The organism is Alcaligenes sp. SDU_A2, from assembly GCF_038237375.1.
GTDB lineage: Bacteria > Pseudomonadota > Gammaproteobacteria > Burkholderiales > Burkholderiaceae_B > Alcaligenes.
The window spans coordinates 1595847-1824434 of the sequence record NZ_CP151273.1; the positions used below are offsets into that span (position 1 = coordinate 1595847).

The 228588-nt window shown below is 60.0% G+C and carries 211 protein-coding genes, 7 tRNA genes and 1 riboswitch (2 of these 219 running past the window's edge); of the genes, 130 read left to right on the forward strand and 88 right to left on the reverse strand.

What is annotated here, in order from left to right; all coding sequences use genetic code 11:
• Positions 1-909: the 5' portion of an MFS transporter gene (locus tag AADW57_RS07465; RefSeq protein ID WP_341669423.1), read on the reverse strand. It extends 288 nt beyond the left edge of the window; the window shows 909 of its 1197 coding nt (coding positions 1-909); its start codon is at positions 907-909; its stop codon lies off the left edge, out of view.
• 463 nt (positions 910-1372) lie between these two features.
• Between AADW57_RS07465 and AADW57_RS07470 the strand changes: the two genes are divergently transcribed.
• Genes AADW57_RS07470 through AADW57_RS07480 form a run of 3 tightly spaced genes read left to right on the forward strand, consistent with a single transcriptional unit; the run spans position 1373 to position 3886 of the window.
• Complete coding sequence (locus AADW57_RS07470) at positions 1373-2131, forward strand: sulfite exporter TauE/SafE family protein (protein WP_341669424.1); 759 nt, start codon at positions 1373-1375, stop codon at positions 2129-2131.
• A gap of 48 nt (positions 2132-2179) precedes the next feature.
• The gene (locus tag AADW57_RS07475; protein ID WP_341669425.1) at positions 2180-2974 is read left to right on the forward strand and encodes a deaminated glutathione amidase; all 795 of its coding nucleotides are present in this window, start codon (positions 2180-2182) and stop codon (positions 2972-2974) included.
• Positions 2975-3019: 45 nt separating this feature from the next.
• A complete protein-coding gene (locus AADW57_RS07480) occupies positions 3020-3886 on the forward strand; it encodes a pirin family protein (protein ID WP_341669426.1) in 867 nt (288 codons plus the stop codon).
• A gap of 915 nt (positions 3887-4801) precedes the next feature.
• Here the strand turns inward: AADW57_RS07480 and AADW57_RS07485 are convergent.
• Together AADW57_RS07485 and AADW57_RS07490 are read right to left on the reverse strand one after the other, a co-directional pair.
• The gene (locus AADW57_RS07485; RefSeq protein WP_341669427.1) at positions 4802-5509 is read right to left on the reverse strand and encodes a glutathione binding-like protein; all 708 of its coding nucleotides are present in this window, start codon (positions 5507-5509) and stop codon (positions 4802-4804) included.
• Positions 5510-5542: 33 nt separating this feature from the next.
• Complete coding sequence (locus AADW57_RS07490; RefSeq protein WP_341669428.1) at positions 5543-5779, reverse strand: DUF3820 family protein; 237 nt, start codon at positions 5777-5779, stop codon at positions 5543-5545.
• Between the two features lie 312 nt (positions 5780-6091).
• Here AADW57_RS07490 and AADW57_RS07495 point away from each other — a divergent pair, with 312 nt between their 5' ends.
• Positions 6092-8941: a S8 family serine peptidase gene (locus AADW57_RS07495; RefSeq protein ID WP_341669429.1), complete on the forward strand. Its 2850-nt coding sequence runs from the start codon at positions 6092-6094 to the stop codon at positions 8939-8941.
• Between the two features lie 108 nt (positions 8942-9049).
• The gene (locus AADW57_RS07500) at positions 9050-9775 is read left to right on the forward strand and encodes an amino acid ABC transporter ATP-binding protein (RefSeq protein ID WP_341669430.1); all 726 of its coding nucleotides are present in this window, start codon (positions 9050-9052) and stop codon (positions 9773-9775) included.
• A gap of 57 nt (positions 9776-9832) precedes the next feature.
• Here AADW57_RS07500 and AADW57_RS07505 read toward each other — a convergent pair whose 3' ends face one another.
• Positions 9833-10492, reverse strand: a complete 660-nt coding sequence (locus tag AADW57_RS07505; protein WP_341669431.1) for a dienelactone hydrolase family protein — start codon at positions 10490-10492, stop codon at positions 9833-9835.
• Positions 10489-10998 (reverse strand): DUF3060 domain-containing protein, encoded by a 510-nt coding sequence (locus AADW57_RS07510; RefSeq protein ID WP_341669432.1) that lies wholly within the window; start codon positions 10996-10998, stop codon positions 10489-10491. Before AADW57_RS07510 ends, AADW57_RS07505 begins: the two co-directional genes overlap by 4 nt.
• A 226-nt stretch (positions 10999-11224) precedes the next feature.
• On the opposite strand from AADW57_RS07510, the gene AADW57_RS07515 reads away from it, so the two are divergent.
• Positions 11225-11467 carry a hypothetical protein gene (locus tag AADW57_RS07515; RefSeq protein ID WP_341669433.1) on the forward strand — a complete coding sequence of 81 codons (243 nt, stop codon included), beginning with the start codon at positions 11225-11227 and terminating at the stop codon, positions 11465-11467.
• Between the two features lie 102 nt (positions 11468-11569).
• Here AADW57_RS07515 and AADW57_RS07520 read toward each other — a convergent pair whose 3' ends face one another.
• Genes AADW57_RS07520 through AADW57_RS07540 form a run of 5 tightly spaced genes read right to left on the reverse strand, consistent with a single transcriptional unit; the run spans position 11570 to position 17521 of the window.
• Positions 11570-12709 (reverse strand): TIGR03364 family FAD-dependent oxidoreductase, encoded by a 1140-nt coding sequence (locus AADW57_RS07520; protein ID WP_341669434.1) that lies wholly within the window; start codon positions 12707-12709, stop codon positions 11570-11572.
• Between the two features lie 2 nt (positions 12710-12711).
• The gene (locus tag AADW57_RS07525; protein ID WP_341669435.1) at positions 12712-13734 is read right to left on the reverse strand and encodes a putative 2-aminoethylphosphonate ABC transporter substrate-binding protein; all 1023 of its coding nucleotides are present in this window, start codon (positions 13732-13734) and stop codon (positions 12712-12714) included.
• 32 nt (positions 13735-13766) lie between these two features.
• Positions 13767-14639 (reverse strand): phosphonoacetaldehyde hydrolase, encoded by an 873-nt coding sequence (gene phnX, locus AADW57_RS07530; RefSeq protein ID WP_341669436.1) that lies wholly within the window; start codon positions 14637-14639, stop codon positions 13767-13769.
• Positions 14640-14646: 7 nt separating this feature from the next.
• Positions 14647-16458, reverse strand: coding sequence for a putative 2-aminoethylphosphonate ABC transporter permease subunit (locus AADW57_RS07535; RefSeq protein WP_341669437.1), 1812 nt, complete (start codon positions 16456-16458; stop codon positions 14647-14649).
• The gene (locus AADW57_RS07540; protein ID WP_341669438.1) at positions 16445-17521 is read right to left on the reverse strand and encodes a putative 2-aminoethylphosphonate ABC transporter ATP-binding protein; all 1077 of its coding nucleotides are present in this window, start codon (positions 17519-17521) and stop codon (positions 16445-16447) included. The genes AADW57_RS07535 and AADW57_RS07540 overlap by 14 nt, the downstream gene beginning before the upstream one ends.
• Positions 17522-17660: 139 nt before the next feature.
• Between AADW57_RS07540 and AADW57_RS07545 the strand changes: the two genes are divergently transcribed.
• Positions 17661-18533: a LysR substrate-binding domain-containing protein gene (locus AADW57_RS07545; RefSeq protein WP_341669439.1), complete on the forward strand. Its 873-nt coding sequence runs from the start codon at positions 17661-17663 to the stop codon at positions 18531-18533.
• Positions 18534-18546: 13 nt separating this feature from the next.
• Here the strand turns inward: AADW57_RS07545 and AADW57_RS07550 are convergent, their stop codons facing one another.
• A complete protein-coding gene (locus tag AADW57_RS07550; RefSeq protein ID WP_341669440.1) occupies positions 18547-20559 on the reverse strand; it encodes a DUF4139 domain-containing protein in 2013 nt (670 codons plus the stop codon).
• Between the two features lie 225 nt (positions 20560-20784).
• Here AADW57_RS07550 and AADW57_RS07555 point away from each other — a divergent pair, with 225 nt between their 5' ends.
• Positions 20785-21468, forward strand: a complete 684-nt coding sequence (locus AADW57_RS07555; RefSeq protein ID WP_341669441.1) for a prepilin peptidase — start codon at positions 20785-20787, stop codon at positions 21466-21468.
• 201 nt (positions 21469-21669) lie between these two features.
• The gene (locus AADW57_RS07560; protein ID WP_341669442.1) at positions 21670-22740 is read left to right on the forward strand and encodes an NAD(P)/FAD-dependent oxidoreductase; all 1071 of its coding nucleotides are present in this window, start codon (positions 21670-21672) and stop codon (positions 22738-22740) included.
• Positions 22741-22753: 13 nt separating this feature from the next.
• On the opposite strand, the gene AADW57_RS07565 is transcribed toward AADW57_RS07560, so the two are convergent.
• On the reverse strand, positions 22754-23239 hold the full coding sequence (locus tag AADW57_RS07565; RefSeq protein WP_341669443.1) for a DUF1648 domain-containing protein: 486 nt from the start codon (positions 23237-23239) through the stop codon (positions 22754-22756).
• 335 nt (positions 23240-23574) lie between these two features.
• Positions 23575-23659: transfer RNA gene (locus AADW57_RS07570), tRNA-Leu, on the reverse strand.
• A gap of 179 nt (positions 23660-23838) precedes the next feature.
• Positions 23839-23932: riboswitch (SAM-I-IV-variant riboswitch) on the forward strand.
• A 113-nt stretch (positions 23933-24045) separates the two neighbouring features.
• Here AADW57_RS07570 and AADW57_RS07575 point away from each other — a divergent pair.
• Positions 24046-24390 carry a hypothetical protein gene (locus AADW57_RS07575; protein ID WP_341669444.1) on the forward strand — a complete coding sequence of 115 codons (345 nt, stop codon included), beginning with the start codon at positions 24046-24048 and terminating at the stop codon, positions 24388-24390.
• Here the strand turns inward: AADW57_RS07575 and AADW57_RS07580 are convergent.
• Together AADW57_RS07580 and AADW57_RS07585 are read right to left on the reverse strand one after the other, a co-directional pair.
• Positions 24387-25184 (reverse strand): siderophore-interacting protein, encoded by a 798-nt coding sequence (locus AADW57_RS07580; protein WP_341669445.1) that lies wholly within the window; start codon positions 25182-25184, stop codon positions 24387-24389. The genes AADW57_RS07575 and AADW57_RS07580 overlap by 4 nt on opposite strands.
• Before the next feature lie 2 nt (positions 25185-25186).
• Positions 25187-25759 (reverse strand): PadR family transcriptional regulator, encoded by a 573-nt coding sequence (locus AADW57_RS07585; protein ID WP_341669446.1) that lies wholly within the window; start codon positions 25757-25759, stop codon positions 25187-25189.
• Positions 25760-25920: 161 nt separating this feature from the next.
• Here AADW57_RS07585 and AADW57_RS07590 point away from each other — a divergent pair.
• Positions 25921-26005 (forward strand) — tRNA-Leu (locus AADW57_RS07590).
• 203 nt (positions 26006-26208) lie between these two features.
• Here the strand turns inward: AADW57_RS07590 and AADW57_RS07595 are convergent.
• Entirely contained in the window at positions 26209-27123 is a 915-nt protein-coding gene (locus tag AADW57_RS07595; RefSeq protein ID WP_341669447.1) for a LysR family transcriptional regulator, read from the reverse strand.
• Positions 27124-27244: 121 nt separating this feature from the next.
• Between AADW57_RS07595 and AADW57_RS07600 the strand changes: the two genes are divergently transcribed.
• From AADW57_RS07600 to AADW57_RS07615, 4 genes are read left to right on the forward strand one after another with little or no spacing between them, the layout of a single operon-like run.
• Positions 27245-28231 (forward strand): PDR/VanB family oxidoreductase, encoded by a 987-nt coding sequence (locus tag AADW57_RS07600; RefSeq protein ID WP_341669448.1) that lies wholly within the window; start codon positions 27245-27247, stop codon positions 28229-28231.
• Between the two features lie 47 nt (positions 28232-28278).
• Positions 28279-29562 carry an aromatic ring-hydroxylating oxygenase subunit alpha gene (locus AADW57_RS07605; RefSeq protein WP_341669449.1) on the forward strand — a complete coding sequence of 428 codons (1284 nt, stop codon included), beginning with the start codon at positions 28279-28281 and terminating at the stop codon, positions 29560-29562.
• Entirely contained in the window at positions 29559-30035 is a 477-nt protein-coding gene (locus AADW57_RS07610; RefSeq protein WP_341669450.1) for an aromatic-ring-hydroxylating dioxygenase subunit beta, read from the forward strand. Before AADW57_RS07605 ends, AADW57_RS07610 begins: the two co-directional genes overlap by 4 nt.
• Before the next feature lie 52 nt (positions 30036-30087).
• Entirely contained in the window at positions 30088-31053 is a 966-nt protein-coding gene (locus tag AADW57_RS07615) for a Bug family tripartite tricarboxylate transporter substrate binding protein (RefSeq protein ID WP_341669451.1), read from the forward strand.
• Positions 31054-31158: 105 nt separating this feature from the next.
• Here the strand turns inward: AADW57_RS07615 and AADW57_RS07620 are convergent, their stop codons facing one another.
• Both AADW57_RS07620 and rocF read right to left on the reverse strand, forming a co-directional pair.
• Positions 31159-32205 carry an ornithine cyclodeaminase gene (locus tag AADW57_RS07620; RefSeq protein WP_341669452.1) on the reverse strand — a complete coding sequence of 349 codons (1047 nt, stop codon included), beginning with the start codon at positions 32203-32205 and terminating at the stop codon, positions 31159-31161.
• Positions 32206-32302: 97 nt separating this feature from the next.
• Complete coding sequence (gene rocF, locus AADW57_RS07625; RefSeq protein WP_341669453.1) at positions 32303-33277, reverse strand: arginase; 975 nt, start codon at positions 33275-33277, stop codon at positions 32303-32305.
• A gap of 276 nt (positions 33278-33553) precedes the next feature.
• Between rocF and AADW57_RS07630 the strand changes: the two genes are divergently transcribed.
• Positions 33554-33802, forward strand: coding sequence for a heavy-metal-associated domain-containing protein (locus tag AADW57_RS07630; protein ID WP_341669454.1), 249 nt, complete (start codon positions 33554-33556; stop codon positions 33800-33802).
• A gap of 1043 nt (positions 33803-34845) precedes the next feature.
• Here the strand turns inward: AADW57_RS07630 and AADW57_RS07635 are convergent.
• Positions 34846-34930: transfer RNA gene (locus tag AADW57_RS07635), tRNA-Leu, on the reverse strand.
• A gap of 106 nt (positions 34931-35036) precedes the next feature.
• Between AADW57_RS07635 and rnr the strand changes: the two genes are divergently transcribed.
• The 3 genes from rnr (at position 35037) to AADW57_RS07650 (ending at position 39718) form a co-directional block, all read left to right on the forward strand.
• Positions 35037-37514, forward strand: coding sequence for a ribonuclease R (gene rnr, locus AADW57_RS07640; protein WP_341669455.1), 2478 nt, complete (start codon positions 35037-35039; stop codon positions 37512-37514).
• A gap of 67 nt (positions 37515-37581) precedes the next feature.
• Positions 37582-38328 carry a 23S rRNA (guanosine(2251)-2'-O)-methyltransferase RlmB gene (gene rlmB, locus AADW57_RS07645; RefSeq protein WP_341669456.1) on the forward strand — a complete coding sequence of 249 codons (747 nt, stop codon included), beginning with the start codon at positions 37582-37584 and terminating at the stop codon, positions 38326-38328.
• A 154-nt stretch (positions 38329-38482) separates the two neighbouring features.
• Positions 38483-39718, forward strand: coding sequence for a cystathionine gamma-synthase family protein (locus tag AADW57_RS07650; RefSeq protein ID WP_341669669.1), 1236 nt, complete (start codon positions 38483-38485; stop codon positions 39716-39718).
• A gap of 9 nt (positions 39719-39727) precedes the next feature.
• Here AADW57_RS07650 and pdxR read toward each other — a convergent pair whose 3' ends face one another.
• On the reverse strand, positions 39728-41194 hold the full coding sequence (gene pdxR, locus AADW57_RS07655) for a MocR-like pyridoxine biosynthesis transcription factor PdxR (protein ID WP_341669457.1): 1467 nt from the start codon (positions 41192-41194) through the stop codon (positions 39728-39730).
• A gap of 322 nt (positions 41195-41516) precedes the next feature.
• Here pdxR and AADW57_RS07660 point away from each other — a divergent pair, with 322 nt between their 5' ends.
• From AADW57_RS07660 to AADW57_RS07670, 3 genes are read left to right on the forward strand one after another with little or no spacing between them, the layout of a single operon-like run.
• Positions 41517-43061 carry a cytochrome D1 domain-containing protein gene (locus tag AADW57_RS07660; protein WP_341669458.1) on the forward strand — a complete coding sequence of 515 codons (1545 nt, stop codon included), beginning with the start codon at positions 41517-41519 and terminating at the stop codon, positions 43059-43061.
• Between the two features lie 14 nt (positions 43062-43075).
• Positions 43076-43420 (forward strand): c-type cytochrome, encoded by a 345-nt coding sequence (locus AADW57_RS07665; RefSeq protein WP_341669459.1) that lies wholly within the window; start codon positions 43076-43078, stop codon positions 43418-43420.
• Positions 43421-43463: 43 nt separating this feature from the next.
• The gene (locus AADW57_RS07670) at positions 43464-44444 is read left to right on the forward strand and encodes a precorrin-2 dehydrogenase/sirohydrochlorin ferrochelatase family protein (protein WP_341669460.1); all 981 of its coding nucleotides are present in this window, start codon (positions 43464-43466) and stop codon (positions 44442-44444) included.
• Between the two features lie 138 nt (positions 44445-44582).
• Here the strand turns inward: AADW57_RS07670 and nirJ are convergent, their stop codons facing one another.
• From nirJ to cobA, 7 genes are read right to left on the reverse strand one after another with little or no spacing between them, the layout of a single operon-like run.
• Positions 44583-45731 carry a heme d1 biosynthesis radical SAM protein NirJ gene (gene nirJ / locus AADW57_RS07675; protein WP_341669461.1) on the reverse strand — a complete coding sequence of 383 codons (1149 nt, stop codon included), beginning with the start codon at positions 45729-45731 and terminating at the stop codon, positions 44583-44585.
• A 2-nt stretch (positions 45732-45733) separates the two neighbouring features.
• A complete protein-coding gene (gene ahbB / locus AADW57_RS07680; protein ID WP_341669462.1) occupies positions 45734-46237 on the reverse strand; it encodes a siroheme decarboxylase subunit beta in 504 nt (167 codons plus the stop codon).
• Between the two features lie 2 nt (positions 46238-46239).
• Positions 46240-46725 (reverse strand): Lrp/AsnC family transcriptional regulator, encoded by a 486-nt coding sequence (locus AADW57_RS07685; RefSeq protein WP_341669463.1) that lies wholly within the window; start codon positions 46723-46725, stop codon positions 46240-46242.
• Positions 46718-47710, reverse strand: coding sequence for a siroheme decarboxylase subunit beta (ahbB, locus tag AADW57_RS07690; RefSeq protein ID WP_341669464.1), 993 nt, complete (start codon positions 47708-47710; stop codon positions 46718-46720). The genes AADW57_RS07685 and ahbB (AADW57_RS07690) overlap by 8 nt, the downstream gene beginning before the upstream one ends.
• The gene (locus tag AADW57_RS07695; RefSeq protein WP_341669465.1) at positions 47700-48860 is read right to left on the reverse strand and encodes a cytochrome D1 domain-containing protein; all 1161 of its coding nucleotides are present in this window, start codon (positions 48858-48860) and stop codon (positions 47700-47702) included. The genes ahbB (AADW57_RS07690) and AADW57_RS07695 overlap by 11 nt, the downstream gene beginning before the upstream one ends.
• Positions 48857-49198: a c-type cytochrome gene (locus AADW57_RS07700; protein ID WP_341669466.1), complete on the reverse strand. Its 342-nt coding sequence runs from the start codon at positions 49196-49198 to the stop codon at positions 48857-48859. The genes AADW57_RS07695 and AADW57_RS07700 overlap by 4 nt, the downstream gene beginning before the upstream one ends.
• Entirely contained in the window at positions 49183-49959 is a 777-nt protein-coding gene (cobA, locus tag AADW57_RS07705) for a uroporphyrinogen-III C-methyltransferase (protein ID WP_341669467.1), read from the reverse strand. Before cobA ends, AADW57_RS07700 begins: the two co-directional genes overlap by 16 nt.
• 80 nt (positions 49960-50039) lie before the next feature.
• Between cobA and AADW57_RS07710 the strand changes: the two genes are divergently transcribed.
• The 3 genes from AADW57_RS07710 to AADW57_RS07720 all read left to right on the forward strand — a co-directional run bounded on the left by AADW57_RS07710 (position 50040) and on the right by AADW57_RS07720 (position 50851).
• Positions 50040-50204: a hypothetical protein gene (locus AADW57_RS07710; RefSeq protein ID WP_341669468.1), complete on the forward strand. Its 165-nt coding sequence runs from the start codon at positions 50040-50042 to the stop codon at positions 50202-50204.
• A 209-nt stretch (positions 50205-50413) separates the two neighbouring features.
• On the forward strand, positions 50414-50686 hold the full coding sequence (locus AADW57_RS07715; protein ID WP_341669469.1) for an HU family DNA-binding protein: 273 nt from the start codon (positions 50414-50416) through the stop codon (positions 50684-50686).
• Between the two features lie 89 nt (positions 50687-50775).
• A tRNA-Val gene (locus tag AADW57_RS07720) sits at positions 50776-50851 on the forward strand.
• Between the two features lie 188 nt (positions 50852-51039).
• On the opposite strand, the gene AADW57_RS07725 is transcribed toward AADW57_RS07720, so the two are convergent.
• Entirely contained in the window at positions 51040-51930 is an 891-nt protein-coding gene (locus AADW57_RS07725) for a LysR family transcriptional regulator (protein WP_341669470.1), read from the reverse strand.
• A gap of 131 nt (positions 51931-52061) precedes the next feature.
• Between AADW57_RS07725 and AADW57_RS07730 the strand changes: the two genes are divergently transcribed.
• From AADW57_RS07730 to AADW57_RS07785, 12 genes are all read left to right on the forward strand, one after another.
• Positions 52062-52670, forward strand: a complete 609-nt coding sequence (locus tag AADW57_RS07730) for an RraA family protein (RefSeq protein ID WP_341669471.1) — start codon at positions 52062-52064, stop codon at positions 52668-52670.
• Positions 52671-52747: 77 nt separating this feature from the next.
• The gene (locus tag AADW57_RS07735) at positions 52748-53728 is read left to right on the forward strand and encodes a Bug family tripartite tricarboxylate transporter substrate binding protein (RefSeq protein ID WP_341669472.1); all 981 of its coding nucleotides are present in this window, start codon (positions 52748-52750) and stop codon (positions 53726-53728) included.
• Between the two features lie 261 nt (positions 53729-53989).
• Positions 53990-55006 (forward strand): sulfate ABC transporter substrate-binding protein, encoded by a 1017-nt coding sequence (locus AADW57_RS07740; protein WP_341669473.1) that lies wholly within the window; start codon positions 53990-53992, stop codon positions 55004-55006.
• Between the two features lie 21 nt (positions 55007-55027).
• Positions 55028-55945 carry a sulfate ABC transporter permease subunit CysT gene (gene cysT, locus AADW57_RS07745; RefSeq protein ID WP_341669474.1) on the forward strand — a complete coding sequence of 306 codons (918 nt, stop codon included), beginning with the start codon at positions 55028-55030 and terminating at the stop codon, positions 55943-55945.
• The gene (gene cysW, locus AADW57_RS07750) at positions 55942-56829 is read left to right on the forward strand and encodes a sulfate ABC transporter permease subunit CysW (protein WP_341669475.1); all 888 of its coding nucleotides are present in this window, start codon (positions 55942-55944) and stop codon (positions 56827-56829) included. Before cysT ends, cysW begins: the two co-directional genes overlap by 4 nt.
• Positions 56830-56850: 21 nt before the next feature.
• A complete protein-coding gene (locus tag AADW57_RS07755) occupies positions 56851-57948 on the forward strand; it encodes a sulfate/molybdate ABC transporter ATP-binding protein (RefSeq protein WP_341669476.1) in 1098 nt (365 codons plus the stop codon).
• A gap of 211 nt (positions 57949-58159) precedes the next feature.
• On the forward strand, positions 58160-58927 hold the full coding sequence (locus AADW57_RS07760; protein ID WP_445819187.1) for an energy transducer TonB: 768 nt from the start codon (positions 58160-58162) through the stop codon (positions 58925-58927).
• A 9-nt stretch (positions 58928-58936) separates the two neighbouring features.
• Entirely contained in the window at positions 58937-59797 is an 861-nt protein-coding gene (locus AADW57_RS07765) for a MotA/TolQ/ExbB proton channel family protein (protein WP_341669477.1), read from the forward strand.
• Positions 59798-59799: 2 nt separating this feature from the next.
• The gene (locus tag AADW57_RS07770) at positions 59800-60294 is read left to right on the forward strand and encodes an ExbD/TolR family protein (protein WP_341669478.1); all 495 of its coding nucleotides are present in this window, start codon (positions 59800-59802) and stop codon (positions 60292-60294) included.
• Positions 60295-60372: 78 nt separating this feature from the next.
• Positions 60373-61047, forward strand: a complete 675-nt coding sequence (locus AADW57_RS07775) for a response regulator transcription factor (protein ID WP_341669479.1) — start codon at positions 60373-60375, stop codon at positions 61045-61047.
• 45 nt (positions 61048-61092) lie between these two features.
• On the forward strand, positions 61093-62232 hold the full coding sequence (locus AADW57_RS07780; RefSeq protein ID WP_341669480.1) for a sensor histidine kinase: 1140 nt from the start codon (positions 61093-61095) through the stop codon (positions 62230-62232).
• 1 nt (position 62233) lies between these two features.
• Positions 62234-64123: a potassium transporter Kup gene (locus tag AADW57_RS07785; protein WP_341669481.1), complete on the forward strand. Its 1890-nt coding sequence runs from the start codon at positions 62234-62236 to the stop codon at positions 64121-64123.
• A gap of 92 nt (positions 64124-64215) precedes the next feature.
• Here the strand turns inward: AADW57_RS07785 and AADW57_RS07790 are convergent, their stop codons facing one another.
• The 7 genes from AADW57_RS07790 to AADW57_RS07820 all read right to left on the reverse strand — a co-directional run bounded on the left by AADW57_RS07790 (position 64216) and on the right by AADW57_RS07820 (position 70862).
• Positions 64216-64596, reverse strand: coding sequence for a hypothetical protein (locus AADW57_RS07790; protein ID WP_341669482.1), 381 nt, complete (start codon positions 64594-64596; stop codon positions 64216-64218).
• A 202-nt stretch (positions 64597-64798) separates the two neighbouring features.
• Positions 64799-65209 carry a monovalent cation/H(+) antiporter subunit G gene (gene mnhG, locus AADW57_RS07795; RefSeq protein ID WP_341669483.1) on the reverse strand — a complete coding sequence of 137 codons (411 nt, stop codon included), beginning with the start codon at positions 65207-65209 and terminating at the stop codon, positions 64799-64801.
• Complete coding sequence (locus AADW57_RS07800; RefSeq protein ID WP_341669484.1) at positions 65206-65487, reverse strand: K+/H+ antiporter subunit F; 282 nt, start codon at positions 65485-65487, stop codon at positions 65206-65208. Before AADW57_RS07800 ends, mnhG begins: the two co-directional genes overlap by 4 nt.
• Positions 65484-65969 (reverse strand): Na+/H+ antiporter subunit E, encoded by a 486-nt coding sequence (locus AADW57_RS07805; RefSeq protein ID WP_341669485.1) that lies wholly within the window; start codon positions 65967-65969, stop codon positions 65484-65486. The genes AADW57_RS07800 and AADW57_RS07805 overlap by 4 nt, the downstream gene beginning before the upstream one ends.
• Positions 65966-67603 carry a monovalent cation/H+ antiporter subunit D gene (locus AADW57_RS07810; RefSeq protein WP_341669486.1) on the reverse strand — a complete coding sequence of 546 codons (1638 nt, stop codon included), beginning with the start codon at positions 67601-67603 and terminating at the stop codon, positions 65966-65968. Before AADW57_RS07810 ends, AADW57_RS07805 begins: the two co-directional genes overlap by 4 nt.
• Positions 67600-67941, reverse strand: coding sequence for a Na+/H+ antiporter subunit C (locus tag AADW57_RS07815; RefSeq protein WP_341669487.1), 342 nt, complete (start codon positions 67939-67941; stop codon positions 67600-67602). The genes AADW57_RS07810 and AADW57_RS07815 overlap by 4 nt, the downstream gene beginning before the upstream one ends.
• Complete coding sequence (locus AADW57_RS07820) at positions 67941-70862, reverse strand: monovalent cation/H+ antiporter subunit A (protein ID WP_341669488.1); 2922 nt, start codon at positions 70860-70862, stop codon at positions 67941-67943. The genes AADW57_RS07815 and AADW57_RS07820 overlap by 1 nt, the downstream gene beginning before the upstream one ends.
• Before the next feature lie 197 nt (positions 70863-71059).
• Here AADW57_RS07820 and hemN point away from each other — a divergent pair, with 197 nt between their 5' ends.
• Both hemN and AADW57_RS07830 read left to right on the forward strand, forming a co-directional pair.
• Entirely contained in the window at positions 71060-72481 is a 1422-nt protein-coding gene (gene hemN, locus AADW57_RS07825; RefSeq protein WP_341669489.1) for an oxygen-independent coproporphyrinogen III oxidase, read from the forward strand.
• A 123-nt stretch (positions 72482-72604) separates the two neighbouring features.
• Positions 72605-73753, forward strand: a complete 1149-nt coding sequence (locus AADW57_RS07830; protein ID WP_341669490.1) for an NAD(P)H-dependent flavin oxidoreductase — start codon at positions 72605-72607, stop codon at positions 73751-73753.
• 24 nt (positions 73754-73777) lie between these two features.
• On the opposite strand, the gene AADW57_RS07835 is transcribed toward AADW57_RS07830, so the two are convergent.
• Positions 73778-74326 carry a hypothetical protein gene (locus tag AADW57_RS07835; protein WP_341669491.1) on the reverse strand — a complete coding sequence of 183 codons (549 nt, stop codon included), beginning with the start codon at positions 74324-74326 and terminating at the stop codon, positions 73778-73780.
• Positions 74327-74669: 343 nt separating this feature from the next.
• On the opposite strand from AADW57_RS07835, the gene AADW57_RS07840 reads away from it, so the two are divergent.
• The 5 genes from AADW57_RS07840 to AADW57_RS07860 all read left to right on the forward strand — a co-directional run bounded on the left by AADW57_RS07840 (position 74670) and on the right by AADW57_RS07860 (position 85268).
• Complete coding sequence (locus AADW57_RS07840; RefSeq protein ID WP_341669492.1) at positions 74670-80576, forward strand: alpha-2-macroglobulin family protein; 5907 nt, start codon at positions 74670-74672, stop codon at positions 80574-80576.
• The gene (gene pbpC, locus AADW57_RS07845; RefSeq protein WP_341669493.1) at positions 80560-82719 is read left to right on the forward strand and encodes a penicillin-binding protein 1C; all 2160 of its coding nucleotides are present in this window, start codon (positions 80560-80562) and stop codon (positions 82717-82719) included. The genes AADW57_RS07840 and pbpC overlap by 17 nt, the downstream gene beginning before the upstream one ends.
• Before the next feature lie 82 nt (positions 82720-82801).
• Complete coding sequence (locus AADW57_RS07850; RefSeq protein ID WP_341669494.1) at positions 82802-83392, forward strand: SecDF P1 head subdomain-containing protein; 591 nt, start codon at positions 82802-82804, stop codon at positions 83390-83392.
• Positions 83393-83401: 9 nt separating this feature from the next.
• Positions 83402-83851 carry a hypothetical protein gene (locus AADW57_RS07855; protein ID WP_341669495.1) on the forward strand — a complete coding sequence of 150 codons (450 nt, stop codon included), beginning with the start codon at positions 83402-83404 and terminating at the stop codon, positions 83849-83851.
• A 121-nt stretch (positions 83852-83972) separates the two neighbouring features.
• Positions 83973-85268 carry an aspartate carbamoyltransferase gene (locus AADW57_RS07860; protein WP_341669496.1) on the forward strand — a complete coding sequence of 432 codons (1296 nt, stop codon included), beginning with the start codon at positions 83973-83975 and terminating at the stop codon, positions 85266-85268.
• A 54-nt stretch (positions 85269-85322) separates the two neighbouring features.
• Here AADW57_RS07860 and AADW57_RS07865 read toward each other — a convergent pair whose 3' ends face one another.
• From AADW57_RS07865 to AADW57_RS07890, 6 genes are all read right to left on the reverse strand, one after another.
• Positions 85323-85766: a hypothetical protein gene (locus AADW57_RS07865; protein WP_341669497.1), complete on the reverse strand. Its 444-nt coding sequence runs from the start codon at positions 85764-85766 to the stop codon at positions 85323-85325.
• A complete protein-coding gene (locus AADW57_RS07870) occupies positions 85763-86218 on the reverse strand; it encodes a MarR family winged helix-turn-helix transcriptional regulator (RefSeq protein WP_341669498.1) in 456 nt (151 codons plus the stop codon). The genes AADW57_RS07865 and AADW57_RS07870 overlap by 4 nt, the downstream gene beginning before the upstream one ends.
• A 135-nt stretch (positions 86219-86353) precedes the next feature.
• Entirely contained in the window at positions 86354-87253 is a 900-nt protein-coding gene (locus tag AADW57_RS07875; RefSeq protein WP_341669499.1) for a recombination-associated protein RdgC, read from the reverse strand.
• 206 nt (positions 87254-87459) lie between these two features.
• Positions 87460-89136, reverse strand: coding sequence for an MFS transporter (locus AADW57_RS07880; RefSeq protein ID WP_445819198.1), 1677 nt, complete (start codon positions 89134-89136; stop codon positions 87460-87462).
• A gap of 15 nt (positions 89137-89151) precedes the next feature.
• Positions 89152-90522 (reverse strand): sensor histidine kinase, encoded by a 1371-nt coding sequence (locus AADW57_RS07885; RefSeq protein WP_341669501.1) that lies wholly within the window; start codon positions 90520-90522, stop codon positions 89152-89154.
• Between the two features lie 118 nt (positions 90523-90640).
• Positions 90641-91330, reverse strand: a complete 690-nt coding sequence (locus AADW57_RS07890; protein WP_341669502.1) for a response regulator transcription factor — start codon at positions 91328-91330, stop codon at positions 90641-90643.
• A gap of 206 nt (positions 91331-91536) precedes the next feature.
• Here AADW57_RS07890 and recA point away from each other — a divergent pair, with 206 nt between their 5' ends.
• Both recA and recX read left to right on the forward strand, forming a co-directional pair.
• Complete coding sequence (recA, locus tag AADW57_RS07895) at positions 91537-92610, forward strand: recombinase RecA (RefSeq protein WP_341669503.1); 1074 nt, start codon at positions 91537-91539, stop codon at positions 92608-92610.
• Positions 92607-93248 (forward strand): recombination regulator RecX, encoded by a 642-nt coding sequence (gene recX / locus AADW57_RS07900; RefSeq protein ID WP_341669504.1) that lies wholly within the window; start codon positions 92607-92609, stop codon positions 93246-93248. Before recA ends, recX begins: the two co-directional genes overlap by 4 nt.
• A gap of 97 nt (positions 93249-93345) precedes the next feature.
• On the opposite strand, the gene AADW57_RS07905 is transcribed toward recX, so the two are convergent.
• A complete protein-coding gene (locus AADW57_RS07905; RefSeq protein WP_341669505.1) occupies positions 93346-94266 on the reverse strand; it encodes a LysR family transcriptional regulator in 921 nt (306 codons plus the stop codon).
• Between the two features lie 197 nt (positions 94267-94463).
• Here AADW57_RS07905 and AADW57_RS07910 point away from each other — a divergent pair, with 197 nt between their 5' ends.
• The 21 genes from AADW57_RS07910 to AADW57_RS08010 all read left to right on the forward strand — a co-directional run bounded on the left by AADW57_RS07910 (position 94464) and on the right by AADW57_RS08010 (position 112780).
• Positions 94464-94544 carry a hypothetical protein gene (locus AADW57_RS07910; RefSeq protein WP_445819199.1) on the forward strand — a complete coding sequence of 27 codons (81 nt, stop codon included), beginning with the start codon at positions 94464-94466 and terminating at the stop codon, positions 94542-94544.
• Positions 94545-94657: 113 nt separating this feature from the next.
• Positions 94658-95236 (forward strand): DUF2889 domain-containing protein, encoded by a 579-nt coding sequence (locus tag AADW57_RS07915; RefSeq protein ID WP_341669507.1) that lies wholly within the window; start codon positions 94658-94660, stop codon positions 95234-95236.
• Positions 95237-95315: 79 nt separating this feature from the next.
• Positions 95316-96476: an ADP-forming succinate--CoA ligase subunit beta gene (gene sucC, locus AADW57_RS07920; protein WP_341669508.1), complete on the forward strand. Its 1161-nt coding sequence runs from the start codon at positions 95316-95318 to the stop codon at positions 96474-96476.
• Between the two features lie 21 nt (positions 96477-96497).
• The gene (gene sucD / locus AADW57_RS07925; protein WP_341669509.1) at positions 96498-97379 is read left to right on the forward strand and encodes a succinate--CoA ligase subunit alpha; all 882 of its coding nucleotides are present in this window, start codon (positions 96498-96500) and stop codon (positions 97377-97379) included.
• A gap of 210 nt (positions 97380-97589) precedes the next feature.
• Positions 97590-98294: a TerC family protein gene (locus AADW57_RS07930; RefSeq protein ID WP_341669510.1), complete on the forward strand. Its 705-nt coding sequence runs from the start codon at positions 97590-97592 to the stop codon at positions 98292-98294.
• A gap of 3 nt (positions 98295-98297) precedes the next feature.
• The gene (locus AADW57_RS07935) at positions 98298-98423 is read left to right on the forward strand and encodes a hypothetical protein (RefSeq protein WP_341669511.1); all 126 of its coding nucleotides are present in this window, start codon (positions 98298-98300) and stop codon (positions 98421-98423) included.
• Between the two features lie 5 nt (positions 98424-98428).
• Entirely contained in the window at positions 98429-99376 is a 948-nt protein-coding gene (gene hemC, locus AADW57_RS07940) for a hydroxymethylbilane synthase (RefSeq protein WP_341669671.1), read from the forward strand.
• Between the two features lie 6 nt (positions 99377-99382).
• Positions 99383-100180 (forward strand): uroporphyrinogen-III synthase, encoded by a 798-nt coding sequence (locus tag AADW57_RS07945; protein WP_341669512.1) that lies wholly within the window; start codon positions 99383-99385, stop codon positions 100178-100180.
• A gap of 24 nt (positions 100181-100204) precedes the next feature.
• Positions 100205-101593, forward strand: a complete 1389-nt coding sequence (locus AADW57_RS07950) for a uroporphyrinogen-III C-methyltransferase (RefSeq protein ID WP_341669513.1) — start codon at positions 100205-100207, stop codon at positions 101591-101593.
• A gap of 3 nt (positions 101594-101596) precedes the next feature.
• Positions 101597-103093 carry a heme biosynthesis HemY N-terminal domain-containing protein gene (locus AADW57_RS07955; RefSeq protein ID WP_341669514.1) on the forward strand — a complete coding sequence of 499 codons (1497 nt, stop codon included), beginning with the start codon at positions 101597-101599 and terminating at the stop codon, positions 103091-103093.
• A 29-nt stretch (positions 103094-103122) separates the two neighbouring features.
• On the forward strand, positions 103123-103656 hold the full coding sequence (gene ppa, locus AADW57_RS07960) for an inorganic diphosphatase (protein WP_341669515.1): 534 nt from the start codon (positions 103123-103125) through the stop codon (positions 103654-103656).
• Positions 103657-103658: 2 nt separating this feature from the next.
• A complete protein-coding gene (locus AADW57_RS07965; RefSeq protein WP_341669672.1) occupies positions 103659-104354 on the forward strand; it encodes a fumarylacetoacetate hydrolase family protein in 696 nt (231 codons plus the stop codon).
• Positions 104355-104554: 200 nt separating this feature from the next.
• Positions 104555-104812 carry a hypothetical protein gene (locus tag AADW57_RS07970; protein WP_341669516.1) on the forward strand — a complete coding sequence of 86 codons (258 nt, stop codon included), beginning with the start codon at positions 104555-104557 and terminating at the stop codon, positions 104810-104812.
• A complete protein-coding gene (locus AADW57_RS07975) occupies positions 104809-106068 on the forward strand; it encodes a hypothetical protein (RefSeq protein ID WP_341669517.1) in 1260 nt (419 codons plus the stop codon). The genes AADW57_RS07970 and AADW57_RS07975 overlap by 4 nt, the downstream gene beginning before the upstream one ends.
• Positions 106065-106670 (forward strand): pilus assembly protein TadE, encoded by a 606-nt coding sequence (locus tag AADW57_RS07980; protein ID WP_341669518.1) that lies wholly within the window; start codon positions 106065-106067, stop codon positions 106668-106670. The genes AADW57_RS07975 and AADW57_RS07980 overlap by 4 nt, the downstream gene beginning before the upstream one ends.
• Entirely contained in the window at positions 106667-107269 is a 603-nt protein-coding gene (locus AADW57_RS07985) for a hypothetical protein (RefSeq protein WP_341669519.1), read from the forward strand. The genes AADW57_RS07980 and AADW57_RS07985 overlap by 4 nt, the downstream gene beginning before the upstream one ends.
• Positions 107266-108150 carry a Flp pilus assembly protein CpaB gene (gene cpaB, locus AADW57_RS07990; protein WP_341669520.1) on the forward strand — a complete coding sequence of 295 codons (885 nt, stop codon included), beginning with the start codon at positions 107266-107268 and terminating at the stop codon, positions 108148-108150. Before AADW57_RS07985 ends, cpaB begins: the two co-directional genes overlap by 4 nt.
• Positions 108147-109514 carry a type II and III secretion system protein family protein gene (locus AADW57_RS07995; RefSeq protein WP_341669521.1) on the forward strand — a complete coding sequence of 456 codons (1368 nt, stop codon included), beginning with the start codon at positions 108147-108149 and terminating at the stop codon, positions 109512-109514. Before cpaB ends, AADW57_RS07995 begins: the two co-directional genes overlap by 4 nt.
• Positions 109501-111075: an ATPase, T2SS/T4P/T4SS family gene (locus AADW57_RS08000; RefSeq protein ID WP_341669522.1), complete on the forward strand. Its 1575-nt coding sequence runs from the start codon at positions 109501-109503 to the stop codon at positions 111073-111075. The genes AADW57_RS07995 and AADW57_RS08000 overlap by 14 nt, the downstream gene beginning before the upstream one ends.
• A complete protein-coding gene (locus AADW57_RS08005) occupies positions 111072-111926 on the forward strand; it encodes a type II secretion system F family protein (protein ID WP_341669523.1) in 855 nt (284 codons plus the stop codon). Before AADW57_RS08000 ends, AADW57_RS08005 begins: the two co-directional genes overlap by 4 nt.
• The gene (locus tag AADW57_RS08010; protein ID WP_341669524.1) at positions 111920-112780 is read left to right on the forward strand and encodes a type II secretion system F family protein; all 861 of its coding nucleotides are present in this window, start codon (positions 111920-111922) and stop codon (positions 112778-112780) included. The genes AADW57_RS08005 and AADW57_RS08010 overlap by 7 nt, the downstream gene beginning before the upstream one ends.
• A gap of 373 nt (positions 112781-113153) precedes the next feature.
• On the opposite strand, the gene AADW57_RS08015 is transcribed toward AADW57_RS08010, so the two are convergent.
• Positions 113154-113960, reverse strand: coding sequence for a BPSS1780 family membrane protein (locus AADW57_RS08015; protein ID WP_341669525.1), 807 nt, complete (start codon positions 113958-113960; stop codon positions 113154-113156).
• Positions 113961-113975: 15 nt separating this feature from the next.
• A complete protein-coding gene (locus AADW57_RS08020; RefSeq protein ID WP_341669526.1) occupies positions 113976-114947 on the reverse strand; it encodes a homoserine kinase in 972 nt (323 codons plus the stop codon).
• 212 nt (positions 114948-115159) lie between these two features.
• Between AADW57_RS08020 and dusA the strand changes: the two genes are divergently transcribed.
• Entirely contained in the window at positions 115160-116158 is a 999-nt protein-coding gene (gene dusA, locus AADW57_RS08025) for a tRNA dihydrouridine(20/20a) synthase DusA (protein ID WP_341669527.1), read from the forward strand.
• Positions 116159-116167: 9 nt separating this feature from the next.
• Here dusA and AADW57_RS08030 read toward each other — a convergent pair whose 3' ends face one another.
• Both AADW57_RS08030 and AADW57_RS08035 read right to left on the reverse strand, forming a co-directional pair.
• Positions 116168-116632, reverse strand: coding sequence for a CBS domain-containing protein (locus AADW57_RS08030; RefSeq protein ID WP_341669528.1), 465 nt, complete (start codon positions 116630-116632; stop codon positions 116168-116170).
• Complete coding sequence (locus AADW57_RS08035) at positions 116616-117962, reverse strand: YihY family inner membrane protein (RefSeq protein WP_341669529.1); 1347 nt, start codon at positions 117960-117962, stop codon at positions 116616-116618. The genes AADW57_RS08030 and AADW57_RS08035 overlap by 17 nt, the downstream gene beginning before the upstream one ends.
• Positions 117963-118019: 57 nt before the next feature.
• Here AADW57_RS08035 and AADW57_RS08040 point away from each other — a divergent pair, with 57 nt between their 5' ends.
• The 14 genes from AADW57_RS08040 (at position 118020) to AADW57_RS08105 (ending at position 133396) form a co-directional block, all read left to right on the forward strand.
• Complete coding sequence (locus AADW57_RS08040) at positions 118020-118415, forward strand: DUF2069 domain-containing protein (protein WP_341669530.1); 396 nt, start codon at positions 118020-118022, stop codon at positions 118413-118415.
• A gap of 9 nt (positions 118416-118424) precedes the next feature.
• Positions 118425-119888: a protein adenylyltransferase SelO gene (locus AADW57_RS08045; RefSeq protein WP_341669531.1), complete on the forward strand. Its 1464-nt coding sequence runs from the start codon at positions 118425-118427 to the stop codon at positions 119886-119888.
• A 112-nt stretch (positions 119889-120000) separates the two neighbouring features.
• Positions 120001-121068, forward strand: a complete 1068-nt coding sequence (aroC, locus tag AADW57_RS08050) for a chorismate synthase (protein ID WP_341669532.1) — start codon at positions 120001-120003, stop codon at positions 121066-121068.
• A 60-nt stretch (positions 121069-121128) separates the two neighbouring features.
• The gene (locus tag AADW57_RS08055; RefSeq protein ID WP_341669533.1) at positions 121129-121953 is read left to right on the forward strand and encodes a M48 family metallopeptidase; all 825 of its coding nucleotides are present in this window, start codon (positions 121129-121131) and stop codon (positions 121951-121953) included.
• Positions 121954-122631: 678 nt separating this feature from the next.
• Entirely contained in the window at positions 122632-124035 is a 1404-nt protein-coding gene (leuC, locus tag AADW57_RS08060) for a 3-isopropylmalate dehydratase large subunit (RefSeq protein WP_341669534.1), read from the forward strand.
• A gap of 12 nt (positions 124036-124047) precedes the next feature.
• Positions 124048-124698, forward strand: a complete 651-nt coding sequence (gene leuD, locus AADW57_RS08065) for a 3-isopropylmalate dehydratase small subunit (RefSeq protein ID WP_341669535.1) — start codon at positions 124048-124050, stop codon at positions 124696-124698.
• Positions 124699-124779: 81 nt separating this feature from the next.
• Entirely contained in the window at positions 124780-125856 is a 1077-nt protein-coding gene (gene leuB, locus AADW57_RS08070; RefSeq protein WP_341669536.1) for a 3-isopropylmalate dehydrogenase, read from the forward strand.
• Positions 125857-125900: 44 nt separating this feature from the next.
• Positions 125901-127025 (forward strand): aspartate-semialdehyde dehydrogenase, encoded by a 1125-nt coding sequence (asd, locus tag AADW57_RS08075; protein WP_341669537.1) that lies wholly within the window; start codon positions 125901-125903, stop codon positions 127023-127025.
• Between the two features lie 2 nt (positions 127026-127027).
• Complete coding sequence (locus tag AADW57_RS08080; RefSeq protein ID WP_341669538.1) at positions 127028-128452, forward strand: type IV pilus assembly protein FimV; 1425 nt, start codon at positions 127028-127030, stop codon at positions 128450-128452.
• Between the two features lie 10 nt (positions 128453-128462).
• Complete coding sequence (truA, locus tag AADW57_RS08085; RefSeq protein WP_341669539.1) at positions 128463-129305, forward strand: tRNA pseudouridine(38-40) synthase TruA; 843 nt, start codon at positions 128463-128465, stop codon at positions 129303-129305.
• A gap of 162 nt (positions 129306-129467) precedes the next feature.
• On the forward strand, positions 129468-130088 hold the full coding sequence (locus AADW57_RS08090) for a TRAP transporter small permease subunit (protein WP_341669540.1): 621 nt from the start codon (positions 129468-129470) through the stop codon (positions 130086-130088).
• A gap of 2 nt (positions 130089-130090) precedes the next feature.
• A complete protein-coding gene (locus AADW57_RS08095) occupies positions 130091-131761 on the forward strand; it encodes a TRAP transporter large permease (protein WP_341669541.1) in 1671 nt (556 codons plus the stop codon).
• A gap of 61 nt (positions 131762-131822) precedes the next feature.
• Positions 131823-132482: a phosphoribosylanthranilate isomerase gene (locus tag AADW57_RS08100; protein WP_341669673.1), complete on the forward strand. Its 660-nt coding sequence runs from the start codon at positions 131823-131825 to the stop codon at positions 132480-132482.
• 98 nt (positions 132483-132580) lie between these two features.
• Positions 132581-133396 (forward strand): TlpA family protein disulfide reductase, encoded by an 816-nt coding sequence (locus tag AADW57_RS08105; protein WP_341669542.1) that lies wholly within the window; start codon positions 132581-132583, stop codon positions 133394-133396.
• A 939-nt stretch (positions 133397-134335) separates the two neighbouring features.
• Here the strand turns inward: AADW57_RS08105 and AADW57_RS08110 are convergent.
• Positions 134336-135340: a bile acid:sodium symporter family protein gene (locus AADW57_RS08110; RefSeq protein ID WP_341669543.1), complete on the reverse strand. Its 1005-nt coding sequence runs from the start codon at positions 135338-135340 to the stop codon at positions 134336-134338.
• 76 nt (positions 135341-135416) lie between these two features.
• Between AADW57_RS08110 and AADW57_RS08115 the strand changes: the two genes are divergently transcribed.
• Positions 135417-136244, forward strand: a complete 828-nt coding sequence (locus tag AADW57_RS08115; RefSeq protein ID WP_341669544.1) for an AraC family transcriptional regulator — start codon at positions 135417-135419, stop codon at positions 136242-136244.
• A 15-nt stretch (positions 136245-136259) separates the two neighbouring features.
• Here the strand turns inward: AADW57_RS08115 and AADW57_RS08120 are convergent, their stop codons facing one another.
• Positions 136260-137009 carry a glutamine amidotransferase gene (locus AADW57_RS08120; RefSeq protein WP_341669545.1) on the reverse strand — a complete coding sequence of 250 codons (750 nt, stop codon included), beginning with the start codon at positions 137007-137009 and terminating at the stop codon, positions 136260-136262.
• A complete protein-coding gene (gene crcB, locus AADW57_RS08125) occupies positions 137006-137392 on the reverse strand; it encodes a fluoride efflux transporter CrcB (protein WP_341669546.1) in 387 nt (128 codons plus the stop codon). The genes AADW57_RS08120 and crcB overlap by 4 nt, the downstream gene beginning before the upstream one ends.
• A gap of 211 nt (positions 137393-137603) precedes the next feature.
• Between crcB and AADW57_RS08130 the strand changes: the two genes are divergently transcribed.
• The 3 genes from AADW57_RS08130 (at position 137604) to AADW57_RS08140 (ending at position 140368) form a co-directional block, all read left to right on the forward strand.
• On the forward strand, positions 137604-139256 hold the full coding sequence (locus AADW57_RS08130; RefSeq protein WP_341669547.1) for an acyl-CoA synthetase: 1653 nt from the start codon (positions 137604-137606) through the stop codon (positions 139254-139256).
• A gap of 73 nt (positions 139257-139329) precedes the next feature.
• Positions 139330-139815, forward strand: a complete 486-nt coding sequence (locus tag AADW57_RS08135) for a YajQ family cyclic di-GMP-binding protein (protein ID WP_341669548.1) — start codon at positions 139330-139332, stop codon at positions 139813-139815.
• Between the two features lie 40 nt (positions 139816-139855).
• Entirely contained in the window at positions 139856-140368 is a 513-nt protein-coding gene (locus tag AADW57_RS08140; RefSeq protein WP_341669549.1) for a GNAT family N-acetyltransferase, read from the forward strand.
• Positions 140369-140455: 87 nt separating this feature from the next.
• Here AADW57_RS08140 and AADW57_RS08145 read toward each other — a convergent pair whose 3' ends face one another.
• The 3 genes from AADW57_RS08145 to AADW57_RS08155 form a co-directional block, all read right to left on the reverse strand.
• Positions 140456-141367 carry a DMT family transporter gene (locus tag AADW57_RS08145; protein ID WP_341669550.1) on the reverse strand — a complete coding sequence of 304 codons (912 nt, stop codon included), beginning with the start codon at positions 141365-141367 and terminating at the stop codon, positions 140456-140458.
• Positions 141368-141495: 128 nt separating this feature from the next.
• Complete coding sequence (locus tag AADW57_RS08150; RefSeq protein ID WP_341669551.1) at positions 141496-142257, reverse strand: ABC transporter permease; 762 nt, start codon at positions 142255-142257, stop codon at positions 141496-141498.
• On the reverse strand, positions 142254-143198 hold the full coding sequence (locus tag AADW57_RS08155) for an ABC transporter ATP-binding protein (RefSeq protein WP_341669552.1): 945 nt from the start codon (positions 143196-143198) through the stop codon (positions 142254-142256). The genes AADW57_RS08150 and AADW57_RS08155 overlap by 4 nt, the downstream gene beginning before the upstream one ends.
• 57 nt (positions 143199-143255) lie before the next feature.
• Here AADW57_RS08155 and tadA point away from each other — a divergent pair, with 57 nt between their 5' ends.
• From tadA to AADW57_RS08185, 6 genes are all read left to right on the forward strand, one after another.
• A complete protein-coding gene (gene tadA / locus AADW57_RS08160) occupies positions 143256-143798 on the forward strand; it encodes a tRNA adenosine(34) deaminase TadA (RefSeq protein WP_445819200.1) in 543 nt (180 codons plus the stop codon).
• A 106-nt stretch (positions 143799-143904) separates the two neighbouring features.
• Entirely contained in the window at positions 143905-144864 is a 960-nt protein-coding gene (locus AADW57_RS08165) for an LD-carboxypeptidase (protein ID WP_341669554.1), read from the forward strand.
• Positions 144865-144927: 63 nt separating this feature from the next.
• Positions 144928-146526, forward strand: a complete 1599-nt coding sequence (locus tag AADW57_RS08170; protein ID WP_341669555.1) for an ABC-F family ATPase — start codon at positions 144928-144930, stop codon at positions 146524-146526.
• A complete protein-coding gene (locus AADW57_RS08175) occupies positions 146526-147125 on the forward strand; it encodes an IMPACT family protein (RefSeq protein WP_341669556.1) in 600 nt (199 codons plus the stop codon). The genes AADW57_RS08170 and AADW57_RS08175 overlap by 1 nt, the downstream gene beginning before the upstream one ends.
• A gap of 207 nt (positions 147126-147332) precedes the next feature.
• Entirely contained in the window at positions 147333-147854 is a 522-nt protein-coding gene (locus AADW57_RS08180) for a redoxin family protein (protein WP_341669557.1), read from the forward strand.
• Between the two features lie 25 nt (positions 147855-147879).
• Positions 147880-148149 carry a DUF2024 family protein gene (locus AADW57_RS08185; protein WP_341669558.1) on the forward strand — a complete coding sequence of 90 codons (270 nt, stop codon included), beginning with the start codon at positions 147880-147882 and terminating at the stop codon, positions 148147-148149.
• A 74-nt stretch (positions 148150-148223) separates the two neighbouring features.
• Here AADW57_RS08185 and trxA read toward each other — a convergent pair whose 3' ends face one another.
• Both trxA and AADW57_RS08195 read right to left on the reverse strand, forming a co-directional pair.
• On the reverse strand, positions 148224-148604 hold the full coding sequence (gene trxA / locus AADW57_RS08190) for a thioredoxin (protein ID WP_341669559.1): 381 nt from the start codon (positions 148602-148604) through the stop codon (positions 148224-148226).
• A gap of 117 nt (positions 148605-148721) precedes the next feature.
• Positions 148722-150014, reverse strand: a complete 1293-nt coding sequence (locus tag AADW57_RS08195) for an NCS2 family permease (RefSeq protein WP_341669560.1) — start codon at positions 150012-150014, stop codon at positions 148722-148724.
• A gap of 188 nt (positions 150015-150202) precedes the next feature.
• On the opposite strand from AADW57_RS08195, the gene tsaD reads away from it, so the two are divergent.
• Complete coding sequence (gene tsaD / locus AADW57_RS08200) at positions 150203-151261, forward strand: tRNA (adenosine(37)-N6)-threonylcarbamoyltransferase complex transferase subunit TsaD (protein WP_341669561.1); 1059 nt, start codon at positions 150203-150205, stop codon at positions 151259-151261.
• Positions 151262-151280: 19 nt separating this feature from the next.
• Here the strand turns inward: tsaD and plsY are convergent, their stop codons facing one another.
• Entirely contained in the window at positions 151281-151925 is a 645-nt protein-coding gene (gene plsY / locus AADW57_RS08205; protein ID WP_341669562.1) for a glycerol-3-phosphate 1-O-acyltransferase PlsY, read from the reverse strand.
• A 115-nt stretch (positions 151926-152040) separates the two neighbouring features.
• On the opposite strand from plsY, the gene surE reads away from it, so the two are divergent.
• The 4 genes from surE (at position 152041) to rlmD (ending at position 155959) form a co-directional block, all read left to right on the forward strand.
• Positions 152041-152781 carry a 5'/3'-nucleotidase SurE gene (surE, locus tag AADW57_RS08210; RefSeq protein ID WP_341669563.1) on the forward strand — a complete coding sequence of 247 codons (741 nt, stop codon included), beginning with the start codon at positions 152041-152043 and terminating at the stop codon, positions 152779-152781.
• Positions 152782-152783: 2 nt separating this feature from the next.
• Complete coding sequence (locus AADW57_RS08215) at positions 152784-153605, forward strand: protein-L-isoaspartate(D-aspartate) O-methyltransferase (RefSeq protein WP_341669564.1); 822 nt, start codon at positions 152784-152786, stop codon at positions 153603-153605.
• A 23-nt stretch (positions 153606-153628) separates the two neighbouring features.
• Positions 153629-154444, forward strand: coding sequence for a peptidoglycan DD-metalloendopeptidase family protein (locus tag AADW57_RS08220; RefSeq protein ID WP_445819188.1), 816 nt, complete (start codon positions 153629-153631; stop codon positions 154442-154444).
• Between the two features lie 204 nt (positions 154445-154648).
• A complete protein-coding gene (gene rlmD, locus AADW57_RS08225; RefSeq protein WP_341669566.1) occupies positions 154649-155959 on the forward strand; it encodes a 23S rRNA (uracil(1939)-C(5))-methyltransferase RlmD in 1311 nt (436 codons plus the stop codon).
• On the opposite strand, the gene AADW57_RS08230 is transcribed toward rlmD, so the two are convergent.
• On the reverse strand, positions 155949-156590 hold the full coding sequence (locus AADW57_RS08230; protein ID WP_341669567.1) for a TetR/AcrR family transcriptional regulator: 642 nt from the start codon (positions 156588-156590) through the stop codon (positions 155949-155951). The two genes, rlmD and AADW57_RS08230, sit on opposite strands and share 11 nt — an antisense overlap.
• A gap of 246 nt (positions 156591-156836) precedes the next feature.
• Here AADW57_RS08230 and AADW57_RS08235 point away from each other — a divergent pair, with 246 nt between their 5' ends.
• Positions 156837-158252, forward strand: coding sequence for an NAD(P)/FAD-dependent oxidoreductase (locus tag AADW57_RS08235; RefSeq protein WP_341669674.1), 1416 nt, complete (start codon positions 156837-156839; stop codon positions 158250-158252).
• 210 nt (positions 158253-158462) lie between these two features.
• Positions 158463-160868 carry a penicillin acylase family protein gene (locus AADW57_RS08240; RefSeq protein WP_341669568.1) on the forward strand — a complete coding sequence of 802 codons (2406 nt, stop codon included), beginning with the start codon at positions 158463-158465 and terminating at the stop codon, positions 160866-160868.
• A gap of 488 nt (positions 160869-161356) precedes the next feature.
• On the opposite strand, the gene argH is transcribed toward AADW57_RS08240, so the two are convergent.
• The gene (gene argH, locus AADW57_RS08245) at positions 161357-162778 is read right to left on the reverse strand and encodes an argininosuccinate lyase (RefSeq protein ID WP_341669569.1); all 1422 of its coding nucleotides are present in this window, start codon (positions 162776-162778) and stop codon (positions 161357-161359) included.
• A gap of 120 nt (positions 162779-162898) precedes the next feature.
• Between argH and AADW57_RS08250 the strand changes: the two genes are divergently transcribed.
• Together AADW57_RS08250 and AADW57_RS08255 are read left to right on the forward strand one after the other, a co-directional pair.
• Positions 162899-164209, forward strand: a complete 1311-nt coding sequence (locus AADW57_RS08250) for a mechanosensitive ion channel family protein (RefSeq protein WP_341669570.1) — start codon at positions 162899-162901, stop codon at positions 164207-164209.
• A 13-nt stretch (positions 164210-164222) separates the two neighbouring features.
• Positions 164223-164561 (forward strand): P-II family nitrogen regulator, encoded by a 339-nt coding sequence (locus AADW57_RS08255; RefSeq protein WP_341669571.1) that lies wholly within the window; start codon positions 164223-164225, stop codon positions 164559-164561.
• 62 nt (positions 164562-164623) lie between these two features.
• On the opposite strand, the gene AADW57_RS08260 is transcribed toward AADW57_RS08255, so the two are convergent.
• The gene (locus tag AADW57_RS08260; RefSeq protein WP_341669572.1) at positions 164624-165832 is read right to left on the reverse strand and encodes an MFS transporter; all 1209 of its coding nucleotides are present in this window, start codon (positions 165830-165832) and stop codon (positions 164624-164626) included.
• 51 nt (positions 165833-165883) lie between these two features.
• Positions 165884-166462 (reverse strand): chorismate--pyruvate lyase family protein, encoded by a 579-nt coding sequence (locus tag AADW57_RS08265; protein WP_341669573.1) that lies wholly within the window; start codon positions 166460-166462, stop codon positions 165884-165886.
• Between the two features lie 36 nt (positions 166463-166498).
• Here AADW57_RS08265 and AADW57_RS08270 point away from each other — a divergent pair, with 36 nt between their 5' ends.
• Positions 166499-167233: a pseudouridine synthase gene (locus tag AADW57_RS08270; protein WP_341669574.1), complete on the forward strand. Its 735-nt coding sequence runs from the start codon at positions 166499-166501 to the stop codon at positions 167231-167233.
• Positions 167234-167241: 8 nt separating this feature from the next.
• Here the strand turns inward: AADW57_RS08270 and AADW57_RS08275 are convergent, their stop codons facing one another.
• Together AADW57_RS08275 and ugpQ are read right to left on the reverse strand one after the other, a co-directional pair.
• Positions 167242-168096 carry a 23S rRNA (adenine(2030)-N(6))-methyltransferase RlmJ gene (locus AADW57_RS08275; RefSeq protein WP_341669575.1) on the reverse strand — a complete coding sequence of 285 codons (855 nt, stop codon included), beginning with the start codon at positions 168094-168096 and terminating at the stop codon, positions 167242-167244.
• A gap of 23 nt (positions 168097-168119) precedes the next feature.
• Positions 168120-168875, reverse strand: coding sequence for a glycerophosphodiester phosphodiesterase (gene ugpQ, locus AADW57_RS08280; protein WP_341669576.1), 756 nt, complete (start codon positions 168873-168875; stop codon positions 168120-168122).
• A 217-nt stretch (positions 168876-169092) separates the two neighbouring features.
• Between ugpQ and AADW57_RS08285 the strand changes: the two genes are divergently transcribed.
• The 5 genes from AADW57_RS08285 (at position 169093) to AADW57_RS08305 (ending at position 173819) form a co-directional block, all read left to right on the forward strand.
• Positions 169093-171051, forward strand: a complete 1959-nt coding sequence (locus tag AADW57_RS08285; protein ID WP_341669577.1) for a SurA N-terminal domain-containing protein — start codon at positions 169093-169095, stop codon at positions 171049-171051.
• A 76-nt stretch (positions 171052-171127) separates the two neighbouring features.
• Positions 171128-171997, forward strand: coding sequence for a peptidoglycan DD-metalloendopeptidase family protein (locus tag AADW57_RS08290; RefSeq protein WP_341669578.1), 870 nt, complete (start codon positions 171128-171130; stop codon positions 171995-171997).
• A 13-nt stretch (positions 171998-172010) separates the two neighbouring features.
• Positions 172011-172694 (forward strand): AzlC family ABC transporter permease, encoded by a 684-nt coding sequence (locus tag AADW57_RS08295; RefSeq protein WP_341669580.1) that lies wholly within the window; start codon positions 172011-172013, stop codon positions 172692-172694.
• Positions 172695-172704: 10 nt separating this feature from the next.
• Positions 172705-173049, forward strand: a complete 345-nt coding sequence (locus AADW57_RS08300; protein WP_341669581.1) for an AzlD domain-containing protein — start codon at positions 172705-172707, stop codon at positions 173047-173049.
• Positions 173050-173120: 71 nt separating this feature from the next.
• Positions 173121-173819: an aspartate/glutamate racemase family protein gene (locus AADW57_RS08305; RefSeq protein ID WP_341669582.1), complete on the forward strand. Its 699-nt coding sequence runs from the start codon at positions 173121-173123 to the stop codon at positions 173817-173819.
• A 90-nt stretch (positions 173820-173909) separates the two neighbouring features.
• Here the strand turns inward: AADW57_RS08305 and AADW57_RS08310 are convergent, their stop codons facing one another.
• The 5 genes from AADW57_RS08310 to xth are packed head-to-tail and all read right to left on the reverse strand — an operon-like array spanning position 173910 to position 178251.
• The gene (locus AADW57_RS08310) at positions 173910-176186 is read right to left on the reverse strand and encodes a RelA/SpoT family protein (RefSeq protein ID WP_341669583.1); all 2277 of its coding nucleotides are present in this window, start codon (positions 176184-176186) and stop codon (positions 173910-173912) included.
• Positions 176187-176205: 19 nt separating this feature from the next.
• Positions 176206-176409, reverse strand: coding sequence for a DNA-directed RNA polymerase subunit omega (gene rpoZ / locus AADW57_RS08315; protein ID WP_341669584.1), 204 nt, complete (start codon positions 176407-176409; stop codon positions 176206-176208).
• A 39-nt stretch (positions 176410-176448) separates the two neighbouring features.
• On the reverse strand, positions 176449-177093 hold the full coding sequence (gene gmk, locus AADW57_RS08320) for a guanylate kinase (RefSeq protein ID WP_341669585.1): 645 nt from the start codon (positions 177091-177093) through the stop codon (positions 176449-176451).
• A 35-nt stretch (positions 177094-177128) separates the two neighbouring features.
• Positions 177129-177455, reverse strand: a complete 327-nt coding sequence (locus AADW57_RS08325) for a hypothetical protein (RefSeq protein WP_341669586.1) — start codon at positions 177453-177455, stop codon at positions 177129-177131.
• 13 nt (positions 177456-177468) lie between these two features.
• Entirely contained in the window at positions 177469-178251 is a 783-nt protein-coding gene (gene xth / locus AADW57_RS08330; RefSeq protein ID WP_341669587.1) for an exodeoxyribonuclease III, read from the reverse strand.
• A 131-nt stretch (positions 178252-178382) separates the two neighbouring features.
• On the opposite strand from xth, the gene AADW57_RS08335 reads away from it, so the two are divergent.
• Positions 178383-178769, forward strand: coding sequence for a hypothetical protein (locus AADW57_RS08335; RefSeq protein WP_341669588.1), 387 nt, complete (start codon positions 178383-178385; stop codon positions 178767-178769).
• 114 nt (positions 178770-178883) lie between these two features.
• Here AADW57_RS08335 and AADW57_RS08340 read toward each other — a convergent pair.
• From AADW57_RS08340 to AADW57_RS08350, 3 genes are all read right to left on the reverse strand, one after another.
• Positions 178884-178957: transfer RNA gene (locus AADW57_RS08340), tRNA-Cys, on the reverse strand.
• A 34-nt stretch (positions 178958-178991) separates the two neighbouring features.
• A tRNA-Cys gene (locus tag AADW57_RS08345) sits at positions 178992-179065 on the reverse strand.
• 34 nt (positions 179066-179099) lie between these two features.
• Positions 179100-179173, reverse strand: a tRNA-Cys gene (locus AADW57_RS08350).
• Between the two features lie 165 nt (positions 179174-179338).
• Between AADW57_RS08350 and AADW57_RS08355 the strand changes: the two genes are divergently transcribed.
• Positions 179339-181606 carry an arginine/lysine/ornithine decarboxylase gene (locus tag AADW57_RS08355; protein WP_341669589.1) on the forward strand — a complete coding sequence of 756 codons (2268 nt, stop codon included), beginning with the start codon at positions 179339-179341 and terminating at the stop codon, positions 181604-181606.
• Positions 181607-181667: 61 nt separating this feature from the next.
• Here the strand turns inward: AADW57_RS08355 and AADW57_RS08360 are convergent, their stop codons facing one another.
• From AADW57_RS08360 to AADW57_RS08375, 4 genes are all read right to left on the reverse strand, one after another.
• Positions 181668-183002 carry an MFS transporter gene (locus AADW57_RS08360; protein WP_341669590.1) on the reverse strand — a complete coding sequence of 445 codons (1335 nt, stop codon included), beginning with the start codon at positions 183000-183002 and terminating at the stop codon, positions 181668-181670.
• A gap of 34 nt (positions 183003-183036) precedes the next feature.
• Entirely contained in the window at positions 183037-183816 is a 780-nt protein-coding gene (locus AADW57_RS08365) for an aldolase (RefSeq protein WP_341669591.1), read from the reverse strand.
• A 101-nt stretch (positions 183817-183917) separates the two neighbouring features.
• Entirely contained in the window at positions 183918-184811 is an 894-nt protein-coding gene (locus AADW57_RS08370; protein WP_341669592.1) for a LysR family transcriptional regulator, read from the reverse strand.
• 418 nt (positions 184812-185229) lie between these two features.
• Positions 185230-185691 (reverse strand): universal stress protein, encoded by a 462-nt coding sequence (locus tag AADW57_RS08375; protein ID WP_341669593.1) that lies wholly within the window; start codon positions 185689-185691, stop codon positions 185230-185232.
• 189 nt (positions 185692-185880) lie between these two features.
• Between AADW57_RS08375 and AADW57_RS08380 the strand changes: the two genes are divergently transcribed.
• The 12 genes from AADW57_RS08380 to AADW57_RS08435 all read left to right on the forward strand — a co-directional run bounded on the left by AADW57_RS08380 (position 185881) and on the right by AADW57_RS08435 (position 200755).
• Positions 185881-187062, forward strand: a complete 1182-nt coding sequence (locus AADW57_RS08380; RefSeq protein ID WP_341669594.1) for an acetyl-CoA C-acyltransferase family protein — start codon at positions 185881-185883, stop codon at positions 187060-187062.
• A 147-nt stretch (positions 187063-187209) separates the two neighbouring features.
• Positions 187210-187941, forward strand: coding sequence for a spermine/spermidine synthase domain-containing protein (locus tag AADW57_RS08385; RefSeq protein ID WP_341669595.1), 732 nt, complete (start codon positions 187210-187212; stop codon positions 187939-187941).
• Positions 187942-188092: 151 nt separating this feature from the next.
• Complete coding sequence (locus AADW57_RS08390) at positions 188093-189004, forward strand: ABC transporter substrate-binding protein (protein WP_341669675.1); 912 nt, start codon at positions 188093-188095, stop codon at positions 189002-189004.
• 125 nt (positions 189005-189129) lie between these two features.
• On the forward strand, positions 189130-190023 hold the full coding sequence (locus AADW57_RS08395) for an ABC transporter permease (RefSeq protein ID WP_341669596.1): 894 nt from the start codon (positions 189130-189132) through the stop codon (positions 190021-190023).
• 1 nt (position 190024) lies between these two features.
• Positions 190025-190819 (forward strand): ABC transporter ATP-binding protein, encoded by a 795-nt coding sequence (locus tag AADW57_RS08400; RefSeq protein WP_341669597.1) that lies wholly within the window; start codon positions 190025-190027, stop codon positions 190817-190819.
• A 303-nt stretch (positions 190820-191122) separates the two neighbouring features.
• On the forward strand, positions 191123-192340 hold the full coding sequence (locus AADW57_RS08405) for an efflux RND transporter periplasmic adaptor subunit (protein ID WP_341669598.1): 1218 nt from the start codon (positions 191123-191125) through the stop codon (positions 192338-192340).
• 5 nt (positions 192341-192345) lie between these two features.
• Positions 192346-195540 (forward strand): efflux RND transporter permease subunit, encoded by a 3195-nt coding sequence (locus tag AADW57_RS08410; RefSeq protein WP_341669599.1) that lies wholly within the window; start codon positions 192346-192348, stop codon positions 195538-195540.
• Positions 195540-196991, forward strand: coding sequence for an efflux transporter outer membrane subunit (locus tag AADW57_RS08415; protein ID WP_341669600.1), 1452 nt, complete (start codon positions 195540-195542; stop codon positions 196989-196991). The genes AADW57_RS08410 and AADW57_RS08415 overlap by 1 nt, the downstream gene beginning before the upstream one ends.
• 106 nt (positions 196992-197097) lie before the next feature.
• The gene (locus tag AADW57_RS08420; protein ID WP_341669601.1) at positions 197098-197835 is read left to right on the forward strand and encodes a pyridoxine 5'-phosphate synthase; all 738 of its coding nucleotides are present in this window, start codon (positions 197098-197100) and stop codon (positions 197833-197835) included.
• Positions 197836-197883: 48 nt separating this feature from the next.
• Entirely contained in the window at positions 197884-198453 is a 570-nt protein-coding gene (locus AADW57_RS08425; RefSeq protein ID WP_341669602.1) for a nitroreductase family protein, read from the forward strand.
• Positions 198454-198704: 251 nt separating this feature from the next.
• Entirely contained in the window at positions 198705-199472 is a 768-nt protein-coding gene (locus tag AADW57_RS08430; protein WP_341669603.1) for a hypothetical protein, read from the forward strand.
• Complete coding sequence (locus AADW57_RS08435) at positions 199472-200755, forward strand: hypothetical protein (RefSeq protein WP_341669604.1); 1284 nt, start codon at positions 199472-199474, stop codon at positions 200753-200755. Before AADW57_RS08430 ends, AADW57_RS08435 begins: the two co-directional genes overlap by 1 nt.
• Here the strand turns inward: AADW57_RS08435 and AADW57_RS08440 are convergent.
• A complete protein-coding gene (locus AADW57_RS08440) occupies positions 200752-201168 on the reverse strand; it encodes a MerR family DNA-binding protein (RefSeq protein WP_341669605.1) in 417 nt (138 codons plus the stop codon). The genes AADW57_RS08435 and AADW57_RS08440 overlap by 4 nt on opposite strands.
• Before the next feature lie 120 nt (positions 201169-201288).
• Here AADW57_RS08440 and AADW57_RS08445 point away from each other — a divergent pair, with 120 nt between their 5' ends.
• Positions 201289-202674: a dihydrolipoyl dehydrogenase gene (locus tag AADW57_RS08445; protein WP_341669606.1), complete on the forward strand. Its 1386-nt coding sequence runs from the start codon at positions 201289-201291 to the stop codon at positions 202672-202674.
• Positions 202675-202679: 5 nt separating this feature from the next.
• Here AADW57_RS08445 and AADW57_RS08450 read toward each other — a convergent pair whose 3' ends face one another.
• The 5 genes from AADW57_RS08450 to AADW57_RS08470 are packed head-to-tail and all read right to left on the reverse strand — an operon-like array spanning position 202680 to position 208609.
• Positions 202680-203228 carry an SCO family protein gene (locus tag AADW57_RS08450; protein WP_341669676.1) on the reverse strand — a complete coding sequence of 183 codons (549 nt, stop codon included), beginning with the start codon at positions 203226-203228 and terminating at the stop codon, positions 202680-202682.
• 56 nt (positions 203229-203284) lie between these two features.
• Positions 203285-205357: a M3 family metallopeptidase gene (locus AADW57_RS08455; RefSeq protein WP_341669607.1), complete on the reverse strand. Its 2073-nt coding sequence runs from the start codon at positions 205355-205357 to the stop codon at positions 203285-203287.
• Positions 205358-205367: 10 nt separating this feature from the next.
• Positions 205368-206231, reverse strand: coding sequence for a bifunctional methylenetetrahydrofolate dehydrogenase/methenyltetrahydrofolate cyclohydrolase FolD (gene folD / locus AADW57_RS08460; RefSeq protein WP_341669608.1), 864 nt, complete (start codon positions 206229-206231; stop codon positions 205368-205370).
• Positions 206232-206855: a response regulator transcription factor gene (locus AADW57_RS08465; protein WP_341669609.1), complete on the reverse strand. Its 624-nt coding sequence runs from the start codon at positions 206853-206855 to the stop codon at positions 206232-206234. It lies immediately after the preceding gene.
• A complete protein-coding gene (locus tag AADW57_RS08470; RefSeq protein WP_341669610.1) occupies positions 206852-208609 on the reverse strand; it encodes a PAS domain-containing sensor histidine kinase in 1758 nt (585 codons plus the stop codon). Before AADW57_RS08470 ends, AADW57_RS08465 begins: the two co-directional genes overlap by 4 nt.
• 261 nt (positions 208610-208870) lie before the next feature.
• Here AADW57_RS08470 and aceE point away from each other — a divergent pair, with 261 nt between their 5' ends.
• From aceE to purF, 7 genes are all read left to right on the forward strand, one after another.
• The gene (aceE, locus tag AADW57_RS08475) at positions 208871-211579 is read left to right on the forward strand and encodes a pyruvate dehydrogenase (acetyl-transferring), homodimeric type (protein WP_341669611.1); all 2709 of its coding nucleotides are present in this window, start codon (positions 208871-208873) and stop codon (positions 211577-211579) included.
• Positions 211580-211590: 11 nt separating this feature from the next.
• On the forward strand, positions 211591-213279 hold the full coding sequence (gene aceF / locus AADW57_RS08480) for a dihydrolipoyllysine-residue acetyltransferase (protein ID WP_341669612.1): 1689 nt from the start codon (positions 211591-211593) through the stop codon (positions 213277-213279).
• Between the two features lie 9 nt (positions 213280-213288).
• Positions 213289-215049, forward strand: a complete 1761-nt coding sequence (gene lpdA, locus AADW57_RS08485) for a dihydrolipoyl dehydrogenase (RefSeq protein ID WP_341669613.1) — start codon at positions 213289-213291, stop codon at positions 215047-215049.
• Between the two features lie 93 nt (positions 215050-215142).
• Positions 215143-216534 carry a bifunctional tetrahydrofolate synthase/dihydrofolate synthase gene (gene folC / locus AADW57_RS08490; protein WP_341669614.1) on the forward strand — a complete coding sequence of 464 codons (1392 nt, stop codon included), beginning with the start codon at positions 215143-215145 and terminating at the stop codon, positions 216532-216534.
• Between the two features lie 34 nt (positions 216535-216568).
• A complete protein-coding gene (locus AADW57_RS08495) occupies positions 216569-217426 on the forward strand; it encodes an SPOR domain-containing protein (RefSeq protein ID WP_341669615.1) in 858 nt (285 codons plus the stop codon).
• Positions 217423-217911 (forward strand): CvpA family protein, encoded by a 489-nt coding sequence (locus AADW57_RS08500; RefSeq protein ID WP_341669616.1) that lies wholly within the window; start codon positions 217423-217425, stop codon positions 217909-217911. Before AADW57_RS08495 ends, AADW57_RS08500 begins: the two co-directional genes overlap by 4 nt.
• Positions 217912-217934: 23 nt before the next feature.
• Entirely contained in the window at positions 217935-219419 is a 1485-nt protein-coding gene (gene purF, locus AADW57_RS08505; protein WP_341669617.1) for an amidophosphoribosyltransferase, read from the forward strand.
• Between the two features lie 661 nt (positions 219420-220080).
• Here the strand turns inward: purF and AADW57_RS08510 are convergent.
• The 6 genes from AADW57_RS08510 to AADW57_RS08535 form a co-directional block, all read right to left on the reverse strand.
• Positions 220081-220692, reverse strand: coding sequence for a superoxide dismutase (locus AADW57_RS08510; protein WP_341669618.1), 612 nt, complete (start codon positions 220690-220692; stop codon positions 220081-220083).
• Between the two features lie 63 nt (positions 220693-220755).
• Positions 220756-221235 carry a hypothetical protein gene (locus AADW57_RS08515; protein ID WP_341669619.1) on the reverse strand — a complete coding sequence of 160 codons (480 nt, stop codon included), beginning with the start codon at positions 221233-221235 and terminating at the stop codon, positions 220756-220758.
• Positions 221236-221448: 213 nt separating this feature from the next.
• Complete coding sequence (locus AADW57_RS08520) at positions 221449-222873, reverse strand: hypothetical protein (RefSeq protein WP_341669620.1); 1425 nt, start codon at positions 222871-222873, stop codon at positions 221449-221451.
• A 268-nt stretch (positions 222874-223141) separates the two neighbouring features.
• The gene (locus tag AADW57_RS08525; RefSeq protein WP_341669621.1) at positions 223142-225067 is read right to left on the reverse strand and encodes a PIG-L family deacetylase; all 1926 of its coding nucleotides are present in this window, start codon (positions 225065-225067) and stop codon (positions 223142-223144) included.
• Between the two features lie 195 nt (positions 225068-225262).
• Positions 225263-226411 carry an NnrS family protein gene (locus tag AADW57_RS08530; RefSeq protein WP_341669622.1) on the reverse strand — a complete coding sequence of 383 codons (1149 nt, stop codon included), beginning with the start codon at positions 226409-226411 and terminating at the stop codon, positions 225263-225265.
• A 94-nt stretch (positions 226412-226505) separates the two neighbouring features.
• Positions 226506-226976, reverse strand: a complete 471-nt coding sequence (locus AADW57_RS08535; protein ID WP_341669623.1) for a MarR family winged helix-turn-helix transcriptional regulator — start codon at positions 226974-226976, stop codon at positions 226506-226508.
• A gap of 249 nt (positions 226977-227225) precedes the next feature.
• Between AADW57_RS08535 and AADW57_RS08540 the strand changes: the two genes are divergently transcribed.
• Entirely contained in the window at positions 227226-227903 is a 678-nt protein-coding gene (locus AADW57_RS08540; RefSeq protein ID WP_341669624.1) for an IrmA family protein, read from the forward strand.
• 81 nt (positions 227904-227984) lie between these two features.
• Here AADW57_RS08540 and AADW57_RS08545 read toward each other — a convergent pair whose 3' ends face one another.
• Positions 227985-228260, reverse strand: a complete 276-nt coding sequence (locus tag AADW57_RS08545) for a hypothetical protein (RefSeq protein ID WP_341669625.1) — start codon at positions 228258-228260, stop codon at positions 227985-227987.
• Positions 228257-228588, reverse strand: partial view of a YggS family pyridoxal phosphate-dependent enzyme gene (locus tag AADW57_RS08550; RefSeq protein ID WP_341669677.1) — the 3' end only. Its footprint extends 469 nt past the window's final position; the window shows 332 of its 801 coding nt (coding positions 470-801); the start codon falls outside the window, past its right edge — the gene reads right to left on this strand; it ends in the stop codon at positions 228257-228259. Before AADW57_RS08550 ends, AADW57_RS08545 begins: the two co-directional genes overlap by 4 nt.

A 228588-nucleotide genomic window follows, 5' to 3' on the forward strand; every position in this document is an offset into this window, starting at 1 on the left:
AACAGGGCTATGCGCGGTCAGCATGAACAGCAGCAGCACACCGGCGGCCCAGATCAACACCATGCGTATGCTGCGGTCCAGATAGCGGTCGGCGTAACGCGCGCCCACCAGGTTGCCGATGATCATGCCTGCTCCGAACAAAGCCATGACGACGGGGATGGCGCTGGCCGACAGGCCCGCCAGTTCCATCAGGGTGGGTTTTACATAGCTGAATACCGAAAACATGCCGCCAAAGCCGATGGCTCCTATGCCCAGGGTCAGCCAGACTTGCTTGCGTTTCAGCGCCCCTAGCTCTCGCCAGGGGCTGGCCAGTGTGTTGGCAGGCATGAAAGGCACGAAACGTAGCACCAGAGCCATAGCCAGCACGGCGATCAGACTGACAAAGACGAATGCGGCGCGCCAGCCCAGCCATTGACCCAGGCCGGTGGCCAGCGGTACCCCGGCCAGCGTGGCGACGGTCAAGCCCAGCATGACATAGGCGACGGCCTGGGCCCGTTTGTGTGGGGGCACCAGGCTGGCAGCCACCAACGAGGCCACGCCAAAGTAAGTGCCGTGCGGAAAACCGGCCAGAAAACGGGCCAGCAGCACGGGCAGGTACCCTGGGACCAGGACAGTGAGCAGATTGCCGGCGGCATAGGCCCCCATTAGCGCAATCAGCAATCTGCGCCAGGGCCAGCGCGCACCGGCAACGGCCAACAGCGGAGCGCCGATGACCACGCCCAGCGCATAGGCGCTGATCAGGTGTCCGGCAGCCGGAATGTCGATGTCCAGATCGCGGGCCACATCGGGCAGCAGCCCCATGATGACGAACTCTCCGGTGCCGATGGAGAAACCGCCGACACCTAGTGCCAGCAGAGCCAGCAGAATCTGTCGGGAGGAGCGTTGTAGGCGGTTGTTGGAAGGGGGCATGGTGCAAGCCAGAAAGGGCGACCGTACCGGGCCGCGCCGAATGATGAAAAGCCGGTATTGTCGCGCACTCGCATCATTTGTCTCAAGGGAAAACCCTAGGTTAAATCTGATTTTATTTTCATATATGAATATTTTTTGGCAATTAAGCGTGTTTTGTACTAGGCAATACCACGGTTTTTGTTCAATGCCTAGATCATTTTATTGAATCAACTTATGCAGACACTTTTTTCTGTTTTATATAAAATGCAGATGTTGGATATGCGTATATGTCCAATCATTTTCCTGTGGTAGCTTTCCCCTGGTTTCCCTTAAAGAAATCAGGGGTTTTTTTTATTCTTTTTTCTATAATCATCAATTATCAGTGAATTGATGATCGAGCTAAAAAGCAGCTTTGATCAGGTCCGGGCGTATACTGGTGCAGGCCGGGTTTATTTGATTCAAGCATTTTTTCAAGGCGAAAGCCATGCTGACCGACCCTCTCTTCTATCTGGCCGGTGTGCCGGCCGTGCTGTTGCTGGGCATATCCAAAGGCGGATTTGGCGGTGGCCTGGGGGGCTTTAGCCTGCCTTTGCTCTTGCTGGTCATGCCGCCGATGCAGGCGGCTGCAATTATGCTGCCCTTGCTGTGTCTGGCTGACTTTACTGGCTTGAAGGCGTATTTTGGAAAGTGGGACTGGTCTAATTTGCGCATCATCCTGCCAGGAGCGGTCATTGGCACGGCATTAGGTTGGTGGACCTTCGATGTGTTTGAGTCTGCGCATATTCTGCTTTTGATCGGCGTGATTTCTGTCGGCTATGCCTGTTTGAATATCCGCCGTCGCGCAGCAGGAGCCAATCGGGCGCTATCGAAAAACTGGCTTAAAGGCGGATTCTGGTCCACCTTGTCAGGCTTTACCAGTTTTGTTTCGCACGCCGGCGGGCCGCCCTTGCAGATCTATCTTTTGCCGCAGCGCCTGAATAAAGAAACGTATATTGCCACCACCAATATTTTTTTCTTGTTGATCAACTTAATGAAACTGCCGCCGTATTACTGGCTCGGACAGTTCAGTCCGGCCAATCTATGGCTTTGTCTGGCATTGGCTCCCTGGGTGCCGATAGGCGTTTATCTGGGGGTGTATCTGCAACGCCGGGTACAGACCGATGTTTTTTATGGTTTGTTGCAGTTCTTTCTGTTGTTGACCGGATTGTGGCTGATCTACAAGGGCTGGCAGGGCTTGTCATAATGGTCGCTGCGCTAGAATGCATAGGCGTCGGATCACAGGAGAAATGCCATGAAAGTCGCACTGGGCCAAATGGCCGTTTCCAAGGATGTGCAGGAAAACCTGGATTGTTGCCTGAGCCTGATCGAGCAGGCCACGCGCGCCGGTGCGCAGTTGCTGGTTTTGCCCGAAGGCGTGCTGGCCCGCAACGTGGCTGATCCGGAGCTGGTGCTCAAGTCTGCCCAAGCGCTGGATGGCGATTTCGTCACGCGCCTGAGCGCTGCCACCCGGGATACCGACCTGACGGTGGTATTTTGCATCCATACGCCAGCCGGGCCGGGCAAGGTTTGGAATACGTTGGTTGTGCTGCACGACGGACAAGTGTTAGCGCACTATCACAAGCTGCATCTGTACGATGCGTTCTCGGTCAAAGAGTCGACCTATGTGCAGCCTGGCCAGGATGTGCCAGCCTTGATCGAGGTGGCCGGCCTGAAAGTCGGGCTGATGACCTGTTACGATCTGCGCTTTCCCGAACTGGCGCGGCGTTTGAGCATCGATGGTGCACAGGTGCTGCTGGCTCCGTCGGCCTGGTTGAAAGGTCCGCTCAAGGAACACCACTGGCGGGTTTTGACGACGGCGCGCGCCTTGGAAAACACGGCCTATGTGGTGGCGGTGGGCGAATGTGGAGAGCGCAATATCGGTCAGAGCCTGGTTGTGGACCCATTGGGGGTGATCGTGGCCCAGGCGGCCGAGACGCCGACTCTGTTGCTGGTGGATCTGGATAGGGAGCGGCTGGCTTATGCTCGGCGCATCCTGCCTGTGCTGGATAACCGGCGCTTTCAGACCCCGCAGTTGGCGGTATCGTAAATAACCTGCCTGATCGGTTCAGGACAGGTACAAGGAGATCATCGTATGGTGGAACTTGTCATCAATCAGCGGCAGCACAGCATCGGTGCTTTCGAGGTCGGGCGCGTGCTCCCTTTTCGCCAGCGCCGCATGGTCGGCCCCTTCATTTTCTTTGACCGCATGGGGCCGCAGGAATTGGCCGGTCCTGTCGGTCGACATGCCGATGTGCGTCCGCATCCGCATATCGGCATTTCCACCGTGACGTATTTGTTCGAGGGCAGCATCACCCATAGGGACAGCCTGGGCGTGGAGCAGGATATTACGCCGGGAGCCCTGAACTGGATGACGGCCGGTTCGGGCATCAGTCATTCGGAGCGCTTTGATCCCATCCGCCAGCAGGGCGGGCGCATGGACGGCATACAGGCCTGGGTGGCGCTGCCGGACAACAAGGAAGAGCAGGCTCCGGCTTTTGTGCATTATTCATCCCAAAGTCTGCCTTTGATCCACGAAGCCGGTCTGCAAGGTCGCCTGATTGCCGGTTCGGCCTTGGGCTTGACCAGTCCCGTGCATGTTGATTCGCCACTGTTTTACATCGAACTGCGTGCCCAGGCCGGACATTCCGTGCCGCTGCCTGGTGGCCACGAGGAGCGCGCCATCTATATCTGTAGCGGCGGGCTGGAGGTGGCGGGCCAGCGCTACGAGGCCGGTCAGATGCTGGTGTTTGCCCGGGGCGATGCGCCGCGTATCGTGGCGTTGCTGGATAGTCACTTGATGCTGTTGGGTGGCGAACCAGTCGGACCGCGCCACATCTGGTGGAATTTTGTGTCCTCGCGCAAGGAACGGATCGAGCAGGCCAAGGACGATTGGCAGAATGGCCGTATCGCACTGCCGCCGCAGGACGACCAGGAATTCATTCCTTTGCCCCAGAACTAAGGGCGGGTGCTGCGGAAATAGCCGATCGCTTTTTCCTGTTCAGGGGGCGCACGCATTAGCGGGTTCGCGGTTGCTCAAGCACACGGGATTCTTTGACGTACCTTTGTTTGGTTCTTCAAAAAATCCCGTGCGCCAATTCCTCCAGTCGATGAGGAATTGGCTTTTTGAAGACGTCGTTCAAGACGCAGCACGCTCGGACGGAGCTGATGGCTTGCCGGCGCTGCGCGCCGGTGCCCTGGTCGGGCCACATGGCCGGGCGCGTCGTTAACTCCGGCGGGTTGCTTGTCCACCGGACAAGCAACAAGCGCCGCCGTCAAACAGAACGACGCTTGCACTCCGTCCCCGTGCCCCGCCTGCGGCAAGCCATCCGACCCGCCCCGTCCGAGCGTGCTGCGCCTTGAACGGCTCAAAACATCGATGACATCGCCCCGGCTATACATAGTCATACCCAACAGACCATTAAGCGGATGGCTGATATCGTGTACGACGTATACGGACGTCCTGCCACTTGGGCCAAGCACAGCGGTGCCGTTCTCGCCAGGTCGGCCACAGAGGGCGAAGGACCCCGCCAAGCCGACCCGCTGTGGCCGACCTGGCGAGAACCCGAGTTTCTGTCCGTTTGGCCCAAAGGCCTGCCCATTGCGAAGGAATCCCCGAAATCTCTCGAAGAACCAAAAAAAGCCCTGGAACCAAGTCCAGGGCCGGGAAGGCTTGCGCGTCAGGGCTGGTGGATTTGCCTGTAGTCTGCCTGAAGCGGCAGAACGGTTTTTTAATGCGACGGCAAGCCGGGCGGGCGACAAGGTCGCTCTCGCTGTACACAACAGAGGGCGATTGTACGGACAGGCCATCCCGGCGGCCGTGATGACCTGTCTGCCGGCAGGGCTATTGCCGCTGACGGTTTGAGCGCGGCGGCTATTAATCGCGGGCGGGAATGTTCAGGCCGCGCTGCACAGCGGGACGATTGACAAAGGCCTGCAAGACGCGGGCGACGTTGTCGAAGTCCTTAAATTGCACCAGTTCGCCGGCATCGTAAAAGCCGATCAGGTTACGCACCCACGGAAACAGCGCAATGTCGGCAATGGAGTATTCCTGCCCCATCATCCAGTCTTTGCCTTCCAGATGCCGATCCATGACGCCCAGCAGGCGGCGTGATTCGGCGACATAACGGTCGCGTGGACGTTTGTCTTCGTAGTCTTTACCGGCAAATTTATGGAAAAAGCCTAATTGGCCGAACATGGGGCCGGCTCCGCCCATCTGGAACATCAGCCATTGCAGCGCCTGGTAGCGGCCTGCGGGGTCCTGGGGCAACAACTGGCCGGTTTTCTCGGCCAGGTAGATCAGGATGGCGCCGGATTCAAACAGCGCCAGGGGACGGCCGTCGGGGCCGTTGGGGTCCAGGATCGCGGGAATCTTGTTGTTGGCGCTGAGCGAAATGAACTCGGGGCTGAGCTGTTCGTTGCGCTCGAAGCTGACCAGATGCGGCTCGTAGGGCAAGCCTACTTCTTCCAGCATGATTGAGACTTTGACGCCATTGGGGGTGGGCAGAGAGTACAACTGCAGGCGTTCGGGATGCTGCGCAGGCCATTTGCGCGTGATGGGGAAAGAGGACAGGTCGTGGTTCATGGCTTCCTTGGGATGGCGTAGGTGTCAGGCCTTCTATAGTAGCAAGTCGGTTTTGCGGCGGCGCAGCGGCACAAGCAGTTCACGCAAGCCATTGTGGTCCAGTTCATGAGCCAGGGCCAGTAATTGCCCTAGTCGTCCGGGGGGAAAGCCTTCTCGCGCAAACCAGTTCAGGTAGTGGCCGGGCAGGTCCGCCAGCATGCGGCCTTTGTACTTGCCGTAAGGCATGGGTGTATCGAGTAGTGCTTGCAGATCCTTGCCGGGCTCGTTCATGGGGCGTGATCAAAAAAGGAAGAGAGACGGATTATGGCATGGTGCGGCACGCCTGCTTTTTGGCGTCTAAACCGCGCCTCTGTAAATGGTTTCAAATAAAACGCATAAAACACATAAAAGCAATAAACTGCAATAATTCAAATCAAACGCAAGATATTGAAATAAAAGAAAATTATTGTTTGTTTGAATGGCGTTGCTCACTTTGTCCTGCTGGGCGCGGAACAGAGCGCTTTTCCTTGTTCAGTTTGTTGGAATATGGCCTGAAAGGCTTGGCTAGAGTCCCTTTACGTTTCTTGACATGTGGACATTGTGATGCCGTCTTTCAAAGGTACCTCTCTTCGTTCGGCCGTTTTGCTGGCCCTGCTGACTCTGACCGCTTGCGGAGGTGGAGGTGGTGGCGGCGGGAGCGGTACGCACGATACTTGGCAGCCGCCATTGGTCCGCCCGCCTGGGGGGCAGGGAGAGGGGATTCAGGGACAGCTCGACCCCGATCCACCTGCGCCGGATGTGCCCCCTGCCGAATCGGCGGGCGCCAATCGCAGCTTTGTGTCCGGATGGAGTCAGGGCCACGATGGCAGCGGTGTGCGAGTGGGCTTGGTCGATGCGGGGATCAACCCCGATCATGCTGCGCTGTCCGGGCGCATCGACAGCTATGCGGTGTTTAATAACCAGGGCCAGGTGGCGGGTGCAACGGCCCAGGCCGATACTGCCCAGCACGGCGCGCGCGTGGCCCAGGTCATTGTGGGCAATGGTTTTGCCGGCAGTCAGAGCGGGTATGCGCCTGGCGTCAGTCTGCAAGCGCGTCAGATCGGGCAGTTGGAGAGCGTGTCGGTATCGGCCGGTTTGTTGGCCATGCGCGATCTGCAGGCTCAGGGCGTGCAGATCGTCAACAATAGCTGGAATGTGGCCCCCTTGGCGGCACCGACTCCGGAGCTGGTACGCAGCCGGCAGGCATTCAATTTAAAAACCTATCAGGATCTGGTGCAGGGCGGCATGCTGATTGTGCAGGCTGTCGGCAATAACGCCCAGAGCCAGCCTGGAGCCTTGTCTTTACTGCCGCTGGCCGATCCAGCCTTGCAAAGCGGAGTGATAGCCGTGACCGGCGTGCATGAACAGGCCGATGGTCACGTCAGCTTGCCGGCTTCGGCCAATGCTTGTGGTGCGGCCAGTGCCTGGTGCCTGGCTGCGCCGTTTGCCTTTCGGGTGGCGATTACGACAGGGGAAAACTATGCCTTGCTGAATGATCGCGGAACCTCGTTTGCTGCGCCGGCTGTAACGGCGGTGGCGGCGGCCATCAAGCAGAAATATCCCTGGATGAGCAATGACAATTTGCGCACGACCTTGTTGACGACGGCCAGCGATATTGGCGCGCCGGGTGTGGACGAGTTGTTCGGCTGGGGGCGTCTGGATGCAGCCAAGGCGATGAACGGGCCGGCCCAGTTGGCATTTGGCGATATGCGTGCCGATGTCACGCCAGGTCACTACGTGTTCAGCAATCCCATTTCGGGTGCGGGTGGGTTGATCAAGCAGGGAGCAGGAACGCTGGAGCTGACAGGCCGGAACAGTTATAGCGGCGCAACACAGATCGAGCAGGGCGAATTGCGGGTGAGCGGTACTTTGCGCTCTGCCGTCCGGGTCGGGCCGGCAGGCATACTTGGCGGGCAAGGAAGCACGGGTTCGGTCATCAACCAGGGCACGGTGCATAGCCACGGAGCCGGCCTGACGGTGCAGGGTGATTACAGTCAGGGTGCCGCAGCCGTGCTGGATGCCCAGTGGGGCAGTGTATTGGCCGTGCGCGGCAAAGCCGAGCTGGACGGCACCTTGCGTCTTTCGGGGCAGCGGGTAGGTTTTGTCGGTCAGGCGGGACAATGGATACCTGTATTGACGGCGGCCCAGGTGCAGGGTCGATTCAGCCAGATCCAGGATCAGGGATCGGTCTTGCTCAGTCAGGATGTGCTGTACCGACCTGGTGGCGTGGACTTGCATTATCAGGCGCGCCCGGCCAGCGGTTTGATGGCGGCGCGCGCGGATGGGCCGGCCGCCGATATCGTGCTGCGCAGCGCCCAGTCGTTTGACGCCGTGGTGGCCGGCCTGAGTGCGCCGTCCGATGACATAGGGAGCACGGCGTCGGTGCAGCAGGCGCGTCAAGCCACCGGGCGCATTCAGCACATGACGCGTAGCGGCCAGGATCTGGCCGATGTCCTGTACTCGCTCAGCGGGGCGACCTATGCCAATGCACTGGCACTGGCGGCGCGCCAGTATCGCGCACATGGCGAGCTGTTCATGAACCAACTGGCCGTGCCGGTGGGGATGGATGCCTTGTCCTTCCGTGTCTGGGCCGCGCAGTCCCGACACGATGCGCGCTGGCGTCCCCAGGAGTTGGATGGGCGCTTGAAGGCCGATGACACGCAAATTGGTATCAGCCACCGTCTGGACAATCGCTGGACCTTGGGGGCGGCTCTAGGGCGCCAATCGATGCGCTGGTCCGAGGCCTTGACGGCGCAATCGCAAACACAGTCCAGTACGGTGCGCAGTGAATCGCTGATCGCCGGGGCGGCTTGGCAGAACGAACAGGGTTGGCGGGTGCAGGGCGCGTTGGGTTACCAGCATCTGCGCCAGCACGCGCGCCGCTGGGTGGGGACTGGTCAGGACGGGGAGGCGGCGCGCGGCGACGGACGGGGACGTGCCTGGTCGATCAGCGCGTCCGCGGCGCGCCGCTGGAGTCTGGGGACATCCTGGAGTGTGACCCCTTCATTGGGTTTGGGCTGGCAGCATGTACGTCAGAACGCTCTTCAGGAAGAAGGCGGCGTGTTCAGCCTGGCTCTGGGGCCGGTGGCGCGTTCGCTGTGGACCGCCAGGGCCGGCGTAAAAACGGTCTACGATTTTCAGAGCCTGGGCCGCCCGGCGCGTCTGTCGGCCGCAGTCACCTACGAGCGCGACCTGGGCGGCAATGCGTTCGCCTATCAGGCCAGTTATCAGGGAGTGCCCGGCCAGCGTTTCGAGCAGCAAGGCGTGGCGCTGGGCCGTGATCGGATCAATACGCAACTGCGGGTGGATTGGCAGATCGGCGCGCGCACGGACCTGGGCCTGGGCGTGCAGACCCATCATGGTAAGGATTGGAACAGTATGGATCTGGGCGTGCAATTGGGGGTGCGCTTCTAGCGGATCGCAGCCGCGTTGAAAATCGCGGCTGCCAGCCGGGCAGACTTGATGGATAATCGCTGTCTTGTTGCTGGCTTGCGCCAGATTGATTCAAGCAAGGACGCTGACATGGTTGAACTCAAGAATGTATCGAAGTGGTATGGCCAGTTCCAGGCGCTGGCCCAGTGCAGCGTGCAGGTGCAAAAAGGCGAGGTGGTGGTGTTTTGCGGTCCCTCGGGCTCGGGCAAGTCCACCTTGATCAAAACCATCAATGGCCTGGAAGATATCCAGGAGGGCGAGATCCTGTTCAATGGCCAGTCGATTCATGCTCCTGGGCAGGATATGTCGGCTCTGCGCACGAAGATCGGCATGGTGTTTCAGCACTTCGAGCTGTTCCCGCACTTGAGCGTGCTGGAGAATCTATGCATTGCACAGGTCAAAGTGCTGGGCAGGACACCCGCCCAGGCCGAACAAAAGGCCCTGGCTCTGCTGGAGCGGGTAGGTCTGCGTGATCATGCCGATAAGCATCCGGCGCAGTTGTCGGGCGGTCAGCAGCAACGCGTGGCGATTGCGCGCGCTTTGTCGATGGACCCGCAGATCATGTTGTTTGACGAACCGACCTCGGCGCTGGACCCGGAGATGGTCAACGAGGTGCTGGCCGTGATGATCGAGCTGGCCCAAGAGGGTATGACCATGCTGGTGGTGACCCACGAGATGGGCTTTGCCCGAAAGGTCGCTGACAGGGTGGTGTTCATGGATCAGGGCCGTATCGTGGAAGTATCTGACAAAGACAGTTTTTTTAGTCAGCCGACATCAGAGCGCGCCCGGGATTTTCTGAGAAAAATCATTCACTGACATTTCTGTATTCGTCGTCTCGCCTGCCGGCGCGGGCGGGCGAGACGAACACCGCGATCAGCGCAGGTGCCGGTCAAAAAACGCCAACGTGCGCTGTTGTGCCAGTTCGTAGGACGGCGCGTGGAAATCGGCGCGTTGCTGGCAGCCGAAACCGTGACCGGCTTCTGGGTATTCGTAGATTTCGGCCTGCGGCTGGGCGCTGCGTATGGTTTGCACGGCGCTGGCGGGGATAGAGTGGTCCTGCTGGCCGAAGTGCATTTGCACAGGGATGCGTGGCGTCAGGTGCGCCGCCTGGGCGATCTGGCTGCCATACCAGCAACTGGCGGCCTGCAGGCCGTCCAGCTTGCAGGCCGCCTGCCAGCTCAAGGAGCCGCCCCAGCAGTAGCCCACAATGCCGATGTGTTCCAGATCCAGTGTCTGGATGCAGCTTTGCAGATCCAGCAGGGTCTGCTCCACAGGAATGGCATTGCGCAGTTCCAGCCCGCGCTGGACACCCTGGGCGGTGTAGTCCAATTCCACCCCTCGTTCGCGACGGTCAAACAGGGCGGGCGCGATGACTCGGTAGCCTTGCTGCGCAAAGCGATCGCAGGTGTCACGTATCTGCGCATTGACGCCGAAAATCTCTTGCAGAACGATCAGGCCGCGCCTGGCCTGATCGTCGCCGGTGACATAGGTCTGGAAGGCGTGTCCGTCTGCGCTGTTCAGCGATGCATTCATGGTTTGTTTTTTCCTGTGTGCTGCTCGATCCGGTGATCGGCACCGCTCGTGGATATCGTCGGCTCCGTGCCGCTCCAGTCGACCCGCTGGCCTATGCCGGCGATGGTCAAGGTGCTGGGGCCGCGCAGATCGAGCTCAAGGGCATGACCTTCGCCGTCAATCTCGATGGCCGCCAGCGGCGCGCCTTGCACAGCGCTTTGTATGCGGTGCCCGCTACCGCTGACGATCAGCCCGCCGACCGAGGCGGCGCTGATCTTTTGCTCGATCCCGCCTATATCCAGCGCGTTTGCCCGTTCCAGCGTGATGACATGCTCTGAACCAGCCACATCCACGCGGCCGCATGGGCCGGTCAGCTGTAGCTTGTTGGCATTGCCGCTGATGTTGATGTCCCGGCCCTGACAGGGAATGGTGCGCTGGACGTTAATGCCGTCCAGTTCCAAGGCGTTTGCCTGGGCGGTGCCGACCGCCATGCCCGAGAGCAGGGCGCACAGTAAAACAGTTCGCATAATGATCGCTATTCCTTTGGGTGGTTGAATGCGGGATGCACTGATTGTGAGGCTACGGGATTGTCGCATAGCCGCTGGCAGGCTTTGTATCGATCGGTGTCTTTTCCGTCGGCGGGCGTTGTACACTTTGCAGCGGCCGCTTGCGCACCCGGGGTAGTAGCCGGTTCACACACGTCAGGCCGGCTTGGTTTTCCGATGGTGGGTGGCGTACGTTGACGGAGCTGTAATGCGTGAAGTCTTGATGGATGGTCTGTTCTGGACCATGGTGATGCCCTGGACCTTGTTCATCGGGCTTTTTCTGGTGCCCAGGCGTCCGGTCTGGTTGCGGCGTTATGCCTTTCCGGGGTTTTTCTTTGCTCTGGGCCTGGCGCTGATTGCGCTGGTGGCGGTGGGGGTGGGCATATTCAGCCTGGTGCTGGGGCTGATCGCCTTGTGGGTCGTCTACGAGCGGCCACGTGTGGCGACTTAAAAAAAACCGCAGTCAGTTCTGCCTGAACGCTTATGCCGGATGCGTATCGCGGCCTAAGAGGGGCATGCCTGTCTGCGGTTTTATCCGACTCAAGTATGGCGCTTATTGCACCGCGTCTCCATAGCGGGCCGCCACATTGCGTTCACCGATGGCCAGGCCCGTGGTCATGCCCAGACCTGTGTGCATGACCGTCACTTGTGTGGTGGGGTCTGCCTGCAGCACCGAGAACGGTGCCGGTCCTTTGGCACCGTACACGCCTTGCCAGCGCTGCAGAACCTGGACGCGGCAGCCCAGCACGGTCTGGGCCAGATCCAGCATCAACTGGTCGGTTTCTTCCTGATTGAACGGGCTGGCTTGCTGACCGTAGTCGTGCGAGTCGCCGATGATCAGGTCGCCCTCCGGGGTTGGGCTGATCAGCAGGTGTATGCCTTGGTCCAGTAATGTGCCGTGGCGCTGCTGCACCTGTTCGCGCAAGGTCTGGGCCAGCGGCAGATCGCTGAAGGCACCGTAGTGCAGGCAGGACAGCCCGGTCAGCAAAGGACGATCCAGTTGCCAGCCGGCATCGACGGCGCGCACCTTGAGCATTTGCAGGCGGGTGACTGAAGGCTTGACGGTTGCCAGCAGTTCGCGGTGCAGGCTGACGTAGTCGTGGCCGGGGCAGACATAGATGCTGTCTGCGCTGAAATTGCCCAGATTGCTCTGGACCCGACCTTCCTGCGCGATGTGGACATGGGCGTTGGTGTAGACCGTGACACCCATAGCCTGCAGGCTGGCGGTGATGGCCGGCAAGGCATCGCGCGAATAGATCTGCAGATCGTCCATGCCTTGCAGCGCGCCGTGGTGGTGCGCCAGCCTACCTTCAAACAGTCCGGCCAGTTCACGGCCATTCAGCAGGCGACAGGCGACCCCCAGCTTCTGGGCGCGGTCCTGGGCGAAGTCGGCCAGCACGTCCATTTCCAGCTGATTGCGCGCCAGCACCAGCGAACCATTGCTGCGCACATGAAAGCCGGCCTGGGCGGCCAGAGCCAGCCATAGCGGGTGGCTTTCGCGTGCCAGCTCCATCATGATGCCCGGTGCCTGGCCGGTAACCAGCACCTGGCCGAAGTTGCGTATGGTGGCACCCTGGGCCTGGTGGCTGCGTTCAAATACAGCCACATTCAGTTTGCGGCGGGCAGCCGCCCAGGCATGAGCCATGCCCAGGATGCCGCCCCCCACGATGATGACATCGTAGTGTTGAGTCATGATTACTTCTTCTTGGCTTCCGATTTGCCGTCGTAACGCTTGGTCCATTCCTGGATGATGCGTTCACGGTTTTCGGCGGCCCACACGAAGTTATTGTCGATCAGGCGCTTGTTCAGATCGGCAGGCAGGTGCGGGTTGGCCGTGGCGATGGCCGGAATGGCCAGCACGGCGAAGTTGCTCTTGTACAGGTGGTTGGCTTCTTCGCTGGCGGAGAAGTCAGCCAGTTTCTGTGCGGCTTCCAGGTTCTTGGTGCCTTTCATGATGCCGGTGGCTTCGATTTCCCAGCCCAGACCTTCTTTGGGGAACACCAGTTCCAGAGGGGCACCTTCTTCTTTCAGGCGGGCACCGCGGTAGTCAAAGGATACGCCGATGGCGTATTCACCGGCGGCGGCCATATTGCAAGGCTTGGAACCCGAGTGGGTGTAAGCACCGATGTTTTTGTGCAGACCGTCCATGAAGGCCCAGCCTTTTTCTTCGCCAAACAGTTGCAGCCAGGCGCTGACGTCCAGAAAGCCGGTGCCCGAGGAAGCGGGGTTAGGCATGACGATCTTGCCGGCGTAGACAGGTTTGGTCAGGTCTTCCCAGGAGGTAGGCATGGGCAGCTTTTGCTTTTCCATTTCCACCGTGTTCACGCACAGGGCGGCGGCAAAGCCGTTCATGCCGACCCAACTGGGCGGATTGTTGCCATCGCGCATTTTGGCGTCGATTTTTTCCAGCCCTTTGGGGGCGTAGGGCTGCAGCATGCCCTGGCTGGCCATCAGGCCCAGCGAGGAACCGGCCAGACCCCAGATGGCGTCAGCCTTGGGGTTGTTCTTTTCGGCCAGCAGCTTGGCGGTGATGATGCCGGTGGAATCGCGCACCCACTGGATCTTGATGTCGGGATTGGCTTTCTCGAAGGCGGCCTGGTAGGCCTTCAACTGGTCGGCTTCCAGAGCGGTGTAGACCGTCAGCGTTGTGGCGGCCTGGGCCAGGGAGGCAGCGCCCATCAGAGCGGCGGTCAGGGAAGTCAAAACAATGGTTTTCATGCGGATAGCTCCGTTGTGTCGGAAAAGGGTCATCAGGATTGGATAGGGTCAGTCGGTAGTTGGCCGGCGGCCAGGCGCTGCTGGATGTCCTCCAGAACGGCCGGCAGATCGGCGACGGTATCGATCAGGTAGTGGGGGCGCACAGGCGCAAAAGTGGCGGCCGAACGCTGGCGGGCGGCTTCTTTGTCGGTTTCGCCCAGGGCCAGAAACTCGGCTTCGGTCAGGCCGGCCGCGTTGCCCGAGAGCAGCAGGCCGACCGTCCACATGCCGGCACCGTGGCCTTCTTCGATCCCGACAGGGGTGTCGTCGATCTTCACGCAGCCGGCGACCTGGCTGATCTCCAGGCGGATCACGTTTTCCAGGGCCATGGCGGGCCAGGGGCGGGCCATCGGCACTTCGTCAAATGCGACGTGGTAATCCACAAAGACTTGTTGCTGATTGGCGTGTTGCAGCAGATTGTCCAGAACGATGCGCGGGTAGCCCGAGCAGGAACCGATCTTCAAGCCTTGGCGGCGCGCCCACGACAGGGTTTCGCGCACGCCGGGAATGGGGGCGGAAAATTCGCCCACGCGCTCGGTCTGCAAGGGCAAAAACGTGTTGTAGATCTGGTCTACATCGCTGTCGTCGGATTCGCGTTGGTGCAGGGCCTGGAATTGGGCCTGGACTTCGGGCAGGGCCAGCATGGCCTTGATGTGGTCCCATTTGCCTATGCCCATGGCGCTGCGGGCCTGCTCCAGGTTCAGCGTCAGGTCGTAGCGACCAAAGGCCTCGACCAGGATCTGCGTGGGGGCGAAGGAGCCAAAATCGACCAGCGTGCCGGCCCAGTCAAAGATCAGGGCTTCCAGGCGTGGAGCTGGGTCTGGGCGTCCGTCCAGGCGGGTGATGGAGGGGGTCTGGGATTGCATGGCTATCCTATCGTGTCGTAGAAAGAGGGGAAGAAGTGCGCCAGGCCTGTGTGCGGCGCAGCGAGGCGCGGCTGAGCAGATGCACCAGCAAGCAGAACGTAGCCGAGCTGAGCATGATCAGCGTGCACATGGCGGCGGCCGGGCCGATGAAACCGGCGTCGTCCATGTTCATGACGGCCACCGAGGCCAGGACGGTCTGAGGGCTGTACAGAAACACCACCGCCGATACGGTCGTCATGGCCGAGACGAACAAGTAGCGGGCCACCGAGAGCAGGGCAGGCAGGCACAGGGGAACGGTCACTCCGGTCAGGGTAGACAGGCGAGGGGCCTTCAGGGAGGCAGCGGCGGCTTCCAGCTCGGCAGGGATGGACTTCAGGGCGGTGACAAAGGTCAGGTGCGCGCTGGTGTACATATGCACGACCGTACACAGCACCAGCAAGGCCATGGAGCCGTACAGGCCGGACATCGGATTGGACGGATGATTGAAAAAGAAGATGTAGCCCAGGCCCAGTACCAGGCCGGGAATGGCCATCGGCGTCAGGGCCAGCATGCGCAGCACGCCGTACAGGCCTTGCTCAAAGCGCCCGGTGGCCGGCAGCTTTTCCAGCATCCAGGCCCCCAGAAAGATCAGGGCAGAGCCGATCAGTGCTGTGCACAGGCTCATGAACAGGCTGTTGCGCCAGGCCAGCCAGCCGCCGCCGTCCATATTGTCGAAGTCGTAGGATTTCAGCGACAGGCTCAGGTTGTAGGGCCAGAACTTGATCAAGGATGCCCAGACCGCCATGCCCACGATGGTCAGGATGGCCAGGGACACCACGACCAGGATCAGCGTAAAAAAGCGATCGCGGCGGGCGTGTGCGGTCGGAACGTAGGCGCTTAACTGTCCTTGCGCCTGGGTGCTGGCCCTGGACCGCAGGTGGCGGTCCAGCAAAAAAGTCAGCACGGCGGGTATCAGCAGCAGCATGCCGATGGCTGCCCCTTTGGAAAACTGCAACTGGCCGACCACGGCCTTGTAGGCCTCCATCGCCAGCACGTTGTAAGAACCACCCACGACCTTGGGAACGCCGAAGTCGGTCACGGTCAGGGTAAAGACCAGGCAGGCGGCTGAAAAGACGGCGTAGCGGCTGGCCGGCAGGGTAACGGTCAGGAAACGGCGCCAGGCACCGGCACCCATGGCGCGGGCGGCGTCATACAGGCGCGCATCGGCCAGGGCCAGACCGGTGCCCAGAATCATCAGGGCATGGGGAAACGTATAGAAGGCTTCGCCCAGCACAATGCCCCAGAAGCCATAAATGGTCTGGCCACCGATCCAGTCGCGCAAAATCCCCTGGTTGCCGAACAGGTAGATCAGTGACAGGCCGGGCATCAGCGACGGTGCCAACAATGGCAGCAGGCCCAGTGCCCGGAACAGACCTGCGCCCCGGACGCAGCAGCGTTGCAAGGCAAAGGCAAAGGCGTAGGCTGTCGGGATCACAATGCTCAGCGTGGTCACGCCGACCAGAATGCTGCGGCCCACCATGCTCATGAAGCCAGGAGCGCTGACGATGTTCCAGAACTGGCTCAGGCCGACCAGATTGCCGTCGCCGTCCTGAACGGCGCGCAGCAGAATGAACAACATGGGCAGAGCCAGAAACAGCAAGAGCAGCGCCAGCAGCGAGAGCGTCAAGAAGCGGCGGGCCACGAACCCAAGCCAGACAGGCAGAGGCTGCCGGGTCAGGGGTGGCGCGGATCGCTTGCCGACGACTGAAGGCGGGAGCGATAGGGCCGTTGCGCGGCTTGCGCCGCTATGGCTGGCGGTAGACAGTTCAGGCGTGGGCATACAGGGCCTCGCTGGGGAGCTGGACGCGACAACGGCGCGCGGCCAAGGGGGCAAGCAGGCGGTCGCCCTGTTCCGGATTGACGATGGCCTGTACGGTCAGCCCATCCATGCCTTCGGGGCGCAGCGTCAGCTTGTAGTGGCGGCCCAGGAAGATGCCGTCCACGATGTCGGCCAGAAACGTGTTGGCGATGCCATTGGGGTTGGACGAGTCCAGCACCCGGATATTTTCGGGGCGGATAAATAGGCGGCCTGGCTTGACCGGCGCATCCTGGCCCAGATCCAGGCGGGCGCGCTCGACCATGACCGAACAACTGTTCAGCGGCGTATAGGGCAGCCAGTTGGCCTCTCCGATAAAGCCGGCCACAAAGGGGTTGGCGGGTGCCCGGTATAGGGCCTGCGGGCGGTCAAACTGGACCAGCCGGCCTTTGTCCATGACGGCGATCCGGTCGGCCATCACCATCGCTTCTTCCTGGTCGTGCGTGACCATCAGCGTAGTAATCGACAATTGCTTTTGCAGGGCGCGCAGCTCTACGCGCAGCCGTTCACGCACCTGGGCATCCAGCGCCGACATCGGCTCGTCCAGCAGCAGCAGCGAGGGCGAGGGGGCCAGAGCGCGGGCCAGGGCGACACGTTGTTGCTGACCACCGGACAGTTGCGCCGGGTACTTGTTTTCCGAGCCCGACAAGCCGACCAGATCCAGCATTTCCGAGACGCGCAGTTGCACCTGTTCGGCCAGCTTGCGGCGTGGCGACAGGCCATAGGCGATGTTCTGCGCCACGGTCAGGTTCGGGAACAGGGCATAGGACTGAAACAAAATGCCGTAATCGCGCTGCTGCGGCGGCAACTGGCTGATATCCCGACCCGCCATGATGATGGCACCGCGGTCGGCGCGTTGCAGACCGGCAATGCTGCGCAGCAAGGTGGTCTTGCCGCAGCCCGAAGGCCCCAGCAGGCAGACCAGCTCGCCGGCCTGTATGTCCAGGCTGACCTGGTCCAGGGCGGTAAAGGAACCGAACTGCTTGTGCAGTCCTTGTATCGATAAAAAGGCGGCAGTGGCGCTCATTCCGAAATCCGGCTTGTCATGTAGGTCATGGCCGCCAGTATGTGAGCCGTACATGATGGCTCTATGACAGAACATAAAATTTCTGTAATACGAGAATCGGATAATTTGGACTTCGAGTGTTTTGCGGGAGAGTCGCAGCATGCTGGCTCTGGAACTGAAGTCTTTTCACGCCATCGCCCATAGTGGCTCTATTACTAAGGCTGCGCAGATGCTGGGCATCAGTCAGCCTACCGTCACGTCGCATCTGCGCCAGTTGGAAGCGCGCTATGGCATAGAATTGTTTTATCGACAGGGCAAAGGAGTTTACCTAAGTGAGCAAGGCGAACGTCTGCTGCCCCAGGTCGAAGAGCTGATGCAGCAGGCGGCCCAGATCGACTTCAGCCTGCGCGATCTGCGTGATCTGAAAAGCGGCAAAGTGCGAGTCGGTGCTACGGGGCCTTACTACATCATGGATGTGTTACGACGGTTTTACCAAGCCTATCCAGGTGTGGAAATGAAGTTGAGCATAGATAACTCGCAACGGGTGCTCAGCAGCTTGCTCGATTACCAGTTGGATGTCATTGCCTCGTCATTTTTAGTGGACGACGAACGTATCATCCGGGTGTTGCTGGCTTCGGACCCCTTGGTCGTGGTTTTACGGCGCGATCACCCGCTGGCCGCGCGCAAGCGGGTGCGTATTGCCGAGCTTTGCCCTCATACGATTCTGATGCGAGAAAACGGCTCCATGACTCGAGAACTCTGTCTGCAAGTTTTCCGGCAGGCCGGGCAGCAGCCTGGCCAGGTGCTGGAGATCGGCAGCCGGGAGGCCATTTGTTGGGCCATAGTTTGTGGTTTGGGGGCCAGTTTGTTGCCTTTGCGGGAAGTTCCCGCCCACCCCGAGATCGTCACGCTGCGCATCAGCGACGTGTCCGTGCATCTGAACGAATATGTGTATTGCCTGAAAGAACGCGCGCATGGTCATGCCATACGCGCGTTTCTGGATCAGGTTCAGGTGGATTTGCCCGTTCGCTAGGCGCGTTGTCGCGTCAAGACTGCGAGAGTGCCTTCTGGAAAGCGTCGCGTGCCTGGTGTACTGCCTGGCGACGCTCTTGCAAGGTGGTGCGCAGAGCGGCGATCTGGTCTTCCTGCGCAGCCAGTTGCTCGGTAAAACGCTGTCCCAGCGTGCTTTGCGCGGTAACTGCAGCCAGGTTGGCGCGGATGCGTTCCTGTTCGCTGACCGTCTCCTCCAGCGTTTGTAGGGTCTGCTTCTGCTGATCCTGCGCCTGGCTTAATTGACGGCGTAGCGCGATCAGTTCGTCCATGCGCTGGGCCTGGGCGGTATCCATGCCCGTGCCGCGCCATTGGGTCAGCAGGTTCTCGTCGATATCCTCCAGGCTCAGTTCCATCTGGTCCTGAATGCTCAGTTGCGCCGTGACGGTCACCGTCTGGCCTTTAGGAACCTTGACCCGCAGGCGGTGTTCTTGCGCCGTGTCGCTGTCGTGCGCGTCCGATTGCAGTGTCCATCCATCCTGGCGGGGCAACTGAATCAGAACCTGGCGATCCTGGTCGGCTGCGCCTTTGATCTGAAAGCGGTGGTGCTGGATGCGGGTCCAGTCCGAGCGGGCGATGCCATCGGCCACGCGGGTGCGGGACAGACGGTGTTCCTCTGTCTGTTCGGCGCGCACCTGCACTTTGTTGTCGCGTGCAAAGTAGATCAGGCGTTGTTCGCCGGCCGGCAGTCCGGCCAATTCGGCATCGCCCACATGACCGCTGCGCTGGTCAAAAACGGTAATGATGCCCGGCGGCAAGGAATTGGCCTGCTGGTTATCCAGCAAGATAGCGGCGGTGGGATGATCGCTGCTCTGGCCGCTGCGGTAGACAGACAGGGCGTCGGCCTTCAGTTCTGTGTCCACAAACGGAACCGATACGGTCTGTCCGGCCGGCACATCCAGCGCTTGAGGCAGGCTGAAGCGGACATTGGACAGGTTTTCCTGGGCCTGCGAGGTCGCCTCCGGGCCGTAGGGCTGGGCCCAGGCGCTGTCCTGCGCCATTTCGGCCATCACAGGCGCGATGGGGGCGGGCATGGCCATCCTGCGTTCGCTTGCCTTGGCCTGCAGGGCAGCGCCTTGCGCTGTCCTTGCCTGTTGCATGGCCGATTGGGTGTCGGCGGCCGGAGCCAAGGCGCTGCCCACGGCAACGGGCAGTTCGGGGCGCTGGTTCCAGTAGCGTTCCAGCAGACGTTGGCGCAGTACGACGGGCGAGCCCGAGCTTAATGTCACCTTGACCTGTTTCCAGTCCTCGCCGCTGGTGTTCTCGAACACGGCCCAGGCCTGCAGGCGGGCTTTGTCGCCATCGAGCATCAGTCTGTACGTGCTTTTCCAGACCGGCGCAGGAATCAGGTAGGACAGACGGGCCGGGCCTTGGCCGGCTTGGTCCAGCACAATATGAATGTCGCGGCTCTGGTCATTGCTCTGGCTGGCCAGCACCTGGGTGGCGCGCTGCAGCTTTTTCTGCAACTCGCTATCGAGTACGTCCAGATTGGCGTCGGGGCCCAGTTCCAGTGTTTGGATCTGGCCGTTGTCGGCCAAGACGGTCAGCAGAGTCTGCGCTGCACGGTCGCGTGTCGGCGGCGAATTTTGCACGCCCAGCACCGCACCGCTGACGTTGCGTCCCTGGGAGCTGGCCTTGACCTGTACGCCACGCAGCGCATGGGCCAGGGCGGCGGGCGAGCGCAGATCCTCGGCCGAGAAGGGCAGGCTGTCAAAAGTTTCTTGCAGCGGAGCCAGGCCCGCGAGTGTAACCGAGGCAATACGGTGTGTGCCGTCGATGGCCGTCAGTGTCTTGAGGACGTCGTCCACCTGGTTAAGCGGCACGCGAATATGCAGGGCCCCTTCTTTGTCGGTTTGGGCGCTGCGTTCAATTTCGGCCACGCCTGCGGTCGATAGGGTAATGGTCTGGATGTCGCCGGCCAGGGCTGCCGTGCTGCACCAGGTCAATCCCAAGACCAGCAGGCTGCGGTTCAAAAGACGTAAGCGAGAAGGAGAAACGCAGCGGGACATAGGTATTTCCTTGTTCGTTCATAGGCAAAGCGTGTTGGGCGCATTATGCCGACCCTTGCGTTTGCGTGCCCGTGAATCAGGTAACAAAAGACTGCCGTCTGCTGCAAGATGGCAATCCAGGTCGAAAAAGTCCTGCTGGTCATCCGGGCGTCGTCGGCCTCTGCTAGCATCCCTTCTGCGCCTCGGGCGTGACGGCGCAATCAGCAATTTCAAGGACGACTGACGATGATGTGGATGCAATGGGGCGGTGCATGGGCCGGTATGTTGGCGGCGGTGGGTGTGGCCCTGCTGCTGGCTTGGCCGGCTCGGCGTCTGGCCTGGGCGTTGCCGGTCGAACTGGAGCCGTCATTGCAGGAGCGTTCGCAGCAGTCCCATCAGCGCTGGCGGGCGTGGTTCCAGCTGGCAGCGCTGGTGTTGATGGTGTTGGCCGGATGGCAATTGCAACTAAGGCCGGCTTTGCTGGCCGCTTTATTATTTATCGCAGGCGGTATGCTGCTGGCCTGGATCGATGCGGAAACCGGTTATTTGCCTGATCGCCTGACCCTGCCTTTGCTTTGGCTGGGGCTGCTGGTCAATCTGGATGATACGTTTGCCTCCTTGCCGATGGCGGTATTGGGGGCCGCCTTGGGCTATACGATTCTGTGGGTGGTGAATCAGTCCTTTTTGATGGGCACAGGCCGCCATGGCATGGGCTATGGCGACTTTAAGCTGCTGGCGGCGCTGGGGGCCTGGTTGGGGGCACCGGTGCTGCCTACCGTAATATTGGTGGGGTCCGCCTCTGGCCTGTTGGTGGCTTTGCTGTTGCGTCTGAGCGGGCGCTTGCAAGCCGGGCAGGCTTTGCATTTTGGTCCGTATCTGGTGGCTGGCGGACTGTTTGCCTTTTTTGCATCGCTTGCGATTCCGTCCTGATTCATTCCCGGTGGCGTGGGTTTCCATCATCCCGCGCGGCGCGCACGGCACATTTTGTGCTGACAGGGATGACAGGTGCATTTTGGGTGGGCTGCAAAGTCGTGGTACAAGGTGTCGGGCGTCGGCGGCACGCCGTTGATTCTGCGTGATCGCAGCCGGTTTGTCTGACTGCCCGGCGGGTCGGATTTTTGGGAAATGTACATGATTATTGTTGTGGGTGCCGGTATTGCCGGCATGGTGGCGACACGTCGTCTGAGCATGCAAGGGCACAAACCTGTCTGGGTGTCTGCCGCTGCGCCGCCGGCCGCGTTGGGAGAAACCTTGTCCGAACGCGGGGTGCGATTTTTGAATGCGCTGGGCTGGTCGGGGGCGTTGGACGCAACGGTCGCCCTGCCTTCCCAAGGGCGGTTTTCGGTATGGGGCAGTGCCGGGCTGCGCACCGTGCAAGATGAAGATGGCCAGGGCTATCTGGTGGATAAGGCGCGTCTGGAGGACAGGCTGGGGCAATGGTTGCAGCGCGACATTCAGGGGGCGCAACGTGCTCGTGTACAGCGGGTGGAGTCTTTAAGCGACGGCGTGCGCGCCGTGCTTGACGACGGTAGCGTGCTGCAAGGGCAGGCGTTGATCGATTGCACCGGTCGGGCGGCTATTTCGAGCGATGCACAGACTGAGCGTCGCCGTCTGGATAGGTTGGTGGCCGTGTGGCGGGTGTTCGATCTGCCCGAGCACGTCCAGACCTTGTCTGCCTCGCTGGTAGAAGCCGTGGAGCTGGGGTGGTGGTATATGTCGCCCATGCCTGGGCAGCGCATGATGGTGGCCTTGTTTTCCGATGCCGATCTTCTGCCCGAATCGTTGAGCCGAGATGCAGGTTGCTGGAGTGGTTTGGCCCGCAGTTCGGATGCCGTTCGGGTGCGTTTGGAGAGTCTGGGCATCGATTGCGTGCTCGACCAGGTAACGCCGACCGTATCGGCGGCGGCCAGCACTCTGGCCTCTTGCGTGGTACAGGGACGAATCTTGCGTGCCGGCGATGCCGTGGCGACGATGGACCCTTTGGCTGCGACAGGATTGGCCACCGCCTTGTGGAGCGGGGTGCAATCGGCCGACGCCGCTTTGGCGCTGCTCAAGGGCGATGCCGGGCCGGCGCATCGTTACGAAAAAGACTATCTGCTGGGGCTGGTGCATCACCTGAATTCACAACATGCCTTGTATGGCATGGAACAGCGCTATGCTGGTCAGCCATTTTGGCAGCGCCGCCATCGTCCCTTGGACTGACAAGATGCGTTATTTATTCGGCCGGCAGGCCGAAGCGCCGATGCAAGATCAGCACCCATGCTGCCAGGGCAGCGATGAACAGACCGGAACCCAGCAGCAGGGTTTCGGTGTCCAGATGGCTGGGGGTGTGCTGGTTGGCGCGCAGTATCGACCAATGCACAAAGGCTAACAATGCGATCAGCAGCAGCGACAGGGACTGCAGCCAATTGGACAGATAGCTTAAGCTTTCCTGGCGTCGTTCCGGATTCAGCCAATAGCTGCGGCGTGGGATGCGGATGGCCTGATCGGGAAGCTTGGTAAACAGTGCCCCCAGCAGCGCACAGCCCAATGGCAGCAAGATCATCAGCGCAATCATTACAGTGACATATTGATCGCGCTCCATGAAACCGTCGGCCACGCCTTGCGTAGTAAAGTGCGAGGCAATCAGTTGGGGCAGGGCAGGGTGAGTCCACCAGACATACATGACGGCGGCAAAGATCGGGATCAGAGTCAGGTGCATGGCGCGTCTCCAAAACCGCAGTGTATCGCCCGATATATCGGTAGCCCGTGAAGGAAAATTAACGGGTCAGCATGCCCGGCCCTTCTCGTCCTCGCGCAAGGTGCTCAAGCACCTTGCTTCCTGGGCCCATAAAGCAAAATGCCGACCATCTTACGATGATCGGCATTTCGAGGAATCTGGTGCCCAGGAGAGGACTCGGTCACACTAGCGCGACCCCAGCCGGGCCTGCATGCCCGGCCTTTCTCGTCCTCGCGCAAGGTGCTCAAGCACCTTGCTTCCTGGGCCCATAAAGCAAAATGCCGACCATCTTGCGATGATCGGCATTTTGAGGAATTTGGTGCCCAGGAGAGGACTCGAACCTCCACACCTTGCGGCACATGGACCTGAACCATGCGCGTCTACCAATTCCGCCACCTGGGCTCTGACTGCAGTTTGTTGCGTATTAGGCTGCGCTTTTTAAAAAAAGCGCCAATCAGCAAGACAGAAGATAACTATAGCACGTTTATAAAAATACGCAAAGATTATTTTCTTTAATCCCTTTACTTTGTAAGGCTGTATTGCGTCTGTCTTGCGCGTTCGCACAAACACTTCTATGCTTATTGCTGTATCAAGAGTTGGGGCAACCCATGCCAACCTGTGTACCCGCACAAGGTGGATTCACGATACGGCCTGTCGGCAAACAAGGGGATATGCTTTGCAAACCCGCCGCCGGCGGGTTTTTCATTGGGGGCCTATGCGCCCAACGGGTCTTTTAATCCAACTTGCTCACCCGGACATCTGTTCCAAGAGCTAAACAGGAGCATTTCATGCCTGCACCGTTTTACTACCACCTGACTTTAGGCCAACGCCACTACCGCATCCAGGCTCGCCCAGGTTGTTCGCGCCTGGCCGTGCTCGAAGCCAGTCGGCCCAACATCCTGGGGGCCTATGAACCGCGCTGGCTTGGTTCCAGTTGCCGAGGCGGCTACTGGGCAGCGTTCCATGACGAAATCGACAGTCAATTGCTCCTGAACATGGATGCCATCGCCCGCCTGATCGATTCCCATCGCCTGGCCAGGCCTGATACGGAGCTGGACGCCGATCTGGACACCGTGCTGAATCTGCACGGACGCCTGCGCACCTTACCCGGCCTGGAGCGCAGGGCGGCTTAGTCGTGCTGCTCGTGTATGGCCGCTTCACCCTGACGCCAATAGCTGCTGGCGCGCACCAGCGTCTTGTCGTGGCCGCGCTCCTGAACCCAGTATTGACGTATAGCCTTGGCCACGGCGGATTCGGCCGCAATCCACACATGACCACGCCCCGCCTGCACAGGCGCATTGCGCACGGCGTCAAGCAGGCCCGCTTGCCCGGCGAAAGACGGCACCCAATTCACCGGCACATGGTCTGGTGCCTGTAGCGCTCCTAAAGTCTGCAAATTGCGGGCCAACATAAACACCTGCACGGCGGCCTGCGCCGGCAGTTCTTGCAAACGACGCGCTATGGCGGGGATGGCGGTTTCATCGCCTATCAAGACATGCCAATCAAATCCGGTCGAAACCAGAAAGGAGCCACGCGGACCGGCTACGCCCAATTTGTCGCCGGTACGGGCAGCCGACGCCCATTGGCAGGCCGGGCCTTCGCCATGCAACACAAAATCGATGTCCAGTTCCTGCTCTGCTTCGCGCCAGGCGCGAGGGGTGTAATCGCGCATGGCGGGCCTGGGCTGACCCGCTGGAAAGACCAGTCCGCGTTCCCCCAGTTGCGGCAAGCGCGGCACGCTTTGCCCGGCTTCGGGAAAAATCAATTTGACATGGTCATCGAAACCGGGCGAATAAAAGCCGGCCAGATCCGTCCCCCCGAGAGTGATGCGCACCAGATCCGGCCCCAACATCCGACGGGCCTTGACTGTCAGCAGGCGCAACTTCAAGGGGTGGGCAACTTTCTGTATTTCGTCAACAGACTGCATGTTCAAGACTCCTTGGGCAAATTTCGTATCTGTGCCAATGCTTGCTCCAGAATATCAACGACTTGGCGTTGTCGCTCCGGACCAGCAGTGGACTGTTCAAACAAAGCATGCCGAATGGCATGGCGAATATGGACAAACTCGGGCAACCAGCCAGTCTGCTCCTGCGCTGCGCGGATCTGATCAGTATTGCCGGATTCAGCCAGCATCTGACGCATCCACACCAGTTTGCGCGCTCTGTAGGCCAGAGATTGCAGCAAATACGCACAGGTATCCTGTTGCCCCTGCAAGTAGACAAGGCCTTGATCGGTCAAGCTGTACAGCTTGCGGCGTCCTTGCGTTTGCACATGCACCCATCCTTGGGCCGTACAAAACGACAAAGCCGGATAGACCGTCCCGGCACTAGGCACATAGGTATTACGGCTAAGTTGGGCAAAGCGCCGTATCAGTTGATAGCCATGCGATTGGCCTTCCTGCAGCATGGACATCAACATCAATTGCATGGCCTTGGCCGTATATTTCCGACCCTGGCCAAAGTCCAGCAACATACGCTCGACATCCAGGCTGTTTATGTCCATGCCACTCTCTTAAGATATATCGCACGACACAACAGTATCGCAAATGAGAATCAAAATCAAATAAATCCTCTGATTTCAAAAGTCATTAAAAGACTTGCAAAAAAAAGAAAACTGAGTCTATAATTTAATTCTTGAGTCGCGATGCAAATCAAACACTCAACGCCCAGGTGGCGGAATTGGTAGACGCGCATGGTTCAGGTCCATGTGCCGCAAGGTGTGGAGGTTCGAGTCCTCTCCTGGGCACCAAATTCCTCAAAATGCCGATCATCGTAAGATGGTCGGCATTTTGCTTTATGGGCCCAGGAAGCAAGGTGCTTGAGCACCTTGCGCGAGGACGAGAAAGGCCGGGCATGCAGGCCCGGCTGGGGTCGCGCTAGTGTGACCGAGTCCTCTCCTGGGCACCAAATTCCTCAAAAGCCCGGTTGTCGAAAGACAGCCGGGCTTTTGTTTTATGCATGGCCAGCATTCTGAAACAACGCAATAATGTGCTGGTACAGCCATAGTGCTCCGGCATCCAGGGCGCGGTTACTGGGATAGTGCAAGCCTATCGCCACTTGAGGGGTGCGAAAGGGCAGGACCCGGTGTACCAGTTCGCCGCTCTGGCACAAGGCATACGCAATGGATTGTGGAGCGACCAGCAAGAGATCATCGTGTTCCAGCAAGGGTTTGAGCGATTGATAGCCATCCACCTCAAGGACATAGTTCAGGCTTTTGCCTTGTGAGTGCATAAGGCTGGCGATGCTGTAGTACGGAAATTCGTCGGTGTCGATTTTGATATGTCGAGCATGCACGAAAAAAGCCATATCCAGTATCGGGTTGGATGGCATGGTGGTTTCCCGGCCCACGCATACAAAAGCCTCGTCGTAAAGATGCTTTGAATTGTAGAGATCCGGACCATGAATTTCCGGGCAGATGGCTGCGTCAATTTCAGACTTGTATAGCCTGCTTTCAACGGTCGACTTATCAACATTCACCACGTCCAGGCGAAGCCCCGGTGCGCTTTGGCGCAACGACATATAAAGGCGGGGTAGGGCGCTGTGGCGCATCGCGGGACTGAATGCGACCCGGAATTTACGGTCGCTGCTGCGCGCATCAAAGTCATATGCCATGCGCAATGCCGCCTGCAAAGCCTGGATTGCCTGATCGACCGGTTGAAAAAGAGCCTCGGCCATGCGAGTGGGCTGCATGCCGCCTTGCGTGCGGGTAAACAGCGGATCGGCAAAATACCCACGCAGGCGCGCCAAGGCATGGCTTAGGGCCGGCTGGCTAAGATGCATGCGTATTGCCGCCCTAGAGAGATTGCGTTCCTGATAAATAACAACAAAGACACGCAATAGATTCAAGTCGATTCGGGACAGATCCATATTATTCCCCCGGCGAATAATAGTCATGAAAATTAAGAACTTGACCCTATTCAGGGCTATTTATATATTTTATATAACTATAAATATTTTATATTTAAACTAAATGGTGGCGTGTGTTGAAATGAATAAAGCTGCTCAAGCAATCCGTAAAAATCAGACGCTGAATTTGCGCGTGCTGGAGCGGCGGCGCGAAGCGGTGGATGTGTGGCTGTATCGGCTCGAAAGACCGGGCCAGACTTTGCCGGCATGGAAGGCAGGCGCCCATATCGACATCACAACGCCCTGCGGACTGAAACGACAATACTCATTATGTGGCGATCCTGCGCAAAACAGGTTTTGGGACATTGCCGTCAGACTTGCACCCGATTCCCGTGGTGGATCACGTTCCATCCATGAAAGTATTGTGCCGGGAACCATGCTCTCTGCCAGTCTCCCACGCCATAGCTTTGGCGTGCAAGAAGGCACCGGTGGCGGTTTGCTGCTGGCGGCCGGGATAGGCCTGACCCCTTTGTTCAGTATGGCCTGGCACCTGCATCATGAGCAACGCCCTTTTGTTTTGCATTACTTTGCAAGCAGTCGCCAACGGGCACCTTTAGTCAATGCGCTGCAAGACGCTCCGTTTCATGGCCGCGTGCATGTGCATATAGGGCTGCCGCGCTCACAGATTGACGATGTGATCGGCCAGGCCATGGAGCAGGAACCAAACCGCACAATTTATACCTGCGGCCCGCTTGGTTTTATGGAGCAGATCGAGCGCCTTCGGCAGGAACACGGGGGGGATGCGCCCCTGTTCAAGGAGCAATTTGTTCCTGCCGTGGAATCGACAAGCGAGGGGGACCAGGCCTTCACTGTTCGCTTGGGCCGTAGAGCATCCCAAGAGATCCCTGTCCAGGCTCATCAGAGCATTCTTGAGGCATTGGAATTACACAATATCGTTGTCGACAGCTCCTGTCGCCAAGGTACTTGTGGGTCATGCATACAGACCGTTCTTGACGGCCAGGTCATTCACAGGGATTCGTGCTTGTCGGCATCGGAACAGGGCCAGGAGCATCTTATTTGCCTGTGCGTATCGCGATCGGCCGGCCCGATTCTTACTCTTGATTTATAGCGCTTGCATTTTTTGACCGCCGGATGCCTTGCCGGCAAGGAGATCGTATGCCAGAAGCCATTGCCCGCCTGTTTAATGGGGCCAATATCGATAAGCGGGTCTACACCGACCCCTTGCTTTTCGAGCAGGAACAAGAACGCATTTTTGCCAAAGCCTGGCACTACGTCGGCCATGTTTCACAACTGGGCGAGGCAGGCCGATATGTAAACGTAGAGGTGCAGGGGCAGCCTATCCTGGTCATGCGCGGCGGTGATGGAACGATACGGGCTTTTTTCAATCGTTGTCCGCACCGGGGGGCGTTGTTGACCCGTCACCCCTGTGGCCAGGCCGAGCAATTGGTGTGCTCGTACCATGCCTGGTCTTTTGATACCTGCGGCCAACTGCGCGGCTTGCCCATGAGTGCGGGCTACGAGGGTACGCCTGTTCAAGTCGGCGATGCGCGCTGGGGGCTGGCAGGTGTGCCCCGCCTGGACGAGTATGCCGGGTTTCTGTTTGTCAATCTGGATGCGCAAGCGCCCGCGCTGCTCGATTGGCTGGGGCCTAATGCCGGCAATCTTATGAATATGCAGGAACGCTCTCCTAGCGGACTCATCGAGCCTTTTGGGGGGGTGTTTCGCATGACCCAGCGCAATAACTGGAAGGTCTATCTGGAAAACCTCCATGATGGCGCGCACGCCTTGCCCACGCATCAGTCCTCCATTTTGTCGGCGCGGCAGACCAGTGCCAGCACACAGGACCCGTGGAGCCAGCTGCAGGCTGACATTGTCAGCGCGAACGGACAGCCCCCACGGAAAATGGCGGCGCTGTCTGTCAACTGTTTCGAGCGGGGCCATAGTGAAATGTTTGGTTTTCGGGAAAGTCGCCCGGATACCCCCGAACAACGAGAATACGAAGCGGCGCTGCGAGACTTTCACGGAGCCGAGAAGGCGCAGGATATTTTGCGCACAGATCGACATATCGCCTTGTTCTATCCCAATTTGTCGATTACGCCCAATTGGATGCAACTGCGGGTCATCGTGCCGCTCAGTGTGGAGCGAACGCGTGTGGATATCTACAGTTTCAGACTGATCGGCGCTTCGGACGCCATCAACCGGCGCACGATTGCTTTTGCCAATGCGGTCAACTCGCCTACCTCCCTGATTCGCGCCGATGACCTGGAGAACTTCGAGCGCATCGAGGCCGGGCTCAAGGCTCAGGCACCGCAATATGTCAGCGCCCACCGTGAATACAGCAAAGAAACCCAACCGCTCGGGGCCTCGCATGCCATGAGCGAGCGCTATGTACGCAATCAATTCCATGCGTGGCGCACCTATATGGAGCATGTTCAATGAGCACGGTGACAAGAGATCAGGTGCTGGATTTTATTTATCAGGAAAACCAGTTACTGGACGAACAACGCTACGAGCAGTGGCTGGCCTTGTTTGACGCCCAGGGCATGTACTGGATTCCGGCTCAAGCCGATCAGACCGATCCGTTGCAGCATATTTCTCTGTGCTATGAGAGCGTGGACATGTTGGCCATGCGCGTGGCGCGCTTGCGGCACCCGCAGGCACATGGCCTTGCCCAGGATATCCGCACGTCCCGGCTGACAGGCAATGTCTCGTTCAGAACACGGGATGATGCCGGTCTGCACGTGCGCGGACACCTGATCGTGCACGAGTGGCAAGGCCAGCGTTTGCGCCACTTTGCCGGGCAGGTGGACTATCGGCTGGATGTGCAGGGGACGACCTGGTCCATACATGAAAAAAAAATCAGTCTGGTCAATGTAGAAGCAGCTTTTGAATCCATTCAGATTCTGTTGTGAGCAAGCAGTTGGAACCTCGGAGCGGATCACTTTCCATCAAGGATGCCTGACTATGCATACACGTTCATTACGTACCTTCGTCCTGTCCTGTAGTGCTTTATTTTGCGCTGGTGTACAGGCTGCTTCCTTCCCCGAGCAGCCGGTGACGATTACTGTTCCATACCCGCCTGGCTCGGCAGCCGATACTACGGCTCGCCTGGTTGCCCAAGGCATGTCCAAGGAGTTGAACACACCCGTCGTGGTGGAAAACCGCAGTGGCGCAAGCGGAGCCATCGGCACGGCGGCAGGCGCGCGGGCCAAGGCGGACGGCTATCATCTGACCCTGGTGGCCTCGCCCGCCGTCATGACCATGTTGCAAATGAAGCAGCCCGGCTTTGACCTGGAGCACGATTTTGCGCCTGTGGGACTGATTAATGAGTTCTTCAATGCGCTGGTGGTCAATCACAAGCTGGGCATCAAGACGTTTGCGCAATTGCAGGATTGGATTCATGCGCATCCGGGCCGCTTCAATTTTGCCACCGCTGGCAATGCCACGCCCTCGGACTACGCGGGCCGCCAGTTGGCCAGAAAGCATGGCCTGGATATGACGTTCATTCCCTATCAGGGTTCGACGCCTGCTCTGATGTCCGTTGTGTCGGGGGAGTCCGACGGTGCCGTGATGGTGGCCGGCCCTGCGATCGCCCATATCAAGTCGGGTCAGCTCACTGCCTTGAGCATCATGGCCGACCAGGCCTTGAAAGCGTTGCCGGGCGTGCCAGATACCAATGCCAGTGGCGTGCACATCACCACCAGTGGATGGACTGGGCTGGTCGCCCCGAAAGAGACCCCCATCGATCGCATCCGGGTATTGAACCAAGCGTTGAACCAGACACTGGTTGGCAATAAGCAGTTGCAGGAAACCATGGATACCTATGGTGGCGTGCTGTTGCCTGGTTCGCCGGAGAAGCTGCAACAGCGAGTCCATGACGAGATCGAGCAACTGCGCAGTGACATGCAAACGCTGTACAAACCTTCCTGAATGCGCGGTCTCTGTCATGGCAAGACAGTGAGGTTCTGGGTGTGTCGTCCTCGCGCCAGCGGTTTGCGCAGCTGGTGCGAGGACGAGCGGGGCTGGTCTGGGCCTTTAGGTTTTGTGACTTATGTCTGCGGTTTGCCTGCGTAGAAGCCGAAAGAGGTTCTTGGGGTCGTCGTTCATGTCTGGAACCAGCTTGATGGTGGTCCCGATATGACGTTGCAGCGTTTGTTCGTGAACGTAGCGCAACAGGGAGTAGTCTTCCAGTGCGAACCCTACCGAATCAAAAATCGTGATTTCCTGGTTGTTCAATCGGCCCGGCGCGGTCTTGGCCAAGACTTGCCACAGAGCCTGAACGGCGAAGTCGGCGGGCATTTGTTGTAGTTCGCCTTCGATGCGTGTTTGGGGCTCGTACTCGACAAACACGCGTCCTGCGCGCAGGACGTCGGCGTGCAGTTCTGTTTTACCCGGACAGTCGCCGCCGACGGCATTAATATGCATGCCCGGAGCAAGCATGTCCGGCGTCAGGATGGCGCTGCGGATTTTGCGGGCGGTCAGCGTAGTGACGATATCGGCACCCTGTACGGCCTGGGCGATGGAGTCTGCGGGTCGAATGAGCAGATCTGTGCAGTCGGCCAAATTGTGGATCAGGCGGGCCGTGGCTGCCGGGTCGATGTCATAAGCCATGATTTCCCGGATGCCCAGATGCTGATGGAAAGCCAGCGCCTGGAATTCGCTTTGCGCGCCGTTGCCGATCAGTGCCATACGGCGCGAGTCTGGGCGGGCCAGGGCGCGGGCGGCCACCAAAGAAGTGGCGGCGGTTCGCAAGGCGGTGGCCAACGTCAGCTCGGACAGTAGCACCGGGTAGCCGGTGTCTACGTCGGCCAGTACACCGAAGGCCATGACGGTCGGTAGCTTGTGCGCACTATTTCCTGGATGGCCGTTCACGTACTTGAAGGCGTAGCGGCGGGAGTCCGAGATCGGCATCAGTTCAATCACGCCGGTATCGGAGTGGCGGGCTACGCGGGCTGATTTATCGAAGTCCGGCCAACGCACGAAGTCCTGGGTGATGGCCTGTGCCAGCTCGGCGATAAAGGTGCGTACACCGATCTGGCTGATCAGGTGGGACATGGCAGGAATATCAATAAAACGCGTCATGGTCTGAGCCTCCTTGAATGGCCCCCTGTTCGGTAGAGCAAGGGGCAAGCTAACCTTTATCCGGGCATAGTGGCCGCGTCTACGTTGTGTCGGGTGCTTAGTTCTGTCTTGGGCGCACCAAGGTGCTTTTGCCGAACAGGCTTTCCACCAGATCGACCACCAGTTCGGCCGTTTGGTTGCGGATGTCCAGGGCTGGGTTCAGTTCGACAATATCCAGCGAGGCCAGCCTGCCTGTATCGGCAATCATCTCCATGCACAGTTGGGCTTCGCGGTAGTTGGGGCCGCCGCGTACGGTTGTGCCGGTGCCGGGGGCTATGTCGGGGTCCAGGAAATCCACATCGAAACTGACATGCAGGTGCATGTCCTGTGCATCCAGGCCTGACAGGGCCCGTTGCATGACTTCGCGCATACCCAGCTCGTCGATGGAGCGCATGTCGTAGACCTCTAGGCCCAGGTGCTCGATCATGCGCTTTTCGGCTTCATCGACGCTGCGCAGGCCAATCTGGGTGATGGCTGCCGGCACGATGGCGGGCAGGATGCCGGATAGAGTCGTCAGTGCCTGCGGGCCTAGTCCGCACAGGCTGGCCACGGGTATGCCATGAATATTTCCGCTGGGCGAAATGTCGGGGGTGTTACAGTCGGAGTGGGCATCGAGCCAGAGCACGCGCAACTGCTTTCCAGTTGCGCGGCAATGGCGTGCCACGGCGCTGATCGACCCTATGGCCAGGGAGTGATCGCCGCCCAGCATGATGGGCGTTCGGTCTTGGATAAGCTGGGCGTGGACAGCATCGTGCGCAGCCCGGTTCCAGTGTATGCATTCGTCCAGATTACGCAGGCCGTGAGCATCAGGGATTCGGTTGCTGCGTGGGTTTGGGGGGCCGGCCAGGTTGCCAATATCGCGGACATCGGCACCAAAGCGTGCCAGAGCGGGACCGAGCTGGGCCACGCGTAAAGCGTCGGGTCCCAGGCCGGCCCCGAGTCTGCCGGCCCCAACGTCGGTAGGAACGCCGATCAGCGTGATCTTGCGTGTGTTTTGGTCCGCGCCATAGGAAAGGGCTTGAGTGTCGCTCACGATCAGCAAAGCTCCTGGAAAGGGGAGGGCTTGCGTAGGCATGCGCAAGGACATGTCTGCATATGGATAGCATCCCACAGAAACGAGTCGTTCGACAATGTGGTGCTTGGCATTGTTGGTGGGTGTTGATGGCGTCAGGCGGCGGCCCTGAACGGACTTTGTTTTGAGGCGCAGGCGCGTGTATGGGCTTGTCATGCACCATAAGATATATGTAAAGTATATCTTTATGGGCGGCATCCATGCAGGCCCTGTTCTTTCGACACAAAAGGATGAATCATGCAGATTGGAATGCTCAGGCTGGCAGGTCTTCAGAATGATCAATGCGCCGGCAAGGTGGAAGCGGCTTTGGCGGCGACGGCGGGCGTCGATGCGGCCAGTGTGTCCTACGAAAATGCCAAGGCGTCGGTCCGCTTTGATGAAAGTCAGGTGTCTTTGCAAGACTTGCATGCCGTCGTGCAGCAGGCGGGCTACCGTATCGCCGTTCATGGCGAAGACGGAGCATGTTGTGGTGGTTGCGGCGGCTAAGTCTTTATCGTCTTCTTAGTGAAACCGGCTGCTTTTCAGGCAGCCGGTCAGGCTGCTGACAAACCCTTGCGTAAAATCCGCTTGCCAGCCCTTGAGTGTGGGCTGGCTTTTTTTTGCATTCCGTTCGGCTGCCGATGTTCATTGCCGAACCGGTTTTCTATAGACGCCGCTCAAGGCGCACGCTGAACGGGGCAGGCTGACGGCTTGCCGGCGCTGCGCGCCGGTGCCCTAGTCGGTTCGCGTGGCCGGGCGCGTCGTGAACTCCGGCGGGTCGCTTGTCCGCCGGACAAGCAACAAGCGCCGCCGTCAAACAGCACGACACGTGCCTCCCGTCCTCGCGCCCCGCCTGCGGCAAGCCATCCGACCCGCCTGCCCCGTTCAGCGTGCGCCTTGAGCGGCTCGAAGCCCTGATGGCATAGATTTCAACCTTTGGTCTATGGGTGATTCACGGATAGCAAGACTAGGGGGACCGAGAGAGCCCCCGCCTGGTAGGGTTGGTCGATGGGCCGTGGGCCTGGAACCATCACGTTGCCCGGGTGAGTTCGGCGGCCCTGAGTCGGCGGGCGAGTCAGGGCATTCGCCGCCGACGGATAGCCGGGACAGTGGGCAAGCCCCGTTCTGTTTGAGACGCGCGCTTGTGGTTCGGCACGAACCACGCGGCGAGTTAACGGGGTGCCTGTCCCGGCCAGCCGGCAAGGGAACCGGCGCGCAGCGCGGGCGAAGGCCCCAGCCCGCCGACTCAGGGCCGCCGGACTCACCTTCTTCGATGCCGTTTCTGCTTCGCTCAACGACCGAACGCGACATAGGGATGTGTTCGCTCGACAGTCCAAACATGTGTTTGGGCTGAGCAAACAGACATGGGTGTAACAGCGGGGTTTGTCAGCAGCCTGACCGGCTGCTTTTCAGGCAGCCGGTTTTTTATTTCAGCGTGCCGTCATCAAATGGTGATGTAAGGCATTCAGAATATCAAGGTTCAGGTTTGGTTTTTGGGCGCACAAAGCAAAAGCCCGGCTGTCTTTCGACAACCGGGCTTTCGAGGAATTTGGTGCCCAGGAGAGGACTCGAACCTCCACACCTTGCGGCACATGGACCTGAACCATGCGCGTCTACCAATTCCGCCACCTGGGCAATCGTTGTATGCTTATGTCTGTGCCAAAAGCCTGCAACGTTTTGCTGCCAAAAGCAGCAAAGAAAAGGATTATAGGCATAATTTTTTAATAATGGAAGTGTCCTTTTGATCAAAAAATTCCAAAACAGTACCGAGGACCTGACTCAAGCAACGGGTCGTTATGAATTGCCGCCCGATTTCGACCCCGACACGCCTTCGCGGGAAGGAATCTTGGCCGTGGTGCGCGATGCTGCGGATACATTGGATATCGACGGATTGGCGCTCAAGCTCGGTCTGGAACTGCCGGTGTCGGTCGGCCTGGAGCGGCGCGTGCGCGCGATGGAGCGCGATGGTCAGGTGCTGATCGGGGCCGATGGCAAGATCCGCAAGAATATGCAGACGGGTTTTATTGCCGGGCGTGTGTTGGGCCACCGCGACGGATTCGGCTTTTTGCAGCGGGCGGATGGACAGCCAGACTTGTTTCTGTCGCCTCGGGAAATGGCCAAGGTGTTGCATGGCGACCGCGTTCTGGTTCGCATCGTCGGGGAATATCGCGGCAAGCCCGACGCTTCTATTGTCGAAGTCACCGAGCGTCATACCAGCAAGCTGGTGGGGCGTTTTCTGCGTGAGCGCGGCACGTTCATTGTCGTGCCCGAAGATCAGCGCATCAAGCATGATATTTTGATCCCGCCCGGTGAGCAGGGCGGGGCCGAACCCGGTCAGGTCGTCACTGTTCAGATCACCCAGCAGCCCGAGCGCCATCGTCAGCCGCTGGGTCGCGTCACCGAAGTGCTGGGCGAAATCGATGATCCCGGCATGGAAATCGAGATCGCTGTGCGCAAGTTCGATGTTCCGGTGGATTTTTCCGAGGCTGCGCTTAAGCAGGCTGCCCGCATACCCGCCAAGGTCAAGCCGGCCGAATATAAAGGGCGGGTGGATTTGCGCGATGTGCCGTTCATCACAATAGATGGTGAGGATGCCCGCGATTTTGACGATGCCGTCTATTGCGAAGAAGTGGACATAGGCACCGGCAAGCGTCGTCGCATGGCTTGGCGTCTGTTGGTTGCCATTGCCGATGTCAGCCATTATGTGCGTTCGGGCGATGCGCTGGATGCGGACGCGCTGGAGCGCGGCACCAGTGTGTATTTTCCGCGCCGCGTCATTCCCATGCTGCCCGAAACCCTGTCCAACGGCATCTGTTCGCTCAATCCGTCTGTGGATCGCCTGGTTATGGTGTGCGACATGGTGGTGCTGGCCGACGGTCCCAAGTCGGGCACCGTGTCGGCCTATCAGTTCTACGAAGCCGTCATCCACTCGCATGCCCGCACGACTTATACCGACATCTGGAGCGCGCTGCAGCAACCTACCGGGCCGGCCGCCCAGCAGATCCAGCATGTGCTCGGGCCCGTGCAGAATCTGTACGCCTTATACCGCTTGCTGGCTGAACGCCGAACAGCGCGTGGGGCTATAGACTTTGATACTGTCGAGACCAAGATCATCTGCAATCCACTGGGCCGCATCGAACGGATCGAGCCTTTGGTGCGCAACGATGCGCACAAGCTGATTGAAGAGTGCATGTTGGTGGCCAATACCTGCGCGGCCGATTTTATCGCCCGCAACCGGCGCAATGGGCTGTACCGTCTGCACGATGGTCCTACGCCCCCCAAGCTGGAGGCCTTGCGCGAATACCTGCGCAGCCTGGGTCTGACCCTGGAAGGCGGCGAAGAGCCGACGTCGGCCGACTACGCCAAGGTTGTTGCGGCAGCGCGGGGCCGACCGGACTTTGCGGTCATCCAGACCATGTGCCTGCGGTCCATGCAACAAGCTATTTACAGTCCGGAACGAACGGGTCACTTTGGCCTGTCATATCCGCTGTATGCGCACTTCACCTCGCCGATACGGCGTTATCCGGATTTGCTGGTGCACCGGGTCATCAAGTCCATTCTGAAGGGTGAACGCTATGTGCCGGCCATCGAGGATGAGCCAGGCGATGCGGCGTTGCCGGCCAGCAAGCGCGATTTTGCCCGCTGGGAACGCTTGGGTGCCTTGCTGTCCGCCCGTGAACGGCGCGCCGACGAAGCGTCCAAAGATGTGGAGGCCTGGCTCAAGTGCTGGTTTGTCAAAGAGCATGTGGGCGAGGAGTATTCTGGCAAAATCAGCGGCGTCACCAGCTTCGGTCTGTTCGTGACCTTGGACACCTTGTACGTCGAAGGTCTGGTGCATGTATCCGAACTGGGTGCCGATTATTTCCAGTACAACGAGATCCTGAACGAGTTGCGCGGCGAGCGCACAGGCATCCGGTATCGTCTGACTGATCCGGTTCAGGTACAGGTTGCCCGGGTGGACCTGGAGGCACGCCGCATCGAGTTCCGTCTGGTCAAAGGCACGGGCTATAAAGCCCTGAAAGCGGCAGAGTCGGCTCCCGAGCAGCCCGAGCGCCATATTAAAAAAGCGGCGACGGCCAAACCCGAAGCCTTGAAGGGAACTACCGCATCGCAGCGGCGCGCCACCTTAAAGCAAGCCGGCCGCGACGAAAAGCGGGCTGTCGAGAAGAGTGCCAAGTCGGCCAAGACGGCACGCAGTCCTAGAGGACGGCGTCGATAAGCGTACAATACGGGGCCGGGTGCAGATCCGGCCCTGTCATTGTTTTCTTGTCTCTTCAAGGATTGTTATGCCCCAGCAGGTTTTGGCCGGTTTTCATGCCGTTGCAGCCCGAGTCCGTCATAGCGCTGCGTCGGTGCGCGAGGTCTATGTCGATGAAACCCGGCGCGACAAGCGCATGCTGTCCTTCATCGATCAGATTAAGCAGGCCGGCCTGAAAGTCATTCCCGTACAGGCGGAGCGGCTCAATGGTCTGTGCAAGGGCACACGTCATCAAGGCGTGGTGGCGTTGGCCGACGAGCAGGAATTAGCCGTTGACGTCAATGAGCTGCTGGACGATCTGGAAGAGGCGGGTCAGGTGCCGTTTTTGTTGATTCTGGATGGCGTTACCGATCCGCACAATCTGGGGGCGTGTCTGCGTACGGCTAATGCGGCCGGGGCGCATGCGGTCATTGCGCCGCGCGATCGCGCGGTGGGGCTCAATGCCACGGTGTCGCGGGTGGCGTGCGGCGGTGCCGAATCCACGCCGTATATTACCGTCACCAATCTGGCGCGTACCATGCGTCAATTGCGTGAGCGCGATGTCTGGCTGGTCGGCACGGATGACCAGGCTACGCATTCCATGCATCAAGTCGATGCGCGCCGTCCCATGGCCTGGGTCATGGGAGCAGAAGGCGAAGGTATGCGCCGCCTGACCCGCGAAACGTGCGACGAATTAGTGTCCATTCCCATGATGGGAGCGGTTGAAAGCTTGAACGTCAGCGTGGCCAGTGCGGTCTGCTTGTACGAAACCCTTAGGCAACGTGGTGCGGCGTAAGGAGCTTCATTTGCTAAATTACTTATTTGTATAAAAAACTCGGCCTTAGCATCTATGCTTCGCAAGATAATAGATGATCGGCTGCCCTAAACGCGAAGCCAAGGCTTCGCGTTTTTTCATGCGGCGCATGCAACTTCAGGCTTTGCTTATCACTATGGACGAAAACGGCTTTACCACCTCCACCCTGCATTCGGATCGCAGGCTGGGCACGCAGCACGGCGCGATTCATCAACCCTTGCATCCATCCACCGAATACGGGTTTTCCGATGCTCGCGAACTGGCGGCCGTCTTTCAGGGCAAAGCCGGCTTTACGTATTCCCGCCAGGGGACACCGACGACCACCGCCTTGGAAGCCAAAGTAACGCGTATGGAGCAGGGAACCGGCAGTGTCAGCTTTGCCACTGGCATGGCGGCCTTGACGGCTACTTTTTTTACCCTGTTGCGGCAGGGCGATCATCTGATTGCCAGTAAGTATATTTTCGGCAATACCAATAGTTTGCTGGGTACTTTGCGGGACTTGGGTGTGGAAGTGACGGTGGTCGATGCCACCGATGTGGCCCAGGTGCAAGCGGCGCGCCAGCCCAATACGCGCATGGTCTTTGTCGAGACCATCGCCAATCCGGGCACGCAAATCGCCGACCTGTATCGTATCGGTCAGTGGTGTGGCGAACAGGGCCTGGTCTATGTGGTCGATGCCACCTTGTCTACGCCATATCTGCGTCCCGGGCGCGACTATCAGGCCTCGTTGGTCATCAATTCTTTATCCAAGCATATCGGTGGTCATGGCAATGGGCTGGGTGGGATGGTTACGGACACGGGCTTGTTCGACTGGAGCCATTACCCCAATATTGCTCAGGTTTACCGCAACGGCAATCCCAGCTCCTGGGGGCTGACTCAGATCAAGAAAAAAGGTCTGCGCGATATGGGCGGCACCTTGTCCTCGGATGTGGCGCATCGTTTGGCCGTCGGGGCGGAAACGCTGGCCTTGCGCATGGAACGTATCTGTGCAAATGCCCTGGCGCTGGCGCGCTTTCTGCAGGCGCATCCACGTGTGCGCAAAGTGCAGTATCCCGGTTTGGACGATCACCCCCAGCATGCCCGCGCGGCGCAGATGTTTGGTGGGCGATTTGGAGGCCTGATGAGCGTAGTGCTGGCTGACGAGGTGGATGTCTTTGAGTTCCTGAACCGCTTGAAGGTATTCATTTTGGCGACGCACCTGGGCGATAATCGCAGCCTGGTCTTGCCGGTAGCCCACACGATTTATTACGAAATGGGGGCCGAGCAGCGTGCCGTTATGGGCATTGCCGATAATCAGTTGCGCATTTCGGTCGGCATCGAAGAGATTGCCGATTTGACCGGCGATTTTGCCCAGGCGCTGGAGCAGTCCTAAGGCAGGTTTTTAGTAAAGGCGACTGAGCGTCAGGCTGAGCAGGCGCAGAGCCTGGCGTATATCCGCGCTATCCAGGCGGGCGTAACCGAACAGCAAGTGTCGGGAGACGGACGGCTCGATCTCTGCGCTGGCGGCCTGGTCCAGCGGATAGAGCCGGATGCCGCGCCGCAAGGCCGCGTTGGCCACAGCCGCGGCATCGGGGCCGTGGCCGGGCAAGCGCAGGGCCAGGTGCATGCCGGCATTTTCCCCGCTGATGCTTTGGCTGCCCGGCCAGATCTGTTTCAGGCCTTGGATCAGTGTATTGCGTTGCTCCAGATAGCGTCGTCGCACCGTTTGCAGGTGGCGGGTGTAATCATATTCGTCGAAGTAGCGCGCCAGCACCGCCTGGGTCAGCCAGGGGGAGCCATTGTTCAGCAACGCCTTGCGTGCGATCAGGCCGGGAGTCAGGGCAGGCGGGCAGACCATGTAACCCAGACGCAGGCCTGGACCCAGGGTTTTAGAGAAAGAGCCCAGATAAATGACCTGCCGGGGGCTCATGGCGGCCAGGGGGGCAGGCAAGGCGGGGCCATAGCAGAAGTCGCCATCGTAGTCGTCCTCGATGATCAGCGCACCTTTGCGTGAGGCCCACTCCAACAGCTCCTGACGGCGTGCCGTGCTCATGGTGTGGCCTAGCGGATATTGATGGGATGGGGTGACGAAGGCCAGTTGTACCGGGTGCTCCGGTAGCAGGTCGGTGCGTAGGCCGTGTTCGTCCACGGGCACCGGATATGCTTGCGCCTGATGGCGATCCAGCAGGCGATAAAAACCGGTATAGCCTGGGGATTCGTGCACTGCGCCGGCATGTCTGTCCAGGAAATGAGAGGCGATGAGGCTGAGCGCCTCTTGGGTGCCTGCCGTGATGATGATGTGTTCCGGGTCGGCCTTGATGCCTTTGCTGCCCGACAGATAGTCCGCGATTTGCAGGCGCAGGCCCCATAGGCCTTCGGGGGGCGTGTAGTCGGCCATGGCGGCACCGGCATGGCGTAGCAACTGGTTGGACAGATGGATGAAGGCGCGCAGCGGAAAGGCATGTACCGAAGGCCGGCCGACCTTGAAGTCGAACCGCACCGGCAGAGAGGGCGGAGGCACATGGACGCCGCTGGCGCGGGCGCGGTTCACCGAGCGGGTCGAAAAACCGGCGGGCGCATCCAGTACAAAATCCGGGATGGCTCGTTTACCGTTGCGGCCGTGTCGCGGCGTGACAAAATAGCCCCGGCTTGGTTCGCTGTGGATCAGGTTCGAGTCGATCAGCAGTTCGTAGGCACCCAGTACGGTGTTCTTGGACACCTGCAGCAGCGAAGCCAGTCGGGTAATGGAAGGCAGGCGGTTGCCGTCCTGTAAACGACCCGAACAGATGAGCGTTTCGATCTGGCGGGCAATCTGCTGTTTGTAAGGCCGGTCGCGGGCATGGGTCAGGGTGATGGGCAAGGAAAACATGGCTTGGGTCGGTGTAAAGGGCGGCCGTCTGCAATCCAGCCATACCCGCGCACTATAGGTGCTGATCCCTATTTATACCTTGCGTTTTATCAAATTGTGTTTCGTTCGTGATAAATTTGTCTCACTTGCAAACGCTCCGTTTTTGCTATCGAAACATTTGTCGATATGCACCCTGATCATTATTTTTATCTGGATGAAACCATATCCAGACAATGATCGGTATCCGTACCTTTTCTACTAAAAATCACAATCGTTATAGTGTGGAGAGCCTTGCTCTTCTGCAAGGTGATCGTAGGGAGGTACTAAGATGTATAGAAAAATCATGACTCTGGCCGTCCTGTCCACAGGGGTTGCCTCGGCAATGGCCGCGACCAGCGAAGAAAAGCTGCGGGTCGAGCATTTGTTCCAACAAAATTGCGCCGTCTGTCACGGTGCGGATCGGGGTGGCTATGTGGCCCCGGCCCTGACCAGCGATCGCCTGGTGCAAAGCGAGATCGCCTTGCGCGGCACCATCATGACCGGTATTCCGGACACGCTCATGCCGCCGTTCGCCGGCCGTCTGTCCGACCCCGATATCCGCGCGTTGGCGCAGCTCATCAAGAACGAGCCGGCCGCCGATCTGAAATGGGGCATGGACGAAATCCGCGCCAGCGTAAAAGTCCTGGTGGACGAATCCACGCTGCCTGCCAAACCCAATTACGCCATTGATACGGTTTACGACCTGATGGTCATCATGGCGCGTGGCCGTTATGGCCGGGGCGACGAAGGCAACCATGCGCGCACGGTCTTTCTCAACGGCAAGACCAATCAGGTAGTCGGCGAGATCGCCACGCCCAGCGCGCCCCATATCATGGACTTCAGCCCCACCCACGAACGCTGGGCCTGGCTCAAGAGCGATGACGGTCACGTCTATAAAATCGATCTTTATACCCTGCAGATCGTGCGCCAGGCCAAGGTCGGCCTGACCGGACCGGGCATTGCTGTTTCCAAAGATGGCAAGTGGCTGGCCATCAGCTCCTTCGTGCCGCGCAGCGTAGCCATCCTCAAGGCCGACACGCTGGAGCCGGTCAAGTACATGGACCTGGAGGGCGAGGACCCGGACGGCAAGTTCGTCAAATCGGCCGGTGGTCCCGTCATCGGCAGCCGTATCAACAACAAGTTCGCGCTTACCCTGCGCCAGGCAGGCCAGATCTGGATCATCGATCCCGACAAGCCCGGCATGCCGGTCACCAAACTGACCAAAGTAGGGCGCATGCTGCACGACACTTTCCTGACACCGGACGGGCGTTATTCCATGGTGGCCTCGTACGACGATAACAAGTATGTGGCCATAGACCTGAAAGACGACAAGGTGGTGCGCGACATCCCGGCCGGATGCCAGCCGCATGCCGGCTCCGGTGCCGTTACCGAGGTTAACGGCCGCATGCTGGCCTTTGGCACCAATATGGGCACTTGCAAAAAAGGGTCGGTGGTCACGGTCTGGGATACCAAGGACTTTTCCGTGGTCAAGCAGATTCCGGTGGCCGGGGCCACCGAATCGCCGGCCGCGCATCCGAATGCCCCCTATGTGGCCGTGGACATCATCGATAAGGACAAGCGCGCCGCCTGGATTCAACTGATAGACAAAAACACCTTGGAAGTCGTCAAAACCCTGGACGTGGGCGGGCATGCCTTCTTTCCGAACTACAACCGCAACGGCGACTATCTCTATGTCAGCTCGGGATATTGGGGAGACCGCCTCAAGATCTACGACAGCCGCTCTCTGGAACTGGTGGCCGAGCACAAAATGGAAAGTCCCTCCGGGATTTTTTCGCGGGCCAGAACACGTTGGCTGACCATCGGCCAGCCTGAAACCCAGAAATACTGATCAAGGGAAAAACCATGAAATGGATTTTTAGAATGGCAGCCCTGTTGTGCGGCCTTGGAATGGCGCAGGCCGCAGGGGCCGATACGACGGCGGCGCTGGTCGGCAAGACACCGCAGTCGGATCTTTCTGTGCAAACGTCGGCTTTGTTGCCTTTGTGTGCGTCATGTCACGGTGTGGATGGCATCAGCAGTGTGGGCCTGTATCCGAATCTGGCTGGTCAGAAGGCCGATTACATCGTCAAGCAATTGCAGGCCTTCAAGACCCGGGAACGCAATGATCCGGTCATGAGCTCCATGGCCGAACCCCTAAGCGACGACACCATACACGAGCTGGCAAAGTACTTTGCCGGTTTGAAGTAAATCCAATCGCGGCGTCGCTTAGCCGACGCCGCAAGGCTCACTCATGAATTTGTTTCCTTTGTTTTTCAATCTTACCGGTCGGGCCGTCATGGTTGTTGGGGGCGGTATGGTCGCCGAGCGCAAAGTGCGGTTGTTGTTGCGTGCCGGAGCCGATGTCACGGTAGTGGCACCGCAGCAAACGCCCTGGTTGGTGGCCAGCGCCCAGGCCGGGGTTCTGCGCAGTATTGTGGCCTGTTTCTCGCCTGCTCAATTAGGGCCATGCTGCTTGGTGGTCGCCGCAACGGGCCGGCGCAATGTTAATCAGGTGGTTGCAGAAATAGCCCATCAGCGTTGCATACCCTGCAATGTCGTCGACGATGCGCAGCTTTCCTCGGTGCAGGTGCCGGCCATTGTCGATCGTTCGCCTTTGATGGTGGCCGTGTCGTCGGCGGGTTCGGCACCTGTGCTGGCGCGGCGTGTCAGGGAGCGTATCGAAAGCGTGCTGGAAGAGTCTTTGGGCGATCTGGCGGCACTGGCGGCCAGCCACCGACCGGACATCAAAAAAGCCTTTCCCGATGTACGTGCCCGGCGCTTCTTTTTCGATTGGTTGTTGGGCAGTCAGGTGCAGACGCTGTTGGCCAGCGGCCAGACCGACGAGGCGGCTGCCATGCTGAAATCCGCCTTGCGCTGCGGCATGCAGGACAAGGCGGTGCGGGTCAGTATTGTCTGCATAGCTGATTTGCCTGCGGCTGACCTGCTGACCTTGCGCGCGCTACGCGTTCTGAATCAAGCAGATTGGGTTCTGTATTTGCCGCAGACCTTGCCCACGATTTTGGATAAAGTCAGGCGCGATGCCGGCTTGCAGGCATTGGATGAGCTAGGTGCTGTTTTACACGACGACTTCCTGAACCCCGAGTTCTGGGGCCGCCTGCGCCCGCTCTGGGCCAATAAGGAGCGCGTCGTGATTGTCTGGCGATCTGACTGGGATGCGCAGGCCTTGGTCGACGTGTTCCGGCAGATGGGCGTAAGCTGCGCCATCATTTAAGTACAGCGGCACGTTTTCAGCACAATACGGTAAGCCTGCGTGCTTGCAGGCAAGTGCCAAGCGTGTTGCAGACCCTCGGAACGTCGAGGGTTTGTTGTCTAGCGTTTTGCGGCATGCACAATTGATGTCCATGCGCAGTTATGGGGAGGAGCACGGGGCTTGGATTTCCTGATCGCTTAAATAGCAGCCGGGATCTTCGGCCCACAGGTCGTCACTGGTTTTTTGCGCGCGTGTGCGCGTGTTGCCGTTGCAGATAGGCAGGTAGTGGCATTGGGCGCAACGCCCTTTGACCGGACGGGGGTGTTGCCGCAGCAAGTTCAACAGCGGTTCGGACGAATCGGCCCAGATGCTGGAAAAGGGGCGGGATAGCACATTGCCCAGAGAATAGTGCCACCACATGGTGTCGGGGTGGACATTGCCGCGATTATCGATATTCGCGACGTTGACCCCGCTGGCATTGCCTCCCCAGTGCAACAGCTTGGCGTGGATACGGTCGGCGTGTTCGGGGAAACGACGTCGCACCCAGTGCAGAAAGAATACGCCATCGGCATCGTTGTTTCCGGAGGTAAATTCTTTGGGCTGGCCTGCGAGTCGGTAGGCCATGCAAGCCTCGAAGACGTGCTCCATCGCTTGCCGGGTCATGTGGTGATGACTGGCCTGTTTACGATTGCGCGCTCCACGGCCGGCATAGTTCAGGTGCGAAAGATAAAAGCGGTCTATGCCTTCCTGGCCCAGCAGTTGGAGGAGGGCGGGCAGGTCGGCCGCATTTTCTTGGGTCAGGGTAAAGCGTATGCCGACTTTCAGACCGCGATCTCTGCATAGTCGCAGCCCTTCCAGGGATGCGGCATAGGCACCTGCCTGGCCGCGAATGCGATCGTGTCGCTCTTGAAGACCGTCCAGTGAGACGCCGATGTAGCCCAGGCCGCAGGCGGCCAGGGCATCGATGTTGCTTGCGTTGATCAAGGTGCCGTTGGAGGACAGGCCTACGTACATGCCCAGTGCTCCCGCGTGGCGGGCAATATCGAATATGTCGGGGCGTAGCAGCGGTTCGCCGCCGGACAGGATGACGGCGCGTACGCCAAAGGCGTGCAGGTCGTCCAGAACAGCACAGACCTGTGTAAAAGACAGTTCGCCGGGGAAGTCTTTGTCGGTAGACGCGGAATAGCAGTGGCTGCAATGCAGATTGCAACGACGGATCAGATTCCAGATGACGACTGGGCCGGTGCGCGTGGCGGTGGGCGGGGTAGGGCGTTGCAGCTCGGCGATGAAGTTGGAAATGCGGAACATCGTCAATTACTCCGGATGCGCAGGCCTGTCTTTTTAAGGATGGCACTGGAGAACAGAACATCGCGCGATTTGAGCGCGCCCGGCAGCTTGGACTGCAGCAGTTCGGCTATGTCATCCGCTTGCTTGAGCACGGCGGCGCGATGGGTGCCATGCAACATGGTGAACAGGTTGTAAGGCCAGAGTGGCAGATGACGCGGGCGGCGATAGCAGTGGCTGACCTGGGGGAGCGCACCGAGCAGGATGCCGGCTTGATCGATCTGGTGGTCGTCTATATTCCAGACGCACATGCCGTTGGCAAGGTAACCCAGGGCATAGTGATTGGGGACGGCCGCAATGCGCCGTATAAGGCCTTTTGCCAGCATGGCATTCATGCGTTCCAGTACGTCTGCGGGAGCCATCTTCAGGTGTAGGGCCAGCGCGTGATAGGGCCTGGGCTCCAGGGGCAGGCCGTCCTGGGTGGCATGGATAAGCGCGGCGTCGGCCGGATCAAGGGGCGAGGTGGCCATAGTCAGATTTCCAGGTACATGTTTACGTAGTATTCGCGCTCTTTGGGGAAGGCCAGCACGGCAAGCGCAGTTTCGTGTTCTATTGCCGCGATGCAGTCGTGAACGGCGTTTGCGGACGGCGTCGCCAACACAAACCACATGTTCAGATCATGATCGCGGCGATAGTTGTGGGCGACCTCGATATGGCGGTTGACGGCAGCCAGCACGGAATCCCAGCGAAGGTCTGGCACAGCCATGGCGGCCAGGCAATAGGCCCCACCCAAGGCTTCGGCGTTGAACAAGGGGCCAAAGCGACTAAGAACGCCCCTGGTGCGAAGCAAGGCAATGCGATGGATCAGTTCGGTTTCGTTTAGGCCCAGGTCTGGGGCGATCAGGGCGAAGGGATGCGGGCAGACGGGAAAGCCGCGCTGCAGCGTATTGATGATCCGCCGATCGGCCTCGTCCAGCGGCGCTATGTGCGTAGAAAAAGGGGTAGTGGGATTAGTCATGGCCAACGACGCGGGTAGGAATGCGCGCACCGCGCTGTTTGAAACAGTGAGATGAAAACAGGATGTCGTGTCTGAAGGCGTCCAAGCCCAGGTTTCGATTGATTTGCGCATGCTGGGACAGCACTTGTCTGCGGTCCTGGCCATGAATCATGCAAAAAAGGTTGTGTGGCCATTCGGGTGGGTGGGGGCGGCGTTGGTAGCAAAGGGTGACGCCCGGTTGTTGGCCCAGTTGGGTGCCGAGTTGATCGATCTGTGTGTCGGGGACCGTCCATACGCACATGGCATTGGCTTGGTAGCCAAGCGCGCGATGATGCAGCACGACGCCGAAACGGCGGAACAGACCCACGCGCAGCCAAGTGGCCACTTGCTTTAAAACCTGCTTTTCGGACAGGCCGGTAAGGCGGGCCAGTTCTTGAAAGGGTTCGGGCACCAGTGCCAGTCCATGCTGGACATGTTGCAGCAGCAGATGTTCCGGCGTATCGGCACAGGGCAGTCCGTCGCAGGCTTGCAGGCCCGCCGTTTTCTTTTCGGCAGGCGTCAGGCTGAATCCCAGGTCGATGTGGTAGGCCGCCAGCATGGGCAGACTGATCGGTGTCAGGCCGGTCAGACGGGCGATGTCGTTCAGTCGGGCGTGTAGAGTCGGAGTATCTGCGCAGGCCATCACGAACCAGAGATTGATGGGGTGTTCGCGCTCGTAGTTGTGATTGACTTCGGGCAGGGCGCTGATCTGGTCGGCCACCATTTGTAGACGGTGGGCAGGCACCTGCAGGGCGGCCAGCGTGCTGCTCATGCAGGCAGGGTTAAGGACTGGGCCGATGCGGCTGATCTGCTGGAGGGTCGTCCAGTGTTGAAAATGCTCCAGCACGGCGTGTTCGCCCAGTCCTACGCTAAGCCCTAAGCTGCGGAAAGGACGGGACACCAGCGGAAAGCCGTGTTGCCAGGCGTTGAGCAGGCGAAAAGCTGAAGGCGATAGGTCAGAAACCAATGCGATTGCTCCTGTGCGTGAAGAAGATGCCACTGGGTCTGGGGATGGACAGGGTGTTGATCAGGGCCAGACTGCGGGTGTCGTAAATGGTGACCGTATTGTCGTCGCGTGCCGATATCCAGACGGCTTCACCCCGCGGAGTGAACTCCATGTGCAGGACCGCCTTGCCGGGCGAAAGAGTGTGGGTGACTTGCAGGGTGTCCACATCGATGATCTGTACTTTGTCGTTGTCCGGGAAGGCGAAATTGACCCAGATTCGACGGCCGTCGGGCTGGGCCATGACAAAGACGGGTTGACCCAGAACAGGAATACGGTTGCTTTCCGTCCAGGAGCCGGTGTGGGCGACGAGCACTTCGTGGCGGCCTATGGCGGGCAGGAACAGGCGTTGTCCCGCTACCGACCAGCCCCGTAGATGGGGCATTTTGAAAACCGGCAGGGGTTGCTCTCCTTTGCCGTAGCCGGGGAGGATTTTTTGCGTACCGTTTTCTGGGTGCCAGAGGTCCAGCATGGCCAGTGCATCTTCACCGAACAGACCGGCGATATAGTGGCGGCCATCGGGGGTGACCATGGCGTCGTAGGGCTGGCGGCCTGCATGGAAACGCTGTGTCTTGGGCTGCCGGGGGTCGGACAGGTCGGTAAGCCAGATTTCACCGGCCTCGAACAGCGAATAGGCGAATTTCTGGCCGGGCAGGTCGGCCAGTCCTACGACCTTGGCGCGTTTTCCTGGGGCATATTCGGCTGGGACTTCGCTGATGAAGTCCAAGGTATCCGCATCGAAAACCTTGATGCCGCCCGGTTCGTAGTTCTGCACGACGATCAGGCGGCCATCTTGGGAAATGGAGCCGCCGATGGCGTTGCCCGACTGCATGATTCGATGCACCAGGCGATGGCGCAGCAGGTCGACCTTGCTCAGTCCGCCGTCGCGGCCGAAGACGTAGCCATAGCGGCCATCGCGGGAGTAGGTGACGTGGGCGTGAGAGAGGTCCCCCAGGCCGTGGATACGCGCCAATTGGCGGCGTCGGCTGGTTTCCACCACGGCGACGCTACCCGAACTGCGTTCGATGACCAGCCCCAGGTCGTTGGTGCCACGGGGTAAGGGGGCGCAGGCGCTGAGCAGCAGGGCGGCCAGCAAGAGAGCGGATGATTTCATGGTTGACCGGATGGTGGGTTGAGCAGGAGATCGGCCAGCCACAGGGCTTCGGCCGGTTGTATGAAGGCCTGCCAGCCGGGCATGGCCGTTCCCGGCCGGCCTTGCAAAATGACATGCGCAAGTTGTTCTATCGTGCGGCCGGTCAGGGCGGAATGGGTTAAGGCGGGCCCGAGTCCGCCATCCAGCTTGAGTCCGTGGCAGGAGCCGCATTCTTGACGCAGGAGGTGAGTCAGGATGCGCTGGCGTTCGGGGCTAGGTGGATTGGCCTGTGATAGGCAGGGAAGCAGCGCAAGCAGGATACAGAGCAGGCGCGTCGGCAGCGTCAGGGCTGTGGGCATGGCTGGACCTGATCGACAAAGCGGCTGACTAAGGACGTAGCGTAGTGGGGATGCAACTGCACCACCTTGCCGATGAGCAGCAGGGCCGGCGGCGTGAAGGCCTGAATGGCGCTGGGCAGGTCGGCCAGTGTGGTGAACCCCCATCGCTGGTTGCTTAGCGTGGCGTTCTGGACCAGGGCGACGGGGGTGTCGCCGGAGCGGCCATGCCCGAGCAAGGCATGGGCAATATGGCGTGTGTTGCTGACGGCCATGTAAAAGACCAGCGTGCAGCTGGGATCGGCCAGAGAAGACCAGTCCAGCGCCAGACTTTGCTTGTCGCGCAGATGTCCGGTAATGAAGCGCACGCTGGTGGCCAGGCCCCGATGGGTAAGGGGAATGCCCAGCGAAGCTGCGCAGCCAGTTGCGGCTGTGATGCCTGGAACGATTTCGGCGTGGATGTCGTGGCGGCGCAGGTACAGAAGCTCTTCGCCGCCACGGCCAAAAATGAAGGGGTCGCCGCCCTTCAGGCGGATGACACAGGAATGGTCGGAGGCCAGCATGCGTAGCGTGCGATGGATGGTTTCCTGCATGGACGCATTGCAGCCGGCGATCTTGCCCACGTCGTGCAGCTCGGCCTGGGGGTTGATGCAGTTCATGATGCCTTTGCCCACAAGGCGATCATGGACGACGGCTGTGGCGTTTTGGAGCAGGCGCAGTGCCCGCAATGTAAGTAGTTCGGGGTCGCCGGGACCGGCTCCGACCAGATAGACTTTGCCGTTCAATGCCGTGCTCCTTGGCAGTGGGACTGCGTGTTCAGAAAAAAAGCAGATAGAAAAATTGTAGGTGGCCGAAGGTGCCAAACATGGGTATGGATGGCGAGCCTGTGATGGGTGTGCTTTTGTTCTGGACTGTCGTGTTGCTTGCTGCGACGCGACATATGGTCAGCCGGCAAATAGCATATTTTCCGGATGGTGTTAAGGGCGGTATCCAAAAAAATGAAAAGACCCGCAAGAATTGTGAAAAGTGAGCAATGATGCGGGTTACAGACGTGTTTTTGCTTGACACGTCTTTTATTCATAGGCCTAATACGCGGTAGCCAGCCGGGCCGTCTTGACGCTCGGTTGCAAAGGCAGTCGGCGGTGCTTAGATTCCTGCCGTCTGCCCTGTTAATGTGGCAGTAACAGACCGGCGTCCGCTGGGGGGCCGGTTAAAATAATTTTCAGGGGTATTTTCTCAATGAATAAAACCGAGCTTATCGAATTCATTTCCACCAAAGCCGATCTGTCCAAGGCTGATGCCGGTCGTGCGCTGGATGCGTTTATCGATGCCGTGACCACCACGCTGAAAGACAAAGATACGGTTACTTTGGTTGGTTTCGGAACGTTTGACGTTTCCGAGCGCGCACCCCGCTCGGGTCGCAACCCACGCACTGGCGAAACCATTGAAATCGAAGGCGCTAACGTGCCTAAGTTCCGCCCAGGCAAAGCTCTGAAAGACGCCGTCAATTAATTTAAAAAATTTACGACGTAGGGCTTGCAAAAGATAATCTGTGATCCTATAATTCTTTTTCTTCACAGGAAGAGTGGCATCACGGAAATGGGTGCTTAGCTCAGCTGGTAGAGCGGCGCCCTTACAAGGCGTAGGTCGGGGGTTCGAACCCCTCAGCACCCACCATCTCTTTTGTGAATCCGATCAAGCACTTAGCGTACGCTAGGTGCTTTTTTTATGCCCGATTGATCGGTGTTGAAAGTGGTTTAGGAAAGGCTAAGCAACCGTAATTGGCTTGCTGCCAACTAGGCTACGCCCTGCCGTGTGGACGGCGACGGTTGCGGCACTGCTGCCCGCGAAATAAGGTATCCGTCTTATAGCGCGGGTACGAACCTGCAGACGGCCTGGGCAATGCGGGTGACATCCCGGTACAGCGCGATATTGCGGTCCTGCTTGCGAAAAAGCGCGCAATACATCAGCCGTGGTTGCTGTTTGCGTGTCGGCAAGCGCACCAATTGCCCGCTGGTCACCATGGGAGCGAAGTATTCTTCTGGCAGACAACTGATTCCTTGGCCTGCGGCAACCAGGCTGGCGGTGGCGATAAGACTGTTGATCGTGAATACGGCCGAGTCCGCGGTGTGTGGTCGCAACCAGTCGTCGTAAGCCTGGCTTAACGCAGATTCATGGTTTTGTCGGATGATGGGCATGCTGGCGATTTCGCGCAGGTAGTAGCTGCGTGTCGTGCTCATCTCGGGGCCGCCTACCCACATCAGTCGCAGCTCACCGATATCAACACAGTGCAGCAACGAGTCCGGCGGCAATTGTTGCTGAATACTAAGCTGAATCGTATTGTTCAGCAGCATTTGCTGCAGCTCGGCGTGCATGCCTATAACGATTTTAAGAATGATTCCAGGGTAGTGCAGCTTGAGCTGCCTGATCAGCACAGGTAGCCAGGTGATGGCTGTGATTTCCGTGACGCCTATGGACAGGCGCTGTATCGGCTTGTTAGGCGCGCGAAACTGTTGCAGTAGGCTGGCGTGTTGTTGCAGCAGCGGCTCGGCCATGCGCATGGCGGTACGGCCTTCGTCGGTCAGTACATTGTGTCTGCCTTCGCGCGCGAATAAGCGCACGCCTAGTGTTTGCTCCAGCTGACGAATCCGTTTGATGACGGCCGATTGCGTGGTGCAGATTTTTTCCGCGCAGGCACCGAGCGTGCCGAGCTTGGCGGTCCAGTAAAAGGCTTCCAGTTGCCGGTGGCTAGGCATGAGACTTTCCTGTTTGGAAAAGATAGTGGGGAGAATTATTCAATATACAGGAATGTTTTAGATAGCCACAATCTGGTCCATCTCATCTGGCTGAACAGATGTCGGTATATGTGCTTAGGAAAGGTAGGAGCATGAAAGATTTGCAGCGCTGGTTCGCAGGGCTTTCTTCGTCGCTGGTGTCCGATAGTCTGGATCGACTGCAAGGGACGCATTGCTTGAAGCCCTTGCATGGCGTGCAGCCCCTGCTGGGGCGGGCGCTGACGGTGCAAGTGGCACCAGGGGACAACTTATATATTCATGCGGCATTGCGTCATGCGCAGCCGGGTGATGTGTTGGTCATCGATGGCGCAGGCAATACCGAGCGGGCCTTGGTGGGCGAAATACTGCTGAATGCGGCCCGCGCACGGGGTGTTGTGGGTTTTGTCGTGGATGGTGCTGTTCGCGATGTGGATGCGTTCATACGTGATGGCTTCCCTTGCTATGGAAAAAACATTACGCCGCGGGGACCTTACAAGAACGGCCCTGGCTCCATCAAGCGGGCGGTCAGCATCGATGGCAATGTGGTCTGCACGGGCGATGTGGTGCTGGGCGATGCCGACGGCCTGGTGTTTGTGCCGGCGGACCATGCCGAGCACGTGGCCAGTCGGGCACGCGAGTTGTATGAAAAAGAGCAGCGGACATTGGCCGATATTGCTGCCGGCACCTATGACGACACCTGGCTGGATCGCGCTATTCAGTGAACGCACTCTTTCGTTCAATCCGGCGATTAATAGTTATCGGCGCATAGACGCCAACCAAACATAGAGGAGACTGTACTGTGTTTAAAGCTAAATTTTTCTTGGCCCCGTTCTTGGCAGTGGCCACGTTCGCTAGCCTTGCGCCCGTTCAGGCACAGGAGGCGGCTTACCCGACCAAACCCATTCGCCTGATCGTGCCTTGGGCACCCGGAGGCGCGACGGATGTGATTGCCCGTATCATCGGGAAACGACTGGGCGAAGAGTTGGGGCAGCCCGTGGTCATAGAAAACAAGGCCGGCGCGGGCGGCAATATTGGCACGGCTTCGTTCGTCAGGGAGTTGTCGGATGGGCATACCTTGCTGATGACCACCAGCTCGACCAATGCGATCAACCCGCATTTGTATTCCAAGACGGGCTACGACGCGGCAAAAGACTTTGCCCATGTTGCGCTGGTTGGTGCCATTCCGAATGTGCTGGAGGTGCCCGCCAGTTCGCAGTTTCAGACAGCGTCCCAGTTGTTGGAGTTCGCCAAGGCCAATCCGGGCCAGCTCAACTATGGTTCGGCGGGAGTGGGCTCGTCGCAGCATCTGGCTGCATCCCAGCTGATTCAAAGCGCAGGGATCAACATCACGCATATTCCCTACAAAGGCAGCGGGCCGGCGGTGGTTGATTTGTTGGGCAACAATATTGATTTGATGTTGGATACGGGGTCCTTGGCTCAGGTCCGTTCGGGTGGGTTGCGGGCCTTGGCCGTGGCTTCGGCGACGCGTTTGCAGGCCTTGCCGCAGGTGCCGACCTTCGATGAGCTGGGCTTGAAGAATATGTATGCCGCCGCTTGGTATGGCGTGGCTGCGCATGCGGATGCCCCGAAACACGTGGTGGAGCGCCTGAATCAGGAGATCTATCAGATCCTGCAGGAGCCGGCGATTATTGAACAGTTGGAAAACATGGGCATGCAGATCGGGCAGGCGCAAAGCCCTGCGCAGCTTGATGCGTTCGTGCTGTCGGAAATCGAGCGTTTCAAGGCCTTGGTGGAACTGGCCGACGCTAAGCTGGAATAGGCCAGCGGTTTCCCGCCGATAGTTTGTCTTGATTAAGGCATCCGGGTAAGCTGATCTGTCATTGCCCGGCTGTCTTGATCGGCTTTCAGGGTGCGGGCGTTGGCACTTGACGAAGCGGCCCGTCAGGCTATGGCCTGACGGGCCGCTTTTATAGTGAGCGCACGCTATATCTAATCAAAGAATTGGTATTTCTCGGCGGCTGGGCCGCTTGCTAGACTCGTTTCAAATATCTCAATGCGGTGTTTCTGGGGATGAGAAGCGATGTCGGTACTGCAAAAAACAAAGATTTTCCGCAGCGCAGCGCTGCTGGCAGCGGTGGTGGTGGCCGCTTCGGCGGTGGCCGCCGAAATCAGTATCTTGAACGTGTCCTACGATCCGACGCGGGAACTCTATACGGAGTTCAACAAGGCTTTCCAGGAACACTATAAAAAAGAAACGGGCGATACCGTGACTATCCGCACTTCGCACGGTGGCTCGAGTAAACAGGCGCGTACGGTGATCGATGGCGCGCCGGCCGATGTGGTCACCTTGGGGATTTCGTCCGATATCGACCAGATCGCCCGTTCTGGCTTGATTGATCCGCAATGGCAAAGCCGTCTGGCGGATAACAGCACACCGTATACGTCCACGATTGTCTTGTTGGTGCGCAAGGGCAATCCCAAGGGCATCAAGGACTGGGGGGATCTGGTCAAGCCCGGCATTAATGTTGTGACACCCAACCCCAAGACGTCGGCCGGGGCGCGCTGGAATTATCTGGCGGCGTGGCTGTATGCGCTTAAACAGCCTGGTGGTGATGAAGACAAGGCGCGTGCGTTCGTGCAAGCGTTGTACAAGAATGTAGGCGTGCTGGATTCGGGCGCGCGCGGCTCGACCACCACGTTTGTGGAGCGCGGCATAGGCGATGTGTTGATCGCCTGGGAAAACGAAGCCTTGCTGTCGGTCAAGGATCTGGGGCCGGACAAGTTCGACATTGTCGTTCCGTCCAGCAGTATTCTGGCTGAGCCGCCGGTCGCGGTAGTGGACAAGAATGCGTCCCGTCATGGCACGGAGAAAGTCGCCAAGGCTTATCTGGATTATCTGTACAGCCCAGCAGGGCAGGAGATTGCGGCCCGGCATTTCTATCGCCCCCGTCTGGAGTCAGTGGCGGCCAAGTACCGCGATCAATACCCGCAACTGACTTTGTATACCGTTAACGACGAGTTAGGCGGCTGGACTGAAGTGCAGGCCAAGCATTTTGCCGACGGCGGTGTGTTTGACAGTATCTATCTGAAAAAGTAAGCAGTCGGCAAAGAGATGTCCATGACTTCGCTAAGTCCGTTCCGTATTTTTTCAGCCCGTAAGGCGGCAGGCCCTTTACCCGGTTTTGGCCTGAGCCTGGGTTTGACTGTGGCTTATCTAAGCCTGATCGTACTGATCCCCTTGGCGGCGGTCTTTCTTAAGACCAGCACGCTTAGCTGGGATCAGTTCTGGGCTACCGTGACGGCCGATCGCGTGGTGGCTTCCCTGAAGCTGACCTTCGGGATGGCGGTAGCGGCGGCGTTGATCAATGGTTTTTTTGGCGCAATTTTGGCTTGGGTATTGGTGCGTTACCGTTTTCCGGGACGTCGCATTGTGGATGCGTTGATTGACCTGCCGTTTGCGCTGCCTACCTCGGTTGCTGGTATTTCCTTGGCGGCAATCTACGCGCCCAATGGCTGGATCGGGGCTTGGGCCGAGCCTTATGTAGGCCGCATAGCCTTTACCCCGTGGGGCGTGTTGGTGGCGCTGACCTTCATCGGTCTGCCCTTTGTGGTGCGTACATTGCAGCCGGTGCTGGAAGAATTCGAGAAAGAGCAAGAAGAGGCATCAGCCTGCCTGGGGGCCAGCCGCTGGCAAACCATAAGCAAGATCATTGTGCCGTCCTTGCTGCCAGCCTGGCTGACAGGAGTGGCGTTGGCGTTTGCGCGTGGCGTGGGCGAGTATGGCTCGGTCATTTTTATTGCCGGGAATGTGCCTCTGGTGTCCGAAATCACCGCCTTGCTGATCGTCATCAAGCTGGAGCAGTTCGATTATGCGGGGGCGGCGGCGTTGGCCGTGCTGATGCTGGTGCTGTCGTTTACGATTTTATTGTTGATCAATCTGTTGCAGTGGTGGTTGCAGCACAGGCATTCGGGGCACGTCAGTCAGCGGCCATCTGACGCTGTTGTGACGCCTTTGCAGGTAGGGGGCGCATCATGAGTGATACCCTGACTTTGCGCGCCGATGCCTACGTCGGCACACAAGGAACCGAGGCGCGCCCGTATGCGCGCGATGAAAGCCCAGTGGTCAAAACGCTGCTGATCGGCCTGGCTCTGGTGTTTTTTGTGCTGTTTTTGTTGCTGCCTCTGGTGTTGGTGTTTGCAACCGCTCTGGGCAAAGGTGTGCTGCCTTACTTGTCGGCCTTGCAGGATGCCGATACGCTGCATGCATTGCGATTGACCTTGCTGGTCGCCTTGATTGCGGTGCCGCTGAATATTGTTTTCGGTTTGGCGGCGTCGTGGGCGATTGCGCGTTTTGAGTTTCGCGGCAAAAGTTTATTGACCACCTTGATCGATTTGCCGTTCTCTGTCTCGCCGGTGATCGCGGGTCTGGTTTTTTTATTGATCTTCGGTCGGCAAGGGCCGCTGTGGGACTGGCTGGATGCGAATAATATACGTATTGTGTTCGCTTTGCCGGGGCTGGTGCTGGCGACCTTGTTCGTGACCTTTCCGTTTGTGGCGCGCGAGTTGATCCCGCTGATGCAGGCCCAGGGAAGTGATGAAGAGGAAGCCGCACGCGTGCTGGGAGCCAGTGGATTTCAGCTGTTCTGGCGGGTGACCCTGCCCAAGATTAAGTGGGGCCTGCTGTATGGGGTTATTCTGTGCAATGCGCGGGCCATGGGGGAGTTTGGCGCGGTGTCGGTGCTGTCGGGGCACATACGCGGCCAGACCAACACCTTGCCCCTGCATGTCGAGATTGAATACAACGATTATCACACTGTGGGTGCCTTTGCCGCCGCTTCTTTGCTGGCTTGCCTGGCCCTGGTGACCTTGGCCCTGAAATTATGGGCCGAACGAAAAATGGTTCAAGACGGCGATCGTTGATCGCTGCTTTCGGAGTTTGCAATGAGTATCGAAGTTCGTCATCTGGTCAAACGCTTTGGTGCCTTTACGGCGCTGGGTGATGTCACCCTGGATTTTCCGCCGGGCGAGTTGGTGGCGTTGCTCGGTCCTTCTGGCTGCGGCAAGACGACCTTGCTGCGTATTGTAGCCGGCCTGGAGCATGCCGATCAGGGACAGGTGCTGATCAATGGCAAGGACGTGGCCGCTGTGGGTACGCGTGAGCGTCAGGTTGGGTTTGTGTTCCAGCATTACGCCTTGTTTCGCCACATGACGGTATTCGAGAATGTGGCGTTCGGCTTGCGCATCAAACCGCGCAAGCAACGCTTGCCCGATGCGGAAATCCGCCGACGTGTTCACGAACTGCTGGAGCTGGTGCAACTGGACTGGTTGGCCGACCGCTATCCGGCAGCGTTGTCCGGTGGGCAACGTCAGCGTATTGCCCTGGCGCGCGCGTTGGCGGTGGAGCCCGGCGTGCTATTGCTGGACGAGCCTTTTGGTGCACTTGATGCAAAGGTGCGCAAAGAGTTGCGGTCGTGGCTGCGCCGTCTGCACGACGATCTGCATATCAGCACTTTGTTTGTGACGCACGATCAGGAAGAGGCCATTGAAGTGGCCGACCGCATCGTCGTGCTGAACAAGGGCAAGGTAGAGCAGCAGGGAGCGCCACAAGAGGTATACGATCAGCCAGCCAGTCCTTTTGTGTACGAATTTCTGGGTGCGGCCAATCGTTTGCCAGGACGGTTTGCACAGGGGGGGTTTGTGGCCGATCCGCAATTGGGGCAATTTGAATCGGCAAACGCCTTAAATGGCCGTCCTGCCGGGCAGGGTGATGCCGTGGGCTATGTGCGTCCGCACGATCTGGATCTGCGGCGCAAGCTCGATGGCCAGGGCATTGCGGTGGCGGTACAGCGCATCATCCCTTTGGGAGCGACGGTGCGTGTGGAGCTGGCGTTGAACGATGGTGAAGCTCCGTGGGAAGCCGAGTTCGACCAGCAAAGCTGGTCGCAACTGGATCTGCGTCCCGGTGAACGAGTTTTGGCTTTACCGCGCAAGTTCAGTGCTTTTCCTATCCAGGCCAAACCGGACGCCATTGCCGTTTGAACAGAAAAGGATGTACAAAAGACCGGGCAGATTGTCTGTCCGGTTTTTTTGTGGCTGATTGATTTGCCGCGAAAAAAAGACAGAGGGCAGAATTTTACGATTTTACTGTATTGAGAATCGTTCCTATTTCTGTTAAGATTCGAGTCTTTACTGGGCATCCTGTCCAGTCCCGTCATGGTGTATGCGGGTTGCGGAATGTATAGAACGGATTATGACCCGTATTGCTGCTGAAACGAATAATCGTCCGATGTTGGCGTTGAAGGTAACGGGCCTGGCATTGGCGCTGGGTCTGCATGCCGGCGTGTTCGCCACTTTGCTGTGGTCCGAGCAACCCAAAATGGTCGGTGAACCGGCTCCTATGGACATTATCGGCGTGACGCTGCTGGAGCAGGACGAGGCACCGGTACAGGAAGAAGTGGTGACGGCACCACCTGTGCAAGAGGCACCGCCGCCGGAGCCCGAACCCGAACCCGTCGTCGAGCCCGAACCGGAGCCCGAGCCGGTGGTCGAAAGCCCGCCCGTGCCCGAGCCGCCCAAACCTAAACCAAAGCCTAAACCCAAGCCTAAGCCTAAGCCCGAGAAGCCGGTTGAAACACCGCCGCAGCCGGTTCAGCCAGCGGTGCCAGCCGCGCCTCCCGGTCCGGCCAGCGATGCGCCGGCGCAGTCTGCTGCTACGGCCCGTTCGACCGATAGCGACAGGCCCAAAGTGATCGGACGGGTGGATTATCTGGGCCGACGTCCCGTGCCTGTTTACCCACGGGCCTCTGAGCGCCGCCGCGAACAGGGGCGGGTCGTGGTTAGGGTGGTCATCTCTACCCAGGGAACGGTGCTGGAGGCCAAGGTTCAGAGCTCCTCCGGGTACGAGCGCCTGGACGAATCCGCTCTGAAGGCGGTTCGCACGGCGCGTTTCAAACCTTATACGGAAAATGGCGTGGCTTATCGAGCCATGGCGGATATTCCTTTCGACTTTGTTTACTAGGATATTTCAATGATGCAGGAAATACTTCAAAGCGCATGGGTAGGCCTGGCACAGGTCGCCGGGCCCGTCGCCGGTCAGGCCGCGGCCACGGGAGCCGCTGCGGCTCAGGAAGCCACTGGCGTGTTGCACTTCATTCAGCAAAGCGACGCGGTCGGCAAGTCATTGTTCGTGATTCTGGCGTTGATGTCGGTGGCCAGTTGGTATCTGATCATCGTCAAAGGGTTTTTGTCGTTCCGTCTGAAGCGCCGTTCGCAAAGTTTTATGCGCGATTTCTGGTCGGCCAGTTCCTTGGAACAGGTCGAGAACGAAATTGCGACACATGGCGCGCGTGAACCGTTTGCGCATCTGGCTAGCCACGCTATTCATGCCCAGAAGCATCACACCAAATATGGTGCCGTGCGTCTGGAGGAAAAAGGCTCTACGGATGCGTTTGTGTCGCGCATCATGCGTAAAGTCATCGACGAGGAAACCGCGCGTCTGGAAAACGGCCTGACCTTGTTAGCGTCGGTGGGGTCCACGGCACCTTTTGTCGGCCTGTTCGGCACCGTCTGGGGCGTCTATCATGCCCTGATCAATATCGGCCTGTCCGATGGCGTCACCCTGAACAAGATCGCCGGTCCCGTGGGCGAAGCACTGGTCATGACGGGTCTGGGGCTGGCCGTGGCCATTCCCGCCGTGCTGGCATATAACGCCTTTGTGCGCACGAACCGTGTTTATCTGGCCCAGCTGGACGCCTTTGCCCATGACCTGTTTACCTTCCTGACGACGGGCCAGCAGGTGCAGGAAACCCAACCCGTGCTGCGTCGCGTGCCCTCCTCGGGCGGCGGTTCGGCTTCGTCCTCGGCGGCTGCCGCCAAGCGGGAGCACTGATCATGGCCTTTGGCAGCTTCGACAACCGCAATTCGGGCTCGGCTCTGTCCGAAATCAATATGGTGCCGCTGATCGATGTGATGCTGGTGCTGCTGGTGATTTTTTTGATTACCGCACCGTTGCTGTCGCACTCCATCAAGATTCAGCTTCCTCAGGCTAGTTCCGAGCCTATCCAGCAGGACCCTAAGTCGGTGGATCTGGCCATTGATGCCGACGGTCAGGTGTTTATTAACGAGCAACCGGTGGATCTGGACGACCTGACTTCGGTATTGGCTCCCTATGCCAAGGAGCAGCCCCAACCCGAGCTGCGTATCCGTGCCGACACCGACACGCGTTACGAAGTGCTGGCGCAAGTCATGAGCCGCTCCAAGGCATCGGGCCTGACCCGTTTGGGCTTTGTGACCCGTCCGGCCCCCACCCAGTCCGCCGCTGGTGGCGTTGCGCCGGCCGCACCCGGATCGGTTCAGGCTGGCTCGGCTGCCGCCGCTCATCCCTAGGCTCTGTTGCATTTTTTTCTCGGCCCGTCGCGTTGTTGCAGCAGCGCGGCGGGCCGATTTCGTAATAAAATCCTTCGTATGCGAGTACTTGTCATCGAAGACGACGCCACACTGGGCGCCGCATTGCAAGAGTACCTGAGCGACCAAGGCTATGCCGTTGATTGGTTGCAGGAGGGCGAGAGCGCGCTCAAAGAGCTCGTCGCCCAGGTCTACGACCTGCTCTTGCTGGACCTGAATCTGCCCGGCATCAGCGGGCTGGACGTGTTGCGTCGTCTGCGCCAGCAAGGCAACGCTGTTCCTGTGCTGATCCTGACCGCGCGCGACGGCGTGGACGACAGGGTGTTGGGCCTGGACGCCGGAGCCGATGATTACCTGATCAAACCGTTTGACTTGTCTGAACTGGCGGCGCGGGTACGGGCGTTTGGCCGTCGCCGCAGCGGTCAGGCACAACCTATTATCGAGGTGGGCCCGCTCAGTTTTGATACGGTGGGGCGCGAATTGCGTTGTGCTGGCCAGCGGGTCAACTTGTCGGTGCGCGAGCTGTCTGTGCTGGAAATGCTGATGATGCGGCCGGGGCGTGTGGTGACCAAGCAGCAGATCGTGAACTCGCTGTCCGCCTGGGATGCCGATTTCAGCGATAATGCGGTCGAAGTCTATGTGTACCGGCTGCGCAAGCGGCTCGAAGGCACCGGCGCTGTTATTCAGACTGTGCGTGGTTTTGGCTATTTGCTCGATGTGGAGAGCGCGGCCTGATCATGCCCGGGGCCGTTTTCAGTCGTCAGACCCCATAGGTCCCTCATGCCCGATCCCTTTGTTTCCAGTACCGTGCGCCCGTCTTTCTGGCGGCGAGCTTTGCTGCGTTTTCCAGCTTCGGGCTCCTTGGCCCGCAAGCTGATGTGGCGCTTGTTTCCGCCGATTTCCATTCTGGTCGTCCTGGATCTGAGCGTGACCTGGATACTGACCCGGCGCATGAGCCTGGAAGATTGGCTGCTGCGCGATATTTTCTGGACCATGGTGTTGAGCCAGTTGTTGCTGGTCGGGCTGATTGCCTGGGTGCTGTTATCGGGCATACGTTCGGGTCTGGCATCCATCCACGATTTGTCGGGGCAGATTCGGCAGCGCTCCGACGAAAATTTCGAGCAATTGGACGTGCGGGGCTTGCCGGCCGAAGTGGTGCCGCTGGTCGAGCATTTCAATGAATTGCTGGAGCGTTTGGGCGATACGCTGCAGGCCCAGAAGCGCTTTATCGGTCATGCGGCGCACCAGTTGCGTACCCCGCTTAGCGGCTTGCGTCTGGAGTCCGAACTGATGCTGGCCAAGCCCTTGCCCGACGAGATACGGCAACGCGCCGAGCGCATCAAAAATGTATCGGACCGCATGATACGCATGGGGCAGCAGCTGATGGTGCTGGCCCGGGCCGATTCCACCGTCAATATCAAAGACAGCTTTACCCGTCTGGATTTGTGCGAATGGGCTCGGGAAGAAGGGGGCGACTGGTTCTTGCGGGCGCGCCAGCATGGGGTGGAAATTCATTTGCTGGCACCGGAGCAGCCGGTGTGGATCGATGCCGAGCCGGTGCTGTTGCGCGAATTGCTGGCTAATTTGATGGATAATGCCTTGCGCTATGGACAGGGCACGGACCGGATTGTCCTGCGTGTTTCCAGCAACCCGCCTTCCTTCTCGGTCGAAGATCATGGGCCGGGCATTGCGCAGGCGGACGGCCAGCGTGTGTTCGAGGCCTTTTACCGTTCGCCGGGCAGTCAGGCCGAGGGCTCGGGACTAGGGCTGGCGATTGTGCAGGAAATCGCCCGAGCCCACGGGGCATGGTGGAGTTTGCTCAGCCGGCCGGATTTTCCTGGCACGCGCATTACGATTGTATTTCCCGGTCCGCGTATCGGCGCCAGGCTGACGCGGACTGAAACCCAAAGTGGACATTAAGATGGCGGATACTTCGACGGCCCATCCCAAGAACGGAGCGCGGGCAGCGGTGATGGTAGGGGCCTTGGGCGTTGTGTATGGCGATATAGGCACCAGCCCGCTGTACGCCATGAAGGTGGCCTTGAGCGCCTATGCCCAACCTGGAGCCGAACAGGTCTATGGCGTGCTGTCCTTGCTGTTCTGGTTGCTGACTCTGGTTGTCACGATCAAGTATGTGACGATTGTGCTGCGCCTGGACAACAAAGGCGAAGGCGGCACATTGGCCTTGATGGAGCTGGCTGCCAGAGGCATGCAGGGGCGGCGTCGCTGGCTCATCATGGTGCTGGGCTTGATCGGTGCGTCGTTGTTCTATGGGGACAGCATCATCACGCCGGCGATTTCGGTGCTGTCGGCCATTGAAGGCATAGGCATGATCTCCCACGTGCTCGATCCCTGGGTCGTGCCGCTGGCGGTGGTCGTTCTGGTGGCCTTGTTTTTGATTCAGTCTCACGGCACAGGCACGATGGGCAAATTGTTCGGCCCTATCATGCTGCTTTGGTTTTTGGTGCTGGGCGGCCTGGGACTGTGGCGTGTCATCCAGCACCCGCAAGTGCTGACGGCGCTGGACCCGCGCTGGGCCTTGGCGTTTGTGGCGCATGCGCCGTGGGAAACCTTTTTGCTGTTGGGGGCGCTGGTGCTGGCCCTGACCGGGGCCGAAGCCCTGTATGCCGATATGGGACATTATGGTCGCCCGGCGATCCGGCGTGCCTGGTTTCTGATTGTCATGCCGTGTCTGGTGCTGTGCTATTTTGGCCAGGGTGCCTTGCTGATTGCAGATCCCAGTGCGATCCGTAATCCTTTCTTCTTGCTGGCCCCATCCTGGGCCTTGGTGCCTATGGTGCTGCTGGCGACGGTTGCTACTGTGATTGCCTCGCAGTCCGTGATTTCCGGGGCTTTTTCTGTGACGCGTCAGGCCGTGCAGCTGGGGTTCTGGCCGCGCATGGTGATCCAGCACACCTCGGCGCGGGAAGAAGGGCAGATCTATATGCCGCGCGTCAATCTGTTGCTGTTTCTGGCCGTGATGGTGCTGGTCATCAGTTTCGGCTCCTCGGATCGGCTGGCGCATGCCTACGGTTTTGCCGTTACCGGCACGATGCTGATGACCAGTCTGCTGGCCGTGGCACTTTTGCCGCGCGGCTCGACGGGACTGAAGCGTTGGGGCTGGTTCGTACTGCTCAGTTTTTTCCTGCTGCTCGATGTGCTTTTGTTTTCGGCCAATGCGCTCAAGTTGCTCGATGGCGGTTGGCTGCCGCTGCTGGTCGGTCTGTGCTTGCTGACACTGATGATGACCTGGAAGCAGGGTCGCCAGGCGATTCACGATTCTTTGATCGAGAACCAGCAGTCGCTCAAGGAGTTTGTATTAGGCCTGGAAGCCTATCCGCCGACGCGCGTGCCAGGCACGGCGGTGTTCATGAGCATGCTGGTCGATACCGTGCCGCCTGCCTTGTTACATAACCTGAAACATAACAAGGTGCTGCACGAGCAAGTGCTGTTCCTGACGGTGCAGAGCGCCGATGTGCCGTATGTTCCGTTTGATGAGCGCTTTCAGATCAACCGTTTGAGTCGCAGCAGTTGGCAGGCCGTGGCGACCTGGGGGTTCAAGCAAGAGCCCAATGTGCCGCAGTTGCTGGAACAGATCGCTCAGGCGCACCCGGAGTTGAACCTGGAGCCGATGGCGACCTCGTATTTCCTGTCGCGCCAGACCGTCATGATTCAGTCCCGTAAGCCCTGGTACATGGGCTGGCGTCGGCGTCTGTTCGCTTTCATGGCGCGAAATGCCAGCCGCAGCACCCGCTTTTTCAAGATTCCGCCCAATCGAGTGGTCGAGATGGGCATGCAAATGGAGTTATAGCTGGAAGCGGCAATCGCTGCGGTGGGTGCTGACCCATGAACAAGGCCTCCTGACGTGGAGGCCTTGTTGTTAGGTTCTATGATGGTTGCGGCTTACTGTGGCACGACTGTGGTGGTTTCACGCAAAATGCCGCCGCCTTCCACGCTGCCGCGTATGGTTGTGTCCTGGCCGGCGACCGACTTCAGGCATTCCTGTTGACGCTCGGCAGGCAGGCGATGGCAGCGGGCCTGACGGTTGGCGTCCAGATTGGCGTTGGGTGTACCCAGCTTGTTCTGGCGCTCGGCCTGCAGCGCGGCACCGGCTTCGCGGCGGCAAGTGGTGCGTTGTTCGCCTGTAAATTGCTGGCAGCGCTGGATGCTTTCCTGGTATTGGGTCTGGGCGCTTTGCGCCCACGCGTGGGGAGAAAGCATGCTCAGTCCAAGCAGGCTGATACCGATCCATTGGGGGGCGGAGAGCAATTTTCGTGGATTCATCAATCTAACTCCTTTGCAAGGTTAGGGAATCGCACGGCCCCAGGGCAGGTGAGCAAGCCACCTTGGGCCGTGCGGAGCGTAAAACGCTCCTGATCCAGATGATGCCGCCTGTCAGGCATGAACCCGGCAGGCAGGCTCGACCTTCAGTATAAGCGCCCTTGTTGTAACCGGGTGCAAGGGAAGTTGTCCAATGAGCAGGCGGTTAGTCCTGCTTGGGCTTGTCGTCGTCCGTAGCCTTGCCCGGCGGGGCCTTGCATGGCACGCTCATGTAACCAGGCTCGTCCGGGGCATAGTCGGCCATGCGCTGGCGCAGTTCTCGTTTGATGGCTGCACGCATCAGCAAGATGGCGGTAACCGGCGAGGTAATGACCAGCAGCAGTGTGATGATGATGGGGTGCAGGATAGGGCGACTGAGCAAGTAGCTGGAGCTGATGGCAACCGCCAGAATCATAAAGAACACGCCCAGTGTATTGGCCATGGTGGGGGCGTGGATGCGCGAGTAAAAGTGCTTCAGGCGTAGCAGCCCGGCCGATCCTATCAGCGAGACGATGCCGCTTAATACCAACAATAGGGCGACCGGGACGGCCAGCCACCAGGGCAGCAAGGTCGTCATGGCTCGATGACCTCCGCGCGCAGCAGGAACTTGGCCATGGCGGCCGAGCCGACAAAGCCGAACAGGGCGATCAGCAAAGCGATATCAAAGTACAGGCTGGAGTCAAACCGTATGCCCAGGGCCAACAGGGCGAGCATGCCGTTGATGTACATGGTGTCCAGTGCCAGGACCCGGTCCGCGGCGGACGGGCCTTTGAGCAGGCGCACGACCGAGCAACACATGCCCAGCACAAAGCAGCCCAGGGCAAACTGGCAAGCCCAGTAGACGATGTCTATCATTGGAAAATCTCCAGCAGCGGCGACTCGTAGCGCTTCTGAATGGTGTCGAGCCAGACCTGTTCGTCCTGAAGATCCAGGATATGCAGGGTCAAGGTATTGCTGTCCTGATCAAAGCCCGACCAGACCGTGCCAGGCGTGTAGGTGATGATGCAGGCCAGCGCCGCCAGACCGTGCGGGTCCGTCATGCGCAGGGGAATGCGCAGAAAACCCGGCTGTGGGGCATGCGCTCCTTTGAGCACGATACGCCCAACGGCAATATTGGACAGGATGATGTCCCAGGCGACCTGAGCGATCAGCTTCAGGGCCAGAAAGGGGCGACGTATGCTGGCTTTGACGGGCCGAAACGGGATGGCCGCCAAGCTAAGCCAGATAGCCAAAAACACCCCCAGCACGACGTAGCCGGCCGACAGGGAATCGTTCAGCAGCAGCCAGATCACCAGCAGCAATAAGGGCAGAAACAGGTGCTTGGTGGACCGCTTCATGACGGCGCTCCTGATTCTACCGACCGCAGTGGATTCTGGCGCAGTACTGAGCCGATATAGGCGCGGGGCTCGTCCAGTTGTCGGGCGGTCTGTTCCAGGTAGGTCGTGATGGGGCCGGCGTGCCAACTGAGTATGCCGCAGGCCAGAATGATGGCTCCGATAGGCATGGCTTCGATCAGTTTCAGGCGCGGAATGGCCATGTCGCTGTTACTCCAGAACAGGCGTATGCCGGTGCGCACCATGGCGATCAGGCCAGCAACGCCGGATATCAGCACGGCACCGGTCAGTATCCAGGCGTTCAGCGGCTCGGGCGATTGTCCGGAGGCTTTCAGGGCAGCGGTCAGCAGGGACAGCTTGGCCACAAAGCCCGAGAGCGGGGGCAGGCCCACGATCAGCAAGGCGCAGGCAATGAATGACATACCCAGAAAGACCATGACGCCGGGTATGGCCAGGCCCACGACATCGTCGCTGTGATCGGCCGATTCCGGATCATCCAGATCGAACACTTCCTGACTGACGGCCAGTAGGTCCGCGCCGAAAGGCTTGGTGCGGCTGACCAGTTCCAGCAGCAGGAAAAAAGCGCCCAGAGCCATGACACTGCTGATCATGTAGTACAGTGCCGGTCCGGTCAGGATGACGCCAGGCATGCCCAGGGCCGCCAGCAAGGTGCCCGAAGAAACGATGATGCTGTAGCCGGCCAGGCGTTCGGGTTGTTGGGCCGACAGCATGCCTACGGCACCGACGGCCAGGGTGGCGATGCCGGCCGGGAACATCCAGGCACCGCCGAAGGCGGCCGGTGCTCCGGTGGGCAGCAGCAGCGAGCCGATGCGCAGCAGGGCGTAAATGCCGACCTTGGTCATGATGGCGAACATGGCCGCTACCGGCGCACTGGCGTTGCCGTAGGCGGCGGGTAGCCAGAAGTTCAGGGGCCAGGCCGCTGCCTTGATCAGGAAGGCAATGCCCAAAATGGCAATGGCCGATTCAAATAGCAGCCGGTCCGAGTCGGGCAGCGAGCCGGCCCGCAAGGCCAGATCGGCCATGTTCAGGGTGCCCGATACGCCGTAGATCATGGCGATGGCGATCAGGAGCAGAAAGGACGAGACCAGATTGACGGCAATGTAGTGCAGGCCTGCGCTGACGCGGGCGGGGCCCGAGCCGTGCAGCATCAAGCCGTAGGAGGCGGCCAGCAAGACTTCGAAGAATACGAACAGGTTGAACAGGTCGCCGGTCAGGAAAGCACCGTTCAGCCCCATCAGCAGGAACTGGAACAGCGGGTGAAAGTGCACGCCCACGCGGTCCCAGCGGGCCAGGGCATAAAACCAGCAGCAAAACGCCAGCACGTTGGTCAGCACCAGCATCAGTGCCGAGAGCCTGTCCACGACCAGGACGATGCCAAAGGGGGCCGGCCAGTCGCCCAGCAGATACACGCCCACGGACTGGGGCCAGATCGGGGCCAAGGTGCCGTCGGCCAGCAAAAGCAGGTAGACGGAGCAGACCAGTTGGGCCAGCAGCGAGGCAAAGGCGATCAGCAGCTTGTAGTGGCGGCGCTTGTCGCGCAGCATGATCATCAAGGCCGCGGCCATCATGGGGATGGCGACGGGGAAGATGGGCAGGTGTTGGTTCAGCAGGCTCACAGATCGTCTTCCTCGCGGCCATCGACGTGGTCGGTGCCGCTCAGGCCGCGATTGGCCAGCAGAACCACCAGGAAAAGGGCTGTGGTGGCAAAGCCGATCACAATGGCGGTCAGCACCAGGGCCTGGGGCAGTGGGTCTGCATAGCGGGCCGACTGCTCGGCGGCATCGATGACCGGCGCGGCGCTGATTTCAAGACGCCCCATGCTGAAGATGAACAGATTGACGGCGTACGACAGCAAGGCCAGGCCCATGATGACCTGGAAGGTGCGCGGGCGCAGCAGCAACCAGACTCCGGAGCCGGCCAACACGCCGATGGCGATAGAGAGAACGATTTCCATTAGTGTTGCTCCGTCGCGGCAGGGGCGGCCGGGCGGGCCGCAGGCAGCTTGCGGTAGAAACGCAGCGACTGGTGGGCCAGGGCGATCAGCATCAGTATGGTCGAGCCGATGACCAGCATGAACACGCCTATGTCAAAAATCAGGGCGCTGGAGGTATGGACATCGCCGATCAGCGGCAGGTGCAGATCCCAGCTTTGCGCGGACAGAAAGGGTTTGTTGTACCACCACACCAGCATGGCGGAAAAACCGGCAGTCAGAAGACCGATGGCAATCCAGGTCTGGGGCTGGATCAGCGGGCGCGATTCCATCCAGACCACGCCGCTGACCATGTATTGCAGGATGATGGCGGTGGCCATGATCAGGCCTGCCACAAAACCGCCGCCCGGCAGATTGTGGCCGCGCAGCAGAAAGTACAGGGCGATCAGGGTGGCCACGGGCAACAACAGACGCAGCAGCACGGCCGGGATGCGCATGATGCCCTCGGGCAGCAGGGCCTCGGGGTCGGGTTCGACGAATACAGCTTCGCGCGAGTCGCTGACGTTCTGGCGGCGGGCCAGCGGCATGGCGATGGCCTCGACCGGAGGGCGGAAGCGGCGCAGCAGCGCAAAGACCGTGATGGCTACGATGCCCAGCACCGTAATTTCGCCAAAGGTGTCAAAGCCACGGAAGTCCACCAGAATGACGTTGACCACGTTGGCACCGCCGCCCAGTGGAAGGGACTTGTCGACAAAGAAGGACGAGATGCCGCTAGGATGCGGGCGGGTCATGACCGCGAACGCCAGCGCGGCCACGCCGCCCCCGGCCAGGATGGCGATGCTCAGATCCCGACCGCGACGAAACAGAGCGCGACCGCCGCTGGCGTCGCTGCCGGGCATGTCGCTGACGCGCTGTGGAAGCCAACGCAGCCCCAGCAGGATCAGCACCATGGTGACTACTTCAACTGCCAACTGGGTCAGGGCCAGGTCGGGGGCCGACAGCCAGGCGTAGGTCAGGCTGGTTACCAGGCCGGCACCGCCGGCCAGCAACAGGGAGGCCGGACGATGGAATTTGGCCTGGCGGGCAGCGCCGATGGCGCAGGCAATGCCCACGCCCCACATCAGTGCAAAGAAGGGGTCCAAGGGCGTAAAGCGCACAGCTTTGATCCACTCGCCCCGCATCAGCGGCAAGGCTGCCACGCACAGCGTGACTACCACGATCAGCAGAACCTGGCGTTGCAAGCGGGACGAGACCAGCTTGCCGACCGCCCAGTTGGCCCCGATTTCCAGGTACTCCATGGCCAGCTCGAACAGTCGGCGGCCATCGGCGCGGGTCAGCAAGGGCGTGCGACCTTGTCGGTTGCGGTAGAAGCGGTTGATGAGCAGCACCAGAACCACGCCCACCAAGGTGGCGACCAGGCTCATGATCAGGGGCAGATTGACGCCATGCCATAGCGCCAGATCGTATTGAGGCGTAGTGCCGCCCAGAATGGCGGTGGCGGCGGTATGCAGGAAGGGGCCAAAGGTCAGGCCCGGAATAATGCCCACCAGCAGGCAGGTCAGCACCAGGATGGCGCTGGGGATCAGCATCAGGCGCGGTGGCTCGTGGGGCTGGCGTGGCAGGTCGGTGGCGACCGGACCGAAAAAGACCTGGGCGATGAAACGCAGCGAATACGCTACGCTGAAGGAACCCGCGATGACGGCGGCAGCGGGCAGCAAATATTCCCAGGTGCTGCCGTTACCCGCCAAGATGGTTTCGGCAAAGAACATTTCTTTGGAGATGAAGCCATTGAGCAAGGGCACGCCCGCCATCGCCGCTGCCGCGACGGTCGCCAGTGTGGCGGTCAGCGGCATGGCGTGGCGCAGGCCTGACAGCAGGTTCAGGTTGCGTGTGCCGGTTTCGTGATCCACGATGCCGGCAGCCATGAACAACGATGCCTTGAAGGTGGCGTGGTTCATCATGTGGAACAGCGCCGCTACCAGGGCCAGCGGACTGTTCAGGCCCAGCAGCAGGGTGATCAGGCCCAGATGGCTGATGGTGGAGTAGGCTAGTACGCCTTTCATGTCGCGCTGGAACATGGCGACATAGGCTCCCAGGGTCAGGGAACACAGTCCGGCCCCGCCGATGATGACCGCCCATTCGGTGGTGCCGGCCAGCGCCGGCCACAGGCGCGCCAGCAGAAAGACACCGGCCTTGACCATGGTGGCCGAGTGCAGATAGGCCGATACCGGCGTGGGGGCGGCCATGGCGTGGGGCAGCCAGATATGAAAGGGGAATTGGGCGCTTTTGGTGAGCGCGCCAAGCGCGATCAGGATCAGCATGCCGGTATACCAGGGATGGCTGCGGATCTGTTCGCCCGATTCCAGCACCACGCTCAGATCGTAGCTACCGGCGGCCTGGCCCAGCATCAGCACGCCGGCCAGCAGGCAAAAACCGCCTGTGCCCGTGATGATGAGCGACATGCGCGCACCGCGCCGCGCGTCCATGCGGTGATACCAATAGGCGATCAGCATGAACGAGGACAGACTGGTCAGCTCCCAGAAAACCACCAGTTGGATCAGGTTTCCTGATAGCACCACGCCCAGCATGGAGCCCATGAAGGCTTGCAAGAACGCGAAGAAGCGGCGCACGGGGTCCTGGGCGGACAGGTAATAGTGCGCATACAGGGCGATGAGCGCGCCCATGGCGGTAATGATGAAGCTGAACAGCCAGGCGTAGCCGTCCATGCGCAGCTTGAAAGTCAGGCCGTGGGCGGGTATCCAGGCACGCGAGGATTCCAGGACTTGGCCTTGGGCAACATCCGGATAGGCATAGAGGGTCAGGAGGGCACAGGTGACTGCGACAAGGCCGGCCAGTAAGGCCTGAAGTTTGCGCGCGTTTGCGGGCAGCAGGGAAGATAGCAAGCTGCCAACAAAGGGCAGCGCTAGGATCACGAGCAGATACATCACGCTCCAACAGGCGATAATTTTAGGCAGTTAGCGCTTAATGATACGATATATGACGCTAAAGTCAGCCTGCCGTCAGTTAAAAAAGTGTTTTTTTTACTTTCCGCGGTCTTGATGCAGGTCAATAGGCGGGGCTCGGTTTTCTCCCACAATGGGTGCTTATCAAGAAGAAAAGGCCTCTTGCTGGAGAACCCGCCATGTCCAGTATTCTGGAAGAAATCCACGCTCCTGCGCTCGGCAATCCCGACATCGAAATTTCCGAAGCGCTGATCCGGCGCTTTGACCGCACCGGCCCGCGTTATACCTCGTACCCGACGGCCGACCGCTTCTTTCAGGATTTCCCTGCGCAACCCTATATACACGAGCTGTCGCGTCGCGCCCTGAGCAGCAACAATCCGCCCCTGTCCGTTTACCTGCATATCCCGTTCTGTCAGTCCCTGTGCTATTTTTGCGCCTGCAACAAGGTCATTACCCAGGACCGCAGCAAAAGCGATCAGTACCTGCGCTACCTGTTGCGCGAGATCGACATGGTTACCCAGTACATGGGCGAGGACCGGCGCACCGAGCAACTGCACTTGGGCGGCGGTTCGCCCACGTTCCTGGAGCACGCGCAGCTGGCGCGCCTGATGGACCGTTTGCAAGCCCGCTTCCAATTTACCGACGATGCCGAGCTGGGCATAGAAATCGACCCGCGCACGCTGGCCGACGGCACCTTGCAGGGCCTGGCGCAATTGGGTTTTAACCGCACCAGTTTCGGCGTGCAGGATTTTGACCCCCGCGTGCAGGAAGCGGTCAATCGCATCCAGCCGCTGGACATGGTTCGTCGCGCGATCGAAGAAGGGCGGGCCGCCGGTTTTCAGTCCATCAACACCGACCTTATTTACGGCTTGCCGTTGCAAAGTCTGGATAGCTTTGCTGCCACGATCGACTCGCTGGTGCAACTGCGCCCGGACCGCATCGCTTTATACAATTACGCGCACCTGCCGACGCGTTTCAAGGCCCAGCGCCTGATTCGCGAGGCCGATCTGCCCGATGCCGAACAGCGTCTGCAATTGTTTCTGATGTCCTCGCAGCGTCTGCTCGATGCTGGTTATGTCTATATAGGGCTGGACCATTTTGCCTTGCCTACGGACGAGCTGAATCTGGCCCGTCTGGACGGTAGTCTGCATCGTAATTTCCAGGGCTACACCACCCGCGCCTCCTGTGATCTGGTGTCTTTCGGCGTTTCCTCTATCGGCCAGGTGGGCCCCATGCACGTGCAGAACGTGCGCAGCTTGCGTAACTACTACGCCGATCTGGATCGGGGCCGCATTCCAGTCGAGCGTGGCATCGTCATGCAGCCGGACGACAGCCTGCGCGCGGAAATCATCATGAGCCTGATGTGTAGCGCGCCTGTGCAGATCGAACGGCTGGAAGCGCGCTATGGCATTGACTTTGCCAGCTATTTCGCTGGCGAGCTGAACGAACTGGACACCTATGTGCAAGCCGGTCTGCTGACGGTGGATCACGACAGCATCCAGGTCTTGCCCAAAGGACGCTTGTTCGTGCGCGCCTTCAGCATGGTGTTCGACAAATATCTGGGCCAGGCGACGACTGCCCGTTATTCCCGCTTGATCTGATGCCGTGGCCGCCCCTTTTTGGGCGACGCGCGGCTCTTGCCCTGTTCCCGGTCCCGATGTGGCCGGGCAGGTTCTTGCTTTAACCAAAGGTATAACATTGTGCTAAAGACGGATTTGCGTCTCATGTCCCTGAAGGGGAAATTGCTTTTACCCATTGTCCAGGGGGGCATGGGGGTCGGCGTCTCCGCATCCCGTCTGGCGGGAGCGGTCGCTGCATTGGGCGGTCTTGGAACCATCTCCAGCGTGGACCTGCGGCGTCATCATAACGACCTGATGGACAACACCCAGGGGGATGTGCCCAAGCAGGTCGTGGACGCCGCCAACCTGCAGGCCTTGGACCGCGAGATCCGCAATGCGCGGGATAACGCGGCCGGGCAGGGAGCGGTGGCAGTCAATGTCATGAAAGCGGTGTCTCAGTATCCCGAGTACGTCCGCCAGTCCTGCGAGAGCGGTGCCGATGCCGTGGTTGTGGGGGCCGGCTTGCCGCTGGATCTGCCCGACCTGACGCAGGACCACCCCAAAGTGGCCCTGATTCCTATTTTGTCCGATGTGCGTGGCGTAACCTTGCTGGTCAAAAAATGGCTGCGCCGCAAGCGCTTGCCCGATGCCGTCGTCATAGAAAACCCGCGTTTTGCCGCTGGCCATCTGGGTGCGCCCGATGACCAGTCGCTGAGCAAGCCCGAGTACGCTTTTCAGCGTGTGCTGGAAGGTTGCCGCGCCTTGTTCCGCGAATTGGGGCTGGAGGCCGAGCGTATTCCGCTAATTGCCGCCGGTGGGGTGCATCGCCCCGAGCAGGTGCGCGAACTGATGGGCTGGGGAGCGGATGCCGTGCAGTTGGGCACCGCTTTTGCCGTCACGTCGGAAGGCGATGCGCATGCCAACTTCAAGCGTGTGCTGCTTGATGCCGAACCTAAGGATATCGTTACGTTCATGAGCGTGGCGGGTCTGCCGGCCCGTGCCGTACGCACCCCCTGGCTGGATGCGTATCTGCACAAAGAAAGCAAGTTGCAGTCGGTGGCCCGTCAGCGGCCCTGCACTGAAGGTTTCGATTGTCTGGCCCATTGCGGGCTGCGCGACGGGGTGCAGCGGCACGGTCAGTTCTGCATTGACCGGCAGTTGGCGTATGCCTTGCAAGGCGACGTGGAGCGCGGCTTGTTCTTTCGCAGTGCCGAAGCCTTGCCATTTGGCAAGGCCATGCGCTCGGTGCGCGAACTGATGGATTACATGCTTAACGGGCGCAATCCCGATGCCGTGCAACCGGCGGCGGGCTAGTGTTTGTGGCGGCTCTATCCGGCCTTAGCGCGCACCAGAGCTGCCGACCTCGGTAATTAAACCATCGGCTGTGCCATCCAGGGTATGGACGGCGTGCCGGCGCTGCTGCTCCAGCACCAGTCTGCGGGCAGCAGCATAGCATTCTTCGATGTGCTGATTACCCACTTTGCGCAGCACCACAAAGCTGATCGTCGAAGAGATCGCGCTGCCGATCAGGGGCACATACTTGGCCCCGTATTTCCCGGCCAGTTTTTTTGCCCCCATGCGCACCAGAATGTTCACGACCCGGTCTGTGGTCAGGACGCGGCCGACCAGGCCTACGCCCATGCTGGTGCCGCCCACGATCACCATTTTTTTCAACTCGGGGCTAAGGTTGTCCACGTCTTGCGCGGACAGACCGAAACGGGCGTTGATCATGGGGATGATTTTCATCAGAATGGCCACATCGGCACCCACATCCACGCCGGGAATGGGGACGACTGCGGCAGCAGCCGATAGCAGGGCGCGTCGGCTGACCAGCTTACGGCAGTCGTTACGGATTTCGTCCAGTTTGTCCAGCGTCATTGGGCGCATGAGCATGTCCTGAAGTAAATAAAAAAGGCGGCCACAGAGGACGGCGCTGATGTTCAGATGGGGATAAAAGGCGTTTTATCCAGTGCGGCAATCCTGCTTTATCGTAGTGGTCAGGTTGTGTTCTGGTCGTAAATTGCATTTTTTGACGCATTTGAAAACTTTGCTTTCAACTCTGTCGGGATCGCGCAGGCCGAGCCTAGGCATGGCGTGCTGCGGTTTTCGGTCTCCTCCAGGAGGTTAATGCATTTTTTGTCTTGCCGAAAAAGAGTCTTGTGCCTGTCCGGCGGGTGTCGATTTACTCTACACTGAGCGCCGAAAACAGCTTGTCTACAGGGGAAGAAAGATGGCGCGCCATGCTGTGCTTGGTTTAATGCTTTTGGCAGGGGCCAATTGCGCCCAGGCTGTATCCATCAGCAGTTTTTCGCCCAAAGGGGCAACCAGCGAGTTGCGGGATGTCAAAGTGACGTTTGCCGCGCCTGTCGTGCAGTTTGGCGATTCGCAATTGCCGGCACCTGTCCTGGTGCAGTGCGACGATCCGGCGGTCAGCGGTCAGGGGCGCTGGCTGGATGCGCGCCGGTGGGTTTACGAGTTCACGCAGCGCCCTGGCCCGGGGTTAAGTTGCACGGCCACCGTTTCCAAGACATTCCGCAGTCTGAATGGCCAGGCCATCAGCGGCCCGACCCAGTATCGATTTAATTCGGGCGGTCCCGTTCTGGACAGCTCTCGTCCTTATTACTCCACGATTGCTGAAGATCAGGCGTTTCTGTTCAGCTTTACGGCACCTGTGGACCCGGCATCGTTGCTCAAGCACGGGTACTGCCGGGTCGAGGGCATAGGCGAGCGCATTGCCTTGAAAAGCCTGGACAGTGCGCAGCGCGATGCCTTGATCAAGGCGGAATATTATGTCGACCAGATCGACGAACGCTATCAGGCCGTGCAGTGCGCCCGCACCTTGCCGTCCGGCGCGGCGGTTTCCGTGGTGCTGGAGCCGGGCATTCTGACCGGCATACCCGGTCGCAAGGGGGTGCCCAGTTCAGACCGTTATGCGTTCGATTTTTCGGTGCGCCCTGACTTCAGTGTGTCCTTGTCGTGTTTGCGCGAACGGGCCGATGCGCCTTGCACGCCCGTGGGCAGTCTGAACGTGCAGTTTTCCTCTGGCGTGGATGCCGATCAGGCGGCCCGGTTTCGTCTGACATCCGGGTCGCAGGAATGGAAGCCCGTGTCCGACGACAACGAGGGCTGGCAGGATAGGGGGGCCACGTATGCCCTGCGCTTTCAGGGTCCATTTCCTGAAAATGCTCAGTTACAGATCGTGGCACCGGATGACCTGAAAGACGATGCAGGCCGCAGTTTGAGTAATCCGGAATTGCTGACCCAAGGGGTGCGCACGGGTGTCTATCCACCTTTGGTGAAATTTGCCCGTGCTCCGTTCGGCATTGTCGAGCGTTTTGGGCATGCCGCGCACGACGGCTCGGACGACGATGATCCGCCGGCGCTGGGCCTGAGCCTGCGCAGCGTTGAACCCGCTCTGATGACCCAGGATATGCTGGTGTCGGCCGGGCAGGTAGGCGATATGGTGCTGCGCGACGATAAGCAGGTGTTGTTGTGGTATGCGCGCCTGCGCCAGCTGGACTACGGCTGGAACATGCCGGCGCAGCGACTGCAGAGCATAATGGGGCCGGACTTTAAAATAACCGGGCCGGTCAACGAGGATGGCATGTTGGATCTGCGCGGCGAATCGTTGCTGCGCGGCCAGAAGGTGCAGCCGCTGACGCTGCCCGGTATGGACCAGAAGGGTGAACGGCCATTTGAATTGATAGGCGTGCCGCTGCGCGAACCGGGTTTTCATGTGCTGGAGGTGGCGTCGCCGCGTTTGGGGGCGTCTTTGCTGGAATCGGGCAAAACCATGTATGTGCGCAGTTCCGCCTTGGTCACCAATCTGGGCGTGCACATCAAGAAAGGGGGCGATGATGTGATGGTTTGGGTCACGACCCTGGACGATGCCAAGGTCGTGCCCGGCGCACAGGTGCGGGTCATGAACTGTCGGGGCGAGGAACTGGTCGCAGGCCGCACCGACGATCAGGGCTTGTTTCACCACCCCCATCCAGTGCAAAGCGTCGATTACTGCGACGATACGCAGCTCTCGGGCCTGTACGTGACGGCCCGTGTGGATAAGAACAATCCTCTGGCGCGTGGCAAGGACGATTTCAGTTTTGCCTTTAGCGATTGGAACACCGGTATTGAGCCGTGGCGCTTTAACGTGCCCTATGCCTGGGGCAGTCGCGATGGCATGGTGGCCCACACGGTGCTGGATCGCAATCTGTTTCGTGCCGGCGAAGTGGTACACATGAAGCATTACCTGACCGATCGCGTGCGGGCGGGCTTTGCGGCACCCGATGCCTATCCTCGCAGCATGGTGCTGGAGCATCAGGGTACGGGAAAGAGCATTGAATTGCCCCTGAAATGGCAGACCACTGCGGGGGGCAGCACCTTTGCCCTGAACGACTGGAAGATTCCCAAAGACGCCGAACTGGGTATCTACACGATCTCCAGCCGTGGCGATGATCAGTATTTTAGTTTTGGCGAGTTCCGTGTCGAGGAATTCAAGCTGCCTGTGCTGGGCGGTTCGCTCAAGCTGAGCGACGGTCAGGAGCGTCCTTATCTGGTGCGTCCACAGTCCATGCAGGCGGACATGCAATTGCAGTACCTGTCGGGCGGGCCGGCGGATTTTCTGCCGGTGCAGCTGTCGGGCGTGGTGCGCACGCGCGCGCCGTCCTTTAGTGCGTACGACGACTTCAGCTTTGCCGCGCCCGACAGTGGCGAGCAGGTGTCGTCCGAGCCACGTGTGTTTCTGAACAAGAAGCGGGTGCAATTGGATGCCCAGGGGGGGCTGCGCACGCAGTTGCAAGACCTGCCGGTGGTGGAGCAACCGTCTGAGTTCGTGGTGGAGGCGACCTTCGCTGATCCGAACGGCGAAATTCAGACCTTGATGCAGACCGTGCCGGTATGGCCGGCCGATGTGGTGGCGGGTCTGCGCGCCGGCAGTTGGCTTAAAGCCGGGTTCAGCACAACGCTGACCGTGCTGGCACTCAGCCCGGACGGCAAGCCGGTCAAGGATGCGGCCCTGCGCGTGGATGCGGCCAATGTAGTGCGCTATTCCACCCGCAAGCGCATGGTAGGCGGTTTTTATAGTTACGACACCGAGCAAGAGCGTCAGGATCTGGGCACGGTCTGCCAGGGGCACAGTGACGAAAAAGGATTGCTGCACTGCGAGGTGAAACTCGAAAAGGGTGGGCAGGTCGAATTGCGTGCGGTCGCCAGCGATGCCCAGGGCCGAGAGTCTGTCGCTGCCAGCAGTGTCTGGGTCAGCGGCGCGGGCGAATTATGGTTCGGCGGCCAGAACGATGATCGTATCGATGTGATCCCCGCCCGCAAGAGCTGGGCACCGGGCGAAACGGCGCAGTTTCAGGTGCGCATGCCGTTTCGCGAGGCGACGGCGCTGGTAGCGGTCGAGCGTGAAGGCGTGCTGGATGCGCGTGTCGTGCAATTGCAAGGCGAAAACCCGACCGTCGATGTGCTGATCAAGTCCGAATGGGGGCCTAACGTCTATGTGTCGGTGTTGGTCTTGCGCGGGCGACTGCGCGAAGTGCCCTGGTATTCCTTCTTTACCTGGGGCTGGAGCCAGCCTATCAATTGGTATAAGGCCTATTCGGAAGGCGGCGGCGAGTTTGTCGCTCCCACGACCACGGTGGACCTGTCCAAGCCGGCGTATCGCTTTGGTCTGGCCGGCATTGAAGTCAGCAGCCAGCAAGACGCGCTAGAGGTCAGGGTCAGCACAGACCGTTCTCAGTATGCCATCCGCGAACAGGCGAAAGTGGATATCCAGGTTCTGCGGGCCGATGGCACGCCGGCGGCGGGCGCGTCGGTGGCGCTGGCAGCAGTGGATCAGGCCTTGCTGGAGCTGAGCCCCAATACATCCTGGAAGCTGCTGGAGGCCATGCGCGCGCTGCGCAGCTACAACGTGCTGACCGCCACGGCGCAGTCCGAAATTGTTGGACGTCGCCATTATGGCCGCAAGGCGGTACCGGCCGGCGGCGGCGGGGGTAAGAGCCCGACCCGAGAACTGCTGGATACCCTGTTGCTTTGGAAGGGGCATGTGGAGCTGGATGCGCAAGGCCGTGCCACCGTCATGGTGCCGTTGAAAGACGCCTTGACGCGTTACCGCGTCGTGGCCGTGGCCGATCAGGGCGGACAGCGCTTTGGCACCGGCTCGGCCGAGATGGTGACCACGCAGGATCTGCAAGTGATTTCTGCTTTGCCGGCGGTGGCGCGAGAAGGCGACCGCTACCAGGCGCAGGTCACAGTACGCAACAGCAGTCCGCGTGCCATGACGGTTCAGGTCCAGGCTACGTACGATGGCACGGGGCTGCCGGGCGGCAGTCTGCCTGTTCAGACCATCGAGCTGGCGTCCGGTTCGGCGGCCCTGGTGTCCTGGCCCATGACCGTGCCTGCCTCCAGCGGTACAGCGCCGACCCAGACATTGGCCTGGACAGTGCAGGCGCGCGAAGTGGGGCAGGCTGGCTCGGCCCGCGCGGCACAGGACAGTGTGGCCATCAAGCAGGAGATCTTTCCGGCTACGCAAGTGGCGGTGCAGCAGGCGACCTTGGCCGCAGTTTCGGCCGAACAGGTTCTGACTTTGCCGGTGCAGGCTCCGGCCGGTGCATTGCGTGACGAGCAAGGCCGTATTCAGGGTGGATTGCAGATGCAGTTCCGTTCATCCTTGGGTGGTGGCCTGGAAGGGGTGCGTGCCTGGTTCGAGCGCTATCCCTACACCTGCTTTGAGCAATTGGCCTCGCGTTCCCTGGGTTTACGCGCCGAACAGGATTGGGCGGCACTGATGCAGCGCATTCCGTCCTATCTCTCGCAGGACGGTCTGCTGCGCTATTTCCCTAGTTCCTATGGTTCGGGCAGCCGCGTGCTGACGGCCTATCTGCTGGAAGTCAGTCACATGGCCCAGGAGATGGGGCTGAACTTTGTGATTCCCGAGACCTATCGCCGCGAGATGTTGCAGGGTCTGCAAAATGCGGTCAATGGTCGCTTGCAGGATACGCGCACGGCGTCCCGCCAGGATCGGGACATCGAGGTGGTGCGCATGGTGTCCGTGCTGGCCCGCTACGATATGGCGCGTGTGAACATGCTCGATTCGGTCGAGCCCGCTGTGCAAAGCTGGCCCACCGAAACCTTGCTGGCCTGGGTTGACCTGACGCATCGTCTGCCTGGGGTCAAACAGGCCGAGCAAACACGTCAGAAAGCCCTGGAGCTGATTCAGGCAAGGCTGGTCAGCCGTGGCACGCGTCTGGTGTTCGGCGACGATCGTTTGAACGGCGACCCTTGGACCATGAGCAGTCGGGTCACCAATCAGGCCCGCTTGATGATGCAGATGAGCGGTCAGCCCGATTGGGCTCAGGACATGCCGCGTCTGGCTCAGGGCTTGCTGATGGAGCAACGTCGCGGTGCCTGGGGCATGACGACCGAGAACTTGCTGGCCGGTCTGGCCATCGAGCAGTTCAGCCGGCGTTACGAGCAGCCGGTCAGCGGTCAGTCTATGGTCATCCTGGGTTCGGAAAGCGCTCAGGTGGTCGATTGGGATGTGCTCAAACCCGATGCGCAGGGCGTGCGCGCCACGCAGATCGATGTGCCTTGGCGCGGCCCTCAGGCCGACGACCTGTCGGTGGAGCTGATGGGACAGGGAACGGCCTGGGTCGATGTGCGTTCTCTGGCAGCGGTGCCAGTGGACAAGCCAATTGCCGCCGGCCTGAGCGTGGAGCGCAGCATGAAGGCCGTCGAGCAGGCCAAGGCCGGCGTCTGGAGCCGTGGCGATATTGCCCGTATTACCCTGACGATCAAGGCGCAGGGACCGGCGACGTGGGTGGTGGTGTCCGATCCTATACCGGCGGGCGCGACGATTCTGGGCAGCGGCCTGGGGCGCGACTCCGCTTTGGCGACCGAAGGTGAACGCCGCGAAGGCGTCGCCTGGCCTGCTTTTGTGGAGCGACGCTTTGACGGCTACCGCGCGTATTACGAGCGCTTCCCCGAGGGCACGACGACGCTGGAGTACACCGTGCGTTTGAATACGGTGGGTCAGTTCGTTCTGCCGGCCACGCGTGTTCAGGCCTTGTACGAACCGGATGTGTTCGCGGTCTGGCCTAATGCAGGCACACTGGATATTGTGGATGCGCCTGCGCCGTAGCGTTTGTACTGTTCTATTGGGGCTGGTCCTGGTGCCGGCCCCGCTTGTCGCCATGCCAAGCTACGAGCAGGTGCGCCAGTCGCACCGGTCCTCGGACGTGTTGGTTCTGGATCGCCACGGCGTCGTGGTGCAGACCGTGCGGCGCGACTTCCGGCAGCGGCGGGGGCAGTGGGTGGCGCTGGAGCAGATTTCGCCGGCCCTGCAGCACGCCGTGCTGGTGTCTGAAGATAGACGCTTTGCCTCGCACGGCGGGGTGGACTGGCTGTCGGTGGGGGTAGCGGCATGGGACGGAATGGTATCGGGCCGGGCGCGTGGCGCATCGACCATTACCATGCAATTGGCCGGCCTGCTGGACCAAGACTTGGCCGCAGGGCGGGGCGGCCGCTCTGTCTGGCAAAAGCTCGATCAAGTCGTGGCGGCTCAATCCCTGGAGGACGGCTGGAGCAAGTCACAGATCCTGGAAGCCTATCTGAATCGGGTCGCCTTTCGTGGCGAACTGGTGGGCGTGGATGCCATGTCGCGTGCTTTGTTCCAGAAAGAAGCTGCCGCGCTGGATGCGCGTGAATCGGCCATTGCGGCTGTGCTGCTGCGCGGGCCCAATGCGTCGGCGCTGACCGTGGAGCGGCGGGCCTGCCTGACCCTGCAGGAAATGGGGCGGGGGCAAGCTTGTCGCGGCCTGGGCAATCTGGTGTCGGTGGCGTTGCGGCGCGCGTCTCAGCCGCCTTTCGGGCAGCGTAACCGAGCGCCGCATTTTGCCCGTTGGCTTCTGGAACAAGATCCGAATCTACGTGCTGGCGAGTGTGTGCATTCCACCTTGGATGCGCGGTTGCAAGCGCAAGTGGCCGCCAGCGTACGGCGTCACTTGCTGGATTTGCGCGCAGCGCGCGTGCGTGATGCGGCCGTGGTCGTGCTGGATAATCACAGCGGACAGGTACTGGCTTATCAGGGTTCCAGCGGCGAGCTGTCCGAAGCGGCCGATGTGGATCATGCCCGATCGTTGCGTCAGGCCGGCTCCACGCTGAAACCATTTCTGTACCAGTTGGCCATTGAAAAGCGCCTGTTGACGGCGGCCTCGCTTTTACAGGATTCGGCCCTGAACCTGCCGACCGGCAACGGCCTGTATATTCCCCAGAATTACGATAAACAGTTTGTTGGCTGGACCAGCGCGCGCACGGCGCTGGGTTCATCCCTGAATATCCCCGCTGTACGCGTGCTGACCTTGCTGGGGCCACAAGCGCTGGTGCAACGCTTGCGCGCCTTGGGGATGGATCTGCGCCAGGAAGGCGACTATTACGGTTACAGCCTGGCGTTGGGCAGCGCCGATGTCACCTTATTGCAGTTGAGTAACGCGTATCGCGCTTTTGCCAACCAGGGCCGTGCCCAGGATGTGCGCACGCGGCTGGATGAGCCGTCCGCGCCGGCCAGCGCGGTGATGGATGCCGGTGCCAGCTGGATCGTCGGGGACATGCTGTCCGACCGCCAGGCCCGGGTGTTGACCTTTGGCCTGGACAGCGCGCTGAGCACGCCATTCTGGAGCGCAGCCAAAACCGGGACCAGCAAGGATATGCGCGATAACTGGGCGCTGGGCTGGTCGCAGGACTATACCGTGGGTGTCTGGGTGGGTAATAGCGCCGGCCAGAGCATGCAGGATGTCTCCGGCGTCAGCGGGGCTGCTCCGATCTGGCACGAAGTGATGAGCCTGCTGCAGCGCGGGCGCAGCAGCCGCCAGCCACCCATACCCGATGGCGTGTTGGCCCGCGACATGCACTACGAGCCGGCCGTGGAAGCGGCGCGGCGCGAATATTTCCTGCAGGGTACCGAGACAGAGCGGGTAGAGCTGGCCGATTCGGCGCAGGCTTACTCTGGTCAGTTGCGCATTGCCCAGCCGGTCAATGGCACTATTTTGGCGCTGGACCCGGACATTCCCCCGCTGAACCAGCAACTGCGTCTGCAGGCCCAGGGGCAGATGGATGTGGCACGCGATGTGGCGTGGTGGGTGGATGGGCGGCAAGTGGCGCAAGGCCCTAGTGCCCGCCTGCCCTTGCGCCCCGGGCGGATGCTGATTGAGCTGCGCGACGCCCAGGGCCGCGTATGGGATCGGGTCAGTGTACAGATAAGGGGCGCGCTGCCAGGCAAGCCTTAACAAAGATTAACCGCTTTCGCTGTTACAGGACTGCTACACTGCAGATCATGTTGAAATTTTGTAAAGAGGGGGGACCTTCAAAATGATGACTCTACGCACGCTTGCACGCTTGTTGGCTCCGGTCAGTCTGGTGGCTTTGGCCGCTTGCCAAACCGTTCAGCAAAAGCCAGCTGATCAGGCTGGATCGTCCAGCACGGCCACCCAGACCCCCTCGACGGCGGCACCAACTGGTCAGCCAGCGCCGGCTGCGCAGGCGGGCGCGCAGCAGCAAGCCGCCCCGGTTCAGGTGTTTCTGGCTGACACGCAGGAGCAGGCCGGCTGGGCACGTGTGGATGTGCAGCCCAACGGTGCCTTGTATGTCAATCCACGCGCCATCATCACGCGTAACGACCTGACTAATGTGCAGGCGGGCACCAACGACAGCAAGGAAGGTTTGCTGGCTTTGACCCTGACGCCGGAAGCTGCGCAGCGTCTGCTGCAGGTCACGACGCAATATCCTAAAAAACGCCTGGCGCTGGTCGTCGGTGACACTATGCTGGCTGCACCGGGCTACAGCTCGCCCGTCAAAGATGGCCGCCTGATCTTCATGGTGGGCACGGAAGCCAATGCCATGACGGCGGCGCGCGCCATTGCCGGTCCGCAAGCCACGCCGGATAGCCAGCGAAGCAATTAAAGCGCCATCATGAGCTCCGCACCCAGCAGTGTCGCTTTTTATGTGCTTTCCTTCCGGGTTCTGGCGGGGTTGCACAGCGCGGCGCTGCTGCTCATTATGCTGATGGCCAGTGGCGTGCTCAACTCGGTATTCATGCCCGAATGGTTGCGCATTCCACTGGCGGTGTTCATGGTCGGGCTGGTGTCTGCGTTTTTGGCCTTGTGTTGGAGCCACTGGACGGCCGCCTGGCATATGTCCTCGGCCGGTCGGCGCTGGGCCTGGATACCGGCTTTTTGTTCGGCTTTTTTTCTGGCGCTCAGTCTGGCGATTTTTCTGCTGGGCCTGTGGGGCACTCTGGGGCTGGCCAGCTTTGCCGTACAGCACAACGAGTGGCTAAATGCCATGCCGCAGGACGACGGTAGTTCTTCCTTTCCCGATTTCGGCCCACCGCAGATGGTGCCGCAGGCCTTGACCTTATAGGGGCGTGCTCGGGCCGCCGCAGGCGTTGTATTTTTTGCAAGCACGCGTTTTCTTTCTCGCCAGATGACAATGTCTCGTTTTAGAATATACGCATTGCGTATATCCACATAGCGAGTTTTTTATGGCCGTCTCCCAGCAAGTCTTTTTGCGCGATGCAATGCGTCGCCTGAACCTGACCCGCGACGTATTTGCCGCCCGTATCGGCGTCAAGCGCCGCGCTCTGGATACCTGGCTTTTGCCGGAAGGGTCGCTGGAGTCGCGGGCCATGCCTGAAGTGGTGCAGCGTTTCGTCACGGAAATTGTCGAAAACGAAGCGCTTCTGAATAAATATGCGCAAAGCGCACAGTCCGGTCCGCTGCGCGACCGCATCGCCGTGGGCGGCAAGCATCAGTTGCTGTCGGTAGAGCAGTTTACCCGCGAAACCGTGGAAGAATTGTGCAGTCTGGCCGACATTATGCAACCTATCGCGCGACGCCAGAAAGTTTCGCGCGTGCTGGAAGGGGCGGTGCTGGGTAATTTGTTTTTTGAAGCCTCCACCCGCACCCGCGTCAGCTTCGGCGCGGCTTTTTGCCGTTTGGGTGGTTCGGTCTGCGACACCACGGGCTTTACGTTTTCGTCCATGGCCAAGGGCGAATCCATTTACGATACCAGCCGGGTCATGAGCGGTTATGTGGACGCTATGGTGATCCGGCATCCCGAGCAAGGTTCGGTGGCCGAATTTGCCCGCGCAACGAATATCCCAGTGGTCAATGGTGGCGACGGTGCCGGCGAACATCCCAGCCAGGCCTTGCTGGACTTATACACCATCAGCACCGAGTTTTCCCGTCTGGGCAAATTGCTCGATGGGGCGCATATCGCCATGGTCGGCGATCTGAAATATGGCCGTACCGTGCATTCGCTGATCAAGATGCTGGCTATGTACCGTGGGCTGAAATTCACCTTGATCTCGCCGCCCGGCCTGGAGATGCCCGAAGAGATCCTGGAGAAAGTCGCCAAGCAGGGCAACCATGTCATCGAACAGACCCATTCCCTGGAAAAGGGTCTGCCCGGCGTGGATGTCATCTATGCCACGCGCGTGCAGAAAGAGCGCTTCCAGGAAGGGCAGGGCGACAGCTATACCGCAGACTTCCAGGTCAACAAGGCCATCATCGACCAGTGCTGCGGTCCGGACGTCATTGTCATGCACCCGCTGCCGCGCGATAGCCGCGAAGGCGCGCACGATTTGAGCGTGGACCTGAATCACGATCCGCGTCTGGCGATTTTCCGTCAGGCTGACAATGGCATTCCGGTACGCATGGCTATTTTTGCCGTCTTGCTGGGCGTGGAGACGCTGGTGCAGCATTCCATGCGCGACGTCACCTGGAACCCTCCTTCGCATATCGGACCCGAAGACGCCGTCTTTCACGGCATGTATTGATCGCTTCGCTGTATCGGTTTGCAAACCCGCTCGGTCATTGCCGAGCGGGTTTTTTTATGTCCGCTGGGCCAACGGTGTGCGCATGCGCAGGCCATCGCGGACATTCAGGACGATCAGTGCCATATTGATGGCACCCGCCACCAGTTCCAGCGCCTGCACGCTGTAGAACAGAGGGTCGAACAGGTTTGCTTGAGCTCGTAGCGACAGAAATACAGCAGAAGGCGCAAGAATCAGCATTCCCAAGGCGGCAATAAGGGGCATGCGGCGGCGTTTGGCCCGGATGCGCGGGTCGGAGCTGCGACCGCCCATTGCCCATCCGGTTGCGCCGGTCAGCATAATCAAGGGAACAAAGCCCAGTAGGGCCCAGGCAATCCATTGCTTGACGCAGGCTACGGTGTAGGGCGAGGCAAACAGTTCGGCAAGAAGGGTGGATGTCCAGAACACTGCAATGCACAACACACTTAGCAAGGCGGCGGTGGCATGGAGAGTGCGTTTCATGGCGCAGTGTCCTGTGGCTGATGGTGTTGGATCAGGCTGGTCAGCACGGCGTGCGCGGTGTGCAGTTGGTCGCGGGAAAAGCCTGCGGCCAGTTGCGCGGCATGTGCATTCCATTGCGTATCGATGGCGTTGAACGCCTGCCGGCCTTGCGGGGTCAGCGTAAAGACGGGGGAGCGCTTGTGCAGCCGATTCTGTTCCGCTTGGATCAAACCGTCTTGTTGCAGCAGTTTGAGCTGTTTTTGCGCGCCTTGCCGCGTAATGCCCATAAAGGCCGCCAGTTGCGGAGCGGTCGGCGCGTGTTCGGACAGCGCGATGGCTCCCAGTATCTGCCAGCGAGCACTGGTCAGACCGTGACGGGCAGAAAAGTCATTTCCCCAGTCCAGCAATCTGCCGTTCAGTTGAAATACCGTCAGAATCAGGTTCGTCAGTTGTGTGGGCGTGGATGGGTTCATATGCTCTCCATTTTGACAACCAGTTTCCAATATTGGAAACTGGTTGTCAATAAGTGCGCATAGCGAGGCTCGTGGATATGCAGCGCAAAAAAAAACGCCCGGCAAACTGGGCGTTATCGCGCAGAGCATGGCCGATCAGGATTTGCGTTCGCCACCCAGTACGCTGACCAGATCCGCGATCAGATTGGCCAGTTCGGATGTCATCAGCGTCATGTCGGCATCGAATATCTCGTCGTCGTTCACGGCGGTGACATCCTGTTTTTCGGTCAGTATGTCCAGAGGGCTGACGCGCTTGATGTCCAGTGCGTCGGTCAACACGAAGCTGATGCGTTCGGCCCAGGTCAGGGACAGGCGGGTACACTGCTTGCCGGCCTGCACGTGCTTGCGCACTTCGTCGATATCCACGCTTTGTTTGACATAACGAACGGCTGCGCCGCTGTCGCCGGTCGAGCGCAGTTCGGTGTCCTGGTCGATGGTGAAATTAGCGGGTGGGTCGTTGTCGATCAGCCAGGAGGTCATGACCGAAGCGGGCGACAGTTCCGTATACAGAGGCAGGGCCGGGAAAGGTTCTACGCTCTTGGCCAGCAGACCCAATACTTCGTCGCTCTTGGCGGTGGCGGCCGCATCAATGGCCAGCCAGTGATTGCGTGTGTCCAGCCAGACGCGGGTGTCGCGCGAGACGGCAAAGGCACGCGGCATCAGTTCGGTAATGACTTGCTCTTTGATTTCCTTCATCTGCTTGCGGCCGGGCTTGTAGCCTTGCTGCTCTTCGATGTCGCGGGCCTTTTCGCGGGCTACCTGATTGATGACAGTGGTGGGCAGCAGCTTTTTCTCGGCGCGCAGGGCAATCAGGTATTGACCTTCGATGGCGTGTACCAGGGCATCGTTATCACGTGGACTGACCCAGCCCAGGCTCAGCGGTTCCTGGCTGGAGCCGGGGGTGAAGCGGTGCTTGGCCAGGGCATTTTCCAGTTCCTGGGCGGAACAGGTCCAATCGGGGGAGAGACGGTAGATGCGTAGATTTTTAAACCACATGGAGGCGAAGATAGTAAGCAGAAAAAGAGAAGGCTGCAGCCGGTTCCGGACGTGGGACCGGCGCAAGGCAAAGGATTGATTGTACGCGCAGATGCCGGGCAGCGCCCGCGCGCTTACCCGCTCTTGCATTTGCGGCACATGCCGCAGCGGGCCGCAGGTGGCCTGCCGGGGCAGTCGCCTCGCGCGGGCACGGAACGACCATGTCCCTAGGCGTTGATGTCGTTGTGCCGGGTTTCGCGCACAAATGGCAGGCCGATCGCCACCGTCGCCAAGCAGATGATGATGGGATACCACAGGCCATCGTAGATATTGCCCGAGGCGGCGATCATGGCAAAGGACAGAGGCGGCAAAAAGCCGCCGAACCAGCCGTTGCCGATGTGGTAGGGCAGGCTCATGGACGTGTAGCGGATGCGGATGGGAAACATTTCCACCAGCATGGCGGCGATGGGGCCGTAGACCATGGTGACCAGACCCACCAGGTAGGTCAGCAACAAAACCACCATGACGCTATTGAGCTGCTGCGGATCGGCCCGCTCCGGGTAGCCGTGGTCGCGGATCGCCTGGGTCAGTTGCGCCTTCAGTTCCCGCGACTGGCGGGCGAACTCGGCACGGCTCAGCGTGGCCCCCTCGAAAGAGTCGATGGTTTGAGTGCCTATCCGGACCTGCGCCACCTGACCGGCTGCGCCGGTTTCGTTGCTGTAGCTGACGGCGTAGCTGGCCATAAAGGATTTGACGATGTCGCAGGAGCTGGTGAACGAGTGGGTGCCAACGGGATTGAATTGGAAGGAACAGGCAGCCGGGTCGGCCACGACGACGACGGGGGATTGTTGTTGCGCCTGGACCAACGCGGGATTGGCAAAGTAGGCCAGACCCTTGAAGGCCGGATAGTAGGTCAGGGCGGCCAGCAGGCAGCCGGTCAGAATAATGGGTTTGCGTCCGATATGATCCGATAGCCAGCCGAACACGACAAACAGCGGGGTGGCCAGCAACAGGGCGATGGCCATCATGGTTTGGGCCTGGTTGGCCTCGATGGCTAAAGTCTGGGTGATGAAGAATAAGGCGTAAAACTGGCCGGTGTACCAGACCACGCCCTGGCCTGCGGCCAGGCCAAACAGCGCCACCAGGGCGATGCGTAAATTTTTCCAGCGTCCGAACGACTCCGTAATAGGGGCGCTGGACAGTCCGCCTTGCTCCTTGATGTGCTGAAAAGCGGGGGACTCTTTCAGGTTCATCCGTATCCAGACAGAAATGCCCAGGAGTACGACGGAAATCAGAAAGGGGATGCGCCAGCCCCAGGCCACAAAGGCTTCTTCGCCCAATGCGTTGCGTATGCTCATGATGACCACCAGCGAGAGCAGCAGCCCCACCGAGGCCGTGGTCTGAATCCAACTGGTGTAGAAGCCGCGTCGGTGTTGGGGGGCGTGTTCGGCCACATAAGTGGCTGCGCCGCCGTATTCCCCTCCCAGGGCCAGGCCCTGCAACAGGCGCAGCACGATCAGCATGATGGGAGCGGCAATGCCGATCGCTTCGTAGTTGGGCAGCACGCCGACCAGAAACGTCGACAGACCCATCAGCAAGATGGTGACCAGAAACGTATATTTGCGGCCTACACGGTCGCCGATGCGACCGAATAGCAGGGCCCCGAACGGCCGCACGGCAAAGCCGGCAGCAAATGCGAACAGCGCAAAAATAAAGCCGGCTGTCGGGTTCACGGCCGAAAAAAAATGTTGCGCCAAGATGGCGGCCAGGGAGCCGTACAGATAAAAGTCGTACCACTCGAACATGGTGCCCAACGAGGAGGCGAAGATGACCTTGCGACCCTGGGCATCCAGTTTGCCGTGCGGCTTGGCGTGGCTGCTGCTGTCAAAGGCGGTGCTGGCGATGGTGGGCGGCATGCGTCACAGTCTCCGTGGCGGCGTTAGCGGGAAGCTGACCCGCAGGCGTGTGCCGCTGGCCTGGCCGGCGCTGGGCGGCAGAAAGGCAATAGTGGCACCATGAATGTCGGCGATCTCGCGCACGATGGCCAGACCCAGCCCGCTGCCGTCGGCCTGGCTGCCCATGATGCGATAGAAACGGTCGAAAACGCGCGCGTGGTGTTCGGGTGCGATGCCAGGCCCATTGTCTTCGACCTCCAGCCAGCCGTGGCTCTGGGTGCGGCCGGTGCGCAGCGTGACCCAACCGCCCGAAGGAGTGTAGATCAGCGCATTGTCCAGCAGATTGTTCAACAGCTCGCCCACCATGACACTGTCCGCTTGCAGCACGATGGGCCGGCCCGCGCTCTCCAGTCCCAGATCCAGCCCTAGCTGCAGGGCGCGCGGTACCCATTGGGACAGATGCTGCTCGGCCAGTGTGTTCAGCTCGATGGCCTGGGCGTTGGTGGCATGCAGTGCGTCGCTGCTCTCGGCGCGGGCCAGCGCCAGCATCTGGTTGACCAGCCGCGTCGCCCGCTGGGTGCCGCGTACCAGTTGGCGCAGACTGGCTTCGGTCTGGGCGGGGTCGCGCTCGCGCAGGGCGACTTCTGCCTGGGTGCGTATGCCTGCCAAAGGGGTTTTCAATTGGTGGGCGGCATTGGCCACGAAACGCCGCTGGGCGGCGGAAAACTGTGCCTGGCGCTCCAGCAGGCCATTCATGGCATCGATCAAAGGCACGATTTCCGCCGGAGCCTGGTCGCTCTCGACGGGCGACAGATCCCCGGGGGCGCGGGCCCGCAGCCGGGCCTGCAGCAAGTTCAGTGGTTCCAGCCCGTGGGTCAGGCCCAGCCCGGCCAGCATGGCCGCCAGCGGCACCAGAATAAATTGCGGGGTCAGCATTCCGATCAGAATCTCGTGATGCAGAACCGAGCGGTGCTGGTTGGTTTCGGCCACAATGGTCAAAAACGGGGTGTTTTGCTTGTCCCGGCTGCCCCAGACATAGGCCAGCCGCATGCTTTGCCCAGCCATGACGACATCGCGGTAGCGCAGCAGATTGTTTTCGTAGTCCCAGTTTTCGGGCAGGGGCAGATCGGCATTGCCGGCCAGGGGTGTGCCGTCGGCGTCCCGGATCTGCCAGAGCGTGGGGGCATCGCTGCCCTGGCGCAATATGGTGCTGGCGGACTCGGACAGGGAAACGGGGCCCAGCACATCCTGTTGGCTTAACTCCTGGCGCAGCAGGTCCAGGTGGCCGCGCAGGGTTCTGTCATAGGGCGAGTTGGCGATGTGCTGGGCGATGAAGTAGGTTATAACGATACCGACGGTCCACAGCAGAAAAAGCGGTCCGAAGATCCACAGCATGATTTTGTGGATAAGGGTGCGCTGAGGCGGCTTGGCGGATGACCGGCGCGAGAAGCGGGATCTGACGATCCGCTCCGTGCCGCCTTGGGGGGGAGGCGAAAAAGGCATGGGCGGGGGCTCAGGCCGGAGCGTCTTCGCGCAGCTTTTCCGGTTCCAGGCAGTAACCCAGTCCGCGCACCGTCATGATACGCACACCGCTGGGCTCCAGTTTTTTGCGCAGACGATGAATGTAGACCTCGATCGCATTCGGGGTGACTTCTTCGCCCCACTCGCACAGCAGGTCCACAAATTGGTTCTTGCTAATCATCCGGCCGCTGCGCGAGAGGAAAATTTCCAGCAGACTGGTTTCGCGTGCAGACAGCTCCAAGGGCTGGCTATCTATATAGGCGACCCGGCCTTTCAGGTCGAAACTCAAGCGTTTGTGCTGCAGCAGGGCGCTGCTGGTGCCGGTGCTGCGACGGGTCAGGGCACGCACACGGGCTTCCAGTTCGGTCAGGGCAAAGGGCTTGGACATGTAGTCGTCGGCGCCCAGATCCAGTCCGCGCACGCGCTGCTCGACCGTATCACTGGCGGTCAGGATCAGTACCGGCAGGCTGTCCTGACGCTGGCGTATGGATTGCAGCACCGCCAGCCCAGGTTTTTTGGGCAGGTCCAGATCCAGGATGAGCAGATCGAAGCTTTGCAACTGCAGGGCGGAGTCGGCGCTTTCGCCGTCATGCACGACATCGACGGCGTACCCTTCGTAGCGCAGGGAACGGGAAAGTCCATCCGCGAGGATGCTGTCGTCTTCAGCTATGAGTATGCGCATGACCCTAGTTAAATCCGTGTTTTAAAAGCCGTTTCATATTGTGGCACAGGGCCTGCGCTGTGGTCAGTAGGGGATAACGATGGAGCCGATCACGCTTTTGTGGATGTCTGTTTATATATACAGTATAATTTGATGCAATAATTAGGCTTGGATTTAATTGCCGTGCCTGCGCCATCGTGGCGCAATTCCATAGTCAAGGATTCTTCATGGACGACAAAAACAGCAAAGCAGTGGCCTCGGAACGCTCCAAAGCATTGGCGGCCGCCCTGACGCAGATCGAAAAGCAGTTTGGTAAAGGCTCCATCATGCGTTATGGCGACGACAACGTGGAACACGACATCCAAGTCGTCTCCACCGGGTCCTTGGGCCTGGATGTCGCCCTGGGTGTCGGCGGCTTGCCACGAGGGCGCGTCATCGAAATCTATGGTCCGGAATCCTCGGGCAAGACCACGCTGACTTTGCAGGTCATTGCCGAAATGCAGAAAATCAAGGGTACGTGCGCCTTTATCGACGCCGAACACGCCCTGGATGTCCAGTACGCGCAAAAGCTGGGCGTTAATCTGGCCGATCTGCTTATTTCCCAGCCCGATACCGGCGAGCAGGCCCTGGAAATCACCGAAGCCCTGGTGCGCTCCGGTTCGGTAGACCTGATCGTTATCGACTCGGTCGCCGCCCTGACACCCAAGGCCGAAATCGAGGGCGATATGGGCGATGCCTTGCCCGGCCTGCAGGCCCGCCTGATGAGCCAGGCCCTGCGCAAGCTGACCGCCACCATCAAACGCGCCAACTGCATGGTCATCTTCATCAACCAGATCCGTATGAAGATCGGCGTCATGTTCGGCAATCCCGAAACCACCACGGGCGGCAATGCGCTTAAATTCTATTCGTCTGTGCGCCTGGATATACGCCGCATTGGTTCCATCAAGCGTGGCGACGAAATCGTGGGCAACGAGACACGCGTCAAGGTCGTCAAGAACAAAGTTGCGCCCCCCTTCAAACAGACCGAATTCGACATCATGTACGGCAGCGGCATTTCGCGCGAAGGCGAAATCATTGATCTGGGCGTGCAGGCCGGCGTGGTGGACAAAGCCGGTGCCTGGTATAGCTACGATGGCAACCGCATCGGCCAGGGCAAGGACAATGTGCGTGAATTCCTGAAAGAGCGTCCTGAACTGGCGCGGGAAATCGAAAACAAAGTACGCGAAAAATTAGGCGTGGCTCCTATGGCCGCTATGGAGCGCGCAGCCGCCGCTCCTGTTGCGCCTGAAGGCGACGCTTGATTTTGCCCGGTGGGTTCGACGACGAACCCTTTGAAACCGATCCGCAGGAAGTCCAGGAGCGTCGGCAACGCCGGCGCTCCAATGCGGCTGCCCTGTCGGCCGGGCAGCAGGGGCAGCCCGGCGGCGATGCGGAATTTGAATCGGATTTTGCTGCGGATGACAAGGTCGCGACTGGGGCATCGCCCAAGCGTGCGGGGCCATCGCTCAAGGCCAGGGCCCTGAATTATTTGTCCAGGCGCGAATACTCACGTCTGGAACTGGGGCGCAAGCTGGCTGCGCACGCCGACAGCCCGGAACAAGTCGCCTCCTTGCTCGACGAACTGGCGGCCCAGAAGTGGCTGTCCGATGAACGGTTTGCGCAAAGTTTGGTCAACCGTCGTTCGGCCCGAGTCGGGGCCCGCGTCATTTTGCAAGAACTGCGTCAGCATGGGCTGGATGCCGGCCAGACTGACATCATCAAGGAAGAATTGGCTGCTACCGAATTGGAGCGCGCCAAACAAGTCTGGGCCAAAAAGTTTAACGCCCCCCCCGAGGACGCCCGCGCCTACGCCAAACAATATCGTTTCATGGCCAGTCGGGGTTTTTCCAGTCGCATCCTGCAGCAAATCTTGGGCGAATGGGAAGACGGGGCTGTTTAGTCAATGTTCCAGTGACTCAGCCGTTTTTCAATAGGGTTCACGGCCCGCTTTGCGTCCCGATGTGTTCCTTGCGTGCCAGGTACAAGGCCGCCGACCCTTAGCCTTGCGCTTGGCTGATTCCTTGCAAGGTCTGGAAGCTGGTGTCACGGGCTTGTTTTAAAAAGGCCTGGACATAATCGGCCTGTAAATCTTCTTTGCGCACGGCAGCGTACAGGGTGCGCCACACCCCGTGCTCCCCCAGTCTGCATGTGCGCAACAAACCTTGATTCAGAAACTCGGTCAGCGCCCAGTTTGGCAGAGCCGTCACGCCGCGCTGGCTGGCGACCAGTTGCACAATCATGGGTGTCAGTTCCGCCTGTCGGACGGCGGCCGGCTCTATATCGGCGGGCTCCAGAAACTGCGTGAATATATCCAGGCGGCTGCGTTCCACAGGGTAGGTAATCAGAGTCTGATCGGCCAGTTGCAGGGGCTCGATATAGCGATACTGGGCCAGGGGGTGCTGGCTGGCCACGGCCAGGGCCAATTCGTAGCGAAACAAGGGCGCGTAATGGACATCGTCGCTGTTCTGCGGGTCGGACGTAATCACCACATCCAGATCGCCGCGCAACAGTGCAGGTAGCGGTGCGAACGAAAATGCAGCGGACAGATCCAGGGTGACATCGGGCCACTGTTGGCGAAAAGCATCCAGCGTCGGCATCAGCCATTGAAAACAAGAGTGGCAATCAATAGCCACATGCAAGCGTCCAGTACGCCCGGCCGCCAGCCGCTGCAGGTCGCGTTCGGTCGCGCGCACGCGCGGCAGGACTTCGTCGGCCAGAGTCAGTATGCGCAGCGCGGCGGTGGTCAGTCGGGCAGGGCGGGTGCGTCGGTTCAATAATTGCACCTGTAGCCGCGTTTCCAGGTCGCGCAACTGATGGGATAGGGCGGATTGCGTGACGTGCAGGCGTTCGGCGGCCTCTTGCAGGCTGCCGCTGTCGCGGATGGCGCTCAGCGTTTCCATATGACGAATTTCAAGCATGATGAATAAAACTCATGATTAGCATGGTGCATTTGATTTTTTTTCAAATAATTGTACAGGCACAATTCAGACCAAGAATCAGAAGCCTGCCTTCCATCATTCCGGTTTATCCAGGTCGATGAGTCCGCCTTTCGTGAAGGCCTGCCCTTGCGGCAATGGATGCAGATGTGGTCCCGATGGAAGCGGTGCGCTCTATTATGCTGTTGCTGGATGCTTTCGCGCGTGTCGATTATTCCAATGCTATCGGCCCGGGCGCGTCGGCCTGTGGCCGGGCCTAGGGGCCGGCAGTCGGGCAGAACCAGTGGTGTCACGAATATGCAAGGCGCTGATACGTAGAATACGAGGTGCGTTATACTTAGTCGGTTTAAACCTTGCGCCCTTGAACGTATCAATGCCTTTGCCCAAGACGTCCGTCGCCCGTGAACCGCTGCATACTCGCACCATCAAGGTGGAGTCGTTCGCTCGGGAAGATGGCCTATGGGATCTGGAAGCCGAGCTGGTCGATTTGAAATCCTACGATTTCCCCATCCGCCACGGCCAGATCCACAAGGCGGGTGATCCCGTTCATCATATGCACCTGCGCATCACCATCGATAGCGACTTCACCATCACGGATGCCTTGGCCGTGTACGATGCCGCGCCTTATGGTCAGGACTGCGCCTCCATTGCGCCTGCCTATCGGCAATTGGTGGGTCTGAATCTTCTGAAGCAGTTTCGCCAGCGGGTCAAGGAGCGTCTGGCGCGCTCGGCCGGCTGTACTCATTTGAGCGAGCTGGCCCAGGTTCTGCCCACCGCCGCGGTGCAGACGATGGCGGGGCGGCGGCGCAGCAGTGGCGAATCGGAAATCCATCGTACCGACAAACAGCCTTTCCATCTGGATGGTTGTCATGCCTTGCGTCTGGGCGGTCCGGTGGTCAAGGAGTTCTATCCGGTCTGGTACAGGCCGGATACGCAGGCCGGGGGTTCATAGTTTCTGGTTTGTTCAGGTCCCGGGTTCAGGCCCAGGGTTCCTGCTTTTTTTATTGTGTTTTTAGACTGACAGGTATCACATGAAAATTCACGAATATCAGGGCAAGTCGCTGCTAAAGCAGTTTGGCGTTGCCGTGCCGCGCGGAATTCCTGCCTTCTCCGTCGACGAGGCGGTGGCTGCCGCACAGGAGCTGGGTGGCTCCGTGTGGGTGGTAAAGGCGCAGATCCACGCCGGTGGCCGTGGCAAGGGCGGTGGCGTCAAGCTGGCCCGTTCCATCGACGAAGTGCGCCAGTTGGCCTCGGAAATCCTGGGCATGCAACTGATCACGCACCAGACCGGCCCTGAAGGCCAGAAAGTGGGCCGCCTGCTGATCGAAGAAGGCGCGGACATCCAGAAAGAATACTACGTCGGCATCGTGACCGACCGTGCTACCCAGCGCGTTGCCGTGATGGCTTCCCGCGAAGGCGGCATGGAAATCGAAGAAGTGGCCGAGCGCAACCCCGACGCCATTCTGAAAGAATTCGTGGACCCCGCTCTTGGCCTGACCAACGAGCAAGCCACCAAGCTGGCTCGCGGTATTGGCGTGCCTGATGCTTCCATCGAAAAAGCCGTTGCTGAATTCCAGAAGCTGTACAAGTGCTACACCGAAACCGACGCTGAACTGGCCGAGATCAACCCGCTGATCCTGACCGGCTCGGGTGATATCATCGCTTTGGACGCCAAGTTCAATTTTGATAGCAACGCCTTGTTCCGTCATCCCGATATCGTCGCTTTCCGCGACCTGGCCGAAGAAGATCCGGCCGAAGTCGAAGCCAGCAAGTACGATCTGGCCTACATCCAGCTGGACGGTAATATCGGCTGCCTGGTCAACGGTGCCGGCCTGGCCATGGCCACGATGGACACGATCAAGCTGTTTGGCGGCGAACCTGCCAACTTCCTGGACGTGGGCGGCGGCGCAACGGCTGAAAAAGTCACCGAAGCCTTCAAGATCATGCTGGCCAACAAGGGCGTCAAAGCCATTCTGGTCAACATCTTTGGCGGCATCATGCGTTGCGACGTCATCGCCGAAGGCGTGATTGCTGCGTGCAAGGCCGTCAACCTGAACGTGCCGCTGGTCGTGCGCATGAAAGGTACCAACGAAGAGCTGGGCAAGAAGATGCTGGCCGATTCCGGTCTGCCCATCATCAGCGCTGACACCATGGCCGAAGCCGCGACCGCTGTTGTCGCCGCCGCCAAGTAAGAACAGGTTAAGGATTAGCAAATGTCGATTCTGATCAATAAAGACACCAAAGTCATCACGCAAGGGATCACCGGCAAGACCGGCCAGTTCCACACCCGCATGTGCCGCGAGTACGGCAATGGCATGGAAGCCTTCGTGGCTGGCGTGAATCCCAAGCGCGCCGGCGAAGACTTCGAGGGCGTGCCTATCTACGCCACCGTGTCGGACGCCAAAGCCGAAACCGGTGCCACCGTGTCGGTTATTTATGTTCCACCCGCAGGCGCTGCCGCCGCTATCTGGGAAGCTGTTGAAGCCGACCTGGATCTGGTAATTTGCATTACCGAAGGCATCCCTGTGCGCGATATGCTGGAAGTGCGCAACCGCATGCGCGCCGAAAACCGTAAGACCCTGCTGTTGGGCCCGAACTGCCCCGGTCTGATCACCCCGGACGAAATCAAGATCGGCATCATGCCCGGTCACATTCACCGCAAGGGCCGCATCGGCGTGGTCAGCCGCTCTGGCACCCTGACCTACGAAGCCGTGGCGCAAGTCACTGAGCTGGGCCTGGGCCAGTCCTCGGCGGTTGGTATCGGTGGCGACCCGATCAACGGTCTGAAGCACATCGATGTGCTCAAGATGTTCAACGACGACCCAGACACCGATGCCGTCATCATGATCGGTGAAATCGGCGGTCCTGACGAAGTCAACGCCGCTCTGTGGGCCAAGGACAACATGACCAAGCCCGTGGTCGGCTTTATCGCCGGCGTGACTGCGCCTCCCGGAAAACGCATGGGCCACGCCGGTGCGCTGATCTCGGGCGGTGCCGATACGGCCGACGCCAAGCTCGAAGTCATGGAAGCCTGCGGCATCCGTACGACGCGCAACCCATCCGAAATGGGCAAGTTGCTCAAGTCGGTGCTGTAAAGCAGTCCAGGCCCGCTTCGGCGGGCCTGTTTGTCTGGCCGCCCGTATCACGGGCAGCAACGGCCAGCCGGTTTCGACAAGAAAAACACCCTTCCGGCGCATTCCCTGCCAAATCCGGCTAGCCCGCATGCATGCGGCATGACGTAACAACAAAAAATCGCTTTCTCTTCGGGAGCAGGGCGGCAATTGAACGCGGTAACGGGAACTAACATGATTGAATTTCTACAGTCGCTCCATTGGGGGTCTTTGTTTCAGATCGTTCTGATCGATATCTTGCTTGGCGGGGACAATGCCGTCGTCATTGCGCTGGCCTGTCGCAATCTGCCCAAGCAGCAGCGCATGCAGGGCATCTTGTGGGGCACGGCCGGTGCCATCATCTTGCGGGTCGTGCTGATTTTCTTCGCGCTGACCTTGCTGGGCATTCCCTTTCTGAAAGTGGTCGGCGCCGTGCTGCTGCTGTGGATAGGCATCAAGCTGCTGATTCCCGATGATGATGCGCATGGCAATATCCAGGGGGCCAGCTCTATCTGGGCGGCGGTCAAGACGATTATCGTGGCCGACTTCGTCATGAGCCTGGACAACGTGATTGCGATTGCTGGCGCGGCCCAGAATGCGCATCTGGATCACCAACTGGGCTATGTGGTCTTTGGTCTGCTGCTCAGCGTGCCCATCATTATCTGGGGCAGCACGCTGGTGCTTAAACTGATTGATCGCTTCCCTGTGGTCGTGACGTTGGGCGGCGCGCTCCTGGGCTGGATCGCCGGCGGCATGCTGGTAACAGATGCCTTTGTGGAAAATCAATTCGGCGTGATCGCCTCTCCTGTTAAACTGGGGGTCGAGATCGTTTGCGCCCTGCTGGTCGTGGCCGTCGGCAAAGGGCTGGCCAGCCGCAAGGGCTCTATCAAGGAAAGTTAATCCATGGCATTTTTCAAATCTTCCGACGCCAAGTCCCAGGAAAAAGGGCTGTCGCTGCTGCAGGGGCTGGGTATTCTGGCCATCATCGGCATTGTGACCGCGGCCATCGCGCGCTATTTCGCCGCATGACGGCAGTGCTCGCTCCCCGGAAACTGGTCATTGCCACCCGCGCCAGCCAACTGGCGCTGTGGCAGGCCGAACACGTGCGTGCCCGCTTGCAGCAGTTGTACCCGCAATGCGAGGTTACTTTGCTGGAGATGACCACGCGCGGCGACACCATTTTGGATCGTACCCTGTCCAAAGTCGGCGGCAAGGGGCTGTTCGTCAAGGAACTGGAAACCGCCTTGCTGGACGGGCGGGCCGATCTGGCGGTTCATTCCTTAAAGGACGTGCCTGTCGATCTGCAATCGCCGTTTGCCTTGCCCATCATCATGGAGCGCGATGATCCGCGCGATGCGTTCGTCTCGAACGACTACGCCAGCCTGGCGGCTTTGCCGGCGGGGGCCGTGGTGGGTACATCCAGCCTGCGCCGCGAGTCGCAGATCCGCGAACGCTATCCGCATTTGGATATCCGGCCCTTGCGCGGCAATGTTCAGACCCGTCTTGCCAAGCTGGATCGGGGCGACTATGCCGCTATTATCCTGGCGTCGGCTGGCCTGCGGCGTCTGGGACTGGCCGAGCGCGTCCGCGATTACATCTCTGTGGACGACAGCCTGCCTGCTGCCGGGCAAGGCGCCCTGGGCATCGAGATTTTGGAAAATCGCCAGGAGCTGGCGCAATGGCTGGCTCCCCTGGCCGATGCGCGCAGTGCTGCTTGCGCACAGGCCGAACGGGCGGTGTCGCTGGCTTTGGGCGGATCTTGCCAAGTCCCGTTGGCGGCGTATGCCACGTTGCAGGACGATAGTCTGGACTTGCGTGGGCTGGTTGCCGAGCCGGACGGCTCCGTGGTCTATCGTGCCCGCCTCCGTGGGCCAGCCGCCGATGCCCAGGCCTTGGGCATCGCCTTGGCGCAAGACCTGAAAGAACAGGGCGCGCAGGCTATTTTGGATCGCCTGCTGTCCGAATCCTCTACAGGCCACTGATACCCTATGGTCACGCCCCAGGTCGTGCTGACGCGGCCGGCCGGCCGCAACGAACCCCTGGCAGCCGCCCTGGCTGCACAGGGGTTTTCTTCGTTGGTGCTGCCTGCCTTGGAGCTGCAGCCGCTGGACCTGTCGGCCGCCAACTGGCAGGACCCGGCCGATTTTGATCTGGTCATGTTCGTCAGCGGTAATGCCGCTGCGTTTTATTTTTCCGCCTTGCGCGCACGCGGCCTGTGCTGGCCTGCCGGCGTACGCCTGGGGGCGGTCGGTGCCGCCACTGCGCGCGCCTTGGTGGCTCAACCCGGCGTGCCTGCCGATCTGGTGCTGCAGCCTGCCGATCCCGCATCCTTACAAGATTCCGAAGCGCTCTGGCCTCAGATCAAGGCCTTGTTGCCGCAGGTGCGCCGCGTGCTGATCGTGCGAGGCCATATCGGACGCGAGTGGCTGGGCACGCGCCTTGAACAGTCCGGCGTGCAGGTAAGCAGGCTGGCTGTTTATCGACGCTGTCCGCAGGTCTGGAGCACGGAGCAGGCGCAGCGCGTGCAGCAGGCGCTGGAGCAATTTCCTTTGGTCTTGCTCAGTAGCTCAGAAAGCGTAGACGCGATTCTGGCGAACGTGCAAAGGCTGGGTTTACAGGCCTTGTGGGGGCGTTGTCGCTACGTGGTCATTCATCCGCGCATCCATGAACATTTGCTTTCTCGCTTGGCGCAGGCTGGAATCGACGCCCATCCAGTGGTAAAAAGGTGTACGCCAGACGATGACGCCATCGTTGCAGCCATGATCGCGGTGCTCTCGCGCGACTAGCCTTACACGGATTACAATCTCGCCATGAACGATAAAACAGATCACGCATCCGCAAGCGAATCGGAGCCAGTAGGCTCCCGTCCTCAGGCGACAGCGGCATCTGCCGCCTCCCACAGCACCATGCCCAAGGCATCCGAGCGCAAAAAAAACAGCGCCGCCCCCGCTTACGCCTTGACGGCCCTGGTCATTGCGCTGGCAGCAGGGGCCCTGTGGTACCAGCACGGCAGCATTCAGCAATACAAAGACGAACTTCAGGGGCAGCTGGCCGCCAACATCACGGCTACGCAGCAAGCCGGCCAACGCGCCGACCAGGCCTTGGCCATGTTGCAGCGTCAGTCGGACAAGCTGGCCGCCCTGGAAAAATCCTATCGCGATTCCACCGAGCAGTTCCAGGACCTTAGCCAGGCCTTTCAGACCATGACCGATCGTGGTTCGGACCTGATTCTTCTGAACGACATCGATCATCTGGCCACCATTGCCCAGCAACAATTACTGCTGGGCGGAAACGTGGCCAATGCCATTGTGTCCCTGGAGGCCGCTCAGGCTCAGCTGGCGCGCGCTAACCGAGTACGCCTGGCACCGTTGCAACAGACCCTCAACGGGGATCTGGATCGTCTGCGTGCTGCTGCCACAGTGGATGTGGCGTCCTTGTCCAGGCAATTGGAAACCTTGTCCCGTTACGTATCCGAAGCGCCTTTGCTGGTGCCGGACGACGTTGCCGGCGGTGCCAGCACGCAAGCCCTGGATCTGCAGTCCAGTCAGCCGGTGCCGGCTGATCTGCCGGCCGATGCGCCCTGGTGGCAGCAAGGCTGGAATACGGTGGAGCAATGGAGCGTGCAGGCTTGGCGCTCGTTGACGCACGATCTTGGACAGTTTGTGTCGGTGCGGCGCGTCGACGATGCCGCCGCCTTGTTGATGTCACCCGACCAAGCCGCCCGTCTGCGCGAAAACCTGCGCTTGCGCATCATGACGGCGCAATTGGCCATGATGATGAATCAGTCTTCGGTCTGGCAGACCGAGCTCGATGCCGTCACGACTGCGCTGCAGAACCGCTTCGATGTCCGCTCCAATCCGGTACAGCAGGCGCTGCGCTTGGCCGGGCAGTTGCAAGATACCCAGATCGGTGCCCGTCTGCCTACGGTTAACAATACCTTGGCGGCCATTGAAAGTCTGCGTCAGGACGAAGCCAATCGGGTTCAGGACAATAGCTCTGCGCCGGCGTCCAACCCGGAGCCGGCTCCCGAACCCACGCCTGAAACCGCTCCCGAATCAGCCCCAGAACCCGTTCCCGAGCCTGCCGCGCAACCCGAACAGAGCGCGCCGGCGGTGTCTGAACCTGTTGCCCCCGAGCCTGCGGCCCTGGATGCGGACGCACATATCGGTGACACGCCGCCTGATCAGGCACAGGGGTAAACAATGCGTACATGGTTCTGGACTCTTATCCTGTTTGTGGCCGCCGTGGCCTTGGCGCTGGTGCTGCGCGAACATGCCGGCAATGTCTATCTGGCGACGCCGCATTATCTGGTGCGCTCCTCACTGACCTTTGTCGTCCTGTCTTTGTTGGCCTTGTTCGTGGGCCTGTATATTTTTCTGCGCTTGCTGGCCTGGGTCAGCGGCGGGCCGGAGCGTTTTCGCCTGTGGCGCGGCCGCCGAGCCCAGAAGCGTGATCAAGCCTTGCTGGAAACCGGCTGGATCAGCATTCTTGAAGGTCGCTACGATCAGGCCGAAAAAGACATGATCAAGCTCATGAGCAAGACCCGATCGCAAAGCAGCAAGGTTGTTGCCGGTCTGGCTGCGGCCCGCGCGGCGCACTACCAGGGCGACATGAACCGTCGTGACCAAGCCCTGGCGGCGGCGCAGTCGGCTGCAGGACAAGATACTCGGCTCAAGGATGCCAGCGCGGTTGCGGCCGCCGAAATGTATCTTGATCAGAATCTTGCGCAGCAGGCCATAGACTTGCTGCAACCGTTGCAGGATGCCAGTTCGCGTCATTTGCATGCGACCCGCCTGTTGTTGCGTGCGTACCGTCAGTCGGGCAATGCCGAGCGCGTATACGAGTTGACCCGCGTGCTGATGCGCCGCAGCGGGATCGAGCGTCAGGAGGCGTTGGCCTATATTGAATTTGCTGCTGCCGCCCGTTTGCGGGCCGCAGGTATCGACCAGTTCAAGGCACTGTGGTCAGACCTGAAGGCGGACGAGAAACTGCTTCCCGGCGTCGCCCTGGAAGCGGCCCTGATCCAGGAGCGCGAAGGTCACTACGAAGAGGCCGGCCGTATTCTGGAACCGGCGATTGCCGCCAGTTTCGATGCCCGTCTGCTGGAGGCTTATGCCCAATGCCCCCGCGAACAGGTCGGCCGCCGTCTGGCCAAGGCCGAAGAATGGTTGCGCAGCCAGCCGCATAATCCGGTGTTGCTCTCTACCCTTGGGCATCTGTGCCTGACCAGTCAGTTGTGGGGGCAGGGCGAACACTACTTGCTGCGCAGCCTGAAAATCCAGGGCGATCTGCGCAATCATGCCTTGTTGGGCAATTTGTACGACAGCCTGGGTCGCCGCGATGAAGCCGTCGCTTATTGGCGCAAGGCTGCTGCCATGGCGGGCACCTTGCCGGTGCTGGCCATCTCCGGTGCCCTGCCGGCTGCCGACACGCATCTGGACCCTGCGCATGTCGATGGCGACAGCCTGCCGGGCGATGGCGATGCCCAGACTTTGCCTTACGATGCCAGCGCCATGGCGGCGGATCTGCCCGACAGTGGTCGCCCCTTGCCGGTGGTCGAGCCGGTGACTCCGGCCGCCAAACCCAGTCAGGATGTGTTGACCTCCTCCTCGGACCTGGATGATTATTTCGACACGGCACCCATACCTGGTGTCGATCTGTCCCAGACTTCGGATCGTCCCCGACGTTCCAACGATTAACTCCTCCCTTTTATTTAAGGTTTGTAAGAATGAGCCTAGATCGCGTGCCAGCCGGCAAGAAACTGCCCGACGAATTCAACGTCATCGTCGAAATCCCCATGAACTCCGATCCCGTCAAATACGAGGTTGACGAGACCGGTGCTATTTTCGTGGATCGCTTTATGCTGACCGCGATGCACTATCCATGCAATTACGGGTACATCCCCCAAACCATTTCGGACGACGGCGACCCAGTGGACGTGCTGGTCATTGCGCCATTTCCTATCCAGATCGGCGCTGTGATCGCCTGCCGCGCCATCGGCGTGCTGCACATGGACGACGAAGCCGGTGGTGACGCCAAGTTGCTGGCCGTGCCGACCGATAAGCTGTATCCCCTGTACCGCCACATTCAGTCGCCCGATGATCTGCAGCCTGAAGAGCTGGAGCGCATCAAGCACTTCTTCGAGCATTACAAAGACATCGAAAAAGGCAAATGGGTGAAGGTCAAGGGTTGGGATGGTGTGGAAGCCGCCAAGAAGGAAATCGTCGACGGCGCCAAGCGTTTCGCAGACAGCCAAGCCTGATGATGAATACCGTCATCCCCACACCGCCGCTTGCGGCCTTGACCGTACAGGGCAGCGATCAGCTTTTTCCTGTGCGGCGCATTTATTGCGTAGGCCGTAACTATGTCGAGCACGCTCAGGAAATGGGTTTCACCGGGCGCGAAGATCCGTTTTTCTTCTGCAAACCGGCCGATGCCATTCTGAACGTGCTGCCCGGTCAGGTCTGCGACATGCCGTATCCTTCCCGTACGCAGGACTTGCATCACGAGATCGAATTGGTCGTGGCCTTGTCAAAAGGCGGGCGTGATCTGTCCGTGCAGCAGGCGGCCGAATGCGTGTGGGGATACGCGGTAGGGCTGGATATGACCCGGCGCGACTTGCAGACGATGGCCAAAAAAGCCGGACGTCCCTGGGAGGTCGGCAAGGCCTTTGATCATTCGGCCCCTGTCGGCCCCTTGACGCCGCGCAGCCGTATCGGCGAACTGGCCAGCGGTGCCATTACGTTGCAGGTCAATGGCCAATACCGCCAGAGCGGCGACCTGGCGCAGCTGATCTGGAATGTGGCCGAATCCATCGCTTATTTGTCGGGTCTATTTGAACTGTATCCGGGCGATATCATCTTCACCGGAACGCCGGCCGGCGTCGGCGCAGTCGAACGCGGCGATGTGATGCATGGAGCCATAGAAGGGCTGGGCAGCATAGACGTTCGTCTGGTCTGACCCGGTTTTTAGCCGGACAAAAAAGCCGCTAGGGGTATCAAGCCCCAGGCGGCTTTTTTTTGTTGCATGGTGCTGTCGCTGGGGTCGTGCAATGTATCCGGTATGGGCAAGGGCAGGACAGTGCTGCCCAGCTCGGCTTTTGCGAATAGGAACAGAATCGGTACGCACGCAAACTGTAGGCTGACTTCCGGGAGAATCCTATGGAGCAGTTCAGCAGACAGCAGCGCGGCCAGGGCATGGTCGAGTATCTTGTAATCGTGGCCTTGGTCGCGGTGGCGGCTATCGCCGTCTATCAATCGTTCGGGCAGGTCATCCGCAACCAGACCGCCGCCATGGCCAAGGAACTGGCGGGCGAAGACGGGTCGGAGCAGTCGCGGCAGGCGCAGTCGGCTGCTTCGGCGGCAGCGGCCCAAGGGGCGGAAAAAGGCCTTAAATCGTTCACGGGCAATGCGCCATGACCCGCCTGCACAGCACGCAGAAAGGGGTTGCCCTGGTCTGGGGGCTGGCGGTCATGTCGGCTTTGTCGGCCGCCTGGCTGGGTTACTTCCACGTCAACCAGATTGCCGAGCAGCAGGGGCGTCTGTCGCTGGTGCTGGATGCGGCGGCCTATAGCGCCGCTACCGAGCAGGCCAGAACCCTTAATTTACTGGCGTATATCAATCGTGCGCAGTTGGGGCATCAGTTGGCGCTGGCGCATCTGCTTACCTTGGCAACGTGGGACCGGGCCGCTCAGACTCAGTCCGCGCAGATGCGGCGTGGTAATCCTCCAGCCTATCTCATCGCCATGATGTTCGGTTCCGGCCACGGAGCGGCCTATACCGGCGCGCGATCGGCAGGTGATCAGCAGCAAGCTCTGGAAGGGGCTTTCGATCAGCATCAGCAACTGGTCCATCAGGTCCTGGTCAAGGCGCAGGAGCAATTGGTGCTTGGCTTGGCACAGCGTCGTCGCGCCATCATCGATACCGTGTTGCAGGCAAGCCTGCCCGATTGGCCCGCCAGCAGCTTGTCCTGGCATCTGGAGTCGGACGATTGGCCCGATTTTCTGCGACGACGCAGCGGCGAACAGCAGTGGCGTCCGGCCTTGCGGACATTGGTGGGGCTGTATGGTTTTCTTGCCCCTAGGGAGTATGTTGCCGACTCTCTTTGGCCTGTTGATCGGCGCTGCCCTTTGTGGCGGCATAAATTGCGGCGCACAGGCCGTACCAGTCTGGATGCGCAGGGACGCTGGCAGTCCGACGATACCCAGTCTCTGCATGCCTTGCGTTCCAATCGCTGGCTGGGCTGCTACTTTCGCGAATATGCCATGGCCTGGGCCTTGCAGTCTCCTGAAGGGACAACGGGCATACAGGCTCCACCGGATTTTTCAGGACAAGATTTCTGGCGTTGGGCCCTGGAACAAGGCAACGGTTCCTTGTTTTCGGCTGGCGACAATACAGTAGCCAAAGCCTGGGGCAGGCGCGATGCCATGCGCTGGCCACAGGCGGGATTGCCGCAAGGCTATGCCATTGTCCAGCCCCAATCCCGCCTGGCGCTGCGCTTGGGCTTGCAAGGGCAGGGGCACCTGGGGCAGGTGGTGCATGCTGTCTCCGCCGCCCAGGTGTTTTTTTCTGTTCCCGCAAGTCCGATCGCTGATGCACCGGTCAGACCCAGTTTGTTTCAACCATTCTGGCAGGCCCGCTTGATTGATCCGTCCCGCCTAGGAGATCGTTCATGAACCGTCTGCAAAATGGTGCCGTACTGCTTGAAACCTGTTTACTCGGTGTTGTGCTGGGATTGATGATCGTAGGTGGGCGCTGGCTCATGACCCATCAACATCGTCTGCAGCAGCTTCAACAAATCAGTCACGTCAATGTGTTTGCCCATGATGCGCATGGCAAACCCATGCAAACACCGTCTATGGAACAAGCTGGTTTGCGTAGCCATCGGGTTTTTAGGCCCGCAGCCGACCGGTACACCGAGTCTTTGCGGATCGAACTTCTGGGCATGAGCAGCGGGAGCTGGCAAGTGCAGTCCAGTGTGGGACTGGACCGGCTCGCTGGCTTGCCCGCCGCTCAAGCTGGTTTGGCTTTGACTCGCCGGTCACAGCTGATGGGGGGCGCGGGGCAAGCGGCCGATATGCGCCAGACCAGACAACGCCTGGCGGCCAGCCCTAGTGCATGGTTGCGTGCAAGCCAAGATAGCCTGCGGGCAGGACAGGCAAGCGGTCGGGCAGCCGGGCCTTTGGACTCGGCCTGGGGGCGACCTCTTCCCGATCTGGACTGGCTGGGGCCGTGGCAGGATGTGGTCCCGGATGTCGATCCCCAGGAGGCACCATGACGCAATATAAGGTATTTATGGTGTGTCTTTTGTTCGCATTCGGAGCCACAAGCGCAGGGGCATCCATCACTTTGGACGACCCACAGATTCGCTGGGTGGCCGGACCCGATAGCCAGACAGCTCAGGGGCGGGTGCAATCCTGGCATTTTCAGTCTGATCTTGCGGTGCACGACTTGGCTCGTCGCCTGACGCCGGCGTGCGGCGTCTTTCAGCGTGCTCTCAGAGTCGACAGGCAATGGGTGCTTCAGGCCAGTACAGACGACAAGGGCTGTGTGTTATGGCTGGATCAGCTCTCGGAAGGGGGGCTATCCGGTGCGTTGACTCGCCTGCAGCCGTCTGCCTTGCCTCAGCCTGTTGTCGTCCCTCCGGTTTCAGGGTTGGTGTTATGGCAGCATGCCCTGGCCGGCAACGAACAGCTTTGGCTGATTCAGGCGCAGGAGAACTGGCACGGTCAGTTGCGCGCCCAGGGCTGGCAGCCTGAGTCTTCCGAGAGACGGTGGGAAAAGGGCCAGGCGATGCTGGAGCTGGTGCCGGTTCGGCATCAGCAGGCCGACTATTTGCTGCTTAAGTGCGCACAGTGCAGGGGCTATTTGCCATGAGTCATTCGTTTCTTTTCCGTTTGCTTCGTCATCCTGGGGTTGGGTTGGCGCTGCTGGCCCTGATCGCGGGTGTGCTGGCAGCCGTGTCCATGAATGCGTATCTGCATAAGCAGGAACAAGCATTGCGTCAGGCCAGTGAGCGACCGCAATTGCAGCGCGTCGTGGCAGCCGCGATGCTGGCACCCGGTACGGTCTTGCAGACCGAACATCTGGCGGCGCGGGCCTATCCGGCTGAACTGGTGCCCAGCGACAGTCTGGATGCTTCCCATTTCCGCGAGCTGGCCGGGATGACGCTCATTCAAGGCCTGAAGGCCGGCGATCTGATCACTCACGCCCATGTTCGTGGGCAGACCGGGCCGTTTTCCGAGCAGTTGATTTCGGGGCGGCGTGCGGTGACGGTCCCGGTGGATGCGCTCAGTTCGGTGTCGGGACTGATCCGACCGGGCGATCTTATTGATCTGTACGTCAGCTTTGATGATCAGCAGCGACGGGTCACCGCCCCTTTGTTGCAGGCCGTGCCGGTTCTGGCTACCGGGCAGCGATCTCAGGAGCAGGATGCCGCTTTGTTGGCGCAAGATCAGGATTACAGCACGCTGACTCTGGATGTGGGGCCTGACGAAGCCTTGAAGTTGTTGGCGGCCCGGCAGCATGGCCGCATCACGGCCTTGCTGCGTCATCCCGATGATCAAAGCCCTTATCAGGCCGCCGTGCGTGGTGAGCTGGCGGATATTCTGGGATTGGGGGCATCGGGCAGGGCAGGCCGACGAATCGAAGTCTTGTATGGCAATCGCTCCGGGGGGGAGGCGGGCCTGCCCGAGTTGGAGAAGCTGGGTTGGCTGAATTTGCCTGGGTCTGGTGCGACGGTCAAGGAGCAGCCATGAACGCTATGTCTTATTTCATTGTTTTTTTGGGAGCGTGTGTCATGGTTGGGCTGCCAGCGCCTGTGCTTGCCCAGGAACTGGAGTTGCAGGTGGGCGAGCTGCTGGTTCTACCTGATAGTCAGGTCGAACGCGTTGCCGTGGGCGATGGTGACATCGTCCACGCCATGACGACCGAATCGCGTGAGCTGATTTTGTTCGCGCGCAAAGCCGGTCGGACGGCAGTGCAGGTGTGGGCGGAGTCGGGGTCAAGCCGTTCTTATCAGATCCAGGTTGCGCCGGAGAATCACAGGCAGACCTTGGCGGAACTGCGCGAACTCTTGGGACGCATTCCGCAGTTACGCGTCAGCGAGTTGGGGGGCAAGCTGGTGTTGGAGGGCGAAGGACTCAGCGATCAGGACAAGGAGCGTATCCAATCGCTGAGTCAGCAACATCCGCAATTGCTGGATTTTACCCAGCAGGACGGTTGGGAGCCTATGGTTTTGCTGGATGTGCAGGTGGTGGAAGTTCCTCGAAACAGTCTGCGCGAACTCGGTGTGCGCTGGGACGGTACATCTCAAGGCGGTATGAGCATGGGCCTGGGCTGGGATGCGGCTACCCATCAGTTTTTGGAACGGCCCGGCCAGGCTGCGCTACCTTTGCCTTTTCCTGCGCGTCAGGGAGCCGCGTTTTTTGGCATCGGTGCATTGATGTCGGCCCGGGTGCAGGCCATGGCGCAAGAGGGGCAGGCTGTCGTGCTGGCGCAACCGCAACTGCTGGCGCGCAGCGGCTCGCAAGCCGAATTTCTGGCCGGCGGCGAGTTGCCCTATACCGTGACCGACGCCAAAGGGAACAGCAACACCACGTTCAAGCCTTACGGCGTATCGTTGCGCATAGTGCCCAGGGTGGAGCGCGGTGGCCTGGTGCGCTCACGCATCGAGGTCGAGGTCAGCGCGGTCGACGCCAGCCAATCGCAGCCCAGCGGCCCTTCGCTCAAGACCCGCCGAGCTTCGACCGAGTTCAATGTGCGCTCGGGGCAGACGCTGGTGTTGGCTGGCTTTATTTCGCGCGAGCAATCCCGTCACCTGGATCGCCTGCCGGGACTGGCCGACATTCCCGTGTTGGGCGCTTTATTTCGTTCCGAGCGTTTTGCCCGCCACGAAACAGAATTGGCGGTGTTCGTCACGCCCACCTTGGTCGATGCTGATCATCCTGATTTTCTCGCCCGGCAGGCCAATTCCGCTCAATGGCTGGAGCAGGCCTTTCCAGAGCCGCCAAGACTCAATACGCCGGTCCGGGCGGATCATTCGGGCCATGCTGTGTCCCGGCCTGACATCACATCCCAATGGTCCCTGTCCGACAGCGAGGTTCATCGTGTTCAGCCTTGAGGTGCAAGCGGAGCGCGATGCAGCGCGGCAACTGACCTTGTCTTTGCCGGCATTGGTCGGCCGCGATCCTGCCTGCGACCTGGTTCTGCCATCCTGGCGAATTGCCAAGCAACATGCCAGTTTTCTGGAGCGGGCCGGTGCGGTTTATGTGCAGGATCATGGTTCCTTGACCGGTGTTTTGCTCAATGGACGGCGTGTTTACGACGACGGTCCTTTGCGTGTGGGCGATATGCTTTCGATGGCGGGCTTCGTTTTGCATGTCCAGAGCGTGCCCGTGTGTGTTGCACCGCAAGACGATCAGGCAGCTTTTACCGCGAGCGACGTCGCTGCGGCAGACAGCCTGCCGTCTGCGCAGGACACGGTGTTTCGGCAGGAACAACAGCGCCTGCATCAGGCCTTGCTGGAGTCTTTGCAACTGGAGCGCCGCGATCTGTCGCGTCTGAGCGATCAGCAGCTATACCAAGAAGCACATGAACGTGTTGGCAAACTGATTCGTGCGCAATGCGCGCTTGCGGCCGGCGACCAGCCTGCGTTGCAGGCCGCCGTCTGCGCCGAGGCAGTGGGTTTTGGGGCGCTGGAACCCTTGCTGGCCGACCCGGATATATCAGAAATCATGGTGAATCATCACGGTTGCGTATTCGTGGAGCGGCAGGGGCGTCTGCATCGGCATGGCGCTTCGTTCAGCAGCGAAGCGGCCTTACGTGCCGTTATCGATCGTATTCTGGCCCCCTTGGGGCGCAGGCTGGATGTTAGCTCGCCGGCGGTGGACGGTCGCTTGCCGGATGGTTCCCGCTTTCACGCCGTATTGGCACCGGTGGCGGTCAAGGGCACGTGCGTGACCATACGCAAGTTTCCGCATCGTCGCCTGGCGTTGCGGGATTTGTTGCAGTCCGACAGCCTGTCCGCGGATATGGCCGCCTTTTTGGGGCAGGCTGTCGCGATGCGCTGCAATATTCTGGTTTCGGGGGGGACGGGCACCGGCAAGACGACCTTGCTGAATGTGCTCAGCACGTGCATCGATGCGGGTGAACGTATCGTGACGCTGGAAGATGCAGCCGAGTTGCAGTTGCAGCATGCCAATTGGGTGTCGCTGGAGTCGCGCCCCGCCAATGCGGAAGGACAGGGGCAGGTGGATATACGCAGTCTTTTGCGGCAGGCCTTGCGCATGCGGCCGGACCGCATCATTGTGGGGGAATGTCGTGGGGCGGAGGCCTTTGACATGCTGTCGGCCATGAATACCGGCCACGAAGGCTCTATGGGGACATTGCATGCCAATAGTCCGCGCGATGCCTTGTCCCGCCTGGAAGGGATGGTGCTGATGTCGGGCTTGGAGCTGCCCCTGAATGTGGTGCGCGAACATATTGCCCGCGCTTTGCATGTGCTCGTGCAGCTTAGCCGCCTGCCCGATGGCCGTCGAGTGGTCAGTGAAGTGGTGGAAGTCACGGGCATGGAAGGTAACAGTGTTCAGCTGCAGTCTTTGTACAGCTATAGACCGTCAATGGGCTTTGTCGGCAGTGGGCTGGTCTCGGAGCGCGTGCGCGCACACAAAGGGCTGACATGAAAAGCCTGGCGCTGATCGGCACCTTATTGGCAGCCAGCCTGCTGGTCTATGTTTTGCTGCGCGTCGGCACGTATATCTTGCGTCTTTACCGGCAGCGATTGCAGGCTAGTTCCAGGGATAGTCTGCAATCGCATTTTGTGTTTGTCCGCAGCCAGTATCTGGTAGCGGGCGGGGTGACGCTGCCGCTGTTATTACCGTTGCTGGCCTGGTGGCTATGGCAGTCCGCTTTGCTTGCTCTGTTGCTGACCGTCGCAGGCCTGGTGCTGCCTGTTTTGTTGATGCGAGCCGTACAAGCGCAGAGACTGCGCCGTTTGCGGCGTCAGTTGCCCGATTTTGTGTTGTCGCTGGCACTGGCTTTGCAGGCGGGGCTGGCTGTCCAGGCGGCATTGGAGCAATTGGCACAATCGCTGGCCGCTCCTTTGGGGCAGGAGTTTCGTTTGCTTTTGCGCTGGCAGCGATTGGGCATGGGGCGTCAGGCCAGCTACGAGCAACTGCTGATCCGTGTGCCGCTGGACGATCTATCCATGTTTCTGGGTGTTTTGACGATGGGGCAAGGCACGGGGACCGGCATGTCAGTCATGCTAAAGGTGTTGGCGCAGACGTTGCGGACGCGCTTGTCCATGGAAGAAAAAATCCAGGCCCTGACCGCGCAGGCTCGTTTGCAGGCCCGCATTATGGTGGTTTTGCCTTTGTTGCTGGCTGCCGTTTTGTATGGTCTGGACCCCGACGGCTTCCGGCTGGCCTGGTACAGCCCTGGTGGAGCATGGGTCGCCGCCGCGATTGTCGCGCTTTTAGTGACAGGAATGTGGTGGATGCGACGCATATTGTATTCTGGGGAGCCGTCATGTTGAGTCTGACATGGTTGTTGGCCGGATTCAGCGCTGTCTGTCTATTGCTGGCTTTGTTGTGGGGATGGCAGCGGCGCTGTCGGCGTCTGTTGCGTCAGGGCGGCTCTTTGGGGCAGGCAGCCTGGCTGGCATGGGAGGCACCGTTTGCTTCTGCCTGGGTCGCGCTGGGCTCCATGCCGTTGCTCAATGAGTGGCGACAGCGTTATCTGGAAGGCGGTGCGGATGATGCCTCGCTGTCCATCGTCAGGACAATGGCTTTGACCGGTTTGGCAGCCATGTTGATGGTGGGAGTACTGTTTGCATATGGTTTTCCCCTTGGGCAGACGTTGCTGCTGTGCATGGCGGCTGTGCCGGCGGCGGTGCTGCATCGTGTGCAACAGGTGCGCCGTCTTCAGTCTCGCCGCTCTCGTGCCAGCAGGCGCGAATTGCCTTTCTTTCTGGATCTGCTGGTGCTGGCGCTTGAGTCGGGCCTGGGCCTGCAGCAGGCTTGGGTGCAGGCTTTGAACAGTGTGCCTGCGGGGGCGTTGCAGCAGTCGCTCAATCAGGTGTTGGCCGATGTCAGAGCAGGGCACCGATTGTCTGCGGCCATGCGTAATGCCGCAGGGCGTGTCCGTCAGGCCGATCTTGACGACTTGGCCTTGGCGCTAGAGCTGGCGCAGGAAACGGGTCTTTCCCTGGCAAGTTTGTTACGTGCGCAAGCCGAGCAGTTGCGTCAACGCGTGCAGCTGGAGGCCGAACAGCGTGCCCTGAAGCTGCCGGTCTATCTCTTGATGCCGTTGGTGCTATGTGTTTTTCCGTGCACCTTTCTGGTCTTGGGCATGACGCTGGCCGGCCCCTGGCTGGTGGGTCAGGGTTGAGCGGCGTGTCGATGGGCCGTCCGCTCAGAAGCCCTCCTGGTTTTTTCCTGCACGATGCATCCAGTGCCTGGGCGCGTTTGTGGGGTTGGCATGCCTTGCCGCAGGGCGATGGGTATGTGCATGGGCTATGGCTGCGGCCATGCCGAGCTGTACATACATTGGGTATGCGGTGCCGTCTGGATCTGTGCTTTCTGGACCGTCACGATTGCCCGGTGCGTCTGTGGCACCGGGTGCCTGCCGCCCGTTGGTACGGATGCAGGCAGGCATATTCGGTGCTGGAGCTGCCTGTGGGGTATTTGGCCTGCGTCCAAGATGGCAGTTTCTTGCAGCAAACCTTGCAGCAAGCCTTGCGGCACTTGCGGCAAGGCGCTGCTTATAGCTGGGTGCCGTTGCCGGAAAAACCCTGGCCCGAGCGGGGGGCGGAGTCACCGAATACGCTGCGATAGGCCGGATAAAAACTGGCATACAGCACGGCGGCAATCGCCAGGTTAAGCGGCGTCAGCACCACCGTGATGACACTGGCTCCCAGGCCTGCGCCCATCATCAGTTGGCCCAGGGTTTGGATGCCGTAAAACGCGGCGGCCCAGCATAGACCGTAGAGCAGGAAAGCGGCTTTGTTGCGCCAGCAGGCGATCATGGAAAAGAACAGGGCTTGTTTAATCGGCACGGCATGCCAGCCCACCAGAGCGGGCGCATGCCAGAATAGCGCGGACAGGCCGATGTAAATTACAAAGAAAGCCAGCATGGGTTTGCGCAGTACCGCCATGACTTCTTCGGGGTTGATGGACTGGGCGTCGCCGTTCATGACAGTAGATAATTCCGGCACGAACGGTGCCGTGGCCAGAAAACCGGCGGCCAGACAGGCCAGCAGGTAGATCAGGCCCAGCAGCAGCAGGCGCTTGCGCACGGCAGCGGGTTTGACCGGTTCCAGCCACATGCCCAGACGCATGATCTGTGCAGCGTCAATGCGCCGGCAGGCGTTTTGCACGATGAAGGTCATGGACGGCACCAGAACGATCAGCAGCATCTGGCCCAGCACGGGAAACAGCATGCTCAGATTGATCAGAATGGAAGTGGCCAGACTCCAGAAGAACAGGGCGGCGGGCTGCAGCTTGAACAGCCGAATGCCCTCCTGAATCCAGTACCAGCCATAAAGAAAGGGAAGCTTGGCAGCCTGCATGGTGGTGCTCCGTGATCAGCGCGGCAGGGCGGGGACGCCGTGATCCCGGCGCTGGCGCAGTACGCGTTCGAAATGACGCGGATCGTGCGGTTTGAGGGTCTGTGCGGGACGCGGCAGGTAAAAATCGTACAAGCGCGATACCCAGAAACGCAGTGCGGCCGCCTGAATCAGGCGTGGCCAGGCCTGGTGCTCGGCATCGGTGAAGGGACGCACTTGTGCATAGGCGTGCAGCCAGGCCTGGGCTTTGTCCTGATCCAGAGCACCGGTCAAGCGGTCTATGCACCAGTCGTTCACGCCCACGGCGACATCAAATAACCAGGTATCGCAGCCGGCAAAGTAAAAGTCGATGATACCGCCCATTTGCGGCGCGTCCGATGTGCCCGCGAACAGGACATTGTCGCGGAACAGATCGCAGTGGGCCGGGCCTTTGGGAAGGCTGCGGTAGCAGTCTGTGGCCGCGAAGTCGGTTTGCTCCTGCAATACGGCTTGAATCAGTTGTGCCTGGTCGGCATCCAGAAACGGTAGCACATGCGGGACGGTGGCCTGCCACCATGCCAGCCCGCGTAGGTTGGGTTGTTGCAGCGGGAAGTCCTGCGCGGCCAGATGGGCGCGGGCCTGGGTGGCGGCGGTTTGGCGGCAATGCTCGACGGTAGGCTCGGGCTCGTACCCGCCGCGCAGGCGGGTCACGATCGAGCAGGGCTTGCCGTGCATAACCCCGATCCGCTTGCCGTCGCGACGCGTCATGGGCTCGGGTACCGGCACCCCCTTGGCCGCCAGATGGTGCATCAATTCGATATAAAAAGGCAGTTGTTCCAGCGTCAGCACTTCAAACAGGGTCAGGACATATTCGCCCTGCGTGGTGCTCAGGAAGTAATTGGTGTTTTCTATGCCGGCGGTAATGCCGCGCAGGGAGACCAGTTCTCCGATGGTGTAGTGGTCCAGCAGTGCGCGGGCATCTTGTTCGCTGACAGAGGTAAAAACAGCCATGCTTGATTCTGAGTCCTGTGGGAAATGGTGGCATCGTCAGGCGACGCGCGGCAATGGTCAAACGGCAGATTTTAGACCAGTGCGCTGCCTTTTTGGGGTCTTGTGTCGATTTGACGCCTGTTGTGGCGTTTCCCGGGCGGCGCGGCACGAGTAAAATAGAACTTTCGTTTTATGTGCCTGGCGCTTTGGCACGGGCCGCTGATCACTATTTTATGACTATACCGCTCTTGCCTGACGGCCAGATGTGGCGCCTGAGCGTAGCGCCCATGATCGATGTGACCGACAGGCACAGCCGTTTTTTCCATCGCCTGCTGGCACCCCGGGCCTTGCTGTACACCGAAATGATCACCACCGGTGCTTTGCTGCACGGCGATCAGGCCCGTCATCTGGATTTCGATGCGGCCGAGCATCCGGTTGCCCTGCAACTGGGCGGCAGCGACCCGCAGGCCCTGGCCGCCAGCGCCCGGTTGGGCGAACAATGGGGTTACGATGAAATCAATCTGAACTGCGGCTGCCCGTCCGAGCGCGTCCAGAAAGGGGCGTTCGGTGCCTGCCTGATGGCCGAGCCGCATCTGGTGGCCGACTGCGTCAAGGCCATGCAAGATGCCGTGGCGGTGCCGGTCACGGTCAAACACAGGCTGGGGCTGGATTACAGCGAATCCTACGACTTTGTGCGTGATTTCGTGGGCATTCTTTTCCAGGCCGGCTGTCGAGTGTTTACCGTGCATGCGCGCAATGCCGTGCTCAAGGGCCTGTCGCCCAAAGACAACCGGGAAATTCCGCCGCTGCGCTACGACGTCGCCGCCAGCCTGAAGGCCGACTTTCCGGATGCTCTGTTCGTGCTCAATGGCGGCATTGCTCAGGCCGAGCAGGCAGTGGCGCTGGAGCAGCAGTTCGACGGCGTCATGCTCGGTCGCGCCGCCTGGCATACGCCTGCCGTGCTGACGGATATCCATCGGCGCCTCTGGGAAAGCGATGTGCTTTTGGATGACGATGCCGTTATCGATCACATGCAGGCCTACGCGGCTGGCCAGGTGCAGGCCGGCGTGCCGCTGCGTATTGTGCTCAAGAGCCTGCTGGGCTGGCCGCACGGCAAAAAGGGCGCGCGCCAGTGGCGTCGCACCCTGACCGATCCGGTTTTGTTGTCGCAAAACGATGCAGGCCTGCTTGCGCAGGCCTGGCAGGAACTCAAGCGTCAGAACGACGCGTAAAGCATGTGTTTATGGATTGGCTTCGGGCGACTCGGAGTCCGTTGGCCAGTCGCGGATGTAGGCCTTGAGCATCTTGTTCTCGAACTGCTGGGCATGCACGATGGCGCGCGCCATGTCGTAGAAGGAAATGACGCCCATCAGCACGGGGCCGTCCATGACGGGCATGTAGCGTGCGTGATTGTCCAGCATCAGGCGCTGTACCTCGTCGGCGCTGGTGTTGGGCGTGACGCTGACCGGGGCGTCGTCCATGATGCTGCGCACGGTAAAGCCCGAGGCCTTGGAACCGTGGGCATGCCAATGGCGGATGATCTCGCGAAAGGTCAACATGCCGACCAGTTGGCCGTGTTCCATGATGACCAGTGAGCCTATGTCCAGCTCGCTCATGCTTTGCACGGCTTTTTCCACGGTCATGTCGGGGGTGCCGGTATAAAGCGTGTCGCCTTTGACACGCAGGATTTCACTGACTTTTAGCATGCTGGGTCTCCTGGCGGATATCGGGATTCTGTGAGTGTGATGGCGCTGTCAGAATACCGTCGGGCGATTCAAACAGAGTTTCCAGATTGGACATTCGCTGGTCGAAAAAGTGGGATAAATGGTTCAATACATATTCTAGCGGACCCTCGTGGGCATGGGAGCGGTCCAGTAAAAATGTCGTGACCAGACTGTTCAGGCCGACCTGCCGCAGATCACCGCTCAAAACCCAGACTTCGTCGTTGTTTTGCTGGGTATCGGCGATCAGACCCATTTCCTTCAGTTTACAGGCCACGGCACTGAGCTCGTCCGGGTCGCGCTCCAGTCGCAGGCTGATCTGGCCCAGGCTCAGGCCGGGTTGGGGGTCCAGGCGGTTTAGCCACAGATGGTACAGAATATTGACCGCATCGGTAAACGCAATACCGGGCACGTCCAGCTTGATCCAGTTGCGTCGTCGCCAGTCGGGCAGGATGGCCACCAGCGAGGCTCCCAGCAGCACGATCAGCCAGGATATATATATCCAAAGCAGGAAGATGGGCAGGGTGGCAAAGGCACCGTAAATAATGGTGTACGTGGGAAAGCGCGTCAGGTAGAAGGCAAAACCGGCCTTCATGATTTCCAGCAAAGCGGCGGTCAGCAGGCCACCGGTCAGCGCATCGCGCCACAACACACGCCGGTTGGGCACGTAGACGAACAAGGCAGTCAGCCCCAGCGCGCTGAACAGAAACGGAACATAGGACAAAACAAAGGTCAGCAGGCCGGACAGATCGCCGATATAGCCCAGGGACTCGCGCGCCAGCACGGCGCTGGCCCACAGGCTGGCCCCGGTCAGAATGGGGCCCAACGAAATAATGGCCCAGTAGACTAGCAGGCGCTGGCCTAGCGGGCGCCGGATATGTACCTGAAAAATGTCGTTGAAAGTCTCATCAATCGTCATGATGAGCAAGATGGATGTCACGATCAGGAACAAGCTGCCTACGGCCGTCAGCCCCGATGCCTTGGCGGCAAACTGGTTCAGGTACAGCATGACATTTTCCGACACGACCGAGGGCATCAGATTGCGCGTCAGAAAACCTTCCAAGGCTTTCTCGAACTCTTGAAACAGCGGGAAGGCGGTGAACAGGGCCAATACCACCGTCAGCATGGGCACCAGCGCAAGAATGGTGGTGTAGGTCAGGCTGGAGGCCACTTTCATCAGGTCTTTTTCGGCCACCCGCTTGATGATGAAGCGCACAATGTCCAGCAGGTGGGTCAGGCCTTTGCGGGGGGCGGCGGATGGGGGGGCGTCGCTGCGCAAGACAGGGATCATGCGTCGTTCCTCGTCGTTCTTCATGGGTGTTTCGTGCGCCGGGCGCTGCATTTTCTATAGGGTTCAGGTGATAATAACAGTATGCATGCACCATTAAACCCTGTACTACATCGCGTGGCCGCCGCAGCGCTGGTCGCTCTTATCGTTCTCTGCCTGGCTTGGGAGCTGCATTTTGCGCCCCTTAAACCAGGCGGCTCCTGGATGGCCCTGAAAGTGGTGCCTTTGGTGTTGCCGCTGCGCGGCGTGTTCAAGGGCAATCTGTATACCTTGCAGTGGACCTCCATGATGATTCTGCTGTATTTTGCCGAGGGCATCATGCGCGCCTGGTCCGATCCGGTGCCTAATGTGTTGCCTTGGGCCTTGGGTGAGATCGCGCTGACCATGGTTTTCTATTTCTGCGCCATCTTCTATCTGTGGCCGGCCAAGAAGGCCGCCAAGCAGCGCGCCAAAGCCCAGAAAGCGGGCAAGGCAGTTTAAGGAGCGTTCATGTCCAGTTTGTTTGACGGCCTGGCTGTTCGCCATACTTTCGCGGACCTGCCCAGCGTCTTTTATACTGCCGTGTCGCCGCAGCCGCTGGCCAATGCGCGCCTGCTGCATGTCAACACGGATCTGGCTGTGCAATTGGGGCTGAGCCCGACGCGTCTGCATGAAAGCGATTTTCTGAACGTAGTAGCCGGTCAGCAGCCATTGCCGGGCGGACGCACCGTGGCGGCGGTGTACAGCGGTCACCAGTTCGGTGTCTGGGCAGGGCAGTTGGGCGATGGTCGGGCCCATTTGCTCGGCCAGATCGACACCGCTGATGGGCCTCAGGAATTGCAGCTCAAAGGGTCGGGCAAGACGCCGTATTCGCGCATGGGCGATGGTCGCGCCGTGCTGCGTTCGAGCGTGCGCGAATATCTGGCCAGTCAGGCCATGGTCGGGCTGGGGATCGCCACCAGCCGCGCCTTGGCGCTGGTCACATCCGATACGCCGGTCTATCGGGAAACGGTGGAAACCGGTGCCATCGTTACGCGGGTTGCGCCCAGCTTTGTGCGTTTCGGCTCTTTCGAGCATTGGGCCCATGATCCCGAGCGCTTGCGCACTTTGTTGGATTACGTGCTGCGCGAGTTCTACCCGGCCTTGCATCAGCAAGCGGGCACCGAGCAGGAGCGCGTGTGCCGTTTTCTGGCCGAAGTCACCCGGCGCAGCGCGCAAATGGTAGCTGACTGGCAGACGGTGGGTTTTTGCCACGGAGTCATGAATACCGACAATATGTCCATTCTGGGCCTGACCATCGATTATGGCCCCTATGGGTTTATGGATCGCTTCCAGCTCGATCATGTCTGCAATCACAGCGATACCCAGGGACGTTACGCCTGGAACCGTCAACCGTCTGTGGTGCACTGGAACTTATATCGTCTTGCCAGCGCCTTGATGGGGCTGGATCTGGATGCCCAGGCGCTGCAAGAGACGCTGCAGACATTTGAGCGTCATTTTCTGGCGCGTTACTACGCCAATTTGCAGGCCAAGCTGGGTCTGCGCACCTGGACCGAGGCGGACGCCGCGCTGGTCGATGACTGGTGGCGCTTGCTCCATGACAGTGGCGCGGACTTTACCCTTTCGTTCCGGGCATTGGCTCATGCACCGGCCATACCCGAGGCGTTTCTGGAGCTGTTCGGGCATAGCGAAGCCGCTCGGGATTGGCTGCAGAACTATCGTCAGCGTCTGGCTATGGACGGTTCGGACACGCCGCAGCGCATCGTGGACATGAATCGCGTTAATCCCTTGTACGTGTTGCGCAATTATCTGGCCGAGCAGGCCATACAGGCTGCCGCACAGGGCGATGCATCGGAAATTGACACTTTGATGCGTTTGTTGAGCGACCCTTATACCGAACGGCCCGGTTACCAGGCCTATGCGGCTGTGCCGCCGGATTGGGGCTGCAGGCTGGAAGTCAGTTGCTCGTCCTGATCGCCTGGACAAATGCCCGGCCAGGCAGGCAGGGTCTGCTCAGCAGGGCGAACAATGCCATAATCCTGTCTGTCCGTTTTCTTTTTCGCACTTTTTCGCAACGAATCCACGTATGTCCGGCAACACACTAGGTAAAAGCTTCTGCGTCACCAACTATGGTGAATCTCACGGACCGGCCATTGGCGCGGTCATCGATGGCTGTCCCCCTGGGCTGGAATTGTCCGAACAGGATATTCAGATCGAGCTGGATCGACGTCGTCCCGGGACTTCGCGCCACGTTACGCAGCGCCGCGAACCCGATCAGGTCGAGATTCTGTCGGGCATTTACGAAGGCCGCACTACGGGCACGCCCATCAGCCTGCTGATTCGCAACACGGATGCGCGCAGCAAAGATTATGGCAATTTGCTCGATACCTTTCGCCCCGGCCATGCCGACTATGCCTATTGGAAAAAATTTGACAACCGCGACCCGCGTGGCGGTGGCCGTTCGTCGGCGCGCCTGACCGCGCCTACCGTGGCGGCAGGGGCGATTGCCAAGAAATGGCTGGCTCAGCATTTCGGCATTCTGATTCGTGGCTACATGAGCCAACTCGGCCCTTTGCATATTCCCTTCAAGAGCTGGGACAGCGTGGGGCAAAACCCGTTTTACGCGCCCGACCCCGAGATGGTGCCGCAGCTGGAGTCCTATATGGACGAGCTGCGCAAAGAAGGCGACTCCATCGGTGCCCGTATTGAAGTGGTGGCCGAGGGCGTGCCGGCGGGCTGGGGCGAACCTATATACGACCGGCTGGATGCAGACATTGCCCATGCCATGATGGGACTGAATGCCGTCAAGGGCGTGTCCATCGGTGCCGGTTTCGAGAGCATTGTGCAAAAAGGCTCGGAGCATGGCGATGCTATTTACCCGGACGGCTTTCAGACCAATCATGCCGGTGGCGTGTTGGGGGGGATTTCCTCAGGGCAGGCGATCACCGTGTCCTTGGCGATCAAGCCTACGTCCAGTATCCGTGCCATGCGTCCGTCGGTCACCCGCAGCGGCCAGGCAGTAGAGGTTCAGACTCTGGGCCGCCACGATCCGTGCGTGGGTATTCGGGCCACGCCGATTGCCGAGGCCTTGTTGGCGATTGTTTTGATGGATCATTGCCTGCGCCATCAGGCGCAGTGCTCGATCAGGACCTGATCCGCACGCCAGATACCGTCTCGTGTCTGTCGCTGCGTCAGCTTTTTGGTGGAGTCGATCATGAAACGTACTGTCTTAGGCAAACGATTGGCAGCCGGTGCGCTGGCCGTAGCCCTGGCTGGCTGCGCCGCGGTCCAGACCACATCCAGCGGGCAGGTGGGTGTGGAGCGCAAGCAATACATGTCCGGTCTGGTGTCCGAAGCGCAGCTCAATCAGGCGGCGGCGCAAAATTATGCCCAGGTGTTAGGACAGGCGCGCGCGCAGAAGGCGCTGGACAGGGACGCAGCCCAGACCCGGCGGGTGCGCGCCATCGCGCAGCGGCTGATCGGCCAGGTCGGTGTTTTTCGGCCCGATGCCGCCGGCTGGAATTGGGAAGTGCATGTCATCAGCCAGGACGAGGTCAATGCCTGGTGCATGCCGGGGGGCAAGATCGCCGTCTATACGGGGTTGATCCAGCGCATCCGGCCTTCGGATGCTGAGTTGGCTGCCATTATTGGCCACGAGATGGCGCATGCGCTGCGCGAACATTCGCGTGAACAGGTGTCGCAGAAAATGGCAACGTCTTTCGGTTTGTCCGTGTTGTCCGCCGTGACCGGGATGCGCGAGGTCAACGATCTGGGCAGTTCGCTCAGCCAAGTCATGTTCGAGCTGCCCAACAGCCGCACGCACGAGAGCGAAGCTGATCTGATCGGAGTGGAGCTGGCTGCGCGCGCCGGGTACGATCCGCGTGCCGCGATCACCTTGTGGCAGAAAATGGCGGCGTTGGAGCAAGGCAGCGCCCAGCCCGAATTTTTGTCCACCCACCCATCGTCCTCGACCCGCATTGCCGATCTGCAGGCCATTTCCCAGCGTGTCATGCCTTTGTACGAGCAGGCACGGCGGTAGAGCGATTGTCTGGTGTTTGACGCTGTCTTGCGTGTGAGCGGTGCAACGGTGCTCTTGGCGAAGTGCTGCAAACTCTCTATGCCAGCCGCTCCCTGCGGGTTTCAGCGTCGCCTGGGCTGACGGTTTGCCGGTGCTGCGCACCGGTGCCCTTGTCAAGCAGGCGGGCCGGGCGGGTCGTGAACTCGGAGCGCGGTTCGTCCGTAGGACGAACCGCAGGCACGCTCCTCGAACAGCACGACCCTTGCTTCCCGGCCCGCCTGCTTGCCAGCGGCAAACCGCCTGACCCGCCCCGCCGACGCTGAAACCCGCAGGGAGCGGCCACATGGTTGCGCCGTGTTTCAATGTCTTGATGGCCTTGTTTACTTCTGCATGTCTCTTTGCTCATTCGGAATCGCTTCGACAACAGATGGAACCGTTTGAAAGGCAAAGACCTTGTGCGGGCGGGGCAGAGAACGTGTCGAAGGCGGCAGGCTGCGCAGGAAGGCGGGGGTGCGTTCTGTGTGACAGTGGCTTGTTGGCCGCGCAGCCCTTTCTATGCATTCTAATCCAGACGGGTAGTTTCAATACTAGGATAACAGCTGGTCTTGTCCCAGTTACTGAGCCTGTCATAATGGTGCTCATCACAGCAATCAGCCCGGTTCAACCGGGTTTTTGTTCCAACCGGATCTCGAGAGCGCCATGGCCAAGACCTTATACGATAAGTTGTTCGACGAGCACGTCGTGCATCAGGAAACAGACGGCACCTGTCTGATCTATATCGACCGTCATCTGCTGCACGAAGTGACCAGCCCCCAAGCGTTTGAAGGTCTGTCTCTGGCAGGCCGCAAGCCTTGGCGCATCAGCGCCAATCTGGCCGTGGCCGATCACAATGTGCCCACCACCTCGCGCCAAAACGGCATCCAAGATCCGATTTCGCGCTTGCAGGTTGATACGCTGGACGCCAATTGCGAACAGTTCGGCATTACCGAATTTCGCATGAACGATGTGCGGCAGGGTATTGTGCACATTGTCGGTCCAGAGCAAGGCGCAACCTTGCCGGGCATGACGGTGGTCTGTGGCGATTCCCACACCAGCACGCACGGTGCGGTAGGGGCGCTGGCCTTTGGTATCGGCACCTCGGAAGTGGAACACACGCTGGCCACCCAGACCTTGCTCATGAAGAAAAGCAAGAGCATGCTGGTGCAAGTGGATGGCACGCTGCCATTCGGCTGTACCGCCAAGGATTTGATTCTGTACGTGATCGGTCAGATCGGCACGGCAGGCGGTACAGGCTATGCCATCGAGTTTGGTGGTTCGGCCATCCGCGCCCTGAGCATGGAAGGGCGCATGACCATTTGCAACATGGCTATCGAAGCCGGCGCACGTTCGGGCATGGTGGCGGTGGACGAACAAACCATACAGTATTTCCGTGGGCGTCCTTACGCACCCAAAGGGGCTTTGTGGGATCAAGCCGTGGAATACTGGAAGACTTTGCATTCGGACGAAGGCGCGCAATTTGATCGCGTCATCCGCATCGACGCCGGCCAGATCATGCCGCAACTGACTTGGGGCACCTCGCCCGAGATGGTCTTGCCCGTGGACAGCCGTGTCCCCGATCCGGACAAAGAAAAAGATGACGTCAAGCGCAGCGGCATGGAGCGCGCACTGGAGTACATGGGCCTGACCCCCAATACGCCCCTGACTGATATCCGCATCGACCGTGTCTTCATTGGTTCCTGTACCAATGCCCGTATCGAAGACCTGCGCGCGGCTGCGGCCGTGGCGCGTGGCCGCAAAGTGGCGTCCAACGTCAAGCAGGCCATGATTGTGCCGGGCTCAGGGCTGGTTAAGCGCCAGGCCGAGCAAGAGGGGCTGGACAAGATATTTCTGGCTGCTGGTTTTGAGTGGCGCGAACCGGGCTGTTCCATGTGCCTGGCCATGAACGCTGACCGCCTGGAGCCGGGCGAGCGCTGTGCGTCGACTTCCAACCGCAACTTTGAAGGCCGTCAGGGCCAGGGCGGGCGCACCCATCTGGTCAGCCCTGCCATGGCAGCGGCGGCGGCGATTGCCGGCCATTTCGTTGACGTACGCTCGTTCAATTAAGGAGACCTCGCCATGCAAGCTTTCACCACCCATCAAGGCCTGGTCGCTCCACTGGACCGGGAAAACGTCGATACCGACTTGATTATCCCCAAGCAGTTTCTGAAGTCCATCAAGCGCAGCGGCTTTGGCCCTAACCTGTTCGACGAGCTGCGCTACCTGGATCATGGCGAACCGGGTATGGACAACAGCAAGCGCCCGCTCAATCCTGATTTTGTGCTGAATCAGGATCGCTACCAGGGTGCCTCTATTTTGCTGGCCCGTCAGAATTTCGGTTGCGGTTCCAGCCGCGAACATGCGCCCTGGGCGTTGATGCAGTATGGTTTTCGCGCCATTATCGCGCCGTCCTTTGCGGATATCTTTTTTAACAACAGCTTCAAGAACGGCTTGCTGCCTATTGTGCTCAACGAGCTGGATGTGGCCCGACTGTTTGACGAGGTCAAGGCTTTTCCAGGCTACCAACTGCGCATCGACCTGGAGCAGCAGCGGGTGATCACCCCCGAAGGTCGGGAGCTGCCTTTTACGATAGACGCGTTTCGCAAGCACTGCCTGCTTAACGGGCTGGACGAAATCGGCCTGACTTTGCAGAAAGCCGACATTATCCGCGAATATGAAACCCAGCGTCTGGCGCGCCACCCTTGGCTGATCGGCAACCCGTCCGCCTGATTTCGCACATGCGCAAGGCGCTCCGTCTGCCAGACAGGAGCGCTTTTTTCCGACTCTACGACTTTTAGGCCTGAATTGAACATGACGTACAAAATTGCAGTATTGCCCGGCGACGGCATTGGCCCCGAAATTACCGAACAGGCCCAGCGTGTGCTGGCTGCGGTAGGTATGGATCTGGACATGACGGTTGCACCCGTGGGCGGTGCCGCCTATGACCTGCACGGCCACCCCTTGCCCCCCGAGACGCTGAAACTGGCGCAGGAGTCCGACGCCGTGTTGTTCGGTGCCGTGGGCGACTGGAAATACGATGCGCTCGAGCGCCATCTGCGTCCCGAACAGGCTATTTTGGGCCTGCGCCGTGCGATGGGTTTGTTTGCCAATTTGCGTCCGGCCATTTTGTATCCGCAATTGGCCAATGCGTCCTCGCTCAAGCCCGAGATCGTCTCCGGCCTGGACATTCTGATTGTGCGCGAGTTGACCGGCGACATTTACTTTGGTCAGCCGCGTGGTGTGCGCACGGTGCAAGAAGGCGCATTTGCCGGCGAGCGCCAAGGCTTTGACACCATGCACTATGCCGAAAGCGAAGTGCGCCGCATCGCTCATGTGGGCTTTCAGGCCGCACAAAAGCGCAACAAGCGTCTGTGCAGCGTGGACAAGTCCAATGTGCTGGAGACGTCGCAGTTCTGGCGCGACATCATGATCGATGTGGCTCGCGAATATCCGGATGTCGCCTTGAGCCATATGTACGTGGACAATGCGGCCATGCAATTGGTGCGCGCGCCAAAAGAATTTGACGTGATTGTCACAGGCAACCTGTTTGGCGATATCCTATCGGATGAGGCCGCCATGCTGACCGGCTCGATCGGCATGCTGCCATCGGCATCGCTGAATGCGTCCCAGCAAGGCTTGTACGAACCCAGTCACGGTTCGGCCCCTGATATTGCCGGCCAGAACAAGGCCAATCCATTGGCCACGATTCTGTCGGCCGCCATGCTGCTGCGTTACTCGCTCAATGCCGACGAACAGGCCAGACGCATCGAGGCGGCGGTGTCCGCCGTGCTGGAGCAGGGGCTGCGCACGGGCGACATCTACGAAGCCGGTTGTGAGCGGGTATCGACCAGCGCCATGGGCGACGCCGTGCTCGGGGCCTTAAAATAGTATTCTTATAGTTTTTACATTATCGATATCCAGGTGGTTTTACTATGACTCAAGCGGTAGGTTTGGTCGGCTGGCGCGGTATGGTGGGCTCTGTGCTCATGCAGCGTATGCGCGACGAAGGTGATTTCTCCCTTTTTCAGCCGGTGTTCTTCTCGACCAGCAATGCTGGCGGCGCAGCCCCTTCGTGGGCTGACGGCGCTGGCCCTTTGCAGGACGCGCACGATATTGAAGCCCTGAAAAAGCTGCCCATTATCGTGACCGCCCAGGGCGGAGATTACACCAGCCAGATCTACCCCAAACTGCGCGCTGCCGGCTGGGACGGCCTGTGGATCGACGCGGCCAGCACGCTGCGCATGGACGATAACTCCGTGATTGTGCTGGACCCCATCAACCGCGACGTTATCGACGCCGCCTTGGCCAAGGGCGGCAAGCAGTTCATCGGCGGCAACTGCACGGTCAGTTGCATGCTGATGGGCCTGGGCGGGCTGTTCAAGCACGATCTGGTCGACTGGATGACCTCCATGACCTATCAGGCCGCCTCGGGCGGCGGTGCCCAGCACATGCGCGAACTGTTGACTCAGTTCGGCCTGCTGAACCAGTCCGTGGGCAGCCTGCTGGCTGATCCGGCATCCGCTATTTTGGATATCGACCGGGGCGTCTTGCAGACACAGAAAGACCCCAGCCTGCCGCAGAAAAATTTCGGTGTGCCGCTGGGCGGCAGCCTGATTCCCTGGATCGACTCCGATCTGGGCAATGGCATGACGCGCGAAGAATGGAAAGGCGGCGTGGAAACCAACAAGATCCTGGGCCGCAACACCCAGGATAAGCAGATTCCTATCGACGGCCTGTGCGTGCGTATCGGTGCCATGCGCTGCCACAGCCAGGCGCTGACCATCAAACTGACCCGCGATGTGCCTTTGGACGAGATCAACGATATCATCGCCCAGGGTTCACAATGGGCCAAAGTCGTGCCTAACGAGCGCCAGGCCACCATTCAGGACCTGACGCCAGTGGCGGTGACCGGCACGCTGGACATTCCCGTCGGCCGCATGCGCAAACTGAATATGGGACCGGAATACCTGAGCGCCTTTACCGTGGGCGACCAATTGCTGTGGGGTGCGGCCGAACCGCTGCGCCGCATGCTGCGCATCGCATTGGGCGAACTTTAATCATGGCAGACAGCCGGCGGTCTTTGTCCTTGATCGGTGCAGCCTTGTTGGCGGCGGGCCTGTTGGTCAGCGCCACTGCGCAGGCACTCGAGATCGGCCACAGTCGCCTGCTGTCGCGCGTGGACCAGCCTTTTCGGCTGGATGTGGGCGTGCGCAGCATTAGCCCTGCCGAAAGCATGTCTTTGCAGGTTGTGCCGGCACCGCTGGCCGCCTGGCAGGCGGCAGGGCTGCAGCCGCCGGTGGACCTGGCTTCGTTGCGCGTGCGGCTCGAGCGTGATGCTCAGGGGCAGGTGCGGCGCATCCGTCTGTCATCGGATCAGCCTTTTTCGGGGCGGGTAGCCGATGTATTGCTGCAGATCCGCAGCGACAGCGGTCAATCCGTCCATCAAGTCAGCGTATTGGCACCCGCGCCGGTGCGTGTGCAGGCACCGGTGCAACAGATCCGACGCTCTGCGCCTGTGTCGGTGGTGATTCCCGCCGCGCCACAGACAAAGGCGGATGCCCACAGCAGTGTGCAGCGTGTCCCTCAAGGCAGCATTCAAGTCCAGTCCGGCGATACCATGCATGCGCTGGCGCGCCGTTATGCGGTGGATGGGGTCACGGCCTATCAGTGGATGCTGGCCATGCAGCGCAGCAATCCCGAGGCCTTTATCGGCCACAATCTGCATCGCCTCAAGGCGGGGCAGTCTTTGCAGGTGCCCGGGCGGGACTTTATGCTGTCGCTGGACGATGCACAGGCGCGCCGCCTGTATGCGGATCAGGCCCGGGCCTTGCGGCTGGGCGGCAAAGTCAGCATGGGGCGCGCCGATCCGGCGCAAGGGGCCGTGCAGGCCAGTGTAAGCGGGGCTGGCGCAGCCGACGCCGCGCAAGATCGCTTGCGTCTGTCCGCAAGCCAGGCCGGGGCGGATCAACGTCAGGCAGTTCAGCAGCAATTGCGCGAGACGGGCGACCGTGTTTCGCAACTCGAAGAAAACGTTTCTACTCTCAGCCGCGCCTTGCAATCGCAAGGGGAGGCGGCCAAGGATCTGGTCCTGGATTCCGTGGGCGAATTGGGTCTGGCCGATACAGGCCGGCCGTCGTCGGCCCCGGACCGGAACGCGTCGGTCGGGCCGCCATCGGCCGCCCAGTCACCGACCGACGCAGGCCCCGCTTCGCCGGGACCTGAGCAGGGCAAGATGGCCCAAGCAGTTAACAAGGCAAAGAATACCGTGTCCTGGATACAAGAAAATATGCTGGCCGTCATGGCCATTGTCCTGGCCCTGATCGTTTTGATCGTGACCTGGGTGCTCAAGCGCGCCAATTCCGCCAATCAGGATATTGACGACTCTCCGGCACCGGTCAGCGAGGCCATGGTTCGCGAGAAGCTCGAAAAAATCAATCTGGACCTGGATCAGCCGCCTTCGGACGAGCCTCCCGTCCGTCAGTAAGGCGCGACGGATGACTCGTATCGCATTAGGTGTCTGCTATGACGGGACACCGTGGCTGGGCTGGCAAAGCCAGCCGGACGGGCGCACCGTTCAGGATGTGCTGGAACAGGCGCTCAGTCGCTTTGCCGCGCACCCGGTTCAGACTATCTGCGCCGGTCGCACGGATACCGGCGTACATGCGCTGAACCAGACCGTGCATCTGGACACCACGGCTGCGCGCAGCTTGGAATCCTGGGTGCGCGGTCTGAATGCTTTGCTGCCGGCATCGGTCGCCGTGCAGTGGGCTCGTGAAGTGCCCGACGATTTTCATGCCCGGTTTTCGGCGCAGCAGCGACATTATGTTTATTTGGTGCGCCAGAGCCGGGTGCGTTCACCCTTGATGCAGGGCAGGGCGGCCTGGGTGTACCGGACTCTGGAGCTGGCTCCCATGCAAGAGGCGGCACGCCAGTTGCTGGGTGAGCACGACTTCAGTGCCTTTCGCTCGTCGCAATGCCAGGCAGCCAGCCCGGTGCGCCGCATGAGCCGGGTGCAGATTGAGCAGCAGGGCGACTACTTTCTGTTCAGTTTCAGTGCCAATGCTTTTTTGCATCACATGATACGCAATCTGATGGGGGCGCTGATCTACATTGGCCAGGGGCGTCAGCCCGCGTCCTGGATAGCTCAGTTGCTGGCTCGGCGGGATCGCCGCCTGTCGGCACCGACCTTTGATGCCAGCGGCCTGTATCTGGCCGGGGTGGATTATCCACCTGTGTTTGATTTGCCGCCGGCCGATCCGTATGGTCAATTGAGTGATTTGACTGGTCTTCGATTCGGTCAAGAAGGATGGCAGGCGGCGATGGCGGCTGTTTTCTAAAGGGTTATTCCTTGGTTTTACACCCATTCGGCTTTGCTTCAATCGTATAAAATGTGAAGCCTTTTCTTTTTCTGATCCATTCAATTTACTTTTTTTGGGCCGACTAACTTCCGGTGCCAGCCACAAGCGATTCCGGAAGGCGACCATATCCTGAGCAAGGCCATGCAATTTTTATTACGTCTATCTAGTTTTATCGATCGCCTTAACACGGTGGTCGGCAAATCGGTGACCTGGCTGACCCTGGTCGTGGTGCTTGTCAGTGCCATCAATGCCGTGGTGCGCAAGGTGTTCGGCGTCAGCTCGAATGCCTGGCTGGAGCTGCAGTGGTATCTCTTTGGTGCCATTTTTCTGTTGGCTGCCGGTTACACCTTTTTTGTCAATGAACATGTGCGGGTCGATGCCCTGGCCGAACGCTTTTCGGAGCGTTTGCAAGTCTGGATCGATATCATCGGCGTCATTTTCTTTTTATTGCCGGCCGGCTTGCTGATTTTCTGGCTGTCCATTCCCTTTTTTCAGCAATCCTACGATCTGCACGAATTGTCCTCGAATACGGGCGGTCTGATCCGCTGGCCGGTCAAACTATTGATTCCCGTTGGATTCGCGTTGCTGTGCCTGGCCGGTGTCTCCCACCTGATCAAGTGCATCGGTTTTCTGCGCGGTGCCTGCCCCAATCCTCTTAAAGGACCGGGTGGCCCTAGCGCGCAAGAGCAGCTTGCCCAGGAGATCCGCCAAATGGCGCAAGCCCGCCAGCACACCGCCACACCTGTTTCAAAAGGCCAGTAAGCATGGAATTCTTAGTTGATAATCTGGCTCCGATCATGTTTTTCAACTTGATCGCGTTTTTGCTGCTGGGTTTTCCGGTGGCCTTTACCCTGGCCGCCATCGGTATTTTGTATGGTCTGGTGGCCATCGAGCTGGGCCTGATGCAGCCGGCTTTGTTCCAGGCTTTGCCGCAACGCGTGTTCGGCATCGTGGAGAACGACACCTTGTTGGCCGTGCCGTTCTTTACGCTCATGGGGCTGATTCTGGAACGCTCGGGCATGGCCGAAGATCTGCTGGACACCATAGGCCAACTGTTCGGGCCGCTGCGTGGCGGCCTGGCGATTGCGGTGGTGCTGGTCGGTGCCATGCTGGCAGCCACCACAGGCGTGGTGTCGGCCTCGGTCATTTCCATGGGGCTGATTTCCCTGCCCATCATGCTGCGCTATGGCTATGACCGGCGTCTGGCTACCGGGGTCATTGCGGCGTCGGGCACCTTGTCGCAGATCATCCCGCCGTCCATCGTGCTGATCATCCTGGCCGATCAGTTGGGGCGTTCGATCGGCGATATGTACCGTGGGGCCATGCTGCCCGGCTTGCTGTTGGTAGCGGCCTACATCAGCTATATCGTGATCATGTCCTACATCAAGCCCAAATCGGCACCGGCATTGCCGCCCGAGGCGCGCGTTTATGTGGAGCCTAACGGCAGTCGCGGTCTGACCTCGCTGGTGTTGTTGAGCATTCTAGCCACGGCCGTGGCCTATTTTGGGTCGCAGCACTACTTTGCCACCCATCCCAATATTCCGCTGGACGAGCATATTGTTGTCTTGCTGTTGCTCTGGGGCATTACAGCCTGGATTATTGCGCTGGCCAATAAACTGCTTAAATTGAATTTGCTCTCGCGCATTGCTGAACGTGTCGTGTTCGTCATGGTGCCGCCGCTGTTTCTGATTTTCCTGGTGCTGGGTACCATCTTCATTGGCGTGGCGACGCCGACCGAGGGCGGGGCAATGGGCGCGGTGGGGGCCATCATCATGGCCGTCTCGCGTGGCCGCCTTAGCTGGAAGCTGTTGCGCCAGGCGATGGAATCGACTACGCGCCTGTCGTGTTTCGTGGTCTTTATTCTGGTCGGCTCCACAGTGTTCAGCTTGAGTTTCCGTGGCATCAACGGTGATCTGTGGGTTGAGCATCTCTTGATCGATATGCCCGGTGGCCAGTGGGGTTTTCTGATCGTGGTCAGCGTGCTGACCTTTCTGCTGGCGTTCTTCCTGGACTTTTTCGAGTTGGCCTTTATCATCGTGCCTTTGCTGGGGCCGATTGCCGACAAGATGGGTATCGATCTGATCTGGTTCGGCGTGTTGCTGGCGGTCAATATGCAGACGTCCTTCATGCATCCGCCCTTTGGCTTTGCGCTGTTTTTCCTGCGCTCGGTCGCGCCCAAGGAGGACTACGTGGACAAGGTCACCGGCCAGTCGGTGCGGCGCGTGTCGACCACGGATATCTATTGGGGTTCGGTTCCCTTTATCATTATCCAATTGCTGATGGTGGCGGCGGTTCTGGTGTTTCCTGGCATGGTGACCCACTATAAGCATGGCGAAGTCCTGCTGGACGAATCCAAGATTCAGTTCGGCACCGAATCCACTTATGGTTCGGATAGTTATGGTTACGGACAGGACCCGGCCGCCGGCTTCCAGTAACAGGTAGGCGATATATCCACGGGGGCGCGCAGCCCCCGTTTTTTATTCAGGAGCAGTCATGATGCCAGCCCGCACCCGGGTCAAGATTTGCGGATTCACCCGGGAACAGGACATCGATGCCGCAGTGCGCTTGGGAGCTGATGCACTGGGTTTTGTGTTTTACCCCAAGAGTCCACGCATGCTGTCGACCGACCAGGCGGCGCGGCTGCGCCGACGCATACCGGCTTTTGTGCAGTCGGTTGCCTTGTTCGTAAATGCGGACCCGGACTTTGTGCGCGACATACTGGCGCACGTCCACCCCGATCTGTTGCAGTTTCATGGCGAAGAAAGCCCCGAGCAGTGCCGGATCTACGCTCATCCTTATATGAAGGCATTCCGGGTGGGTGCACCCGGATTGGACAGCGTGCAGGGGCTGTATCAGGCCTGCCTTCAATACAGTGATGCCCGGGCCTGGCTGATGGATGGTTACCACGATGCCTATGGGGGAACAGGCACAGCGTTTGATGCGCAGCTTATTCTGGGTCTGCAGCAGCGTCTGGAACAGTGTCCCGAACTGCCGCCGCTGATTCTGGCCGGCGGCATGCGCATTGACAATGTGGCACAGCGTGTCGGTTTGCATCGCCCCTATGCGGTTGATGTCAGCAGTGGGGTGGAGGATGCTCCCGGTCTGAAAAACGCCGACAAGATGGCGCAGTTCATGGCCGCGTTGACCGCCGGCTAACGTCCGGGGAATCTTTCAGGTCTGAAGCTGTCCATTCTGCTAGGCTGCGTTTCCATCGGGCGGAGCCGGTTTCTCTGTTTCCGTCAGGACGTGTGTTCATGCAAAGTATTCAGCTCGGCCCCTTTACCTTCGCCACTTCATTGTTTGCATTCATGCTGGCCGCTCTGGCGGGCTTGCTGGTTGCCGCATGGCTGGATCGACGGCGCGCAACGCGGGCGGAATCGGCCTTGTGGCGCGGCCTGTTGCTTGGGGCGCTGGCCGGGCGGGCGGGTTTTGTCTTTGAGCAATGGGCGTTTTACCGGGATGCGCCCCTGAGTTGGTTGGATTTGCGCGATGGTGGCTTGATGCTGCCGGCTGCGGCGGTCGCTGCCATGCTGTATTGGCTGTGGCGTCTGTTGCGCGAAAAAGCCTTGCTGCCCGGGCTGTCTGGTGGTTTGACGGCGGGCGTAGCCGCCTTCGCTCTGGTCATGGTGTGGGCCGGCAAGGCGCAGTCCTCGCAGCCCCAGGTACTGCCGGACGTTGCCTTGCAGGCCTTATCGGTGCCGCAGGCAGCCCCGCAGGGGCTGGATGCCTATCAAGGCAAGCTGACGGTGGTCAATCTGTGGGCCAGTTGGTGTCCACCGTGCCGGCGCGAGATGCCGGCCTTCCAGCAGGTGCAGTCCAGCCGAGACGACGTGCATATTGTGTTTGCTAATCAAGGCGAATCAGCTGCTGTGGTTCAGCACTATCTGAACAAGGAAAGCCTGGAGCTGGGCAATATGTGGTTGGACCCGCAGATGCAACTGGGGCAGGCCGTACGTAGCCGGGGCCTGCCAACAACCTTGTTTCTGGATCAGCAAGGCCGCCTGGTGGATGTGCGTGCCGGTGAATTGTCCGCCGCTACTCTGAATGACCGGATCGACCGCTTGAAATAAGCGCTGCCCTTGCTGCCGCCATCAACCATGCCACCCGGAGGCGGCATGTCAGGCTGCTGACAAACCCCGCTGTTACCCCCGTGTTTGTTTACTCAGCCCAAACACATGTTCGGACCGTCGGGCGAACACATCCCTATGTCGTGTGCTGTCGTTGAGCGAAGCAGAAACGACATCGAAGAAGGTGAGTTCGGTGGCCCTGATTCGGTGGGCTGGGGCCTTCGCCCGCGCTGCGCGCTGGTTCCCTTGCCGGCTGGCCGGGACAGGCGCCCCGTTAACTCGCCGCGTGGTTCGTGCCGAACCACAAGCGCGCGTCTCAAACAGAACGGGGCTTGCCCCCTGTCCCGGCCAGCCGTCGGCGGCGAATGCCCTGACTCGCCCGCCGAATCAGGGCCACCGAACTCACCCTGGCAACGTGATGGTTTCAGGCCCACGGCCCATAAACCAACCCTACCAGGCGGGAGCTCTCTCGGTCGCCCCTAGTCTTGCTATCCGTGAATCTCCCATAGACCAAGGGTTGAAATCTATGCCATCAGGGCTTCGAGCCGCTCAAGGCGCACGCTGAACGGGGCAGGCGGGTCAGATGGCTTGCCGCAGGCGGGGCGCGAGGACGGGAGGCACGTGTCGTGCTGTTTGACGGCGGCGCTTGTTGCTTGTCCGGCGGACAAGCGACCCGCCGGAGTTCACGACGCGCCCGGCCCCGCGAACCGACTAGGGCACCGGCGCGCAGCGCCGGCAAGCCGTCAGCCTGCCCCGTTCAGCGTGCGTCTTGAGCGGCGTCTATAGAAAACCGGTTCGGCAATGAACATCGGCAGCCGAACGGAATGCAAAAAAAAGCCAGCCCACATTCAAGGGCTGGCAAGAGGATTTTACGCAAGGGTTTATCTGCTGGCTAACCATGCCGCCCGCAGGCGGCATGGTTGATGGCGGAGCAGGACGCAATCAGGCTTTTTGCAGCGCGCCTTGCACATCCTCCTGGCGGGGACGGCGGGCATAGTGATTGGCGATCAAGGCGCAGGCCATCAGCTGTATTTGATGGAACAGCATAATTGGCAGCAAGGCCGGGCCTATGGCCGCGCCACTGAACAGCACTTGCGCCATCGGCACGCCCGTGGCCAGGCTTTTCTTGGAGCCGCAAAAGACAATGGTGATCTCGTCTTCTTTGTTAAAGCCCAGGCGGCGTGACATCCAGGTCGTCAGTGTCAGCACAATGGCCAGTAACACCACGCAAACCACGGTCAGGATCAGCAAAGACATGGGGGGCACAGCCTTCCACAAACCACCGATGACCGAGGCGCTGAAGGCCGTGTAGACCACCAGCAGAATCGAGGACTGATCCACACTGCGCAGCCAGGCGCGGTTGCGGTCCATCCAGGCTCCGATCAAGGGGCGCATCAGATGCCCGACCACAAAGGGCAGCAGCAATTGCAGGCTGATCTTTTTGATGGCATCCAGTGTGGATGCCGCCGAGCCGCCTTCGGCATCCAGCAATAATTTAAGCAGCACAGGGGTCAGCACAATGCCGATCAGGCTGGAGGCCGAAGCGCTGCACACGGCGGCGGGAATATTGCCGCGCGCAATCGAGGTGAAAGCAATGGCCGATTGCACCGTGCCGGGCAGAGCACACAGATACAGTATGCCCACGAACAGCGGCATGCCCAGCAGCGGCAGCAGCACCGGCTTCAGGGCCAGGCCCAGCAGCGGGAACATGATGAAGGTGCAGGCAAAGACCAACAGATGCAGCCGCCAATGGGTGGCGCCGGCAATAATGGCCTGGCGCGATAGCTTGGCACCGTGCATGAAAAACAGCAGGGCGATAGCTAGGCCAGTGACCAGTTCAAAGATCTGGGCACCTTGGCCGTAGGCGGGAAACAGCGTGGCCAGGGCGATCACACCGATCAGGATCAGGGTGAAATTATCGAAAAGCAGGCGTAGGCGTGACAACATGGCGTTCAGGACTCATTGCGAAAAGAGACGGGTCACTGTACCGTAGACAATTATGGGTGTTTATCGTTAAGCGGATATGGATTGTCGACAAACGGACATTACGCGCCATCTGGACCTGATTCCGGAGCGTTTGCAGCAGTTGCGTTACTTGCCCAGGCCCTTGTACGGACAGGAGCGCGCCTTGCCCAATCAGGCCATCTCCCGCCCACATCGCCATCCCTGGGTGCAGTTTTCCTATGCCTTGACCGGGGTGATTGAAGTACGTACCGCAGCAGGGCGTTTTGTGGCACCGCCGCAGCAGGCCGTGTGGGTGCCGGCCGGCGTGGAGCATGGTGTGCGCTGCTCGCCCGATGCACAGATCCGCAGCTTGTACATCGATGTTCAGGCTTTGCCGCAGCGTTACGAGCAGTGCCGGGTCGTGGCGGTTGATCGGCTGTTGCGCGAATTGATACGCGCGTTCAGCGCCTTGCCGGTTCTATACGATCAACAGGGCGAACAGGGCAGGTTGGTGCAGGTGCTGCTGGATCGCTTGCTGGCCGCACCGGAGAGCGGCTTGATTCTGCCCTGGCCCAGCGATACGCGTTTGCAGGTGCTGTGTCAGCAACTGCAGGCCCAGCCCGCTGCCGATTGGACTTTGCAGACGCTGGCCGAGCAGCAGGGCGTTTCGGAAAAGACACTGAGCCGCCTGTTTCGTCGGGAAACCGGCCTGACCTTCAGAATCTGGCGGCAGCGCCTGCGCATCATGAGTGCCTTGCCTTTGCTTGAACGCCAGCAACGGGTCACCGATGTGGCGTTGGCCTGTGGCTACGACAGCATGTCGGCATTCGTGGCGGCGTTTCGCGAACTGATGGGCCAAACGCCGGGTGAGTTTTTCCGCTTGCCCGCCGAGCAGATCGAAACCTAACAGGCGCGTACGCGTCTAGGCCTGGATTGTGGCGGTCGACGGGCCGACCGGCAGATTCAGGACATGCCCGACAAAATTCCACAGCAGACGACGTGCCTGGGGCGTCTCCTGCACGTTTTGGGCCAGTGCCTGCGGCTGGCGGCCTTCGGCCTGCAGTTGCTGGGCATTGCGGATAATGCAGTAACGCAGCAAGTCGGTGAAAAACTCGGGATGGAACTGGGCCGACCATTGGGCTGGGCCAAAGCGCAGTATCTGGTGTGGATCGTGTGCCGAGCCGGCCAGTACCTGTACGCCTTCGGGCACGCGCAAGACGCTTTGTTGGTGCGTCAGCAAGGCCTTGAAGCGGAAAGGCAATCCGGCCAGCAAAGGATCTTGGCTGGTTTGCGGATGCACGCAGACCGGCAGGCAGCCTAGTTCGCGCCCTTGCGGGTGGTAGTCCACCTGTCCGCCCAGCGCCTGGGCCATCAATTGATGGCCGTAGCAGATGCCCAGCAGCGGGGCCTGGGTCTGGTGGCGCTGGCGTATCCAGCCGGCCAGCGCTTCGCTCCAGTCAGGCCTGTCCGTGACCATGCCCCAGGAGCCGGTAATGATGACCGGCTCCGGGCAGTCAGGCGGCGGCAGATCGGGGTGTTTATCTACTTGCCATATGTGTGTCGTTACGGGCAGAGGCTGCAAGGCTTGGGTGAACCAGTCGCCCTGGGTGCCGAATTGAGCCTGGATGTCGGCGGGCGGGTCGCCGGCCTGCAAAATATGAACTTGTTTCATGCGTGCCCCTTGAGCAGGCTCCAGGTGGCCATGCCCAGGGCCACCATGATCAGCGATCCGATCACATGGGCGGCCACGCCGCCCAATGCCCATACATAGCGCTGCTGCAGCATCAGCGTCATGATTTCGGCAGAAAACGTGGAGAAGGTCGTCAGGCCACCCAGAAAGCCGGTCATGACAAAGACTCGCCAGCCCTCGTGCGCCAGGCCCAAGTTGCTGAAGGCCGCCATGGCCACGCCCATCAGGTAACCGCCGATCAGGTTGGCCAGCAGCGTGCCGGGCGGCAGAGTGGGGAAAAGCGTATTGAGGGTCTGGCTGAGCAGCCAGCGTGACACGGCACCCAAAGCACCGCCTGCGGCAATGTAGAGCACGGCAAGAGGCATGAAAAACCTTGTTGGCTATGACGGCTGACGGCCCCTTGTCAGCGGGCCGTCAGCCGATCAGGCTATATACGAAAGACATCATGACATTATGCGCTCGTCTAGTTGAAAACGCGATCTTGTCCAAAAGACGCGGCCCCGCTAACGTAAGGGCGTGCCCATCAGACGGTCAGCTGGAGCAAACCGGCAAGCCCGCCCCCTTCATGGAGACATCATGGCTAACATTTTCGATCAGGACCTTCCCCAGACACCGGCTAACTACCGCCCTTTGTCGCCGTTGGATTTCATCGAACGCAGCGCCAGTGTCTATCCGGATTACCCGGCGGTAGTCTATGGTCCACGTGAAGATGGCCTGCGCCTGAGCTGGGCGCAGCTTTACGCGCGCACTCGTCAGTTGGCCAGTGCCCTGGCACACGAAGGGATCGGCAAGGGAGATACGGTCGCGGTCATGCTGCCCAATACCCCTCCCATGGTCGAAGCACACTTTGGCGTGCCCATGTGCGGCGCAGTGCTCAATACATTGAACACCCGCCTGGATGCACCAACCATCGCCTATATGCTGGATCATGGTCAGGCCAAGGCGGTGTTGGTGGACAGCGAGTTTTCCCAGGTCATGCACCAGGCCCTGGCCCTGCGGGAAAGCACGGACCCTATCCTGGTCATCGATGTAGTTGACCCGTATTTCAAGGGCGAGGGCGGCCTGATCGGCCGTCAGACCTACGCCGAATTCGTGGATGGCGGCGATGCCGCTTACGAGTGGCAATTGCCCGACAACGAATGGGACGCCATTGCGCTCAATTACACCAGCGGCACGACGGGCAAGCCCAAGGGGGTGGTGTACCACCATCGTGGTGCCTGTCTGAATGCCTTGTCCAACATTCTGGAATGGGACATGCCCAAGCATGCCGTCTATATGTGGACCTTGCCCATGTTCCATTGCAACGGATGGTGCTTCCCTTGGGTGCTGGCCGCCCGGGCCGGGGTCAATGTCTGTTTGCGCAGGGTCGAGGTCAACGCCATGGCGCAAGCCATGACCGAGCATGGGGTGACGCACTATTGCGGCGCGCCTATTGTGCATTCGATGCTGGTCAATGCCGACGATCAATTAAAGGCCAGGCTGCCGCGTGGCGTTTGCGCCATGGTGGCCGGCGCTGCGCCTCCGGCCGCCATGATAGAAGGCATGGAGCGCCTGGGTTTTGCCCTGACTCATGTCTACGGCCTGACAGAAACCTACGGTCCGGCCGCGGTCTGTGCCCAGCACCAGCCTTGGCAGGATCTGGATATTCAGGAACGAGCCCAGCGCAATGCGCGTCAGGGGGTGCGCTACCATTTGCAGGGCGGCGTGCGCGTGCTCGACCCTCAGACCATGCGTCCCGTTCCGGCAGACGGCCAGACGATGGGCGAGATCATGTTTCGCGGCAATATCACCATGAAAGGCTATCTGAAAAATCCGCAGGCCACCCAGGAGTCCCTGGCCGGAGGATGGTTCCATACGGGCGATCTGGCCGTGTGCGAACCCGATGGCTATGTGCGCATCAAGGATCGTAGCAAAGACATTATTATTTCGGGGGGCGAGAACATTTCCTCTATCGAGATAGAAGACGTGCTGTATCGCCACCCGGCGGTTCAGGCGGCCGCGGTGGTGGCGCGTCCCGATGAGCGTTGGGGCGAATGTCCGTATGCCTATATCGAGTTGCGGGCCGGCGCTCAGGTCAGCGTCGAGGAGCTGACGGCGCATTGCCGCCAGTATCTGGCCGGCTTTAAAATACCCCGGTATTTCAGCTTTACCGAGCTGCCCAAGACCTCTACGGGTAAAATACAGAAATTCGCCCTGCGCCAGCAGGCTCGCGAAGCGGCGTTGGACTGATTGCCGCGCGCACGTATCGTCCGGGCCGACATGGCGTCGGCCGGCGTTTTAATTCAGTACAGGATTTATACGAATGCCTTCTTTTGACGTTGTATCCGAAGTCAATACCCAAGAATTGCGCAATGCCGTCGATCAGGCTGGGCGCGAACTGGGAACCCGCTTTGACTTCAAGGGTACGGATGCCAAATTTGAATTGGAAGACGAAAACACCATTTTGCAATCTGCGCCCAGTGTCTTTCAGCTCGAACAGATGATGCAAATCCTGCGTGGCCGGGTGTCGGCCCGTGGTATCGATGTGCGTGCCCTGGAGGCCGAAAAACCACTGGAAAACGTGGCCGGTGCTCGCCAAAAAATCAAAGTTCGGCAAGGTTTGGATCAGCCCACGTCTAAAAAATTGATTGCCGCCATCAAAGCGGCCAAGCTCAAGGTGGAAGCCCAGATCCAGGGCGATAAATTACGCATCACCGGCAAGAAGCGCGACGATCTGCAGGCCGCGATTGCCTTGCTCAAGCAAGCCGATGTCGAGCTGCCTTTGCAATATCAGAATTTTCGCGATTAAACGATGGTTCAGCCGCCCATCGTGGCGGCTGTTGAGATGCATGTCTGTACATATTCAATTAATGCGTCCGGATGATCTGGACGACGTTCTGCTGGCGCAAGCCGATGTCTATGCCGCCGATCTGCTCGAAGATCGCAGCTTTTATCAAAATCGTCTGGATCTGGCTCCGCACAGTTGCTGGGTGGCGCGCGACGCCCAGCATCGCTTGCAGGGCTACTTGATTTCCTACCCCTGGGCTGGGCGCTTGCCTCCGGCGCTGGGCGACGCCTTGGCGAGCTTGCCGGCGCGTCCCGATCAGTGGTTTATTCATGATTGTGCCGTGCTGCGTCGCGCCCAAGGGCGTGGCGTAGCGTCTGCCTTGCTGGCCGAAGGCCACCGTTACGCCCGTCGCCAGGGATTGCGCCGTTGCAGCCTGGTGTCGTTGGGGCCGGCGCTGGCTTACTGGGAAAAGCTGGGGTATCAGCCGGTCCAGGACGTTGCTCCGGATACGCTGGCCCGTAAATTGGCCCAGTACGGAGAGCAAGCCAGTTTCATGGATATGTATGTCGATTAAAAAATAAACGGTCCCGATCGGTCTGGCATGCGCCAGGTCTACCGCTCTTTTTTTGCGCCTGCATAGCCTCGCACCGAGGCCGCAGTTTTAAGGGTGGCTGCTCGACCTTTTACGTATCCAGGCGGGAAAGTGGATATTTCGGGTGGATGCGTAGCTGCTGAGGAAAATCAGGGCCGCGCCCAGTGCTTGCTGTGTGTTCAGGCTGTGGTTGTAAAAATAGTAATCCACGAAAATGGCGACGCCCGGATAAATGAAGGTCATGGCGGCAATGGTGGCGGCAGGCAGCTTGGTGTATGACGAGTACATCAGGATGTACGTCAGGCAGGTGTGCGCAATGCCCAGAATGATCAAGTATCCCCATTGGGTATGGCTGATCAGGCTCATGCCGGAAAAATCGGCAAAGGGCAGCAGCACAAGGGTGCCGACGGCCAGTTGAATCAACGTAATAATGAATGGGGACACGCCACGTAGCAGTTTGACGAGCACGGCGGACAAGGCCCAAAGCATGGCCGCCGCCAGTGCCAGCAAGGTGCCCAGCAGATAGTCGGCGGACAATGAATTGGCTGCAATCGACAGATCGGCCACCATGGCTACGCCGATAAAAGCCAGGATCATCCACAGTACCTTGTTGAGAGGTATTTTTTCTTTGAACAGCAAGGACCAGATTACGAGAAAAAAGAAAGGCTGCGCATGGTAAATCGTGGTGGCAGTGGAAATGGACGAGGATTTGAAGGCTTCAAACAGCAAGAGCCAGTTAGAGACCAAAAACACGCCGCTGATGATGATGAGAAGCAGATTTTTTGCGTGTAGGGCATCTTTCTTCAGCTTTCGGCGGATCAGGCAATAGAAAAATAAAAAACATACGCCTAGCAAGCAACGATAGAAAACGACGTTGTAGACGCTTTGCTGGGACTCGATGACAAAAAGCCCCACTGTGCCCATGATGATCATCGCAATGAGCAGCTCTATGGCACCGCCCTTGCTGTATTGATTGTCCACGCCCCGTCCCTGAGTGATAAATATGCGGTATTAGTCTGGGTAAGCTTGTTCTGCGTAGCTGTGTATTCAGGTACGTCTGTTATTTTTCAGCCCGACAATCAATATGTTATTGACCGCTTTGTCCTAGGTCAAGGGCGCAACCGGTAGCCGGTCCGAAAAATCCAACTGACCAGCACCAGGCATATGGTCAGAAAGAGTAGCGTCATGCCCAGGCTGAGCCATATGTTGACATCGGCCAGGTCGAAAAAGCTCCAGCGAAACCCACTGATCAGGTATAGCACCGGGTTGAACAGGGTGACTTTCTGCCAGAAGGCGGGGAGCATGTCGATAGAATAAAAAGTGCCGCCCAGGAAAGTCAGGGGGGTGATGATGAGCATGGGCACGAATTGCAGTTTTTCGAAATTGTCTGCCCAAATGCCGATGATAAATCCCAGCAAGCTGAAGGAAAAGGCGGTCAGGCCCAGAAAAATCAGCATCCAGACCGGGTGCGCGATCTCGTAGGGCACAAAGGCGCGGGCCGTCAGCAAGATGATGGCGGCCAGCAGCAGCGACTTGGTGGCCGATGCCCCCACAAAGGCCAGGGTCACCTCGAAATGCGAGATCGGGGCGGACAAGATTTCGTAGATGCTACGCGTAAAACGCGGGAAATAAATGCCAAAGGCGGCGTTCGAGACACTGTGGGTCAGCACCGACAGCATGGTCAGGCCGGGCACGATGAATGCGCCGTACGGCACGTTGCCGATCTCGTTGATGCGATGGCCGATGGCGGCACCGAAAACCACGAAGTACAGCGCCGTGGAAATGACGGGCGCGACAATGCTTTGCAGCAAGGTGCGGCGAGTGCGTGCCATTTCGTAGGCGTAGATGGCCAGGACGGCATGCCAGTTCATGTCTGTGCTCCTACAAATTCCACGAAAATGTCTTCCAGGCTGCGCTCGCGTGTCTGGATGTCGGCAATGCCCAGCCCTGCCTGCCCGATAGCGGCCAGCAGGGCGCTGAAATCGTGTTCCTGCTCGCGGTCATTGAAGGGATAGAGCAATTGCAGGCCGTCGGCCGAGCGTTGCAGGCCCAGGGCCACCAGTTGTTCGGGCAGCGTGGTGATGGCATGGGCCAGGCTCAGGCTCAGCGTTTTGCCACCCAGGCGACGCATCAGGTCTTGTTTGGTTTCCACCAGTTGCAGCGTGCCTTTGTTGATAAAGCCGATGCGATCGGCCATGTCCTCGGCCTCTTCGATGTAGTGCGTGGTCAGGATAATGGTCACTCCCTGGCTGCGCAGTTTTTTAACCAGGCTCCACATCCCTTGGCGCAAGGCGACATCCACGCCGGCCGTGGGTTCGTCCAGAAACAGAATCTCGGGTTCGTGCGAGAGCGCCTTGGCGATCAGCACCCGCCGCTTCATGCCGCCCGACAAAGTGATCAGAGCATTATCTTTCTTGTCCCACAGGGACAGGTCTTTCAGAATCTGTTCGATCAGGGCAGGCTTTTTGGGTTTGCCGAACAGGCCGCGGCTGAAACTGACGGTATTCCAGACCGTCTCAAACGAATCCGAACTGAGCTCCTGCGGCACCAGGCCGATCTTCTGGCGCGCCTGTTTGTACTGAAGCACATTGTCGGCTCCATCCACCAGCACGGTGCCGCTGCTGCGGTTGACCAGTCCGCAGATAATGCTGATCAGCGTGGTCTTACCGGCCCCGTTGGGGCCCAGCAGCGCGAAGATCTCGCCGCGCTGTATGTCCAAATCCAGAGGGTGCAGGGCGTGATGGCCGTTGGCATATTGCTTGCTCAAGCCGCGCACGCGCAAAATGGCAGGGGAATCGGAGGTTATCTGCATGGGCGGAGAGTTACACTGACGGGTTGCTGACAGGGTAAGAATAAACGCATGGATTCAATCGCAACTAGCTTAACACCAGAGCCCGACCGGGATGTGCTGTCGGACACACAGGCGATGGCTTTGGCCTTGGAGCAGGCCGGGCGTGCAGCCCGTAGCGGCGAAGTGCCTGTAGGGGCGGTGCTGCTCGATGCCGATGGTCGTCTGTTGTCGGTAGGGGCGAATCGCACGATCTGCGACCACGATGCCACCCAGCACGCCGAAATCGTGGCGTTGCGCGCCGCGACCGCTCAGGCTGGCAATTATCGGCTGCCCGGTGCCAGTCTGTTTGTGACTCTGGAGCCATGCATGATGTGTCTGGGGGCTTTGCTGCATGCGCGCGTGGCCCGCGTGGTCTGGGGGGCTGCCGACCCCAAGACCGGCGTGTGCGGCAGCGTGGAATCGTTGCATCTGCATCCCACTTTGAACCATCACACGCGGGTAAGCGGAGGGCTGATGGCCGAGGAATGCGCCCAGGTGCTGCGCGATTTTTTCCGTGTACGTCGTGCCCAACAGAAAGCGGCGCGCGGCACTCCGCCGGAAGGGCCGGAACACTCCGGCTAGGCGCTGTTGTGGGCTGCGCAGACGGGCAGCTTTCTTTTTTGTAAACGCTTTCGGTCTATCGCTGCGCAGCGATAGAATGGCGTCATTCTATTTATCAAGGTTCACCATGAGCGCCCCCGAGCACGATCATCACCATCAGCACGAACACGGCCATTGTCAGTGCGGCCATCAGGATCACTCGGGCATTTATCTGCTCTCTCCCTCGGGCCAGGTCCTGGAGCCGGCCCGCTTGGAGCTGGCGCAGCAACGTTTGCGCGATCTGGGCTTTGCCGTCACGGCGGACCCGGATGCGTTGGCCGTGCATGAACGCTTTGCCGGCTCGGACGAGCAGCGTCTGGCCGCCATCGGGCGTTCTCTGGTGCAGCCGCAGCCTATCGTCATGGCGACTCGTGGCGGGTATGGATTGAATCGTCTGCTCGATCGCATCGATTGGCAGGCAGTGGCCGATAGCGGCAAGCGTTTCGTAGGCATGTCGGACTTTACCGCCTTTAACCTGGCCTTGCTGGCCAAGACGGGGGCGATCAGCTATTCGGGGCCGACGGCGATCGCGGATTTCGGTTGTCCCGAACCCGACGAACTGACGACCGAACTGTTTGGTGAATTGATGCGCGGCGAGCTGGAACTATTTAGCTTCGAGTCCGAAGACTCGGACCCGGTCGATGGACACGGAGTGCTGTGGGGCGGCACGCTGGCTATGGTCTGCTCTTTGCTGGGCACGCCGTACTTTCCGCAGGTGCAAGGCGGTATCCTGTTCCTGGAGGATGTCGGCGAGTCGCCGTATCGCATCGAGCGCATGCTGACTCAGCTCTGGCACGCCGGCGTGCTCAATCAGCAGATGGCCATTGTGCTGGGCCGCTTTACCGAGTATCGCCAGGGGGCCAACGATAACGGCTACACCTTGGCTTCGGTGGTACGTTGGTTGCGCGAGACAGTCAAAGTGCCGGTAGTCACGGGACTGCCGTATGGGCATGTCGAGGTCAAAGTCACGCTGCCTGTGGGCAAGCAGGTCGGTCTGGCGACCGAAGACGGCATGGCCTACCTGGTTCTGGACGAGCACCACCACTAACGGATTTTGCGCGCGCTTGCTACACTAGCGGGTTGAATCCAACCTTTTGCAAAGTGTTTTTACGTGATCTCCACCGCTAATCTAACGATTCAGTTCGGCGCCAAGCCTCTGTTTGAAAACGTCAGCGTCAAGTTTGGCGAAGGCAATCGCTATGGCCTGATCGGGGCCAACGGTTCGGGCAAGTCCACCTTCATGAAAATCATTGGGGGGGATCTGGAGTCCAGCGCCGGCAATGTTTCGCTGGACCCAGGCGTGCGCCTGGGCAAGCTGCGCCAGGACCAGTTTGCCTACGAAGACATGCGCGTGCTGGATGTCGTCATGATGGGCCACACGGAAATGTGGAGCACCATGCAAGAGCGCGATGCCATCTACGCCAATCCCGACGCTACCGAAGAAGACTACATGAAGGCCGCCGATCTGGAGGCCCGCTTTGCCGAGTACGACGGCTATACCGCCGAATCGCGCGCCGGTGAGTTGCTGATGGGCCTGGAGATTCCGGTCGAACAGCATAATCTGCCCATGAGCGAAGTGGCTCCGGGCTGGAAGCTGCGCGTGCTGCTGGCCCAGGCCCTGTTCTCCAATCCCGATGTGCTGCTGCTGGACGAGCCGACCAACAACCTGGATATCAACACCATCCGCTGGCTGGAAGACGTGCTCAACAGCTACCAGAGCACGATGGTCATCATCAGTCACGACCGTCATTTTCTGAATCAGGTCTGCACCCACATGGCCGACCTGGATTATGGCGAATTGCGCGTCTACCCCGGTAACTACGACGACTATATGCTGGCGTCGGTGCAGTCGCGCGAACGCGTGCTGGCTGCCAACTCCAAGGCCAAAGATCGCATTAGCGAGCTGCAGGACTTCGTGCGTCGTTTTGCCGCCAACAAGTCCAAATCTCGTCAGGCGACGTCGCGCCTGAAGCAGATCGGCCGCCTGAAGGCCGATACGGTCGAGGTCAAGCCTTCCTCGCGCCAGAATCCTTTCATGCGTTTCGAGCAGAAAAAGCCCTTGCATCGCCTGGCGGTAACCGTAGAGGGCCTGAGCAAATCGTACGACCACCCCGTCATCGGCAACTTCTCGGCCATGATCGAAGCTGGTGAGAAAATCGCCATCGTGGGTGCCAATGGGGTGGGTAAGACCACGTTGTTGCGTCTGCTGGCCGGCAACTTGACGCCTGATCGCGGCTCTGTGGTCTGGTCCGAAAATGCCGATATCGGCTACATGGCACAGGATGTATCTGACGAATTCGATACCCAGGACAATCTGTTTGACTGGATCAGCCAATACCGTCAGGCCGGCGACGATGATCAGTCCTTGCGCTCGGTGCTAGGCCGCATGCTGTTTTCGGCCGACGACATCATCAAGCCCGTCAAGGTGTTGTCCGGTGGCGAAAAGAACCGCATGACTTTCTCGCGCCTGATGCTGGGCCGGCACAACGTCATGTTGCTGGACGAGCCGACCAACCACCTGGATATGGAATCGATCGAATCCCTGCAGATGGCGCTGGAAAAGTTCGCCGGCACGCTGATTTTCGTGTCTCACGACCGCGAGTTCGTGTCCGGTGTGGCCACGCGCATTATCGAAGTCCTGCCGAACGGCGAACTGGTCGATTACCACGGTGGCTACGAAGACTATCTGGCTGCCCGCGAACAGGGCTGATGGCCTTGTTGACCTTGCTGGAGCCGGTCCGTTTCCAGGAAGACATCAAGAAAAGTCGCTTCCTGGCGCTGGCCGCTCCGGTGGACAGCGCCGAGCAGGCCTTGCAGTTTTTTCAGGAAAACAGCGTAGCGGATGCCACGCATAACTGCTGGGCCTACAAGATCGGCGCGCAATATCGTTTTAATGACGACGGCGAGCCCGGAGGTACGGCCGGGCGTCCTATTTTGCAGGCTATCGAAGGCCAAGATTGCGACCGGGTCGCCGTCTTGGTGATACGCTGGTTCGGGGGCGTCAAGCTGGGTACGGGCGGACTGGTGCGTGCCTACGGCGGCGTGGCGGCGCAGTGCCTGCGTCTGGCGGACAAGCGCGAACTCGTGCCTATGATGCGCATGCGTTGCCGCTGCGCTTTTGGCGAGCTGGCGCTGATTCAGTCCCGCTTCGAGACCTTTGCCGTCCAGGTTCAGGATGAACAGTTCGACAGCCAGGGCGTTGTCTGGACTTTGGCTCTGCCACAGGATAAAAGCGCCGATTTTCAGCAGGCGTTTATCAATATGACCCGTGGCCAGGGCGAGTGCGTTCCGCTCCAGCCGGTGCAATAGTCAATCCTACCTAAGTCCATTGTTCGATCTGGCCAGGCTCTTAGCCTGGCATACCCACAATTTGGACGGAAAGATACGCGTTCTGTACGAATCGCCGTCCGGTCAGTCGAGCTTGCCGACATACTCTCCCCATTCGGATCACGATCAAGCGGCCTGCAGCGGGCAATACATACCGGTGGCGGCGCGTGTTTCTTTGGGGTGCATGTCATGTCTTACGAGATAGACGCCAGCGAATGGCTCAACACCGATACGCCTCTTAGTCTCCAAGCTTTACGGGGGCGGGTTGTCCTTGTATCGATTTTTCAGATGCTGTGCCCAGGCTGTGTGCGTAATAGTTTGCCTCAGGCCAAGGGGTTAAGCGCCATTTTTTCGCGAGATGATCTGGCCGTCATCGGTTTGCACAGTGTATTTGAACACCATCATGTCATGACGCCGGCCGCGTTGAAAGTATTTGCCAGTGAATACCGCCTGACGTTTCCTGTCGCGATTGATCGGCCGGCCCAGACAGGTCCGATACCATCCACGATGTCCCAATGGGGGGTGAGCGGCACGCCGACCTTGATGATATTTGACCGCGATGGCGAACTGGCGTTGCGCCATCTGGGGCATCTGGACGATCTGCGCCTTGGCGCGTTTCTGGGCCAATTGATCGCTCGTCGTCCTTGGCAAGCGATGATGGCTGTCGATCAGGAACTGAGCGCTAACGGCGGATCGGTTTGTTCGTTCTGAACATGCATCTTTTAAAGGGTGAACAATGAAGATTGCTGTTTTTGATACGTATGTGCGCCGCGCGGATGGGCGGCGCATGCATTTTGATATTCTCGTCAGCGAACAGGGCGATCGCACGGTGCCGCAGACCGTGCTGGAGTACGGGCACCGCTATCTGGCGGCCAAAGGCATTCCGGCGGATTCGCTCACAACCCGTGAATGCCGTTTTTGCCATGTAGAGACTGCATCGCCGCAGGTCGAAGCAGAGATCAAACGCATCGGTTTTGCGATCATCGAATTAGAACATTGCGATTGACGCGCTCTTTGTAAAACGACAAACGCCAGGCAATGCCTGGCGTTTGTCTGTGTCGCGCGTCGATCAGGCCGCGATCAATTCTGTTCCTTACCCTGGGCTTCCTGCGCCGCGATTTCGGCATGGACTTTTTCCATGTCCACGGCTTTGACCTGCTCCACCAGCTCGGTCAGTTGCGATGCCGACAGCGCGCCGGCTTGCGAGAACAGCAGGACACGTTCGCGAAACACCATCAGCGTAGGGATAGAGCGGATACGCAGCGCAGCGGCCAGTTCTTGCTCTTCTTCGGTGTTTACCTTGGCGAAGGTGACATCGGCGTGCTCGGCGGCGGCCGCCTCGAACACAGGGGCGAATTGGCGACATGGGCCGCACCAGGGTGCCCAGAAGTCGATGATGAGAGGTTTGCCGTCTTCGACGGCTGCCTGGAAGGTGGCCTCGTTCAGTTCGATGGTGCTCATGGGGGAGCCTCCGCATTAAAAAAGCGGCTGATGGACAGCCGCTTTGTTGGTCGTGCAGTCAGTGTAACCGCTTTTTCCCGGGTGCCAAAGCGGCGCTCGGGCAAGCGGCGCACCGCGCTACTCGGCGTAGAACGCGTATTTAATGACGAACAAAATTGCCACCAGCAAGGTGGCAGGGTGGATGTCGCGCCAGCGGCCCGTGGTCAGCTTAATGATGACGTAGCTGATAAAGCCGAAGGCCAGACCGTTGGCGATCGAGTAGGTAAAGGGCATGGCGAAGGCGGTCAGCGCGGCCGGAACGGCTTCGGTCATGTCTTCCCATTGGACCTGTGTGATCTCGCGCATCATCAGGCAGGCCACATACAGCAGGGCGGGCGCGGTAGCGTAGCCGGGTACGGTCGCGGCCAGGGGCGAGAAGAACAGGGCCAGCAAGAACAGCACGCCCACGACAAGGGCCGTCATGCCGGTGCGCCCGCCCGCTTGGACGCCGGAGGCGCTTTCCACGTAGGCGGTGGTGCTGCTGGTGCCCAGCATGGAACCGGCCACGATAGCCGAGCTGTCGGCCAGCAGGGCGCGGCCCAGGCGGTTGGGGCGGCCTTCTTCGATCAGGCGGGCGCGCTTGGCCACGCCTATCATGGTGCCAGTGGCGTCGAACACTTCAACCAGCACCAGCACCAGAATCACATGAATAAAGCCGGTGTGCAGGGCACCCATGATGTCCAGCTGCATAAAAGTGGGCAGGATGGAAGGGGGCGCGGACACGATGCCGCCGAACTGGCTGTGGCCGGTCAGGATGGACAGAATGGTAATGCTCAGAATGCCGATCAGGATGGCACCACGTACTTTCAGGGCATCCAGAGAGGCAATAATGAAAAAGCCCAGGATGGCGAACAGCGCGCCGGGTTTGGTCAGGTCGCCAAGTCCGATTTTGGTGGCGGGGTGGGCCACCACGATTGCGGAGTTCATCAGGGCGATCAGGCCCAGAAACATGCCTATGCCGGCGGCAATGGCGCTTTGCAGCGACTTGGGAATGCCGCGTATCAGCCAGCTTCGTACCCCGGTCACAGTCAGCAGCAGAAAGATCACGCCGGAGATAAAGACGGCCCCTAGCGCCTGCTGCCAGGTGTAGCCCAGCGTGGCGACCACGGTAAAGGCAAAGAACGCATTCAGCCCCATGCCCGGGGCCATGCCGATGGGCCAGTTGGCCAGAAAGGCCATGATAAACGTGCCCAGCGCAGCGGCCAGGCAGGTCGCCACGAAGACGGCATTGCGGTCCATGCCGGTGGACGAGAGAATATCCGGGTTGACGAAAATAATGTAGGACATGGTCAGGAAGGTGGTTATGCCTGCCAGGACCTCGGTACGGATGGTGGTGCCATGCTCAGAGAGTTTGAATAGGCGTTCAAACATGATCTCTCCCCCTTCGTGGTAGATGAGCTGTCGAAATCTGAAAAGATAGATGACGGATTTTAACCGCGACCGACACACTGTGTTGCATTCTTTATACCTGCACTATCTGCGCGATACCAGAGAAAATAGGCGGTGGCGCGCTGGCAACAGGCTGTGATGGCTGTCCGTCGGCAAGGTAAAATGGCGGGATGAATATTCTTGGATTTGAAAGTTCCTGCGACGAAACCGGCGTGGCCCTGGTTTGTACGGAACGCGGTTTGCTGGCTCATGCCTTGCATAGCCAGATTGCCATGCATCGTGATTACGGCGGCGTCGTGCCCGAACTGGCGTCGCGCGACCATATCCGTCGCGTGTTGCCGTTGACCCGTCAGGTCTTGGCCCAAGCGGGTCTGGCGCTGGCCGACGTGGATGCCATTGCCTATACGGCCGGCCCGGGTCTGGCCGGTGCTTTGCTGGTCGGTGCCAGCGTGGCCCAGGCCATTGCGTGGTCGCTGGGCAAGCCCACCATTGCCGTGCATCATCTGGAAGGGCACTTGCTGTCGCCTTTGCTGGCACAGCCGCAGCCTGCGTTTCCTTTTGTGGCTTTGCTGGTGTCGGGCGGCCATACACAGATCATGCGGGTCGATGGCGTCGGGCAGTACGAACTGCTGGGCGAAACCCTGGACGATGCCGCCGGCGAAGCCTTCGATAAAAGCGCCAAGCTGATGGGGCTGGGTTATCCGGGCGGACCGGCTTTGTCGCAACTGGCACAGCAGGGCAATCCGGCCATCTATTCATTGCCGCGCCCCATGCTGCACAGCAAGGATCTGGATTTCAGTTTCAGTGGTCTGAAAACGGCTGTGTTGACTTGCTTGCGCAAGCTCGAACAACAAGAAGGCGGTGTCAGCGAACAGCAGCGCGCCGATCTAGCGGCTGCCACGGAAAGCGCGATTGTCGATGTGCTGGCCGCCAAGGCCATCAAGGCCATGAAGCAAAGCGGCCTGAAGCGGCTGGTGGTGGCGGGGGGAGTCGGGGCCAATCGGCATTTGCGCGCTCAGTTGCTGGAGGCCATGCGCAAGCTGCGCGGCGAGGTGTTTTTCCCGCCGCTGGAGTTTTGCACCGATAACGGTGCCATGATCGCTTTTGCGGCCGCCATGCGGGTCAAGCATGGCTTGGTTCGGCTGGACGCCTCGCAGCATGGTTTTGCCATCCGACCGCGCTGGGATTTGGCGGCCGTCAACCAAGCGGCTTCTCCGGTCAGCGCCTAAGCCATGCGCCGGGCGGCTCTTAGCGTTTTTTGCTCGAGCCTACCTTGCTTTCTGTGCCGTTCATCAGACGGCGGATGTTTTCCTGATGACGCCACAGCAGCAAGGCAGCAATGACGATCAGGGCGGCAGCGGTGCTTGCTTGCAAGGGCCAGGCCACGCCCGCGCCCAGCAGATAGTAAAAGGGCGCAAAGACGGCGCTGACAATGGCGGCCAGAGACGAGTAGCGGCTGACCCAGACAATAATCAGCCAGGTGCCTACCGTGGCCAGAGCCAGCCAGGGGGTCAGGGCCAGGATCACGCCAATGGCGGTCGCGACGCCCTTGCCGCCTTTGAACCCCAGGAATACCGGAAACAGGTGTCCCAGAAAGGCGCACAAGGCGCTGATGCCCGCCAGTGCCGGTGCCCAACCCCACGCGGCCACGGCTTGCAAGGTCAGGAAAACGGCCAGCCAACCCTTGAAGGCGTCGCCCAGCAAGGTCAGCACGGCGGCTTTTTTGTTGCCGCTGCGCAGCACATTGGTGGCACCGGGGTTTTTGGAGCCGAATGTGCGTGGGTCCTGCAGTCCCATGGCCTTGCTGACAATGACTGCAAAAGGCAGCGAGCCCAGCAGGTAGGAAAGCAGGGCCACGAGCACGGCGGCCACGGCAAAGGGAACAGCATTCATAAGTATGGGGCTCCGCAATAATAGTTGCGCGCAATTCTACTGGGCTTGCAGCAAAATTCCAAAACCAGCGGGTACAATTCGCTACCCGTGTTTGATTTTTTAACGGAAATGAACCATGCGCATTCTGGTGTCCAATGATGATGGCTATAACGCAGCCGGCTTAGAGGCCTTATATCAGGCCTTGCAGGGGCTGGGCGATCTGACTGTCGTGGCACCCGAGACTAACTGCAGCGGGGCCAGCAACTCCCTGACCTTGAACCGGCCGCTGTCGGTGCGCCAGTCCGCCAATGGCTTTTATTACGTCAATGGTACACCGTCGGACTGCGTACACGTGGCCTTGACCGGATTGCTGGATTTCCGCCCGGACCTGGTGGTGTCGGGCATCAATAACGGTGCCAATATGGGCGACGACACCTTGTATTCCGGCACAGTGGCCGCGGCCACGGAAGGGCATTTGTTCGGTATTCCCGCCATTGCCTTTTCTTTGGTCGAGCGGGGCTGGCCGCATCTGGACAGCGCTGCCCGTGTTGCGCGCGACCTTGTCGAGCGTAGCTGCCGCCAGCCGCTGGCTCCGAATACCTTGCTGAACGTCAATATTCCGGCCGTGCCTTACGAGGCTATGAAAGGTTTGCGTGTAACTCGCCTGGGCAAACGCCATCCCTCCGAACCCGTCATCCAGAGCCGCACGCCGTATGGCGAACCGGTCTACTGGATAGGCCCGGTCGGGCGCGTGTCCGATAGCGCCGACGATACCGATTTTGGCGCAGTCGAGCAGTTGGCGGTGTCGGTGACGCCGCTGCGCGTGGACCTGACCAACTACGAGCACCTGGCCGGCATGCGGGCCTGGGTGAAATAGTCATGCGCAAGCCGGTCAACCGTTTTCCGTTTGCCGATGGCACAACGAACCGTTTCGGCAAGTCCAGGCTGGGCAGCGGGCTGTCGGCCACCAATAGCAACACGCGCATTGTGCAGCGGGGCCAGTTGCACCCGCCCCCGTCGGGCGCGGTGTCCTCGCAAGTGTCAACAAGTGTCAATCTTGGTTTGAACTCGGAACGCTCGCGTGGCATGATGATCGAGCGCTTGCGCAGGCAGGGGATTGCCGACGAACGGGTGCTGGCTGCCATGCAGGCGGTGCCGCGCCATCTGTTTGTCGACGAAGGCCTGGCCAGCCGCGCCTACGAAGACGATGCTTTGCCTATCGGTTTCGCGCAGACCATCTCCCAGCCTTGGGTGGTGGCGCACATGCTTTCTTTGGTATGCGACCAGAAAATCCCGAATAAAGTGCTCGAAGTCGGTGCCGGATGTGGTTATCAGGCCGCTGTTTTGGCACAATTGGTCAAAGAAGTTTACGCTATCGAACGTATCCGGGGGCTGTACGATATGGCCCGCGAGCGCATGCGGCAGTTGGGGCTTTCGCAACGCGTACGTGTGCTGTTTGGTGACGGAATGCAAGGTTATGTGGCCTCGGCCCCCTATGATGCTATCGTGGTGGCGGCAGCCGGTCCGGTGATTCCCCGGGCTTTGCTCGAACAACTGGCCATAGGCGGGCGTCTGATCGCCCCCGAAGGCACGACCCAGCAGCGTCTGGTCCTGGTGGAGCGCACCGGGCAGGCTAACTGGCGTCGCGAAGAACTTGATGCGGTCCGCTTCGTGCCGATGCGGTCCGGAACCCAGATTTAGTCAGATATTCTCAGGAGATTCATATGCAGCATGCAGTCAGGTTACCGTTAACCGCTGCTTCCGCCAACGTTCTGTGGTCCATGAAGCCACGTCATTTTCTGGTGGTGGCAGTGGTCGCCAGTACCCTGTTGGCGGGCTGCGGGAGCCGTTCGGCGCGCGCACCCGTCACTGACATGAGCTCCTCGTCGGCCTCGTCCGGCGCTGCCAGCACGGCGTCCGGCACCTATGTGGTGCGGCCCGGCGACACGCTGTACAAGATCGCCCAGGCGCACGGCATGGACGTAGGCAACTTGATCAGCCTGAACCAGATCACTGACCCGTCCATGTTGCGCGTGGGGCAGGTTCTGCGTCTGGACGGCAAGACCGCCATGCCCGCGGGTGGTGGCGTCGCTTCCACGCAGACTTCCCCGGTCAGCCCGGCTACACCTATCAAGACCGAAACGCCGTCGTCAGCGCCACGCGCCAGCGATGCGGCCCTGATTGCCTGGGGCTGGCCAGCCACCGGCAAGATCATCCAGGGTTTTAATTCGTCCACCAAGGGTATCGACATCGAGGGCAAGGTGGGCGATCCTGTCGTGGCGGCGGCCGATGGCAAGATCATGTATGCCGGCAATGGTGTGCGCGGTCTAGGCTCCATGGTGTTGGTGGGCCACAGCAACGGCTTTATCACGGCCTATGCGCACAACAGCACGCTGCATGTCAAAACGGGCCAGCAGGTCAAGAAAGGTCAGCGCATCGCGGATCTGGGCCAGTCCGACACAACGTCGCCGCGCTTGCACTTCGAGATCCGCCGCTCGGGCACACCGGTCAACCCCATGTCCTATCTGCCTGCCCGTTAATCAGGGCGGCAGCTAAAAAACGGCCTGCGGGCCGTTTTTTTTGTTGTTTGCCGAGCAAAGCGGCGCAAGCTTGTTCCGGATTGTGCAAAATTTCCATTCGCCGCGCGCACCCATTGTAAAATCGCCTATTTGCCTGCATGTCCATGAGCGGGCGCACACGATGGTGCGCGGGCCGGGTCGGGCGCTTATCTGGATTTATATCGTATGTCAGACCTGTTGTTCATCGAGTCGCTGGACCTGGAAGGGCGCGGCGTGGCCCACAAAGACGGCAAAGTGGTGTTTGTGGAAGGTGCGTTGCCCGGCGAGCGTGTGCGCGCCCAGACCGTGCGCTCCAAGGATTCCTACGACAAGGCCCGCATGACCGAGCTGGTGCAGCGTTCGTCGCAGCGCGCCGAACCACCCTGTCCGAATTTTGGCAATTGCGGGGGCTGTGCCATGCAGCACCTGGAGCCGGCTGCGCAGGTCGCTGTCAAGCAGCGCGTGCTGGAAGATTCACTGGCTCATATCGGCAAGGTCCGGCCGCGTCAGGTATTGCCGGCGTTGCATGGCCCGTATTGGGGCTATCGCTATCGCGCCCGTTTTTCTACCCGCTTTGTGCCCAAGAAGGGGGGCGTGCTGGTTGGTTTTCGCGAAAAAAATGGCCGTTACGTGGTGGACATGACAGAGTGCCGCGTATTGCCGCCCAAGGTATCGGCGTTGCTTGGTCCGCTGCGCACCTGTCTGGCGGGGCTGTCGCGTCCGGACCGTTTGCCGCAGATCGAGCTGGCTATGGGCGACCAGATGACTGCGCTGACGCTGCGTCACATGGAGCCGCTGACGGCCGAGGATATCGCTCGTCTACGCACCTTTGCCCAGGAGCATGACATCAGCTGGTGGTTGCAGCCCAAAGGCCCGGAAACCGTGCATCCCTTGGAGCGCGACGATGCCGATAAGCTGGCCTATGCCTTGCCTGAGTTCGATCTGCGCATGCCGTTCCGTCCCACCGATTTTACCCAGGTCAACCATCCCATTAATCGCAGCCTGATCTCACGGGCCCTGTCTTTGTTGGATGTGCAGCCCCATCACCGCGTGGCCGACTTGTTTTGCGGCCTGGGCAATTTCAGTCTGCCGCTGGCGCGCCGCGCCGCGCAGGTCGTGGGCATCGAAGGCAGCGCCACGCTGACCCAGCGCGCCGGCGAAGCGGCGCTGGTGCATGGCTTGCAGGACAAGGCCCACTTTACGACCTTGAACCTGTTTGAAGTAGACGTGAAATGGTTGCGCGACCTGGGTCACTTCGATCGTATGCTGATCGATCCGCCCCGTGATGGTGCCATGGCGGTGGCGACCGCCTTGACCCAACTGGCCCCCGAGGAGCGCCCCGAGCGCCTGGTCTATGTATCCTGCAGCCCCGGCACGCTGGCACGCGACGCCGGCATTCTGGTCAACGAGGGCGGCTACACCCTGGAGTCGGCCGGTGTGGTCAATATGTTCCCTCACACGGCGCACGTGGAGTCGATTGCCGTATTTACGCGTTAAGGTCGGCCAAGCCCTGATGCACCACCCTCATCATCATCTTGAAGACGCTTTCGGCATCCAGATCCAGAAAGTGCGGCAGGATCTGGCGCAGCAGGGGCAGGCCGTCGTCGGCCTGCTGGTCTAGTTCGCCGATTTCGGCCGGGGTGGCAGGGCGGATCAGACCGCCGATTTCGCCCAGGATCAAGCCGTACATCACCGCGTACCAACCGACACTGGCTGCCGGTGTGTCTTGTTCGCTCAGGCCCGCGTCGCGCAGGGCGCGGTACACCATTTCTATCACCCGATAATCGGCCGAGCCAGTATTCAGAAAGCGCTGCATCTGTCGAAAAGTATGCGGGTGTTCCAGCGCCAGCTGTCGGTATTGGGCGGCCAGGTCATACAGCCTGTCTTGCCAGGATAGCGTCTCGTCCACGGCCCGGACACGGGCGGTCAGTTGATCGGCCATGGCGCGCAGCAAGCCCTCTTTGGACTTGAAGTGATACAGCACGGCCATTGGGTCGCAGCCCACTCGTTCGCCCAGCTTGCGCAAAGAAAAGCCGGTTTCGCCAGCCGACTCCATCAGTTCGATGGCGGCATGTACCAAGCCTTCTTTGGACAGATTGCGCGAACGTGGGGTGGCGGATGTGACCATGACGTTTCCTTGGATGCATGACGACAAAGCCGCGACGAATCGCGGCTTTTTTGCCAAGTTTAACTCTACAGGGTAGAATAAAGACATTCTACACCGTAGAAACTTTCTGTTTTGAGCTGAATCGATGGCCCAAAGCGCGGAAAGATGCAGAACGGAACGCCGCGATGATGCGCGTCACCGGGGCATTCCGCTCTGTGACCCATACGGCAGGCCCAGCGCCTGCCGTCACTGACACAGGACACCCGTATCATGAATTTACGCAAACCTATTCTTTTGGATGATGTGCGTAGCGCAGAAACACACTTGACACTTAACAACCGCCTCTGGAACTGGCGTAAAGGCCAGTTGGCCGACGCTGCTGCGCCAGCCACATACTACGAGGCGTCTCTGGCCCCCTGGGCCGAGTTTGCTCCCTTGAATACCGACCGGCAATGCGATGTGCTGGTCGTGGGCGGTGGACTGCTGGGCGCATCCACGGCTTTGCATCTGGCCCAGTCGGGACTGGATGTGGTGCTGGTCGAAAAAGACAGCATCGGCTCGGCCGCTTCGGGCCGCAATGGCGGTCAACTGACCCCGGGGCTGGCGCGCTGGGAAGCCGCCGACATGATCGCCCACTTGCCCGTGGATCAGGCCAAGCGCCTGTGGCGGCTGGCCTCGGTCGAAGCGATGGAGCTGGTCGACGAAATCGCCCAGCGCTACGACATGGATTTTGATCGCCGCCGCGGTCACTTGACTGCCGCCGTGCATCCTGGACACATGAGTGCCTTGATCGAAGGGGCCGATGCGCGTCGCTATCTGGGCGATGATTCGGTGGATGTGGTCGGCGCGTACGAACTCGAACAGCATATCCGCTCGGATATCTATCATGGTGCCACGGTTGACCGCCTGGGCGGTCAGGTGCATCCGCTGGCATTGTTGCGCGGCCTGGTCTACGGATTGGTGCAGCAGGGCGGCACCGTACACGAAGGCACTGAAGTGCAGGCGATCGAACAGACATCGTCCGGTGCGCTTGCCATTACCCCGGGCGGCACCATTACCGCGCGTAAGGCGCTGGTGCTGGCAGTACACAACACCACGTTCCAGTTTTTGGATGGGCAGGCCAATACGACGGTGCCTTTCTACACCTACGTGGGTGTAACCACCCCATTGCAGCAGGATGTGGCCCAGCTTTTGCCGTCGGACATGGCGGTCTACGATACGCAGTTTCAGATCGACTACTACCGTGCCGTGCGTCAGAACCGCTTGTTGTTCGGCGGGCAGGGCACGGGCAGCAGTTGGTCGCCCGAACGCATCAACGACTATTTGCTGGAGCGCATCCGTACCGTGTTTCCCCAGTTGGATCAGCCCGAGCTGGAGTTTTCCTGGAGCGGCATCAGCGACTTTACCCTGAACGGCGCTACCGATTGTCGCAAGACCGACGATGCCGTGCCGGTTTATATGGTGCATGGCTGGAGCGGGCATGGCGTGGCGCAGACCGTGCGTATCGGCAAAGCCATCAGCGACGATGTGGCCGGTCGCAACGAGGACTTTGCGCTATTGACGGGGATTGATCACATGGCTATTCCTTTGGGGCGCCAGTTGTCGGCAATGGCCATTCCTGTGGTCAAGGCAGCGATCGGCGTGGTTGGGGCCATCAACCCAGGGCGCCTGGTGTCGTTCTGATGGTGGCGGATGCGCGCCGTGCCTTGGGCGTGGCGCGCCTGCCTAGCTAGGGCAAGCCCTGACTTCTTTTAAGACCGGATTGATATAAATTTGTGATCGCCTATTTGTATTGGCTTCAATATTTTAGGGTCATAATAATTTTCGGTATCATAAAAGGGGGCAAATATGCAGTCAGGGATGGTTCGTGCGGGCGTGGCCGCAGCAGGTTTGATGGCGAGCATGGTGTGGGCCGGCTCGCCGGTCTACGCCCAGGTGCAGTCGGTAGAGGTGCTGCGGGACAGCTACGGTGTGCCGCATGTCTTTGCCGACAGCCATTACGGCGTGTATTACGGTTACGGCTACGCCGTGGCCCAGGACCGGCTATTCCAGATGGATATGGCGCGGCGCTCGTTTGTAGGCACGACGGCCCAGGTATTGGGGCCGGGCGACCAGGACGCTTACGTCAAGTACGATATGCAGGTGCGGCAAAATTTCACGCCTGCATCGATACGGCGGCAGATGGCCGCCTTGCCCAAGGAGCAGGCTGATATTTTCCGTGGGTATGCCGACGGCTTTAACGCCTATCTGGAAAAAGTGCGCCGCCATCCCGAGCTTTTGCCCAAAGAATATCTGGATTTTGATTTTCAGCCCGAGCCGCTGAGCGAGTTCGATGTGGTCATGATCTGGGTAGGGTCGATGGCTAACCGCTTTTCAGACACCAATCTGGAGCTGAGTGCGTTGGCGTTGCGCCAGTCCCTGGAAAAGCAGCATGGCCCTCAGCGCGGGCGCGCCATTTTTGACGAGTTGCTGTGGGTCAACGACACGGCTGCGCCTACCACCGTGCCTGCCCAGTCCGCCGGGCAGGAGCCGCGTGCGCGGGTTGGTGGCCAGGCGCTGGCCCAGGTGTCGCCACAGGCGCTGAGCGTGGAGCTGGACCGTCAGGATAAACAGTGGGGAGGCCAGGGTCCGGACTTTGCGCCCAAGGCCAGCAATTTGTGGAGTACCCGGCCCGAGCGGGTTCAGGAAGGGGCGACCGTCCTGATCAATGGTCCGCAGTTTGGCTGGTACAACCCCGCCTATACCTATGGCATTGGCCTGCATGGGGCAGGCTTTGATGTCGTAGGCAATACGCCGTTTGCCTACCCGATCGTGTTGTTCGGCACCAATAGCGATATTGCCTGGGGAGCGACTGCCGGTCCGCAGGATGTGGTCGACATGTACCAGGAAAAGCTGCATCCGTCCCGCCCTGACCAATACTGGTTCGACAATGCCTACCGCACGATGGAGCAACGCAAAGAGCGGATTCAGGTGCGCGGTCAGGCCGACAGAGAAATAACGGTCTGGCGCACCGTCCACGGCCTGGTGACACAGTTCGACTACGAGCAGGGTGTGGCCTACAGCAAAAAGCGCAGCTGGGATGGCTACGAAGTGCAATCGCTGCTGGCCTGGCTGAATGTCGCCAAGGCGCGCGACTGGACCCAGTTTTTGGAGCAGGCCAGCAAAATGGCGATCTCCATCAACTGGTATTACGCCGACAAGCACGGCAATATCGGGTATGTATCGCCTGCTTTCTTGCCCCAGCGTCCTGCCGATCAGGATATCCGCGTCCCTGCCAACGGGGACGGCAGCATGGAGTGGCAAGGCACCAAGAGCTTTGATGCGATTCCTAAAGCGTACAATCCGCCCCAAGCGTACCTGGTCAATTGGAACAACAAACCTGCGCCAGACAAGACCAATACCGACACGTATTACTGGACGTATGGCGACCGCATGAACGAGTTGGTCGCCCAGTATCAGAAAAAAGACGTCTTTAGCGTGCAGGAAATCTGGGACTTCAATAAGACAGCTTCGTATGCAGATGTGAACTGGCGCTATTTCCGTCCGCATCTGGAGAAACTGGCGCAGCAGCTTCCCGCTACGGATGCCGGCCACAGCGCGTTGACGACCTTGTTGGCATGGGATGGGATGGAGCGCGACCAGAACGGAAAGAATGCCGGACCGGCGCGCGTCTTGTTCAAGACCTGGTTGGAAGAGATGTACAAGCAGGTCTTGATGCCTGTTGTGCCCGAGTCACATCGCGCCATGTATAGCCAGACTGGCTTTGCCACGCAGCAAGGCCCCAATCCGGGTTCCATCAATCTGAGCATGGGCACAAAAGTGCTGCTGCGCGCATTGGCGCTGGAAGCCCGGCCCGATCCGGAGCGCGTGAATGTGTTTGGCGAGCGCCGTTCGCAGGATGTCATGCATCAGGCGTTGATTGATGCCCAGGCGCGTCTACGCCAGCAGCAGGGCGACGATATGGCACGTTGGACTGTGCCGACCTCGGTGCATCGCTTTAGCGATAAGAACTTTACTGGCACCCCACAGGCTGCTCCCGGCAATACGTTTGCCTTTACCGGTTACCAGAACCGGGGCACGGAAAATAACCGTATTGTTTTTAATGACCAGGGCGTGGAGTTTTGCGATGCCATGCCGCCCGGCCAAAGTGGGTTCACGGATCGTCATGGTGTGCGCAGTCCCCATTACGATGACCAGTTAAAGCTGTACGAAAATTTCCAGTGCAAGACTATGGATGTGAGGCATGCGGATATTCGTCGCAATGCGCAAAGCAGCACGATGCTTGTGATTCAACCTTAGTCATGCAGTTTGCACGTGCCGTCTGCGCATGTGATTGATGACGGCAGCATGTATCGATGCGTTGCATACATGGCGTGCGTGTAATAAAAGGTTCTTCGTCAAGTACTGGGGATTCCTTTGTATGGCTTGGGCTGTTTAGGCCAAGCGCAGAGAACTTCGGGTTCTCGCCAGGCCGGCCATAGCAGGTCGGCTTGGCTGGCTTCTTCGCCCGCCATCCCGCTATGGCCGGTCAGGCGAGAACAGCGCCGATGTGCTTGGCCAAAACGGGAAGGCGTACGCCGTACAAGGTATCAGTCATCCGCAGCATTTCTTGTTTGGCATGAAGGCGTATAGCCGGAGCTATTTCGTCGGTATTTTGAATGGCGTCTTCAAAAAGCCAGTTCCTCATCGACTGGGTAAATTGGCTCCAGGAATGCGGCGAAGAACCAAAAAAAGCCGCTCCTGGATTCGGGAGCGGCTTTTTGTTGGGGCTTGCTGCGCGGTGACGATCAGCCTGGGGTACGGTCCAGAATGCGTTGTGCTTCGATACGCACGCGTTCGGGGGCGGTGCCGCCGATGTGTTTGCGCGAAGCGACCGAGCCTTCCAGGGTCAGGACGCCAAAAATATCGGACTCGATTCGGCTGTCGAAGGCTTGCAGTTGTTCCAGGCTCAGGTCGGCCAAGTCGCAGCCCAACTGTTCGCATTCACGTACTGCCAGCGCCACGGTTTCGTGGGCATCGCGAAATGGCAGGCCCTTTTTGACCAGATAGTCGGCCAGGTCGGTCGCTGTGGCAAAGCCTTGCAGCGCGGCTGCGCGCATGGCGTCGGGCTTGACCTTGATGCCCGAGATCAGGTCCACGAAGATGGTCAGGGTGTCGCGCACGGTGTCGGCCGAGTCGAACAGACCTTCTTTGTCTTCCTGGTTGTCTTTGTTGTAGGCCAGGGGCTGGCCTTTCATCAGGGTCAGCAGGGCGATCAGGTGGCCGTTGACTCGGCCTGTCTTGCCGCGCGCCAGTTCGGGAACGTCGGGGTTTTTCTTTTGCGGCATGATGGAGCTGCCCGTGCAAAAGCGGTCGGCCAGATCGATAAAGCCGACGCGCGGGCTCATCCACAGTACCAGCTCTTCGGAAAAGCGCGAGATGTGCGTCATGATCAGGGCGGCAGCGGCGCAGAACTCGATGGCAAAGTCGCGGTCCGAGACGGCATCGAGCGAGTTGCGGCAGACTTCGTCAAAGCCCAGCAGGCCGGCGACCATGTCGCGGTCTATGGGGTAGCTGGTGCCGGCCAGGGCGGCTGCGCCCAGGGGCAGGCGGTTGACGCGCTTGCGGCAGTCTTGCAGGCGCTCGGCATCGCGGCGGAACATTTCGGCGTAGGCCAGCAGATGATGGCCGAAGGTGACGGGCTGGGCCACTTGCAAGTGGGTAAAGCCGGGCAGGATGGTATCGGCCTGCGCCAGCGCCAGTTCGGCCAGCTTGCGCTGCATCTGCGCCAGCAGATCCAGGGCGATGTCGATTTCGTTGCGCAGCCACAGGCGGATGTCGGTGGCGACCTGATCGTTGCGCGAGCGGCCCGTGTGCAGGCGCTTGCCGGCATCGCCGATCAGTTCGACCAGGCGCTTTTCGATGTTCAGGTGCACGTCTTCCAGATCCAGCAGCCACTGGAACTGGCCTTGCCCGATCTCGTCCAGGATCTGGGCCATGCCGCGTTCGATGTCTGCCTTGTCCTGGTCGCTGATGACGCCGACCGCCGCCAGCATGCTGGCATGGGCCAACGAGCCCTGGATGTCGAATTGCGCCATGCGCTTGTCGAAATCCACGGAAGCGGTATAGCGCTTGACCAGATCGGAGACGGGTTCGGAAAAACGGGCGGACCAGGCTTGGGCCTTGTTGGCGAACTGGTCGTGATTGGAGTTGGGTGTGTTCGTAGACATAGAAGGCAATTATAGTAAATCGTGCCGGTCGGCAGGGCGCTGTGCAGTATATTAGAGAGTTTTGAAAGTCTAGGATACCGAACCGGCGCATTTTTGTGACCGGGCGGACAGGGAACCGATATGGTGGAAGAGCGCACCTTGCCCGATTTGCTGGGATGGCAACGGATCGAGGGTTATTTACCGCAGGATTTATGGGTGCAGGTGCTGGCGGGCATTGCCATGTTGGCCTTGCTGGTCTGGTTCGCCAGTTGGATCACTTCCGGCGTGCTTTCCAGCTTGGTGCGGCGCATCCTGAAAGTCGCCGGCAAGGACGAGTGGGCGCGCGCTTTGGTCAAGCGCCGTTTCGTGCGCAATGTGGGCTATGCCGTGCCCATGCTGGTGGTGGCGGCTAACCTTACGCTGCTGCCTTTGGACCCGACGTTCCTGCAGCCGGTGGCGCGCCTGTTTCTGATGGCGTTTTGCGCCTTTGTCACCATGGCCATCGTCAGCCTGCTGGGGGCCTGGCAGGACGTATACGCCAATTCCAGCCGCGGCCGCACCCGCTCGATCAAGGGCTACATCGAAGTGGGCAAGATCGGGGTTTGGGCCATCGGTTTTATTGTCCTGACCTCGATTTTGCTGGATCAGTCGCCGGTACTGTTGCTCTCGGGTCTGGGTGCCTTGTCGGCAGTGCTGCTGCTGGTTTTTAAAGATACCTTGCTGTCGCTAGTGGCCAGCACTCAGATGAGCAGCAACGATATGCTGCGCATCGGCGACTGGATCGAGATGAAGCAAGCTAATGCCGATGGCTTTGTGATTGATATCGCTTTGCATACGGTCAAGGTGCAGAACTGGGACAAAACGGTTACGACCATCCCGACCTATAAATTGTTTTCCGAAAGCTATCGCAATTGGCGTCAGATGTTCGAGTCCGGCGGGCGGCGCATCAAGCGCACCTTGAGTCTTGATGCTTCCAGCGTACGCTTTCTGACCCCCCAAGAGGTGCAGCGCCTGTCCCGGTTCGTGCTGCTGCGCGACTATCTGCAGGACAAGCAGCGCGAGATCGAAGCCACCAATCAGGAGTTCGTGCGTGCCGGCATGGATGAGGTCAATTATCGGCGGCTGACCAATATCGGCACCTTTCGCGCCTATTGCATGGCCTATATCAAGCAGCACAAGGAAGTGCATCAGGATATGATTCAGATGGTGCGCATGATGGAGCCCACGGCCGATGGCATCCCGGTGGAGGTCTACTGCTTTACCGACAAGACGGCCTGGGTTGATCACGAGCGTATCCAGGGTGACATTTTCGATCACTTTCTGGCGATTCTGCCTGAAATGGGACTGCGTCTGTTCCAATCGCCGACGGGACGGGACCTGAGCCTGGGCTTGAGCCTGGCGGCGGAAAGTCACCGCCCGTCCATGGACATGAACGATTCCTTAAAATCTTGAAGCACAAGCACTCATGAAAAAAATCACTGCCATCATCAAGCCTTTCAAACTGGACGAAGTCCGCGAAGCCTTGGCCGAGCTGGACGTGAACGGCTTGACCGTCACCGAGGTCAAGGGTTTTGGCCGCCAGAAGGGGCATACCGAGCTGTATCGCGGCGCTGAGTACGTGGTGGACTTTCTGCCCAAGATCCGTGTGGATATCGTGGTGGCGGCAGACCGCTGCGAAGCGGTGATCGATGGCATCATCAAGGCCGCCCATACAGGCAAGATCGGCGATGGCAAGATTTTTGTAACGCCGGTGGAGCAGGCCATCCGCATCCGCACGGGCGAGAGCGGACGCGACGCACTGTGATCAGGGCCTGCTGTGCAGGCCCGTGTGGCGTGCGCAGCGGGCAGGGAGCGCGCTTGCCATGATCAGGCTTGGGCCTGGCGCAGGCCGCGTTTGTCCTGCAGCCATAGCCAGGCCAGCGCCAGCATGACCAGGCCCGAAATGGGCAGAGTCCAGGTGTTTACGCCTTCCCAGCCATAGTTGGCCAGTACGCGCCCGGAAGTGAACGAGGACAGGGCCACACAGGTAAAAATGATGAAATCGTTCAGGGCCTGCACGCGGCTGCGCTCTTGGGGGCGGTAGCAGTCCAGCACCATATTGGTCGCGCCGATAAAGCCGAAGTTCCAGCCCAGGCCCAATAGAATCAGGCTGCTCCAGAAGTGCGCGACGCTGATGCCGGCCAGTGCCACGACGCTGGCCAGGCCCAGCAGCAACATGCCCAGAAAGGTCACGGGGATTTTTCCGAAACGCTTGATCAGGTGGCCGGTGAAAAAACTGGGGCCGAACATGGCCAGGATATGCCACTGAATGCCCAGCGTGGAGTCGTTCAGACTATGGCCGCAGCCGATCATGGCCAAAGGAGAGGCCGTCATCAGGAAATTCATCAAACCATAGGATGCCACCCCGGCCAGCACGGCGATGATGAAACGGCTATTGGCGGCAATCTCGCGCAAGGGGCGGCCGGTGTAGGGCCCAGCCTTGGCCGGGTTTACATCGCGCCCCAGACGCAGCGCGAATGCAAATGGCAAGACCAGCGCCGCCAGGGCCGCCTGCGCCAGAAAGGCGGCGGCAAAGGGGTGCTGCGGCCACAGTTCTTGTGTATGGACAATGGTTTGGGTGGCAATGACGGCACCGAGCAGGCCGCCCGCCATGACCCAGGAGATGGCCTTGGGCCGGAACGCATCCGAGGCGCTGTCGGCGGCAGCAAAGCGATAGCTCTGGACATACGAGGCGTACAGGCCGGCGAACAGCGTGCCCAGGCAAAACACCAGGAATGATTCGATATAAATGCCGGATGCGGCCAGCAGGCCCGCGCCTATGCCCAGCAGTGCGCCGATGATGTAGCCGCCTTGGCGCCCCAGACGGCGCATCAGGTAGGCGGCGGGCAGAATGCCCAGAGCCAGTCCCAAGTTGAAAATGCCGACGGGCAAGGTAGCCAGATCGGCGCTGCTGGCCATGCGCTGGCCAACCAGGCTGCTCAAGGCCACCACCAGGGCGGGATTGGCTCCGCCCAATGCTTGCATGCCCGACAGTACAAGGGCATTGTGGCGGCTTTGATCGGGGTGGCTGGGCATGGCAAGGACTCTCTACATAATTTCAGATTATTAGTTAATGATAATTGGAAATTAAGAGAGCGTGGCACCGGGTGTCCAGAATGCGGGCGTAAAGCATTCGGCCACCAGCAAGGGTTCGCCGCAGCGCCAGAACACGGAGCAACGCGCCATCAGGTTCGCAGGCATGGGCAGGCTGTCTGTATTGTGGGTGCATAAAGCGTGCTGGACTGTGCGCCACAAGGGCATGGCACGGTTCAGTCGGCAGGACAAAAATTCGGATCGTTGTATCTGCGCGTCGTTATACAGCATATCGGCCAAGGGGCGGCTGCGCAGCCGCCGTATGCCTTGCCAGACGCCATGCGAAGCGGCCAGGGGCGTGAAACTGCGCGCAATGACGCAGCACACACCATCAATAGACATGGCGACCTCGCGTATCCAGGCCAGCGTGCCGGGGGGCTTGCTGATCAGGGCGGCTTCCTGGGCGTCCAGGCGATGGGCATACTCGCGCACGACCCGCAGTTCTACGTGCCCCAGTCGGCGCAGGCCTGCCGTCAGGGCACCGGGCCTGTTTAGCCAGTGTTGCTGGGCAAGGGTGGCGCTGGGGTGAATCCGAGGGGTCCAGGGTTTTTTTGCAGTCGTACTCAATTTCATGAGCCGTATTATCGCCAAAGCCATAAAATAGCGCTCATGGAAAAAGAACGTATCTCAAAATTAATGGCCCAGCGCGGCATGTGTTCGCGCCGCGAAGCGGATGCTTTCATCGAGCGCGGCTGGGTGCGGGTGGACGGCGAAATCGTGTCCGAACTGGGCAGCAAGGCCTATCCCAACCAGAAAATCACGCTGGAAAAGCAGGCGCGCAAGCGTCAGACCCAGCGGGTGACCATTTTGCTGCACAAACCGGTGGGCTTTGTGTCGGGGCAGGCCGAAGCGGGCTACCGTAACGCGGTGTCGCTGATCAATGCATCGACCCAATACAAGGGCGGGCGCAGCGCCCTGAAGTTCGAGCCGGCGCATTTGCGTGGCCTGGCACCGGCCGGGCGGCTGGACATCGATTCCACCGGCTTGCTCATTCTGACTCAGGACGGGCGAATCGCGCGCCAGATCATCGGCGATGATTCCGTCATCGATAAAGAATATCTGGTGCGTGTAACCGGCAAGCTCAGCGAACGCGGCATGGAATTGCTGAATTTTGGCTTGAGCCTGGATGGCAAACCTTTGCTGCCGGCCCAGGTGTCCTGGCAGAATGAGGATCAACTGCGCTTTGTGTTGCGTGAAGGCAAAAAACGCCAGATCCGTCGCATGTGCGAAATGGTGGGCCTGAAAGTCGTGGGCTTGAAACGCGTGCGCATCGGCGAGCTGGTGCTGGGCGATTTGCCCGTGGGCCAGTGGCGCTACATGAAAGAGTCCGAGCGCCTGGCCTGACCCGACTCTTATTGCCCAGAGGTGCGCAACTGATAGCTGGCCCGGTCGTCCTGGGCCAGTTTTTCTTTTAGCCAAGGCAAGCTTTGCGCCAGTTCCGCCTTCAGCGTCCAGGGCGGGTTACAGATGAACAGGCCGCTGCCGTGCAGGCCCAGGCCGTTGGTGGCCGGAGCGCGCACGTTCAGGCTGGCGTGCAGCCAGGGCGTGTCCAACTGTTCCAGGCTGCGCTGTAGCTGTTGCACTTCCGGGCGTTGCACGATGGGATACCAGACCACGATGCAGGCCTGAGCAAAGCGCTTGAGGGCGTCTTTGACGCTGTTCACGACCTGCCGGTAGTCGGATTTGGCCTCGTAGGAGGGGTCCATGACGATGATGCCGCGCCGCGACGGTGGAGGCAGCAGACGGTTAAGCTGCTCAAACCCATTTTGCTGGTACAGCTTTACGCGTCGGTTGCCGCGTGGATAAAGTTGTCCCACATTTTCGCAGAGCACTTCAAACTCGGATGGATGCAGCTCAAAGCCATGAAAGCTGTCCTGCGGGCGCAGCAGGCTGAGGGCCAGCCAGGGCGAACCGGGGTAGTAGCGCGCCACATCGTCGCTGTTCAGTTGGGCGATGGCGTCGATGTAGCGTTCAATCAGTGCGGGGCAATGGTCCTGCTGCAGTACTTTGTCCAGGCCGTCGTAGAATTCGCCGCGCGTTTGCGCCCAGTCGTCGTCCAGATCGTACAGACCGGCTCCGCAATGCGTGTCGATCAGGGTGAAGGCGTTGTCTTTGCGGGTGTAATAGTCAAAGATATGCAGCAAGGTGGCGTGCTTGAGCACGTCTGCGTGATTGCCGGCATGAAAGGCGTGGCGATAACTAAACAAGAGCAGTCCTGGCGTAGTGCCGGTTAAAGAGTATCGGGACGGATGGTGGTGACTTTGTCGGTTACGATGGCGTTGCAGCCCCAGTCCAACAGTTCGCGGGCGCGCTCGGCATCGTTGACGGTCCAGACAGCCACGGTATAGCCGGCCTGGCGGATGGCCTGCACCAGTGCTTTGTCGGTGTAGCGATCGTTCAGGTTCAGGCCCCAGCAGCCCAGGCGTTCAAGCCGTTCGGGCCAATCGGACGGCACGTGTTCTTCGATGAGCAGGGCGCGCGGCAGCGTGGGCACGGCTTGTTGGGCAGCGTGCAGGGCGTGTTCGGAAAACGAGGATAGCAGTGGTGGCAGGCTGGCCTTGGCCCAGAGCCGCTGGGCAGCCAGGGCCACGAGCCGGCCGGTCTCGCTTTCCTGCCCGGTCGTGGGCTTGATTTCGATATTGCTGTGTATCTGGTTGGCCAATGTGAAGGCGGCAATGGCGCTAAGGGTAGCGATGGGTTCGCCCGCGTAGGCCGACGAATGCCAGGCACCGAAGTCCCAATCGGCCAGTTCGGCCAGCGTATGGTCCGAGGCCAGGCCGCTGGCGTTCGAGGTACGATCCATCGTGTCGTCGTGCAGCAGGATAGGAACCCCGTCGCGGCTCAGCTTGACGTCGTACTCCATCATGGCAAAGCCGTTCTGCGCGCCCACGCGCATGGCGGCCAGCGTATTTTCGGGAGCGATCTTGCCCGCGCCGCGATGGGCGATCAGGCTGGGATAGGGCCAATGGTGGGCGATAGGGGGCATGGTGGACTCGCAAACGGCTGTATAAAAAAGCCAATGTACTATTTTAACCGGGGCTGTACACTGTAAGGTTAAGGTTTTGGATTTACAATCCACCCCTAGCCTTTGTTTAAGCCAGACATACTTAATCTAAACACGGTATATTTTCAGGCCGAGCTGCGCTCCCGTCCTGATGCGCCGCCCGCAGCGCGCCGCTGCAAGCGAAAGTAGGTGATGATTAATGTTCGAGATTATCCGTAAGAACCAACGCATCATGCAGTTGGTCTTGTTAGTGCTGATTCTGCCGTCTTTTGTCCTGATCGGCGTCAGCGGCTATTCCAATTACGTCTCCGGCGACAGCGATATCGTCAAAGTGGGCGACAGCGCCATTACCGCGCAGGAGTTCGATCGCGCCCGTCGCATGCAACTGGACGACATGCAGCGCAGCAATCCGGGCGGCTTCGATCTGGCTCAGGCGGACAGCCCCGCTACCCGTCGCTTGTTGCTGGAGTCTCTGATTGATCAGCGCGTGCAGATCGATCAGGCCACGCTGGCCCGTTTCAATGTGTCCGATACTGCCTTGCGTGATGCCATCGCCACCATGCCCCAGTTCCAGGAGAACGGGGTTTTTTCGCCCGCACTTTATAACCAGGTGTTGGCCTCGGCCGGCATCAGCGTGCGCGATTTCGAACAAAGCCAGCGTGGCCAGTTGGCCTTGGATCTGGTGCTCGGTCCGGTGGGTACAACGACCGCCATGTTGCCCAGCGTCATGAATCAGCTGGAAATTGCCCTGACCGAAGAGCGCGGCGTGCGCATCCGCACTTTCCTGGCGCGCGACTTCGAGGACAAGGTTCAGGTTGCCGATGCAGATCTGCAAGCCTGGTACGACAAGAACAAAGCGTCGCTGGAGCTGCCCGAGCAGGTCAGCGCCGAATACCTGCTGCTTAACGAAGCGGCGGCGTCGACCGATCTGGCCAAGCCCACGGACGAGCAACTGAAGCAATATTACGAGCAGAACAAGGCGCGCTATGTGCAGCCTGGGCGCGTCAATATCAGCCATATCCTGGTCGCCTTGCCCACTGGCGCTTCGCAGGAACAACGCGAGACGGCACAGGCCAAAGCCCGCGAACTGGCCGACAAAGCCCAAGCCGACAAGGCCACGTTTGCCGATCTGGCGCGCAGCAGTTCCGAAGACGGCGGCAGCGCGCGCGATGGCGGCGAACTGGGCTGGATCACCAAAGGCTCCTGGCCGGCCGTGCTGGAAAATGCGGTTTTCTCGCTGAACAAGGGCGATGTATCCGGTGTCATCGAAGGCCCCAACGGTTTCCATATTTTCAAAATCAACGATGTGCAGGCCGAACAGGGTGAAACCTTCGAGCAGGCACGTGCCAAGGTCGAAGCGGAAGTGCGCAAGCAACTGGCCGCCGAGCGCTTTGCCGACATGGCGACCAAGCTGACCAATCTGGTGTACGACAACGAAGAAAACCTGCAGGCGGCCGCCGCGGCGCTGGGCTTGACGCTTCATACCGTGGACGGCATTACGCGGCAGGGTTTGACGCCGGCCTCCCATATTGACAGCGATAAAGCCGCAGCCAGCAGCCCCGATGCTGCTGTCTTGGACGACAGCCGCGTGCGTCAGGCCTTGTTCAATCCGACCGCCATGAATTCGCGTAAGAATGCCGGCGTAGTGGAAATTTCGCCCGATACCCTGATTGCGGTGCGTGTGACCGATGTGCAGGCCGCCCATGTGCCGGCGCTGGATAAAGTGCGTAATCAAGCACGCGAAAATCTGGTGCGCGAACGCTCCCGGGAATTGGCGGTGCAGGCTGGTGAACACTTGCTTGAGCAGCTCAAGGGTGGCGCGGCTCCCGAGGGCTTTTCCAAAGAGTTTGCCGTTAGCCGCGCTGTTTTCCCTGAAATGGACGAAGCTTTGTTGAACAAGGTGCTGGCCAATCCGGTGGACAGTCTGCCGGCTTATGTGGGTGCTGCCCAACCGCAAGGCTTTAGCGTGGTGCAGATCGTCAGCCATCAGCCCGGAAAAGCAGGCAATCCAGGGCTTAGCCTGTTGACAGCGCAGTTGAATCAGGCGTTGGCGCGCAGTGAAACCCAGGCGGTGTTGCAAGCCATGCGCGAGAATATGCACGTTCAGGTGCTGCCCGAAGCCGAGAAGGAACTGACTGCCAGCGGCGACGCGGAATAAGTTCAGGTAGTATGTATCCAGACGCCCCAGGCCGCTTGCCGGTTTGGGGTGTTTGTGTTTTTAGCAAGGAGTTGTCATGAGCCGGACCGAGTTTTCCCTTCTGCGGCGGCGTCTGCTGGGTGCCGCCTCTGTTGTGGTCGTCAGTGCGCCCTGGCTGGCTCAGGCCGCACCGCAGGGTACGTTCATCGAACGCACGCTGCACAAGCCAGTGCCTGGCGGCGTGGCCGTAGTCGATCTGGGCGAGCTCGCACAGGCCCCTCATGTCACTTTCAACGGTTACCGCGTCTTGGTGGTGCGCGATGCGGATCAGCGTTGGAAAGCCATTGTCGGGATTGATCTTAAAACAGCCGCCGGGCGTCATGGTTTGACGGTGCAGGGCGCGCAGCCTGTGTCTTTTCAGGTGGGCAGCAAGCGCTATCGGGAACAGCGCATCACGCTCAAGAACAAGGCTCATGTCAACCCGGACCCGCAGCAGCAGGCGCGTTTTGAGCGCGAATACAAAGAGCAGATGGATGCCTATGCCAGCTTTCGCCCCGAAGGCCCCAGTAATGTGGTCTTTGACAAACCTGTTCCGGGCCGCTTGACCAGTCCGTTCGGCTTGCGTCGTTTTTTCAATGGCGAAGAGCGCAACGCGCATTCGGGCCTGGATTTTGCTGCGCCGACAGGCACGGCGATCAAAGTCCCGGCCGATGGGGTGGTCACCATCGTGGCAGATTACTTTTTCAACGGCAAGACGGTATTTGTGGATCATGGCCAGGGGCTGATCACGATGTATTGCCACTTGTCGGCTTTTGACGTGCGCAAGGGCGATACGGTTCGCAAAGGCGATGTTCTGGGGCGTTCGGGGGCGACCGGACGGGCCACTGGGCCGCATTTGCATTGGAACGTCAGCCTGAACAATGCCCGGGTCGATCCGGCTATTTTTATTGGCGCGTTCCAGCCGTGACTGCGGTTTTTCTATGATTAGTCGTGCTGCGTACATACGAGGGCTGCGTGATAGCGCATCGATTGCCCTAGGCTATGTGCCCGTTGCCATTTCTTTTGGCCTGGCCGCCGTGCATGCGGGGCTGTCGGCCTGGCTGGCTGTGCTGGTGTCCCTGGTCGTATACGCAGGGGCCAGCCAGTTTATTTTGATCAGTCTGCTGGCGGCCGGAGCCGCGTATCCCAGCATTCTGGGCATTGTGGTGTTGATGAATCTGCGTCATCTGTTTTATGGACCGGCGCTGCTGGGGTTTTTCAGCGGGCCGCGTACGGTGCGCAGTCTGTGGCTGGCACCCGGCCTGACCGACGAGGTGTTTGCCGCCTCGGCCGGCAGCCTGTCACGCCAGCCGCCGCAGGAGCAGGAGTCCTGGTATTGCGGTCTGCAACTGGGGGCGTATGGGGCCTGGGTGGGGGGTACGGCGGTGGGGGCGTTTTTCGCGGGCGATCTGCTGGGTCAATCGCCGGTGCTTGAGAAAACGCTGGGCTTTGTATTGCCTGCCTTGTTTTTTGCCTTGCTGTTAGAGATTCGCCGTAGTGCCCCTGTGGCCGTGATGCTGGGCGCTGCGCTATCCGCCGTGCTGGCCATGCTGTTTCTGCCCTCGTATCTGGCGATTATCGCCGGCATGCTGGCGGGCGGCCTGATGGCTTTACGTCGTGCATGAAGGGGATGTGATGGATTGGGGCTTCATCCTTATGATCCTGCTGGCCGGTCTGGGCACGTTCCTGATCCGTTACCTGCCTTTGCGTTTGCGCAGTCGCTCGGGGGGGCGGGGTCCTAATACCCATACTGTCTGGTCACGCTTGTTCGGTGCTATCGGGCCGGCGGGCATCGTGGCTTTGCTGGCGGTGTCGCTGATCTCCCTGGTCAGCCCGCAGCAGCCGTGGGTGGACGGCGTTCCGGTTCTGGCCGGCCTGGCCGGCGTGTTGCTGGGCCGGCGTTGGCCGGGCGGTATTGCCGGCTCCACATTGCTCGGGGTGCTGGCCTATGGACTGGCGGTGTGGCTGGTGGGGGTATAGTTCCACGGTGTCGTTCTTGTTCTGGTGGCGATCCAGATCGCTGTCTTACCGGCTGAACCTTAAGGAGTGGTATGAAAACATTGGGCCTGATCGGCGGCATGAGCTGGGAATCCACTATCCCTTATTATCGGCAAATTAACGAAACCATCAAGCAGCGGCTAGGCGGCCTGCACTCGGCCCGCATTGTGCTCTACAGTCTGGACTTTAACGAGGTCGAAAGGCTGCAGCATGCCGGCCAGTGGGAGCAGGCGGGCGCTTTATTGGCGGATGCGGCGCAGCGGCTGGAGCGGGCCGGGGCGGATGGCCTGGTGCTGTGCACCAATACCATGCACAAGGTGGCGACGCAGATTCAGAATGCGGTCCATATCCCGCTGCTGCATATTGCCGACCCCACGGCGCATGCGATCCAAGAGGCCGGCTTGTCGTGCGTAGGACTCTTGGGCACCCGTTTTACGATGGAACAGGATTTTTATCGTGTTCGGCTTGAAGATCGACACGGTCTGCAGGTGCTGACGCCACAGGCTGCGGATCGAGAGCATGTGCACCGCATTATTTATGAAGAACTGTGCCTGGGCAGGGTTCTGCCCGAGTCGCGTCAGACGTATTTGTCTGTCATTGCCCGCCTGAAGCAAGAAGGGGCGCAAGCCATTATTCTTGGTTGCACCGAGATCTCCCTGCTTGTGGAGCAGCAGCATCTACCCGATACCCTGCTTTTTGACACCACGTACCTGCACGCAGTCGATGCGGCACAATGGGCCTTGCGGGTCTGACGGTTGACGGTGGGTGTGCCTGGATCATCCATACCTTGAGGCGGTTCCAGTGATGCAGGCACTGGTCTGAAAACAGCGGTAAGGCGCAGTTCAACCCTTTACGCGTACGATTTTTTGCACTTGCGGCACATGCCGGATGGAGCGTATGACGCGCGCTAAATGGGTGCGGCTGTCTACCTGGACGGTCAGGTGCAGCACCGAGGTGGCGGCGGATTCGTCGGGCATGGATATATGGATGATATTGGAGTCGGCATCCGTAATTTCCGCTGCCAAACGTCCCAGCACGCCGCGCTCGTTGATGGCGGTAACGTCCAGGCGGGTAGACAGGTGGCGGGCCGTATTGCTGTCCCACATGACCGGTACCCAACGTTCGGGTTCTTTGGCTTGGGCGCGCTGTGCGACGGCGCATTCGGCCATGTGAACGACCAGGCCGTGGCCCAGCCGTATGCCGCCGATAATGGCGTCGCCCGGCAAAGGGCCGCAACAAGGGGCTAATTGCACGGCCTGACCTTCGTTGCCGTGGATAAGAATCGGGGCCGACGTATTGGCGGTGATTTCGTCAAAGGCGGCGGCAGTGGTTTCCAGCAGGGCGTTTTCCGGGGCGAATCGGCGTGCCACCACGGCAGCCAGGCGCTTGCCCAGACCGATATCGGCCAGAATTTCTTCGCGCGATGCGGCACCCGAACCTTTGGCCAGCTTTTCCCAATTGGGGTCCTGGTCGCCGGCATGCGGCAGGCCCAGTTGGTCGAAGGCTTGATCCAGCAGGCGGCGGCCAAATGCCACCGATTCTTCGTATTTGACAGTGCGCAGATAATGACGGATTTCCGAGCGGGCGCGGCCAGAACGGACATAGTTGAGCCATTGCGCGCTGGGGCGGGCAGCCGGAGAGGTGATGATCTCGACCGAGTCGCCGCTTTTGAGCTCGGTGCGCAGGGGCGCGAATTCGCCGTTGATCTTGGAGGCCACGGCGTGGTTGCCGATATCTGTGTGGATGCTGTAGGCAAAGTCCACCGGCGTGGCACCCTTGGGCAGAGAAATGATCTTGCCCTTGGGGGTGTAGACATAGACGGCGTCGGGGAACAGATCCACCTTGACGTGTTCCAGGAACTCGGCGGAATCGCCGGTTTGGCTCTGGATGTCCAGCAAAGACTGCAACCAGCGGTGAGTGCGCTTTTGCAGATCGTTCAGGGTGACGTCGTCTTCTTTGTATAACCAGTGCGACGCCACGCCTTCTTCGGCCACATGATCCATTTCGCGGGTGCGGAACTGGAACTCCACCGGAGTGCCGTACGGGCCGATGAGCGTGGTGTGCAAGGACTGATAGCCATTGACCTTGGGAATGGCGATGTAGTCCTTGAATTTGCCCGGCACGGGGCGATAGAGCTGGTGCAGCGTGCCCAGCGCCAGATAGCATTCCGGCAGGGTATGGACGATGACTCGAAAGCCGTAGATATCCAGCACATCCGAAAAGGATTTTTTCTGCTCGACCATTTTGCAGAAAATGCTGTAGAGCGACTTTTCGCGACCGGATATTTCTGCTTCGATGCCGGCGGCCGGCAAGGCGATTTTGACCGCTTCCGTGATTTTGCCCAATACTTCGCGGCGGTTGCCGCGCGCGGCCATCAAGGCTTTGTGCAACACCTTGTACCGGTTGGGGTACATGGCTTTGAAGCATCGGTCCTGAAGTTCGCGAAACAGCGTGTTCAGGCCCAGGCGATGCGCGATGGGGGCATAGATGTCCAGGGTTTCCTGGGCGACGCGGCGGCGTTTTTCGGGCTTGACCGCATCCAGCGTGCGCATATTGTGCAGGCGGTCGGCCAGCTTGATGAGAATGACGCGCACATCGCGCGACATGGCCAGCAGCATCTTGCGAAAGCTGTCGGCCTGCTGTTGCGTTTTGGTGGCAAATTCCAGCCTTTCCAATTTGGACAGGCCATCGACGATTTCGGCGACGTCGGTGCCGAACTTTTCGGCCAGTTCCTGTTTGGAGACGTCCTGGTCTTCGATGACGTCGTGCAGCAGGGCCGACATCAGGGCGTCGGCGTCCAGTTTCCAGCCGGCACAGATTTCGGTGACGGCGATGGGGTGGGAGATGTAGGGTTCGCCGCTGGCGCGGAACTGGCCCAGGTGGGCCTGGTCGGCGAAACGGTAGGCTTCGCGTACGCGTTCGACGTCCTTGGGGTCCAGATACAGGGAGATGATCTTGGTCAGCGGTGCCAGCGAGGCAATGGCGGCGTTGCCATTGTCTTGCACGGGCAGCGCCGCTGCGCCTGTATCGGGCTTAGGCTTGCGGCGTCCCAGCCGCGAACCTTTTTTAAGGACGGCCAAAAGACCAGAGGATGCGCCGCGTAAGCCCGGAAATGCCATACAGAACTCCGCCGAAGGATCAGGTAGGAACCTTGCGCAGCATTTCCAGACCGGTCGCGCCGGCGGCGATTTCGCGCAGGGCCGTAACGGTGGGCTTGTTTTTGCTGTCCAGACGAGGCTCATGGCCCTGAGCCAATTCGCGCGCGCGGTAGGCGGCAGCCAGGGTCAGTTTGAAACGGTTGGGGACTTGCTCCAGGCAATCCTCGACAGTGATGCGTGCCATAGTAGACCTGTGGTCGAATAAAGTGAAAGGGGAGGGAAATCAGGCGTGATGCGACAGGGCATCGGCACCTAAATGCTGAAAGAGTTCGCGATGCCGGACAGACTGCGTGCCGGTGCGCAGGCGGCTGGCCTGAACAATGCTCGATAGTTGCGCCAGTGCCTCATCGAAATCTTGATTGATAATAGCATATTGGCACTCGCCCACATGGGCGATTTCGCTGCCGGCGGCCTGTAGCCGACGGGCGATGACTTCCTCGCTGTCCTGGCCGCGATTGCGCAAACGGGCCTCCAGGGTAGGCAGCGACGGGGGAAGGATGAAAATGCCCACCGCTTCAGGGAAGTGTTCTCGCGCCTGCCGCGCGCCTTGCCAGTCTATTTCCAGCAGCACATCGCGGCCTGCTTGCAGTGCCTGTTCTATGGGCGCGCTGGGCGTGCCGTAATAGTTGCCATGTACCTGGGCCCATTCCAGCATGGCTTTTTCCTGGCACATCTGCTCGAAGCGGGCCGCATCCACGAAAAAGTAGTGCTCACCGTCGACTTCACCGGGGCGTGGTGCGCGCGTGGTGGCCGAGATGGACAGCATGATGCCGGGGTCCTGATCCAGCAGGGCATTGACCAGACTGGATTTGCCGGCGCCGCTGGGGGCGACGACCATGAAAATGGTGCCGGGATAGCTCTTGGACATAATGCGCGTCGAAGTAGAAAGAATGAAAAGAAGAGTCAGTCGGTATGTTCGCCGGTCTGGCCGAATTCGATCAGCACGGCCTGCAGGCTGGCGGCGTCGGCGCACAGGAACACGACCGTGTCGTTGGGGTTCATGTTGAACAGCACATCCTGCACCTGCTCGGCCGCGTCCTGGGCCTGGGCAATGGCCATGACGTGGACATCGCCGCCGGCCTCGAACTGCTCGGCGGGGACAATATCGGCCACGGCGTCCAGGTCCGGGCCGCTGATGGCCAGATAGGCCCACAGTGTGTGTTCTTCCAGTGCGATCTGGAGCACATAACCCGAATCGGTCAGGCGGATGATTTCGCTTTGTACTTGCATGATCAATGCCGGTTTAGGTAAAGGACAAGGTGGCGACGACAGGCGTATGGTCCGAGGGCTGCTCGTTGGCGCGCGGCGCACGATCGATGATGCAGGCCGAACAGAGGGGTCGCAAAGCGTCCGAGAGCAGCACGTGGTCGATGCGCAGGCCGGCGTCGCGCCGGAAGGCGAAACGGCGGTAATCCCACCAGGTAAACGGGCTGCCGGTCTGCTCGAAGAGCCGGTAGGCATCATGCAAGCCCAGCGCCAGCAGTTTTTGGAACGCGGCGCGTTCTGGCGGCGAAACCAGTACATCGTCTGCCCATTTGGCTGGATCGTGTACGTCTTCGTCGGCCGGGGCGATATTATAGTCGCCCAAAATCGCCAGTCGGGGATGCGCGGTCAATTCTTTTTGCAGCCATTCGTGCAGGGCAGCGAACCACTCCAGTTTGTACACGTATTTGTCGCTGTCCAGCGATTGACCATTCGGACAGTAAGCGCTGATGACGCGCACCGGGCCTTCTGGTGATTCGTAGGTGGCCGCCAGCAGGCGTTGCTGGTGATCTTCGTAATTGGGCAGATTGCGTTGCACATCGGTGCCTGGCTGGCGCGAGATCAGGGCCACGCCGTTGTAGGTTTTCTGACCGGCCCATTGGGCCTGGTAGCCGATTTCCTGCAAGGCTTCCAGCGGAAAGCGTTCGTCGGGGATTTTCAGTTCCTGCAGACACAGCACATCCACTGGATTGTTCTGTAGCCAGTCCAGGACTTGTGGCAGACGGACATTCAGGGAGTTAACGTTCCAGGTGGCAAGTTTCATGGTAGTGGCGCTATTTTTTATCAATCAGTGTGTTGCGTGAATGCCACTATCATATCAGTGTAGGGCCTATGTCTGCTTGGGCGCAGTACAGATGGTTTTTGGCGATATTGCCGTTTTTCAAGGAAAAAATCATGAGTACCGAAAACGGCATGCGTGCTGTCCGGCAAGGGGCTTGGGTGGGCCAGGCACAGGGCGATGACCATGAACATTTGAACTTGCTCGCGTATTTACAGACCAAGGGCTGGGTGGCTGACGGCGAGGATGTGCTAGCGTGGAAAGTGCTGGCCGGTGAACATACTAAAAACAATCCTGTGGCCGAGCTGTCGGTGATTGTGTACTACGCGCCGGCCGCCCGGATTGCCGACGCGCGCCGAAAAGGAGCCGCGATACGGGTTGAGAATCTGCATTTCAGCATGCCGGCGTTGGAATTTTTTGCCTTGTTTGCGCGGCTTTCTATGACGATGTCAGGCTCACAGGACATGTCTATCATTGTTGATAGCGAACCCGTGTATAAATAACAACGTGGATATGCGTTGTTTGATTGTCTTGGCGGACAATAGTCACGGCAAAATCGCTAAAGCTCGATTTTATCGACATAGATTGTTGATAAAGAGCAATTGGCTGTAAGTAAGTGGAGGCGTGGGCTGGAATCGAACCAACCTGGACGGATTTGCAATCCATCACATAACCAATCTGTCACCACGCCTGTGTGGTTTGAGCTGTATACCCAAGATTAAAAATGGAGGCGTGGGCTGGAATCGAACCAACCTAGACGGATTTGCAGTCCATCACATAACCAATCTGTCACCACGCCTGTGTGGTTTGAGCTGTATACCCAAGATTAAAAATGGAGGCGCGGGCTGGAATCGAACCAACCTGGACGGATTTGCAATCCATCACATAACCAATCTGTCACCGCGCCTTCTGTTTTGTCCTGGGACATGTAAAATTATGGACGAGGACAAAATTAAATGCAAGCCTGAAAATACCAGGGCTGATTTCGGCACCATTTGCAGCCTGCAGGCAATCCGTCCGCTTTTCTTTTTTCGGGCCGTCTAGCGCGGCACTTTCTTGTTCAAGGATTGGCATGCATTATCAGTTTCCCATTGTCATCATCGACGAAGATTTCCGTTCCGAAAATGCGTCCGGGCTCAGCATACGGGTGCTGGCCGAGGCCATCGAGGCCGAAGGCTTTGAAGTGTTGGGCAGCACCAGCTACGGCGATCTCAGCCAGTTTGCACAGCAGCAAAGCCGTGCCAGCGCTTTTATTTTGTCTATCGATGACGAGGAATTCACGCAGGACGGAGATAGCGCGCCAGCCTTGATGAATTTGCGCTCTTTCATCCGCGCGGTGCGCAAGCGCAATACCGATGTGCCTATTTATGTGTATGGCGAAACCAAGACGGCGCGTCATATGCCGAATGATATTTTGCGCGAGCTGCAAGGTGTCATTCATATGTTCGAGGACACGCCCGAGTTCGTGGCGCGCCACATCGTGCGCGAAGCGCGCGCCTACGTGGAAGGGGTCAAGCCGCCGTTTCTGAAAGCCTTGCTGGACTATGCCGAGGACGGTTCGTATTCCTGGCATTGCCCGGGCCATTCGGGTGGTGTGGCCTTTTTGAAAAGCCCGGTCGGCCAGATTTTTCACCAGTTCTTTGGCGAAAACATGTTGCGCGCCGATGTCTGCAATGCGGTCGAGGAGTTGGGGCAATTGCTGGATCACAATGGCGCGATCGGGGCCAGCGAACGCAACGCGGCTCGTATTTTTAATGCCGACCACTGCTTTTTTGTGACTAACGGCACCAGCACCAGCAATAAGATCGTCTGGCACCATGCCGTGGCACCCGGCGATGTGGTGGTGGTGGATCGTAATTGTCACAAGTCCATTTTGCACAGCATCGTCATGACCGGTGCCATTCCTGTGTTTCTGCGACCGACGCGTAACCACTTCGGTATTATCGGGCCGATTCCGCGCAGCGAGTTCGATGTGCAAACCATACGCGATAAGATCCGCGCCCATCCTTTGCTGGCCCATGTGGATGCCGATACGATCCAGCCCCGCGTGCTGACCCTGACCCAGTCCACCTACGATGGCGTTATTTACGATACCGAAGTCATCAAGTCGGCGCTGGATGGGTATGTGGACGTGCTGCATTTTGACGAAGCCTGGATTCCGCATGCAGCCTTCCATTCTTTTTATGGCAGTTTCCATGCGATGGGCAAGAGCCGGCCCCGGCCTAAAGAGTCGCTGGTATTTTCCACCCAGTCCACGCACAAGCTGCTGGCCGGCATCAGTCAGGCCAGTCATGTGCTGGCGCAGGACTCGGCCACGCGCAAGCTGGATCGGCATTTGTTCAATGAGGCTTATCTGATGCACACCAGCACCAGTCCGCAGTACGCCATCATTGCGTCCTGCGATGTGGCCGCGGCCATGATGGAGCCGCCCGGCGGTCAGGTGTTGGTCGAGGAAAGCATTGTCGAAGCTCTGGATTTTCGACGCGCCATGCGCAAGGTCGAGTCTCAGTTCGCGCAGGACGACTGGTGGTTCAAAGTATGGGGGCCGCCGCGGCTGACCGAGGACGGCATCGGCCAGCCTGCGGACTGGATCATTCGCAACGACCCCGAACATGGCGGCTGGCACGGATTTGGTCCATTGGCCGATGGCTTTAATATGCTGGACCCCATCAAGGCAACGATCGTCACCCCTGGGCTGGATCTGGACGGGCGCTTCGATACCACTGGCATACCGGCCTCCATCGTGACCAAGTTCCTGGCCCAGCGTGGCGTCATCGTGGAAAAGACCGGGCTCTACAGCTTTTTCATCATGTTCACCATCGGCATTACCAAGGGACGATGGAATTCGCTGGTTACCGCCTTGCAGCAATTCAAGGACGACTACGACAGGAACTTGCCGGTGTGGCGCGTGTTGCCCGAGTTTTCCCGTCAGTATCCCTGCTACGAGGAAATGGGCTTGCGCGATCTGTGCCAGCATGTGCACCAGATGTACGCGCGCCACGATATCGCACGTTTGACCACGGAAATGTATTTGTCGCAGGTGGTGCCTGTCATGCGGCCCAGCGAGGCCTTTGCCTGCATTGCGCAGCGCCGTACCGAGCGGGTGCCTATCGATCAGCTTGAAGGGCGGGTTACGACTAATCTGATCACGCCATATCCTCCGGGCATTCCTTTGCTGATTCCGGGCGAGGCATTTAACAAGACCATTGTGGACTTTCTGAAGTTCGCCCGCGAATTGAACCAGCAGTGTCCTGGTTTCGGCACGGACATTCATGGTTTTGTGGAAGAGCGCGACGCGGCGGGTCAGACACGTTACTACGTGGATTGCGTGGCGCGCTAAGGGCGATGGACGCGCGGCGACCGGAAAGCCGTTCCGGTCGCCGCGTTGTGAGTGGCAACGATCAGGGTCGTGCCGTCTGGGGGGTAATGGGCGCGGTCGGCGCGCTAAAGCGTTGCGGACCGTGCATGCGCCAGGCGCTGGCAAGCGCCAACACACCCAGCAGACTCAGGTACCAGACGATGTAGCGCGGATTGCCTTGTCCCCATGCAAGCAGGGATGTGGCCACGATGGGGGCCAGACCGCCGCCCAAGGCTCCCGAGATCTGCACGGCGATGGAAATGCCGCTGTACCGCACTTCGGCCGGAAACTGCGCCGAAAACAAGCTGCCTTGCGGGCCGTACAGACAGGCATAGACCAAACCCAGGGCCAGTATCATTGCCAGGGTGATCAGTCCGGTGTCGCGGGTCTGCAGCAGATCGAAGAACAGCGGTGCGTACGCCAGTATGCCGACCGAACCGACAATGAACACCCATTTGTGGCCCAATTTGTCGCCCAGCAAACCGAACAAGGGCATGGCGAACAGCGCTACCGCCGCTCCCCAGATGGTGGCATCGAGCAGCACGGTGCGCGGCAGCTCCAGCGTGCCGGTGGCATAGGCCAAGGCAAAGGTCACCACGGTGTAGAACCAGGTAACTTCAGCCAGACGGGCACCGATGACCAGCAGCAGTTCGCGTGGGTATAGCGTGAACACTTCTTTGGCGGGCATTTTGACCTTATCGCCCTTGTTCTGCATGTGCTCGAAGTCGGGTGATTCGGCCACTTTCAGGCGTATGAACCAGCCCACCAGCAGCAGCACGACACTGGCCAGAAAAGGAATGCGCCAGCCCCAACTGAGCATATCTTTTTCGGGCAGGGAGGCGACCGCGCTCATGGCCAGCGAGGACAGGATCAGCCCCGGTGCCACGCCGGCCTGGGGGAGGCTGCCAAAAAAGCCTTTTTTTCCTTCCGGGGCGTGTTCCACCGCCATCAGCACGGCACCGCCCCATTCGCCGCCTACGGCGACACCTTGGCAAAAGCGCATTAGCACCAGGAGTACGGCTCCCCAGTAGCCAATGCTTTCGTAGGAAGGAATCAAGCCGATCAGGATGGTCGGTATGCCCATCATGAACAAGGTGATGAGCAGCATGGACTTGCGTCCGACCCTGTCGCCGAAATGGCCAAAGACAATGCCGCCCAGCGGGCGGGCGAAAAAACCGACAGAATAGGTGGCAAAAGCGGCCAAGGTGCCCGTGATCGGGTCGAAGGCTGGAAAGAATATTTGGTTGAAAATCAGAGCGGCGGCGGTGCCGTAGAGGAAGAAGTCGTACCATTCGATGGTCGTGCCCATCATGCTGGCCAATCCCGCCGTGACATAGTGGCGGCGCGACCGCGCCGCCTGCGTTGCAGGCTGTGTCATGTCCGTATCCTTGCAGAAAGGGTAGGGGGACGGCTTAGAGTTTGGGCAGGCCTGGGGCGCGCTGCGTTTGCCGCGCCCAGTAGTCGAAGGTGGCGCGCACGATCGAGGGCTTGAGCAGGTAGTCATGCGCCTCGCGGGCCAGTTCGTCATCGACGGGCGTCAAGGGGCCAAAGGCCTGGGCGCGAATCTGCATGCGCGCGGCCCGTTCCAGATAGACCGACAGATAGGTGGCCTCTTCGCAGGAGTGCCCGGCGGTCAGGTAGCCGTGGTGCGCCAGGATGATGGCGCGTTTTTGCCCCAGGGCCTTGGAGATGATGACGCCTTCCTGGTCGGCGATGGGCACGCCAGGCCAGTCGGGCAGAAAGGCGCAGTCCTCATGCAGCGGAGTCATGTCCATCTGGGCGATGACCAGGGGCTGGCGGGCGGCCGCCAAGGCGCTGGCCCAGGGCGAATGGGTATGGATGATGGCGTGTACATCCGGGCGGCTCTGGTAGACCCACAGGTGAAAACGCGTGGCGGGATTGGCCATGCCGTGTCCACTCAGTACGTTCAGGTCGCGATCGACTTCGATGAAGTCTTCTGGCGTGGCTTCGTCAAAGCCCAGGCCAAAACGCAAGGTCCAGTAGGCGTCGGGCACGACGGAACGTACGCTGATCTGCCCGGCCAGGCCGGCCTCCTGGTCGGTCATGGCCAGGATGCGACAGGCGTAGGCCATGGTTTCAGGGATGCTGCGCTCGACGGGGCGCAGATGGCGGGCCATGTCCTGGGTGACACGGTTCTCGAAATACGATTTGTCTCTGAGTGCGTTTTGCATCTTGTCTCCTTGGGTATTGTTATGGGTCCGCCCCCCGGCGGACCTGGCCCAAGTATGGGCTGGACAAGGTCGTGCGAGCCATGATGCTGCGCTCATAGCAGCTATTCCGTGGGTGTGGTCTGCATCTCTTGGGCAATCGTCATCGCGCAGCTCAGCAACGCCGTGGTCAGAGCTTGCGGCTGACGGTCGGCGCGCAAGATGGCGACGACCCGGCGCTGCAGCGGCGGGTGCGCGATGGGGAATTTGCGCAGCCCGTAGTCGGCCAGCAACTTGTCGGGGATGCGGGTGGGCAGGATGCAATCACCTACGCCCGACGAGGCCAGCCGCAGCATGGCATCGATGGTTTCGGCTTCGGCGACGAACTCGGGCTCCAGTCCGCTGCTGTGTACCATGCGGCGCAGCGCGTAATGGCTTGGGAAACCCACCAGACGCAGCGGTTGGGTATTCAGGTCGGCATTGGGGAGCGGCTCGGTGCGGGCCGAGATCAGGCACATCTGGTCATCGAACAGCGGATGGGAAATCAGGTCGGCGCAGTCGACGGCGGCATCGTAGACAAAGCCGATATCGGCTTTGCCGCTTTCTACCAGCGCCACCACATCGGGCGAACTGCGCCCAAGCAGCGATAGATTGGCATTGGGGTGGCTGCTCATGAAGCTGGCGGCCACATCGGCCATGAAGTAATAGCTTAGCGTGTGTACCGTGGCCAGGCGAACCGTGCCTTGGCTGACGCCGTGGCGCTGGCGTATGGTGTCGACCGCCAGATCAATGCGGCGATAGGCCGGTTCGATGGCCTCGCGCAGCAACTGGCCTGCATCGGTCAGGCGCACGCCGCGCCCGGTACGCACAAATAGCGGCTTGCCCAGCGTTCGCTCCAGGGCGGCCAATTGCTTGCTGATGCCGGACTGGTTCTGGCCTAGTTCGTCGGCAGCGCGCGACAGGGATTCCACGTGCGCAATGCACAAGAAATAGCGTAGGGCGCGATCCAGGGTTTCCATGGTTTTGTCTCCCTTTGTGCCAATATCTTTATTTAAGTTATGTTTATTTGACGCGAATACATGCCTATTTATCACTAAAAATTGATTTGCGCTCTAATCATTGATACAATCAACTAATCGGGGCGCTGAGGGGGCGCTCCCAGTCGATGCCAACAGGAGTATGTCTTGAGTCAATCAAAACCGGTTCGTCGCAAACAGGCCTTTGAGGTCGAGCCCCTTAACTGGGTCGCTCCCAAGAAAGCAACACGGGAAACAGACGCTGAGAGCAAGTCGGAGCAAAACGGCGAGCACTGCAGCACGGACGCCAACTAACGGCATCCGGCATGAAGAAAAAGCGCAAGCATCACCGCTTGCGCTTTTTTTGTGTCTGTTCCATAGGCAGGCCGCCGCTGCGGGTAAAGGCGGGGCCTGCCAGTCCTTACTTTTTCTTGGTCTTTTTGCGTATGACCAGAATCGGGATTTCCGATTGAGTCAGCACATGCTGAGTTTCGCTGCCCAGCAGCAGGCGCTTATACCCTTTGCGACCGTGCGAGGACATGACGATCAACTGGGCTTGCTGCTTTTCGGCAGCCGCAATGATGGCATCGGCGACCAGATCGGATTTGGCGACCACGGCTTTGACGGACACACCAATATCTTTGCCGGCTTGCTTGACGGCGGCCAGCTCGCTCTGGGCGTGTTCGAGCCACTGCGCTTCGACGCGGCTGTCCATTTCTTTGTCCAGCAAGGGGCCGCCTTCCAGATAGCTTTGGCGATAGCGCGGGATGACGCGCAGGGCGATCAGCTTGGCCTTGCAGGATTTGGCCAGATTCAATGCGTGCTGGACGGCGTGGTTGGACAGCTCCGAGCCGTCGGTGGCGACCAGAATGCGCTCGTACATGAGGGAATTCCTTGAAAAAGGGTTATCAGCGGCGGGTGTTTTGTATAACGTATCAGAAACCTTACTGCGAATGGTGGCTCTTGTCTCGGATCGGTGCCGCCGAACTAGCAAAAAAGGGCAGACAGCAGCGGGTGCGAACGTGCGTCCGCGTATTTTTTACCGCGCCCGGTCGGGCGCAGGGAGAAAATCATGACAGAGGTGGTCGTAGTCCAGGCATGCCGTACTGCTATCGGCGATTTTGGCGGCGCGCTCAAGAATGTGTCACCCGTTGAATTGGGGGCGGCGGTACTGCGCGCCGCTCTGGATCGCAGCGGTGTGCAAGGCGGGGATGTGCAGCATGTGGTCATGGGGCAGGTCATCCAGACCGAGCCGCGCGATATGTATCTGTCGCGCGTGGCTGCCGTGCAGGCCGGTATCGGTTACGGTACGCCGGCCATGAACGTGAACCGCCTGTGTGGCTCTGGCCTGCAGGCCATTGTGTCCGCCGCCCAAGGGATTTTGCTGGGCGATGCGCGGGTGGCGCTGGCCGGCGGTGCCGAGAGCATGAGCCGTGCGCCGTATATGTCCAGCGCGCACCGTTGGGGTGCGCGGATGGGCGATACCGTCATGATGGACATGATGACCGGAGCCTTGACCGATCCGTTTGATCGGGTACACATGGGCATGACCGCCGAGAACGTGGCGCGGCAGTACGGCATTACCCGAGGCGATCAGGATGAGTTGGCTTTGCAGTCGCATCTGCGCGCGCAGCGGGCCATTGAACAGGGTTTCTTTCGCGAGCAGATCGTGCCTATTGTCCAGAAGGGTAGGCAGGGCGAGATTGTGTTTGACCAGGATGAGCATGTACGCAAGGATGCGACGCTCGATAACTTCAGCGCGCTCAAGCCGGTGTTTCTGAAGGAAGGAGGCAGCGTCACGGCGGGCAATGCGTCCGGTTTGAATGATGGCGCGGCCGCAGTGCTGTTGATGTCGGCGCAAGAAGCCAAGATCCGGGGTCTGACGCCGCTGGCGCGCTTGCTGTCCTGGGGGCATGCCGGCGTGGAGCCGCGCATCATGGGCATGGGGCCGGTACCCGCCACGCGCGCGGCGCTGGACAGGGCTGGCTTGACGGTGGCGGACTTGGATGTCATCGAATCGAACGAGGCTTTTGCCGCTCAGGCCTGCGCCGTATCGCGGGAATTGGGCCTGGATACGCAGCGCGTCAACCCTAATGGCAGCGGCATCAGTTTGGGCCATCCTATAGGCGCAACCGGTGCGGTCATTGCCGTCAAGGCCTTGCACGAGCTGCAACGTATCGGGGGACGCTATGCCCTGGTGACCATGTGCATAGGCGGCGGGCAGGGCATTGCGGCTGTTTTTGGCCGCGATTGAGGCGGCGCGACTGGTATGATGGCGCCTTTGCGAAAATACGGGCGCAGCAGGACGCGGGCCCTTTATTGATGCAGCGGCCTTGCTGGCGAGGCGTTTACCTGAGGATTGATGGTCATGTGCGGCGATGTAGAGCAGGACAGCCCTACCATGTCGGAGAGCGACGGCATTCGTTATCTGCATTTTGGAACGGAGTGGATACAGGGCGCGATGCGTCTGCGCAAACCCGCCGAGCTGGTGTTGGCTTATACCCAGCAGATGATGGCCTGGCTCTTGTTTACGCGTCCCGGCAGTCAAGAGCGGCTGGCTATTTTGGGCTTGGGGGCGGGGTCGCTGCTGCGCTTTTGTTTAAAGTACACGCCTTGCCAGGTGCGCACGGTGGAATGGAATCCATCCGTCACCGCAATCTGTCGGGCTTTTTTCCGCCTGCCGGACAACAGCCGCTCGCAGATTGACCATGAAGATGCCGGGCTGTGGGTACAGGACCCGCAGCAGCACGGGGTGTACCGTGCTGTCATGGTGGATCTGTACGATGCTGATGCCCAGGGGCCGGTGCGCGATACCCTGGAGTTTTATCAGGATTGCCGTGCCGCTCTGGACGAAGATGGCGTCATGACGGTCAATTTGTTTGGTGCCCATCCCAGTTTCGAGCTCAACATCCGCAATATCCGCGAGGCCTTTGGCGGCAAGGTGCTGATGCTGCCCGAAATGGACGAGGGCAATCAGGTCGTGCTGGCCTTCAAGGGCGGGGCGCTGGATATCACGGCAGGCGAATTGCTGGAGCGGGCCGAACAGGTGCAGGCGGACTATGGTTTGCCGGCCCGACGCTGGGCGCGCGAACTGCTGTCTTCGCGCCGTGCAACACAGCCAGATCTTTCCTGAGGGCAGGGATTACCTGAGGGGCGAAGCAATGTTATTCGATGTAGACTTTAACGCTTATAAATTTCTCGCTTTTATCGTATCCAAGGAGTGACGAATGAAGCTGATCAGGTCTGTACATCAACTGGCGGCCGCTCTGGCGTGTGTGGGGTTCATGTCCGGCGCAGCCGTGCATGCACAATCTGTATCGGTATCGTCGATCGTCGAACATCCGGCGCTCGACTCTATCAAGGACGGCGTCCACAAGGCGCTGACCGATGCCGGCTATACAGACGCCAAAGGCTTGAAGTGGCAGTTTCAGACCGCTCAGGGCAATCCGGCCATTGCGGCCCAGATCGCGCGCAAATTCGTGGGCGATAAGCCCGATGTGATTGTCGCCATCTCCACGCCCTCGGCTCAGGCCGTCGTAGCGGCCACCAAGGAAATTCCAGTTGTCTATTCGGCGGTGACCGATCCGGTGGTAGCGCATCTGGTGCGCAGCATGGAGCCTTCGGGCACCAATGTCACCGGCGTCTCCGATGCCCTGGCCTTGGAACCCCAGATAGAGCTGATCAAAAAAGTCGTGCCCCAGGCTAAGAAAGTGGGCATGGTCTACAACCCTGGCGAGGCCAACTCCGCCGTGGTGGTCAAGCAGATGAAAGAGTTGCTGCCCAAGCATGGCATGTCGCTGGTCGAGGCCACAGCGGCCCGCACGGTGGACGTGGGTGCCGCCGCCCGCAGCCTGGTGGGCAAGGTGGATGTCATCTATACCAATACCGACAATAACGTGGTGTCGGCCTACGAATCCTTGGTCAAAGTGGGCAACGATGCCAAGCTGCCTTTGATTGCTTCGGACACGGACAGCGTGGCGCGTGGTGCCATTGCCGCTCTGGGCGTGAACTACTACGACCTGGGCGTGCAGACCGGTGCCATGGTGGTGCGTATTCTGAAGGGCGAAAAACCCGGCGCGATGGCCTCGGAAACCAGCAACAAGCTGGAACTGTATGTCAATCCCGGTGCCGCCAAGCGCCAAGGCGTCACACTGAATGACGAGTTCGTGAAGTCCGCCACCAAAATCGTAGAATAATTGCGCTTTTCCCCCGGGGGGTGGCCGGCTGCGACCGTCGGCCACAGGGGGACGTATTTGTTTTCCGCAGGTGGGTTGCCACAAGCTGCCCACCTGTTTCTTTTGCACACTAGACGCACGACAACATGTCTATTTATTCCATGTGGGGAGCCCTGGAGATTGGTCTGATTTTTGGACTGGTCGCTTTGGGTGTTCTGATTTCATTTCGTATTCTTCGCTTTCCCGACCTGACGGTCGATGGCAGTTTCCCGTTGGGCGGGGCCGTGGCAGCGACACTCATCAGTCAGGGTTCCGATCCGTTTCTGGCGACCGTCGTGGCTACCTTTGCCGGTGCGCTGGCCGGTAGCATTACCGGCTGGTTGAACGTGCGCCTAAAGATCATGGATCTGCTGGCCAGTATCCTGATGATGATCGCCTTGTACTCGATCAACCTGCGCATCATGGGCCGCCCTAATGTGCCGCTGATCATGGAACCCACCGTGTTCACCATATTGCAGCCCCAGGCTATCGCCGACTATATTGCCCGGCCTTTGCTGCTGATCGTCCTGGTGGTGTTGGTTAAGTTTGCCTTGGATTGGTTTTTTGGCACGCAGACTGGTCTGGCCATGCGCGCCACCGGCTCGAACGCCCGCATGGCGCGTTCGCAAGGCGTGGCGACCGGCAATATGCTTTTGCTGGGCATGGCCATATCCAATGCCTTGGTCGCATTAGCCGGTGCTTTGTTTGCCCAGTCCCAAGGGGGCTCCGATATTTCCATGGGCATAGGCACCATCGTCATCGGTCTGGCGGCCGTGATTGTGGGGGAAAGTATCCTGCCGGCGCGCAAGCTGTTTTATGCGACCCTGGCCGTGATCCTGGGTGCCATTCTGTACCGTTTCTTCATTGCATTGGCGCTCAACGCCGATGTCATCGGCTTGAAGGCGCAGGACCTGAACCTGGTGACGGCGTTGCTGGTGACGGTCGCCTTGGTGATTCCGCTGCTCAAAAAACGCATGCGTGCCCGTAAAGGAGGCCAATAATATGCTGGAAGCAAATAATCTGCGCCTGACTTTCAATCCGGGCACGCCTATCGAGACCCGCGCTTTGCGCGGCCTGTCGCTGACGATCCCGGAAGGGCAGTTCGTGACCGTCATCGGCTCTAACGGGGCGGGCAAGTCCACCTTTCTGAATGCCATTTCGGGTGATCAGTCGGTGGACGAAGGTGCCATCCTCATCGACAAGGCCGATGTGACGCGCATGCCGGTGTGGCAAAGGGCGAACTGGGTGGCGCGTGTGTTTCAGGACCCGATGGCCGGCACCTGCGAGGACCTGACCATTGAAGAAAACATGGCTTTGGCAACAGGGCGGGGAAGTCGCCGCGGTTTGAGCCGGGCGGTACGCCATTCGATGCGTGACGAATTCCGCGAACGCCTTGAAACACTGGGCTTGGGTTTGGAGAATCGTCTGACTGATCGTATCGGTCTGCTGTCCGGCGGGCAGCGCCAAGCGGTCAGCCTGTTGATGGCCGCGCTGCGACCCTCCAAGATTCTGCTGCTGGATGAGCATACGGCGGCACTGGACCCGCGCACCGCCGATTTTGTGTTGCAGCTGACCAACCGCATCGTGCGCGAAGGCGGTCTGACGACCATGATGGTGACGCACAGCATGCGTCAGGCGCTGGATGTGGGCGATAGAACCGTGATGTTGCACCAAGGTAAGGTGGTGCTGGATGTCAGCGGCGAGCAGCGCCAGGGTTTGGACGTGCGCGATCTGCTGGAAATGTTCGAGAAGGTCAGGGGGGAGACCCTGGCCGATGACAGCTTGCTGTTAGGTTGACATTTTTTGTCACGTCAGAGAACCACGGTACACCTTCGGGTAGACCGTGGTTTTTTTTTCACTCTTAGTTCACAGGCACCTGATTATGCTTATCCTTTTCCATAAGGAGGGTAAGCATGCCGAGCGGGTCAGGCTGGTCATAGTGCCGGCTAAACGCGTTTTCTGTCTACGGAAATCAGCCTAGTTCGTTTTTTTCTGTATTTTTGAACGCGTTTTCGACATATACTTCAGGATTGCCGAAACCATACTATGCAGTCAGTTTAAGCGTAACACTCTGTATAACGCTTAGCTCAGGAGTACTTCATGTCATCTAAAAGCCTGCTGGGTTGGCAGCCTCTGCGCATTGCTGCTTTCTCTTCCCTGGTCCTGCTTGCCGCTTGCGGCGACGAGGCCCCCCAAGCCGACATGAGCGGGATGAAAGTCCCGGTCAGCGTCGTTACCGTGCAGCCTAGCGCCACGGAGCTGTTCTCCGAATTGCCCGGCCGCGTCGAAGCCATCCAGGATGCCCAGATCCGTGCGCGCGTCACAGGAATTGTCGAGCAGATCAATTTCGAGCAGGGCGGCGATGTGAAGCAAGGGCAACTGCTGTTTACGATTGATCCGGCACCGTATCGCGCGGCTCGTAACCAGGCGGCCGCGCAATTACAAAATGCGCAGGCCGAAGCGCGCAGCGCTGCCTTGCTGGCCCAGCGCTACGAGCGACTGATCAAGGAAAATGCCGTATCGCGTCAAGAGTACGATACTGCCCGGGCGCGGGCGCAGCAGGCGCAGGCGGCGATTGCCGCCGCCAAAGCCGCCCTGGATGCGGCGGAAATCGATCTGGGCTACACCAAAGTGACCTCGCCCATCGATGGGCGTATCGGCAAGCCCTTGATCACCACGGGCGCGTTGGTGTCGGCAGCCAACGGCACCCACATGGCCACGGTACAACAGCTCGATAACGTGTATGTGGATGTCACCCGCTCCACCTCCGAGCTGTCTCAGTTGCGACGCGCCATGGCCGATGGCAAGCTGACCCAGGCAGGGGAAGGCAAGGCCAAGGCGCATGCCATTTTGGAAGACGGCAGCAGCTACGGTCAGGACGGCACCTTGCTGTTTACCGGCGTCAGCGTGGACCCCTCCACCTCGCAGGTTAATTTGCGCGCCGAATTTCCCAATCCCGATCAAGTCTTGTTGCCCGGCATGTATGTACGGGTGCGGCTGGAGCAGGGGGTTGCCCGCGACGCCTTGCTGGTGCCTGTACAGGCCGTTCAGTACACCACTGACGGTCGCACCAGCCTGATGGTGGTGCGCGAAGGTAAGATTCAGGCGGTTCCTGTGCATCTGGGGGCCGAAAACAAAGGACAGTATATTGTCCTGGACGGCTTGAATCCGGGCGATCAGGTGGTGGTCGAAGGATTCCAGAAGATTCGTCCCGGCGCGCCGGTGCAGCCTATGCCCTGGAAGCAGGATAAGGGCACCGCAGCCCAGGCACCGGGCGCTGCGCCTGCCGCGCAAACCGAAGCCAAGTCTAGCGAGTAAGCGACATGCCTCAGTTTTTTATCGATAGACCCATTTTTGCATGGGTCGTGGCCTTGGGGATTACGCTGCTGGGCCTGCTGGCCCTGCCGAATCTGCCCGTAGCCCAATACCCCGATGTGGCACCGCCCCAGGTGACCATTCGTGCAACCTACCCCGGCGCAACCGCCGAAGACGTCTCCAGCACCGTAGCCAGTGTGATCGAGAACGAGCTGAACGGTGCCAAGGGTTTGCTGTACTACGAATCCGTCAGCGATTCCTACGGTACCACGGAAATCACGGCGACCTTCCGCCCCGGCACCAATCCGGATCTGGCGCAGGTGGACGTGCAGAATCGGGTCAATAACGTGTCGGCATCCTTGCCTGCTGCCGTGATGCAGCAGGGCCTGAAGGTCGAACAGTCCAGCACCGGCTTTTTGCTGGTGGTGACGCTGTCCTCGACCGACGGCACGATGGACCAGACCGCCTTGGCCGACTACATCCAGCGCAACATCCAGAACACGATTTCCCGTGTGCCGGGCGTGGGGCGTTTCCAGTTGTTTGCGGCCGGCCGCGCCATGCGCGTCTGGATCGATCCGCAAAAGCTGGTGGGCTACCAGATGAGCGCAGCCGATGTCACCTCGGCCATCAGCCGCCAGAACGTGCTGGTGTCGGCAGGCATCATGGGTTCGCCGCCTAATCCGGACAGCCAGCGCGTAACGGCGCCGGTGACGGTGAACGGACAGCTAGAGACGGTGGAGGAGTTCGAGAACATTATTCTGCGCTCCAATCCCGATGGTTCGACGGTACGCATTAAGGATGTGGCGCGCGTGGAAGTGGGCGCGGACAACTATCAGTTTGGCGCGCGTCTGAATGGGCAGGCGACGGCCGCCTTTGCTATTTCGCTCTCGCCCGAAGCTAATGCGCTGGATACGGCGGCCGCCATCAAAGAACAGATGGACGAGCTGGCCACGTTCTTCCCCGATAACATCCGTTACGACATTCCTTACGACACTTCGCCCTACGTCAGCCAGTCCATTACCCAGGTGGTGCATACCTTGCTGGAAGCGATGGTACTGGTGTTTATCGTGATGTTCGTGTTCCTGCAGAACGTGCGCTATACGGTGATTCCCGCTCTGGTGGTGCCGGTGGCCATTCTGGGTGCGTTCGGCGTCATGTACATGATGGGCATGTCGGTGAACGTGCTGACCATGTTCGCGATGGTGCTGGCCATCGGTATTCTGGTGGACGATGCCATTGTGGTGGTGGAGAACGTCGAACGCATCATGGTGGAAGATGGGATCTCGCCCAAGGAAGCCACCAAGAAGGCCATGCCGCAGATCGGCGGGGCCATCGTAGGTATTACCCTGGTGCTGACCACGGTGTTTTTGCCGCTGGCCTTCATGTCCGGTTCGGTAGGGGTGATTTATCGCCAGTTCTCCGTAGCCATGGCCGTGTCGATTGCGTTTTCGGCGTTCCTGGCGCTGTCGTTCACGCCGGCGCTGTGCGCCACCATGCTCAAGCCCATTCCTAAAGGCCACCACGAAACCAAACGTGGCTTCTTCGGCTGGTTTAACCGGGCGTTCAATTCCACGACCAACCGCTACGAAGGTTTTGTGGCCAAGACGCTGCGACGCGGCGGCCGCATGATGTTCATTTACCTGATCATGGTGCTGGTGCTGGGCTTTGTGTATCTGCGCATGCCGACCGCCTTCTTGCCGGAAGAAGATCAGGGCTACGTCATTGCCAACATCGAGCTGCCATCGGGGTCGACGGCCAATCGCACCATCGAGATCATCGAACAGGTCGAAGGCTACTTCAAAGAGCAGCCCCAGGTGGCCAACATCGTGACCGTGCAGGGCTTCAGCTTTAACGGCAACGGCTTGAACTCGGCGATTGCTTTCGTGCCGCTCAAGGATTTCAGCGAACGCAAGGGCGAGGAAAATTCGGCTCAGGCGCTGTCGGGCAAGGCCATGGGCCAGTTGCTGTTCGGTCTGCCCGATTCGATGGTGATTGCCATTGTGCCGCCCGCGATTTCTGCGCTGGGTAACTCGGCCGGTTTCGACATGCGCCTGGAAGACCGTGGCGGCATGGGGCATAACAACCTGATGGCGACCGCGCAGCAGTTGCTGACGCTGGCCAAGCAAAGTCCCGTGCTGGACCCACAAAGTGTGCGCATTACCGGCCTGGGACCTGGCAAGCAGATCAATCTGAAGGTGGACCGCGAGAAGGCAGCGGCCTTGGGCGTGGATTTCAGTGAGGTTTCTTCGCTGATTTCGACTTCGCTGGGTTCGGCCTATGTCGGCAAGTTCACCAACCAGGGGCGAGTGCAAAGCGTCTGGGTGCAGGCCGATGCCCCGTACCGCATGACGATAGAGGATGTGCTCAAGCTCAATGCCCGCAACAACGAGGGCAAGATGGTGCCCTTGTCTGCCTTTGTCACCCAAGAGGTGGAGCAGGGGCCGGTGCAGGTCGTGCGCTACAACAGCTACGAGTCGGTACGTATCGGTGGCGGTCCGGCCGCAGGCTACACCTCGGGCGATGCAATGGCCGAGATGGAACGCCTGATGAAAGAGCTGCCAGCCGGATACGGTATCGAGTGGACAGGCTTGTCCTACCAGGAACGTCAGGCCAGCGGCCAGTCCAGCGTGTTGATGAGTCTGGCGGTGCTGGTCGTGTTCATGGTGCTGGCCGCCTTGTACGAAAGCTGGGCAATTCCGCTGTCGGTGATGCTGGCGGTGCCGCTGGGCATGTTGGGGGCTGTTCTGCTGGTGTTCGGCATGGGCATGGCCAACGATGTGTATTTCCAGGTGGGCATGGTGACGGTGATTGGTTTGTCGGCCAAGAACGCCATTCTGATCGTCGAGTTCGCCAAAGACGCCTATGCACGCGGGGCCACCCTGATCGATGCCACGCTGGAGGCGGCGCGCCTGCGTTTCCGTCCTATTCTGATGACCTCGTTTGCCTTTATTCTGGGCGTGGTGCCGCTGGCGACCTCTACAGGTGCCGGTGCCGCCAGCCAGAATGCGGTGGGTCTGGGCGTGCTTGGTGGTATGCTGGCAGCGACGCCGCTGGCCGTGCTCATGGTGCCGACCTTCTTTGTCGTCATTCTCAAGCTCTTTAAAACCAAGCCTCGCTTGTTCGGTGAAGCTGCCAAGCAATACGAACGCGAGCAGGCCGAAAAGGCCGCGCAACAAGAACGGTCCGAAGGAGGACAGCTCTGATGTCTCGCCTATTTTTACGTGCTCCCCTGGTCTTGGCCGTGACGCTTGCCTTGTCGGCGTGCTCGCTGGCACCCAAGTATGAGCGTCCTGCCGCCCCGGTACCTGAGCAGTTCCCCCTGGCCCAGCAGGGCCAGGCGGGCGCGGTCAATGCCGCCGATCTGGGCTGGCGCGAGTTTTTTGCCGATCCTCGTCTGCATGTGCTGATCGGGCAGGCGCTCGAGAGCAACCGCGATCTGCGCATTGCGGCGCAACGCATCGAAGAGGCGCGTGCGCAGTACGGCATTGCGCAGAGCGATCAGTTGCCCACGATCGGCGTCATGGCGGCCGAGCAGGCAACCCGCTATGGGACCAATGCCCGACCGGGCGGTGTGGATTCGCCCTCGGTCAGCCGGGCCTTCCAGGCCGGTATCGGTATCACCTCGTTCGAGCTGGACTTTTTCGGGCGGGTACGCAATCTGGCGCAGGCCGCCCGCGAGCAGTTCCTGGCCACCGAGCAGGCCCGGCGCACCGCGCACATCGCGGTCGTGGCGGGCACGGCCGAAGCCTACTTCCGGGTGCGTGCGGCCGATGAGCTGCATAAATTGATGGAAAACACCTTGCGCAGCCGCCAGGAAACACTACGCCTGGTGCAGTCCTCGTTCGATGCCGGCGTGGTGTCGTCGCTGGACTTGAATCAGGCCAAGGTGCAATACAATACGGTGCGCTCGGACATGCAGCAGGTCGAGCGCGACCGCCAGCGCGCCCTGAACGCCTTGCAGGTGCTGTTGGGAGCCCCTGTGCCTGACAATGCTCCTCAGGGACTGCCTTTTACCCGTGCGCAATTGCTGCCTAGCCTGCCGGTGGGGCTGCCTTCGGATTTGTTGGAGCGACGTCCCGATATTCTGGGGGCCGAACATGCCTTGCAAGGTGCCAATTACAGCATCGGCGCGGCACGTGCTGCCTTTTTCCCGAATATTTCGCTGACTGGCATGCTGGGCTTCATGAGTCCCGAGTTGGGTGGTCTGTTCAGTTCCGGCAATCGTTACTGGCAGTTCCAGCCTCAGGTCGTGATGCCGCTGTTCTCGGGCGGCACGCGCGGGAATCTGGCTCTGGCCCAGGCGCGGCGCGATATTGCCGTGTCCGAGTACGAAAAGAGCATCCAGGTTGCGTTTCGCGAGGTGGCCGATGCCTTGGCCGGCGAAGCAACATTCGGTCCGCAGATCGATGCCCTGGAAGAAGTGGACAAGGCCGCCAGCGAATCCTTGCGTCTGGCCAAGCTGCGCTACGAGGTCGGTGTAGACAGCTTTTTGCAGGTTCAGACCGCAGAAGTGAATCTGTACGGAACCCGGCAAGCGTATATTCAGACCGGACTGGCCTCGCTGCTTAACCGAGTCGAGCTGTACAAGGCTTTGGGTGGCGGCTGGAATGCCGATACGGCTGCGGCTCAGACGCCGCAGACACCGAAGGGATAAACAGGCCATAATAGACCCTGCATGAATCGCCAGCGGCCGGATTGTTCCGGCCGTTGGCGATTTAGGGCGGTCAATTTATCCCTGGATTCATGGAGGCCTGAGGGGAATGATAGAACTGGGCGTCAATATCGATCATGTCGCAACACTGCGCCAGCAGCGTTTAACCACGTATCCCGATCCTATCGAGGCGGCAGTGCGCGCCGAGCAGGCCGGCGCGGATCTGATTACTTTGCACCTGCGCGAGGACCGGCGCCACATTCAGGACGCCGATGTTTTTGCCATGCGTGCGGCCTTGCGCACGCGCATGAATCTGGAGTGCGCCATTACGCCCGAGATGCTGGACATTGCTTGCCGTGTTCAGCCCGACGATGTGTGTCTGGTGCCCGAGCGCCGCGCCGAGCTGACCACCGAAGGCGGGCTGGATGTGGTGGGCCATCTGGATCAGGTTCGAGCGGCGGTGCGGCAGTTGCAGCAGGCCGGCATACGGGTGTCCTTGTTCATTGATGCAGACCCGGCACAGATCCGGGCCGCATCGGATGTGGGGGCCACGGTGATCGAACTGCATACCGGCGCATATGCCGAGGCGCAGAGCCCTGAACAGGAGGCCGCCGAGCTGGAGCGCATCCGCGCCGGCATCGCTCAGGGCGTGGCCCAGGGGCTGCGGGTCAATGCCGGACACGGACTGCACTACGGCAATGTCCAGGCGGTTGCGGTCTTGCCCGGTATTGCCGAGCTGAACATCGGTCATGCCATTGTGGCCCAGGCGGTGTTTGACGGTTGGGAAAAAGCGGTGCGCGACATGAAAGCGCTGCTGGTGCAGGCCTGTGCGCCTGCCAAGGCCTGATGTCTGTTCAGCCTGCCGACGCTATCTCCTTTTGACTCTGGAAGTTGTATGACTACGATCGATTCTTTGCTGTCCCGCCGTTCCATCAAGCTGGTTCAGGGCCCCGGTCCCGATGAGCAGCAATTGGACTTGATACTGCGCGCTGCCATGTGCGCCCCTGACCACGGTCGCCTGCAACCCTGGCGCTTCAAATTGATTCGTGGTGCCAATGTGCAAGCCTTGGGCGAACTGGCCATTGCCGCCAGCGAGCGCGCTGGCACGCCCATACCCGAACAGAAAATAGCCGGCATGCGCGCCTGGCTGGCCAACGTACCCTTGTTGATTGCTGTGGCTTGCCATATCGACCACAGCAACGACAAGATTCCCGAAACCGAGCGTTTGCTGGCCACTGGCGCGGCGGTCGCCAATATGCTCAATGCGGCTCATCAGCTTGGCTTTGGGGCCTTCTGGAGCACCGGTCTGGGCACCTATGTCGAGGAAGTGCCTGAAACCCTGGGTTTCGATGCCCTGGACTATCACTTCATGGGCTTTGTCTCTCTGGGCACCCCGATCCATACTTTGGGACTGCCGCAGCGTCCCGATCCCGCCGGTTTTGTCGGTGAGTGGCTGGCAGGCTGATTGCCTGTCCAATCCGATGGCGCGGCCGCGGCTCTAAAGAGCGTTTCAACGCCTTGCAAGAGCCGCGCTGCGCGCCGCGCTTTGATACATAGTGGTTTTGCATGGCAATGCTATGACAGTCGCCTATTTGATTAGGCGGCTGAATAGATCGTGGCATATAAACCGTTTAACTCGTAGAATTGCATTTTTATCTATTGGTTACATTAAGCGGCGCATGGTGTCAGCCGGCTTAATTGTTGGCCGGTTTTTACATGTCAATTCTGCATTCTGCCCAGGGCCGCAAACGTGTGCGTCTGGCCTGCCTGCTGGCGGGGGTGTGGTTAGCCCCTTACGCCTGGGCGTACAAGACGCTGTTGCCTGCTTGTCCTGATCCGGCACAGTGCGTTCAACGCAGTTTTGCACCATTGCTGCAGGCCGATCAGGCTCTGCGCCTGCAGGCCCGTGTGCTGGAAGCGGACACCGGCAATGTAGTGCTGGATCTGGATATGATGCTGGCTTCGCAGCGTGCGCTGTATCAGGTGCGTCAGCCGCAGCGCTTTGCAGGCAGCCGTATTTTGCAACGTGGTCGCCAGAGCTGGTTCTTTATGCCGGAACTGGCCAAGCCCTTGCCGATTTTGCCGCGTCAGATGGCGGCCAGCGAGCTGCATCTGGGCCTGCCGCTGTTGATGGACTGGCTGCAAGGCACCACTTTTTCCGAGCTCGATACCAGTGCCTTGCCCCTGGCACGGGTACGTCTGTCTGCCCAGTCCTTGCACTCGGCTGTGCGCAATGTGGATTACTGGTGGGATACCCGCACAGGGCAAGGTGTCAAGGCGCAAGAGATCGATGCTGCAGGGGGCGTTTTGGCGACCATGACCCTGCAGTTTTCTGGTCAGTCCGGCTTGCCGGATGTTCCCTCGGAAATCAAGATTCGGCGTCGGGATGGATTATGCTGCGACCGCGATGTCCAGTACCGTTACGCGCACGTGTTTACGCCGCCGCCCTTGGCTTTTAGCCTGACTGATCTGGTGCGCCCGTGATGGCGGTTCTGAACAGTATCGCGGTCCGCTTGGCTGTGGCAGGCATGGTGACGGTGGGGATGGGCTGGGTTGGGGCGGCGCAGGCGCTGGATCAAGAGGCCTGGCGCTGGAATGGCGAGTTGATTACCGTTGTGACGGCCCCGCAGGTACGCATGGACAGCCTGTACAACCCGGGCAATCTGCTGGGTGGGGCGGCTGGTTTGTACATGGACTCGGCACTGCGCTTGAACGGGCGTTGGAAAGGGCAGGGCTGGCTGTTGTCGGCTGGGCCGCGTTTAAGCGAAGCCCGCAGTTTTGACGATGCGCGCGGCCGTGAACCGCTCTTGGAGCGGGACGCGTATCTGCAGCATTGGCGTCTGGAGCGGCGGCTGGGGCCGGTGGATCTGTATTACAACCGAGAAGATATGCAGTGGGGGACATCGCTGCTGGCTTCTCCATCCAATCCCTTTTTTACCAATCAGGACCGCACCAATTCTTTGGTGGAGGTGGCGACGCGGGATTTTCTGGGGGCGCGCCTGCATCTGGGGGAACAGGACAGGATCAATCTGATGGCCAATGTGGGTCAGGGCCGCGATAAGGAGTTGTTGCGCGATTTCAAGCCGATCTATGCTGTGCAGTACGAGCGTGTCGGCGAACAGAGCCAATGGGGCGGTCTGCTGTCCTGGCGCGATCGGCGCTGGCGCATGGGCGCGTGGGGGCATGTGCTGACCGGTCCGGGCAGTCTGCTGTATGCCGATACGGCCTGGACTCAGGAACCCGAGCGTCTGGCTCCCCGTCTGGACCCTATGTGGGGATGGCGTCTGCAGGAGCGGGAACGCCCCGACCGGCGCTATCTGGATGCATTGGCGGGCGTTGCCGTCAGCCTGGGAAGCTCCAGTACCCTGAATGTGGAATACCGGTACAACGGCGCTGGCTATAGCCGTGCCGAGCGGCGCGATATGGATGCATTTGCTTTGTCCAACGCAAGCCGCATGTTGCTGTTCGATCCTGTCGGCGGCGGCACGGAGCTGGCCAAGGCGGTGCGGCCCAACCGCAGTCCCTGGGCGCGTCAGACGGTGGCCGCTTATGTAAGCCAGGCATTGGGCATGGATACCCATGCCTTTGCGCTGGTGCAGTATGACCTGGAGCGCAAAGATCGGGCGCTGACTCTGATTCTGGAACAGGCTCTGGGCAGCCATGTGCGTTTAATTTTTAACGGTACCGTGCATGCAGGTGGCGACCGCCAGAGCTTTCAGCGCTATGCCGATCATGTTTTGTTTGCGGGCTTAAGAGTCAGCTTTTAGTCGTGCCTGTCGTGGGGCGCGGGACAGCACACGCCTTCCAGGCCGTCCAGAATGGGGCAGTCGGGGTGCTGATCTCCGTGACACTGCTCGGCCAGCCGGCGCAGCTTGGTGGCCATGTCCAGCAATTGTGCGGCGCGTGTCTCCAGGTGCTGGATATGGGTTTGGGCCAGGCGCTTGACTTCGCTGCTGGGACGCTGCTGATCACGCCACAGGCTGGTCAACTGCTGGATGTCGTTCAGGCTAAAGCCCAGTTCCTTGGCGCGGGCGATAAAGTGCAATGTGTCCAGATCCTGTGCCTGATAGACGCGATAGCCGTTCTGGGCGCGCCCGCTGCTTAGCAGCCCCAGGTCTTCGTAGTGGCGGATCATTTTCGGGGTCAGGCCCGTCTGGCGCGCAGCTTGGCTGATCAGCATGGGGGACTCCTTCCGGCAGCCTTCAGGGACTGCGTTATGATTTAACGGTCAATCCAGTCATTGTAGAGCGCGCAGCGGCTCTGGAAAAGAACGCGGCGGCTTGTTGAATCAGGAGTGCATATGCAGGAAATTCAGTGTGATGTGGCCGTGATCGGTGCCGGTACAGCGGGCATGACGGCGTACCGGGCCGCCAAGCGGGCAGGCAGCAAGACCGTGCTGATCGAGTCCGGTCCTTACGGCACCATGTGCGCGCGGGTTGGCTGCATGCCGTCCAAGCTATTGATCGCGGCGGCCGATGCGGCGCATCATGCCCGTCATACCGCGCCGTTTGGCGTGCATGTGGATGGCCCGGTCCGGGTGGATGGTGCGCAGGTCATGGCGCGGGTGCGGCGTGAACGGGACCGTTTCGTGCAGTTCGTGGTGGACGATGTGCAAGGCTTTGATGAACACGACAAGTTGCGTGGCCGGGCTCGATTTTTGTCTGACCATGTGCTGCAGGTCGATGCGCATACCCGGGTGACGGCCGGGCATATTATTGTGGCGACGGGTTCCGAACCTGTGCGTCCTAAGGAGTTGCAGGCCCTGGGGGCGCGGCTGATCAGCAACGAAGATGTGTTTGACTGGCAGGATCTGCCGCAGCGCGTGTTGGTGATCGGCGCGGGGGTGATCGGTCTGGAACTGGGCCAGGCGCTGGCTCGCCTGGACGTGGATGTCTCCATTATTGCCCGTAGTCAGAGTCTGGCCGGGCTGTCCGATCCCGATGTGCGCCAGGCCGCCCGTGCCATCTGGAGCAAAGAGCTGAATCTGCGCGCCGACGTGACGGTGCTGGGCGGCGATATCGTCGATGGCAAAGCGCGTGTGCGCCTGCGGGTAAACGGGCAGGAGGTGCTCGAAGATTACGACTATGTGCTGGCGGCGGCCGGTCGCACGCCACAATTGGCCGATCTGGGGCTGGAGAACACCAGCGCGCAGTGGGACGAAAAAGGCAGGCCGGTTTACGATCGTGCCACGCTGCAACTGCACGGCACGCCTATTTATCTGGCCGGAGATGTGAATCAGCGTGCTCCCATCCTGCACGAAGCAGCCGATGACGGCCGTCTGGCCGCCCTGCAGGCGGTCAGCGCCGGCGCGCAGCCGCCACTGACCCGTCGCGCGCCCATGGCGGTTATGTTTACCGATCCGCAAGTAGCCGTTGTCGGTACGCCCTTCAAGGCCTTGCCGCAAGGGGCGGTGGTCGGTTCGGTTAATTTTGCCAATCAGGGGCGTGCGCGTGTGATGTTGCGCAATCAGGGCCTGCTGCATGTCTATGCCGGGGCGGATGGACGTTTTCTGGGGGCGGAAATGGTGGGGCCCGATGCCGAGCATATCGGCCATTTGCTGGCCTGGTCGCTGCAAATGGAATTAAGCCTGGAGCAGATGCTGGCCATGCCGTTTTACCATCCGGTTTTGCAAGAGGGCTTGCGCACGGCCTTGCGTCAGGCGCAATCGGCTTTGAAAGGCCGATGAAGACGCTAGAGCAGACGGCGCACGCCTTCTGTCAGCACCTGCACGGATTCGGTGTCGGGTGCTAGAAAGCGCGCGCGCCCCTCGCGGTCAAAAAAATACACCCCCCGGCTATGGGCGACCTCGTAGTCGTCCGGGGCCTTGGGATCGGGTTTTTCGATCTGGTAGGCCACGCGGTAGCGCCTGGCCAGATCGGCAATCTGTTTTTCGGTGCCGGACAGGCCGATGGCGTGCGTGTCAAAGGCCTTGACGTAGGTTTGCAGGGATTCGGGCGTGTCCCGGTGCGGGTCAACACTGACGAACAGAATGCGCACCTCTTGGGCCTGGGGACCTAGCTCGTCCATGACGGCGGCCAGTTGCGCCAGCGTGGTGGGGCAGACGTCCGGACAACTGGCGTAGCCAAAGAACAGCAGGACAACCTTACCTTTGTAATCGTCCTGGGTGACGGTCTTGGGTCCGGCCGTTTGCAGAGAAAAACGCAGGTCGGGCAAAAAGCCGCGTACCGGATGCAGGTCGCCGGCAGTGGCCGGGCCGGCCAACATGAAGCCCAACAGCATTGTCAGGCCAATTTTCTTGAGCAGGACAAGGCAGGGCTTCATGGGCAGGCTCCGGTTCAGGCGGGCTCGGGCGTCAGTCCGCTATGGCGCAACAAGGCAGCGATGGATGGGTCGCGGCCACGGAAGGCACGGAAAGAATCGGCCGCCGGACGTTCGCCGCCTACCGACAGGATTTCCCGCCAGAAGCGGTGACCCGTATTGCTGTCCAGCGTATCACGCGCGCCATCGGCATGGACATAGGCCTGTTCTTCAAAGGCCGCATAGGCATCGGCCGACAGTACTTCGGCCCACTTGTAGCTGTAGTAGCCTGCGCCGTAACCGCCGGCAAACAGGTGCGAGAACTGATGCGGAAAGCGGTGCCATTGTGGCGGGAAGATCACGGCCACTTCCTGGCGCACCTGGTCCAGCACGCGCATGACGGCGGCGATATCCATGCCGCTGTCGCGGGCGTGGATCAGCATGTCGAACAGCGAAAACTCCAGTTGGCGCACCATTTGCATGCCGCTTTGGAAGTTGCGGGCGCGGCGCAGCTTTTCGTACAGCTCGCGCGGCAGGTGCTCGCCGGTATCGACATGGGCGGTCAACATCTGCACGACGGGCCATTCCCAGCAGAAATTTTCCATGAACTGCGAAGGCAGCTCGATGGCATCCCATTCCACGGCGGAAAATGCGGAAGCGGCCGGGTCGTCCACGCGCGAGAGCAGGGCGTGCAGAGCATGGCCAGATTCGTGGAACAGGGTAATGACGTCGTCGTGGGTCAGCAAAGCCGGGCGGCCCGATTGCGGCTCGGCGAAATTGCACACCAGATAGGCGATGGGCAGGCACAGGTGCTCGCCCAGACGGCGGCGGCTGCGTTCGCTGTCCACCCAGGCACCACCCTGTTTGCCTTGGCGGGCATGCAGGTCCATGTACAGATAGCCTAGTACCTTGCCGTCGGAGCTGCAGACCTCGAACGGGCGCACAGCGGTATGCCAGACTGGCGCGTCGATAGGCCGCAGCCGGACATCGAACAGGCGCTGGATGACCTGGAACAGGCCCTGTAGTACAGCCGGTTCGGTAAAGTATTGTTTGACCTCGTCTTCGGAATAGGCGTAGCGCTGTTCGCGCAAACGCTCGGCGCTGTAGGCCACGTCCCAAGGCTGTAGGGGCGAGAGATTCAGCTCCTGGCTGGCGAAGGCTTGCAGTTCTTCCAGATCCTGGCGGGCGTACGGACGCGCTTTGGTGGCCAGATCGCGCAGAAAGCCCATGACCTGCTCGGGCGTATCGGCCATGCGGGTTTCCAGGCGCATATGGGCGTAGCTGGCAAAGCCCAGCAGGCCCGCTTCTTGGGCGCGCAGCGCCAGCAGCGTTTCGATGGCCTGGGAGTTGTCGAACTGGGGGTCGCCCTGCTCAGAAGCGACCGTCGTGTACGCGCGGTACAGGCGTTCGCGCAGCGCCTGGTTGCGGGCATACTGCATGACGGGCAGATAGCAGGGCATTTTCAGCGTCAGGCGCCAGCCTTGCTGTTCGTTGTCCTGGGCGGCCCGTGCGGCGGCGGCCAGCACATCGGCCGGCACGCCGTCCAGTTCCTGCTCGTCGGTGACCAGATAGTGCCACTGGTCGATGGCGTCCAGTACGTGTTCCGAGAATAATTGAGACGTTTGAGCCAGCTCGTCGCTGATGCGGGCGTAGTCCTCGCGGGCCTGTCCTTGCAGTTCCACCCCGCCCAGGCGAAAGTCGCGCAGGGCCAGGGTGATGATGCGTTGGCGCTGGGGGCTAAGCGCGGCAAAAGCGGCGCTGTCGGCCAGGGCCTGGTAGCGCAGGAACAAGGCGTGGTTCAACCCTACCCAGGTCGAGAACTCGCTCATGCGCGGCAGGCAGTTGTTGTAGGCCTGGCGCAGCTCGGGCGTATTGATGACCGAGTTCAGGTGACCGGCCACCGACCAGGCGCGGTACAGGATTTCGGTGGCGTCGGTCAGTGGCTCGACGACGTTTTCCCAGGTGGCCGGGCGCGTGTCCTGGGACACGGCATCCACGGCGCTGCGGGCCTGGGCCAGAAGCTGGTCTACAGCCTGTTCTACGTGTTCGGGCCGGATGGCGGGGTAGTCGATAAGGCTGTCGATGGGGACCAGCAGGGGATTGATCGTCATAACGCGGATGTCAGATAGTGATGCCGGCCGTGCGTTCGGCCGCTTCCAGGGTATTTACGAGCAGCATGGCGATGGTCATGGGGCCGACGCCGCCCGGCACGGGGGTAATGGCCGCGGCAACGGCGCTGGCGCTGGCAAAGTCCACATCGCCGCACAGTTTGCCGTCGGTGCCACGGTTGATGCCCACGTCGATGACCACGGCACCGGGCTTGACCATGTCACCGGTGATGATGCCGGGGCGGCCTACGGCGGCCACCAGCACATCGGCGCGGCGCGTCTGCGCGGCTAGGTCGCGGGTCTTGGAATTGCACAGGGTGACGGTGGCACCGGCGGCCAGCAACAGCAGGGCCATGGGCTTGCCCACGATATTGCTTGCGCCCACAACCACGGCTTCAGCCCCGCGCAGGTTCACGCCTTCGGATTCCAGCATCTTCATGACGCCATAGGGCGTGCAGGGGCGAAACAGCGGCTTGCCGGTCAGCAGCAGGCCGGCATTGCTGATGTGAAAACCGTCCACATCTTTTTCGGGGGCAATCGCTTCAATGACCTTGTGCTCGTCCATGTGGCCGGGCAAGGGCAATTGCACCAGAATGCCGTGTACGCTGTCGTCCTGGTTCAGGCGCACGATCAGGGCCAGCAGCTCCGCTTCGGTCGTGTCGCCGGGCAGGCGGATCAGGTCGGACTTCAGGCCGGCAGCCTCGCATGCCAGCGATTTGTTGCGTACATAGACTTGCGAGGCGGGGTCTTCACCGACCAGCACGACGGTCAGACCGGGTTGCAGGCCGTGGTCTTGCTTGAGTTCGGCCACCCGCGCGGCCACTTGCGCCTTGATCTGTGCGGACAAGGCTTTTCCATCGATGATGCGAGCACTCATTTACGCTTCCTCGGACTTGGCAAGGGCGATTTTCATGAGGTCGGCAACGGTGGTGACTTCCAGTTTTTCCATGATATTGGCGCGATGCGCTTCGACAGTTTTGATGCTGATGTTCAGGTCCCCGGCAATTTGTTTATTCAGGCGGCCCGCCACGATGCGCTCGAGCACCTGCTGTTCGCGGGCCGTCAGGCGGCCAAGGATTTCCTGTTGATCTTTCTGGGCCTGCGCCTGCGAGGCGCGGGTCGAGGCTTGTTCTATCATGCGGCCCACGATGGTGCGCAGATCGGCTTCGTTAAAGGGTTTTTCCAGGAAGTCGATGGCCCCTTTCTTCATGGTGCTGACGGCCATGGGCACGTCGCCGTGGCCGGTGATGAACACGATGGGGATGGTGGCTTTGCGGGCAATCAGATTTTCCTGAAGTTCCAGCCCGCTCATGCCGGGCATGCGCACGTCCACGATCAGGACGGCCACCTGGGCGGGGTCGTAGGCGCTCAGGAACTCTTCGCCGGACGCAAAGCAGCGCACGCGATAGCCATTGGCCTCCAGAAGCCAGCGCAGCGAGTCGCGCACGGCTTCGTCATCGTCAACCACATAAATCGTGCATGGCATCTGAGGGCTGGTCATTCGGGTATCTCCAGTTTGTTATCAATGGTGTCCGGTACATCGGGCGCTGCACAGGGCAGGGTAAAGCGGAAAATCGTGCCGCCCTCGGGGTTGGGGCTGGCCCACAGGCGGCCGTGGTGCGACTCGATAATGGTACGGCAGATGTTCAGGCCCATTCCCAAGCCTTCGGACTTGGTGCTGTAGAACGGCTCGAACAGACGCTCCGGGTCTTTCAGCCCATGACCACGGTCGATGACAGCCATTTCCAAAAGCGATTCCTGCCGGCTGATGAGCAATTGAAGCACATGGTGTTCGCTGTGTTCCATTGCCTCGATGCCGTTCTTGAGCAGATTCAATAATACCTGTTCTATCAGGATGGGGTCGGCAATGACATCGGGCAGGGGGTTGGGCAGGCTCAATTCAATGTCGATCTGGCGCTTGCGGGCATCGATTTCGGCAAAGCCCACGGCATTTTCGACGATGCGCATCACGCCCACCCGCTGGCGGCGCGGTTCGCTGCGTTTGACGAATTCGCGGATGCGGCTGATGATCTTGCCCGCCCGTTCGGCCTGCTGGGCGGCTTTTTCCAGGGCTGACAGCAATGTCTCGGGCTGATAGCGGCCGGATTTGAGCATGGCCACGGCACCCATGCTGTAGTTGCTGATGGCGGTCAGCGGCTGGTTCAGTTCGTGGGCCAGGGAGGAGGCCATCTCGCCCATGGTGGTCAGGCGGCTGGTCAGTTGAACCTTCTCCTGCTGCACGCGCGAGGCTTCTTCGTGCTTGCGCCGGTCGGTGATGTCGCGCGCCACTTGCAGGCGCACGCGGCGGCCGTCGGTCCAGGCCAGCATGCGGTGATGCACTTCAAACCAGCGGGCCGCCGATTCCGAATAGATTTCGACGGTCTCGTCGGTAAAGCGGCCCAGACGTCCGCCCAGCAGTTCGGCGTGCCCGTTCGATTGCGCACCAAAAAAGCGTCGGTAAGTGCGGTTGGCGAACAGCAGCTCCAGCCCTTCGGTCGTGTCGGCCACCACGGAAATGGCATCGTCCAGGCCTTCGAGCACGGTCATGAAGCGTTCGTGGGCGGCAGTCAGGGCTTCGCGGATGCGCTTGGGTTCGGTGATGTCGGTCATGGACGTCATCCAGCCGATCTGTTCACCATTGGGCGCGCGCAGCGGCGACACATACATGCGGGCGGTAAAACGCGAACCGTCGCGCCGTTGAGCCTCCACTTCCAGGCCGCTGCTGGGCGTGCGCCCCGACAACAGCAAGTCCAGTGTTTCCTGGTGCTGCTGGTGGCGGCCCGGCAACCAGTACGGGAAGGGGGCGGTGCGTCCGACCAGATCGGCCTCGTTCCAGCCTATCATGCGGCAAAAAGCCGGGTTGACGTAGGCAATGCGGCCTTGCATGTCGAACACGCGCATGCCGGTGGACATGGAGTTTTCCATGGCGCGTCTAAAGCCGGTTTCGGCGATCTGGGCGGCTTCGGCGCGGGTGCGAAAGCGGGTATAGCGCCACAAGGCCAGCAGGCTGACCACGATGACCAGCGACAGGGCGATGATGACCATCATCAGGCGTTGCTGACGAGTCTCCTGATCGATGGTGACGAACATGACGCTGTCGTTCTGCAGGCGTTGCAGCCAGATGAACACGCCCATGACGCACAGGTAAAGAAACAGCACGACAACCGGCGTCAGCCAGTAGAAACCACGGCGGTTCTGCTTGGCCTGATCGTAGAAGGTCGTTGGAATCAGAGACTTTTTGGAATGGTTGGCCATGACTGCATCAATGTTGTTATGTCTGAATTGTAATGTAGGGCTATTTTGATGGGTGATTTTTCACATTATAAAAACACTTATCATCAAATGAAATTTTGCTTGAGCGATTCCAGGTTCTTTCCTAGAATGACTTCGATGCAGGCGTATCGCGCCTTCACCGCTCACGGTCCGCAGTCATGAGCTTTGTCAGCAGCGTCTTGGCCCAGTAGCTATCCAGCGTTGCGCAAGTCCGGACCCATACTTCAAATACGGAGACACTATATGTCCTCAACGCAAGACAATAGTTCGGCGCACGTCAATCAAGACCAAGCCCTAGAAACAAAAGAGTGGCTCGAGGCCCTGGAAGCGGTGGTGGACCGCGAAGGCCCTGCACGCGCCCATGACCTGATCGAGAAGCTGATTGACTTGGCGCGTCGCTCCGGTGCCCACATCCCGTTCTCGCCCAACACGGCTTACGTCAACACGATTCCTGCCGGTCTGGAGCCTCCGCACCCCGGCAATCTGGAATTGGAAGAGCGTATCCGCTCCTATATCCGCTGGAATGCCATGGCCATGGTGGTGCGCGCCAACCGCGAATCGCCGCCGGACGGCGGTTCGGTGGGCGGCCACATCGCCTCTTTTGCCTCGCTGGCAACCATGATCGGTTGTGGCCAGAACCACTTCTGGCACGCCGAATCGGACGATCATGGCGGCGACATGGTGTTCTTTCAGGGGCATTCCTCGCCCGGCATGTACGCCCGCGCCTTCATGGAAGGCCGCATTTCCGAAGATCAACTGAATAACTTCCGCCAGGAAGTGGACGGCAAAGGCCTGCCTTCCTACCCGCATCCCAAGTTGATGCCCGAATTCTGGCAGTTCCCGACCGTCTCGATGGGCCTGGGGCCGCTGATGGCGATTTATCAGGCCCGCTTCTTGAAATACCTGCATGCCCGCGGCATTGCCGACACGAGCGGCCGCAAGGTCTGGGTGTTTCTGGGCGACGGCGAAATGGACGAACCCGAATCCCTGGGTGCTATCGGTCTGGCTGCGCGCGAAAAGCTGGATAACCTGATCTTTATCGTCAACTGCAACCTGCAGCGCCTGGACGGTCCGGTGCGCGGCAACGGCAAGATCATTCAGGAATTGGAAGGCACCTTCCGTGGTGCCGGCTGGAATGTCATCAAGCTGATCTGGGGTGGCTACTGGGACCCACTGCTGGCCCGCGACAAAGAAGGCATTTTGCGCCGTGTCATGGAAGAGACCGTGGACGGCGAGTACCAGGCTTACAAAGCCAACGACGGTGCCTACGTTCGCGAACATTTCTTTGGCAAGCATCCCAAGCTGCTGGAGATGGTCAGCCGCATGAGCGACGACGATATCTGGCGCCTGAACCGTGGCGGCCACGATCCGCACAAGGTCTATGCTGCCTTTGACGCCGCCACCAAGCACGAAGGCCAACCTACCGTCATTCTGGCCAAGACCATCAAGGGCTACGGCATGGGTCATGTAGGCCAGGCCAAGAATCCGTCGCACCAGCAAAAGAGCCTGGACCTGGATTCGGTGCGCGAATTCCGCGACCGTTTCAACATTCCAGTACCGGACGACAAGCTCGAAGAGCTGCCGTACTTCAAGCCTTCCGAAGATTCGCCGGAAATGCAGTACCTGCACGCCCGCCGCAAGGCACTGGGCGGCTACTTGCCCAAGCGTCGCACCAAGGCCGACGAACAGTTGACCGTGCCCACGCTCGATGCCTTCCAGCCCATGCTGGAAGCCACGGCCGAAGGCCGCGAGATCTCGACCACCCAGGCATTCGTGCGCTTTTTGAACACATTGCTGCGCGACAAGCAGGTCGGTCCTCGTGCCGTGCCTATCCTGGCTGACGAGTCCCGCACGTTTGGCATGGAAGGTCTGTTCCGCCAGATCGGCATCTACGCGCCCGAAGGCCAGAAGTACACCCCGGTGGACAAAGACCAGGTCATGTACTATCGCGAAACGGAAAATGGCCAGTTGCTGCAGGAAGGCATTAACGAGCAGGGCGCATTCAGCTCCTGGATCGCGGCTGCCACGTCCTACTCGAACAACAACCGCATCATGATCCCGTTCTTCATCTATTACTCGATGTTCGGGTTCCAGCGCTTTGGCGATCTGGCCTGGGCGGCGGGCGACATGAAGGCACGTGGTTTCGTGCTGGGCGGCACCGCCGGCCGCACTACGCTCAATGGCGAAGGTTTGCAGCACGAAGACGGACACAGCCATATCCAGTCCTCGCTGATCCCCAATTGCGTGTCCTACGACCCCACCTTCGCGCACGAAGTGGCCGTCATCATGCAAAATGGTCTCAAGCGCATGGTCCAGGATCAGGAAGACGTGTATTACTACGTCACCTTGATGAACGAAAACTACGCCCAGCCCGGTCTGGTCGAAGGCGACGTGGACGGTATTTTGCGCGGCATGTACAAGTTCAAGTCGGTCGGCGAAGGCAGCCCGCTGCGTGTACAGTTGATGGGTTCGGGCACGATTCTGCGCGAAGTCATCGCCGCCCAGGAACTGCTGGAAAAAGACTGGGGCATAGGCTCCGATGTCTGGAGCGTCACCAGCTTTACCGAACTGCGCCGCGACGGCCTGGATTGCGAGCGTATCGCGCTGCTCAATCCCGAAGGCAAGGATCTGCCGGTTCCTTACGTCACCTCCAAGCTGCAAGACAGCGACGGCCCCATCGTGGTCTCCACTGACTACATCAAGGCTTTTGGCGACCAGATCCGTCCTTTCGTGCCCAAGAACCGTACCTTCAAGGTGCTGGGCACCGATGGCTTCGGCCGCTCCGACTTCCGCTCCAAGCTGCGCGAGCACTTCGAGGTCAACCGTCATTTCGTGGTTCTGGCTGCGCTGCGCGCCCTGGCTGAAGAAGGCAAGATCCCCTTTAGCAAGGCTTCCGAAGCGATTGCCAAGTACGGCATCAATCCTGCCAAGGCCAACCCGCACCACGCATAAGGGACTGCACCATGAGCAATATCATTCAAGTCAAAATCCCGGACATCGGTGCGGACGACGCGGTCGACGTCATCGAGATCCTGGTCAAGGAAGGCGACACCATCGAAGTGGAGCAGAGCCTGATTACGGTGGAATCCGATAAGGCATCCATGGAGATCCCGTCCTCGCATGCCGGCGTGGTCAAGGCCATCAAGGTCAAGCTGGGCGACAAGGTCAAGGAAGGCAGCGTGGTGCTGGAACTGGAAGCGGCCCAAGCCGCCCAGGCCGCGCCTGCTGCCGAACCTGCCAAGGCAGAAACACCCAAGGCCGAACCCGCAGCCGCCGCAGCGCCCGCAGCGGCTCCTGCGGTAGCGGCCGGCGGCGAACAGAAAGTGACCGTGCAAGTGCCTGATATCGGCGATGCGCGCGATGTGGACGTGATCGAAGTCATGGTCAAGGTGGGTGACACCATTGATGTCGACCAGAGCCTGATTACCGTAGAGTCGGACAAGGCGTCCATGGAAGTGCCTTCGTCCCACGCTGGCGTGGTCACGGCCATCAAGGTCAAGCTGGGCGACAAGGTCAGCCAGGGCAGCGATATCCTGGAGCTGACGGTACAGGGCGCGGCTACCGCTCCTGCCAAGCAGGAGCAGGTTGCGCCAGCCGCTGCGCCGGCACCCGCCGCGTCCACTCCGGCACCGGCTCCTGCCGCCTCGTCCGTGCTGACCGGTGCCGGCGCGCCCGCTCCGGCCCGTGTTTCCCCGACGGCTGCGTTTGCCGAGGCGGATGTGCCGCTGCGTAATCTGCCCCATGCTTCGCCTAGCGTGCGCAAGTTTGCCCGCGAACTGGGCGTGGACTTGAGCCGCGTGCATGGCTCGGGCGATAAGGGCCGCATCACAGCGGACGACGTGCGCATTTTCGTCAAGCAGGCCTTGGCCGGCGGTGCCGCACCCGTCACGGCAGCGGGAACCGCCGCCCAGGTGGGTGGTCTGGATGTGCTGGCCTGGCCCAAGGTGGACTTCGCCAAGTTCGGTCCGGTGGAAGCCAAGCCGCTGTCGCGCATCAAGAAGATCTCCGGTGCCAACCTGCACCGCAACTGGGTCATGATTCCCCATGTCACCAACAACGAGGTGGCGGACATCACCGGCCTGGAAGCCCTGCGCAAGGAGCTGAACGAGGAGTTCAAGAAGTCGGGCGCTCGCGTCACCATGCTGGCCTTTGTCATCAAGGCCGCGGTGGCTGCGCTCAAGAAATTCCCCGAGTTCAATGCGTCGCTGGATGGCGACAATCTGGTCTTGAAGCAGTACTACCACATCGGTTTTGCCGCTGACACGCCCAATGGCCTGGTCGTGCCCGTGATCCGCGATGCTGACAAAAAAGGCATTCTGGACATCGCCCGCGAAACCGGCGAACTGGCAGCGGCTGCCCGCGACGGCAAGTTGAGCGCAGCCCAGATGCAGGGCGGCTGCTTTACCATTTCGTCCCTGGGCGGCATAGGCGGCACCGATTTCACCCCCATCATCAACGCTCCTGAAGTGGCGATCCTGGGTCTGTCGCGCTCGAGCATGCAGCCGGTGTGGAACGGCAAGGAATTCGAGCCGCGTCTGATGCTGCCTTTGTCGCTGTCCTACGATCACCGCGTCATCGACGGTGCCGCTGCCGCCCGCTTCAATGCCTTCCTGGCAACGATGCTGGCCGACTTCCGCCGCATTGCGCTGTAAGGAGCTCTTATGAGTCTGATAGATCTGACCATACCGGACATCGGCGACATCGATCAGGTCGATGTTATTGAAGTTCTTGTGCAGGTGGGCGATACCATCGAGGCCGAGCAGAGCCTGATTACCGTGGAGTCCGACAAAGCTTCTATGGAAATTCCCGCCTCGCAGGGTGGGGTGGTAAAGGAAGTGCTGGTCAAGGTGGGCGACAAAGTGTCTCAGGGCACGGCTGTCGCCAAGGTGGAGGCTGCCGCCGCTGCTGCCCCCGCTGCCGCTGCACCGGCTGCCACGCAGGAAGCGCCCAAGGCGGCACCGGTTGCTACTGCGCCGGCTCCCCAGGCTGCCAGCCATCAGGGCGGCTCGGACGATTCCGTGGATGTGGTCGTTCTGGGCGCAGGGCCCGGTGGCTACAATGCGGCCTTCCGGGCTGCCGATCTGGGTCTGAAGGTGGCCCTGGTCGAGCGTTACAGCACCCTGGGCGGCGTCTGCCTGAACGTCGGTTGCATTCCATCCAAGGCCTTGCTGCACACCGTGGCGGTGTACGAAGAAGCCAAGTCGCTGGCCTCGCACGGCATCACCTTTGGCGAAGCCAAAATCGATATCGATGCGCTGCGCGATTATAAAAACAAGGTCATTGGCAAACTGACCGGCGGGCTGGCCGGCATGGCCAAGGGGCGCAAGGTGCAGGTCGTGGTCGGCAACGGCCAGTTCCTGGACCCGAACCACATCGAAGTGACCGCCAACGACGGCACCAAGAAAGTGATCAAGTTCGGCTCGGCCATTATTGCCGCAGGCAGCCAGTCGGTTAAGCTGCCGTTCCTGCCGGATGATCCGCGCGTGGTGGATTCCACCGGCGCGCTGGAACTGAAGTCTGTTCCTAAGCGCATGCTGATCGTGGGCGGCGGCATCATCGGCCTGGAAATGGGCACGGTGTATTCGGCGCTGGGCGCTCGCCTGGACGTGGTGGAAATGCAGACGGGCCTGATGCCCGGCGCGGACCGTGACGTGGTCAAAGTGTGGGAGAAGATGAACAAGCATCGCTTCGACCACATGATGCTGGAAACCCGCACCGTGGGTGCCGAAGCGCGCGAGGACGGCATCTGGGTGACCTTCGAGGGCAAGAACGCCCCGGCCGAACCGCAACGCTACGATCTGGTTCTGCAAGCCGTGGGTCGCTCGCCCAACGGCAAGAAGATCGGTGCCGAAAAAGCAGGCGTGCAGGTCACCGACCGTGGCTTTATCGAGGTGGACAAGCAGCAGCGCACCAATGTGCCGCATATTTATGCCATCGGCGATATCGTGGGCCAGCCCATGCTGGCGCACAAGGCCGAGCACGAGGGGCATGTGGCCGCCGAAGTCATTGCGGGCCAAAAGTCCTTTTTCGATGCCCGCGTGATCCCGTCGGTGGCGTACACCGATCCGGAAATCGCCTGGGTGGGCCTGACCGAAGAACAGGCCAAGCAGGACGGCATCAAGGTCGAGAAGGGCGTGTTCCCCTGGGCGGCATCGGGGCGTGCCATTGCCAATAACCGCGACGAGGGCTTTACCAAGGTGCTGTTCGATGCCGAAACGCATCGCATCCTGGGCGGCGGCATCGTGGGCACCAATGCCGGTGAGCTGATCGGCGAACTGGTGCTGGCGATTGAAATGGGCGTGGACCCGGTGGATCTGGCTAAGTCCATCCATCCGCACCCCACCTTGTGCGAGTCTGTCGGCAAGGCGGCTGCCGTGGCCGAAGGCACGTGTACGGACTTGCCTCCCGCACGTCGCAAGTAATATCCCCGAGCGCCTTGTCCGCAAGGCGCACCGGGCTGACGGCAGGTGCTATCATCAGCGCCTGCCGTTTTTTTATTGTGGGTTCGTTCTGTTATGTCTAGTCCTGTCCTGAATGCCGGCTCCGCCTTGTCCGACTGGCTCTCCTACCTGGAAACCTTGCACCCTTCGGCCATCGACATGGGGCAGGCCCGCATCCGCGAGGTGGCCGAGCGTCTGGGCGTGAAAATCGACGGGGTGGTCATTACCGTGGGCGGCACCAATGGCAAAGGATCGACCTGCGCCATGCTGGAGGCCATCTTGCTGGCCGGCGGCTACAAGGTCGGGGTGTATGCGTCACCGCATCTGGTGCGCTATAACGAGCGCATTCGCCTGAACGGCGAATTGGCCGCGGATGAACAGATCACCGCGCAGTTTGCCCGTATCGATCAGGCCCGTCAGGACATTACCCTGACGTACTTCGAGTTTTCCACCCTGGCGGCTTTGTTGCTGTTTCAGGAACAGCGCGTGGATGCCGCCATCCTGGAAGTGGGGCTTGGCGGGCGCTTGGATGCGGTCAATATCATTGATTCGGACTGCGCCATTATCACCAGCGTGGACATCGACCATGCCGAGTACTTGGGCGATACCCGCGAAAAAATCGGCTGGGAAAAAGCCCATATTTTCCGCCCCGGATGTCCGGCCATCTGCGCCGATCCGGTTCCGCCGCAGACACTGATCGATTACGCCCATGAAATCGGCGCGCAGTTGTGGTTGTTTGGCAAGGATTTCAATTACTCGGGCGATCGTCAGCAATGGGCCTACGGCGGGCGTGGTCAGCGCCGGGCAGGGCTGGCGTATCCCGCTTTGCGGGGTGCCAACCAGTTACTGAATGCATCGGCGGCCCTGGCCGCGCTGGAGTCGTTGCGGCCCAGATTGGCTGTGCCTGCACAAGCGGTGCGCGAAGGCCTGCTGCGCGCCAATGTGCCAGGCCGTTTCCAGATCCAGCCCGGCGTGCCTTGCGTGGTGTTCGATGTGGCCCACAATCCGCACGCCGCCGCCGCGCTGGCGCAGAACCTGGATAATATGCCGCCGTATGCCAAGACCATTGCCGTGGTGGGCATGTACAAGGACAAGGATGTGGACGGCGTCATTGCCCGGCTGGCCGGACGAGTCGATCATTGGATGTGCGCCGGTCTGGAAGGGCCGCGCGGGCTGAGTGGGGAGGATCTGGCCGAGCATGTGCGCACGGTGCTGGCGGCCCCTGCGGCACAGCCCGAGGTCCTGGATCAGCCGTCTTTGGACGACGGGCATCGGCCGGGTGTGCGTCCGGCGGCCCGCAATTCTGTCGTAAAGCCACCTGCGGTCGTATCCGGTTACAACAGTCCTTTGCAGGCCTATGAAGCGGCTCGAAAAGAGGCGGGCGACAATGATAGAATTGTTGTGTTTGGCTCGTTTGCAACGGTAGGCCCATTACTTGAGGCCGCAAACGCTCGCGCCTCCTCCTGATCGTCCGGCAGCTTTTTACATAGGTCTAGGGTTCATGGGTTTATTCTCACGCAACGATACTTCCTCGTCGTCGGGACGCCGCGCTGCGGCATCCAGCGATTCGCAATTGTCGGAACTGCGCGGTCGTGCGCGGCGTCGCCTGATCGGTGCCTTGGCACTGGTGCTGGCTGTCGTCGTGGTTGTGCCCATGCTGACGGTGGATAACACCGCTCCCGAGCCCGAGCAGCCGCTGGCTATGGCTCCGGTCGGGCAAACCCCTGTGCCGGCTGCCGTTCAGCCCGCGCAACCGGGTGGTCTGGTGGTCGAAGAAGGTACACGCCCGCCTGCAGTGGTGCAGCCCGATTTGACCGTGCCAGGTCAGCCCGGTGCCAGCGGCACGGTGGAAGTCGCGCCCCAGCCGGGTCAGGCTAGCGATCCTGCTGCTCCTGTAGCGCCGGTGGCCGAGCCCCCTGCAGTGGAGCCGGTACGCGTTGAGCCGCCTAAGCCTGCCGACAAGCCCAAGCCTGTCGAAAAACCTAAGCCTTCGGCACCGCCCGCCGCCCAGAATGGCGCGGGCAAACGAACCGACGATGGCTCTTACGCACTGGCCTTGCTGGAAGGCCGCGTGCCCGATTCCCCGGCACCGGCTGCCCGCGCGCCTAAACCGGCTGCGCAGCAAGGCAGTTTTACCTTGCAGATCGTGGCCTACTCCAACGAAAACGATGCCCGTTCGCGCCGCGACCAGTTGGTTTCCTCCGGGGTTACCAATGCTTATGTGGAAACCGCCCAGTCCGGCGGCAAGTCCACCTATCGTCTGCGCGTGGGGCCATTCCCCACCCGCGAGGCGGCCCAGGCCGCTCAGGCCCGCTTGCGTTCACTGGGTTACGAGAACAGTTTCATTTCGGCTAAGTGACCAGCTTCGACTATATCGTCCTTGCCGTCATCGGCGTATCCGGCCTGCTGGGCCTGATACGCGGATTGATCAAGGAGGTGCTGTCCCTGACCGCCTATCTGCTGGCCTTCATGGCCGCCATCTGGTGGGGACCGCGTACATCCGGCTGGATTCAGGTCTGGATAGAAAACGGCTTATTGCGTACTGCCTTGGCGTACGGAGCCGTTTTTTTTGTGGTGCTGCTGCTTGTCGGTCTGTTGAATATGCTGCTGGCCACCTTGATCGAGCAAACTGGCTTGACGCCTGCCGATCATGGGCTGGGCGGCTTGTTCGGCGTGGCCCGTGGCGCGCTGCTGGTACTGATTCTGGTGATACTGGCCGGCCATACCGAACTGCCTAAAGAGCCGTGGTGGGAGCAGGCCAAACTGGCCGATCCGGCCATACGGGCGGTTCAATCGATCAAGGCCATGCTGCCGCCGTCCTTGGCAGAATGGCTGCCTTATTGAGAACACACTAACGGGAACCAATCATGTGTGGAGTTGTTGGGCTTGTTGCGCGCAGCCCTGTGAATCAGTTGATCTATGACAGCCTGCTTTTGCTGCAGCATCGCGGGCAGGATGCCGCCGGCATGGCCACCTGGCACGACCAGTTCTTCAGCATGCACAAGGCGTATGGCTTGGTCAGGGATGTGTTTCGCACCCGCAATATGCGCTCTTTGCCGGGCAATAGCGGCATAGGCCATGTGCGCTATCCTACCGCCGGCTCCAGCGACAGCGTGGACGAGGCCCAGCCATTCTATGTGAATGCGCCCTTTGGCATCGCCTTTGCCCACAACGGCAACCTGACCAACTGGCGTGAGCTGCGCGAAGAACTGTTCACCATAGACCGCCGGCACATCAATACCAACTCGGATTCCGAGGTCTTGCTGAACGTGTACGCGCACGAGCTGCAGTGCGCTACCACCGGTGCCGAACTGTCCGTCGACGAGGTGTTCAAGGCCGTGTCCGTGGTGCATCGCCGCGTGAAAGGCGCGTATGCGGTTGTCTCCCATATTGCCGGCTTTGGTCTGGTCGCTTTTCGCGATCCTAACGGCATCCGTCCTTTGTGCCTGGGCCGTAACGAAACCGACAAGGGCGTGGAATGGATGGTGGCGTCCGAATCCGTGGCCTTGACTGGTTGCGGTTTCGAGCTGGTGCGCGACGTAGAGCCGGGCGAAGCCATTATTGTTGATCTGGACGGCAATCTCAGCAGCCGTCAGTGCGCCGAAAACCCCAGCCTGAACCCTTGCGTGTTCGAGTATGTCTACTTCGCGCGTCCGGACTCTACCGTCGATGGCGTGTCGGTGTACGATGCCCGCCTGCTGATGGGCGAGTATCTGGCCGAGAATGTGGCCAAGAACCTGCGGTTGGCCGATATCGATGTGGTCATGCCCATTCCGGATTCGGCCCGGCCTTCGGCCATGCAACTGGCCGCCCACCTGAATCTGAATTACCGCGAAGGTTTCATCAAAAATCGCTATATCGGCCGTACCTTCATCATGCCAGGGCAAGAAGTGCGCAAGAAGTCTGTACGCCAGAAGCTCAGCGCCATTCCCATGGAGTTCCAGGGCAAGAACGTGCTGCTGGTGGACGATTCCATTGTGCGCGGTACCACCAGCCGTCAGATTGTGGATATGGCGCGCGCCGCCGGAGCCAATAAGGTGTTCTTTGCATCGGCGGCACCGCCGGTGCGCTATCCCAATGTGTATGGCATCGACATGCCGACCCAGGCCGAGCTGATCGCCACGGGCCGCGATGTGGAGCAGGTGGCGCAGGAAATCGGTGTGGATGGCCTGGTGTATCAAGACCTGTCCGATCTGGAACGGGCACTGTCCGATCTGAACCCGCGCTTTGCCGGGTACGAGTCCTCGTGTTTCAATGGTCAGTATGTGACCGGCGATGTGGATGGTGCCTATCTGGAGCGTCTGGCCGAAGGCCGCAAGAACGGTAAACCTGTTCCGGATGTGACCGACTGAACGGTATCTGCCTGATCAAAGAATCTGCTGTCTAGATGAACTGATTCCCGAAGGTTGGACAAAGATCCAACTTTCGTTTTTTTTTATGGTTCTTTGAAGAATTCGGAGCGCCACAACAGAACGACGCTTGCACCCCGTCCTCACGCCCGGCTTGAGGCAAGCCGTCCGAGTCGCCCTTTCCGATCGTGCTGCGCCTTGAACGGTTCAGAACACCGATGACATAGCCCGCGCCATACGCCTTCATGCCAAACAGAAAATGCAGTGGATGGCTGATACCTGGTAGGGCGTACGCGCACGTTCGGCCGTTTGGGCCAAGCAGAGAGAACCTTGGATTCTCGCCAGGCCGGCCACAGTAGGCCGGCTTGGCTGGGTCCTTCGCCCACGCTGCGCGCGGGTTCCCTGGTCAGGATACTGGGGCGGGCGGGGCGTGAACTCGCAGGGTGATTCGTCCACTGGACGAATCACAAGCGTCCTGCTCGAACAGCACGCCCCTTGCCTCCCGCCCCAGTATCCCGCCTGCGGCGCAGGCCTTGACTCGCCCGCCGGCCTACTGTGGCCGGCCTGGCGAGAACGGCACCGCTGTGCTTGGCCCAAACGGCCCGCCCACTACGAAGGAATCCCCCGACATCTCTCGAAGAACCTTGTTTATGCCGGTCTGCGCTTAGCGCAAGGCGTCTTGGTAGCGGCGCGCCACTTCTGCCCAGTCGATGACCTGATAGAAAGCGGCAATGTATTCAGGGCGGCGGTTCTGGTATTTCAGGTAGTAAGCGTGCTCCCAAACGTCCAGGCCCAGAATGGGGGTATTGCCGGTCATAAGCGGGCTGTCCTGATTGCCGGTGCTCTGGACCACCAGTTTTTTGGCCGGTGTCACGCTCAACCAGGCCCAGCCGCTGCCAAAGCGGGTCAATGCCGCCTTGGTGAAAGCCTCTTTGAAGGCGGCCATGCCGCCCAGGTCCGTGTCTATGGCCTGGGCCAGATCACCCTGTGGATCGCCACCGCCTTGTGGCGACATGACCGTCCAGAACAGACTGTGGTTGGCATGTCCGCCGCCATTGTTGCGCACGGCATGGCGTACCTGTTCAGGCAGGCGGTCCAGTCCGGCCACCAGTTCGTCGATGGGCGGACTGGGCAGGCCGGCTTCGCCCAAGGCGGCGTTCAGATTGTTGATATAGGTCTGGTGGTGTTTGCTGTAGTGGATTTCCATGGTCTGCGCATCGATGTGCGGCTCCAACGCATCGTAGGCATAGGGCAGGGGGGGTAGCGTGTACGACATGAACAACTCCTGGATGGAAAACAGTCAGTTAGGGAACAGGGGAGCCTGGGAGCAGTGTGATGGTTAATGGGCGGCACTATGATCCAAGGGGCCGGCTGCCCCTAGAAACAGAGCGCTGCAGGCGTGCAGATGATGGGGGTGGCGGCGTGCGAAACGCGCCAATTCCGCATACGTGCGCCGGCTATGCTGCCAGGCGGCCATGCGCCAGGCGTCGTCCAGCCTGGGATTGGCGCTGGCCCGACACAGAAATTCGTGTGCGCTGCAAAGGTGCATCCCCTGGTCATCGGTCTGCCCCAACTGCCCGCAGGCATCAGCCAGGTTCAGATGCGCAATGACCCAAGCGGCGACGGTTTCGTCCGCGCCGTCGGCAATGCCGAACAGCAAGGGGCGTACACAGGCTCCGGCTTGCCGGTAGTGCAAGGCAGCGGCGCTGTAGTTCGATTCCTGGAAGGCGCGATTGCCTTGTACGATCAGGCTGCGCCAGGCGTTCAGCTCCTTGTCTTGGGCAAGGCCGTGCTGCGGCTGTTCGGAAAGAGTCGACATGCGTAGCTCCTGATAATCCAATTTTAGGATTATTAATAATAATGATTTGTATTTAGATTATCAAGAATTAAGTTTGCTCGATTGCAAGCAGCGGTGACTGCTTGCAGGCTTAGGGAAGGGGATATGCGGCGATGCGTCGTAGAGCGAACGCAAAAACGGCCGAAAGATTGCTCTTTCGGCCGCTTATCGCCGCACGGATGTGACAGTGTCGGTTTACTGGCGTTGCACCAGAATATCGTAGGGCATGTCGCTGCTGGCGTCGCCCAGCGAGACGGCTTGCAGCTCGTATTCGCCGGGTTGCAGCTCCACTTGCATTTGCGAGTTCATGTCGCCGCCGCTATCGTCGTCTTCCAGAATGGTCTGGCCGTTTTGCTGCAAGACCAGATAGGTGTCGAAAACGGGCGAGTTCATGGCGATGCTGTAGCGGCCAGCCTGGCGCACGGTCAAGGTATAGACATCGCGGGTCACGCCTTCCAGCATCAAGGCATCGCGGGTCTCACCCACACGCAGTACGCCGCCGCCTGCGTTGGCGGGCACGGGCTCGCCTGCTGCTTCCAGGCTGAATACACCGGCCTGCACAGAACCGGTCACGCTGATCGGATGCTCGCCCGGCTGCAGCACGGTGCGGATGCGCTGCTGGCTGGCATCATCGCCTGTTTGCACGCCACTGAGCGAGCCCAGTTGCAGCTCGGCGTAGAAACCTTGCGTGTTCATCTGCAGGGTGACCAGCGTGGGTTCGGCGATCTGCAGCGTGTAGGCCTGGGGCTGGCCGATGAACAGACCGGTGCGTGCGGACTGATTCAGGCTGAGCGTGTCGCCGTCTTTCAGGTCTGGCTCGGCACTGATTTCCTGGGCTTGTATATCCAGGGTAAAGCCGCCTTGGAAGCTGGGGGAGCCGTTGGCCGAGGAGGCTTGCACGATATATTCGCCGGCTTTCAGGTAGGCCTGGATGCGCGCATCAGTGTTCTCGCCGCCATCGTCATCCGCCACCAGTTCCATGCCGCGCTTGTCCATCAGCTTCAGGTAAGCGTCCAGGCTGTCTTGTTCGGCCTTCATGTCGATGCGGTACAGGCCGTCCGCGGCAATGTTCAGGCGATAGCGTTTCTGGCCGCCCAGCGCCCAGTCGGCGATATTCTGTCCGGGTGTCAGGGGTTCGCCGTCGTAGGCCTTCAGGGTGTTGGCCACGACCTTGAAGGGGCCGTAGGCACTGGTATTGTCACCGCTGACCACGACTTGGTAGGTATCGTTGAAATCGGCTTTGAAGCCCAGTGTGGTGACCTTGTTCTTGTCGTCGCTGCTTGGGCATTCTTCGCAGCGTGCGGTACGTGTCAGCAGTTCGCCGTTGCGCAGCACGCTGATCTGGGCGCGCAAAGGGCCGCTGACGGCGATCTTGATGATTTGTCCGGCCTGGGCCTGGACCTCGTATACCGCGCTGCGCACGCCATCGCTCAAGTTCAGGAAACTCTGGCTGGTCAACTCGCCGGCGGCCTGCTGGTCCAGCGCCAGCGTGGTGACCTTGGCGTTGGCAATGGCTTGGGGGGCGGGGGTGACGGCGGCCTGATTCTGGTAGTAGTAGATGGCACCGCCGGCACCAGCAGCAACACCAAGAATGGCGGCAAAGAGAGTAGAAGGTTTCATGATCTTTGATGGAGTGATAAAAAATGAGCTCGCCGCATACGCGAAGGCTAGCGGCCCTGATTGTACTGGAGCGCCTTCAGCCGTCATTCAGGTGCGCAACAGAATGCAACATGATTTGGTGGCTCATGACACATTTGTTGCATCATCTTGGCGGCGGGGGAGGCGCACCGGCGTTTCGCTTGCCATACAGGCGGCAGCGTAAGGGCAGCGTCAAATCGTATATTTTTTGTTACGAATGACGCGCTGAAGCGTGTTTGTCCTACAGGGTTCAAGGCCGGGCCTGCGCGTTCAATGACGGCTCGGGCGTTGCCGCAAAGGAAGATCCGCCTCCGCTGGGCAAGGTGTCGATCAGGGCTATCTGTGACCAGACGCCTTGACGCCGGGCCAGCAGACGATAGCTTTGCACCGGGCCGACTGGCCGGCTGGCCATATACAAAATGCCGTGCTGTTCGCGCAGGGCCGGCTGGGACGAAGCGTGCTCTTGCAGGCGCGTGACCGAGGATGCCTCGATCAGCAAGATGGCACCTCCCGGCGCTTCTTGTACCGCGGCTACAACCTGGCGTTGTTCGTCCAGTGCCAGGGCGGGACGTCCGATATAGACGACGCCGGTATCGTGAGCCTGCCCCCAGCGCGAGCCGTCGGCTTGGCCGATCAGGCGCAGCAGGCGCTGGCTTTGTCGGTCCCGTAGATACAGTTCTATCTGACCTTGAGCGTTGCGGATGGCGGCCAGCCCGCCGTTGCTGGACGGCGCGGACAGCGCGTGCCACGGCTGCCAGTGGCGATCGGCCTGCTGGCGGGTGTGGAACAGCCGTCCGTCCTGGGTGACGGCAAAAACATGTGCGCGCCCTTGGGCATCGGCCACGATGGCGGCCTGACCGTCGGCATCATCCAGGGCTGGCAAGGCTTGCCAGGGTGTCCAGCCATGATTCAGACCGCTGGGCGCGCTCCAGTAAAAACGTCTGTCCGTCCCCATGCCCAACGCCAGCGACACTTCGCTGGCGACGACGGGGGGCCGCAACAGACGCGCGCCGGCCAAGGCCTGCCAACCGCGCCATTGACCGTCGGCATGTTGGCGGTTGACCCAGACTCCGCCGGTGGCGTCGCGGGCAAACAAGCCAGTGGCGGCATCCGGATAGTGGAAAGCCGTCAAGGCGTCGGCGGTGCGTCCGCCCAGGCTGCTCCAGCGTCGGGTAGCCGGATTCCATTGGTTGGCGGCGTCATTTTGCTCGCCGGCTGCAAACAGAGTCAGTTGGCCGGAGGCGTCCACCATTAGCTCGGCCCCGGTATTGTGCCGGCTGGCGTAGTAGGCGCGCTGTACCCAGGCGGCGGCGGGCCCGGCCGGTTCCTGACAGTTTTCCGGGCCTTTGCAGTAGTGGCCGTCTTTCCAGGCATAGCGGCGAAAAATATCGGTTTTGCTCTGGATCTCGGTCAGACTCAGATTTCGTTCGTGTTCCTGAGTGGGATAGTCCAGATAGCCGACTTGCGCGTAATGGCCCGGTACGGCTGCCATGGCGTCGCGCACCAGGCGGGCGCTGGCGATATGGTCGGGATGGCCGTGGCCGGGGCAGCGCCAGCACAGCTTGGTATAGGGGATCGGATTGGTGTCGTCCAGGTAGCGTATGGTCGTGGGGCGGTACAGCCGGATCAGCGCCGCCAGTGTTTGCACCAATTCTTTACGGGTATAGCTTTGCTCCGGAGCATCGAGCGTTTTAACCACATGACCCGGCATGGATTCGGCCTGGCTGAGCGGGGTCAGGCTGCCCCAGCCCTGGCCTAGCCAGGGATCTTGCAGACGCAAGTGGGTCAATTGAACCGCCGGGTGGCCGCGCAAGGTGAACTGGGTGACGCTGTAGCCGTCCAGCGACAGACGCTCTTCGCGCCAGTCGTCCGCTTGGTTGGCCATATAGGCATAGGCGGCCCGCACGCCGCGTTCGCGGCTGTGCATATAGTCCAGGCCGCCTTTGCGTTCGCTGGCGGTCAGGTAGACCACCTGCACGCAGGCACCATCTTGTATGGCTTTGGACAGGTCCGGATTCATGAACAGCAGATCGTCGTCCATATGGCCGACGAAAGCCAGGTCGCGTCCGGCCGGGCAAAGTGCGGGCGCGGCATGGCTGGCCAGGGGAAGCAACAGGGCGTATAGCCCCAACAGGGCGGAACGGCGCAAGTGGATGCGGGCCGAAAGAACAGGCATGATGGGAGAGGTTCGAGGTGGTCGGGGATTCATGTGAATCCGTCCCGCGTCGCAGCACCCTCCGGTTTGAACGTGCGTCCGGTCCGTGTCGTGCAGCGACGTGCCCGTTCAGTATAAGCAGGGGCCGTTATTGCTGGAAGATCGGTGCGCGGCGCGACCACGTGCGCGCCGCGTGTTGTGGCGTGCACGCTGCGTTCAGGCCTGGCGGGGCCGGATCAGCAAAGGAGCGAATTGCAGCAAATAGTTCAGCAGCGCCAGAACCCAGCATGCGCCGGCCAGATGCAATAGAGGCAGGCTCCAGGCGCTGGGAATCAAGGCCAGCAGGCGCAGTGCGACCGCCGCCAGCAGCAAGCCGTAGCCCACTACCAGGCGTGGAGATGCGCTTAAAGGCTGGCCAAGGTGGCCCAGCGCGGTACGGGTCAACATGCCGATGATCATGACGCTGAAACCGGCCAGACCTACTATATGTACGGGCCAGGCGGCCCGCTCTATCAGACCGGCCTCATAGGCGGCGGCACTGAGCAGGCCGATGGCCAGACCGGCGTAGCCCAGATACAAAATCCAGAGCAGAGGCTTGCGGCGGCTGGCCCAGGGGTGCCAGCGCAGCCATTGCACCAGGGCGATCAGGCCCAGCGCGGCCAAGGCTGCAGCCAGTGGCAGACGCCAGGACAGCAGGGATACGATAATGGCCAGAACGCTGATGCCCATTTGCCATTGGCCGCTGCGGGTCTGCATGGGAATGTTCAGGCCAGGTATGGCGCGCATGCTGAAAAAGGGAATGACACGGCGGGCGATCAGCAAAGTAACCAGTGCCATGGTCCAGAAGCCGCTGTAAAAGTACGGCATGGGGTCGTGGCCCTGCAGCAGGCTATACAGGAACAGGGCATGACTCAGTCCCAGGGCCAGTATGGCCAGTGGAATGCCGTAGTTACGCCGGTTACGGGCCAGCAGGATCACGCGGGCCAGTTCGGCGGCGGCTACCAGGAAAAACAGGGTATCCAGAATCAGGGCGGCGGTCAGCCCGCCCGGTGTGAGCAGGCACAGGCGGGCAGCGATCCAGATCAGGCATAAGCCGCCCAGTGCCGGACCGTGCAAGGTTTTGTGGCCTGTCCAGGTGGCGCTGGCGGTCAGCAGAAAACCGACGGCGATGGTACCGATGAATGCCCACAGCATTTCATGAGCATGCCAGTACAAAGAGGGCACGGGCGAATGCGCAAGCCAGCCCGGTGCATACAGCCACAGGGCGATGCTGACCGCTCCCCAGAGTGTGGCCAGCAGATACAGGGGGCGAAAACCCAGTTCCAGAAAAGCGCGCCACTGGGGACGGGAATGGATGGATGACATGATCAGTATCCTGGACACGAATAATTAAGATGTATTTTAAATATATCTTATGGGGCGAAGAAAAAATAGTCTGAGCGCTGGTACGCGTAAAGCATCATGCCGCGGCCCGTTCGCTATCGATCATTTTGTGCAACAGGTAGACGATGGCGACCCGTTCAGCCGGATTCAGGGCCTCCAGGGTCAGGTCGCTGATTTTCCGGGATCGTGGGGTAATGCGCTCGAGCAGATCCCGGCCTTGCGCCGTCAGCTCTACGATGACTTTGCGTCTGTCGTTCTGATCGGGGGCTTGTTGGATCAGGCGTCGTGCTGCCAGACGCTGCAAAATGCCGCGTATGGTGGCTTGATCGACGGCAGTGGCGTCTACCAATTCGGTCTGGGAGCTGGCACCGCGATCGCGCAGGGCGCACAAGGTAACGAATTGAATGGCCGTCAGTTGTTTGTCGCCGACATGTTGCTGGAAAATCGCTGTATGCCGCTGGCCGGCTTTGCGCAGCAAGTGGCCGATATGCTCGGTGGCGTCCTGGGACGGTGCATGGGTATCTGGATGGGGGTGATTGGGCTGCATGGTTTCTGAATGTTGTTGTATGAAAGGCAGGCCGGACGCAGATCCAGCGGTGCAGTTTAGCTGTTTCTTTTGCGTGGGTTTCTGATCTAGATCAGTTACAAGCGTTTTTTCAGAAATTTCGTTTTGCAAATGGGCTGGAAATGGCGCAAGGGAATCTGCATGTCACGTATGCGGCAATAAAGAAGAAGGTTGCTGTCATCTGTCCTTATAATCGGTTCGATATAGAGTAACTGTATATAAGGGTGGAAGATGAAAAAAACCAAAATGGGTTTGGCGCTGTGCTTATCGATGACACTGTTTGGCGGGACGGCGCAAGCGGATCTCAATGGTATCGATTTCTGGCATTCGGATACGGTGTGGGCAAATCAAGGGATGTGTGCCGCCAACTTTACCTTTGACGCCGGGGCACTATCAGATCCAGTGACGCAGTTGACGGTTGATATGCAGGTAAGAAACGCAGCGGATGCGCATTTGGGCGATGTGGAACTGGTCCTTGAGCATATCGGTGGTTCCAGTGCCGATCGTTATGCAACAGCGCATTGGGTCAGCGAGCAGGCGTGCGAGACAGACGTGAAACTGGTGGTGACGCGCGCGCATGCGATGGTCGATGGCAGAAAAGTCGATTTAATGGCAAATAAGGCATTGGGTACCCGCACTTTTACGCCTTTGCCCATTTCCTTTCAAGCGACACCTAAACAAATGACTGCAAATTCGTGCGATCGTACCAAATTCAGTCGGGCGGCGACGATTGCGGATAAGGATGGGTATACAAATGTTCGCGCCCAGCCGAATGCAGAAAGCGCGGTGATTGAAAAAATTTTTGAAAACGAAACGTTTTATACGTTTCAGCAAAAAGGGAAATGGTGGCAGATGTGCTCACCAAGCGGCCAGATCGGCTATATGTACCACAATAGGGTCAGGATGTAGAAAAGCGGAGTATGCGGCGAAATACTTTGCCCTGGTTCCTTGCGAAATATGAAGGAACCAGGTTGTAAAGGTGGACCCACCTTAGACGGCAACCACGGTTTCCTGACCTTCTTGCAGCCAGGCTTGTAGATCGGCGGGTTCGTACAGAATTTCGGCGCTGAGCAAGCGCAGGCCGGTCGGTCCGCTGTCCAGGATGCGCCGTTCACCGCAACTGCGTTGCAGTTCCAGTACGCAGCCCGGCAGGGTCTGGAGGTGGCGGGCCAACTGCCGCAATTGTTCCGTAGGGCAGGAGGGACTGGAGTGAAAACGGCCGCTTTCCTTGCCGTTTTGGCGAATGATGAGCAGTACAGGGGTCATGGCGTCTCCAGTTGGGCTTCTGGCCAATAATAATTATTAGGCGTTGAGCGCGCGCCAAAAATGGCTTGACCCACGCGCACGACCGTCGCGCCTTCTTCGATGGCGATTTCGTAGTCGCCGGACATGCCCATGGACAATTCGCACATGTCCTGGGCGTGGCCGATGTCGTTGCGTATCTGGTCGCGTAATTGACGCAGCAAGACAAAGCAGGGACGCACCCGTTCGGGATCGGCATCCATCAGGGCCAGGGTCATGAAGCCTTTGACGCGCAGTGCCGAAAATTGAGGCAAGGCGCGCACGAAGTCGTGGACTTCTTCGGGTGGCAGGC

Bases quoted from the DNA above. Each gene is read 5' to 3' on its own strand.
- AADW57_RS07470 (WP_341669424.1), top strand. From the start codon at position 1,373: ATGCTGACCGACCCTCTCTTCTATCTGGCCGGTGTGCCGGCCGTGCTG.
- AADW57_RS07475 (WP_341669425.1), top strand. From the start codon at position 2,180: ATGAAAGTCGCACTGGGCCAAATGGCCGTTTCCAAGGATGTGCAGGAA.
- AADW57_RS07480 (WP_341669426.1), top strand. From the start codon at position 3,020: ATGGTGGAACTTGTCATCAATCAGCGGCAGCACAGCATCGGTGCTTTC.
- AADW57_RS07485 (WP_341669427.1), bottom strand. From the start codon at position 5,509: ATGAACCACGACCTGTCCTCTTTCCCCATCACGCGCAAATGGCCTGCG.
- AADW57_RS07490 (WP_341669428.1), bottom strand. From the start codon at position 5,779: ATGAACGAGCCCGGCAAGGATCTGCAAGCACTACTCGATACACCCATG.
- AADW57_RS07495 (WP_341669429.1), top strand. From the start codon at position 6,092: ATGCCGTCTTTCAAAGGTACCTCTCTTCGTTCGGCCGTTTTGCTGGCC.
- AADW57_RS07500 (WP_341669430.1), top strand. From the start codon at position 9,050: ATGGTTGAACTCAAGAATGTATCGAAGTGGTATGGCCAGTTCCAGGCG.
- AADW57_RS07505 (WP_341669431.1), bottom strand. From the start codon at position 10,492: ATGAATGCATCGCTGAACAGCGCAGACGGACACGCCTTCCAGACCTAT.
- AADW57_RS07510 (WP_341669432.1), bottom strand. From the start codon at position 10,998: ATGCGAACTGTTTTACTGTGCGCCCTGCTCTCGGGCATGGCGGTCGGC.
- AADW57_RS07515 (WP_341669433.1), top strand. From the start codon at position 11,225: ATGCGTGAAGTCTTGATGGATGGTCTGTTCTGGACCATGGTGATGCCC.
- AADW57_RS07520 (WP_341669434.1), bottom strand. From the start codon at position 12,709: ATGACTCAACACTACGATGTCATCATCGTGGGGGGCGGCATCCTGGGC.
- AADW57_RS07525 (WP_341669435.1), bottom strand. From the start codon at position 13,734: ATGAAAACCATTGTTTTGACTTCCCTGACCGCCGCTCTGATGGGCGCT.
- phnX (WP_341669436.1), bottom strand. From the start codon at position 14,639: ATGCAATCCCAGACCCCCTCCATCACCCGCCTGGACGGACGCCCAGAC.
- AADW57_RS07535 (WP_341669437.1), bottom strand. From the start codon at position 16,458: ATGCCCACGCCTGAACTGTCTACCGCCAGCCATAGCGGCGCAAGCCGC.
- AADW57_RS07540 (WP_341669438.1), bottom strand. From the start codon at position 17,521: ATGAGCGCCACTGCCGCCTTTTTATCGATACAAGGACTGCACAAGCAG.
- AADW57_RS07545 (WP_341669439.1), top strand. From the start codon at position 17,661: ATGCTGGCTCTGGAACTGAAGTCTTTTCACGCCATCGCCCATAGTGGC.
- AADW57_RS07550 (WP_341669440.1), bottom strand. From the start codon at position 20,559: ATGTCCCGCTGCGTTTCTCCTTCTCGCTTACGTCTTTTGAACCGCAGC.
- AADW57_RS07555 (WP_341669441.1), top strand. From the start codon at position 20,785: ATGATGTGGATGCAATGGGGCGGTGCATGGGCCGGTATGTTGGCGGCG.
- AADW57_RS07560 (WP_341669442.1), top strand. From the start codon at position 21,670: ATGATTATTGTTGTGGGTGCCGGTATTGCCGGCATGGTGGCGACACGT.
- AADW57_RS07565 (WP_341669443.1), bottom strand. From the start codon at position 23,239: ATGCACCTGACTCTGATCCCGATCTTTGCCGCCGTCATGTATGTCTGG.
- AADW57_RS07575 (WP_341669444.1), top strand. From the start codon at position 24,046: ATGCCTGCACCGTTTTACTACCACCTGACTTTAGGCCAACGCCACTAC.
- AADW57_RS07580 (WP_341669445.1), bottom strand. From the start codon at position 25,184: ATGCAGTCTGTTGACGAAATACAGAAAGTTGCCCACCCCTTGAAGTTG.
- AADW57_RS07585 (WP_341669446.1), bottom strand. From the start codon at position 25,759: ATGGACATAAACAGCCTGGATGTCGAGCGTATGTTGCTGGACTTTGGC.
- AADW57_RS07595 (WP_341669447.1), bottom strand. From the start codon at position 27,123: ATGGATCTGTCCCGAATCGACTTGAATCTATTGCGTGTCTTTGTTGTT.
- AADW57_RS07600 (WP_341669448.1), top strand. From the start codon at position 27,245: ATGAATAAAGCTGCTCAAGCAATCCGTAAAAATCAGACGCTGAATTTG.
- AADW57_RS07605 (WP_341669449.1), top strand. From the start codon at position 28,279: ATGCCAGAAGCCATTGCCCGCCTGTTTAATGGGGCCAATATCGATAAG.
- AADW57_RS07610 (WP_341669450.1), top strand. From the start codon at position 29,559: ATGAGCACGGTGACAAGAGATCAGGTGCTGGATTTTATTTATCAGGAA.
- AADW57_RS07615 (WP_341669451.1), top strand. From the start codon at position 30,088: ATGCATACACGTTCATTACGTACCTTCGTCCTGTCCTGTAGTGCTTTA.
- AADW57_RS07620 (WP_341669452.1), bottom strand. From the start codon at position 32,205: ATGACGCGTTTTATTGATATTCCTGCCATGTCCCACCTGATCAGCCAG.
- AADW57_RS07630 (WP_341669454.1), top strand. From the start codon at position 33,554: ATGCAGATTGGAATGCTCAGGCTGGCAGGTCTTCAGAATGATCAATGC.
- rlmB (WP_341669456.1), top strand. From the start codon at position 37,582: ATGCCCCAGCAGGTTTTGGCCGGTTTTCATGCCGTTGCAGCCCGAGTC.
- AADW57_RS07650 (WP_341669669.1), top strand. From the start codon at position 38,483: ATGGACGAAAACGGCTTTACCACCTCCACCCTGCATTCGGATCGCAGG.
- pdxR (WP_341669457.1), bottom strand. From the start codon at position 41,194: ATGTTTTCCTTGCCCATCACCCTGACCCATGCCCGCGACCGGCCTTAC.
- AADW57_RS07660 (WP_341669458.1), top strand. From the start codon at position 41,517: ATGACTCTGGCCGTCCTGTCCACAGGGGTTGCCTCGGCAATGGCCGCG.
- AADW57_RS07665 (WP_341669459.1), top strand. From the start codon at position 43,076: ATGAAATGGATTTTTAGAATGGCAGCCCTGTTGTGCGGCCTTGGAATG.
- AADW57_RS07670 (WP_341669460.1), top strand. From the start codon at position 43,464: ATGAATTTGTTTCCTTTGTTTTTCAATCTTACCGGTCGGGCCGTCATG.
- nirJ (WP_341669461.1), bottom strand. From the start codon at position 45,731: ATGTTCCGCATTTCCAACTTCATCGCCGAGCTGCAACGCCCTACCCCG.
- ahbB (WP_341669462.1), bottom strand. From the start codon at position 46,237: ATGGCCACCTCGCCCCTTGATCCGGCCGACGCCGCGCTTATCCATGCC.
- AADW57_RS07685 (WP_341669463.1), bottom strand. From the start codon at position 46,725: ATGACTAATCCCACTACCCCTTTTTCTACGCACATAGCGCCGCTGGAC.
- AADW57_RS07695 (WP_341669465.1), bottom strand. From the start codon at position 48,860: ATGAAATCATCCGCTCTCTTGCTGGCCGCCCTGCTGCTCAGCGCCTGC.
- AADW57_RS07700 (WP_341669466.1), bottom strand. From the start codon at position 49,198: ATGCCCACAGCCCTGACGCTGCCGACGCGCCTGCTCTGTATCCTGCTT.
- AADW57_RS07710 (WP_341669468.1), top strand. From the start codon at position 50,040: ATGGGTATGGATGGCGAGCCTGTGATGGGTGTGCTTTTGTTCTGGACT.
- AADW57_RS07715 (WP_341669469.1), top strand. From the start codon at position 50,414: ATGAATAAAACCGAGCTTATCGAATTCATTTCCACCAAAGCCGATCTG.
- AADW57_RS07725 (WP_341669470.1), bottom strand. From the start codon at position 51,930: ATGCCTAGCCACCGGCAACTGGAAGCCTTTTACTGGACCGCCAAGCTC.
- AADW57_RS07730 (WP_341669471.1), top strand. From the start codon at position 52,062: ATGAAAGATTTGCAGCGCTGGTTCGCAGGGCTTTCTTCGTCGCTGGTG.
- AADW57_RS07740 (WP_341669473.1), top strand. From the start codon at position 53,990: ATGTCGGTACTGCAAAAAACAAAGATTTTCCGCAGCGCAGCGCTGCTG.
- cysT (WP_341669474.1), top strand. From the start codon at position 55,028: ATGACTTCGCTAAGTCCGTTCCGTATTTTTTCAGCCCGTAAGGCGGCA.
- cysW (WP_341669475.1), top strand. From the start codon at position 55,942: ATGAGTGATACCCTGACTTTGCGCGCCGATGCCTACGTCGGCACACAA.
- AADW57_RS07755 (WP_341669476.1), top strand. From the start codon at position 56,851: ATGAGTATCGAAGTTCGTCATCTGGTCAAACGCTTTGGTGCCTTTACG.
- AADW57_RS07760 (WP_445819187.1), top strand. From the start codon at position 58,160: ATGACCCGTATTGCTGCTGAAACGAATAATCGTCCGATGTTGGCGTTG.
- AADW57_RS07765 (WP_341669477.1), top strand. From the start codon at position 58,937: ATGATGCAGGAAATACTTCAAAGCGCATGGGTAGGCCTGGCACAGGTC.
- AADW57_RS07770 (WP_341669478.1), top strand. From the start codon at position 59,800: ATGGCCTTTGGCAGCTTCGACAACCGCAATTCGGGCTCGGCTCTGTCC.
- AADW57_RS07775 (WP_341669479.1), top strand. From the start codon at position 60,373: ATGCGAGTACTTGTCATCGAAGACGACGCCACACTGGGCGCCGCATTG.
- AADW57_RS07780 (WP_341669480.1), top strand. From the start codon at position 61,093: ATGCCCGATCCCTTTGTTTCCAGTACCGTGCGCCCGTCTTTCTGGCGG.
- AADW57_RS07785 (WP_341669481.1), top strand. From the start codon at position 62,234: ATGGCGGATACTTCGACGGCCCATCCCAAGAACGGAGCGCGGGCAGCG.
- AADW57_RS07790 (WP_341669482.1), bottom strand. From the start codon at position 64,596: ATGAATCCACGAAAATTGCTCTCCGCCCCCCAATGGATCGGTATCAGC.
- mnhG (WP_341669483.1), bottom strand. From the start codon at position 65,209: ATGACGACCTTGCTGCCCTGGTGGCTGGCCGTCCCGGTCGCCCTATTG.
- AADW57_RS07800 (WP_341669484.1), bottom strand. From the start codon at position 65,487: ATGATAGACATCGTCTACTGGGCTTGCCAGTTTGCCCTGGGCTGCTTT.
- AADW57_RS07805 (WP_341669485.1), bottom strand. From the start codon at position 65,969: ATGAAGCGGTCCACCAAGCACCTGTTTCTGCCCTTATTGCTGCTGGTG.
- AADW57_RS07815 (WP_341669487.1), bottom strand. From the start codon at position 67,941: ATGGAAATCGTTCTCTCTATCGCCATCGGCGTGTTGGCCGGCTCCGGA.
- AADW57_RS07820 (WP_341669488.1), bottom strand. From the start codon at position 70,862: ATGTATCTGCTCGTGATCCTAGCGCTGCCCTTTGTTGGCAGCTTGCTA.
- hemN (WP_341669489.1), top strand. From the start codon at position 71,060: ATGTCCAGTATTCTGGAAGAAATCCACGCTCCTGCGCTCGGCAATCCC.
- AADW57_RS07830 (WP_341669490.1), top strand. From the start codon at position 72,605: ATGTCCCTGAAGGGGAAATTGCTTTTACCCATTGTCCAGGGGGGCATG.
- AADW57_RS07835 (WP_341669491.1), bottom strand. From the start codon at position 74,326: ATGCGCCCAATGACGCTGGACAAACTGGACGAAATCCGTAACGACTGC.
- AADW57_RS07840 (WP_341669492.1), top strand. From the start codon at position 74,670: ATGGCGCGCCATGCTGTGCTTGGTTTAATGCTTTTGGCAGGGGCCAAT.
- pbpC (WP_341669493.1), top strand. From the start codon at position 80,560: ATGCGCCTGCGCCGTAGCGTTTGTACTGTTCTATTGGGGCTGGTCCTG.
- AADW57_RS07850 (WP_341669494.1), top strand. From the start codon at position 82,802: ATGATGACTCTACGCACGCTTGCACGCTTGTTGGCTCCGGTCAGTCTG.
- AADW57_RS07855 (WP_341669495.1), top strand. From the start codon at position 83,402: ATGAGCTCCGCACCCAGCAGTGTCGCTTTTTATGTGCTTTCCTTCCGG.
- AADW57_RS07860 (WP_341669496.1), top strand. From the start codon at position 83,973: ATGGCCGTCTCCCAGCAAGTCTTTTTGCGCGATGCAATGCGTCGCCTG.
- AADW57_RS07865 (WP_341669497.1), bottom strand. From the start codon at position 85,766: ATGAAACGCACTCTCCATGCCACCGCCGCCTTGCTAAGTGTGTTGTGC.
- AADW57_RS07870 (WP_341669498.1), bottom strand. From the start codon at position 86,218: ATGAACCCATCCACGCCCACACAACTGACGAACCTGATTCTGACGGTA.
- AADW57_RS07875 (WP_341669499.1), bottom strand. From the start codon at position 87,253: ATGTGGTTTAAAAATCTACGCATCTACCGTCTCTCCCCCGATTGGACC.
- AADW57_RS07885 (WP_341669501.1), bottom strand. From the start codon at position 90,522: ATGCTGTGGATCTTCGGACCGCTTTTTCTGCTGTGGACCGTCGGTATC.
- AADW57_RS07890 (WP_341669502.1), bottom strand. From the start codon at position 91,330: ATGCGCATACTCATAGCTGAAGACGACAGCATCCTCGCGGATGGACTT.
- recA (WP_341669503.1), top strand. From the start codon at position 91,537: ATGGACGACAAAAACAGCAAAGCAGTGGCCTCGGAACGCTCCAAAGCA.
- AADW57_RS07905 (WP_341669505.1), bottom strand. From the start codon at position 94,266: ATGCTTGAAATTCGTCATATGGAAACGCTGAGCGCCATCCGCGACAGC.
- AADW57_RS07910 (WP_445819199.1), top strand. From the start codon at position 94,464: ATGCTGTTGCTGGATGCTTTCGCGCGTGTCGATTATTCCAATGCTATC.
- AADW57_RS07915 (WP_341669507.1), top strand. From the start codon at position 94,658: ATGCCTTTGCCCAAGACGTCCGTCGCCCGTGAACCGCTGCATACTCGC.
- sucC (WP_341669508.1), top strand. From the start codon at position 95,316: ATGAAAATTCACGAATATCAGGGCAAGTCGCTGCTAAAGCAGTTTGGC.
- sucD (WP_341669509.1), top strand. From the start codon at position 96,498: ATGTCGATTCTGATCAATAAAGACACCAAAGTCATCACGCAAGGGATC.
- AADW57_RS07930 (WP_341669510.1), top strand. From the start codon at position 97,590: ATGATTGAATTTCTACAGTCGCTCCATTGGGGGTCTTTGTTTCAGATC.
- AADW57_RS07935 (WP_341669511.1), top strand. From the start codon at position 98,298: ATGGCATTTTTCAAATCTTCCGACGCCAAGTCCCAGGAAAAAGGGCTG.
- AADW57_RS07945 (WP_341669512.1), top strand. From the start codon at position 99,383: ATGGTCACGCCCCAGGTCGTGCTGACGCGGCCGGCCGGCCGCAACGAA.
- AADW57_RS07950 (WP_341669513.1), top strand. From the start codon at position 100,205: ATGAACGATAAAACAGATCACGCATCCGCAAGCGAATCGGAGCCAGTA.
- AADW57_RS07955 (WP_341669514.1), top strand. From the start codon at position 101,597: ATGCGTACATGGTTCTGGACTCTTATCCTGTTTGTGGCCGCCGTGGCC.
- ppa (WP_341669515.1), top strand. From the start codon at position 103,123: ATGAGCCTAGATCGCGTGCCAGCCGGCAAGAAACTGCCCGACGAATTC.
- AADW57_RS07965 (WP_341669672.1), top strand. From the start codon at position 103,659: ATGAATACCGTCATCCCCACACCGCCGCTTGCGGCCTTGACCGTACAG.
- AADW57_RS07970 (WP_341669516.1), top strand. From the start codon at position 104,555: ATGGAGCAGTTCAGCAGACAGCAGCGCGGCCAGGGCATGGTCGAGTAT.
- AADW57_RS07975 (WP_341669517.1), top strand. From the start codon at position 104,809: ATGACCCGCCTGCACAGCACGCAGAAAGGGGTTGCCCTGGTCTGGGGG.
- AADW57_RS07980 (WP_341669518.1), top strand. From the start codon at position 106,065: ATGAACCGTCTGCAAAATGGTGCCGTACTGCTTGAAACCTGTTTACTC.
- AADW57_RS07985 (WP_341669519.1), top strand. From the start codon at position 106,667: ATGACGCAATATAAGGTATTTATGGTGTGTCTTTTGTTCGCATTCGGA.
- cpaB (WP_341669520.1), top strand. From the start codon at position 107,266: ATGAGTCATTCGTTTCTTTTCCGTTTGCTTCGTCATCCTGGGGTTGGG.
- AADW57_RS07995 (WP_341669521.1), top strand. From the start codon at position 108,147: ATGAACGCTATGTCTTATTTCATTGTTTTTTTGGGAGCGTGTGTCATG.
- AADW57_RS08005 (WP_341669523.1), top strand. From the start codon at position 111,072: ATGAAAAGCCTGGCGCTGATCGGCACCTTATTGGCAGCCAGCCTGCTG.
- AADW57_RS08010 (WP_341669524.1), top strand. From the start codon at position 111,920: ATGTTGAGTCTGACATGGTTGTTGGCCGGATTCAGCGCTGTCTGTCTA.
- AADW57_RS08015 (WP_341669525.1), bottom strand. From the start codon at position 113,960: ATGCAGGCTGCCAAGCTTCCCTTTCTTTATGGCTGGTACTGGATTCAG.
- AADW57_RS08020 (WP_341669526.1), bottom strand. From the start codon at position 114,947: ATGGCTGTTTTTACCTCTGTCAGCGAACAAGATGCCCGCGCACTGCTG.
- dusA (WP_341669527.1), top strand. From the start codon at position 115,160: ATGACTATACCGCTCTTGCCTGACGGCCAGATGTGGCGCCTGAGCGTA.
- AADW57_RS08030 (WP_341669528.1), bottom strand. From the start codon at position 116,632: ATGCTAAAAGTCAGTGAAATCCTGCGTGTCAAAGGCGACACGCTTTAT.
- AADW57_RS08035 (WP_341669529.1), bottom strand. From the start codon at position 117,962: ATGAAGAACGACGAGGAACGACGCATGATCCCTGTCTTGCGCAGCGAC.
- AADW57_RS08040 (WP_341669530.1), top strand. From the start codon at position 118,020: ATGCATGCACCATTAAACCCTGTACTACATCGCGTGGCCGCCGCAGCG.
- AADW57_RS08045 (WP_341669531.1), top strand. From the start codon at position 118,425: ATGTCCAGTTTGTTTGACGGCCTGGCTGTTCGCCATACTTTCGCGGAC.
- aroC (WP_341669532.1), top strand. From the start codon at position 120,001: ATGTCCGGCAACACACTAGGTAAAAGCTTCTGCGTCACCAACTATGGT.
- AADW57_RS08055 (WP_341669533.1), top strand. From the start codon at position 121,129: ATGAAACGTACTGTCTTAGGCAAACGATTGGCAGCCGGTGCGCTGGCC.
- leuC (WP_341669534.1), top strand. From the start codon at position 122,632: ATGGCCAAGACCTTATACGATAAGTTGTTCGACGAGCACGTCGTGCAT.
- leuD (WP_341669535.1), top strand. From the start codon at position 124,048: ATGCAAGCTTTCACCACCCATCAAGGCCTGGTCGCTCCACTGGACCGG.
- leuB (WP_341669536.1), top strand. From the start codon at position 124,780: ATGACGTACAAAATTGCAGTATTGCCCGGCGACGGCATTGGCCCCGAA.
- asd (WP_341669537.1), top strand. From the start codon at position 125,901: ATGACTCAAGCGGTAGGTTTGGTCGGCTGGCGCGGTATGGTGGGCTCT.
- AADW57_RS08080 (WP_341669538.1), top strand. From the start codon at position 127,028: ATGGCAGACAGCCGGCGGTCTTTGTCCTTGATCGGTGCAGCCTTGTTG.
- truA (WP_341669539.1), top strand. From the start codon at position 128,463: ATGACTCGTATCGCATTAGGTGTCTGCTATGACGGGACACCGTGGCTG.
- AADW57_RS08090 (WP_341669540.1), top strand. From the start codon at position 129,468: ATGCAATTTTTATTACGTCTATCTAGTTTTATCGATCGCCTTAACACG.
- AADW57_RS08095 (WP_341669541.1), top strand. From the start codon at position 130,091: ATGGAATTCTTAGTTGATAATCTGGCTCCGATCATGTTTTTCAACTTG.
- AADW57_RS08100 (WP_341669673.1), top strand. From the start codon at position 131,823: ATGCCAGCCCGCACCCGGGTCAAGATTTGCGGATTCACCCGGGAACAG.
- AADW57_RS08105 (WP_341669542.1), top strand. From the start codon at position 132,581: ATGCAAAGTATTCAGCTCGGCCCCTTTACCTTCGCCACTTCATTGTTT.
- AADW57_RS08110 (WP_341669543.1), bottom strand. From the start codon at position 135,340: ATGTTGTCACGCCTACGCCTGCTTTTCGATAATTTCACCCTGATCCTG.
- AADW57_RS08115 (WP_341669544.1), top strand. From the start codon at position 135,417: ATGGATTGTCGACAAACGGACATTACGCGCCATCTGGACCTGATTCCG.
- AADW57_RS08120 (WP_341669545.1), bottom strand. From the start codon at position 137,009: ATGAAACAAGTTCATATTTTGCAGGCCGGCGACCCGCCCGCCGACATC.
- crcB (WP_341669546.1), bottom strand. From the start codon at position 137,392: ATGCCTCTTGCCGTGCTCTACATTGCCGCAGGCGGTGCTTTGGGTGCC.
- AADW57_RS08130 (WP_341669547.1), top strand. From the start codon at position 137,604: ATGGCTAACATTTTCGATCAGGACCTTCCCCAGACACCGGCTAACTAC.
- AADW57_RS08135 (WP_341669548.1), top strand. From the start codon at position 139,330: ATGCCTTCTTTTGACGTTGTATCCGAAGTCAATACCCAAGAATTGCGC.
- AADW57_RS08140 (WP_341669549.1), top strand. From the start codon at position 139,856: ATGTCTGTACATATTCAATTAATGCGTCCGGATGATCTGGACGACGTT.
- AADW57_RS08150 (WP_341669551.1), bottom strand. From the start codon at position 142,257: ATGAACTGGCATGCCGTCCTGGCCATCTACGCCTACGAAATGGCACGC.
- AADW57_RS08155 (WP_341669552.1), bottom strand. From the start codon at position 143,198: ATGCAGATAACCTCCGATTCCCCTGCCATTTTGCGCGTGCGCGGCTTG.
- AADW57_RS08165 (WP_341669554.1), top strand. From the start codon at position 143,905: ATGAGCGCCCCCGAGCACGATCATCACCATCAGCACGAACACGGCCAT.
- AADW57_RS08175 (WP_341669556.1), top strand. From the start codon at position 146,526: ATGGCCTTGTTGACCTTGCTGGAGCCGGTCCGTTTCCAGGAAGACATC.
- AADW57_RS08180 (WP_341669557.1), top strand. From the start codon at position 147,333: ATGTCTTACGAGATAGACGCCAGCGAATGGCTCAACACCGATACGCCT.
- AADW57_RS08185 (WP_341669558.1), top strand. From the start codon at position 147,880: ATGAAGATTGCTGTTTTTGATACGTATGTGCGCCGCGCGGATGGGCGG.
- trxA (WP_341669559.1), bottom strand. From the start codon at position 148,604: ATGAGCACCATCGAACTGAACGAGGCCACCTTCCAGGCAGCCGTCGAA.
- AADW57_RS08195 (WP_341669560.1), bottom strand. From the start codon at position 150,014: ATGTTTGAACGCCTATTCAAACTCTCTGAGCATGGCACCACCATCCGT.
- tsaD (WP_341669561.1), top strand. From the start codon at position 150,203: ATGAATATTCTTGGATTTGAAAGTTCCTGCGACGAAACCGGCGTGGCC.
- plsY (WP_341669562.1), bottom strand. From the start codon at position 151,925: ATGAATGCTGTTCCCTTTGCCGTGGCCGCCGTGCTCGTGGCCCTGCTT.
- surE (WP_341669563.1), top strand. From the start codon at position 152,041: ATGCGCATTCTGGTGTCCAATGATGATGGCTATAACGCAGCCGGCTTA.
- AADW57_RS08215 (WP_341669564.1), top strand. From the start codon at position 152,784: ATGCGCAAGCCGGTCAACCGTTTTCCGTTTGCCGATGGCACAACGAAC.
- AADW57_RS08220 (WP_445819188.1), top strand. From the start codon at position 153,629: ATGCAGCATGCAGTCAGGTTACCGTTAACCGCTGCTTCCGCCAACGTT.
- rlmD (WP_341669566.1), top strand. From the start codon at position 154,649: ATGTCAGACCTGTTGTTCATCGAGTCGCTGGACCTGGAAGGGCGCGGC.
- AADW57_RS08230 (WP_341669567.1), bottom strand. From the start codon at position 156,590: ATGGTCACATCCGCCACCCCACGTTCGCGCAATCTGTCCAAAGAAGGC.
- AADW57_RS08240 (WP_341669568.1), top strand. From the start codon at position 158,463: ATGGCGAGCATGGTGTGGGCCGGCTCGCCGGTCTACGCCCAGGTGCAG.
- argH (WP_341669569.1), bottom strand. From the start codon at position 162,778: ATGTCTACGAACACACCCAACTCCAATCACGACCAGTTCGCCAACAAG.
- AADW57_RS08250 (WP_341669570.1), top strand. From the start codon at position 162,899: ATGGTGGAAGAGCGCACCTTGCCCGATTTGCTGGGATGGCAACGGATC.
- AADW57_RS08255 (WP_341669571.1), top strand. From the start codon at position 164,223: ATGAAAAAAATCACTGCCATCATCAAGCCTTTCAAACTGGACGAAGTC.
- AADW57_RS08260 (WP_341669572.1), bottom strand. From the start codon at position 165,832: ATGCCCAGCCACCCCGATCAAAGCCGCCACAATGCCCTTGTACTGTCG.
- AADW57_RS08265 (WP_341669573.1), bottom strand. From the start codon at position 166,462: ATGAAATTGAGTACGACTGCAAAAAAACCCTGGACCCCTCGGATTCAC.
- AADW57_RS08270 (WP_341669574.1), top strand. From the start codon at position 166,499: ATGGAAAAAGAACGTATCTCAAAATTAATGGCCCAGCGCGGCATGTGT.
- ugpQ (WP_341669576.1), bottom strand. From the start codon at position 168,875: ATGCCCCCTATCGCCCACCATTGGCCCTATCCCAGCCTGATCGCCCAT.
- AADW57_RS08285 (WP_341669577.1), top strand. From the start codon at position 169,093: ATGTTCGAGATTATCCGTAAGAACCAACGCATCATGCAGTTGGTCTTG.
- AADW57_RS08290 (WP_341669578.1), top strand. From the start codon at position 171,128: ATGAGCCGGACCGAGTTTTCCCTTCTGCGGCGGCGTCTGCTGGGTGCC.
- AADW57_RS08295 (WP_341669580.1), top strand. From the start codon at position 172,011: ATGATTAGTCGTGCTGCGTACATACGAGGGCTGCGTGATAGCGCATCG.
- AADW57_RS08300 (WP_341669581.1), top strand. From the start codon at position 172,705: ATGGATTGGGGCTTCATCCTTATGATCCTGCTGGCCGGTCTGGGCACG.
- AADW57_RS08305 (WP_341669582.1), top strand. From the start codon at position 173,121: ATGAAAACATTGGGCCTGATCGGCGGCATGAGCTGGGAATCCACTATC.
- AADW57_RS08310 (WP_341669583.1), bottom strand. From the start codon at position 176,186: ATGGCATTTCCGGGCTTACGCGGCGCATCCTCTGGTCTTTTGGCCGTC.
- rpoZ (WP_341669584.1), bottom strand. From the start codon at position 176,409: ATGGCACGCATCACTGTCGAGGATTGCCTGGAGCAAGTCCCCAACCGT.
- gmk (WP_341669585.1), bottom strand. From the start codon at position 177,093: ATGTCCAAGAGCTATCCCGGCACCATTTTCATGGTCGTCGCCCCCAGC.
- AADW57_RS08325 (WP_341669586.1), bottom strand. From the start codon at position 177,455: ATGCAAGTACAAAGCGAAATCATCCGCCTGACCGATTCGGGTTATGTG.
- xth (WP_341669587.1), bottom strand. From the start codon at position 178,251: ATGAAACTTGCCACCTGGAACGTTAACTCCCTGAATGTCCGTCTGCCA.
- AADW57_RS08335 (WP_341669588.1), top strand. From the start codon at position 178,383: ATGAGTACCGAAAACGGCATGCGTGCTGTCCGGCAAGGGGCTTGGGTG.
- AADW57_RS08355 (WP_341669589.1), top strand. From the start codon at position 179,339: ATGCATTATCAGTTTCCCATTGTCATCATCGACGAAGATTTCCGTTCC.
- AADW57_RS08360 (WP_341669590.1), bottom strand. From the start codon at position 183,002: ATGACACAGCCTGCAACGCAGGCGGCGCGGTCGCGCCGCCACTATGTC.
- AADW57_RS08365 (WP_341669591.1), bottom strand. From the start codon at position 183,816: ATGCAAAACGCACTCAGAGACAAATCGTATTTCGAGAACCGTGTCACC.
- AADW57_RS08370 (WP_341669592.1), bottom strand. From the start codon at position 184,811: ATGGAAACCCTGGATCGCGCCCTACGCTATTTCTTGTGCATTGCGCAC.
- AADW57_RS08375 (WP_341669593.1), bottom strand. From the start codon at position 185,691: ATGTACGAGCGCATTCTGGTCGCCACCGACGGCTCGGAGCTGTCCAAC.
- AADW57_RS08380 (WP_341669594.1), top strand. From the start codon at position 185,881: ATGACAGAGGTGGTCGTAGTCCAGGCATGCCGTACTGCTATCGGCGAT.
- AADW57_RS08385 (WP_341669595.1), top strand. From the start codon at position 187,210: ATGTCGGAGAGCGACGGCATTCGTTATCTGCATTTTGGAACGGAGTGG.
- AADW57_RS08390 (WP_341669675.1), top strand. From the start codon at position 188,093: ATGTCCGGCGCAGCCGTGCATGCACAATCTGTATCGGTATCGTCGATC.
- AADW57_RS08395 (WP_341669596.1), top strand. From the start codon at position 189,130: ATGTCTATTTATTCCATGTGGGGAGCCCTGGAGATTGGTCTGATTTTT.
- AADW57_RS08400 (WP_341669597.1), top strand. From the start codon at position 190,025: ATGCTGGAAGCAAATAATCTGCGCCTGACTTTCAATCCGGGCACGCCT.
- AADW57_RS08405 (WP_341669598.1), top strand. From the start codon at position 191,123: ATGTCATCTAAAAGCCTGCTGGGTTGGCAGCCTCTGCGCATTGCTGCT.
- AADW57_RS08410 (WP_341669599.1), top strand. From the start codon at position 192,346: ATGCCTCAGTTTTTTATCGATAGACCCATTTTTGCATGGGTCGTGGCC.
- AADW57_RS08415 (WP_341669600.1), top strand. From the start codon at position 195,540: ATGTCTCGCCTATTTTTACGTGCTCCCCTGGTCTTGGCCGTGACGCTT.
- AADW57_RS08420 (WP_341669601.1), top strand. From the start codon at position 197,098: ATGATAGAACTGGGCGTCAATATCGATCATGTCGCAACACTGCGCCAG.
- AADW57_RS08425 (WP_341669602.1), top strand. From the start codon at position 197,884: ATGACTACGATCGATTCTTTGCTGTCCCGCCGTTCCATCAAGCTGGTT.
- AADW57_RS08430 (WP_341669603.1), top strand. From the start codon at position 198,705: ATGTCAATTCTGCATTCTGCCCAGGGCCGCAAACGTGTGCGTCTGGCC.
- AADW57_RS08435 (WP_341669604.1), top strand. From the start codon at position 199,472: ATGGCGGTTCTGAACAGTATCGCGGTCCGCTTGGCTGTGGCAGGCATG.
- AADW57_RS08440 (WP_341669605.1), bottom strand. From the start codon at position 201,168: ATGCTGATCAGCCAAGCTGCGCGCCAGACGGGCCTGACCCCGAAAATG.
- AADW57_RS08445 (WP_341669606.1), top strand. From the start codon at position 201,289: ATGCAGGAAATTCAGTGTGATGTGGCCGTGATCGGTGCCGGTACAGCG.
- AADW57_RS08450 (WP_341669676.1), bottom strand. From the start codon at position 203,228: ATGCTGTTGGGCTTCATGTTGGCCGGCCCGGCCACTGCCGGCGACCTG.
- AADW57_RS08455 (WP_341669607.1), bottom strand. From the start codon at position 205,357: ATGACGATCAATCCCCTGCTGGTCCCCATCGACAGCCTTATCGACTAC.
- folD (WP_341669608.1), bottom strand. From the start codon at position 206,231: ATGAGTGCTCGCATCATCGATGGAAAAGCCTTGTCCGCACAGATCAAG.
- AADW57_RS08465 (WP_341669609.1), bottom strand. From the start codon at position 206,855: ATGACCAGCCCTCAGATGCCATGCACGATTTATGTGGTTGACGATGAC.
- AADW57_RS08470 (WP_341669610.1), bottom strand. From the start codon at position 208,609: ATGGCCAACCATTCCAAAAAGTCTCTGATTCCAACGACCTTCTACGAT.
- aceE (WP_341669611.1), top strand. From the start codon at position 208,871: ATGTCCTCAACGCAAGACAATAGTTCGGCGCACGTCAATCAAGACCAA.
- aceF (WP_341669612.1), top strand. From the start codon at position 211,591: ATGAGCAATATCATTCAAGTCAAAATCCCGGACATCGGTGCGGACGAC.
- lpdA (WP_341669613.1), top strand. From the start codon at position 213,289: ATGAGTCTGATAGATCTGACCATACCGGACATCGGCGACATCGATCAG.
- folC (WP_341669614.1), top strand. From the start codon at position 215,143: ATGTCTAGTCCTGTCCTGAATGCCGGCTCCGCCTTGTCCGACTGGCTC.
- AADW57_RS08495 (WP_341669615.1), top strand. From the start codon at position 216,569: ATGGGTTTATTCTCACGCAACGATACTTCCTCGTCGTCGGGACGCCGC.
- purF (WP_341669617.1), top strand. From the start codon at position 217,935: ATGTGTGGAGTTGTTGGGCTTGTTGCGCGCAGCCCTGTGAATCAGTTG.
- AADW57_RS08510 (WP_341669618.1), bottom strand. From the start codon at position 220,692: ATGTCGTACACGCTACCCCCCCTGCCCTATGCCTACGATGCGTTGGAG.
- AADW57_RS08515 (WP_341669619.1), bottom strand. From the start codon at position 221,235: ATGTCGACTCTTTCCGAACAGCCGCAGCACGGCCTTGCCCAAGACAAG.
- AADW57_RS08520 (WP_341669620.1), bottom strand. From the start codon at position 222,873: ATGAAACCTTCTACTCTCTTTGCCGCCATTCTTGGTGTTGCTGCTGGT.
- AADW57_RS08525 (WP_341669621.1), bottom strand. From the start codon at position 225,067: ATGCCTGTTCTTTCGGCCCGCATCCACTTGCGCCGTTCCGCCCTGTTG.
- AADW57_RS08530 (WP_341669622.1), bottom strand. From the start codon at position 226,411: ATGTCATCCATCCATTCCCGTCCCCAGTGGCGCGCTTTTCTGGAACTG.
- AADW57_RS08535 (WP_341669623.1), bottom strand. From the start codon at position 226,976: ATGCAGCCCAATCACCCCCATCCAGATACCCATGCACCGTCCCAGGAC.
- AADW57_RS08540 (WP_341669624.1), top strand. From the start codon at position 227,226: ATGAAAAAAACCAAAATGGGTTTGGCGCTGTGCTTATCGATGACACTG.
- AADW57_RS08545 (WP_341669625.1), bottom strand. From the start codon at position 228,260: ATGACCCCTGTACTGCTCATCATTCGCCAAAACGGCAAGGAAAGCGGC.